Below are 228,089 nucleotides of genomic sequence, written 5' to 3'. Positions count from 1 at the left end.
AGCTGGGCAAACTGGACGAATTCGTCGCCCGGCGCCGCGAACTGGCGGCGCGCTATGATCGCTTGCTGGCGTATTTGCCGGTGACGTTGCCGAGCCTGCAGGAAGAGGCGGAGTCTGCCTGGCACTTGTATGTGATTCGCTTGCAGACCGAGCGCATCAGCCTCAGTCATCGTCAGGTCTTCGACGGTTTGCGTGCCGCCGGTATCGGCGTGAATCTGCACTACATCCCGGTGCACTTGCAGCCTTACTATCAGGACCTGGGTTTTGCCGAGGGGGATTTTCCCGAGGCTGAACGCTACTACGCTCAAGCCATCAGCTTGCCGCTGTACCCCTTGCTGAGCGATGAGCAGCAGGATCATGTAGTCGAGCAACTGCGCCGACTGACCGAAGGATGACCGCTGCGGCGGTGGACGAGACTGTGTCATGCGCGATCTGAGCGAGCAGGAAAGGTTCTGGCAGGGTGAATTCGGCAACCAGTACGTTGAGCGCAACGTCGGCCAGGCGCTGGTGGCGGGCAATCTTGGCTTTTTCGCCAAAGCGCTGAGCCGCGCGGGTCGCGTCGACAGTCTGCTGGAGCTGGGCACCAACGCCGGCAACAATTTGCAGGCACTGCATCAGTTATTGCCGCGCTGCGAACTGTTCGGGGTCGAGATCAACGAAACCGCGTGTGCACAGGCGCAGGCGCTGGACATTGCGCAGATCTGGCACGGTTCGCTGTTCGATTTTCCTGCCGAGCGTCGCTACGATCTGACCCTGAGCAAAGGCGTGCTGATCCATCTGGCCCCCGAGTTGTTGCCGCGCGCCTATGCGCAGTTGTACGAGCTGAGCCAGCGCTACATCCTGATCGCCGAGTATTACAATCCGGCGCCGGTGGAAATCGCCTACCGCGGCAACAGCGGCAAGCTGTTCAAACGTGATTTCGCCGGGGAAATGCTCGACCGCCATGCTGACTTGCAGTTGGTCGATTATGGCTTCGTCTATCACCGCGATCCGCAGTTTCCGGCGGACGACATCACTTGGTTCCTGTTGGAAAAACGCTCTTGAGCAACGTCGCAATCATCCCCGCCCGTGGCGGCAGCAAGCGTATCCCGCGCAAGAATCTCTTGCCGTTCGATGGCGTGCCGATGATTGCCCGCTCGATCCGCACGGCGCTGGATTCAGGTTTGTTCGAGCAGGTTGTGGTCAGCACCGACGATGTCGAGATTTCCGAGGTCGCGAGGGCGCACGGTGCGCAGGTACCGTTCATGCGCCCGGCCGATCTGGCCGATGACTTTACCGGCACGGCGGCGGTTATTGCGCATGCGCTGGAGCAGTTGCCGACCTTCGATTTTGCCTGCTGCATTTACGCCACTGCACCGCTGTTGCAGGCACGCTATCTGCGTCAGGGTTTCGACCTGCTGGAGCAGCATCCTGATCGATCATTTGCGTTCTCGGTCTGCGATTTCGCTTTTCCGGTGCAGCGTGCGCTGACCGTAGACGGGGAGGGCGCCTTGACAGCGTTGTATCCCGAGTTTCGCAATACCCGCTCGCAGGATCTGCCCGAGGCGTATCAGGATGCTGGTCAGTTCTATTGGGGACGCAGCGCTGCATGGCTGCGCGGTGATGTGCTGTATTCACCGGCCAGCCTGCCGGTGATTCTGCCGCGCTATCTGGTCCAGGACATCGACACGCCCGAAGACTTCAAACGCGCCGAATACCTGTACGCGGCGCTCAAGGCCGGCGGAGAGCTTTCATGAGAGTGCTGATTCGCGCTGACGCCTCGCCGACCATTGGCAGCGGTCACATCGCCCGCTGTCTGACTTTGGCGCGGGTATTGCGCCAGCAGGGCAGCCATGTTGCGTTTGCCTGTCGGCGGTTGCCGGGGCATCGGCTGGACGCCTTGAATGCCGAAGGCTTCGAAACTTACGCATTGCCCGAGCGCTATCGCGACGAGGACCCGCTGCAGGCCATCGAATCGATGTTGCCGTGGCAGTTCGACATTGATGCGCTGGGCCAATTGCTGGATGGGCAGGCGGAGTTCGACTGGATCATCGTCGACCATTACGGCCTCGACCATCACTGGCAAACCGCAGCGCGGCGCTGGGCGCATCGCATCGCGGCGGTGGACGATCTGGCCACCCGGCGCTACAGCGTCGATCTGTTGCTCAACCAGAATCTGTCCGGCCTCAGCGAAAACTATGCGCCGCTGCTGCCAGCGGGATGCCGCACCTTGCTCGGCCCGCGCTATGCGATGTTGCGCGAGGAATTCGCTTGCGCGGCAATCGAGATCAAACCGACGGCGCGCCGGGTATTGGTCAACTTCGGCGGCTTTGATGCGGCGATGCAGACCCATCACGCGATGCTCGCCCTGGCCGATTTCAACGAGCTGCAAGTGGACTTCGTTGCCGGCGCCGACAACCCGGCGTGGGCACAAATGCAGGCGCTGGCCGAGACGCGGCCGAACTGGCGCTTGCACAGTTTTGTCAGCGATTTTTATCAGCGCATGACCGAGGCCGATCTGTTCATCGGCGCGGGCGGCGGTACCAGTTGGGAGCGTGCGGCGCTTGGGTTACCGACGATCTGTATCGCGGTGTCGAATAACCAGCAGGCCAACGGCGAAGTCATGGCCGCTGCGGGCGCGCATGTGTTTCTTGGCGCCCGTGAGCAAGTCAGCGTTGAGCAATTGCGCGATGCGGTCGGTTTCGTCGGCAACAATTTCTATTTGCGCCAGAGCCTGGCCGAACGTTCGCGGCAACTGGTCGATGGCCGTGGCGCCGAGCGTGTTGCGGCAGCATTGGCCGGCGCGGTGCTGAAATTGCGTCCGGCAACGCTCGACGACGCGCAGTTGCTGTTCGACGGGCGCAATGCCGAAGCGGTGCGGCGCGGGTCGCTGGACTCCAGCGTGATCGACTGGCCGCAGCATCTGGACTGGCTGACGGCGAGTCTGCGCAACCCGCAGCGGCTGTTGTTGATTGCCGAGGCCGACGACGGTGCCGTCGGTGTGGTGCGGTATGACCTGCGGGAGTTTGACGCTGAAGTGTCGCTGTATCTGCTTGAGGGGCGCATCGGTCTGGGCTGGGGCAGGGCGCTGCTGGCGCGGGGCGAAGCTTTCGTCACGATGCACTGGGCGCAACTGCAAGCCATCACCGCGCGGGTTTTGCCGGGCAACGCGCCCTCGTTGAATCTGTTTCGTGACGCCGGCTTCAGCCAGGAGGCCTGCGTGTTCACCCGTGTTCTGAAGGATCAATCGCATGACTAGCTTCAAGATTGGCAATCGCTCGATCGGTGCCGATGCGCCGCCGTTCATCATTGCCGAGATGAGCGGCAACCATAACCAGTCGCTGGAGGTCGCCCTGCAAATCGTCGAGGCCGCCGCCCGGGCCGGGGCGCATGCCTTGAAGTTGCAGACCTATACCGCCGAGACCATGACCCTGGATCTGTCCGAAGGTGAGTTTTTCATCAAGGATCCGAGCAGCCTGTGGGCCGGCACCTCGCTGTACGAGCTGTACGAAAAAGCCCACACGCCGTGGGAGTGGCACGCGCCGATTTTCGCTCGGGCCAAAGAGTTGGGAATGCTCGCGTTCTCGACACCGTTCGATGACAGCGCGGTGGATTTTCTCGAAAGCCTCGATGTACCGGCCTACAAGATCGCCAGTTTTGAAAACACTGATTTGCCGCTGATTCGTCGCGTGGCGGCCACCGGCAAGCCGCTGATCATTTCCACCGGCATGGCCAGCATCGCCGAACTGGATGAAAGCGTGCGTGCAGCTCGCGAGGCGGGCTGCAAGGATCTGGTGCTGCTCAAGTGCACCAGCACCTATCCGGCGACCCCGCTCAACAGCAACGTACGCACGATCCCGCATCTGCGGGAACTGTTCGGTTGTGAGGTCGGGCTGTCCGATCACTCGATGGGCGTCGGTGTTTCCGTGGCGGCGGTGGCGCTGGGGGCAACGGTGGTTGAAAAACATTTCACCCTCGACCGTTCAGCCGGTGGCGTCGACGCCAGTTTTTCCCTGGAGCCGGCAGAAATGGCCAGCCTGGTGGTGGAAACCGAGCGCGCCTGGCAAGCCATGGGCCAGGTGCATTACGGCGTCACCGAGGCCGAGCGCAAGTCGCTGGTGTATCGGCGCTCGCTGTATGTCACCGCCGACATGGCCGCCGGTGACACCTTCAGTCGCGACAATCTGCGCGCGATTCGCCCGGGTCTCGGTCTGCCGCCCAAGCACACCGACGCCGTCCTTGGCCGCCGCTCCCGCGCGCCGATCAAGCGCGGTACGCCGCTGGACTGGTCGCTGCTCGAATAAGCCGATCTGCACCGATTCGGCTAAATAGCGTGACCTGCGAGTCATAACGCGCATCTTCACTGTATTGTATTGATCGGGGAGATGGCGCCTGGCCCGTATTGCGGTTCCAGTGATAGCCCTTAGCGCTCCCCGTGGCTGCCCGTTGTGGCGGCCATTTGCTGTTTGTCGGCGCCCCTCGAAATCCTTGCGAGCGGTGGTCTTGGGCTGTTTTTTATTGGGAAGCCGTAATGATTGGCATAAAAAGCATTGCGAGCTACGTTCCTGTAGCCGGCGTGGACAATTACGCACAAGGTGCAAAATTCGAGAAGGATGAAGAATTCATCCTTGGCAAGATCGGCTCGGCGTTCCTGCCGCGCAAAGACGCTGAACAGGAAACCTCCGACCTGTGCGTGGAAGCGGCCAATGCGCTGTTTGCCAGCAACCCGCAGTTGAAGCGCGAATCGATCGACGCGCTGATCGTCGTCACCCAGAACGGCGACGAAGAAGGCCTGCCGCACACCGCGGCGATCGTGCAGGACAAACTGGGCCTGCCAACCAACGTAGCGGCCTTCGATATTTCTCTGGGCTGCTCCGGTTATGTCTACGGTATCTACGCGATCAAAGGCTTCATGGAAGCCGCCGGCCTGAAAAACGGCCTGCTGATCACTGCTGATCCGTACTCGAAAATCGTCGACCCGGAAGACCGCAACACCACCATGCTGTTCGGCGATGCGGCCACCGCCACCTGGATGGGCGAAGACCCGACCTGGGCGCTGGGCAAGGCCAAGTTCGGCACGGACGGTTCCGGCGCACCGCATTTGAAAGTCACCGACGGCGTGTTCTTCATGAACGGGCGTCAGGTGTTCAACTTTGCCCTGCTCAAGGTCCCGGCGCATTTGCACGAGCTGCTCGATGATTCCGGCCTCAAGTCCGATGACATCGATGCGTTCTGCATTCACCAGGGCAGCGCGGCGATCGTCGATGCCGTGGCGCGACGTTTCGAAGGCGAGCCAGAGAAGTTCATCAAGGACATGGTCGAGACCGGTAACACCGTGTCGTCCAGCATTCCGTTGCTGCTGGAAAAACACGCGCTCGATTCGCAATGGCAGCGCGTCGCGCTGAGCGGCTTCGGGGTGGGTCTGTCGTGGGGTTCGGCGATCATCTATCGTCCCTGATTCAGACGAAAACGGCAGATACAAAAATAGCGTTCAAGGTTAACCTTGAACGCTATTTTTTTGCCTGATACGGAGCGCGAGGCGTCATGAGCGAGTTTTTTCAAGCCAATGCGCAGGTGTTGCAGCTGCGCTGGCCGGCGCTGTTCGAGCGCTTGCTGGGCGAGGACAGCGCAAGCGTTGCTGCTGAACTGGTGCACGGGCTCGGCTCGACGCTGAGCGTCAATGGCGTGCAACTGACCAGCCGGCATGATCGCTTGCATGAGGCGCAGGTACAGGCGGCGAGCCTGGCGGAAAAACCGCAACTGCATGTCTATGGCACCGGCCTGGGCGATTTGCCCGGCGTGCTGCTCAAGCGTGCCGGTCTTGAGCGCTTGTACGTGCATATCCTCAATGGCGCACTGTTCGCACTGGTGCTGCAACTGCTCGATCAGCGCCAGTGGCTGGACGATCCGCGCGTCGAGTTGTTTTACGCCGATGAGCATGCTGACTTCTTCACGCCGTTTTTCGCCCTGCCTGCCGAGTTGCTGCTGGCCGATGACGCTAACGCGAAAATCCGTGATCGACTGGTCAATGAAATTCACCTGACGTTCAACAACCGCGAGTTCGATCCGCAGTCAGCGCAGATCCAGCAGCGCTTGCAGGAATGCCTGCCGGTGTTGCTCGGCGATGCCGATGTGGCGCAACTGTTCGGTAGCTGCGCCGGGCGGGAAATCTATGTGATTGCCACCGGGCCGAGCCTGGAGCAGCATTTCGCAAGTCTGGCGGCGATCCGCCAACGTGCCGAGCGGCCTCTGTTCATCTGTGTCGATACCGCGTATCGCCCGCTGCGCGAACATGGCATCGCGCCGGATCTGGTGGTGAGCATCGATCAACGCATCGGCTTCCGCCATCTGCCTTTTGAACAGTCCGATGGCATCCCGCTGGTGTACCTGCCGATGAGTGATCCGACGGTATTGCAGGCCTGGAAGGGCAAACGCTACGGCGGCTATTCCGCGAGCCCGATCTATGCGGACTTGCGTGAGCAATATCCGCGCGGCCAGTTGCACGTCGGCGGCAGCGTGATTCATCCGGCGGTGGATCTTGCAGTGAAGATGGGCGCTGCGACGATCACCCTGTTTGGCGCTGACTTCGCGTTCCCGATGAACAAGACTCACGCCGGTTGGGATGACGGCGACCTCGGGCCACCGGTGAATCAGGCGCGGCACTGGGTGCGTGACGGCCATGGCCAGCGCGTCAGCACTCAGCTGAATTTTCGCGGTTATCTGTGTGTGCTTGAGCGCTACATCGCTGCGCATCCGCAGGTCGAGTTTCTCAACAGCAGTCGATCCGGGGCGCTGATCGCCGGAACCGCTTTCAATCAGGAGTTCGTGCAATGAATGCCTTGGGGCGCTGCATGAAACAGTGCCGCGACACTGCAGCGCTGTTTCGCCTGGGCCGTGATGTCGAGGCCGCGCTAAGCATGGTCGATGTCTTCGAAAACGCCCAGCAGTGCCTGGCGTCTGCCTCAGTAGAGACGCAGCAGCAGTGGGCGCAGGTGTTGACGCAAATGTTCGAATGTCAGGAGCGTCAGGACTGGTTGGCCCTGGCGGATTATATGGAGTACGAACTGGTAGATCTGCTGGAACGTGCTGCGGCCTGAACAGGCCGATGGCGCTGGCCCGCCGCTTTGCGCGGCAGGCGGTTTTATGGCGTCAGTTTTTCGCGGTTGGACGGCGGCTAAGTCTTTGTTTTCTCGGGGGTGGCGTGGTGATGGCAAAATTTTTTCAAAAAGCCCTCAAGCAACCTGCAAACCCGACGATAACTATTACGAAGGTTCTCTAGGCCATACCCGGCGGTTGCCAGGGCCGGAAGCCGCAGTACCCAACCAACGAGGAATTCGTCATGGCTTTAACAGTAAACACCAACACCACATCGTTGAACGTTCAGAAAAACCTGAACCGCGCTTCCGACGCTCTGTCGACTTCGATGCAACGCCTGTCTTCCGGCCTGAAAATCAACAGCGCTAAAGACGACGCTGCCGGCCTGCAGATCTCCAACCGTATGTCCTCGCAGATCCGCGGTAACACCCAGGCCATCCAGAACGCCAACGACGGTATCTCCGTTGCCCAGACCGCTGAAGGCGCTCTGCAAGCCACTACCGACATCCTGCAGCGTATGCGTGAACTGGCTGTTAAAGCCCGTAACGGTACCAACGGCACTGCTGACCAGACCGCTACCAACGCTGAATTCGCTCAGATGTCCGACGAGATCACCCGTATCTCGGCTTCGACCAACCTGAACGGCAAAAACCTGCTGGACGGTTCGGCTGGTACTGTGACCCTGCAAGTGGGCGCAAACACCGGTTCGGCTAACCACATCGACCTGGTACTGAGCTCCAAGTTCGACGCCGTCAGCCTGTCGGTTGGCAGCGGCACTGTTGTACTGACTGGCGCCAGCCCTTCTGACGCTGCCGTTGCCATCGACAGCGCGATCACTGCAATCGACGCAGCTATCGCTAACATCGGTGCAACCCGTGCCAGCCTGGGTGCTTCGCAAAACCGTCTGACCAGCACCATCCAGAACCTGCAGAACATCACTGAAAACACCACCGCTGCTCAGGGTCGTGTACAGGACACCGACTTCGCCGCTGAAACTGCTAACCTGACCAAGCAGCAGACTCTGCAGCAAGCTTCGACCTCCGTACTGGCTCAAGCCAACCAACTGCCTTCCGCTGTACTGAAGCTGCTTCAGTAATTCGGATCGAGTTTAAGCGGGGGAGTGCGCTTGTCGTGCTCTCTCGCTTTTTTACGTTAAGAGGTGATGGGCATGGACATGAGCGTAAAGCTTAACGTGTCTTATCCGGCTCCCAAGCCAGTGCCACCGGTTGCTGACAAACCGTCAGAACTGCCGAAAGTCCAAAAGACTGAAGCACCGGTCGCTGCCAAGGATCAGGATTCGGACGGCGCCAAGTTGAAACTGGCGGTGCAAGAGATCGAAAAGTTCGTCCAGTCGATCAAGCGTAATCTGGAGTTCTCGATTGACGAGCATTCTGGCAAAGTCATCGTCAAGGTGATCGCAAGCGAGACAGGTGAAGTCGTTCGGCAGATTCCTTCCGCCGAAGCCCTCAAGCTGGCGGACAGCCTCGCCAATGCAAGTCACGTGTTGTTCGACGCCAAAGTCTGATAAATGGCATGAATAGTGTTTGTTCGTTCCCAAGACGCCTTTAACGGTCAAAAGAATGGCAACAATCTGAAGGGAGATGCACATGGCAAGTCCAATTCTACCGGGTTCCGGACTGGGTTCCGGCCTGGACATCGGCGCTATCGTGACTGCGCTGGTCAACGCCGACAAGTCTGCCAAGCAGACGCAGATCGATACCGCGACGAAAACCAATAGCCTGAAGATCTCTGGCGTCGGTTCGCTGAAAAGTGCATTGGCGGCATATCAGAAAGCAATGGGTGATCTGAACAAGGCAACGAGCCCGGCGTTCGCCGGTTTTACTGCGACTTCGGACACGCCGACGGTTGTCGGTGCCACATCGGATAAAACCGCCGTACCGGGTACCTATAGCGTTGTTGTGAAAAATCTGGCCACCGGCTCGAAAGTAGCCAGTGCCGCCTTCGCCGGCGGGGCCGCCAGTGCCATTCCGAGTGGTACTCTGAAAATCAGTCAGAATGGCATTGATTACAATGTCGCGATTCCGGCCAATGCCACCTTGCAGTCCACCCGCGATGCGATCAACACCGCGCAGGCCAGCAATGGTATTTCGGCCAACATCGTGACCGACAGCACCGGTTCGTCGCGTCTGGTGCTCAGCTCGAACAAGACAGGTGCCGGCATGGACCTGCAGGTCAGCGGGATCGCTGGTCTGGAGATTGATGGCACCCAGGAAATGGGTGGTAGCCCGGCAGCCGGTGCGTCCGGCGCTGTCGGTAAGCTGGCGATGGATGCCAGTCTGACCATCGACGGCCTCGCCGTTACCAGCAAGACCAATACCGTGACCGGTGCAATCAGCGGCATGACCCTGAATCTGGTCACCGCAAGTCCTCTCGTCGGTGGCGTGGCAACGCCATCTACCGTGTCGGTCGCCACCAATACCGCCGGGATTCAGACGTCGCTGCAGTCGTTCATCGACTCCTATAACACCTTGAAGAAAACCATCGACACCTTGTCCAAGGCAACGCCGGACGCCGATGGCAACCTGACCGTTTCGGCAGCGTTCACGGGTGACGCTCTGCCGCGTTCGTTGATGGCAGATGTGCGCGCTCAGTTGACCGATCCAGGGGCGGGCGGAGCAGGGCAATTGTCCGTGCTGTCGCAGATGGGCGTGTTGACTGACAGCAAGACCGGTTTGCTGACGCTCGATACCTCCGTGTTCAACAAGCGTATGGAAACCCCGGGCATGGCTGGCCAGGTCCAGCAATTGTTCAGCGGTACCGACGCGAAAAACGGTCTGCTGGCACGCATGAGTGCGGCAGTCGATCCTTACGTCAAGACGGGCGGGCTACTGGATCAGCGCAGTTCCAATCTGACCAATCTGACCAGCAGCCTGCAGAAGCAGCAGGTGGCGCTCGACTTGCGCGTCGCCAACCTGACCACGACGTTGACCGCCAAGTACAACGCCATGGACTTGCTGGTAGGGCAGATGAAAGCGACGGCGAGCAACATCACCTCGTTCTTCAGCTCGCTGAATGCTCAGCAGTCCGCGAAGTAACCGTTGGTAACGACAAAAACCCGGCTACGCTAGCTCAGCGTGTGCCGGGTTTTTGTCTTTTGATCTAAAGTTTTCAGGCTCGTTGGCGATACACTGGTTATACGAGTCATTGTGGCAATGAGGTAGAACATGAACCCGATGTTAGCCCTTCGGCAGTATCAAAAAGTCGGTGCCCATGCGCAGACATCCGAAGCGAGCCCGCACCGTCTGGTGCAAATGTTGATGGAAGGTGGCCTGGCACGCATCGCTCAGGCCAAAGGCGCCATCGAGCGTAAGGACATACCTGGCAAGTGCACTTCGATCAGCAAGGCGATCGGCATTGTCAGCGGTCTGCGCGAAGGTCTCGACCTGGAAAACAACGCGGAAGCGCTGGCCGACCTGGATGGCCTGTACATTTACATGATGAAGCGTCTCGCCGAGGCGAACATCAGCAGTGACCCGCGCATTCTCGACGAGGTTGCCGGCTTGCTGAGCACGGTCAAGGAAGGCTGGGACGCCATCGCGCCTGTGCCTGCTCCGCAGTTCTGAAGGAGAGCGTCATGAGCCTTGTATTGCAGCGAATTGCCGATACCCGTGAGGCGCTGGTCGGTGCTCTGGCCGAACGCAATTGGGAAGCCATCGGCGAGCTGGATCTGGCTTGCCGGTCCTGCATGGAAGACGTCATGGCGGAAGCCTCGCTGGACGAAGTCGCGTTGCGCGACAACCTCGAAGAGCTGCTGTTCGTTTACAAGGAGCTTCTCGAAGTGGCCATGGGCGAGCGGCAGGCGATAGCCAATGAGATGTCGCAGATCACCCAAGCGCAAAAAGCGGCAAAGGTTTACCATCTGTTTGGCTAATTAACCGTCAGTTAATCCAGACATGTGCGCCATAAATTTGACTGTGCACGGTTTTTTGACTTAACTAGTGGCTATTATCAGATTTAGGGCGTCTACAGGCACATGGTGTCCTGCAAGCGTCTCGCTTGCCCCATTTTTCGGGCATTGAGTTGACTAGGGAAGTTGCTATTGCATGTGGCGTGAAACCAAAATTCTGCTGATCGATGACGATAGCGTCCGCCGCCGTGACATGGCGGTGATTTTGAATTTTCTCGGCGAAGAAAATTTGCCCTGCGGCAGCCATGACTGGCAGCAGGCTGTCGGCTCTTTGTCATCTAGTCGTGAGGTCATTTGCGTACTGATCGGGACCGTCAATGCTCCTGGTGCGCTTTTGGGCTTGCTAAAGACACTCTCAACCTGGGATGAGTTCCTTCCGGTTTTGTTGATGGGCGATAATTCTTCCGTTGACTTGCCTGAAGACCAGCGTCGGCGGGTGCTTTCCACCCTCGAAATGCCGCCCAGCTACAGCAAATTGCTCGATTCGCTGCACCGTGCCCAAGTCTATCGCGAGATGTATGACCAGGCCCGCGAGCGCGGTCGTCATCGCGAACCCAATCTGTTTCGCAGCCTCGTCGGCACCAGCCGGGCGATTCAGCACGTCCGTCAGATGATGCAGCAGGTCGCCGACACCGACGCCAGCGTGCTGATCCTTGGCGAGTCCGGCACCGGCAAGGAAGTGGTCGCGCGCAACCTGCATTACCATTCCAAGCGCCGTGATGCGCCATTCGTGCCGGTCAATTGCGGCGCGATCCCGGCCGAATTGCTGGAAAGCGAACTGTTCGGCCACGAGAAGGGCGCCTTCACCGGGGCGATCACCAGCCGTGCCGGGCGTTTCGAGCTGGCCAACGGCGGTACGCTGTTCCTTGACGAAATTGGCGACATGCCGTTGCCGATGCAGGTCAAGCTTCTGCGCGTACTGCAGGAGCGGACCTTCGAGCGCGTGGGCAGCAACAAGACCCAGAGCGTTGACGTGCGCATCATCGCGGCGACGCACAAGAATCTTGAAAGCATGATCGAGATCGGCAGCTTCCGCGAAGACCTCTATTATCGCCTGAACGTGTTCCCGATCGAGATGGCGCCGCTGCGCGAGCGCGTCGAAGACATCCCGTTGCTGATGAACGAACTGATCTCGCGCATGGAACACGAAAAGCGCGGTTCGATCCGTTTCAACTCGGCGGCAATCATGTCGCTGTGCCGTCACGGCTGGCCGGGCAACGTTCGCGAACTGGCCAACCTGGTCGAGCGCATGGCGATCATGCACCCGTACGGGGTGATCGGCGTGGTCGAGTTGCCGAAGAAATTCCGCTACGTCGACGACGAAGACGAGCAGATGGTCGACAGCCTGCGCAGTGATCTGGAAGAGCGCGTAGCCATCAATGGTCACACGCCGGATTTCAGCGCCAACGCCTTGCTGCCGCCGGAAGGCCTGGATCTGAAGGACTACCTCGGTGGTCTGGAGCAGGGCCTGATCCAGCAGGCGCTGGACGATGCCAACGGCATTGTGGCGCGTGCGGCGGAACGCTTGCGCATCCGTCGTACCACGCTGGTCGAGAAGATGCGCAAGTACGGCATGAGCCGGCGCGATGGAGACGAACAGGCGGATGATTGACGCCTGTTTTCCAGGTGCTTCATTTATAAGCGCTTTTTTTTAGGCACGGGTATTGCTACACCCCTCGCAACGTTCCGTTTCACTGACGGTCAGCCAAGCGAGAGAGCACAATGCCCCAAGCCGCCCAGATCTCTTCTGCCTCCAATATCGTGGGGCAACCCTCGTCCGTAGAGCAGGCAAGCCGTCAGGGACTTGAGCAGGCGTTCGAGCTGTTCAACCAGATGTCCAGCCAGCTGACCGATTCCTACAGCATGCTCGAAGCGCGGGTGACCGAACTCAAGGGCGAGCTGGCCGTGGTCAGCGCCCAGCGCATGCAGGAGCTGGCGGAAAAGGAACGCCTGGCCAATCGCCTGCAAAACCTCCTCGACTTACTCCCCGGCGGCGTGATCGTCATCGACGGCCACGGTCTGGTGCGCGAAGCCAATCCGGCTGCCATCGACTTGCTCGGCTCGCCACTCGAAGGCGAGCTCTGGCGTCATGTGATTGCACGTTGCTTCGCGCCGCGTGAAGACGACGGTCACGAAATCTCTTTGAAAAACGGTCGACGCCTGTCGATCTCAACCCGCTCGCTTGACGCCGAGCCGGGGCAGTTGGTGCTGCTCAACGATCTGACCGAAACCCGTCATCTGCAAGACCAGCTGGCGCGCCACGAGCGTTTGTCTTCGCTGGGGCGCATGGTTGCTTCACTGGCTCACCAGATTCGTACGCCGCTGTCCGCGGCTTTGCTCTACGCCAGTCATTTGACTGAACAGCAACTGCCGGTGGAAACCCAGCAAAGGTTTGCCGGACGCCTGAAAGAGCGTTTGCATGAACTGGAGCATCAGGTGCGCGACATGTTGGTGTTCGCTCGCGGCGAGCTGCCGCTCACCGATCGCCTCACGCCCGATGCCTTGATGCAATCGTTGCAGGCAGCAGCGCTGACCCATGTGCAGGACCTGCCAATCCGCTGGCAGTGCGACAGTCATTCCGGTGAGTTGCTGTGCAACCGCGACACACTGGTCGGCGCACTGCTCAATCTGATCGAAAACGCCATTCAGGCCAGCGCCGGCGAAGCGCGCCTGAAAGTGCATTGCTACACCCGTGAAAACACATTGCGCCTGTGTGTCAGCGACAGTGGCAGCGGCATTGACCCTACAGTTCTGGCGCGCCTCGGTGAGCCGTTTTTTACCACCAAAGTCACCGGTACCGGCCTCGGCCTGACCGTGGTCAAGGCGGTGGCCCGCGCGCATCAGGGCGAGTTGACCCTGCGTTCGCGCGTGGGGCGCGGTACTTGCGCGCAGGTCTGCCTGCCGCTGTTTTCCGCCGCACAGGGAGTTGAATAAACGTCATGGGCATCAAGGTGTTGCTGGTCGAAGATGACCGTTCGTTGCGCGAAGCGCTGGCCGATACGCTATTGCTCGGCGGGTACGATTACCGCGCGGTCGGTTGCGCCGAGGACGCGTTGACGGCCGTGGCGCACGAAGCCTTCAATCTGGTGGTCAGTGACGTCAACATGCCCGGCATGGACGGCCATCAACTGCTCGCACTGTTGCGTGCACGCCAGCCGCAATTGCCGGTGTTGCTGATGACCGCCCACGGTGCCGTCGAACGTGCCGTCGACGCGATGCGTCAGGGCGCGGCGGATTATCTGGTCAAGCCGTTCGAGCCCAAGGCGCTGCTCGATCTGGTGGCGCGGCATGCGCTGGGCAATATCAATGCCGGCGAAGTCGAGGGGCCGATAGCCGTCGAGCCGGCCAGTGCGCAGTTGCTCGATCTTGCCGCACGGGTGGCGCGCAGCGATTCCACGGTATTGATCTCTGGCGAGTCCGGCACTGGTAAAGAAGTGCTGGCGCGCTACATTCACCAGCAGTCGCACCGCGCCAATCAACCGTTCATTGCGATCAACTGCGCGGCGATCCCCGACAACATGCTCGAAGCGACGTTGTTCGGTCATGAGAAAGGTTCGTTTACCGGCGCCATCGCCGCTCAGCCGGGCAAGTTCGAGCAGGCCGACGGTGGCACCATTCTGCTCGACGAAATATCGGAGATGCCTCTGGGCCTGCAAGCCAAGTTGCTGCGTGTCTTGCAGGAGCGTGAAGTCGAGCGCGTTGGCGCTCGCAAGCCGATCACCCTGGATATCCGCGTGGTCGCTACCACCAACCGTGATCTGGCGGGCGAAGTGGCGGCGGGGCGCTTCCGTGAGGATCTGTTTTACCGCCTGTCGGTTTTCCCCCTGGCCTGGCGTCCACTTCGCGAGCGCACTGCCGATATCCTGCCGCTGGCGGAAAGATTGCTGGCCAAGCACGTCAATAAAATGAAGCACGCCGCGGCAAGACTTTCGCCTGAAGCGAAGGCATGCCTCGCGGCCTATCCATGGCCCGGGAATGTGCGCGAGCTGGATAATGCCATTCAACGGGCGCTGATCCTGCAGCAGGGCGGGTTGATTCAGCCGCAGGATTTCTGTCTCGCCGGCGCGCTGCCGGTGGCTGCTTTGCCGGTCGCCGCGCCGGCGGTTCGAGAGCTGGAAGTCGAGGCTGATTCGTCCGGTGCGCTGGGCGATGACCTGCGCCGCCGGGAGTTTCAGATGATCATCGACACCCTGCGGGCCGAGCGCGGCCGACGCAAGGAAGCAGCGGAAAAACTCGGCATCAGCCCGCGTACCTTGCGCTACAAACTGGCGCAGATGCGCGATGCCGGGATGGACGTCGAAGCTTATCTGTTCGCCACCTGAATCGCCGCGCAAACAATCAACATGTTTTTCTCAAAGGGGTGCCCGTTAGCTGGCACCCTTGTTGCTAATACCTGTGTACCCGCCGAGTGAAGTGTCAAAAAATTGCGGGCCGCCCAAGAGAGTAGACCATGAGCCAAGGTATTGAATTTAATCGGTTGATGATGGACATGCAGGCCATGAAAGTGGATGCCATGTCTGCGCGCAAATCGACCGCCGCTGTTCCTGAACTGGCGGGCAGCAGCTTTTCCGACATGCTCGGTCAAGCGATCAACAAAGTCAGCGATACCCAGCAGGCGTCGACTCAACTGGCCAACGCCTTCGAGGTCGGCAAGAGCGGCGTCGATCTGACCGACGTGATGGTCGCGTCACAGAAAGCCAGCGTGTCGTTCCAGGCTCTGACCCAGGTGCGCAACAAACTGGTTCAGGCGTATCAAGACATCATGCAGATGCCGGTATAAGGGCGAGATTGAGTCATGGCAGAAGCAGTCGCTGATAACGTTCCGGCCAAGGCCACCCCGATCGACGGCAAACCGCCGCTGTTCGGCCTGTCCTTCCTGGAAAACCTCTCCGAGATGACCATGCTGCGTCAGGTCGGCCTGTTGGTCGGGCTGGCGGCGAGCGTGGCGATTGGCTTTGCCGTGGTGCTGTGGTCGCAGCAGCCGGATTACCGTCCACTGTACGGCAGCCTCGCCGGCCTGGACGCCAAGCAGGTCATGGAAACCCTGGCCGCCGCTGACATCCCTTACAACGTAGAACCCAATTCCGGCGCCTTGCTGGTCAAGGCCGATGATCTGTCCCGTGCGCGGATGAAACTCGCGGCCGCTGGTGTCACTCCCAGCGACGGCAATATCGGTTTCGAAATCCTCGACAAGGAACAGGGTCTGGGCACCAGCCAGTTCATGGAAGCGACCCGATATCGTCGCGGTCTCGAAGGTGAACTGGCGCGCACCATCTCCAGCCTGAACAACGTCAAGGGTGCCCGTGTGCACCTGGCGATTCCGAAAAGTTCGGTGTTCGTCCGTGACGAGCGCAAGCCGAGCGCTTCGGTACTGGTCGAGCTGTACAGCGGTCGTTCGCTGGAGCCGGGTCAGGTCGTAGCGATCATCAATCTGGTGGCGACCTCCGTTCCCGAGCTGAGCAAATCGCAGATCACCGTCGTCGATCAGAAGGGCAACCTGCTCTCCGATCAGGCGGAAAACTCTGAAATGACCATGGCCGGCAAGCAGTTCGATTACAGCCGCCGCATGGAAAGCATGCTCACCCAGCGCGTGCACAACATTCTGCAACCGGTACTGGGCAACGATCGCTACAAGGCTGAAGTCTCCGCCGACATCGATTTCAGTGCCGTCGAATCGACCGCCGAGCAGTTCAACCCGGATCAACCGGCGTTGCGCAGCGAGCAGTCGGTCAACGAACAACGCACCGCCAGCAACGGCCCGCAAGGTGTGCCGGGTGCCCTGAGCAACCAGCCACCGTCGCCCGCCTCGGCACCGCAAACCACCGGTGGCGCGGCTGCCCCGGCGGGGATGATCCAGCCAGGTCAGCCATTGGTCGATGCCAACGGTCAGCAGATCATGGACCCGGCCACCGGCCAGCCGATGCTCGCGCCGTACCCGGCGGACAAACGTCAACAATCCACCAAGAACTTCGAGCTCGACCGTTCGATCAGCCACACCAAGCAGCAACAGGGCCGTCTCAATCGCCTGTCGGTGTCGGTGGTGGTCGACGATCAGGTCAAGGTCAACGCGGCCAACGGCGAAACCACTCGGGCACCGTGGACCGCCGACGAATTGGCGCGCTTCACCCGTCTGGTGCAGGACGCCGTCGGTTTCGACGCCAGCCGTGGCGACAGCGTCAGCGTGATCAACATGCCGTTCTCTGCCGAGCGCGGCGAAGTGATTGCCGATATTCCGTTCTACTCCCAGCCATGGTTCTGGGACATCGTCAAACAAGTGCTGGGTGTGTTGTTCATCCTGGTGCTGGTGTTTGGTGTGCTGCGTCCGGTGCTCAACAACATCACCGGCGGTGGCAAAGGCAAGGAGCTGGCCGGTCTGGGCAGCGACGTGGAACTCGGTGGCATGGGCGGCCTGGACGGCGAACTGGCCAACGACCGCGTAAGCCTCGGTGGTCCGCAGAGCATTCTGTTGCCGAGCCCGAGCGAGGGTTATGACGCGCAGCTGAATGCAATCAAGAGTCTGGTAGCTGAAGACCCGGGTCGCGTGGCTCAGGTCGTGAAAGAGTGGATTAACGCAGATGAGTGATAACCGAGCCGCCACCCTCAAACTGACCAAGGTCGACAAAGCCGCGATTCTGCTGCTGTCCCTCGGTTCGACCGATGCTGCGCAAGTGCTGCGTCACATGGGCCCGAAAGAAGTGCAGCGGGTCGGCGTGGCCATGGCGCAGATGGGCAACGTCCATCGCGAGCAGGTCGAGCAAGTCATGAGCGAGTTCGTCGACATCGTCGGCGATCAGACTAGCCTGGGCGTCGGCTCCGACGACTACGTGCGCAAAATGCTCACCCAGGCGCTGGGCGAAGACAAGGCCAACGGCCTGATCGACCGCATCCTGCTCGGTGGCAACACCAGTGGCCTGGACAGCCTGAAGTGGATGGAGCCGCGCGCGGTCGCCGACGTCATCCGTTACGAACACCCGCAGATCCAGGCGATCGTGGTCGCGTACCTCGACCCGGATCAGGCCGGTGAAGTGCTCGGCAACTTCGACCACAAGGTGCGTCTGGACATCATCCTGCGCGTCTCGTCGTTGAACACCGTGCAGCCGGCGGCATTGAAAGAGCTCAACCAGATTCTCGAGAAGCAGTTCTCCGGCAACTCGAATGCCTCGCGCACCACCCTGGGTGGCATCAAGCGCGCGGCCGACATCATGAACTTCCTCGACAGCTCGATCGAAGGCCAGCTCATGGACTCGATCCGCGAAGTCGACGAAGACCTGTCCGGTCAGATCGAAGACCTCATGTTCGTGTTCAACAACCTGGCGGACGTCGACGACCGCGGGATTCAGGCGCTGCTGCGCGAAGTCTCGTCCGACGTGCTGGTGCTGGCCCTCAAGGGTTCGGACGAAGGCGTCAAGGAAAAGATCTTCAAGAACATGTCCAAGCGTGCTGCCGAGCTGTTGCGCGACGACCTCGAGGCCAAAGGCCCGGTGCGCGTCAGCGACGTCGAAACCGCGCAGAAGGAAATCCTCACCATCGCCCGCCGCATGGCCGAAGCCGGCGAGATCGTGCTCGGTGGCAAGGGCGGCGAGGAAATGATCTAAGCCCATGGACAAGCCTGACGAGTCTGTGACGGATCTGATCCGCGCCCGCGATGTTCGTGGTTTCGAATCCTGGGCGCTGCCCAGCTTCGACCCGCCAAAACCGGAACCCGAGCCCGAGCTGGAACCCGAACCGCCGGAAATGGAAGAAGTGCCGCTGGAAGAAGTCCAGCCACTGACCCTGGAAGAACTCGAAAGCATCCGTCAGGAGGCTTACAACGAGGGCTTCGCCATTGGCGAAAAGGAAGGTTTTCACAGCGCCACGCTGAAGGTGCGTCAGGAAGCCGAAGTGGCGCTGGCGGCGAAACTCGCCAGCCTCGAGCAACTGATGGGCCACCTGTTCGAGCCGATCGCTGAACAGGACACGCAGATTGAAAAATCGCTGGTCGACCTCGTCCAGCACATCACTAAACAAGTGATCAAGCGCGAGCTGGCGATCGATTCGAGCCAGATCGAACACGTCATGCGCGACGCTCTCAAGCTGTTGCCGCTGGGCGTCGACAACGTGCGCCTGTACGTCAATCCGCAGGATTTCGAACAGGCCAAGAGCCTGCGCGAGCGCCACGAAGAAACCTGGCGCATCGTCGAAGACGAGTCGCTGATGCCGGGCGGTTGCCGGGTTGAAACCGCACACAGCCGCATCGATGCGAGCATTGAAACCCGCATTGCGCAGGTCATGGACAAGCTGTTCGACCAGTTGCACGAGCAGGCTTTGCATCCGGCCGAGGCCGACCTGAGCCTGGACATCCCCGACGACATCAAGCCGACGGCTGCTGCAGAAGAGCCGCTCGCGGACCACCCCGATGCGCCTTGAACGCACCAGCTTCGCCAAGCGCCTGAGCACCTACGCCGAGGCCACCGAGATGGCCGGCGCGCCGATTCTCGAAGGGCGCCTGCTGCGCATGGTCGGCCTCACGCTCGAAGCCGAAGGCCTGCGCGCGGCCATGGGCACACGCTGCCTGGTGATCAACGATGACAGCTATCACCCCTCGCAGGTCGAAGCGGAGGTCATGGGCTTTTCCGGCAGCAAAGTCTTTCTGATGCCGGTCGGCAGTGTTGCCGGGATTGCTCCGGGGGCCCGCGTGGTGCCGCTGGCCGAAACCGGTCGTTTGCCGATGGGCATGAGCATGCTCGGTCGTGTGCTTGACGGCGCCGGCCGCGCGCTGGACGGCAAGGGCGGCATGAAGGCCGAAGACTGGGTGCCGATGGACGGCCCGACCATCAACCCGCTCAACCGTGACCCGATCAGCGAGCCGCTGGACGTCGGTATTCGCTGTATCAACGGTTTGCTGACGGTCGGCCGCGGCCAGCGTCTGGGGCTGTTTGCCGGTACCGGTGTTGGTAAATCGGTGCTGCTGGGCATGATGACGCGCTTCACCGAAGCGGACATTATCGTCGTCGGCCTGATCGGCGAGCGGGGTCGTGAAGTTAAAGAATTCATCGAGCACAGCCTGGGTGAAGAAGGCCTCAAACGTTCCGTGGTGGTCGCCTCGCCGGCGGACGATGCGCCATTGATGCGTCTGCGTGCGGCGATGTACTGCACGCGCATCGCCGAGTATTTCCGCGACAAGGGCAAGAACGTCCTGTTGCTGATGGACTCGCTGACCCGCTTCGCCCAGGCCCAGCGGGAAATCGCCCTGGCCATCGGCGAGCCGCCAGCGACCAAGGGTTATCCGCCGTCGGTGTTCGCCAAACTGCCGAAACTGGTCGAACGGGCCGGTAACGCGGAGAAGGGCGGCGGCTCGATCACGGCGTTCTACACCGTGCTGTCCGAGGGCGACGACCAGCAGGACCCGATTGCCGACTCGGCGCGAGGCGTGCTCGACGGGCACATCGTGCTGTCCCGGCGCCTGGCCGAAGAAGGGCACTATCCGGCCATCGATATCGAAGCGTCGATCAGCCGGGTGATGCCGGCGGTGGTCTCGCCGGAACACATGCAGCGTGCGCAATACTTCAAGCAGTTGTGGTCGCGCTATCAGCAGAGCCGCGACCTGATCAGCGTCGGCGCCTATGTCGCTGGCGGCGATCGTGAAACCGATCTGGCGATTTCCCTGCAACCGCAACTGGTCCGCTATCAGCGTCAGGGCCTTAACGACAAGATCACCATGGGCGAAAGCCAGGCTTACCTCGAGACCTTGTTCGCTCCGGCGGCAGGCGGGTAAGCGGTCATGGCCGTCAGCCGCGCCGCGCGCCTGGCACCGGTGGTGGAAATGGCCGAAAAGGCCGAGAAAACCGCCGTGCAACGCATGGCTTATTTTCAGGGGCAGGTGACCGTTGCCGAGAGCAAGCTCGCCGACCTCAATGCCTTTCGTCTGGATTACTCACAGCAATGGATCGTGCGCGGCAGCACCGGCGTGTCCGGTCAGTGGCTGCTCGGGTTTCAGGGCTTTCTGGCGCAACTCGACACCGCCGTCGACCAGCAGCGCCAGAGTCTGGTCTGGCACCAGAACAACCTCGAGAAGGCGCGCAATGAGTGGCAACAGGCGTTCGCTCGGGTCGAGGGTTTGCGCAAACTGGTGCAGCGTTACCGCGACGAGGCGCAGCGTCTGGAAGACAAGCGCGAGCAGAAGCTGCTCGATGAATTGTCCCAGCGCCTGCCGCGGCGTGATGCCTTCTAAAATCACCGCCGAACCCCTGTAGGAGCGAGCCTGCTCGCGAAAGCATTCTGTCAGTTGACGACATGGTTGACTGACACTCCGCTTTCGCGAGCAGGCTCGCTTCCACACTTGTTCCCACACATGATCAACCGTTGCGCCTTGCCCCATCCCTGTCCAGGTGCTAAACCTTGTACAGGTTCGTCAATGACAAGGAAGCCAGTCAATGTCAGTCGTTACAGAAGTCACTCCAGACAAGAAAAAGCTCACGATCTCGGTCAAGGGCCGCTTCGATTTCGGTCGCCATCAGGAATTTCGCGAGTCGTATGAAAGGCTCGATAGCAAACCCGAGTCCATCGTCGTCGACCTGAAAGAGGCGACCTACCTCGACAGCTCAGCGCTGGGCATGCTGCTCCTGTTGCGCGATCACGCGGGCGGCGACGAGGCGGATATCCGCGTGGTCAACAGCAGCTCCGACGTGAAGAAAATCCTCGCGATCTCCAACTTCGACAAACTGTTCGACATCAGTTGACGGCCATGCAGGCGCAAGAGCCGCTGACCGTGCTGATCGCCGAAGACAGCGCCGCCGATCGCTTGCTGCTGTCGACCATTGTCCGTCGTCAGGGCCATCAGGTGCTGACGGCGGCGAACGGTGCCGAGGCAGTCGACATCTTCAAGCGGCAACATCCCGATCTGGTCCTGATGGACGCGCTGATGCCGGTGATGGACGGCTTCGAAGCTGCGCGGCAGATCAAGGCGCTGGCGGGCGAGACGCTGGTGCCGATCATCTTCCTCACCTCGCTGACCGAAAGTGAAGCGTTGGTCCGCTGCCTGGAGGCGGGCGGCGACGACTTTCTGGCGAAGCCGTATAACCAGGTGATCCTCGCCGCCAAAATCAAGGCGATGGATCGCCTGCGCCGTTTGCAGGCGACGGTCCTGCAGCAGCGCGACCTGATCGCCCGTCACCACGATTACCTGCTCAACGAGCAGCGCGTCGCCAAAGCAGTATTCGACAAGGTCGCGCATTCCGGTTGCCTGAATGCGCCTAATATCCGCTATCTGCAATCGCCCTACGCGCTGTTCAACGGCGACCTGTTGCTGGCGGCGTACACGCCGGCCGGTGACATGCACGTCATGCTCGGTGACTTCACGGGCCACGGCTTGCCGGCCGCCGTCGGGGCGATGCCGCTGGCCGAAGTGTTTTATGGGATGACCGCCAAAGGCTACGGCCTGGCCGAAACCCTGCGTGAGATGAACGCCAAGCTCAAGCGCATCCTGCCGGTGGACATGTTCTGCTGCGCCACTTTGCTCTGTTTGAGTTTCCAGAGCCGTTCGGTGGAGGTGTGGAATGGCGGCATGCCAGACGGTTATCTGCACCGCATGGCCACGGGCGAGCGGGTACCGTTGCCGTCGGCGCATTTGCCACTGGGCATTCTCAGCGCCGAGACCTTCGATGACCGCACCGATGTGCATCCGATGGCCATCGATGACCGAGTGTTCCTGTTGTCGGACGGGGTCATCGACACCAGCGACGCCGATGAACAGCTGTTCGGCGTCGAGCGCTTGCAACAGGTGTTTGCCGCCAATCGCCAAGCGGATCGCTTGTTCGAGGACATCGAGCAGGCACTGCGCGATTTCGGTGGCGAGGCGCGCGACGATGTCAGCATGGTCGAGGTCAGCCTGCTTGAATCCGCACCCGCGCAGACCCTGGCGCCGGTCTACTCCGACAGCGGCCAGTCGAGCCCGCTGGACTGGTCGGTGAGTTTCGAATTTCGTGGCGCCACGCTCAAGCGCTTCAACCCCTTGCCTTATCTGTTGCAACTCTTGCTGGAGGTGCACGGGCTGCGCGCGCAGAGTGGCGCGCTGTACAGCGTGATGGCCGAGTTGTATTCCAATGCGCTGGAGCATGGCGTGCTTGGTCTGGATTCCAGCCTCAAACGCGATGCAGCGGGCTTTGCGCTTTATTATCAGCAGCGCAATGAACGCCTGGAAGCGCTGCAGGACGGTTTTGTTCGGGTGCATCTGCAGGTGCAGCCGCGCGGCGCGGGTGGCAGTCTGCTCATTCGGGTCGAGGACAGCGGCAAGGGTTTCGATGTGGCCAGGGTCATGGAGCGGCCGCTGGAAGGGCTCCGTTTGTCGGGTCGCGGTGTCGGTCTGGTCCGGCAACTGGGGCGTAACGCCCGTTGGACGGACGAAGGTCGTAGTGCCAGCGTGGAGTTTTTCTGGAAGATTCAGGCATAATCCGCGCATTCTTGATCAAGGAGTGAGCAAGTGACTGACATACATGTAGATCGCGATGCGCTGAGCGTATTGCGTGAGGTGATGGAGGAGGGCTATCCAGAGCTTCTGGATACTTTTCTGGCGGATTCCGAAAGTCGCCTGGTTGAACTGCGCAATGCAGCGGACGCCAAGGCCTTGTCGGACGTTGCCCATAGCTTCAAGGGCAGCGCCAGCAATATGGGCGCGGTACGCCTCGCCGCGTTGTGCCAGGATCTGGAGTCGAGCGCCAAAGACCAGACCCCGGAAGCACGGGCGCAACTGGTCGCTCGCATCGCCGGTGAATTCGCCGACGTGCGTCCCGTGTACGAAGACGAAAAGCATCACGCCCATACCCACTGATCCGGCCGTCCGGCGCTTTTCCCAGGCGCCGGCGATATCTGGCCCGGCACTTGCAGATAACTCCGCAACTGTACCTACGATCCCAGTGCAGCGGAGACCGTTTCATGCCTGCGACCCCCAACATCCTCATTCAGAATGCCGCTCAGGCCAAGGCGCAAGCTGCCTCGGCCAAAACGCCGGCAATGGCCGCAGACTCCGGGGATAAAGCCTCCAGCTTCGCCAAAGTATTTGCCGATCAGGGCTCGAACAAGCCCGTCGCCAGCGCTGACAATTCGCCCAAACCGGCGCGCGACAAGGTCGCCGATAACAGCGGCAAGAAAGACATCGGCAAGGATCAGTCTGCCGCTGCGCAGCCGGCGGTTGCCGATAGCGGCAATGACTTGCCTGCCGATAAAACCGCCGCCAGCGATGACACGGCCGCCAATAGCGACGTCAGTGCGGACGCCCCACAGACGCCGGTCGCTGAAACTACGCCGGTTGATCCTGCGCTGGATCCGGCATTGGTTACCGCTGCGCAACCGCTGATCGCCGCGCCTGTCGTGCAGGCGCCGGCCGTTGTCGCCACTGCCCAGCCAGAAGTCGAGTCACCTGCGCTGGCCGCATTGCCGGGCATGGTCAAAGATCCGGCGGCTACCCCTGCCAGCGATTTCGATCCGTCCGCCGACCCGCTCGATTCATTGCCTGCGGTGCGCATGGCCATGGAGCAGGGCGGGCATATTTCCGCCGCCAGTCAGGCACAACCGAAAGCCTCGCCGGCCCAGGCTCAGGCCGACGGCGAACTGACTGCCGCACAGAACTTCGCGGCCGGCATGGCCAGCATGCTCGACGTGCAAGCCGACAAGGACAGCACTAGCCAGGGCGGCGAAAAAGCGTTCAGCGGTTTGATCGACGATGGCCTCAAAGACCTGACATCAGCGACCAGCGACACCCGCGTCGATGACTTCGCCAACCGCCTGGCGGCGTTGACTCAGGCCGCCACGCCGAAGACCGCCAATGCAGTGCCGGTGAACCAGCCGATCGCCATGCACCAGAGCGGCTGGACTGAAGAAGTGGTCAACCGCGTCATGTATCTGTCGAGCGCCAACCTGAAAGCGGCGGACATTCAGTTGCAGCCGGCCGAACTCGGGCGTCTGGACATCCGTGTGAACATGGTCCCGGACCAGCAGACGCAGGTGACATTCATGAGTGCGCACCCAAGCGTTCGCGAAGCGCTGGACAGCCAGATGCACCGTCTGCGCGACATGTTCAACCAGCAGGGCATGGGCCAGGTCGACGTCAACGTCGCCGACCAGAACCGCGGCTGGCAGGGCCAGCAAGGCCAGGAGCAGGCGCAGCAGGGCCAGAGCGGGCGCACCAGCGCAGCGGGCGGCCGCCTCGATTCGGTGGACGAAGAATTGGCGCCGGCCAGCGTGACTGAAGTGGCGGCGCAGACCACCAGCGTGATTGGCAGCAGCGCGGTCGACTATTACGCCTGATGGCTTCAGATCAAGAGCCCCTCACCCTAGCCCTCTCCCAGAGGGAGAGGGGACTGATTGGGGGATGCTCAGGATGTGCGCCGCCCTGATCGTTTTGCGCTGAATCCATCTGGCGTGCGCCTCTGATTATTTCGACCGACTCACTATCGACTCGGTCTTTCAGGCCTACGCATAACCAAAACCCGACGCAGTCTGCTCCCTCTCCCTCCGGGAGAGGGCTGGGGTGGGTGGCTTTTGACTTTGGCGCTGTCTGCGCCAGCTCCGACACTTCTGGCATACGCTTGCTCTTGCCTAAGCTCGGTCTTTCAGGCCTACGCATAACCAAAACCCGACGCAATCTGCTCCCTCTCCCTCCGGGAGAGGGCTGGGGTGAGGGTGGCTTTTTGACTTTCGGGTTGTCTGCGCCAGCTCCGACACTTCTGGCATAACACTTGCTCTTGCCTAGCCGTGCAACTGTAAAACCCCCGATTAGTGACGGATTATTGGCATGGCGAAGAGCGAAGCAGCAGCGGTAAAAGACCCGGCAACCAAAGGCAAACTCAAGCTGATCATTGTGATCGTGCTGGCCTTGCTGTTGGCTATCGGCGCGTCCGTAGGGGCGACCTGGTTCTTCATGCACAGCGCCCAGAGCAAGCCTGCCGAGGCCGCCGAAGCTGCGCCGGTCGGCAAGCAGGCAGCGATCTTCGAGCCGATGGCGCCGGCCTTCGTTGCCAACTACAACCAGAACGGTCGTCAGCGCTACATGCAGGTGAGCATCACCATGCTGGCGCGCAATCAGGCTGATCTGGACGCGCTCAAAGTGCACATGCCGGTGATCCGCAACAACCTGGTGATGCTCTTCTCCGGTCAGGACTTCGCCACGCTGGCGACTCCGGTCGGGCAAGAGATGTTGCGCCAGAAGGCCACCGCCAGCGTCCAGGAAGTGGCGCAGAAAGAGCTCGGCAAAGTGGTCATCGAACAGTTGCTTTTCACTAATTTCGTACTGCAGTAGGAACACGACATGGCCGTGCAGGATCTGCTGTCCCAGGATGAAATCGACGCGCTGTTGCATGGCGTCGACGATGGTCTGGTACAGACCGATAACGCTGCCGAACCCGGCAGTGTCAAAAGCTACGACCTGACCAGCCAGGATCGCATCGTCCGTGGACGCATGCCGACCCTGGAAATGATCAACGAGCGATTCGCCCGCTACACCCGCATCAGCATGTTCAACATGCTGCGCCGCTCGGCGGACGTTGCCGTCGGTGGCGTGCAGGTGATGAAGTTCGGCGAATACGTACACTCGCTGTATGTACCGACCAGCCTCAACCTGGTCAAGATCAAGCCGTTGCGCGGCACCGCGCTGTTCATCCTCGACGCCAAACTGGTGTTCAAACTGGTGGACAACTTCTTCGGCGGCGACGGCCGTCACGCGAAGATCGAAGGGCGTGAATTCACCCCGACCGAACTGCGCGTGGTGCGCATGGTGCTGGAACAGGCCTTCGTCGATCTGAAAGAAGCCTGGCAGGCGATCATGGAAGTCAATTTCGAGTACATCAACTCGGAAGTGAACCCGGCCATGGCCAACATCGTCGGCCCGAGCGAAGCGATCGTGGTTTCCACCTTCCACATCGAACTCGACGGCGGTGGCGGCGATCTGCACGTGACCATGCCGTATTCGATGATCGAGCCGGTGCGTGAAATGCTCGACGCCGGTTTCCAGTCCGACCTCGACGATCAGGACGAGCGCTGGGTCAACGCCCTGCGCCAGGACGTGCTCGATGTCGACGTGCCGATCGGCGCCACCGTGGCCCGCCGCCAGTTGAAGCTGCGCGACATCCTGCACATGCAGCCGGGCGACGTGATCCCGGTCGAGATGCCAGAAGACATGATCATGCGCGCCAACGGCGTGCCGGCCTTCAAGGTCAAGATGGGCTCGCACAAAGGCAACCTCGCGTTGCAAGTGATCGAGCCGATCGAGCGTCGCTGAGGCGACGCTTACCACCCCCGCATTTAACCGAATTGTTGCCCGCCGAGGACACATGATGAACGACGATATGAACGCGCAGGACGATCAGGCACTGGCCGATGAGTGGGCTGCGGCCCTGGAAGAAACCGGTGACGCCGGTCAGGCTGACATCGACGCGCTGCTGGCCGCCGACGCCGGCACTTCCAGCTCCAATCGCCTGCCGATGGAAGAGTTCGGCAGCGTGCCGAAAAACAATGATCCGGTGACCCTCGACGGCCCGAACCTGGACGTGATTCTCGACATCCCGGTATCGATCTCGATGGAAGTCGGCAGCACCGACATCAACATCCGCAACCTGTTGCAACTCAACCAGGGTTCGGTGATCGAGCTTGATCGTCTGGCCGGCGAACCGCTCGACGTGCTGGTCAACGGCACCCTGATCGCCCATGGCGAAGTGGTAGTGGTCAACGAGAAGTTCGGCATCCGCCTGACCGACGTGATCAGCCCAAGCGAACGCATCAAGAAGCTGCGCTGAGTGAAAAGGTTTCTCTGGGCTTTGCTGGCATTGCCGCTGAGCGTGCTGGCCGCCGAGCCGGGCGCAACCGCTGCTGCGCCTGCCGCCACCGCGCCGATGGTCAACAGCGGCGTGGCCGGGCAATTGACGCAACTGGTGTTCGGCCTGCTGCTGGTGCTGGGCCTGATCTTCTTCCTCGCCTGGCTGTTGCGTCGGGTGCAGCAGGCAGGTCCGGCGGGCAAGGGCCAGGTAATCGAGCTGATCGGTTCGCGCGCGCTCGGCCCGCGCGACCGCTTGATGCTGGTGCAGGTCGGCAACGAGCAGATCCTGCTCGGCCTCAGCCCCGGCAGCATCACCGCGCTGCACGTGCTCAAAGAGCCGGTCGAAGTGCCCACCGCCAGCGAAAAAGCCACACCGGAATTTGCCCAGCATCTGCTGAAGATTCTCGGCAAGGATCAGAAGGATACGAAGTAATGGCTGCGCTCCGCATCGTCTTGACGCTGGCCCTGATGCTGGCCGCGCCGTTGGCATTGGCTGCCGATCCGTTGTCGATCCCGGCGATCACCCTAGGCACCAACGCCGACGGCGCGCAGGAATACTCGGTCAGCCTGCAGATCCTGCTGATCATGACCGCCCTGAGTTTTATTCCGGCGGCCGTGATTCTGATGACCAGCTTCACCCGGATCATCATTGTCTTCTCGATCCTGCGTCAGGCCCTCGGCCTGCAGCAGACGCCGTCGAACCAGATCCTCACCGGCATGGCGCTGTTCCTCACGATGTTCATCATGGCCCCGGTGTTCGACCGGGTGAACAAGGACGCGCTGCAGCCGTATCTGGCCGAAACCCTCACCGCGCAGCAAGCGGTGGAAAAGGCCCAGGTACCGATCAAGGACTTCATGCTCGCCCAGACCCGCACCAGTGATCTGGAGCTGTTCATGCGCCTGTCCAAACGCACCGACATCGCCAGCCCGGATCAGGCACCGCTGACCATTCTGGTGCCGGCGTTTGTGACCTCCGAGCTCAAGACCGCGTTCCAGATCGGTTTCATGATCTTCATCCCGTTCCTGATCATCGACCTCGTCGTGGCGAGTGTGCTGATGGCGATGGGTATGATGATGCTCTCGCCGCTGATCATTTCGCTGCCGTTCAAGATCATGCTGTTCGTGCTGGTCGATGGCTGGGCACTGATCATCGGCACCCTCGCCAGCAGTTTTGGAGGTGTCTCGCCATGACGCCAGAAGTTGCGGTCGATATCTTTCGTGAAGCGCTGTGGCTGACCACCATGATGGTCGCCATTCTGGTGGTGCCGAGCCTGCTGGTCGGCCTGCTGGTGTCGATGTTCCAGGCCGCGACGCAGATCAACGAACAGACCTTGAGCTTTCTGCCGCGTCTGCTGGTGATGCTGGTGACGCTGATCATCGGCGGTCCGTGGATCGTGCAGACGTTCATGGAATACATCATCCAGCTGTACAAAAACATTCCGATGGTCATCGGCTAAGCCATGCAATCGCTGCTTCAGCTGACCGACACCCAGATCAGTACCTGGGTGGCGTCGTTCATGTTGCCGCTGTTTCGCGTCGCCTCGATGCTGATGGTCATGCCAATCTTCGGCACCACCCTGATTCCGCGTCGCGTGCGCCTGTATTTTGCCGTGGCGATTACCGTGGTGATTACGCCGGCGCTGCCACCGATGCCGGCCGTCAGCCCGCTGGATCTCAGCGGCCTGCTGCTGATTGCCGAGCAGATTCTGGTCGGCGCGGTATTGGGCTTTTCCCTGCAACTGTTCTTTCAGGCATTTGCCGTGGCCGGGCAGATCGTCGCGATCCAAATGGGCATGGGCTTCGCCTCGATGATCGACCCCACCAACGGCGTTTCGGTGGCGGTGATCGGGCAGTTCTTCACCATGCTGGTGACCTTGCTGTTCCTGTCGATGAACGGCCATCTGGTGGTCTTCGAAGTCCTCACCGAGAGCTTCACCACGCTGCCGGTCGGCGGCGGTCTGATGACCGCGCACTACTGGGAACTGGCCGGCAAGCTCGGCTGGGTGCTCGGCGCCGCGTTGTTGCTGGTGTTGCCGGCGGTGACCGCGCTGCTGGTGGTCAACATCGCCTTCGGCGTGATGACCCGCGCCGCGCCGCAACTGAACATCTTCTCGATCGGTTTTCCCCTGACCCTGGTGCTCGGCCTGTTCATTGTCTGGGTCGGGCTGGCGGACATTCTCAACCAGTATCAACCGCTGGCCAGCGAGGCCTTGCAGTTGCTACGCGAACTGGCACGGGCGCGCTGAGTCATGGCAGAGAGCGAAAGCGGTCAGGACAAAACAGAAGACCCCACGGAGAAACGCAAGAAGGACTCCCGTGAGAAGGGTGAGATTGCCCGTTCCAAAGAACTCAACACCCTCGCCGTGATGATGGCCGGCGCCGCAGCACTGCTGATCTTCGGCGGCATGCTCGCGCAGGAATTGATGGAACTGATGCGCCTGAACTTCACCCTGTCCCGTGAAGTGGTGATGGATCAGGGCGCCATGGGCCGGTTCCTGATGCAGTCGGGCCTGATGGCGTTGCTGGCGATTCAGCCGGTGATGATCACCTTGTTGATCGCGGCCATCGTCGGCCCAATCTCCCTCGGCGGCTGGCTGTTCGCCGCCGGCTCGCTGGCGCCCAAGTTCAGCCGGATGAACCCCGCCGCCGGCCTGAAACGAATGTTCTCATTCAAGGCCGTGGTCGAACTGCTCAAGGCGCTGGCCAAGTTTCTGATCACCCTCGGCGTGGCGCTGGTGGTGCTGTCGGCCGACGTCGACGACCTGTTGCGCATCGCCCATGAGCCGCTGGATCAAGCGATCATTCACAGCGTGTTGCTGGTCGGTTGGAGCACCCTGTGGCTGGCCTGCGGCTTGATCATTATTGCCGCCGTCGACGTGCCGGTGCAGCTGTGGGAAGCGCACAAGAAACTGCTCATGACCAAGCAGGAAGTGCGTGACGAGCACAAGGATCAGGAAGGTCGCCCGGAAGTCAAACAGCGCATCCGCCAGACCCAGCGCGAAATGTCCCAGCGCCGCATGATGGCCGCGATCCCCGATGCCGACGTGGTCATCACCAACCCGACCCACTACGCCGTCGCGCTCAAATACGACTCGGAGAAGGGCGGCGCACCGGTGCTGCTGGCCAAGGGCAGCGACTTCCTCGCCCTGAAAATCCGCGAAATCGCCGTCGCCAACAACGTCATGCTCCTCGAATCGCCGGGCCTGGCGCGCTCAATCTACTACTCCACCGAGCTGGATCAGGAGATCCCCGGCGGGCTGTATCTGGCGGTGGCGCAGGTGTTGGCTTACGTCTACCAGATCCGCCAGTACCGCGCGGGCAAGGGCAAGCGGCCGGATCCACTCAAGGACGATTTGCCGATTCCGCCGGATTTGCGTCGCGATTCCTGAGGGGGCGCCGTCTGTCTGAAATGCGTCTGGACCTGTCAACTCTGACAGTAGACGCCGTTCTCTGGCCGCGTTGCTATGCACATGGGAATAATCCCGTGCCCAGAGATTGTGATCATGGCAGAGCGAATCTATAAAAAACTCGAAGGAATGACGCTGAAGTTTGTTTCCGGGATGTTGGAACAGAACATCAAGGAAGGGTCTATCCGTTATACGGTGATATTCGATCTGGATCTCGATTTCACGCACTTCGTGCAAATGGCTAACGTTTATATTCCGGGTTACCTGAACAACCCGGTCAATGCGATCAGGCCTGAGCTCGATGGGCTGGCTTATCACTACTCTTACAATTACTTTTTTGATGCGGCTGGAAGTATCGGCGACAAGTTCGCCTTGTTTCAGTTGTTCACGTCGCCACGCTACTACATGGATCAATGGGCGACCGGGCCTGATTTTAAGGTCCGTCATGGAAAGCCGGCGTTCGAAATTGTCGGCAAAACGTTACGCGTGAAAGCCACTAAGGATTTCAAGCTGCTGGATGATAGCGGCGTGATCGAAATTGGTGATCTGCCGATCATTGAATTTCACTGGGCGCTGAACCTGCTGCAAAGTGACCTCACAATCCCTGATATCACCGGGCCTGTTACCAAGGTCGTTCTGATGTACATGGACGAAGACTTCGTCGAGGTCGAAGGCCAGCCGATCTTGCGAGGCACGCAGTACCTTGATCGCAACGGTCTTGATTTCGGCGAAATCACGGCGAAGCAGATCCTGACCGCGAAGTGATCCAGGCTAACCGCCAAGGATCGCCCATGACGATCAAAATGTACCCCGATGATCGTTCCCACGCGCAGCAAAGGAATGCAGCCCGGGACGCTCCGCGTCCCTTTCAAGTGCGAACGTAGACCGCTCGTTGAAGCACTCCTTTGCTGCGCACAGAAAAGCTTTCGCGAGCAGGCTCGCACAGGTTCGGCCTCTAGACACAAGGTTTGTGATCGACACCAATCCCCTGTGGGAGCGGGCTTGCCCGCGAAGACGTCAGCCGCCACAGCGCTTAACCAGAGCTTGTCAAAAATCCCCGCTACTGCGGCAACTCCAGATTATCCACCGCCCGACTCACCCCCAGCTCGCCAGGCATGACCAGTTGCGCAATCCCCAGCAGCGTCGTGCGTTTCGACGCGAGTATGAGATTGGCAAAGTCATTGGCGATGGTTCTGACGCCGGCAAGTGCCCAGGTAGATAAATCCGTGCTCTTTTAGGGTCTCCCTTATCGGGAGGTTACTGCGCAGCCATTGGTCTGAGACGTCCCTTTACTGTCAACTCTGACAGGTGCGCTCGCGCTTATTTTGCAGTTTGATGCAAGGTGGCGCCGCGAACTCGGCGCGATCAGGCGAGCGAGTGCAAGGGAGCACGACAATGAAAGGTATCTTCAGCAGTTACGATGAAAAAACCGGAAGGGGCACTATCACGCCGAAACCGTCGGGCCGATGTATATCCTTTGCCGAAGCCACAGGGTTTTTTCTCACTGCAAAAGAGTACCGGTTCAGCATTCCATTGGCAGATGCCCGTCAGGCGAATATCACAGTGGGCGGCGAGGTCGAGTTCCAATTGCCCAAAAGCAAAAACGGAAAAGTGAAAATCCTCCGGTATTGAACAACCGTTCGCAAAGCCGCTGAAATAAAAAAACGCCGCCCCGGTTCAACGGGGTGGCGTTTTTTTCTGATCGTTCCCACGCTCTGCGTGGGAATGCCTCAACGGACGCTCCGCGTTCGGCTCTGGAGGGACGCGGAGCGTCCCGGGCTGCATTCCCACGCAGGAGCGTGGGAACGATCATCGGTGGCGCTATTGCGGCAACTCCAGATTATCCAGCGCCCGACTCACCGCCAGCTCGCCGAGCATGATCAGTTGCGCGATCCCCAACAGCGTCCTGCGCTGCGACGCAGGTATGAGGTGGGCGAAGTCATGGGCGATGGTTCGGGCTGAGGCGAGGGTTTCGCAGGCATCGGCCAGCAGTTCCTCGTTTTTGAAGTCGGCGGTGACGGCGTACATCCGGCGGGTCTTACGCGGAGATGGCGTGGAGCCGGGTGTGCAGAGGTAGTGATCGAGGGCGCGGTCGGCGGCGGCGTGGAGTTTGTTGGAATCGAGGGATTCGTAGGGGGAGGTGGGGTCGATTTCGGGTGGGTTGGGTGTTGGTTTGATCATGGTAAGACTCCGTGGTTGATTTGGCCGCCACGGCTCATCGCTAAACAAGTAAAGGTGGCGGCTGTACGCAGGTTAGCGATCCGGGTCACAGAAACCCCGGGTAGACCCGAAGGTCTCCCACGCACAGCCACCATGACGCCAAGTGCAGATAGACAAAGCTGCAATTGAGACAGGGGATTTGAGCGTCTGTAGGGTATCGGATCGCTAAACCCGATCACTGATTCGTCAGCGACCGATCCACGATAAGGCCCAACCCCAAGGCGCACAAGCCGGCGGATTCTGGCGTAGCTGTAGGCAAAGGCGCAAGGATTTGTAGCCTTGGAGGCGTGTCTGGAGTTGTCTTTTAAACACCTCAGTTTAAATGGCGATTTGCGCTGACTTCACTGGCCCTTCCCGAGCAACCTCGCTCTCACATTTGGAGTGCGTTTCCGTGTGGAAGCGAGCTTGCTCGCGAAAGGGTCGACCCGGTCAGCAGAAACTTTCGATCAAGCCCCGCTGTTTAAATCAATGGTTAAATAAATCTGTCCCACAATTACTCGCTTGTCCTGTCCCCTTTTTTCCTAAATAGAATGATTGTTGAATTAGCTATACGTTAAAGATGAATTCATCCACGGCAATGCCCTCCCCACGATTTCCCACTATGTTAAATTCCAGCTTTGATATTTTTTCTTCGAATTTCATAAGTGTTACACGTAAAGGTGGGAGGGTGATTGGAAAAGGGATTTCTGCAATCAAATCGTTTCTTTCGTTGTATCCTTTAGCCGAGCTGCCGGCGAATTGAACTTCTGCGACGAGAAAGCTTATTTGAGAGTAAGAGTATTTAAGCTCTAGGCAGGATTTTAGAATTGAAGCACCATTATTTACAAGGAATAGGGATTTTTCCCCTCTGCCATAACCGGCTTTTGTGATCGCTATTGTCCCACTTCCCGATAAATGAACAATTTTCATGGATGTGCCTTCTATAAATTGTCCCGGGCTAGAAATTAGTGCAGCAGGCCAGTTCTCGAAATTTTCCATTGTGATCAACGGAATTTGTAATAGATTTAACTTTAATGCTGTAAATTTGATGGGTGGTGAGTTAGTGATGCTGTTCGGTAATAACTCAAGGACTACTTCGAATACAGTGTTGTGTTTCAGAGTTAGCAATTGCTCTCTAGTCAGTGATTCTTTTATTCCTGAGATTTTTTCCGTTTCCGTTATTTTGTGACTGGTCAATATTTGGATCGTGCAGTCACTATTGTTATTGTCTTTTCCAAGAAGTTTCAGGTTCACAATGTTGTCCGTGCTGATGCCTATCCATGGCAGCACAGTAACGTCAGCGTTTCCTTCAAATGTATTCAAATCCAGGACTTTATCATCAGCTGCCTGTGGAACTCTCGGCGAGGGCAACCGCGTATCGCCATCCGTTATCTTCAGCAAAATCACCTTGATTGCATCTGATTTCCCGGCCTGCCCCCATTGCGATTCAAATTCCAGCGCAACTCCATCACCTTGCCATGCCGAGCCGCCAGAAACGCAGAGCTCAACACCACGTTCACCTGTTGATTGACGAAATCCTCCAAAGGAAACTGCGGCTCGCCCGCCGGCGCATTGACTTCCACCAGTCGCGCACGGTCGCCTGGCAAAGCCTCGGGAAACTCGATGCGCACGGTCACGCCGTTCGGGTAGGCCAGTACATCGATCGGCTCTACGACGTCCACTAGTGCTGGTAGTAATAGTTTGATCGGGGCCGCGTCAGTTACCGTAGCGTTGGCCGCGCTGGAAGTCCCCACCAGATCGCCGTTGGGTTTGCGCAGTTCGTAAGTCACCGTGACGACACTGCTAGCGAAAATCCGGTCGTTGGGTACTTCAAGCACGCAGGGGATTTTTTGCCCGAACTCCTGTTCGACCTTGCCTCTGACGACCACCACCACGTCGGCCGGTTGCCCGGTGTTTTTGGCGGTGTAAGTCGCAATCACATCGTGGCCCACTACAAAACGGTCGTCGGACGTCAACACGACCACTGACAACGCTTTGCCTGCCAGTTTTTCCAGGTCGATGATGCCCGGTTCGTCGTTTGAGTCGCTCGGCACTTCTCGCAAGATCGGCATTGGCAACAGCTCGCCATCCAGATCCTCATCTACCGTTTGCACCGGCGACCACGGGGCATCGGTGTCCGGGCCGTTGCCGAGCTGGTCGGTGACCGTGAAGGAAAAATGCAATTTTTTATCCAGCCGTTGCGCTTTTTCCAGGTAGGCGCGGGTGATGGTGAAGCAGATGGTGATCGGCTCTTCTGAGCCGGGATTCGGCGGTTGTGGTGCCTGATTGGGGTTCACCCTGGGCTTGGGGTCGAGGTATTCGCCGTTGCATTTGAGGGTGATGAGGTCGTAAGCCCGGCAGTACGGATAAGCCACGCAGATTTCGGCGCTGACGAACTCGGGGCCGACACCGTTCTTGATGGTTTCCGGCAGCAACAGTTTGAGCTCGGAGTGTCCGCCGGGCTCGGTCAGGCGATCTTTCAGGCCGGGGCGGATGCGGTTGTAGAGCATTTCGAGCGGTGGTTCGGAGGTGCCGATGTTGTCGCTGCCGCGTCTTATCGTGTAGTACAGCTTGTTGACCCGGTCTGGATGCAGGCGACCTTTGGGAATGCGGAGTGTGGTGCGAGCGTTTGGGTCCTCAATGGTTTCGCTGTCCAGCACCGCGGACTCACCCACGAGCCAGAGTTCCATGAAATCGCCGGGGTCCATGGTGCCCGAAAGCGGCGGGTCGACGAGCACAACAGCGCCTTCACCATCGTTTACCAGATCAGAAGCCACCAGGGACACACCGATGTCCGCGCCTATTACGGGCTTCGTCTGGCCGTTTACGAGGGGCGGGCTCAGTACGAGAACGGTGTTGCCGGGTGGGGTTGAGGTGGCCATGAGTAACGCTCCTGCGCGGCGGAAATGGTCAGGTGTCATCAGAGCGCTTAATGGGGGATTGCGCACCTGTCAGATCTGACAGGTGTCGATGGCTTTCGGATGAATGGTCGGGTTGAAGAGTGGAAAATGAGCCCGCCATCGCGGTTGATTGGACGGCGGGTTTATGTGACGTAAAGATGTGTTGCCTGGTCGTCAGCTTTCGCGAGCAAGCTCGCTCCCACGGGTTTGGCTTGTAAATGCAGGTTCTTTGATCGATCCCATGCGCAGTAGAGTAATGCCTCAACGGATGCGCCGCGTTCGGCTCTGGAGGGGACGCGGAGCGTCCTGGCTGCATTCCCACGCAGGAGCGTGGGAACGATCATCGGTGGCGCTACTGCGGTAACTCCAGATTATCCAGCGCCCGACTCACCGCCAGTTCGCCGAGCATGATCAGTTGCGCAATTCCCAGCAGCGTTCTGCGTTGTGAGGCCGGGATGAGGTTGGCGAAGTCATTGGCGATGGTTCTGGCCGATGCGAGGGTTTCGCAGGCGTTGGCCAGCAGTTCTTCGTTTTTGAAGTCGGCGGTGACGGCGTACATCGTACGTTTTTTACGCGGCGGTGGCGGGGAGCCGGGTGGGCAGAGGTAGTGATCGAGGGCGCGGTCGGCGGCGTCGTGGAGTTTGTTGGAGTCTAGGGATTCGTAGGGGAGGTGGGGTCGGTTTCGGGTGGATTGGGGGTTGGTTTGATCATGGTGGAGCTCCTGAGGTTATGGAGCCACTCTTTTCCCTGTCGCTAAACAGGTGAAGGTGGCAGCTGTACGCAGGTTAGCGAACCGGTCTCAGGCACCCCGGTAGACCCGAAGGTCTCCCGCATACAGCCGCCATAACGTTATTGCGGGCGAAGATCTCCGCAACGTTGCTACGAACGCTGATGCACTGAGAGAGTCCGGGTCGCTAAACCCGATCGCTGATTCGTCAGCGACCGGACCACAATAGAACCCGGCCCCAAAGCGCACAAGCCGGCGGATTCTGGCTTGGCTGTAGGCAATGGCGCAAGGATTTGTAGCCTTGAGACCGTGTCTGCAGGTGTCTTTTAAACAGCTTCGTTTAAATCAAAAAGTTGTGCCGAATCTGATGGCCTCTTCGCGAGCAGGCTCGCTCCCACAGTTTGGAATGCGTTTCAATCTGACATTTGGAATGCGGTCCCCTGTAGGAGTGAGCCTGCTCGCGATGGTTTTTCAGTCGATGAATTCGAACCAGACACACCGCTATCGCGAGCAGGCGAAGGCCTACACTGGCCGTGTTTTTCACTCATCGGCAAAGTTGGAAGGCTTCTTGCAATACCCGCCGTGCGCCCACTCGGGGCGTCAAAAGTTTGCTTTAAAGGAACGGGGAAAACCGGTGGATCGCTCTCAGTTATTCAACACTGCTCGCACAAACGTTGCCGACCTCAGTCGAGGCAATCTGGGCGTGCCGTTGCTGTTGCTGGTGATGCTGGCGATGATGATGTTGCCGGTGCCGCCGTTCCTGCTCGACGTGTTTTTTACCTTCAACATTGCCCTGTCGATCGTGGTCCTGCTGGTCTGCGTGTATGCGTTGCGGCCGCTGGATTTTGCGGTGTTCCCGACCATTCTGCTGGTCGCGACGCTGTTGCGACTGGCGTTGAACGTGGCCTCGACGCGGGTGGTGATGCTCCACGGTCAGGACGGCCACGCCGCCGCCGGTAAGGTGATTCAGGCCTTCGGTGAGGTGGTGATCGGCGGTAACTACGTGGTCGGTATCGTGGTGTTCGCGATCTTGATGATCATCAACTTCGTCGTGGTGACCAAGGGCGCCGGGCGGATTTCCGAGGTGAGCGCGCGTTTTACCCTCGATGCGATGCCCGGCAAACAAATGGCGATCGACGCCGACCTCAACGCCGGTCTGATCGATCAGGCCCAGGCCAAGGCGCGCCGCCAGGAAGTCGCGCAAGAGGCCGAGTTCTACGGTTCGATGGACGGTGCCAGCAAGTTCGTGCGCGGTGACGCCATCGCCGGCCTGCTGATTCTGTTCATCAACCTCATCGGCGGCATGGCCGTCGGTATCTTCCAGCACAACATGGGTTTTGCTGACGCCGGCAAGGTGTACGCCTTGTTGACCATCGGTGACGGTTTGGTGGCGCAATTGCCATCACTGTTGTTATCGACAGCGGCGGCGATCATGGTGACCCGTGCTTCCGGTTCGGAAGACATGGGCAAACAGATCAACCGGCAGATGTTTGCCTCGCCGAAAGCGCTGGCCGTGGCCGCAGGTTTGATGGCGGTGATGGGCCTGGTGCCGGGCATGCCGCATTTTTCCTTCCTGAGCATGGCCGCGCTGGCCGCTGGCGGCGCCTACCTGTTCTGGAAAAAGCAGAACGTCGCCAAGGTCGTGGCGCTGGAAGAGGTCAAGCGTCAGCAGGAACTGCTGCCGTCGCCGGCCCGCGCCATGGAAACCAAGGAGCTGGGCTGGGATGACGTCACGCCCATCGACATGATCGGTCTGGAAGTCGGCTATCGCCTGATTCCGCTGGTCGACCGCAATCAGGGTGGGCAGCTGCTGGCGCGGATCAAGGGCGTGCGCAAAAAGCTCTCGCAGGATCTGGGCTTCCTGATGCCGACCGTGCACATCCGCGACAACCTCGATCTGGCGCCGAGCGCCTATCGCCTGACCCTGATGGGCGTGATTCTGGCGGAAGCCGAGATCTACCCGGATCGCGAACTGGCGATCAACCCGGGCCAGGTCTACGGTACGCTCAACGGTATCAACGCCAAAGATCCGGCTTTTGGTCTGGAGGCGGTGTGGATCGAAATCAGTCAGCGCGCCCAAGCGCAATCGCTTGGCTACACCGTAGTCGACGCCAGCACCGTGGTTGCGACGCACTTGAACCAGATTCTGTACAAGCACTCCAGCGAGCTGATCGGCCACGAGGAAGTCCAGCAACTCATGCAATTGCTGGCCAAGAGCTCGCCGAAACTGGCGGAAGAGCTGGTGCCGGGCGTGGTGTCGTTGTCGCAATTGCTCAAAGTGCTGCAAGCGTTGCTCGCCGAACACGTGCCGGTGCGCGATATCCGCAGCATCGCCGAGGCCATCGCCAACAACGCCGCCAAGAGTCAAGATACCGCCGCGTTGGTGGCTGCCGTGCGGGTCGGCGTATCCCGTGCAATCGTCCAAAGCATTGTAGGCACTGAGTCCGAGCTGCCTGTGATCACATTGGAACCAAGGTTGGAACAGATATTGCTCAATAGTCTGCAGAAGGCAGGACAAGGCTCGGAAGAGGGCGTTCTGCTGGAGCCAAGCATGGCCGAGAAGCTGCAACGTTCGCTCATCGAAGCGGCGCAGCGTCAGGAAATGCAAGGTCAGCCGGTGATCCTGTTGGTCGCCGGCCCGATCCGCGCGATGCTCTCGCGCTTTGGCCGCCTCGCCGTCCCCGGACTGCATGTGCTGGCCTACCAGGAAATACCGGACAACAAGCAAGTGACCATCGTTGCGACAGTAGGGCCCAACGGCTGAGGTAGTGGTTTATGCAAGTTAAGCGTTTTTTCGCCGCCGATATGCGTCAGGCCATGAAGCTGGTTCGCGATGAGCTGGGCGCTGATGCCGCCATCATCGGTAACCGCCGCATTGCCGGCGGCGTCGAGTTGACGGCAGCACTGGATTACAAATTGTCGGCGCTGGCGCCACGGGTTCCGAACATGGAACTCGAGGACGAGCTGCGCAAGACCCAGTCGCGCATCGTCACCGCTCAGGCCGAGTTGAGCCTGCGTGGCGAAGCCGACGGCAACACCAATCAGCAATTGTTCGCCGGGCTGCCGTTGACGGCCGGCCTGCCGCTGACCGCTGCCGAGCCGTTGACCGAGCCGACCTACGCTGCTCCGGCGCGTCCGGCCGCAGCGCCTGCGCAAGCCTCGGCGGGCGTTGATCCGCGTGCGCTGGACTCGATGCGTTTCGAATTGAACAGTCTGCGCGAGCTGATGGAAGTCCAGCTCGGCACGCTGGCCTGGAATCAGTTGCAGGGCAGCCGCCCGGCGCAAGCCAATCTGTATCGCCGTTTGCAGCGCATTGGCCTGTCCGGCCCGCTGTCGCGCGACTTGCTGGCGATGATCACTGACATCGAAGAACCGCGTCAGGCCTGGCGCATGTTGCTCGCGCATCTGGCGCGGATGATTGCCGTGCCGGAAGTCGAGCCGCTGGAAGAGGGCGGTGTCATCGCCATGGTCGGCCCTGCCGGCATGGGCAAGACCACCACGCTGGCGAAACTGGCGGCGCGTTATGTGCTCAAGTACGGCGCGCAGAATGTGGCGCTGGTGAGCATGGACAGCTTCCGCATCGGTGCGCAGGAACAACTCAAGACCCTGGGCCGCATTCTCAATGTGCCGGTGACCCACGTCGATCCGGGCCAGTCGCTGGTGCAGGCGCTCGATCCGCTGCTGCGCAAGCGCGTGGTGCTGATCGATACCGCCGGCCTGCAGGCCAGCGATCCGGCGCTGCGCATGCAGCTGGAAAGCCTGGCCGGGCGTGGCATTCGCTCAAAAAATTATCTGGTCCTGGCAACCACCAGCCAGAAACAGGTTCTAACCGCCGCTTATCATAGTTACAAGCGTTGCGGGCTGGCCGGCTGCATTCTGACTAAACTGGATGAAACAGCCAGTCTTGGTGAAGTGTTGAGCCTGGCGATCAGTCATGAATTGCCGGTCGCGTACCTGACCGATGGCCCACGGATTCCGGATGATCTGCATCTGCCGCGCCGTCATCAACTGGTCAGCCGCGCCGTCAGCGTGCAAATGCAGGAAGAACCCAGCGAAGAAGCCATGGCTGACATGTTCGCTGATATCTATCACAGCCCGACCAAGCAGGTTGGCTGAGGTAATCATGAACAGTTTTTGTACCTACATCGATGGTCTGCCACGCATTGTTCCGATCCGGAACGCGCAGCCAGTAATGTGGCCTCCGTCTATGCAAGACAAGGTAAAGAAATAACATGGGCAGCATGCATCCCGTACAGGTGATCGCGGTGACCGGCGGCAAAGGTGGCGTCGGCAAGACTAACGTGTCAGTGAACTTGTCGCTGGCGCTGGCAGAGCTTGGCCGTCGGGTCATGCTGCTGGACGCCGACCTCGGTCTGGCGAACGTCGACGTTCTGCTGGGGCTGACCCCCAAACGCACGCTGGCTGACGTCATCGAAGGCCGCTGCGAATTGCGCGACGTGCTGTTGCAGGGCCCGGGCGGGATTCGCATCGTGCCGGCGGCGTCCGGCACGCAGAGCATGGTCCACCTGAGCCCGGCGCAGCACGCCGGCCTGATTCAGGCGTTCAGCGACATCGGCGACAATCTCGACGTGCTGGTGATCGACACCGCTGCGGGCATTGGTGACTCGGTGGTCAGTTTCGTCCGCGCCGCGCAGGAAGTGTTGCTGGTGGTGTGTGACGAGCCGACCTCGATCACCGACGCCTACGCACTGATCAAACTGCTCAACCGCGATTACGGCATGAACCGCTTTCGCGTCCTTGCCAACATGGCGCAGAGCCCGCAGGAAGGCCGTAACCTGTTCGCCAAGTTGACCAAGGTCACGGACCGTTTCCTTGACGTCGCCCTACAATACGTCGGCGCCGTCCCGTATGACGAAAGCGTGCGCAAGGCCGTGCAGAAACAACGCGCCGTCTACGAAGCCTTTCCACGCTCCAAATGCGCTCTGGCCTTCAAGGCCATCGCGCAGAAGGTCGACACCTGGCCGTTGCCGGCCAACCCGCGCGGCCATCTGGAGTTTTTCGTCGAGCGTCTCGTGCAGCAAACCGCAGGGCCTGTGATATGACCGCCAGTGGCATGAATCTTTACAAGAAGTCGGCGCGTGACGCGCAGTACGAATTGATCGAGCGTTACGCGCCACTGGTCAAGCGCATTGCCTATCACTTGCTGGCACGGTTGCCGGCCAGTGTGCAGGTCGAAGACCTGATCCAGGCCGGGATGATCGGCCTGCTCGAAGTGTCGACCAAATACGACGCCAGCAAGGGCGCCAGTTTCGAAACGTACGCGGGCATTCGAATCCGCGGCGCGATGCTCGATGAAGTGCGCAAAGGGGACTGGGCACCACGCTCGGTTCACCGCAATACCCGGATGGTCAGCGACGCGATTCGCTCGATTGAAGCTAAAACCGGCCGTGACGCTAAAGATCACGAGGTTGCGGCCGAACTCCAATTGAGTCTCGACGATTATTACGGGATTCTGAATGACACTTTGGGCAGCCGCCTGTTCAGTTTCGACGACCTCTTGCAGGACGGCGAACACGAAGGGCTGCACGAGGATGGCGCCAGTGCTCATATGGAGCCGTCACGCGATCTGGAAGATGAACGCTTCCAGACGGCGCTGGCGGACGCGATTGCCAATTTGCCGGAGCGTGAGCGACTGGTGTTGGCGCTGTACTACGACGAAGAGCTGAACCTCAAGGAAATCGGTGAAGTCCTTGGCGTCAGTGAATCGCGGGTCAGCCAGTTACACAGCCAGTGCGCGGCCCGTTTGCGGGGGCGTTTGGGGGAGTGGCGAGCGCGCTGAAGGCAGTGTGGGGACACTGCGAAACGAGGCTGGTGCGGTGGTAAGCGGCGCCGGTCTCGATCCGTTGTGCTCCAGACAAACTTTAAGTGCTGCGCCAATTGATTGAAGTGGCGCGTCCAGGTGCTGGGCGCGTTTAAGACTGCTTGGAGGTCGAATTGAACAAAGACATGAAAATCCTCATCGTTGATGACTTCTCAACGATGCGGCGGATCATCAAGAACCTGCTGCGCGATCTTGGGTTCACCAACACCGTCGAGGCCGACGATGGCGTAACCGCCATTCCGGTCCTCAACAGCGGCAGCATCGACTTTCTGGTAACGGACTGGAACATGCCGGGCATGACCGGTATCGACCTGCTGCGCCACGTGCGCGCCGATGAAAAACTCAAGCACCTGCCGGTGCTGATGGTGACCGCTGAAGCCAAGCGCGAGCAGATCATCGAAGCCGCTCAGGCCGGTGTGAACGGCTACGTGGTCAAACCTTTCACGGCTCAGGCGTTGAAAGACAAAATCGAGAAGATTTTCGAACGCATCGGCTGATGAACGCGCGGGGGAGCTATGGAGCATAACGAATCTTCACAGGGCGATTTTGAATCGACCCTGAAAAAACACGCGGTCGAACTGGTCGAAAGCCTCGAAAAAGGCAGGTTCGGCGACGCGGTGCAACTGATCCATGAGCTCAATCAGACCCGTGACCGTGGCCTGTATCAGGAAGTGGGCAAGCTCACGCGTGAACTGCACAGTGCGATCGTCAATTTCCAGATCGATCCGCACATGCCGCAGGCCGAGGAAGTGTCGCAAATCACCGACGCCACCGAACGCCTGGGCTATGTGGTCAAGCTGACGGAAGCCGCGGCCAACCGCACCATGGATCTGGTGGAAAGCGCCACGCCGGTGGTCAACAGTCTGGCCGATGAAGCCCAGACGTTGAGCGCCGATTGGGGTCGCTTCATGCGTCGCGAGGTCGGGGCTGAAGAGTTCCGAGAGCTGGCGCGCCGGGTCGACGGTTTTCTGTCACGCAGCAGCACGGACAACCGTGCGGTGTCGAGCAATCTCAACGACATCCTGCTGGCCCAGGATTACCAGGACCTCACCGGTCAGGTGATCAAGCGCGTGACCCAACTGGTCACCGAAGTCGAAAGCAATCTGCTCAAACTCGTACTCATGGCCAGTCAGGTCGACCGCTTTGCGGGCATCGAACATGACCGTGCTGCGATGCTTGCGGAAAAAGATCCACAAAAACATCTCTCGCAGGGTGAAGGTCCGCAGATTCATGCCGATAAACGAGAAGACGTTGTGTCCGGTCAGGACGATGTGGACGATTTGTTATCCAGCCTTGGATTCTAGAATTTCTGAATTCGGGTTTTTTGGGTTTTTAGACCTGTAGGAGCACCCCATTAATGAGCTTCGGCGCCGATGAAGAGATCCTTCAGGATTTCCTGGTTGAGGCCGGCGAGATTCTTGAGCAACTGTCCGAACAACTGGTCGAGCTGGAAAGCCGCCCGGATGACGCAGATCTGCTCAATGCAATTTTTCGCGGTTTCCACACTGTAAAAGGGGGCGCCGGCTTCCTTCAGCTCAATGAGCTGGTGGAGTGCTGTCACATCGCCGAAAACGTGTTCGACATCCTGCGCAAGGGTGAGCGTCGCGTTGATGCAGAACTGATGGACGTCGTGCTCGAAGCACTGGACGCGGTGAACAGCATGTTCAGCGAAGTCCGCGAGCGTGCGCCAATCACCGCCGCGACGCCAGAGCTGCTGGCCGCGCTGGCGCGTCTGGCCGAGCCGCAAAGCGCTGACGAAGCCCCGGCTTCGCCAGTGGCCGAGATGATCGAGGAACTGGTCGTCGAAGGCGACGCGTCCGGCGACATCACCGATAACGAATTCGAGCAGTTGCTGGACTCGCTGAACGCCGTCAAGGCCGAAGCCGAAGCCCCGGCCGCTGCAGCCCCTGCGCCAGCCGCCGATGTGCCGGCCAGCGATGAAATCACCGACGCCGAGTTCGAGTCGTTGCTCGATCAGTTGCACGGCAAAGGCCAGTTCGCCGTTGACGCAGTCGCACCGACCGCCGCGGCGCCCGCCGCACCGGCCAAGGGCGACAGCTCCGACATCACCGACGATGAATTCGAAGCGCTGCTCGATCAGTTGCACGGCAAGGGCAACTTTGCTGTCGATGCGCTGGAATCGGCAATCGCCTCGGCACCTGCAGCCGCCGCCCCGGCGGCCGCCGCAGCCGGCAGCGACCTGATCAGCGATCACGAATTCGAATCGCTGCTCGACGAATTGCACGGCAAAGGCAAGTTTGACGCCGGCGCTGCCACTGCTGGCTCCGCATCAAGCGTGGCCACGCCGGCCGCCAAGGCTCCGGCTGCTGCCGCGGCTGCGCCAAAAGCTGCGCCGAAACCAGAACCAAAAGCCGAAACGCCAAAACCGGCCGCCGCTGCAGCCCGGCCCCGGCCCGTGCGCCTGCCGCGCCACCGCCTGAAAAACCGGCGAGCGAAGCCGAGACCACCGTGCGCGTCGACACCGCGCGGCTCGACGAGATCATGAACATGGTCGGCGAACTGGTGCTGGTGCGTAACCGTCTGGTGCGCCTGGGCCTCAACAGCGGCGACGAAGCCATGTCCAAGGCCGTGTCGAACCTCGACGTGGTCACTGCTGACCTGCAGACCGCTGTGATGAAAACGCGGATGCAGCCGATCAAGAAGGTCTTCGGGCGCTTCCCGCGTCTGGTTCGCGACCTTGCTCGTCAGCTCAAGAAAGAGATCAACCTGGAACTGGTGGGTGAAGAAACCGACCTCGACAAAAACCTTGTCGAGGCCCTGGCCGACCCGCTGGTCCACTTGGTGCGCAACGCCGTCGACCACGGCATCGAGTCGCCGGAAGAGCGCGAAGCCTCGGGCAAGGCCCGTGGCGGTCGCGTGGTGCTGGCGGCCGAGCAGGAAGGCGACCATATCCTGCTGTCGATCTCCGATGACGGCAAAGGCATGGACCCGAACGTGCTGCGTGCGATCGCGGTAAAACGCGGGGTGATGGACAAGGACGCGGCCGATCGCCTGAGCGATACCGAGTGCTACAACCTGATTTTCGCCCCGGGTTTCTCGACCAAGACCGAGATCTCCGACGTGTCCGGCCGCGGTGTCGGCATGGACGTGGTGAAGACCAAGATTTCCCAGCTCAACGGTTCGATCAACATCTACTCGACCAAGGGCCAGGGCTCGAAGATCGTCATCAAGGTGCCGCTGACCCTGGCGATCATGCCGACGCTGATGGTCATGCTTGGCAACCAGGCGTTTGCGTTCCCGCTGGTCAACGTCAACGAGATCTTCCACCTCGACCTGTCGACCACCAACGTCGTCGACGGTCAGGAAGTGGTGATCGTGCGCGACAAGGCGCTGCCTTTGTTCTACCTCAAGCGCTGGCTGGTCAGCTCCGCCGCTCACGAAGAGCAGCGTGAAGGCCATGTGGTGATCCTTTCGGTGGGCACTCAGCGGATCGGCTTCGTCGTCGATCAACTGGTCGGCCAGGAAGAAGTGGTCATCAAGCCATTGGGCAAGATGCTGCAGGGCACTCCGGGCATGTCCGGCGCCACCATCACCGGTGACGGCCGCATTGCACTGATTCTCGATGTTCCAAGCATGCTCAAGCGTTACGCCACAAAGCGTATTTGAATCCGGGGCGGCGGGGCGCTGACGTCCCGCTGCACCTAATGGAGTGTTTATGGCAGTCAAAGTCCTGGTGGTGGACGATTCGGGGTTTTTCCGCCGCCGCGTCTCGGAAATTCTTTCTGCGGATCCGAGCATTCAGGTGGTCGGCACTGCAACCAACGGTAAAGAGGCGATCGATCAGGCGCTGGCGCTCAAGCCGGACGTGATCACCATGGACTACGAGATGCCGATGATGGACGGCATCACGGCGGTGCGGCATATCATGCAGCGCTGCCCGACCCCGGTGTTGATGTTCTCCTCGCTGACTCACGAAGGCGCGCGGGTAACCCTCGATGCGCTGGACGCCGGCGCGGTGGATTTCCTGCCGAAGAATTTCGAAGACATCTCGCGCAATCCCGAGAAGGTCAAGCAACTGCTCTGCGAGAAGGTTCACAGCATTTCGCGCAGCAACCGTCGCTTCAGTGCCTACAGCGCCCCGGCGCCTGCCGCTGCGCCAGCACCGACGCCTGCTCCGGCAGCATCGAGCTACAGCAGCCACAGCAGCCCTGTTCCGGCGCGTCCGGCGCCTGCGCCCGCACCTGCGCGCGCCTCGGCGGCCAGCGCTGCGTCTGCAGCACCGAAACGCAAAGCCTACAAACTGCTTGCCATCGGTACGTCGACGGGCGGCCCGGTCGCGCTGCAACGTGTATTGACGCAATTGCCGGTGAACTTCCCGGCGCCGATCGTGCTGATTCAGCACATGCCGGCGGCGTTCACCAAGGCGTTCGCCGAACGCCTCGACAAGCTCTGCCGCATCAGCGTCAAGGAAGCCGAGGACGGCGACATTCTGCGTCCGGGCCTGGCGTTGCTGGCGCCGGGTGGCAAGCAAATGATGATCGACGGCCGTGGCGCGGTGAAAATCCTCCCGGGCGACGAGCGTCTGAACTACAAGCCTTGTGTCGACATCACCTTTGGCTCGGCGGCGAAATCCTACGGCGACAAAGTGTTGGCGGTGGTCTTGACCGGTATGGGCGCCGACGGCCGCGAAGGTGCGCGTCTGCTCAAGCAGGGCGGCAGCGCGGTGTGGGCGCAGGACGAAGCCAGTTGTGTGATCTACGGCATGCCGATGGCCATCGTCAAAGCCGATCTGGCCGACGCGGTGTACAGCCTCGATGACATGGGTAAACACATCGTCGAGGCGTGTCTCTGATGGATGTTCTCAGCCTAATCGGCCTGATCATGGCGTTCGTCGCCATCATCGGCGGCAACTACCTTGAAGGCGGCCACCTCGGCGCGCTCGCCAACGGTCCGGCGGCACTGATCGTGCTCGGCGGCACCGTCGGCGCGGCGCTGCTGCAATCGCCCATGAGCGCGTTCAAACGTGCGATGCAGATTCTGGCGTGGATCTTTTTCCCGCCTCGGGTGGACCTGGCCGGCGGCATCGACCGCGTGGTCAACTGGAGCCTCACCGCGCGCAAGGAAGGCTTGCTCGGGCTCGAAGGCGTAGCCGATGCCGAACCCGACAGCTACTCGCGCAAGGGCCTGCAATTACTGGTCGATGGTGCCGAGCCGGAAGCCATTCGCAGCATTCTCGAAGTGGATTTCTACACCCAGGAATCGCGCGATATCGAAGCGGCCAAGGTCTTTGAAAGCATGGGCGGCTACGCGCCGACCATCGGCATCATCGGTGCGGTGATGGGCCTGATTCACGTCATGGGCAACCTGGCCGATCCGTCGCAACTGGGCAACGGCATTGCCGTGGCATTCGTCGCGACGATCTATGGCGTGGCCAGTGCCAACCTGATCCTGTTGCCGGTGGCCGCCAAGCTGAAGTCAATCGCGTTGCGGCAGTCGCGTTATCGCGAAATGTTGCTGGAAGGAATCCTGTCGATCGCCGAAGGTGAAAACCCGCGCTCTATCGAGTTGAAGCTTCAGGGCTTCATGGATTGATGGGGGTAATGGACTATGGCTCGTCGCAGGCACCAGGAAGAACACGTTAACCACGAGCGCTGGCTCGTGTCGTACGCCGACTTCATCACACTGCTGTTCGCGTTCTTCGTGGTGATGTACTCGATCTCGTCGATCAACGAAGGCAAGTACAAGGAAATTTCCGAAGCGCTGGTCGGCGTCTTCAAAGACTCCGACCGCGCGCTCAAACCGATTCAGATCGGCGACGAGCGGCCGAAAACCGTGACCCCGGCCAAGCCGCTGGTCAAGGATGCCGAGCAGGTCGACGCCGGTATCGCCGGCGCCAGCGATCCGCTCAAGAGCATCGCCGATGACATCAGCGCCGCGTTCGGCGATTTGATCAGCTCCAACCAGATGACCGTGCGCGGCAACGAACTGTGGGTCGAGATCGAACTCAATTCCAGCCTGTTGTTTGGCAGCGGTGATGCGATGCCCAGTGACATCGCGTTCAACATCATCGACAAGGTTGCGGCGATCCTGAAACCGTTCGATAACCCGATCCACGTCGAAGGCTTCACCGATGACCAACCGATCCGCACCGCGCAATACCCGACCAACTGGGAGCTGTCCTCGGCGCGTTCGGCGAGCATCGTGCGCATGCTGGCGATGCAGGGCGTAAACCCCGGTCGGCTTGCTTCGGTGGGTTATGGCGAATTCCAGCCAGTGGCCAACAACGCCACCGTCGAAGGCCGTGCGAAGAACCGTCGCGTGGTGCTGGTGGTCTCGCGCAATCTCGATGTGCGCCGCAGCCTGACCGGCACCGGGACCGCGAATGCGCAACCGGATGCCGCACTCAAGCGGGCTGGCACACAAACTGCACCGACCCCGGTCAAGACGCCGGGACGCGAGAGTGCCGTCAATTCTCCGTCGCCCGCATTAACACGCTGAAGCATGTCTCGGCCGAGCCGATTGGCCGGGAGGAACGAACTGAATGAGAGTCTGGGCAGTCGCCAATCAAAAGGGTGGTGTCGGTAAAACCACATCCTCCATCGCTTTAGCCGGGTTGCTGGCCGAGGCGGGCAAGCGCGTGGTTGTGGTCGATCTCGACCCGCACGGCTCGATGACCAGCTATTTCGGCTACGATCCCGACAGTCTGGAACGCAGCAACTACGACCTGTTTCTGCACAAGGGCAGCGTGCCGCAAGGCCTGCCGGGGCAGTTGCTGTTGTCGACCAGCGACGAACGCATTTCCCTGTTGCCGTCGAGCACCGCGCTCGCGACGCTTGAACGGCAGTCGCCGGGGCAAAGTGGCCTGGGCCTGGTGATCGCCAAGAGTCTGGCGCAACTGTGGCAGGACTTCGATTACGCGATCATCGACAGCCCGCCGTTGCTCGGCGTACTGATGGTCAACGCCCTCGCGGCGAGCCAGCAACTGGTGATCCCGGTGCAGACCGAACACCTCGCCGTCAAAGGCCTGGAACGTATGGTCAACACCCTGGCGATGATCAACCGCTCGCGCAAACAGGCGCTGCCGTTCAGCATCGTGCCGACCTTGTTTGACCGTCGTACGCAAGCCTCGATGCACACCTTGCGCGTGCTGCGTGACAAATTCCCCGAGGAGATCTGGCAGGGTTACATCCCGGTCGACACGCGTCTGCGCGACGCCAGCCGCGCCGGTGTCACGCCTTCGCAGTTTGACGGCAAGAGCCGTGGCGTTCTCGCCTATCGCGCACTGCTCAAGCATTTGCTCGCGCAGCAACTTGTTGCGCAGGTGGCGTGAACATGATCTCCATTCGTTTGCCCGAACCCTGTGGGAGCGAGCCTGCTCGCGAAGCAGACGACGCGGTTTCTCTGCCAGGCGCTGATCACCGATGAACCGCCCAGTGAAACTCACTTCACGTCCGCAGCGGGCCTTGCAGTCTTATCTGGAAGACTTGCTGCTCGAGGTGCCCGAAGAGTTGCCGCCGCCGGTCGCGCAACAGACGCTGCCTGAAATCGTAGAAAGCGCTGAGGTGATGGACGAGTTCCAGGCCGCCGTGCTGGAAGAACAGGCGCGCGATGCGCAGAAAGCCGCCCGACCTGCCACCGCGCCGGTTGTCGCGCCAGTGGCCAAGGCGCCGGTGACGTTGCTCGAAGAGCCGCGCGCCGTGGTCTCGACCCTGGCGCCGCTGCTGCAAACCCAATTACTGACAGTGCCTGAGCCGCAAGCTCCCGCGCCGGCCCCGGTTGTCGAAGAACCGGAAGAACCACAGGTTCTGGTTCCGCCGCTGGTCGAAGTGCACCTGCCGCCGAATAACCCGCCACCGCCCGTTGAAACCGACGGGCGTCCGGCGTGGGCAGCCGAAGCCTTCGAATGCCTGCTGTTCGACGTCGCCGGGTTGACGCTGGCCGTGCCACTGGTGTGCCTCGGTTCGATCTATTCACTGGCCGGCCAGGAGCTGACGCCACTGTTCGGTCAGCCGGAATGGTTCCTCGGCATTCTGCCCAGCCAGGCCGGCAATCTGAAAGTGCTCGACACCGCACGCTGGGTCATGCCGGATCGCTACCGCGATGATTTCCGCCAGGGCTTGCAGTACGTGATTTCGGTACAGGGTTACGAGTGGGGACTGGCGGTGCATCAGGTCAGCCGCTCGTTGCGTCTGGACCCGAATGAAATCAAATGGAGAAGTCACCGGGGTCAGCGGCCATGGCTCGCCGGCACCGTGATTGAGCACATGTGTGCATTGCTTGATGTGTCCGCACTGGCCGAGTTGATCGCCAGCGGCGGGGCGAAGCACATGAGCGGCAACAAGCCGCTACATAAACCGACATAGCAGCCGACATAACAATCAGGCGATGGCATTTTTCAATGCCACCACACAGAACACACACCGCCCAGGGCGGTTTTTTCGAGGGGTCAGGGTATGAGTAGTCAGGCGTCGAATGCAAAAGGTTCTGAAGATCCGATCCTGCAATGGGTGACCTTCAAACTGGATAACGAAACCTACGGCATCAACGTGATGCGCGTGCAGGAAGTGCTGCGCTACACCGAGATCGCACCGGTGCCGGGTGCACCGAGCTACGTGCTGGGCATCATCAACCTGCGCGGCAACGTGGTCACCGTGATCGACACCCGTCAGCGCTTCGGCCTGCACAGCGGCGAGATCAGCGACAACACCCGTATCGTCATCATCGAAGCCGACAAGCAAGTCGTCGGCATCATGGTCGACAGCGTGGCCGAAGTGGTTTACTTGCGTCAGTCGGAAATCGAAACCGCACCGAACGTCGGTAACGAAGAGTCGGCCAAGTTCATCCAGGGCGTGTGCAACAAGAACAACGAGTTGCTGATCCTGGTCGAGCTGGACAAGATGATGAGCGAAGAAGAGTGGTCGGAACTGGAGAGCATCTGATTTGATTCTCGAGGTTGCAATCATTGTCCTGTTCCTGTTCTGGGCAGGCACGCTGGCAATGTTCTTGTCGTACATCAAGGCGCAGCGGGTGATCGCTGCGCAGCAGGCCCAGGGCGATGCGCTGCGTGATCAGCGCATCAAGGACCTGGCCAAGCGTGTCGACGACTACCAGAACGGCAACGTGCGCATGGGCGAAGCCCTGCACGAGCTGCGCGCGGTGGTCAGCCCCTTGCCGGATAAAATCGTTGCCCTGGAACAGCGCGACCCGTCGAGCCTGTCGTTCGCCCAGGCGGCGAAACTGGTGGGCATGGGCGCCAGCGTTGACGAACTGACGCAGTCCTGCGGGTTGACCCAGGCTGAGGCGGAGTTGATGCGCAAGCTGCACAAAAACAGCTAGGAGCTTCGAGCTCTTGGCGGCAAGCGAGATCAAAGATCGCAGCCTTCGCCAGCGCCTGCATGAATCTCGTGTAAGGCGCTGGCGAAGGCTGCGATCTTTTGCTTGATGGCATCGCAGGGCGTCGCGAGCCGCAGTGGTCCGGATCAGCTCGCCGGAGCTTTTGCGTAACTGATCAATTGATGCAGGGCTTTCTGCTCACCATTACCGCCATAGGCGGCGTTACCCCACGCCACCACTCGACGATCGGCCCTGAGTGCCACGAACGTATCGCCTCCGCCGTACACGGCAAGTACGTTGGTAAGCAAATCGGCAACTGCGCTGGTATCGCCGCCGTCGGTCTCTCTTCCCCACGCCACTGCCACGCCGTTACTGCGCAAGGCGACGGCCGCGTGCTGGTTGGCATTAATGGCGACAATGTCCCGCAACTGACGAATGTCTGGAGGAATGTTACTGATTTCGCTGGGGGCGGCAGCCCAGGCGTGCACTGCGCCATCCGCGCACAGCACGACAAATCCCATTGCGGAGCCTATGACGTGGACGATGTCGTTGCGACTGGCAAGCTCTTCTGGCATGGGCGGAATGTCGCCCCATGCGACCAATGCGCCGTTGCTTCTGCGGGCTGCAAAGGCTGAGTCGCTACTGGCCAAATCGACGATGTCTCGCAGTTCTTCGATGTCCGGAGGCACGTGACCTCCAGCATAATCACTCCCCCATGCTCGCACCTGGCCATTGTCGCTGAGTACTGCGAAAGCGTGACTTGAACAGGCCAGTCTGGTTATGTCGGTGAGCCGCGCAATATCTTCCGGCAGATGCGGTGACTGTTTTTCATAACCCCAACAGACGACATTGCCGGTCCTGCGCAGCGCGACAAAACCATATTGCCCACCTGAGGCCTGGGTGATATCGGTCAAGTCAGCGATTGGCGTCGGAAGTTCGCCTCCCGTCTCGGGCCTGCCCCACGCGACCATCCTGCCCGACTCAAGCACGGCCACGAAAACATAAGTGCTGCCCGAGACCGCGACAATCGTATCCAGCTGTGCGATGTCTTCGGGGACGGTCCCGTTAGGGTAATGTCCCCACGCGAGGACGTTGCCTTGCGCGCGCCGAATCGCAAAGGCCCCCATTGCCGCTGACAGCTCGACGACGTCGTGAACTTCTTTTATCGGTCCCGGCAAAGTGCCGCCCAAGTCGGCGTGGCCCCATGCATGGACTTTTCCGCTGTCCAGCCGAGCGCACAGAGCAAATGACGTACCGATGATATTCGACGGGTTGAGGGTTATGCGTTTCTGGCCTGACGAAACGATCAGCTCCTCATAAGGCCGAACATCAAAAAACGCGCTACCGGTGACGGACTGCTTGTCTCCGACGTACTGCCACGTAACGTTCAAGGGGTTGAGCGTTGAGGCGTCCAGCGCTACAAGTCGCCAGCTGCGCGTGTAGAAATTGCCCAGACCACCTCGATTGCCGCGTGCGCCCATGACCAGCAGTTCGCCTTCAGCGTGGATGTTCAGCGACGAATCATTTTTTTTGTCTGGCATGGAATCAATTCCTCAAGATGATGGACCTGTGCGCGACCTGGGTCAGGTCTGGTCCGTCATCAAGCGCTGCGGGATCGGGCGTGCGCTACTGTCAGACCTGACAGTAGCGACGAACGGTGTATGGCAGGGCGTAGAAGATAAAGCGACTGAAGTATTCGGATAGCCGTTGGTCGGGACTGTCAGATCTGACAGTGGAAAGCACTATTTACCTAAAAACATACTCAGCATGGAGTTCGATTCCAGCCAGGTATGAATATGAAATACCTTCTTTTCTTGATTTGTTTATTTACGTCCAGCGCCAATGCCATGTCCGGGCAAGCATTGGTGCTGGATCTGAATAATAAATACAGCAGCAATGTCGCCAATTGTTCCAACGGCACGCCAGCCTATTACTGTTCAGGCGTGCTTCTGCGCGCGGTCGACTACAGCACATTTTTCAAGTTCTGGGACTACGGCTCGAAAGCCACTGAGTTGGGGTCGGTGGCGTTTACCTATATTCGTTCGGATATCGGTAGTCGTGCATTGAATGGTGGCAGGAAAAGCGGTTTTATTCTAAAGGATCAAACATCGGCGCTGGCGCAAGACAAGGCGCTTAATGTGCGCTGTATTTATCCTTTTCCCACCGAGTCGCTGGATGTTCGCGTGGATCATGGGTGCGGGTTTGCGCCCAGGGTCGAAGAGGCCAACGCGGATCTGGCCAATTGTGCGAAATTGGCGGTGCCCGCGACCACAGCGGCGGCGTGGCTGGCGAATTTCCGTGAGCATGATTCGCTGCCGAGAAACCAATGTTCGTTGAGTACGCTTGTGGCGGGTCAGTTCAAAGCGAGCCTGGAGGCGCATGAACTGGTCGACGCTGACTGGACAGCCAAGCCCATGGAAGTATTGGTGCAGATCTGGGATGAAAGTAAACCGGAGAAGTTGCCGTTGGAGGCGGTTTTTTACGATGCGTCGACACCCGCCAAGCTGGCAGACGCGCAGAATTTTCAGCGTGATTATTATCAGGCGACATCGCTATATGTCCCCATCGTAAAGCTGGACATGAGCGCTGGTGTCGCTCAGCCGTTCAGCTTCTCGAATGCTGATCAGGTTTTCGGAGAACAGGTAGCACAAAGCTTGAACGCGCGATACGCAGCCACATCTGATGATTGCGCCGGTAGGGCAGCCTATTTTTGCAATGGTGTCTTGATCCGGTCTGCCAGAGGAACGCCGAGTTATCACGTATGGGACCCTAGCGACAGTTCAGTTGCGCGCAATGGGGTTTCTTTTTCTTATTTGCGCAAAGATCTTCGCATGGACAGTCTCTACATTGGCGAGGGCCAGGCTTTCATATTCAAGAATTATGATTCTGCGATAAAAGCCGCTGCTCACGTTCCGCCTGTACGGTGTGCTTTCCCTACAGATGGCGCAACGGCCAATCGAGAGCAGTCATGCGGTCATCATATTGACTATCCTGATGATGCAGAGTCGTGCCTTGCGATCGGTGTCGATACGCTGGATAAATGGAAGACCCATTTCCATCAGGCGCCTAATGATGGCACGCGGTATTACCGGCAATGTTCGTTAAGTGCTGAAAAACAGCAGTTTTCGATATTTCTGAAGGGCCGGAATAATTTTCAGAATATGAACAATCTGGACTGGGCCAACGAAGTCATCATTGCTGCATGGCCGCGAGGTATACCCGAGATGTTGCCTATTGAAGCATTCGTTTATGTTTCCACGGCGCCCGCCGCGGCTAAAGCAGGTGCGCAGTTCATGCAAAGTGATTATTTCAATCAAACCGGAGATTTTCTTCCGGTCATCAAATTAACTTTTGCCGGCGAAGATGCAGTATTCAGTTACCACCCGGAAGATCAGGTAGTGCAGTAGAAACTTATACAGTCTCGCCTGGTTGGCTTTTACCGCTTTGGTTTGAAAGCGCGAAGCGCAATAGTTGACGCTTCACGCTGGATGGTCCGACAATTTTTCAAAGCATGACTCGCAACAATCTAGAAAACATCAGATTGTCGTCAGAGCCTGATCGATGAACACTGTAATTGATAATGACTTGTTTTCCCCAGTTCTCCGAGACCCATCCCGTCGGGATGCTGAAGCTCATTGAGGATTCATTCTGAATGGGGAGGCTTTCGGTATCTCGCACAACCACACCGTGCCATCTGACCCTTACGGTGTAGCCGGGCACCATGTTGAGAAACTTTACCGTCACGTTTTTTCGGTCGCTGGAAAGTCTCGGCCTGGGCAGGTCGAACGTCTGTTGCATTACGCTCAGATCCAATATTTCCGAGTTTTGCAACGGAGCTCCCGGATTTGGTCGAACGCTATAACTGACCGACACGCTGCTGTCGATTGAGTCAACGACCTCTAAAATCGGAATGGCAACATTCAACGGGGACGGTTTAGTGACCTTTAATGTCTCGCTGTGATGGGTATTCCGGCCAGAGGCATAGCGTACTTTCACGGTATGACCAGCGAGCATGCCCATGTAGTAGGGGATTTGCACGTAGATGTAATGTTTGCCGTACACAGCGTTGAAATTCAACTGGTCGGTCGGCGCTTCGATTACTGTGGGCCGACGCAGGTCCCATGACACTTGTTCAATTTCCATGTTTGCCACTCCCTTGCTCAATGTTCGCGCAATCGAGGATTGCACTGTTTACAGCTCCACTCTCAATATCTGTGAGAACTGGCTCTGTTCGTTGGACCCGGTTAAATGCACGCTGTAGTTGATCAGCACGGTTGTTCCTTTGTTCTCATTCAGCCAATCGATCGGAATCGAAAACTCCGCGGTGGTATTGGGGAACACGTTTTTCCATTCTGTTCTGCGTGTGATGATCCCGCCCCAGCGCACTCGCGCCTGGTATCCGGTAGCCATTGCCGGATAACGCACGGTGACCATGGTCCGATCAGAAGAAAGTCTCGGTGGGGGTAGTTCGAATGTCTGCGCGTCTACTGTCAGCTGCAACGGATCAGCGCGATGCAATGGGCCGTCAATGTAAGTGCGTACCGTGAAGTCGACGGGTACGGTGCTACCGATGGCATCCACGACTTCCATACGCGGCACTTCAAGATTCATTGCGCCGACAGTCGTTACTGGCGTGATTGCACTGTCAAAAGTGTTTCGTGGCCCGGCCCAGCGGGCACGGATGGTTTGACCTATGGCCATTCCCGTATATTGCTGGACCTGAATCGTTACGTACCTTGCGTAGTAAATGTCGGACATCTTCAGACGATCACCTCGCTCACCGTAAGCTTCCAGAACCTTGGGCGGGCGCAAGCGGATTGTCGTTTTGATAGCCAGGGATCTCGGATCGGACAACAGGTCGGTTCCTGCGCGAGTCACGATCAAGGTGAGGGTGACCGTGCTTTGATCGCTTTCATTGGCCCACATGAGCGGGATGGCGAATTGCAGTGCACTTGCCGTGAAGCGTTGGGCTGCTGTCGCGTGTTCGACTCGGCCTTGCCAGCGGACTCTTACTTCGTCACCGACTATCAGACCTGTACCTGAAGCCTCGGCTTGAATGTCGGTAAGGAAGGCGGGATCCAGAACGCCATCCTGCTCACCCGAAACAGTGGGCGCCGGTATCCGGTCAAGATTGACGATGGTACTAGTGGCAATTGCCCAAGGCGCATGAACATGTGGGCGGTTGCCGCAACGATCAATGACCTGATAGGTGATTGCATGCGGCCCACTACCCGCGCGGTGAATCAGTTGTTCATCGAAGATCAAAGTGATCGGATGATTGTCTGGATCACTGATCTGTTCGGCTGTGACGGGATAATGCATGACCTGCTCATCGCCCCATGTCGCAACGATGCGGTCGAAGATGGTCATGTTCTCGTAGGGCTCGATCAGCATGGCTATGCCTTGCTTCGCCATTTCCCCATCGACTCCCCCGCTGATATCCGGTGAAAGGCTGTAGCGCAGGCCGGGATGGCCAAGCGGTTCAGGGGTGTCGAGGACGCCGCCCGGTAACGTGCGCTTGATCAACACGTTGAGCTTGAGAGAACAACTTTCATTGCCGCTGGGCGACACTATTCGGTAGTAAACCGGGAAGGCGCGCCCATCGAGAATCTGGCTCGCGGGTAAATGAAACCGCAGAGGCTCGGTAAGTTCTTCGGGCGTATCGACGATTTCAAAGAGTACGTGGGTCGTTTCGTCATTCCAGTAAAGCAAGCACTTCTGGTCGAGCGCATTACCGAGCCAGGGATCAACGCCTATTAGCAAGTTGCTTTCAAGTCCTGCGGCGCCAATGCCACCATCGTAGCCTTCGTCTCCGTCGATGGGCTCGATCATCGCGGGAATGTAAGGGGATAAAGGGCCAGCGTTTCGCTGCCCTCGGAGCTATCGTCACGGGCCCGATCCGTCGTCATCGGAGCATTCCTTTCAAAGGGGCGCAACGATCAGACTGACGTGCGCGGCCCTTTATCTGGCGACCGCAGCGACCTGGCGCGCAACTGTCAGATCTGACAGTTGCGATGAACGGTAGGAAATTGCTTTGGCTGGTCCCGACGAGTCAGTAATCATCCCCGCGTGCGGTGACATCCTTCTCGACCATCGGCGCGTCCGGGTCGTGCCCCTCGGGAAACTTCCCTTTCAGGTTCCACGCAAACGCGATGATCTCGGCGATCGTGCGGTAGAGCTCTTCGGGGATGCTGTCGCCTAGTTCCATGCGCGCGAGCAGGCGCACCAGTTCGGCATTCTCGTAAATCGGCACCTCGCAATCGCGGGCGATGCGCAGGATTTCTTCGGCGAGTTCTTCGTCACCCTTGGCGGTGAGGGTCGGGGCGTGGTTGCCGTCGTATTTGAGGGCGATGGCCTGGCGTGGGGCAGTGGAATCGTTCATGCGGTTTCGTCGACCCAGCGGTGTTCGAGGCGGGTTTGGTTGCCTTGTGGCGGGGTGCCGTGGTGGCAGTCGATGTCGCCGACATTCAGGCCGCGATCGAGCAGGCGCTGGCGCAGGGCGAACAGGTTGTTTTCGATCAGGTCGGCGGTGTACGGGCGCTCGGCCCACAGCTGCCCGGACAGGCTGCCGGCCACCAGTTGCGCCTGAATCTGCAAGGGTCCGAGCGGTTCCATGTCGAAGGCCAGATCGACGCGCCACAATTGCTGTTTGGGTTCGCGCTCGTCGCGGCGCTCGTTGGGTTGCGGCTCGCGTTCCGGCGCTTCTTCGCGCTGGAACTTGACCTGCAACGGCACGATGTCCTGCAGGTTGCGCATGGGTATTTCCAGTTGCCAGGTGCTGAGCAGGCGCCCGTCGTCGGTGACGCCGGTCTGTTCCAGGCTCGACAACTGATGGCTTTGCAAACGCGAAACGGCAGCGGCGGCCAGACGTAGCAATTGCTCCAGATCGCCTTCGCCGTCCTGGCTTTGCAGCAAACGCTCGGGCAATGGAAAACTGCTCGGCACGGGTTTGGCGCTGACCTGGCCGAGCATGCCCAAGGCGTTGCGCACGAAACTCGGTAGCGCTTGCGCCAGGGTGTTGGCGGCGATGATCGCGTTGAAGCTGGTACTGCTCGGCAGGCCCGGGGTCAATTGCGCGATCAGCTTGAGCAGATCGGCTTTCATGTCCGGGGCCAACGTCGGGTTTTGCCCTGTGAGCAGTTTGGTCTCAAGGAACACGCCGCTGTTGGCCAAGGCCAGCGCCACGCCTTTGGCGGTGCTCAGTTGTTGCACGTCTGGCAGACTGGCGAGCAGCTTGTCGACCACCGCGCGCAAATCTGCAGACGTCTGATCGGTGCCCGGCGGCAGGTTTTGCAGCGCGTTCAACAGGCCGCTCAACGAAGCCTGGCGACTTTGCTGGCCGAGCAGTTGCTGACTCACTGCCAGTTGTTCCTGGCGGTTGCTCAGGGGCAGAAATTTCAGGGTTTGCGCGTCTTCGACGATGGCCGAAAGCAGGGTGCCGATGCGCAGCGGCTGCGGGCTGTCGATGGTCAGTGTGCTGCCGCTCAGTGCGGTGTTGAGCAGGCTGACCATCGAGCGAAACACCGTCGCTTGTCCCGGCGTCTGCGGCAGGACCTGTGAGGTCAGCACCTTGCCCTGCAATAGCGTGCCGACCGGCAATTGCGCGGTATCGAGGCGGGTGAGGGCGGCGACGTTGCTGGCAATCGCCTGCTGCACGGTGATCGCCAGATTGCCCGCCGAGGGCTGGGTAATCGCCAGGTTAGTGCCTTGCGGCAGCGGCAGACTGCTGGTCGCTTGCACGGTGGTCTGGCGGCCGCCATCGACGGTGACCTTGAGCAGCAATTCAAAGGTCTGATCGGCCTGCTTGAGCGACAACACCTCGGCCTTGGCGCTTTGTCCGCTGCCGATCAAGCCTTCGACCGGGGTCAGCAGCTTGAGCAGTTCGCCGACCTGCGGGCGCACCGTCGCCGCAGAGGCGGGCGGCAGCGGAAGGATGTTGATTTCGCCTGTCATACGCGGACACAACCTGAGGAAATTGCGCTCTTGAGAGTAAGGCACGGCATGTATAATGCCGCGCGTCGTGCGCTTCGTTGAAAAAACATAGCAATTGTTTGATCCAGCTCGCCAGTTCGAGCCTTCAATGCATCTATGCTGCCTCTCTTTAACGGCCGCGCCAGAGCCGACTTGAACCGTATAAGGCCCGTGATCCCTTGACCAGTCCTGTCCTGCAAACCATTGCCCTGGCGTGTGAACGTGATCTGCGGCTGCTCTTCGAGAACTTCGAATTGCGCCTGGCCGGTGGCGACATGGTGCAGATCAGCGGTCCCAACGGCAGCGGCAAAACCAGTCTTTTACGTCTGCTGGCCGGTCTGATGCAACCGACTGACGGCCAGGTCCTGCTTAACGGTCAGCCACTGACCGAACAACGCCACGAACTCGCCCGCAACCTGCTGTGGATCGGCCACGCCGCCGGGATCAAGGATTTGCTGACCCCGGAAGAGAATCTGTCCTGGCTTTGCGCCCTGCACCAGCCCGCCGAGCGCGAGGCGATCTGGCAAGCACTGGCAGCAGTAGGATTGCGCGGTTTCGAAGATGTTCCCTGCCACAATCTGTCGGCCGGTCAGCAGCGTCGTGTGGCATTGGCGCGGTTGTATCTGGACAGCCCGCCGCTGTGGATTCTCGATGAGCCGTTCACCGCACTCGACAAGCAGGGCGTTGCGCAACTTGAAGAACACCTGGCCGGGCACTGCGAACGCGGTGGTCTGGTGGTATTGACCACGCACCACACGCTGAGCCGGATGCCGGCCGGTTATCGCGATATCGATCTGGGGAAGTGGGCGGTATGAGTGTATTCGGCCTGCTGCTCGCCCGTGAGTCCCGACTGCTGTTTCGCCGCCCGGCGGAGCTGGCCAATCCGCTGATTTTCTTCGCCATCGTCATTGCGTTGTTCCCGCTGGCCGTCGGCCCGGACACTCAGGTCTTGCAAAACCTGTCCCCGGGGTTAGTCTGGGTGGCGGCGTTGTTGTCGGTCCTGCTGTCGCTGGACGGACTTTTCCGCAGTGACTTTGAAGACGGCTCGCTGGAACAGTGGGTCCTTTCGTCGCACCCGCTGCCCCTTCTGGTCCTGGCCAAGGTGCTGGCACACTGGCTTTTTTCCGGTCTGGCACTGGTGCTGCTCTCGCCGTTGCTGGCGCTGATGCTCGGTTTGCCAACCGCTTGCCTGCCGGTGTTGCTGTTGTCGTTGCTGCTGGGCACGCCGGTCCTGAGCTTGCTCGGTGCGGTGGGCGCGGCGTTGACGGTGGGGTTGAAACGCGGCGGCCTGTTGCTGGCGCTGCTGATTCTGCCGTTGTACATCCCGGTGTTGATCCTCGGCAGTGGCGCCTTGCAGGCCGCCTTGCAAGGCATGCCGGCGACCGGGTATCTGCTGTGGCTGGGTAGCCTGACCGCCCTGGCGATCACCCTGACACCGTTTGCAATAGCGGCTGGCCTGAAGATCAGCGTCGGCGAATAATAATGAGGTCTGGTTAAAATTTAACCACTTTGTCGAAAAGAATGACCCGCGCCAGCTCACATCGAGGAGCGGCACCCGTGATGGAAACAACATGAACTGGACCTGGTTTCACAAGCTCGGCTCGCCCAAATGGTTTTACGGCATCAGCGGCAAGTTGCTGCCTTGGCTGAGCATCGCCGCGTTGCTGCTGATCGCTGTCGGCGTCGTCTGGGGCCTGGCCTTCGCGCCGCCGGACTATCAGCAAGGCAACAGCTTTCGCATCATCTATATCCACGTGCCTGCAGCGATGCTGGCGCAGTCGATCTACGTGATGCTGGCCGTGTGCGGCGTGGTCGGGCTGGTGTGGAAAATGAAACTGGCCGATGTCGCCCTGCAATGCGCCGCACCGATCGGTGCGTGGATGACCGCCGTGGCGCTGGTCACCGGGGCGATCTGGGGCAAACCGACCTGGGGTTCGTGGTGGGTGTGGGATGCGCGACTGACCTCGATGCTGATTCTGCTGTTCCTGTATTTCGGCGTGATCGCGCTGGGCAATGCGATCAGCAACCGCGACAGCGCCGCCAAGGCCTGCGCGGTATTGGCCATCGTCGGTGTGATCAACATCCCGATCATCAAATACTCGGTGGAGTGGTGGAACACCCTGCACCAGGGCGCGACCTTCACCCTCACCGAAAAACCGGCGATGCCCGCAGAAATGTGGCTGCCGCTGCTGCTGACGGTGCTGGGTTTCTACTGCTTCTTCGGCGCCGTGCTGCTGCTGCGCATGCGCCTTGAAGTGCTCAAGCGCGAAGCCCGCGCCAGTTGGGTCAAAGCCGAAGTGCAGCACAGTCTGGAGGCCGCTCGATGAGTTTCGCGTCATTCGGCGACTTTCTCGCCATGGGCCATCACGGCCTGTATGTCTGGTCGGCCTATGGCATCTGTCTGGCGGTGCTGGCCCTCAACGTGGCGGCGCCGATCCTGGCCCGCAAGCGCTATCTGCAACAAGAGGCGCGTCGTCTGCGCCGGGAGAACGGCCAGTGAATCCGCTGCGCAAGAAACGTCTGATCATCATTCTGGCCATTCTGGTCGGGGTCGGCGCTGCCGTCGGCCTGGCCCTCAGTGCCCTGCAGCAGAACATCAACCTGTTCTATACCCCGACGCAGATCGCCAACGGCGAAGCTCCGCAAGACACGCGCATCCGCGCCGGCGGCATGGTCGAGAAGGGCTCGCTGCAACGCTCGAAGGACTCGCTGGACGTCAAGTTCGTCGTCACTGATTTCAACAAGTCCGTGACTATCGCCTACCGCGGCATCCTCCCGGACCTGTTCCGCGAAGGGCAGGGCATCGTTGCCCTCGGCAAGCTCAACGCCGACGGTGTGGTGGTGGCCGATGAAGTGCTGGCCAAGCACGACGAGAAGTACATGCCGCCGGAAGTGACCAAAGCGCTGAAAGACAGCGGTCAATCCGCGCCAACCCCTGCGAAGGAGAGCTGATATGACCTCGGCGATATTCATTCCTGAGCTGGGTCATCTGGCGATGATTCTGGCCCTGTGTTTTGCCCTGGTGCAGGCCGTGGTGCCGTTGCTCGGCGCTTGGCGCGGCGACCGTTTGTGGATGGGCCTGGCGCAACCGGCAGCGTGGGGCCAGTTTGCCTTTCTGCTGTTCGCGTTCGGCATCCTCACTTACGCATTCATGACCGACGATTTCTCGGTGGCCTATGTGGCGATGAACTCCAACAGCGCGCTGCCTTGGTACTACAAATTCAGCGCGGTGTGGGGCGCTCACGAAGGTTCGCTGCTGTTGTGGGCGTTGATTCTCGGCGGCTGGACCTTCGCCGTGTCGGTGTTCTCGCGGCAGTTGCCGCAAGTCATGCTCGCCCGCGTCCTGGCGGTGATGGGCATGATCAGCACCGGTTTCCTGTTGTTCCTGATCCTGACGTCGAACCCGTTCGCGCGGATCCTGCCGCAGATTCCGGCCGACGGTCGCGACCTCAATCCGCTGCTGCAGGACATCGGCCTGATCGTGCATCCGCCGATGCTCTATATGGGCTACGTCGGGTTCTCGGTGGCTTTTGCCTTCGCCATCGCGGCGTTGCTGGGCGGTCGACTCGATGCAGCGTGGGCGCGCTGGTCGCGGCCGTGGACCATCGTCGCCTGGGCCTTCCTCGGGATCGGCATCACCCTCGGTTCGTGGTGGGCGTATTACGAACTCGGCTGGGGCGGCTGGTGGTTCTGGGACCCGGTGGAAAACGCCTCGTTCATGCCGTGGCTGGTCGGCACCGCACTGATTCACTCGCTGGCGGTGACGGAAAAACGCGGCGTGTTCAAGAGCTGGACGGTGTTGCTGGCGATTGCCGCGTTCTCCCTGAGCCTGCTCGGCACATTCCTCGTGCGTTCCGGCGTGCTGACCTCGGTCCACGCGTTCGCTTCCGATCCTGAGCGCGGCGTGTTCATTCTGATCTTCCTGCTGTTCGTCGTCGGTGGTTCGCTGACGCTGTTCGCCCTGCGCGCACCGGTGGTGAAAAGTCAGGTTGGCTTCAATCTGTGGTCGCGGGAAACCCTGCTGCTGGGCAACAACCTGGTGCTGGTCGTGGCCGCGTCGATGATTCTGCTCGGCACGCTGTACCCGCTGATTCTCGACGCCCTCAGCGGCGCGAAGATGTCGGTCGGCCCGCCGTATTTCAATGCGCTGTTCATTCCATTGATGGCGTTGCTGATGCTGGTCATGGCGGTCGGCGTGATCGTGCGCTGGAAGGATACCCCGGTGAAATGGCTGGCGAGCATGCTCACCGCGGTGTTGCTCGGCAGCGTCGCGCTGGCGGTGATTGCCGGCGTCGCTTACGGCGATTTCAACTGGGCGGTGATTGCGACGTTCCTGCTGGCGGCGTGGGTGTTGCTCGCCGGTGTTCGCGACCTGTTCGACAAGACTCGCCACAAAGGCCTGATCAAAGGCCTGCAGACGCTGACCCGCAGTTATTGGGGCATGCAGATCGCGCACCTGGGCATCGCCGTGTGCGCACTCGGCGTGGTGTTGTCGAGCCAGAACAGTGCCGAACGCGACCTGCGCCTAGCGCCGGGCGAATCGATGGACCTGGCCGGTTATCACTTCGTTTTCGAAGGCGCCAGGCACTTCGAGGGGCCGAATTTCACGTCCGACAAAGGTACCGTTCGGGTGATTCGCGACGGCAAGGAAATCAGCGTGCTGCACCCGGAAAAGCGTTTGTACACCGTGCAGAACTCGGTAATGACCGAAGCCGGGATCGACGCCGGTTTCACCCGCGACATTTATGTCGCCCTCGGCGAGCCGCTGGATAACGGCGCCTGGGCCGTGCGCGTGCACGTCAAACCGTTCGTGCGCTGGATCTGGTTCGGCGGCCTGCTCACAGGCTTCGGTGGCTTGCTGGCGGCGCTGGATCGGCGTTATCGGGTCAAGGTGAAAAGCAAAGTGCGTGAAGCGCTGGGCATGACGGGAGCGGCGGCATGAGACGTTGGTTGATGTTGGTGCCGCTGGCGATTTTTCTGCTGGTGACGGTGTTTCTGTATCGCGGGCTCTACCTCGACCCGGCGGAGCTGCCCTCGGCGATGATCAATAAACCGTTCCCGGAGTTTTCCCTGCCAAGCGTGCAGGGCGACAAGACCTTGACCAAGGCTGACATTCTCGGCAAACCGGCACTGGTCAATGTCTGGGGCACCTGGTGCATCTCCTGCCGGGTCGAACATCCGGTGCTGAACAAACTGGCCGAGCGCGGCGTGGTGATCTACGGCATCAACTACAAGGACACCAACGCCGACGCGTTGAAATGGCTGGCCGAGTTCCACAATCCCTACGCCCTGGATATCCGCGACGATGAAGGCTCGCTGGGCCTGAATCTCGGCGTTTATGGCGCTCCGGAAACCTTCTTCATCGACGCCAAAGGCATCATCCGCGACAAGTTCGTCGGGGTGATCGACGAGCAGGTCTGGCGCGAAAAACTCGCGGCCAAATATCAGGCGCTGGTCGATGAGGCCAAGCCATGAAGCGTTTTCTCGCCGCGGTGATGCTGGGCTTGAGTCTGGCCGGCGTCGCGCATGCGGCCATCGACACCTACGAATTTGCCAAAGAAGGCGATCGCGAGCGTTTCCGCGAACTGACCAAGGAACTGCGCTGCCCCAAATGCCAGAACCAGGACATCGCCGACTCCAACGCACCGATTGCCGCTGACCTGCGTAAAGAGATTTTCCGCATGCTCGGCGAGGGCAAGGACAACCAGCAGATCATCGACTTCATGGTCGACCGCTACGGCGATTTCGTCCGCTACAAACCGGCGCTCAACGCCAAGACCGCATTGCTCTGGTTCGGCCCGGCCGGCCTGCTGCTGGGCGGTTTCGTGGTGATCGCGGTGATTGTCCGCCGGCGTCGCGGGCAACGCGCCGCAACGCCGTCATCGCTGTCCATCGAAGAACGTCAGCGCCTCGACCAACTGTTGGATAAAACCCAAGAATGATTGATTTCTGGCTTGCCGCAGGGCTGTTGCTTCTGGTCGCCCTGAGTTTTCTGCTGATCCCGGTGTTGCGTGGCCGTCGTGCCCAACGCGAGGAGGATCGCACCGCCCTCAACGTTGCCCTGTATCAGGAGCGTGTCGCCGAGTTGCAAGCGCAGCAGGCTGAAGGTGTGCTTGATGCTGCGCAAATGGACAGTGGTCGTGCCGAGGCGGCGCGGGAGTTGCTGGCCGATACCGAAGGCGTTGCCGCGCCGCGTGTGTCGAAGCTCGGCAAGCCGTTGCCGTTGCTCGCGGCCGTGCTGGTGCCGCTGTTGGGCTTGGGTTTGTACTTGCATTTTGGCGCTGCCGACAAGGTCGAGCTGACCCGCGAATTCGCCCAGGCGCCGCAGTCGATGGAGGAGATGACCCAGCGTCTGGAACGTGCGGTTGCCGCGCAACCGGATTCCGCCGAAGGCCTGTATTTCCTCGGTCGTACTTACATGGCGCAGGAGCGCCCGGCAGACGCGGCGAAGATGTTCGAACGCGCCGCCGGCCTCGCTGGTCGCCAACCGGAACTGCTCGGCCAGTGGGCGCAGGCGCAGTATTTTGCTGACGGAAAAAAATGGTCGCCCAAGATCCAGGCGCTGACCGACGAAGCCCTCAAGGCTGATCCGAAAGAAGTCACCAGCCTCGGTCTGCTCGGCATCGCCGCGTTCGAAGGTGAGCGCTATCAAGAAGCGATCGATTACTGGAAGCGCCTGCTCGCACAACTGCCACCGGAGGATAACTCGCGCGCCGCGCTGCAAGGCGGCATCCAGCGCGCCGCCGAACGCCTGCAAGCCAGTGGCGGCACAGTCGTTCAGGCGCCCGCGGCGACGAAAGGCGCGTTGCTGAAAGTCAGCGTCGATCTGGCCAGCGAGCTCAAAAGCAAAGTGCAGCCGGGCGACAGCGTATTCATCTTTGCTCGCGCCACCTCCGGTCCACCGGCACCGCTGGCGGCCAAACGCCTGACCGTGGCCGATCTGCCGGTGACCGTCGAACTCGGCGATGCCGACGCGATGATGCCGCAGTTGAAACTGTCCAACTTTCCCGAAGTCCAACTGGTTGCGCGCATTTCCCGCGCCGGCCAACCCACTGCCGGTGAATGGATCGGTCGCAGCGGCCCCCTGGCCAGCAGCACCACCGCGCCACAAAAACTGACCATCGACAGCCCGGACCAATAACCGGAACCACAGGAAAGCACCGCCATGCACACCATCGCCCGCATCACAGTCCTCACACTGGCCCTGGGCTTGAGTGCATGTGCGGTCCAGCGACCGGAACCGACCACCAACCTGCCACCGATCCCGCCGTCGCAACCGAGCCCGACCCCGTCGACCTCACCGACCCCGGGCAAGAGCATCCCGGCCAAACCGTCGAAACCGGTACCCCGCACCTCCGCCAGCTTCGCCCCGCCGCCGGGCGGCAACAGCCACTGGGACCAGAAGCTCGGCGTGTACGTACTCGACGACCAGTCCAACACCTTCTACCGCCAGCGCACCTACTACCGCTGGAACAACGGCTGGAGCCGCGCCGTCAGCCCCAACGGCCCATGGGAAGACACCGACATCCACGGCGTGCCACCGGGCTTGGGCAAGCAGTTCGGGCAGTGAGAAAAACGGCGATCTTTGGATCGCCGTTTTTTTGCCGAATTTTTAGAGAATTGCGCGATACCTGCTCAGTGAACGTACTGACTGGTCCAGGCCTTGGCGCTGCAGGAGGGCAAGGAAGCAATCCGCATCCATCGATGGCGTCTTCAGTTGCTGGCGCTGTCGTTGGGCAGCCGCAATGACCGCGGATGAATCCAGATGAAAAAGGTTTTCCACAAACTCGTCCGGGTGTTGGGCTTCGATGCCATAGGGTTCGAGAGAGCAAGCGGGAAAATCTTTCAGGTTGAAAGTCACGATAACGTCCGCGCCACATCGGATAGCAGCAGCAAGAACATGGCGATCATCATCGTCGGGCAGGCTCAGTCCGACGATCAGATCTTCATAACTATCTACACATGCATCCGGAATGGCGAGGTCCATCAGTTGTGATGTCCGGTCCAGTTGCTCGATGCTCAGGTCAGGCCGGTTTTTTAACAAATTGCGCTTCCATTCGCAGTGGATTTCTTCAGTCCAGCGCGCTCGATACAGTCCGGACAATGCGAGCCACATCAGGAAGTCTCTCAGTGGGGCGGGGTATAAAACACATGCATCGTATACAGCGGTGAAAGAGGAGTGCCTCACTCGTATCCTGTCCTTAGCGCCTGTGCCTGCTCTGCGAGAAGCCTCATTGCCTGCTCGCTGGCGGTGTCTCGCCGGGCTTTATATTCCATCAGATCGGCAAAACGCACACGTCGGTGCTTGCCGGTTTTGTGGTAGGAAATCTCACCGCTCTCCAGCAGTTTGATCATGTGCGGACGTGAGACATTGAGCAGGTCGGCAGCATCCTGAGTGGTCAGCTCAGCGTGGATCGGTACGACCTTCACAGCGTGGCCCTGCGACAGCGCCGCGAGGATATCGCTCAGCAAGCGCAGCGCGGACGTTGGCAGCTCGACGCTATGGGCTTCGTTCTGCTCATCGTAGATCTGGATTTTTTGAGTTTCAAAGCCGGTTGCGAGGAAAGCGGTCAACGCACGCTGGCCTTCTATCGCGGCTTTGATTTCACGTTCTTCAGGCAGATTGATAGCGCAAGGGATAGCAGTGGACATAGGACAGTTCCGGCATTCGATGGACGATGCATGAACCGTATTCGAATTAAACGAAAATCGCAATAAACGAAATAGTTGTCAGGAACATCTCGCAAAACAACCAACCGTCACTCCACGCCATCCTGTGCTTGAGTAAAGATAACTCTAGGGTTACTTTTTAAGGGCCGAGGCAAGGAGGCGCCGGGTGCAGAGCAGGTTATTGATCAAGGAGCTTGAAGAGGCAGGCTGGACGCTGGATCGGGTGACTGGCAGTCATCACATTTTCAAGCACCGTTACAACCCGAACACAATTCCCGTCCCCCATCCGAAAAAGGATTTGCCATTGGGGACGGTCAAGAGCTCAGGCGGCGTGCCGGGTTGTACAACCCGCCAGCCCGTTATGAAGGAGATCCGTAATGCAATATCCAATCTGCATTGAGTGGGGTGATGAAAATACTGCCATCGGTATTCAGATCCCCGATATCCCGGGTGCCGTGACGGCGGGGGACACGTTCGAGGATGCCTACAACGCTGCCGTTGAAGTTGCCCACATCATGCTGCAGGAAATTGCCGCGGCAGGAGAGCCGATTCCGCTGCCGACGTCGGCGTCGGCTCATCGCAGCAATGCGGATTTTGCCGAGATGGGCTGGGGCATGCTGGAGCTGGATATCTCGCCGTACCTGGGCAAGACCGAGAAGGTCAACGTCACGCTGCCCGGGTATGTGATACAGCGCATTGACCGCTATGTGCGTGAACACAACGTCAAAAGCCGCTCCTCGTTTCTGGCGGATGCGGCGATGGAGAAACTGGTTCGATACTAAGGCTCGGCCAATTGTGGGAGCGCGCCTGCTCGCGAAAGCGCTGTGTCAGTCAGCGCAAATCTTGTCTGAACTGACGCCTTCGCGAGCAGGCTCGCTCCTACTGAATCACCTCAGGAAGCGATTTTTCGTTGCGTCAGCGAAGCGTTTTGCGATGCGCTCAAGAAGCGCAACAACGCCAACAGTGGAAACACGCTGCCGACAATCACGATCCACAACCAGCCGCCATGCTCATACACCGCGCTGGCCACCGACGAGCCGAACGCGCCGCCGATGAAGATGCTGGTCATGTACAGCGCGTTCAAACGGCCACGGCTTTTCGCGTCCAGCGAATACACTGCGCGCTGGCCGAGGACCATGTTCATCTGCACGCAGAAGTCCAGCACTACGCCGGTGACCGCCAGGCCGATGACGCTGTAGGCCGGGTGGATGAAGGCGGGCAGGAAGCTCAGGCTGGCAAAGAGCATGGCCAGCAACGATGCGATGCGGGTGTGGCCGGCGTCGGCGAGGCGTCCGCTGATCGGCGCGGCGATGGCACCGATGGCGCCGACCAGGGCGAAAATCGCGATTTCGCTTTGCGACAGGCCGTGATTGCGTGCCAACTCCAGCGGTACGGCGGTCCAGAACAGGCTGAACGTGGCGAACATGCAACCCTGATAAAACGCACGCTGCCGCAGCACCGGTTGCTGACGCAGTAACGTCCACAGCGAGCCGATCAGTTGCCCGTAGGTGGCGCTGTGATCCGGTTGACGCTTGGGCACGGTCAACGCCAGCACCACGCTGATCGCGGCCATCAACCCGGCGGCGATCATGAACATCGCGCGCCAGCCGAGATGGTCGGCAACCACGCTCGACACCGGTCGGGCCAACAAAATACCCAGCAACAAACCGCCCATGATCCCGCCGACCACACGGCCTCGGGATTCTTCCGGCGCCAGATGCGCGGCCAGCGGAATCAGGACTTGCACCGACACCGAGCTGAACCCCACCAGCAGCGAAATCAGCAAAAACACATTCGGCTGATCGGTAAACGCCGCCGCCAGCAGGCTGGCGATTGCCACGAGGGTGGTGATGATCATCAACCGGCGGTTTTCCAGCAGATCGGCCAGCGGTACCAGGAAGAACAGGCCCAGTGCATAACCGATCTGCGTCAACGAGACGATGAAACTGGCCAGGGTGTCGGACAGGCCGATGTCCGGCGCGATCAGGCCGATGATCGGTTGTGCGTAATAGATGTTGGCAACGATGGCGCCGCAGCAGAAGGCGAACAGCAGCACCATGCCTCGGGTCATTGCGTGAGTCGTGGGCATAGGAATACTCGGGTCGGGCACAGGAAAGCGGTGAAGGCTAAAGGACAACGCGGGTTGGCAGAAGACAGTTTCGGATGATAACTCTTATTACGTTGTGTAATGACTGATCGGTTGATCACCGATAGTCGCGCGGAGGTGGTCATGAGATTACTGTTCTCGCCCAAAAGCCCCTCACCTAGCCCTCTCCCGGAGGGAGAGGGGGCTGATTGGGGGATACCTGGGAGATTCGCCGACCTGAACGTGCTTCGGTGAATCCGGAACTGGTTCGAATCAAAAAATGGCTCCATTCCGTAATCGACTCGGTCGTTCAGGTCGATGTCTGACGCAAGACACCTCGGTCGGCCCCTTCTCCCTCTGGGCGGTCCGACGTTTCGGGAGGGCTGGGGTGAGGGTAGCCGGGCTCAACAAAAAGGCGACCTCAGTGGGTCGCCTCTTGGTTTTCAGATCAAGCCTTATTGGCCCGTGTAAATCTGATCAAACACCCCACCATCATTGAAGTGCGTCTTCTGCACCGTGCGCCAGTCACCAAACGTCTTCTCCACCGAAAGGAAATCCACTTTCGGGAAACGATCGGTGTACTTCGCCAGCACCGCCGGATCACGTGGGCGCAGATAGTTGGCCGCTGCAATCTCCTGACCCTGCGGCGACCACAGGTATTTCAGATATTCATCAGCCGCCGCGCGCGACCCTTTCTTGTCGACGACTTTATCGACCACCGATACCGGCGGCTCGGCTTCGGCGGACACGCTCGCGGTAGACCACTTCAAATTGATCACGACCAAATTCACGGGCGATCATTTCCGCCTCGTTTTCGAAGGTCACCAGCACGTCGCCGATCTGGTTGGTCATGAACGTGGTGGTCGCGGCGCGGCCACCGGTATCAAGCACCGGGGCTTGTTTGAACAGTTTGCCGACGAAGTCCTTGGCCTTGTTTTCGTCACCGCCGTTCTTCAGCACATAGCCCCAGGCCGACAGGTAGGTGTAGCGGCCGTTGCCCGAGGTTTTCGGGTTCGGCACGATCACCTGCACGCCGTCCTTGAGCAGGTCCGGCCAGTCTTTCAGGGCTTTCGGATTGCCCTTGCGGACGATGAACACCGTGGCCGAAGTGAACGGCGCGCTGTTGTTCGGCAGACGTGTAACCCAGTTCTCCGGCACCAGTTTGCCGTTGTCAGCGAGGGCGTTGATGTCGGTCGCCATGTTCATGGTGATGACATCCGCCGGCAGACCGTCGATCACCGAACGCGCCTGCTTGCTCGAGCCACCGAAAGACATCTGCACGGTGATGTTCTCGTTGTGCTCGGCCTGCCAGTGTTTCTGGAACGCAGCGTTGTAGTCCTTGTAGAAATCGCGCATCACGTCGTAGGAAACGTTAAGCAGCGTCGGCGCTGCCTGAGCGATGTTGGCCAAGGCGAGGCCGGCGGCGAGAAGTGAGGCGCCAAAGAGTTTTTTCACTGCGCATTCCTTGTTCTGTGGGGGTGTTGAGTCAAAGGTGAGGCGATTTGCCAGCGACTATAACGGGCGTGTGATAGTCGCTTAAAGATTAAAAAAGCTCTGTGCTTATTCCATTTTCTTGAACAGCGCACTGCCACATCGCGAGCAAAAAGCGGCGGTCTGTTCATGACTGCTTTTTTGCAAATCGGGCAGTCATGTTGCAGCTGTTCGCCGCGCATGGCGTTGGCCAGTTCAGCCGTAAAAATCCCGGTGGGCACGGCGATGATTGAATAACCGGTGATCATCACCAGGGAGGAAATCACCTGGCCCAGCGGCGTCTTCGGCACGATATCGCCGAAGCCGACGGTGGTCAGCGTGACGATCGCCCAATAGATGCCTTTGGGGATGCTGGTAAAACCGTGTTCCGGGCCTTCGATCACGTACATCAGCGTGCCGAACACCGTGACCAAGGTGCAGACGCTGACCAGAAACACGACGATTTTCTGTTTGCTGCCGCGCAGCGCCGACATTAAATAGTTGGCTTGCTTGAGGTACGGGCTGAGTTTGAGCACGCGGAAAATCCGCAGCATTCGAATGATGCGGATGATCAGCAGATACTGCGCATCGCTGTAATACAGCGCGAGAATCCCCGGCACGATCGCCAGCAGGTCCACCAGGCCGTAAAAGCTGAAGGCATAGCGCAGCGGTTTCGGCGAACAGTACAGACGCAGGATGTATTCGCCGAGAAAGATCGCCGTGAAGCCCCACTCGATGTAGGCCAACAGGTCCGCGTAATTACGGTGAACGCTGTCGATGCTGTCGAGCATCACGATCACCAGACTGGCGAGGATGATCAACAGCAGGATGCCGTCGAAGCGACGCCCGGCCGGGGTGTCGCTCTGGAAAATCATCACGTAAAGCCGTTCGCGCCAATTGTTGCTGCTGTCCATGGATAACGCCTGAATCGAAGATCAGCGCAGCCTAGGTTGATTCTCCCGATGAGCGCAAGGCTCATGCGCAAACGCCGCTTTGCCAAACATCTGCATGCCGGCGTGGATCAGCCAGCCGGCGAGGATGAATGGCGCGGTCAAGGTCGCAAGGCCGACGGCGGCAAACAGCGGCGTCACCAACAGCGCCAGGACGATGCCGAGCAGCGGCAGCCACGGATGTTGGCGTTGGGCAGAGAAGGCGAGGGCGGCGAGCACCGCGTTGTAACTGCCCAGGCCCAGCAGCGCGGTGGCGGGTTCATGTTGCAGCAGACTGGAAGCGAGGCCGAGCGCCGACGCGAGCAGCGCCCAGCAGAACGCACGGCGATCGGCGATCAGCAAACCGCAGGCGATCAGGGCACCGGCCAATGGATGATCAAGAAACATGACCTGGCCGAATCCTCTCAATTCTGCGGCCAGCACATTCACCGTATGCAAATCGATAGAGGCGCTGGGCGCGGACGGCTCGGCGAACAGCAGCAACAGCCAACTCAAGGCCACGAACGGCGAGGTATACGCCGGTATCGCGCGGCTGCGGTAGATGCGTTTGAGCCATTGCTGGGTGAGCATCGCGCTGAGGCCGCCGGCGGCAAGAATCAGCGGCGGTAACAGTGGCGACCAAGGGAAATACAGGCTCAGCAGCAAACCGAGCAACACGCCGTTGTAGCTGAACAAGCCGGCCTGGCGATCGGCCTTGGCGTAATTGCGCCGCTGCGCGGTGAGCAAACCGGCGACGCCACCGAGCAACGCTCCGGCAAACAGCACCGGCGCTGTCAGCAGGATCGCCAACAAACACAGCAGGCCGCACAGCGGATGGCGCTGAAGAAAAATCTGACTGAAACCGTTGAGCAAAGCCTCGGCCCAGTCGGGGCAGTGGGTGTTGAAGTGATTGGCAGGCATGGCAGTTCTGAAAGTCAGGTAAACCGGGTTACTGATCGTTCCCACGCTCTGCGTGGGAATGCCTCAATGGACGCTCTGCGTCTGCTCTCGGGACGCGGAGCGTGCCGGGCTGCATTCCCACGCGGAGCGTGGGAACGATCATGGTGGGGGGCTAAATCAACGTCTCGATACGCAGCGAATTGGTCGACCCCGGCTGGCCAAACGGCACGCCGGCAGTAATCAGCAGGGTGTCGCCACGCTCGGCCATGCCTTGTGCCTGGGCGATTTCCAGCGCGGTCGAGCAGACTTCGTCGACCTGGCGCAGGCGATCGTTGACCACCGAATGAATACCCCACGCCACGCTCAAACGCCGGGCCGTCTGCAGGTTCGGCGTCAGGTTGAGGATCGGCGCTTTCGGCCGTTCCCGCGATGCGCGCAGCGTCGAAGCGCCCGATTCGCTGTAGTTGACCAGCACCGCCACCGGCAGCACGTTGCTGATCCGGCGGATCGCGCAACTGATCGCGTCGGACACCGTCGCCTCGGCTTTTGGCCGGCTGACGTCGAGCTGGGTCTGGTAATCCGGGCCGTTCTCCACCTGGCGAATGATCTTGCTCATCATCTGCACCGCTTCCAGCGGATATTCGCCGGACGCGGTTTCCGCCGACAGCATCACCGCATCGGCGCCTTCGGCCACGGCGTTGGCAACGTCGGTGACTTCGGCACGGGTCGGCGCCGGAGAGAAGCGCATCGATTCGAGCATTTGCGTGGCCACCACCACCGGTTTGCCGAGTTCGCGGCAGGTGGTGATGATGTTTTTCTGAATCTGCGGCACGCTCTCGGCCGGCACTTCCACGCCAAGGTCACCGCGCGCGACCATGATCGCGTCACTCAGCGCAGCGATTTCACGCAGTTGCTCAACCGCCGACGGCTTCTCGATTTTCGCCATCAGAAAGGCCTTGTCGCCGATCAGTGCGCGGGCCTCGACGATGTCTTGCGGACGTTGCACGAACGACAACGCAACCCAGTCCACGCCCAGCTCCAGACCGAAGCTCAGGTCGCGACGATCCTTGGCGGTCAGCGGGCTGAGGTCGAGCACCGCTTGCGGCACGTTAACGCCTTTACGGTCGGACAGTTCGCCGCCGTTGAGAACCGTCGTGTCGATCGCATCGGCGTACTTGGTGACCACGCGCAGACGCAGCTTGCCGTCGTCGAGCAGCAAATCCATGCCGGCTTCCAGCGCAGCGATGATTTCCGGGTGCGGCAGATTCACCCGACGTTCGTCGCCCGGTGTCGCATCCAGATCGAGGCGGAACGCCTGACCGCGATGCAGCTGCACCTTGCTGTCGGCGAACTTGCCGACCCGCAGTTTCGGCCCCTGCAGGTCCATCAGGATGCCCAGCGGGTAATTGAGCTGGCGCTCGACTTCGCGGATCCACTGGTAGCGCTTGGCATGGTCGGCGTGATCGCCGTGGCTGAAATTCAACCGGAAGATATTCACCCCGGCCTCGACCAGTTCACGGATATCGTCGATGCCATCCACCGCAGGCCCGAGGGTGGCGAGGATTTTGACCTTTTTATCAGGCGTCATGGTTTGCAGTTCTCAAGGATCAGGATGGCGCGGAAGTCGTTGACGTTGGTGCGGGTCGGCTCGGTGACGATCAACGCGTCGAGCGCCTGGAAATAGCCGTAACCGTTGTTGTTATCCAGCTCGTCGCTGGCGCTTAAGCCCAGGGCCGCGGCGCGGGCGTAGCTGCTCGGGGTCATGATCGCGCCGGCGTTGTCTTCCGAGCCGTCGATGCCGTCGGTGTCACCGGCCAGCGCGTAAACGCCGGGCTGGCCCTTGAGGTTGTCGGTGAGGCTCAAGAGGAATTCGGCGTTGCGCCCGCCGCGGCCATTGCCGCGCACGGTCACAGTGGTTTCGCCGCCGGAGAGAATCACGCACGGCGCCGCCAGTGGCTGGCCGTGATTGATGATCTGCCGGGCGATACCGGCGTGGACCTTCGCCACTTCGCGGGATTCGCCTTCCAGATCACCCAGAATCAGTGTGCTGAAACCGGCCTGACGGCATTTCACTGCGGCGGCATCCAGCGATTGCTGCGGACGGGCGATCAACTGGAAATGGCTGCGCGCCAGACTTGGGTCGCCGGGTTTGACGGTTTCCGATTCCGGGCTTTGCAGCCAGTTGCGCACCGAGGCCGGAATGTCGATGCCGTAGCGTTTGATGATCGCCAGGGCTTCGGCGCTGGTGCTCGGGTCGGCCACGGTCGGGCCGGAGGCGATGACCGTGGCGAGGTCGCCGGGTACATCGGAAATCGCGTAGGTGTAAACCGTGGCCGGCCAGCAGGCTTTGCCGAGACGGCCGCCCTTGATCGCCGAGAGGTGCTTGCGCACGCAGTTCATCTCACCGATGGTCGCGCCGGATTTGAGCAAGGCTTTGTTGATCGACTGTTTGTCGGCGAGGGTGATGCCTTCGGCCGGCAACGCCAGCAGGGCAGAGCCGCCACCGGAGAGCAGGAAGATCACGCGGTCGTCTTCGGTCAGGTTGCTGACCATTTCCAGCACGCGTTTGGCCACGGCCAGACCGGCCGCGTCCGGCACCGGATGCGCGGCTTCGACCACTTCGATTTTCTCGCACGGAGCGCCGTGACCGTAGCGGGTCACCACCAGGCCGGACACTTCTCCCTGCCAGCAGCGCTCGACCACTTGCGCCATCGCCGCAGCGGCTTTACCGGCACCGATGACGATCACCCGACCACTGCGGTCGGCAGGCAAATGGGCTTCGAGAACCTGGTTCGGATGGGCCGCGTCGATGGCTGTGGCAAACAGCTCGCGCAGCAGTTGTTGCGGATCGACCGACATGGCGGGCTCCCGGAATTCTTGTTATTCGAAAGGACAACTAAGATCCCTTGTGGGAGCGAGCCTGCTCGCGAAGGCGGTGTGTCAGCCAACATGGATGTTGAATGTGAGACCGCTTTCGCGAGCAGGCTCGCTCCCACAGGGTTTTGTGCAGGGCTTATTTTTTGTCGCGAATCGAGAAATTGGCCATGTGTTCCAGGCCCTTGATCAGCGCCGAGTGGTCCCAGTTGCTGCCACCGATGGCCGCGCAGGTGCTGAACACCTGCTGGGCGTTGGCGGTGTTCGGCAGGTTGATGTTCAGCTCTTTGGCGCCTTGCAGGGCCAGGTTCAGGTCCTTCTGGTGCAGGCTGATGCGGAAGCCCGGGTCAAAGGTGCCTTTGATCATGCGCTCGCCGTGCACTTCAAGGATCTTCGAGGAGGCGAAACCGCCCATCAGCGCTTCACGCACCTTGGCTGGATCGGCGCCGTTTTTCGAGGCGAACAGCAGCGCTTCAGCGACGGCCTGAATGTTCAGCGCAACGATGATCTGGTTGGCAACCTTGGCGGTCTGACCGTCGCCATTGCCGCCGACCAGGGTGATGTTCTTGCCCATGGCCTGGAACAGCGGCAGCGCGCGTTCGAAGGCATCGGCGTCGCCACCGACCATGATGCTCAGGGTCGCGGCTTTGGCGCCGACTTCACCGCCGGACACTGGCGCGTCAAGGTATTGCGCGCCTTTCTCGTTGATCTTGGCTGCGAAGGCTTTGGTGGCAGTCGGCGAAATCGAGCTCATGTCGATGACGACTTTGCCTTTGCCGATGCCGGCAGCGACGCCGTCGGCGCGGAACAGCACATCATCGACCTGCGGGGTGTCCGGGACCATGACGATGATGAATTCAGCTTCCTGCGCCACTTCGCGTGGATTGGCCAGCGCGACGGCGCCCGCGGCAACGAGGTCGGCCGGCGCGGCGTCGTGGTGCGCCGACAGGAACAGGCTGTGACCGGCTTTCTGCAGGTTCGCCGCCATTGGGTGGCCCATGATGCCGGTGCCGATGAATCCGATTTTAGCCATGAGAAATTCCTCTTGTTTTTATTGCTGCTTCAAGCAAAAAGGGAGCTGTTTTTAATGTGGGAGCGAGCCTGCTCGCGAATTCGGTAGAACATTCAATATCCGTGTTGACTGACCCACCGCATTCGCGAGCAGGCTCGCTCCCACAGGGATTTGCAGTGTTTCTTAGATTGCGTTGTGGGTTTTCAGCCAGCCCAGGCCAGCCTCGGTGGTGGTCAGCGGCTTGTACTCGCAACCCACCCAACCCTGATAACCGATGCGATCAAGGTGTTCGAACAGGAAGCGGTAGTTGATCTCGCCAGTGCCCGGTTCGTTGCGCCCGGGGTTGTCCGCGAGCTGCACATGGTTGATCTCGCCCAGATGCGATTGCAGGGTGCGGGCCAGATCACCTTCCATGATTTGCATGTGATAAATGTCGTACTGCAGGAACAGATTGGCGCTGCCGACCTGCTCGCGAATCGACAGGGCCTGCGCGGTGTTGTTCAGGTAGAAACCCGGGATGTCGCGGGTGTTGATCGCTTCCATCACCAGTTTGATGCCCACCGCTTGCAGCTTGTCGGCGGCGTATTTGAGGTTGGCGACGAAAGTCTTTTCCACGGTGGCATCGTCGACGCCCTGCGGACGAATACCGGCCAGGCAGTTGATCTGGGTGTTGCCCAGCACTTGCGCGTAGGCAATCGCCAGATCGACCCCGGCGCGGAACTCTTCGACCCGATCCGGCAGGCAGGCAATCCCGCGCTCACCCTTGGCCCAGTCACCGGCCGGCAGGTTGAACAGCACTTGGGTCAGACCGTTGGCGTCTAGTTTTGCCTTGATTTCAGCCGAGCTGAAGTCGTACGGGAACAGGTATTCCACGCCACTGAAACCGGCCTTGGCGGCGGCGTCGAAACGGGCAAGGAAATCCTGTTCGGTGAACAGCATGGACAGGTTGGCTGCGAAACGCGGCATGGTGGTCTCCCGTTCTAGATTCTCGTTCCCACGCTCTGCGTGGGAATGCCTCAATGGACGCTCTGCGTCCGCTTTGGGACGCAGAGCGTCCCGGGCTGCGTTCCCACGCAGACGGTTCGACGCCTCGACGTGGGAACGATCAGCAGTCAGCAGTCAGTCAAGCAACGAAATCGCCGTCGGCGCGTCGTTGCCGACCAGTGCCAGGTCTTCAAACTCGTTGACCGCGTTGATCTCGGTACCCATGGAGATGTTGGTCACACGCTCCAGAATGATCTCGACGATCACCGGCACCTTGAACTCTTCGATCATCTGTTCGGCCTTGCGCAGGGCCGGGGCGATTTCCGATGGTTCGAATACCCGCAGTGCTTTGCAGCCGAGGCCTTCGGCGACTGCGATGTGGTCAACGCCGTAACCGTTGAGTTCCGGCGCGTTGAGGTTATCGAAGGACAGCTGCACGCAGTAGTCCATTTCGAATCCGCGCTGCGCCTGACGGATCAGGCCCAGGTACGAGTTGTTCACCACAACGTGGATGTACGGCAGTTTGAACTGAGCGCCGACCGCCAGTTCTTCGATCATGAACTGGAAATCATAGTCCCCCGACAGGGCTACGACTTTGCGGTTCGGATCGGCCTTGACCACGCCCAGCGCCGCCGGAATGGTCCAGCCCAACGGACCGGCCTGACCACAGTTAATCCAGTGACGCGGTTTGTAGACGTGCAGGAACTGCGCGCCGGCAATCTGCGACAGACCAATGGTGCTGACGTAGCAGGTGTCCTTGCCGAACACCTGGTTCATTTCTTCGTAAACGCGCTGCGGCTTGACCGGCACGTTGTCGAAGTGGGTCTTGCGATGCAGGCTGGCCTTGCGCTGCTGGCAATCCTGCAGCCAGGCGCTGCGGTTCTTCAGCTTGCCAGCGGCTTGCCATTCACGAGCCACTTCGATGAACACGGTCAGCGCAGCGGCGGCGTCGGAAACGATGCCCAGATCCGGCGTGAACACACGGCCGATCTGCGTGCCTTCGATGTCGACGTGAATGAACTTGCGACCTTCGGTGTAGACGTCGACCGAACCGGTGTGACGGTTGGCCCAACGGTTACCGATACCCAGCACCACGTCGGATTTGAGCATGGTCGCGTTGCCGTAGCGGTGCGAAGTCTGCAGACCGACCATGCCGACCATCAGCGGGTGATCGTCCGGGATCGTGCCCCAGCCCATCAAAGTCGGGATGACCGGGATGCCGGTCAGCTCGGCGAACTCCACCAGCAGATCGCTGGCGTCGGCGTTGATGATGCCGCCACCGGCCACCAGCAATGGACGCTCGGCCTGATCCAGCAAAGCCAGCGCCTTCTCGACCTGCACGCGGGTGGCGGTCGGTTTGGCCAATGGCAGTGGCTGATAAGCGTCGATGTCGAATTCGATTTCGGCCATCTGCACGTCGAACGGCAGGTCGATCAGCACCGGGCCCGGGCGGCCGGAGCGCATTTCATAGAAAGCTTTCTGGAACGCGTAAGGCACCTGGCCCGGTTCCAGAACGGTGGTCGCCCACTTGGTCACTGGCTTGACGATGCTGGTGATATCGACGGCCTGGAAGTCTTCCTTGTGCATACGGGCGCGGGGTGCCTGGCCGGTAATGCAGAGGATTGGAATCGAGTCAGCCGAGGCGCTGTAGAGCCCGGTGACCATGTCGGTACCGGCCGGGCCGGATGTACCGATGCACACGCCGATGTTGCCGGCCTTGGTGCGGGTGTAGCCCTCGGCCATGTGCGAGGCGCCTTCAACGTGGCGAGCAAGGACGTGATCGATGCCACCGACCTTCTGCAAGGCGGAGTACAGCGGGTTGATCGCTGCGCCCGGGATGCCAAAAGCGGTATCAACCCCTTCACGGCGCATCACCAGAACGGCGGCTTCGATTGCTCTCATTTTGCTCATGGTTTTGTGCCTCTTTACGTTTTGTAATTGTATACAAGTGGCTTTGCGCAGAGTGTATTCACGGCGGACGGCGCAGGTCAATCCATTTTCTCAAGCGCCTGTTTCATTCTTCGGAAGCCCGTATGAGTGTGGCTTTTCGTCGCATGTGGCGCTTTTCGAGAATTATTGTATACAAAAAAATAGCTCATTGTGTTCTATTTGTGGGATCGGACTGCGGCAGAAACGCGCAGCCCCACGACTTTCCCTATAACAAAATGAGGACGGCACCATGAGCGCTTTAACCTTGAAAGTCGCAGTCAACCTGGTCAGCGAAGCCATCAACGCCGGGCGCGGCATCAACGCCGCACCGTTGACCATCGCGGTACTCGATACCGGCGGCCACCTGATCGCCCTGCAACGCGAAGACGGCGCCAGCCTGCTGCGCCCCAACATCGCCATTGGCAAAGCCTGGGGCGCGATTGCCCTGGGCAAAGGCTCGCGTCTGCTCGCCCAGGACGCGCAACAACGCCCGGCCTTCATTGCTGCACTCAACAGCATGGGCCAGGGCAGCGTCGTCCCGGCACCGGGCGGGGTGTTGATTCGCGATCAGGCGGGGGTGGTGCTGGGGGCGATCGGGATCAGTGGGGATTTGTCGGATGTGGATGAGCAGGTGGCGATCAAGGCGGTGGAGGCGCTGGATTTGAGGGCGGATGGGGGGGTGGTTTCCTGAATTGGCGTTGATTGAGCTATCGCCATCGCGAGCAGGCTCACTCCTACATTGGATTCGCGTCGGACACAAATTGTCTGAACACCACAATCCCCCTGTAGGAGTGAGCCTGCTCGCGATAGCTTTCGCCCAGACACATCCTGCCAACAGTCTGTCTGATCCATTCGCATACCCCGTACTAGCCTTCTACGAATCAATCATGGGGGAGGCAAAGGAATGCCAGATCTACCTGCTGCACATAAACTGCGAGTCGGGCGATATGCCGAAGTTAGCCGAATCTATCTGCTGACCAGTAACACCCATCAACGAAGGCCGGTTTTCGGGGATTTTGCCTTGGGAAAGCTGGTCGCTGATCAATTCCAAAATGCCCAGGATTCCGGGCTTGTGAATTCGCTGGCTTGGGTCGTCATGCCTGATCATTTCCATTGGCTCATTGAATTACGGCGAGGCTCATTGAGTGAGCTCATGCAGAAAACCAAATCGATGAGTACCAGATCAGTCAGACAGGCTACCGGAGATAACAGTGTCCTCTGGCAGCGAGGTTTTCATGATCGTGCGTTGCGGCGGGAGGAGGATCTGGTGAAGGTGGCGCGGTATGTAGTAGCCAACCCATTGCGGGCCGGGCTGGTGGAAAAGCTTGGTGACTATCCGCTGTGCGATCTGGGTTTGAGTTGAGACCGAGTCGTCTGGATCGCGAGCAGGCTCACTCCTACAGGGGTACGCATTCCAAATGTAGGAGTGGGCCTGCACGCGATAGCGTCGCTACGGTGTTTCAGTCCAGCTCACACCCCTTCAACACCAACCGGATAATCGTCTGCGCGGCCGCTTCATAATCCGCTTCATCCAGCTTGTCCTTGCCGGTTACCGCTGAAATCTGCCAGTCGAAGTCGGCATACGTCTGGGTCGCGGCCCAGATGCTGAACATCAGGTGGTTGGGGTCGATCGGGGCGATCTGGCCGCGGTCGATCCAGGTCTGGATACAGGCTATGTTGTGCTTGGCCTGGGCGTTCAGTTGTTCGACCAGGTCGGCGTTCAGGTGTGGGGCGCCGTGCATGATTTCGCTGGCGAACACCTTGGAGGCGAAGGGCAGGTCGCGGGAGATGCGGATCTTCGAGCGGATGTAGCCGCTGAGCACTTCGCTCGGCACGCCGTCCGGGTTGAACGGCGTCGAGGCCTGCAGAATAGGCTCGATAATGCTTTCCAGTACCTCGCGGTAGAGGTTTTCCTTGGATTTGAAATAGTAGTAGACGTTGGGCTTGGGCAATCCCGCCTTGGCGGCGATGTCGCTGGTTTTGGTCGCCGCGAAGCCCTTGTCGGCAAACTCCTCGCTGGCGGCACGCAGGATCAGTTCTTTGTTGCGCTCGCGGATTGTGCTCATAAACCCGGTGGTTCCTTGCCTGTTCTGGCGGTGGCGCATGGTAGCACCGGCCTCGCGCGGCGCTCAACAATGCAACACGCGGCCTGCGGTCGCGTTATGCTTCGCAACATTCATACACAGAAGGAAACAGGATTCATGGCAGGAAGCAGTTTGCTGGTGCTGATCGACGATATTGCTACCGTTCTGGACGACGTGGCGTTGATGAGCAAAATGGCCGCCAAGAAGACCGCCGGAGTGCTCGGCGATGATCTGGCGCTCAATGCCCAGCAGGTTTCGGGCGTGCGCGCCGAGCGGGAAATTCCCGTGGTCTGGGCGGTGGCCAAGGGCTCGTTCGTCAACAAACTGATTCTGGTGCCGTCGGCGCTGGCGATCAGTGCGTTCGTGCCGTGGCTGGTCACGCCGCTGTTGATGGTCGGCGGTGCGTACCTGTGCTTCGAGGGCTTTGAAAAGCTCGCGCACAAGTTTCTGCACAGCGATGCTGAAGACGAAGCAGGGCACGCGCAGCTGACTGAGGCCGTCGCCGATCCGGCGACCGATCTGGTGGCTTTTGAAAAGGACAAGATCAAAGGTGCGATTCGCACTGACTTCATCCTGTCGGCAGAAATCATTGCGATCACCTTGGGCACCGTGGCTGATGCTTCGTTGACGCAGCAAGTGATCGTGATGTCTGGTATCGCCATCGTCATGACGGTTGGCGTTTACGGTTTTGTGGCAGGCATCGTCAAGCTCGACGATCTCGGTTTGTGGCTGACCCGGAAGCCTGGGCAGTTCGCGAAGACAGTCGGCAGCGGCATTCTGAGCGCGGCACCGTACATGATGAAAACCCTGTCGGTGGTCGGTACGGCGGCGATGTTCCTGGTCGGCGGCGGCATCCTCACCCACGGCGTGCCGGTGCTGCATCACTGGATTGAAGGCGTTGGCGCGGCGGCAGGCAGCGCCGGGTTTGCGGTGCCGATGTTGCTTAATGGTGTCGCGGGGATCATCGCCGGTGCGGTGGTGCTGGCGGTGGTTTCCGTCTTTGGCAAGCTCTGGAAAGCTCTGAAAAACTGATCAGCAACACATAACAAATGTGGGAGCGAGCCTGCTCGCGAATGCGGTAGTCCAGTCAATATCTACGTCGACTGATACGCCGCCTTCGCGAGCAGGCTCGCTCCCACAATGTTTTGTGACAGCCTTTTTACTCGGCAACCTGCAACTTGCGCGCCTCGGTATACACGTAACGCACCTTCTCGTACTCGAACGGCGAGTTCATCTGGCCGTAGCGGAAGCTGGTCTGATAGCGCTTGTCGACCGCGCGCAAAGCCCAGACTTCCGGGTGGTTGGAACTGACTTCCGAGACGTTGAGGAAGTTGATCGCCGATTCAGCGGTGTAGTCCACGGCAAGGCCCGCCGTGTCGCGGATGTTCGACGGGCCGAGGATCGGCAGTACGAAGTAGGCACCGCCCGGTACACCGTAGAAGCCCAGCGTCTGACCGAAGTCTTCGCTCTGGCGCGGCAGGCCCATGGCGGTGGCCGGGTCCCACAGACCGGCGATGCCGATCGTGGTGTTGAGCAGCAGCCGCGCGGTGGTTTCCATCGAGCGCTGGCCCTTGAACTGCAACAGGCTGTTGACCAGGTTCGGCACGTCGCCGAGGTTGTTGAAGAAGTTGCTCACCCCGGTGCGCACGAAGCTTGGAGTGATGTAGCGGTAGCCATCGACTACCGGCAGGAACACCCATTGGTCGAAGCGGTAGTTGAAGTGGTAAACCCGGCGGTTCCACGACTCCAGCGGGTCGTAGACGTTCAGCGCGTTGAGCGTCGAGCGCTCGAATTCGCGCTGGTCCAGGCCCGCGTTGAATTTCAGTTTGGTCAGCGGTTCCTTGAAACCGTCGCTGTCGACCACCACCGGCGCGTTGGCTTTGCTGTTGTCGGCCTGGGCCACGCCTGCACAGAGGAGCGCTGTAATCAGCAGGAGATATTTAGCCACGGAAGAACTCCAGCATGGCGTCGCTGTTGACGCGGTAGTTAAGGTTGCCGCAGTGGCCGCCCAGTGGGTAAACGGTCAGGCGATCACCGAAGGTCTTGCGCAGGAAGCCAAGATCGCCGGGGCCGAGGATCACGTCGTCGGCGTTGTGCATCACGGCAATTTTCGGGCTGGCTTGCAGATAATCTTTCAGCGCGTACAGGCTGACCTGATCGATCAGTTGCAGCAGGCTGCCGCCGTCGGTGCGCGCGCGCCACATCGGAATCACCTGCTCGGTGATGTAGCAGTCGAAATCGCACTGCAGCGCACGCTTGAGGAACGGCGTGAGGCTGGTGCCTTCGGTGATCGGGAATTTCGGCGGGGTGATCAGGCCGCGACGGTTGATCAGGTCTGACGTGAAGGCGATGTCGGCCGCCGAGAAGCGGAACGACGTGCCGATCAGCATCGCCATCTGCTCATTGGTCAGGTGCTGCTTGGACTGTTGGAAGTCGTAGAGCAGTGCGTCATTGAGGTCGATGTAGCCTTTCTGCTGGAAGTAGCGGGTCAGCTTGGTCAGCACCAGTTCATAAAAGGTGGTGCTGCTGTTGATGCCTTTGACTTCGGTCTGCACCAGCTTGTCGAGGTTGGTTACCGAGGTATACAGGTTCACCGGCGGGTTGAGCAGCAACACTTTCTTGAAGTTGAAGCTGCGGCGCGTTTCGTCCAGGTGCGCGACGAAGGCGGCATCGAGGGCACCGAGGCTGTAACCGGTGAGGTAGTACTCGGTCACCGGCAGTTTCGGGTTCTGCGCCCGCACGGCCTGCATCACCCGGTACATGTCTTCGGCGTCTTCCTTGGTCACGCCCGGTGTGGCGAAACGTGAAGCGGCGCTGATGAAGTCGAAGCTGGTCGGCGACGACAACTGCACAACGTGGTAGCCAGCCTTGTAATAGAGCTTTTTCAGGTATTCGTTGAGCGTGCTGTCATACCGCGCACCGGTGCCGGCAATCAGGAAGATCAGCGGTGCCGGCTTGTCTTGCGTGGCGATGCGATAAGTGAGCTTTTTCACTGCCCAGAAATTGTCCGGCAGGATGAACTCGCGTTCCGGGCGCAGGGTGACGCTGCGATCGGACTGGTTGATGTCGTCATCGAGCGGCAGTTCAGGGCGCAGATCCGGCGGTGTCGTGGCGATGGTCGCCTCGAACGGATTGGTCAGGGGGTAGCCATAACTGGCGGCGTCGATATCCACCGCCAGTGCGGACGCACTCAAAATAAGGCCGCTGAACAGCGCGGCGAAGCGCAAGGAACGGAGCATGACTAGATCCCTTAGAGGAAGGTGCCGAATGAAGTTCGCAGGCTATGACCACCGGGCTTGCGCCAAAGTGCCATGCTGCGGCACCAAACAGGCGGAATTCGGAGTAATAGTAGCTGGACGATACACTTTGCACGGCCCGAATGAACAGTTAAGTGTTGTTAGCGCTTGCGTATGCAGAGCGGCAGATTAAGCTGGCCGCCGATTTCCACAGATTGGAGTGCTCCATGTCCCGCCGCTTGCCCGTGATTGTGCTGCTCGTACTGTTGCCGTTGTGGCTGGCGGCCAGTTATGCCGCGCGTTATGGCTTTATGGAAGACGGCCAGTGGGTCGGCATTTGCGTCGACGAGGCCAGTCGTTGGGAATGCGTGGTGCGTTCGAACCTTGGGCTGATGATTCATTTCAAGGTATTGGGCTGGGCGGCGCTCGGTATGGCGCTGATCGGCTTCGTTGTGCCGGGACGGGCAGGGTGGTGGCTGGCAGTGCTGGCGCTGGTGATCGGCTTGCCGGCGCTGGCGTTGTACAACACCACGTTGGCGGTGTTTGCCGTGGTGATTGGCGGGTTGCGCCTGGTCCGTTAGTCCCGCAGCGCCTGACAGTCAGCTATCGCGGGCAAGCCCGCTCCCACAGGGATTGATGTCAACACAACATTTGTGTACAGCAGAAATCCTGTGGGAGCTGGCTTGCCAGCGATGGCGGTTTCGAAGGTGCAGGAATCAGGCCTTGCGAACCCGCAGGCAGCGCCACAACGCCGCCACCATCAATATGCTTACCAGCGCCCAGCCCCACGCCAGCTGATTCAACAACCCTTCCTGATACAGCTGCGGCGCAATCCCCGCACCGATCATAAGGGTCAGCAGAGCAATCTCCCTGCGCGGCACGCTCACCGGGCGGCACACATAAACCAGCGCCGGCAGCACGAACGCCATGCTGGCAAAGCTGCGATAGCGCGGATCGAAGACCATTTCCAGCATCATCACCGCCGCAGCAAAACCGGCCGCGGCCACCAGCCAGCCGGCGCGCCGCTCAAACCAGGCGAAAACACGCCCACGCCAGCCGGCGCGCGCGCTCAAAGTCAACGCAGCGTGCACCAACACCAACAAATTCAACAGCGTCAGCAAACCGACCCACAGCCACTCGCTGGCAAACCGCGTGGTCAATCGCGCCAGATCGCCCCAGGCGCCGATCGAGCAAGCGGCGAGGGCGCCCAGCAACGGTAACAGCAGCGCCGAACGCGTGGTCCGAACGCGACCGCCAAGCATCAGCGTGCCGATAAAAATCACCCCACCGAGCGCCAGCCACTCCTTCCAGTACGGCACATTGCTCACCGGCCCGGCGAGTACGCCCTTGTCCTGGCGATCGGCATCGAACAAGCCCCAATAACCGCCGACGGCGCCTTCGCTCCCGCGTTTCCACGGTTGATCAAACGCTTCGATCAGGTTGTAACGCCAGCCTTCCTCCTCGGCCATCGCCACGAACCCGCGAATGAATTTCGCTTCGTTGACCCGGCTCGGCACGGCGGTCTCGCGCTGGCGGCCTTCGCTCGGCCAGCCGGTTTCGCCGATCATCACGTCCTTGGGCGCGAACTTGTTGCCGAACACCTGACGCACATCGGCGACATGCTGCAGGGCAACGTCTATGTTCGACGGATCATCTTCCCAATACGGCAATAAATGAATGGTCAGGAAATCCACTGCCGGTGCGACTTCCGGGTGCTTGAGCCAGAACTCCCAGACATCGGCATAGGTGACCGGCTGCCTGACCTGGCTTTTGACCTTGTTGATCAGTCTGACCAGTTGTGCGCCCGTGACTTCTTTGCGCAGCAAAGCCTCGTTGCCGACGATGACGGCCGTGACCACGTCGGGGTTGGCGTTGGCCGATTTGATCAGCAGGTCGACTTCATTTTGAGTGTCGACCGGATTGCTGTTGACCCAGGCGCCGATCATCAATTTCAACCCGTGCTTGCGCGCCAGCTCCGGCAACGCTTCGAGGCCGGTCATCGAATAGGTCCGAATGCACTCGAAACGCGTCGCGAGCAATGCGAGGTCGGCGTCCATGCGCTCCGGGCGCAACTTGAACGGCACGTCGAAGGGCGACTGGTCTTTATCGAATGGAGTGTAGGAGGCGCATTGCAGCTTGTGCGTCGGGGTGGCCGCGTCCGGCAGGATCACCGCTTGGCCGAGCCCGAACCAGAAGCCACCGAGGGCAAACACGCCGAGCAGGCAGGCGAACAGATAAGGCAGAAAAGGAAAACGGGACGTCGCGGTCATGGTCAGGCCGAGTGGCTGCAAAGCGACGCATGTTACCTGCATTTATAGAGGGGTTGGTGAGCCGCATGCTGACGACATGCAAAGTTCAGGCGGATTGTCTGGCGTCAATTAATAAGGCGCGATTAATGGCGTTCTGATGTCGTTTCTCGTTGCCTTGAGGTCGCTGACAGAGCAGGTCGCGGGCCGCTTGAGGTTGATGATCGAACCATCAGTACCCTTTTTGAAAAATCGGCTGATGTTCGGTGTGTGAGGTCCGGCGTGATGGGGGCGCCGTGCACCATAACAATACGTTGACGATGCCCGGCATCCGTCGGGCGCAGCATTTCGGGGAAGTAAACGATGAAGATGCGACGACTTTTAGGCGCAGGTGCCGTGCTGGCGCTTGCGATGAGTTCCAGTTTCGCCAACGCTGAAAAACAGACCCTGAACATCGGTTACGTTGACGGCTGGTCCGACAGCGTCGCGACCACCCATGTGGCGGCCGAAGTGATCAAGCAGAAACTCGGTTACGACGTGAAGCTGCAAGCCGTTGCCACCGGGATCATGTGGCAGGGCGTGGCGACCGGCAAACTCGACGCCATGCTCTCGGCGTGGCTGCCGGTGACCCACGGCGATTACTGGACCAAGAACAAGGATCAGGTCGTCGATTACGGCCCGAACTTCAAGGATGCAAAAATCGGCCTGATCGTGCCTGAGTACGTCAAAGCCAAATCGATCGAAGACCTGAAAACCGATGACACCTTCAAAAACCGCATTGTCGGTATCGATGCCGGTTCAGGCGTGATGCTCAAGACCGATCAGGCGATCAAGGACTACGGTCTCGACAAGTACAGCCTCAAGGCCAGTTCCGGCGCCGGCATGATTGCCGAGCTGACCCGCGCCGAGAAGAAAAACGAGTCCATCGCCGTCACCGGTTGGGTGCCGCACTGGATGTTCGCCAAGTGGAAACTGCGCTTCCTCGACGACCCGAAAGGCGTGTATGGCCAGGCTGAAACCGTCAACAGCATCGGTAGCAAAGGCCTTGAAGCCAAGGCACCGGAAGTGGCCAAGTTCCTGAAGAACTTCCAATGGGCGTCGAAAGACGAAATCGGCGAAGTCATGCTGGCGATTCAGGATGGTGCCAAGCCTGATGCAGCCGCCAAGGAGTGGGTGGCCAAACACCCGGATCGCGTAGCCGACTGGACCAAATAAACGCAAATAGCTTCGAATCATCGCAAACCCTGTGGGAGCGGGCTTGCCCGCGATAGCGGTCTGTCAGTTGACTATTCAGTTGACTGAAACGACGCCATCGCTGGCAAGCCAGCTCCCACAGGTTTTTGTGTGTGCTAAAGAATGGCAAATACGTCATGGCCATCTACTACTAAGGTCGTCTGGAACCTCTCTCGCAGCCGCATACATTAGCTACGTTCCAACAATAATCTGTGCTGCGAGGATAAAAACAATGAACGACAGCATTTACCTCTCGATTCAAAACAGTCCCCGATTCAAGGAGCTGGTCAAGAAAAGGGAACGATTCGCCTGGATTCTCTCGGCAATCATGCTTGGGCTGTACTCCGCATTCATCCTGCTGATCGCGTACGGGCCGCATGTGCTCGGGGCGAAACTCAGTCCGGAATCTTCGATTACCTGGGGCATCCCGATCGGTGTCGGCCTGATCCTTTCGGCCTTCGTCCTGACCGGCATCTACGTGCGCCGCGCCAATGGCGAGTTCGACGACCTGAACAATGCGATTCTCAAGGAGGCTCAGCAATGATCCGGCGTCTACTTGCTCTATTAAGCGTTGCCGCGTTCGCGCCCGGCGCCTGGGCCGCTGATGCCCTGACCGGTGCCGTGGCCAAACAGCCGCTGAACATTCCGGCAATCCTGATGTTCGTGGCCTTCGTCGGCGCGACGCTGTACATCACCTACTGGGCTTCGAAGAAAAACAACTCGGCCGCCGATTATTACGCGGCGGGCGGCAAGATCACCGGTTTCCAGAACGGTCTGGCGATTGCCGGCGACTACATGTCGGCGGCGTCCTTCCTGGGGATTTCCGCGCTGGTGTTCACCTCCGGCTACGATGGCCTGATCTACTCGATCGGCTTCCTGGTGGGCTGGCCGATCATTCTGTTTCTGATCGCCGAGCGTCTGCGTAACCTGGGTAAATACACCTTTGCCGACGTGGCGTCCTACCGCCTCGGGCAAACCCAGATTCGTACCCTGTCGGCCTGCGGTTCGCTGGTGGTGGTGGCGTTTTACCTGATCGCACAAATGGTCGGTGCCGGCAAGCTGATCCAGCTGCTGTTCGGCCTTGATTACCACGTTGCGGTGATCCTGGTCGGTGTGCTGATGTGCATGTACGTGCTGTTCGGCGGCATGCTGGCGACCACTTGGGTGCAGATCATCAAGGCGGTGCTGCTGCTGTCCGGTGCCTCGTTCATGGCGCTGATGGTGATGAAGCACGTTGGCTTCGACTTCAACACGCTGTTCTCCGAAGCCATCAAAGTGCACGCCAAGGGCGAAGCGATCATGAGCCCGGGCGGCCTGGTCAAGGATCCGATCTCGGCGTTCTCGCTGGGTCTGGCGCTGATGTTCGGTACCGCTGGCCTGCCGCACATTCTGATGCGCTTCTTCACCGTGAGTGACGCCAAGGAAGCGCGCAAGAGCGTGCTCTACGCGACCGGTTTCATCGGCTACTTCTACATCCTGACCTTTATCATCGGCTTCGGCGCGATCCTGCTGGTCAGCACCAACCCTGCCTTTAAGGATGCCGCGGGCGCCTTGCTCGGTGGCAACAACATGGCGGCGGTGCACCTGGCCAACGCGGTGGGTGGCAGCATCTTCCTCGGCTTCATCTCGGCGGTAGCGTTCGCGACCATTCTCGCGGTGGTGGCTGGCCTGACGCTGGCCGGTGCTTCGGCGGTGTCGCATGACCTGTACGCCAGCGTGATCAAGAAGGGCAAGGCCAACGAGAAGGATGAGATTCGCGTGTCGAAGATCACCACCATCGCTCTGGCGGTGTTGGCGATCGGTCTGGGCATTCTGTTCGAAAGCCAGAACATTGCGTTCATGGTCGGCCTGGCGTTCTCGATTGCGGCCAGTTGCAACTTCCCGGTGCTGTTGCTTTCGATGTACTGGAAGAAGCTGACCACGCGCGGTGCGATGATTGGCGGCTGGTTGGGGCTGATCAGTGCGGTGGGCCTGATGATTCTTGGCCCGACCATTTGGGTGCAGATCCTGCATCATGAGAAGGCGATCTTCCCGTATGAGTACCCGGCGCTGTTTTCGATGATCATTGCCTTTATCGGGATCTGGTTCTTCTCGATTACTGACAAGTCGGCGGCGGCGGACAACGAGCGGGCGCTGTTCTTCCCGCAGTTTGTGCGGTCGCAGACGGGGTTGGGGGCGAGTGGGGCGGTTTCGCACTAAAGAGCGGTTTTGAGCTGCAAGCTACAAGCTACAAGGGAATGCCCTGATCGAGAGATTGGGGCATTTTTGTTGTGGGCGGTTATTGGGTGGTTTGGTGTGTATATCCGTTGCTGCGGGTGTTGCTTCTGGCGGTTTCGCCTGACGGCGACTCACTTTTTTACAAACGCCTAAAAAAAGTAAGCAAAAAAACGCTTGCTCCTGCGTTCGGCCCTCGCAGGCTCGGGTCCCTTCGCTCCGGGATCGATCCGGGCGCAGCGGCTACGGTTTGCTTCGCTGCACCTCCTTCCGCTGTGTCTGGCTGCGCCAGACGGTCGCTGCGCTCCCACGCCCGGATCAATCCCTCCACTCAGCCTTCCGATGTCGCCGGTGGATCAAGATCAAAAGCAGGCGAGCTGACACTCGGCCTATTGAGTGGTGAGAAGCGGCGCATGGCTTTTGATTTTTGGTGTGACTGCCCCTCACCCCAGCCCTCTCCCGAGGCAGAGGGAGCCGATATGCTTTGGCTTTGAAAATCGCGTACGACTCGGAATCGCAGGTTGGCGTATCTCTCGCATTCACCTCGGTCAGTCCCCTCTCCCTCCGGGAGAGGGCTAGGGTGAGGGGCTTTTGATTTTGCTTTTGATTTTGATCTGGCTCTTGATCTTTTGATCTTTTGCCCCTTCGGCAGGCTGAGTGAAGGGATTGATCCGGGTGTGGGAGCGCAGCGACCGTACGACGAAGTCGTACACAGCGGAAGGAGGTGCAGCGAAGCAAACCGTAGCCGCTGCGCCCGGATCGATTCCGTAACGAAGGAACCCCGAGCCCCAGCGAGGGGCCGAACGCCGGGGCAAAGCCTTTTGCTTACTTTTCGGCGTCTGGAAAAGTGAGTCGCTGTAAGAGCGAAACCGCCAGCGGCAACACCCGCAGCAACGGATATGCCCCCAATCCCCCCAAACAAAAACGGCCTCTATATAAGAGGCCGTTCCTGACACACCACTAAACCATCACAACAGGAAAACCTTACTTACGGTCTTCCAGCTTGATGATGTCACGCGACTCGTAACCGGTGTACAGCTGGCGCGGACGGCCAATCTTGTACGGGCTCGAGAGCATTTCCTTCCAGTGCGAAATCCAGCCGACAGTACGTGCCAAGGCGAAGATCACGGTGAACATGCTGGTCGGAATGCCGATCGCCTTGAGGATGATCCCCGAGTAGAAGTCGACGTTCGGGTACAGCGAGCGTTCGATGAAGTACGGGTCGGTCAGGGCGATCTCTTCCAGGCGCATGGCCAGTTCGAGTTGCGGATCGTTGTTGATGCCCAGTTCCTTCAATACTTCGTCGCAGGTCTGCTTCATGACCGTTGCGCGAGGGTCGCGGTTCTTGTAGACGCGGTGACCGAAGCCCATCAGCTTGAATGGGTCGTTCTTGTCCTTGGCCTTGGCGATGAATTTGTCGATGTTCGAGACATCGCCGATTTCATCGAGCATGGTCAGTACGGCTTCGTTCGCACCACCGTGAGCAGGGCCCCACAGTGCGGCGATACCGGCGGCGATACAGGCGAACGGGTTGGCACCCGAGGAGCCGGCCAGACGCACGGTGGAAGTCGACGCGTTCTGCTCGTGGTCGGCGTGGAGGATGAAGATCCGGTCCATGGCCTTGGCGAGCACCGGGCTGATCGGTTTGATCTCGCACGGGGTGTTGAACATCATGTGCAGGAAGTTTTCCGCGTACGTCAGGTCGTTGCGCGGGTACATCATGGGTTGGCCCATGGAGTACTTGTAAACCATCGCTGCCAGGGTCGGCATCTTCGCAACCAGACGGATCGCCGAGATTTCGCGATGCTGCGGGTTATTGATGTCCAGGGAATCGTGGTAGAAGGCCGAGAGGGCGCCGACTACACCGCACATGACGGCCATCGGGTGGGCGTCGCGACGGAAACCGTTGAAGAAGGTTTTCAGCTGCTCGTGAACCATGGTGTGGTTTTTCACGGTGCTGACGAACTGGGCCTTCTGTTCTGCCGTCGGCAATTCGCCGTTGAGCAGCAGGTAGCAGGTTTCCAGGTAGTCCGACTTTTCAGCCAGCTGTTCGATCGGGTAGCCGCGGTGCAACAGAATGCCGTTGTCGCCGTCGATATAGGTGATCTTCGACTCGCACGAGGCGGTCGACATGAAACCCGGGTCGAACGTGAAGCGGCCCGTGGCCGTCAGGCTCCGAACATCGATTACATCGGGACCAACGGTGCCGGTTAAAATGGGCAGCTCGACGGGGGCTGCGCCCTCGATGATCAACTGCGCTTTTTTGTCAGCCATGTGGCCTCCTATTTATGCTTGAACCATCAGACAGACCCCCCACGCAGGGCCCGCACCACTATAGTGAGATAAATTCGAATGTCAATTTGCCTAAAGTCTTGCTCCAGAAGGCTTTAAGCGCACTTTTTCCTCGAAATTGACTGCCATTTACGCCTTTTATGCGACTTGTGCAATCCGCTATTGGGGGTAGGTGAACGCGTTGTCATTAGTAGCCTAACTGTCTATACTCGGCCACCGACCGCCAAGGGCTTTTGGGCTTGCTTTCATTGGGGGTCGCATCCCTGGGTGGTGGTTACCTGACCAGTGCACTCCCCAACAACTTTGCCCTGATTGTTAGGGGCTCTTCAGTGTGAAAAAAAAGCCGTGAAAAGCCAACGACCTGTAAACCTAGACCTAAGGACCATCAAACTCCCAGTCACTGCTTACACGTCCATTCTTCACCGTATCTCCGGTGTCATCCTCTTCGTGTGCCTTGCCATCATGCTTTATGCATTGGACAAGTCGCTGAGCTCCGAGGAAGGCTTCGGTCAGGTGAAAGCGTGTCTGACCAGTCCGCTAGCCAAGCTAGTGATTTGGGGCATCCTGTCCGCTCTGCTGTATCACCTGGTAGCCGGTGTGCGCCACTTGATCATGGACATGGGCATCGGTGAGACGCTGGAAGGCGGCAAACTGGGCTCGAAAATCGTTATCGCCGTTTCCGTGGTGGTAATCGTTCTGGCAGGAGTCTGGATATGGTAACTAACGTCACTAACCTGTCGCGTTCGGGCCTCTATGACTGGATGGCGCAACGTGTGTCTGCGGTCGTTCTCGCGGCTTACTTCATCTTTCTGATCGGATACATCGTCGCCAACCCTGGCCTCGAGTATGCCCAGTGGCATGAACTGTTCGCCCACAACGGAATGCGTATTTTCAGCCTGCTGGCCCTTGTTGCACTCGGCGCTCACGCCTGGGTCGGCATGTGGACCATCGCGACCGACTACCTGACGCCAATGGCGTTCGGCAAGTCCGCAACGGCAATACGTTTCCTTTTCCAGGCAGTTTGCGGCGTTGCGATGTTCGCTTACTTCGTCTGGGGTGTGCAGATTCTCTGGGGTATCTGAGTCATGGCTAACATTCCAACGATTTCTTTCGACGCCATCATTATCGGTGGTGGCGGTGCCGGCATGCGCGCTGCGCTGCAGCTGGCACAGGGCGGGCACAAGACTGCGGTGATCACCAAGGTTTTCCCGACCCGTTCGCACACTGTTTCCGCCCAGGGCGGCATCACCTGCGCCATCGCGTCCGCTGACCCGAACGATGACTGGCGCTGGCACATGTACGATACCGTCAAGGGTTCCGACTACATCGGTGACCAGGACGCGATCGAATACATGTGTCAGGAAGGCCCGGCTGCGGTGTTCGAGCTGGACCACATGGGTCTGCCGTTCTCGCGAACCGAACAAGGCCGTATCTACCAGCGTCCGTTCGGCGGTCAGTCCAAGGACTACGGCAAGGGCGGTCAGGCTGCACGTACTTGCGCCGCTTCCGACCGTACCGGTCACGCGCTGCTGCATACCCTTTATCAGGGCAACCTGAAAGCCGGCACCACGTTCCTCAATGAGTACTACGCTGTCGATCTGGTGAAAAACCAGGAAGGCGAATTCGTTGGTGTGATCGCGATCTGCATCGAAACCGGCGAAACTTCGTACATCCGCGCCAAGGCCACCGTATTGGCCACTGGCGGTGCAGGCCGTATCTACGCCTCCACCACCAACGCTCTGATCAACACCGGTGACGGCGTTGGCATGGCCCTGCGTGCCGGCGTGCCGGTGCAAGACATCGAAATGTGGCAGTTCCACCCGACCGGCATCGCCGGCGCCGGTGTACTGGTGACCGAAGGTTGCCGTGGTGAAGGTGGTTACCTGATCAACAAGCACGGCGAGCGTTTCATGGAGCGTTATGCTCCGAACGCCAAAGACCTTGCCGGCCGTGATGTGGTTGCCCGTTCGATGGTTAAAGAAATCATCGCCGGCAACGGTTGTGGTCCGAATGGCGACCACGTAATGCTCAAACTCGACCATCTGGGCGAGGAAGTGCTGCACAGCCGTCTGCCAGGCATCTGCGAACTGTCGAAGACGTTTGCACACGTTGACCCTGTCGTTGCGCCGGTTCCGGTTGTTCCGACCTGCCACTACATGATGGGCGGCGTTGCCACCAACATTCATGGCCAGGCGATCACCCAGAACGCCGAAGGTCAGGACCAGATCATTCCGGGCCTGTTCGCGGTAGGTGAAGTGGCTTGCGTATCGGTTCACGGTGCCAACCGCCTGGGCGGCAACTCGCTGCTCGACCTGGTGGTCTTCGGTCGCGCTGCCGGCCTGCACCTGGAAAAGGCCCTGACCGACGGCATCGAATACGACGACGCTACCGAGTCCGACATCGAAGCTGCCCTGTCGCGCCTGAACGCACTGAACAACCGTACCGACGGTGAAGACGTTGCGACCCTGCGTCGCGAGCTGCAAAGCTGCATGCAGAACTACTTCGGCGTATTCCGTACCGGCGAATACATGCAGAAAGGCATCGCTCAGCTCGCTGACCTGCGTGCCCGCATCGCCAACGTGAAGATCAACGACAAGTCGCAGGCGTTCAACACTGCACGAATCGAAGCGCTGGAGCTGCAAAACCTGCTGGAAGTGGCTGAAGCCACCGCCATCGCGGCCGAAGTACGTAAAGAGTCCCGCGGCGCGCACGCCCGTGAAGACTTCGAAGACCGTGACGACGAAAACTGGCTGTGCCACACCCTGTACTTCCCGGGTGACAAGCGCGTCACCAAGCGTGCCGTCAACTTCTCGCCGAAGACTGTTCCGACTTTCGAACCTAAAGTCCGGACTTATTAAGGGTGACCGCCATGTTGCAAGTCAGTGTTTATCGCTACAACCCTGATCAGGACGCTGCGCCGTTCATGCAGGATTTCCAGGTCGATACCGGTGGTAAAGACCTGATGGTGCTGGACGTGCTGGCCCTGATCAAAGAGCAGGACGAGGGTTTCTCCTATCGTCGCTCTTGCCGTGAAGGCGTCTGCGGTTCCGACGGCATGAACATCAACGGCAAGAACGGTCTGGCGTGCATCACGCCGCTGTCCGCCGTCGTAAAAGGTAACAAGCTGATCGTTCGTCCACTGCCAGGTCTGCCGGTTATCCGTGACCTGGTCGTCGATATGAGCATCTTCTACAAGCAATACGAGAAGGTGAAGCCTTACCTGCAGAACGACACGCCGGCTCCGGCCATTGAGCGTCTGCAATCGCCGGAAGAACGTGAAAAGCTCGACGGTCTGTACGAGTGCATCCTGTGCGCCTGCTGCTCGACTTCGTGCCCATCGTTCTGGTGGAACCCTGACAAGTTCCTCGGTCCTGCTGCACTGCTGCAAGCCTACCGCTTCCTGGCTGACAGCCGTGACACCAAGACCAGCGAGCGTCTGGCTTCGCTCGATGACCCGTTCAGCGTTTTCCGCTGCCGGGGCATCATGAACTGCGTCAACGTATGTCCGAAAGGCCTGAACCCGACTAAGGCCATCGGTCACATCCGTAACATGCTGCTTTCGAGCGGCGTGTGATTCAGCTGCTGTAACGTTGCACCGTAGAGGCTGTGGCGCGGGCTTCAACCCGCGTCATGGCTATAACCAGAGCAGTAGCCACAAGCTGCCGCTCTTATTTTGAAGAAATGAGACAAGCAGGGGCATCCGGGCTGGTACCCGGACTATCAGTGTGATCCTAAGTGGCTTGTTTTAGTCGCTGCATTCGGACTTCTGCAAGTTTGCTCGGTGTCGACGCCGATGGTGTTCCCCTAACCGAGGGTGACCAAGCATGCAAGAAAGCGTGATGCAGCGCATGTGGAACAGCGCCTACCTTTCAGGTGGAAACGCTGCCTATGTGGAAGAGCTTTATGAGCTCTACCTGCACGACCCTAACGCTGTGCCAGAAGAGTGGCGCACCTACTTTCAGAAGTTGCCAGCCGACGGCAACTCTGCCACTGATGTTTCGCACTCCACGATTCGCGATCATTTCGTGCTGCTGGCAAAGAACCAGCGCCGCGCCCAACCGGTTTCCGCCGGCAGCGTGAGCAGTGAGCACGAGAAGAAGCAAGTTGAAGTGTTGCGATTGATCCAGGCCTACCGTATGCGTGGCCACCAGGCAGCCCAGCTTGACCCGCTGGGGCTGTGGCAGCGTCCTGCACCTGCAGACCTGTCGATCAATCATTACGGCTTGACCAATGCCGATCTTGATACGACCTTCCGTGCCGGCGACCTGTTCATCGGCAAAGAGGAAGCGAGCCTACGCGAAATTCACGAAGCGTTGCAGCAGACATATTGCCGCACCATCGGCGCTGAATTTACGCACATCACCGATTCCGAGCAGCGCCAGTGGTTCCAGCAGCGTCTGGAAAGCGTGCGTGGTCGTCCGACGTACTCCGCCGACATCAAGAGCCACCTGCTCGAGCGCGTGACTGCTGGTGAAGGCCTGGAAAAATACCTCGGTACCAAATACCCGGGCACCAAGCGTTTCGGTCTGGAAGGCGGCGAAAGCCTGATTCCGATGCTCGACGAACTGATCCAGCGTTCCGGCTCGTACGGCACCAAGGAAGTCGTCATCGGCATGGCCCACCGTGGCCGTCTGAACGTGCTCGTCAACACCTTCGGCAAGAACCCGCGCGAGCTGTTCGACGAGTTCGAAGGCAAGAAGAAGGTCGAGCTGGGTTCCGGTGACGTGAAATATCACCAGGGCTTCTCGTCCAACGTGATGACCGCCGGCGGTGAAGTTCACCTGGCCATGGCGTTCAACCCGTCCCACCTGGAAATCGTTTCTCCGGTGGTCGAAGGTTCGGTGCGTGCCCGTCAGGACCGTCGTAACGACGCCACTGGCGAGAAAGTGCTGCCGATCTCCATCCACGGTGACGCGGCATTCGCCGGTCAGGGCGTGGTCATGGAAACCTTCCAGATGTCGCAGACCCGCGGTTTCAAGACCGGCGGTACCGTGCACATCGTGATCAACAACCAGGTTGGTTTCACCATCAGCAACCCGCTGGACTCGCGCTCCACCGAGTACGCCACCGACGTTGCCAAGATGATCCAGGCGCCGATCCTCCATGTGAATGGCGATGATCCGGAAGCCGTGCTGTTCGTGACCCAGCTGGCTATCGACTACCGCATGCAGTTCAAGCGTGACGTGGTGATCGACCTTGTCTGCTACCGTCGTCGCGGCCACAACGAGGCCGACGAGCCAAGCGGCACCCAGCCACTGATGTATCAGCAGATCACCAAGCAGCGCACCACCCGTGAGCTGTACGCTGATCGTCTGACCCAGGCCGGTGTCCTCGACGCTGAACGTGTTCAGGCCAAGGTCGACGAATACCGCAACGCGCTGGACAACGGTCTGCACGTGGTGAAATCGCTGGTCAAAGAGCCGAACAAAGAGCTGTTCGTCGACTGGCGTCCGTATCTGGGCCACGCCTGGACCGCGCGTCACGACACGCGTTTCGATCTGAAAACCCTGCAAGAGCTGTCCGCCAAGCTGCTGGAAATCCCGGAAGGCTTCGTGGTCCAGCGTCAGGTCGCGAAGATCTACGAAGACCGTCAGAAGATGCAAGCCGGCGGCCTGCCGATCAACTGGGGTTACGCTGAAACCATGGCGTACGCGACCCTGGCGTTCGAAGGTCACCCGATTCGCATGACCGGTCAGGACATCGGCCGCGGTACGTTCTCGCACCGTCACGCTGTGCTGCACAACCAGAAAGACGCGGGCACCTACATTCCGCTGCAGAACCTGTACGACGGTCAGCCACGCTTCGACCTGTACGACTCGTTCCTCTCGGAAGAAGCGGTACTGGCCTTCGAATACGGCTACTCGACCACCACGCCAAACGCGCTGGTGATCTGGGAAGCCCAGTTCGGCGACTTCGCCAACGGTGCGCAGGTCGTGATCGACCAGTTCATCACCAGCGGCGAGCACAAGTGGGGCCGTCTCTGCGGTCTGACCATGTTGCTGCCACACGGTTATGAAGGTCAGGGCCCTGAGCACAGCTCGGCACGTCTTGAGCGTTACCTGCAGCTGTGCGCCGAGCACAACATTCAGGTGTGCATGCCGACCACGCCGGCACAGATCTACCACTTGCTGCGCCGTCAGGTGATTCGCCCGCTGCGCAAGCCGCTGGTCGTGCTGACGCCGAAGTCGCTGCTGCGCCACAAGCTGGCCATCTCGACGCTGGAAGATCTGGCCGAAGGCTCGTTCCAGACCGTGATCCCGGAAATCGACGCACTGGACCCGAAAAAGGTCGAGCGCGTGGTTCTGTGCAGCGGCAAGGTCTACTACGACCTGCTGGAAAAACGCCGTGCCGAAGGCCGCGAAGATATCGCCATCGTGCGTATCGAGCAGCTGTATCCGTTCCCTGAGGACGACTTGAAGGAAGTCCTGGCTCCGTACACCAACGTCAAGCATGCCGTGTGGTGTCAGGAAGAGCCGATGAACCAGGGTGCCTGGTACTGCAGCCAGCATCACTTGCGTCGCAGCATCGCAAACCTCGACAAGACCCTCGTACTTGAGTACGCGGGCCGTGAGGCTTCGGCTGCACCTGCTTGTGGTTACGCATCGATGCACGCCGAGCAGCAGGAAAAACTGCTGCAAGACGCGTTTACCGTTTAACGCCTTCGCGCTGACTGAAACCGAATTTTAAGGACCCACAGATAATGGCTATCGAAATCAAAGCCCCGTCATTCCCGGAATCGGTTGCCGATGGCACCGTTGCCACCTGGCACAAGAAACCAGGCGAGGCCGTCAAGCGTGACGACCTGATCGTCGACATCGAGACCGACAAGGTCGTGCTGGAAGTGTTGGCCGAAGCCGACGGCGTACTGGGCGCAATCGTTGCCGAAGAGGGCGCTACCGTTCTGTCGAACCAGGTTCTGGGCTCGATCGAAGAGGGCAGCGCTGCTGCCGCTGCTCCAGCCGCTGCCGCTGCTCCGGCCGCTACTGCCGCTGCTGCTCCGGCTGCTGCCGACGGCGAAGATGACCCGATCGCGGCTCCCGCTGCACGCAAGCTGGCTGAAGAAAACGGCATCAACATCGCTTCCGTTGCCGGCACCGGCAAGGGCGGTCGTGTGACCAAGGAAGACGTGGTTGCCGCTGTTGCTGCGAAGAAAACCGCTCCGGCTGCCGCGCCTGCCAAGGCTGCTGCTCCTTCGGCCGCTGCTCCAGTGTTCGCCGCTGGCGACCGCGTCGAGAAGCGCGTACCGATGACCCGCGTTCGTGCCACCGTGGCCAAGCGTCTGGTTGAAGCGCAATCGAACATGGCCATGCTGACCACCTTCAACGAAGTCGACATGACCGAAGTCATGGCCCTGCGTTCGAAGTACAAGGATCTGTTCGAGAAGTCCCACAACGGCGTGCGCCTGGGCTTCATGTCGTTCTTCGTGAAAGCGGCTACCGAGGCGCTGAAGCGCTTCCCGGCTGTCAACGCGTCGATCGACGGCGGCGACATCGTTTACCACGGCTACGCGGACATCGGCGTTGCCGTTTCCAGCGATCGTGGCCTGGTTGTTCCGGTTCTGCGTAACGCCGAGCTGATGAGCCTGGCGGAAATCGAAGGCGGCATCGCCACGTTCGGCAAGAAAGCCCGTGACGGCAAACTGTCGATGGACGAGATGACCGGTGGTACCTTCACCATCACCAACGGTGGTACCTTCGGTTCGATGATGTCGACGCCGATCGTCAACCCGCCGCAGGCAGCGATTCTGGGCATGCACAATATCATCCAGCGTCCTATGGCCATCAACGGTCAGGTCGTGATCCGTCCGATGATGTACCTGGCACTGTCCTACGATCACCGTCTGATCGATGGCAAAGAAGCTGTGACCTTCCTGGTGACCATCAAGAACCTGCTGGAAGATCCGGCTCGTCTGTTGCTGGATATCTAAGAAACAGCTGCAAGCTTTCAGCGACAAGCCTCAGGCTCAAGACGAGCCGGTGGGCTTGCCGCTTGAAGCTTGCGGCTTGTAGCTTTATTGCTAAAGAGGATTTTTTGAATGTCGCAGAAATTTGACGTAGTAGTGATCGGTGCTGGCCCTGGTGGCTACGTAGCCGCCATCAAGGCCGCGCAACTGGGCCTGAGCACTGCCTGCATCGAGAAGTACACCGACGCTGAAGGCAAGCAAGCCCTGGGCGGTACCTGCCTGAACGTAGGCTGCATTCCGTCCAAGGCGCTGCTCGACAGCTCCTGGAAGTACAAGGAAGCGAAAGAAAGCTTCAACGTTCACGGTATCTCGACCGGCGAAGTCAAAATGGACGTCGCTGCGATGGTTGGCCGCAAGGCTGGCATCGTCAAGAACCTGACCGGCGGCGTTGCCACTCTGTTCAAGGCCAACGGCGTTACTTCGATTCAGGGCCACGGCAAATTGCTGGCTGGCAAGAAAGTCGAAGTCACCAAACCGGACGGCTCGGTTGAAGTCATCGAAGCGGAAAACGTCATCCTCGCGCCAGGTTCGCGTCCGATCGACATTCCACCGGCTCCGGTTGACCAGAAAGTCATCGTTGATTCGACTGGCGCGCTGGAATTCCAGTCCGTACCTAAACGTCTGGGCGTGATCGGCGCTGGCGTGATCGGTCTGGAACTGGGTTCGGTATGGTCGCGTCTGGGTGCAGAAGTGACTGTGCTTGAAGCGCTGGACACCTTCCTGATGGCAGCGGACACCGCTGTTTCCAAGGAAGCGCTGAAAACCCTGACCAAGCAGGGTCTGGACATCAAGCTGGGCGCTCGCGTGACCGGTTCGAAAGTCAACGGCGAAGAAGTCGTGGTGAACTACACCGACGCCAACGGCGAACAGACCATTACGTTCGACAAGCTGATCGTAGCCGTTGGTCGCCGTCCAGTGACCACTGATCTGCTCGCAGCAGACAGCGGCGTAGCTCTCGACGAGCGCGGTTTCATCGCCGTCGACGAGCACTGCGTAACCGCCGTACCGGGCGTATTCGCCATCGGTGACGTGGTTCGCGGCATGATGCTGGCGCACAAGGCGTCCGAAGAAGGCATCATGGTCGTCGAGCGCATCAAGGGCCACAAGGCTCAGATGAACTATGATTTGATCCCTTCGGTTATTTATACTCACCCGGAAATCGCGTGGGTTGGCAAAACCGAGCAGGCGCTGAAGGCCGAAGGCGTTGAAGTCAACGTCGGCACCTTCCCGTTCGCCGCTTCCGGCCGTGCCATGGCTGCCAACGATACCGGTGGTTTCGTCAAGGTCATCGCCGATGCCAAGACCGACCGCGTATTGGGCGTGCACGTGATTGGCCCGAGCGCTGCAGAGCTGGTTCAGCAGGGCGCGATCGGTATGGAATTCGGCACCAGCGCTGAAGACCTGGGCATGATGGTTTTCTCCCATCCGACCCTGTCCGAAGCCTTGCACGAAGCTGCTCTGGCAGTGAATGGCGGTGCCATCCATGTTGCCAACCGCAAGAAGCGTTAACTGATAATAAGAAACCACGGCGGTAACGGCCCGTCGCGAGCCTTGCGAGCAAGACTCACCGCGGAATGTCCGCCGGACGCAGTCTTGCGTAGCTCAGCTACGCAAGCAGCAGTCACAGGTGGCGCGGCACTCAAACGAGCGCAGCGCCGAATGCGCAGTACCTAACGAAGACGGTAAAAAGCATGAATCTTCACGAGTATCAGGGTAAGCAGCTGTTCGCTGAATACGGCCTGCCAGTTTCCACTGGTTACGCAGTAGACACCCCGGAAGCAGCAGCAGAAGCTTGCGACAAAATCGGCGGCAGCGAGTGGGTTGTCAAAGCCCAGGTCCACGCCGGTGGTCGCGGTAAAGCGGGCGGCGTAAAGCTGGTTCGCAGCAAAGAAGACGCCAAAGCCTTCGCACAGCAGTGGCTGGGCAAGCGTCTGGTGACTTACCAGACTGACGCCAACGGCCAGCCAGTCACCAAGATCCTGGTTGAATCGTGCACTGATATCGCTAAAGAGCTGTACCTGGGCGCTGTCGTTGACCGTTCGAGCCGTCGCATCGTGTTCATGGCTTCCACCGAAGGTGGCGTGGACATCGAGAAAATCGCTCACGACACACCAGAAAAAATTCTGAAAGCCACTATCGATCCACTGGTTGGCGCTCAGCCATCCCAGGGTCGCGAGCTGGCATTCCAGCTGGGTCTGGAAGGCAAGCAGGTCACTCAGTTCGCCAAGATCTTCGTTGGTCTGGCCAAGCTGTTCAAAGACCACGACCTGGCTCTGCTGGAAGTGAACCCGCTGGTGATCAAGGCTGACGGCGATCTGCACTGCCTGGACGCGAAGATCAACATCGACGCCAACGCCATGTACCGTCAGCCTAAGCTGAAGGCATTCCACGATCCGTCGCAGGACGATCCGCGCGAAGCGCACGCTGCCAAGTTCGAACTGAACTACGTAGCACTGGAAGGCAACATCGGCTGCATGGTCAACGGTGCCGGTCTGGCCATGGGTACCATGGACATCGTCAACCTGCACGGCGGCAAGCCAGCCAACTTCCTCGACGTAGGTGGTGGTGCTACCAAAGAGCGCGTGACCGAAGCCTTCAAGATCATCCTGTCCGACAGCAATGTCGCCGCAGTACTGGTCAACATCTTCGGCGGCATCGTTCGCTGCGACATGATTGCCGAAGGCATCATCGGCGCTGTGAAAGAAGTCGGCGTGAAAATCCCGGTTGTTGTTCGTCTTGAAGGCAACAACGCTGAACTGGGCGCTAAAGTACTGGCAGAAAGCGGTTTGAACATCATCGCTGCTACCAGCCTGACCGACGCTGCTCAACAAGTCGTTAAAGCTGCGGAGGGCAAGTAATGAGCGTCCTGATCAATAAAGACACCAAAGTCATCTGCCAGGGCTTCACCGGCGCGCAGGGTACTTTCCACTCCGAACAAGCCATTGCCTACGGCACCAAAATGGTTGGCGGCGTGACTCCGGGCAAGGGTGGTACCACTCACCTGAACCTGCCAGTGTTCAACACCGTGAAAGAAGCCGTAGAAGCCACTGGCGCCACCGCCAGCGTGATCTACGTACCGGCTCCTTTCTGCAAGGACTCGATCCTGGAAGCGGCATTCGGCGGCATCAAGCTGATCGTGTGCATCACCGAAGGCATTCCTACCCTGGACATGCTGGACGCCAAGGTCAAGTGCGACGAACTGGGCGTAGTCCTGATCGGCCCTAACTGCCCAGGCGTGATCACCCCAGGCGAATGCAAGATCGGCATCATGCCAGGTCACATTCACTTGCCAGGCAAGGTCGGTATCGTTTCGCGTTCCGGCACCCTGACCTACGAAGCTGTGAAGCAGACCACTGACGCCGGTTTCGGTCAGTCGACTTGCGTCGGCATCGGTGGTGACCCGATCCCGGGTTCGAACTTCATCGACATCCTGAAGCTGTTCCAGGAAGACCCGCAGACCGAGGCGATCGTAATGATCGGCGAAATCGGCGGTTCGGCTGAAGAAGAAGCGGCTGCCTACATCAAGGCCAACGTGACCAAGCCGGTTGTTTCCTACATCGCAGGTGTGACTGCTCCTCCGGGCAAGCGCATGGGCCATGCTGGCGCAATCATCTCTGGCGGCAAAGGCACTGCAGACGAGAAATTCGCTGCTCTGCAAGACGCAGGCGTGAAAACTGTGCGTTCCTTGGCAGACATCGGCAAGGCCTTGGCCGAGCTGACTGGCTGGGAAGTGAAGAAGTAAGCTTCGGCTGACTTTTTAGCTCCAGCAACAAAGGCCACCTTCGGGTGGCCTTTGTCGTTTCAGGGTAGCGGCAAGCTTCAAGCGGCTAGCTGCAAGATAAAAACTTGCAGCTTGAAACTTGTAGCTTGCAGCTGCTTTTCATACATAAACGCGACACGGAAATGTCGTGTATCGGATAGTTCGCCCTCTAACAGTGCGTTTTCCTGCCAGATTCGTTAGGCTGGCGGCCATTTTGCAGTGCGTCGCCCACAAGGCAGCCACGCAGCTTCACAGGTCAGTCCCATACGGATCGACAGCATTTCCCTAATCCCACAGGGCAATCCCCCTCTAAATTCCGATTTCAGTAGTGTGGTATTACCTTAATGAAAGTTTTGAAAGGTCAGGACATCCTGGCACTTGGTTTTATGACGTTTGCCCTGTTCGTAGGGGCCGGTAACATCATCTTCCCGCCGATCGTCGGCTTGCAGGCTGGACCTCACGTCTGGATGGCTGCACTGGGTTTTCTGATCACCGCAGTCGGTCTGCCGGTGATCACCGTTGTTGCGCTGGCCAAGGTCGGTGGCGCGATGGATGCGTTGAGCAGCCCGATCGGCAAGATCGCTGGCGGCATCCTCGCGGCGGCCTGCTATCTGGCAGTCGGCCCGCTGTTCGCCACGCCGCGCACCGCGACGGTGTCGTTCGAAGTGGGTCTGGCGCCACTGACTGGCGAAAGCCCGTTGGCACTGTTCCTGTACAGCTCGGTTTACTTCCTGCTGGTGTTCTTCATTTCCCTGTACCCGGGGCGTTTGCTGGATACCGTTGGCCGTTTCCTGGCGCCGCTGAAGATCATCGCGCTCGCCGTACTCGGTATCGCCGCGTTCGCTTTGCCGGCCGGTGACATCGGCCACGGTACGCCGGAATACGTAGCCGCGCCGTTCTCCCAGGGTTTCATCAATGGTTATCTGACCATGGATACCCTCGGCGCACTGGTGTTCGGCATCGTCATCGTCAACGCGATCCGTTCCCGTGGCGTCGAGTCGCCCAAGCTGATCACCCGTTACGCGATCATCGCCGGGCTGATCGCCGGTGTCGGTCTGGCGCTGGTGTATGTCAGCCTGTTCCGTCTCGGTTCCGGCAGCCATGAAGTCGCGGTCGGTGCCACCAATGGCGCTGCGGTGTTGCACGCTTATGTGCAGCATACGTTCGGCTCGCTGGGCAGCGGTTTCCTCGCCGTGCTGATTTCGTTGGCGTGTCTGGTGACTGCGGTCGGCCTGACCTGCGCCTGTGCCGAATACTTCAGCCGCGTGTTGCCGCTGTCGTACAAGACGCTGGTGATCATCCTCGCGGCGTTCTCGCTGCTGGTGTCCAATCTGGGCCTGACCAAGCTGATCGCTTTCTCGATCCCGGTACTGACCGCGATCTACCCGCCGTGCATCGTGCTGGTGGCGCTGAGCTTCTGCAAAGACTTCTGGCATGAACACGGCCGCATTCTGGGCCCGGTGATGCTGGTGTCGTTCATTTTCGGCAGCATCGACGCGCTGAAAGGCGCCGGCCTGGCCGACTGGATGCCGACTCAGCTGTCGCACCTGCCACTGAGCGAGCAGGGCCTGGCCTGGCTGGTACCGTGCGTGATGACGCTGGTGGTTGCTGTGGTGTGCGATCGCCTGCTGGGCAAGCGCAGCGAAGCGGTTGCCTGACCTGTTTTGATCTGCCACAAGCGGATCCCGCAGGATTAAACAGAAATGCCCCGTATCAATCGATACGGGGCATTTTTTATGCGCGTGAGGCAGTGTCTTTTTGGCTGAGCTAACGTCGAAGGGTTGCGTCGCTTTTATGTAGGACTGAGCAGGCTCACTCCTGCAGGTACAGCATTCATACACACAGGGATTTGCATGTCGTTCATCCAAGCCAATCTGATCCACCTGCTCGCCGCGCTCTGGTTTGTCATCTGCTGGGGCGGTTACACCCGTTATGCCAGCTGGAAGGCCCGCGATACGGCGTGTCTGGCCAGTGTGTTGCACCTGTATCGCGAGGACTGGATGCGCCGCATGCTGCTGCGTGACAACCGTATTGCCGATGCCAGCGTGATCGGCAATCTGGAGCGCAACGCCTCGTTCTTCGCCTCCAGCACCTTGATCATTCTCGCCGGTATTCTCACCGTGCTCGGCGCATCTGACCGCGCCGTGTCGCTGTTGGCGGACATTCCCATGGTCCAGCAAGCCTCGCAGGGCATGTCGGAGATCAAGTTGCTGTGCCTGGCGCTGGTGTTCGTCTATGCCTTCTTTACGTTCAGCTGGTGCATGCGCCAGTACAACTTTGCGGCGATTCTGGTCGGCTCGGCACCGATGATTGGTGAGCGCCACGTTTCCGAGCAGGAACGAAAGGCCTTCGCCTCACGAGCCGCACGAGTGATCTCGATGGCGGCCAATCAGTTCAACTTCGGTTTGCGCTCTTACTACTTCGGCATGAGCATGCTGGCCTGGTTCGTCAGCCCGTGGCTGTTCATGTTGATGAGCGCGGGTGTGGTGGTGGTGCTGTATCGCCGCGAATTTCATTCCGACGTGCTCGACGTCATGGTCTATACCCCTACCGAGGCACCTGTGCCCGAAACCAATAAAGAGGCCGCTTGATGAGTATTCCGTTCTGGTGTGTGTTTATCAGCGCGTTGCTGATTTATATCGCGCGTTTGCCCGTGGGCAAGGCGATGAAAGAGCAGGGCGGGTATGACAACCACCTGCCGCGCCAGCAACAGGCGCAATTGACCGGTTACGGCGCCCGAGCCCTGGCGGCGCATCAGAACAGTATCGAAGCGTTCATTTTGTTCGCGGTTGGTGTACTGATGGCGCACACCACGCAAACCGCGGGATGGCTGATCAATGCGCTGGCAATCATCTTCGTGATCGCGCGAATCCTGTACTTGTGGTTGTACCTGGCGGATCTGCCGAAGTTGCGCAGTCTGGTCTGGCTGGTCGGCTTAGTGGCTTCGTTGTTGCTGATGATTAGTCCGACTTTTAGAACGGTTCTGTTGTAAGCGGCCATTGCATCAAATCCCGGACAAAAGAAAACCCGCACTTGGCGGGTTCTCTTTTTCTGCGGCTAGAGCGGTTTATTGCTTCTTGGCAGCTTCGTCTTGTGCGGCAGCGTTCGATTCAGCCTGAGCTTTGGCAGCTTCGGCGTTTTCTTTCGCAGCGTCGTTCACTTTATCCTGAGCTTTGTTCATGTCCTGCTGAGCTTGCTCAGCGTGCTGGTTGGCATCTTGAGCTTTGTCCTCGGATTTTTTATCGCAGGCAGCGAGACCGAGGGAAGCGGTCAACATCAAGGCAATAGCTAAAGTCTTACGCATGGGGTGTTTCTCCTTATGGAAAATAACTACTGGCCTTAAGAACTCGGCGCTACAGGTTAAGTTCCTCATTTCTCTCAGATATATAACTTTGTTTTATCACGGAACTTTTGCCGCTTTTCTCACTACTGGCAAAAGGCTTTAATGCGAGTAATTATCAAATGGCGGAAAACAGCGTTTTTGAGCGCGCGACGCGGTTTCTCTCGGCGTTGCGCCACTGTCAGGTGCTGGGTTTAAAGGTGCAGAGTGCCTCCAGCGAAGGCCTGACGGTGATCCTGCCTTACAGCCCGCAGATCGTCGGTAACCCGCAAACCGGGGTAATCCATGGCGGTGCCATCACCTCGCTGATGGATACAGCCTGCGGCATGTCGACCTTGTGCGTGCTGCCGGAATTCGAAGTCTGTCCGACCCTCGATCTGCGCATCGATTACATGCACGCCGCCGAACCGCATAAAGATGTCTATGGCTTTGCCCAGTGCTATCGAGTCACCACCGATGTGATTTTTGCCCGCGGATTCGCCTACCAGGACGACCCCGAGCAACCCATTGCCCACGTTGTCGGCACGTTCATGCGGATGGGCAAGGCGCTCAAAGGCACGCAAGGCTTTGGCGGCGCAATCAAGGGAGTCAAGCCGTGAGCGATGACCTCAAGCAGCAATTGCAGCTGGCCCATGCGCAAGGCGACTATGCGCCGTTGCTGAAGCTGATCCCCTACGCCGGCCTGATCGGCATCGAGTGCTCGCGGGTAGGCGATGAACTGCTGTTCAAGCTGCCGGCGAACAAGGACAACATTGGTAACCCTTTATTGCCGGCGATCTATGGCGGGGTGATTGCCGGGTTCATGGAGCTGGCGGCCGCCCTGCATTTGCTGATTTACACCGGCGCCCCGGGCGTGCCGAAGATCATCGACTTTTCCCTCGACTACCTGCGCGCCGGGCAGTTTCGCGATACGTGGGCCAAATGTCAGGTCTGCCGTCAGGGACGTCGGGTCGCCAATGTGGCGATCACTGCCTGGCAAACCACCGAGGCCGAACCGATTGCCACCGCTCGCGCGCACTTCAAAATCGATGAACCCTTGAAATCCTGAACAGCGCCCCAAACTCAGATGACAACCCGCCGCCGACCATTCGGGTCGCGGCCACTGCCATCTGATTGGAGTTTGATGACCATGAGTGTGGAAACTCAAAAGGAAACCCTGGGCTTCCAGACCGAGGTAAAGCAGCTGCTGCACCTCATGATCCATTCGCTGTATTCGAACAAGGAAATCTTCCTGCGCGAATTGATCTCGAACGCCTCTGACGCTGTCGACAAGCTGCGCTTCGAAGCGCTGGCCAAGCCAGAGTTGCTTGAGGGCGGCGCTGATCTGAAAATCCGTGTGAGCTTCGACAAGGACGCCAAGACCGTCACCCTCGAAGACAACGGTATCGGCATGAACCGTGACGATGTGATCACCCACCTGGGGACCATCGCCAAGTCCGGCACTGCCGATTTCATGAAAAACCTGTCCGGCGATCAGAAGAAGGATTCGCACCTGATCGGCCAGTTCGGCGTGGGCTTCTACTCCGCGTTCATCGTTGCCGACAAGGTTGATGTCTACAGTCGTCGCGCCGGCACTGCTGCCAGCGAAGGCGTGCACTGGTCGTCGAAAGGCGAGGGCGAGTTCGAAGTCGCCAACATCGACAAGCCAGAGCGTGGCACCCGCATCGTCCTGCACCTGAAGTCCGGTGAAGACGAGTTCGCCGATGGCTGGCGTCTGCGCAACATCATCAAGAAGTACTCCGACCACATCGCTTTGCCGATCGAACTGCCGAAGGAAGTCACTCCGGCCGAAGGCGAAGAGGCTCCAGCCGTTGAATGGGAAACCGTCAACCGCGCCAGCGCCCTGTGGACCCGTCCGCGCACTGAAGTCAAAGACGAGGAATACCAGGAGTTCTACAAACACATCGCTCACGACTTTGAAAATCCGTTGTCGTGGAGCCACAACAAGGTTGAAGGCAAGCTCGAGTACAGCTCGCTGCTGTACGTGCCGGCGCGCGCGCCGTTCGACCTGTACCAGCGTGAAGCGCCGAAAGGCCTGAAGCTGTACGTGCAGCGTGTGTTTGTGATGGATCAGGCCGAGTCGTTCCTGCCGCTGTACCTGCGCTTCATCAAAGGCGTGGTCGATTCCAACGACCTGTCGCTGAACGTGTCGCGTGAAATCCTGCAGAAAGACCCGATCATCGATTCGATGAAGACCGCGCTGACCAAGCGCGTGCTCGACATGCTGGAAAAACTGGCGAAGAACGAGCCTGAGCAATACAAAGGCTTCTGGAAAAACTTCGGTCAGGTCATGAAAGAAGGCCCGGCAGAAGATTTCGCCAACAAAGAAAAAATCGCCGGTCTGCTGCGTTTCGCATCGACTCAAGGTGACGACGGCGAGCAGATCGTCGGTCTGGCCGACTACCTGGCCCGCGCCAAGGAAGGTCAAGACAAGATCTACTACCTCACCGGCGAAACCTACGCGCAGGTCAAGAACAGCCCGCACCTGGAAGTCTTCCGCAAGAAAGGCATCGAAGTGCTGCTGCTGACCGACCGCATCGACGAATGGCTGATGAGCTACCTGAGCGAGTTCGACGGCAAGACTTTTGTCGACGTGGCACGTGGTGACCTTGATCTGGGCAACCTGGACTCGGAAGAGGACAAGAAGGCTGCAGAAGAAGTCGCCAAATCCAAGGAAGGTCTGGTCGAGCGTCTGAAAACCGCGCTGGGCGATTCCGTCGCGGAAGTTCGCGTATCGCATCGTCTGACCGATTCGCCGGCCATTCTGGCCATCGGCGATCATGACCTGGGTCTGCAAATGCGCCAGATCCTCGAAGCGAGCGGGCAGAAGGTGCCGGATTCGAAGCCGATCTTCGAATTCAACCCGAACCACCCGCTGATCGAGAAACTCGATGGCGAGCAGAACGAAGAGCGTTTTGGCGACCTGTCGCACATCCTCTTCGATCAGGCTGCGCTGGCTGCCGGCGACAGCTTGAAAGACCCGGCCGCTTATGTGCGCCGTCTGAACAAGCTGCTGGTTGAACTGTCGGTTTGATCACGTTGTAGGAAAAACCCGCTTCGGCGGGTTTTTTCATTCTGGTGTTTAACGAATCAGGAGTCAGAAATGAGCCAAGTCACTGTACGTTCCGTGGTCTACCAGATTGACGGCCAGCCTTATGAAGGGCGTTTGGCCTTCGATGCCGAGCACAAAGGTGCGCTGCCGGGTTTGTTGATGGCGCCGAACTGGATGGGCGTCAGCGCCGGTGCCGAAGACATCGCCAAAGCGGTGGCGGCCAAGGGTTACGTGGTGTTGATCGCTGACGTCTACGGCCAGGCCGTACGTCCGCAGAACGCCGATGAAGCGCTCGCTGCAATGATGCCGCTCAAGGACGACCGCGCGTTGCTGCGCAAACGCCTGCAAGTGGCTTTCGAGCAGTTGCAAAGCCAGGGTGAAGCGGCGGTGGATACCGCGAAACTGGCGGTGTTCGGTTTCTGCTTCGGTGGTTGCTGTGCACTGGACCTGGCCCGCACCGGCGCGCCAGTGAAAGCGGCGGTGTCGTTCCACGGCACGCTGGACTCGCCGAACCCGGCGGATGCGCAGAACATCCAGGGCTCGGTGCTGGTGCTGCACGGCGCGTCCGATCCGCTGGTGCCGAAAGAGCAATTGCCGGCGTTTGAAGACGAGATGAACGCTGCCGGTGTGGATTGGCAGCTGCTCAGCTACGGCGGCGCGGTGCACTCGTTTACCGACCCGCATGCGAACGTGCCGGGCAAGATGATGTACGACGAGAAGACCGCGAAGCGCGCGTTCAAGTCGATGCATGATTTGCTGGATGAGGTGTTCAAGGGCTGAAGCCGAAAAAGCAAAGGCCCCTCACCTAGCCCTCTCCCGGAGGGAGAGGGGACTTACGGAGGTGTCTGGCGCTATGCATCGACCTGAAAGAGTTGTGTCGATTATGGATTCAGCTGAATCTCTTACTTCGGCGTACCTCTTCAATATCCCCCAATCGGCTCCCTCTCCCTCCGGGAGAGGGCTGGGGTGAGGGCAAAGAGTTCAACGCGGTAACTCGATCCGCTCCACTTCCCCCGGCACCGTCGGCCAATCCCCGGCCGCCCATTTGCGCCGCGCTTCGTCGATCGCCGTCGGGTCACTGGCCACGAAATTCCAGTTGATCCGCCGCGGCCCGTCCAGCGCGGCGCCGCCGAATACCACCGCGTGCACATCACTTTCGGAAAACAGACTCATCTCTTCCCCAGCCGGCAGCACCACCAGCGCGTGAGGCTCAATGGCTTCGCCGTTCAGCTGCGCATCGCCGCTCAACACATACACCGCACGTTCTGCATGCTCGGTCGGAATCAGCAGCGTGGTCGCGCTCTGCATCCGCACTTCGGCATACAGCGTCGGAGAAAGCACCGGTACCGGTGATTCGAGACAAAAGCCTGACCCGGCAATCATGCGGATCTGCACGCCGAGGTTATCGCTGACCGGCAAGGTCGCCGCCGGATGATGGCTGTAGTGTCCCGGTCCCTGCTCATGTTCCCGGGGCGAGGCCAGCCAGACTTGCAGGCCGTGCAGGGTAAACGTCTCGGCGAGCAACGGTGCAGGCGTGCGCTCGACATGGGCGATCGCACTGCCGGCGGTCATCCAGCTGACATCGCCGGCGCTGACCACCTGATCCGAGCCGAGGCTGTCCTTGTGCTGCAGTTGGCCTTCGAACAGATAGGTGAGGGTCGACAGACCGATGTGCGGGTGCTGTCGGATGTCCATGCCTTTACCGGTCGGATAAACCGTCTCGAGCATGTGGTCGAAAAACACGAAAGGCCCGACGCTGCGGCATTTGGCTGACGGCAGTGGGCGCAGGATCGGCTGGCCTTCGACGTCTTCGGCGCGCGGGCGGATGATCAGGGGTTGCGTATCCATGGGGGCATTCCAGGCTGAGCGGGCGATGCCAGAAGCATAACCCGCCGCTGGCAATGGGAGGTTTATTGGCTGTCGAAGCCTTGCGGGGTGTGGGTTTCGATCGTCACGTCACTGGTGGTCATCAGTTTGTGAATCGGGCAACGGTCGGCGACCCGCAGCAGTTCGTCGCGTTGCGCGTCGGTGAGTACGCCTTTGAGGGTCAGGGTGACGTGCAGGACGTATTTGCCTTTCTGCTCTTCGCTGTTGTCGCGTTTGACGTCGACGCCCACGCCGGTCAGCGGAATGTCCTTCTTCTTCGCGTACATCTTCAGCGTCAGCGCTTTGCACGCGCCGAGCGCGGCATCGAAATAGTCGTGCGGCTCAGGCGCCGAACCTTCGCCGCCCGCCGTTTTCGGCACGTCGGCAAACAGTTCGTGGTCATCGATTTGTACGGTGTGACGATAGCCTTCAGCGGAGACGGTATTGACGGTAACAGTCATGAGAACCTCACAGGCAGCAGGAAAAATCGTTGGGTCAGGCAAGACCCTGCAGTTATAGAACATTCCCACCGGTACGCGTTCCGCTTTCCGTGCGGGCTGAACCCTTGTCCGTCGGGCGGGGTCTAGGCTAAGCCCACCTGCCGGAGATTACTTGTGTTTTTGTCTCGTCTGATTGTCGCCTGCCTTCTGGCTTTCGCCGGGACTGCCCATGCCCGCGAATACACCTACAGCGATGCGCACCTGCATTACGTGGATTTTTTCCAGGAAAGCGCCGGCATGGCGAAACTGCTGACGGCCATGAAGGCAAACTCCATTGAGCATGTGATGATTTCCGGCATCCCCGTGGCGAAGAAGTGGCATGAGGACGAACCCAAGCGCCCGCGTTATTACGCCGGTGATGACGCCGACGCCTATTGGTACAGCGCGACCGACGTGATCATCGCCGATGCGGTGCAAAAGCTGTCGCCGGAACAGCGTCCGTACTTTCATCCGTTCTTGTCGGGTTTCAACCCCAACGACAAAAACTCCGCCGCGCACATCCAGCGCATGCTCGACCTGTATCCGGGGCTGTGGCAGGGCATTGGCGAAGTGTTTACCCGCCACGACGATCTGACCGCACTCACCGCCGGCGACACCCCGCGAGCCAACAACGAAGCGATGACCAAGATCTATCACCTCGCCGCGGAAAATGATTTGCCAGTGATGCTGCATTCCAACATCACCTCCAAGCGTGAGAAAAATCCGCTGTACCTGCAGGAAGTCGAGGAGCCGCTGCGTAATCATCCGCACACCCGCTTCATCTGGGCGCATGCGGGCACCAGTGCGGAAATCCATCGGCATCAAAAGCAGCTGCCGTTTCTGCTGCCGACCCTGACGCGCATGCTCGAGGCTTATCCGAATCTGTTCATCGATCTGTCGTGGAGCATGCTCACGCCATACCTGCTGGACGAGCAGGGCAAGCCTCGCGCGGAATGGCTGGCGCTGGTGGAAAAGTATCCTGATCGCTTCATGCTTGGCTCCGACGTGGTAGGACGGTTCAACAAGCTCGGTGAGGAAATGCACAGCTATCGACCGTTTCTGGATGCACTGCCGGAGGCGGTGGCTCGCAAGGTTGCCCGGGATAACTTCCTGGCGATATTGCCGCGCGGTGCAATCACAAGCGCTGATCAGCGCTGAAACGTTAAGCCCAGCGCTTCGAACTAGCCGCTCGTCTGCCTATCGCCTTTTGGTCTTACGCAATTTCAGGGCAATGCCGATACCTTCTAAAGCAACCCGCTGCAGGCTGATGCAGCGATTTTGGAAGGAGCCAGTGTCATGAACATCCGTAATTTCAATATTGCCCCGCGCGCCGGCGTCGGGTTTGGTCTGTTGGCCTTGATGGTCTTCGCCCTTGGGGCGTTCGCCCTGCTGCAGATGTCGAACATGCGCGCGCAGTCCGATGAGGTCGACAACAACTGGCTGCCGAGCGTGATGGCGGTCGGGGACATGAGTCAGGACATGCTGCGCCTGCGCGCCTTGACCATGCGCCTGCTGCTCAATCGAGACCCCAAAGCGCTTGAGCAGAACGTCGCCAAGCTCAACGAGCTGCGCAATGGCCTGACGGATACGCAACGACGCTATGAGGGGCTTCTCGCCTTGCCTGAAGAGCGGGCGCTGTTCGATCGGTTCAAGGTCGCTGAACACAAGTACCTTGAGCTCCAGGCACAGGTGGTGCAGCTGTCGGGGCAGAATCGGGTAGCCGAGGCTTCAACGATTCTCAACGAGCAGATGAGCGTGCTGGCCGACGAGATCGCCGTCACCCTGCGCGAGCTGGTCGATCTGAACAAGCACAATGCCAATCTGGCCACCGAGGCGGCACGTCAGGTGTTCAACCATTCACGGGTCTGGGTTGCCGCGATGATTGCGTTGACCACGTTGATTACCATTGGCCTGGCGTGGCTGTTGACCCGCAGCATCGTCGTGCCATTGACTCAGTCGCTCGGTGTGGCTGAAGTCGTCGCCGGCGGTGATTTGACCGGCGATATTCACATCGCCGGCAAAGACGAACCGGCGCGGCTGTTGCAGGCACTCAAGAGCATGCAGCTCAACCTGCGCGAGACGATCCGGCGCATCTCCGAGTCATCCACGCAACTGGCCTCGGCTTCCGAAGAACTGAGCAGCGTCACCGAAGACGCCACGCGCGGCTTGCATCAGCAAAGCCAGGAAATCGAGCAGGCGGCCACGGCGGTCAACCAGATGACCGCGGCGGTGGAGGAGGTGGCGAACAACGCCGTGGCTACGTCCGAAGCGTCGCGTGAATCCGACCGCATCGCCCGCCAGGGGCGCGAGCAGGTGCAGCAAACGGTGACATCCATCGAGTTTCTGGCCGGCGACGTGACCCAGAACGCGGCCAAGGTCGAAGACCTCGCGCAGAAGATTCATGGCATCAGTAAAGTGCTCGATGTGATTCGTTCGATCGCCGAGCAGACCAATCTACTGGCCTTGAATGCCGCGATCGAAGCAGCGCGCGCTGGTGATGCCGGGCGCGGCTTTGCTGTAGTCGCCGATGAAGTGCGGGCCCTGGCCCATCGCACCCAGCAGTCGACGCAGGAAATCGAACAGATGATTGGCGGGATTCAGCAGGGCACCGATTCGGCGGTCAGCTCGATGCAGCAGAGCAACACGCGCGCCCGTTCGACGCTGGAACTGGCCAAGTCTGCCGGCGTGGCGCTGGAGGAGATCGCTTCGGCGTTTACCTTGATCAACGAACGTAATCTGGTGATTGCCAGCGCTTCGGAGGAGCAGGCAGCGGTGGCGCGGGAGGTGGACCGTAACCTGATGAACATTCGCGATCTGGCGATGCAGACCTCGGCGGGGGCCAATCAGACCAGTGCGGCGAGTCAGGAGTTGTCGCGTCTGGCGGTGGATTTGAACGGGATGGTGGCGCGGTTTTCGGTTTGAGTGTGTGATATCGAAAAGCCCCTCACCCTAGCCCTCTGTATGTACCGGACACATGGTGGACAGGTGTTCGGAGACATGGTGGACACTTTTTAATAGGCACATTGCTCATCATCAAGGAGATGACCTGTGTCCTGGCAAGAGGCATCCACCATGCAACTTCGTACAGAGTTTGTGCATTTGGCTCGGCAAGAAGGAGCGAATGTTCGGCAGCTTTGCCGTCGATTCAATATCAGCCCAAGTACTGCCTACAAATGGCTCAACAGGTTTGAAATATCAGGTGTAGAGGGGTTGCACGATCAGTCCCGTCGACCGAAAACATCACCGAAACGTTGTGCTGATGAGGTTGAGCAGCAGATTCTGACCATGAGTCAGCAATACGACGCCTGGGGTGCCCGCAAGCTCAAGCGCGTGCTGGAAGATGAAGGCGCTGTGATGCCCTCTGTCAGCACTGTGCATGCGGTTTTGCAGCGTCATTCGCGTGTTGATCCAAAGGCTACCGAGATCAAACCATTTATCCGCTTTGAGCACGAAGCGCCTAACGATCTATGGCAGATCGACTTCAAGGGACATTTCAGTCTGAGTCACGGACGCTGCCATCCATTCACAATACTGGACGACCACTCACGCTTTTCGCTGTGCATTGCCGCATGTGCCAATGAGCAGCGCCAAACTGTACAAGACCATCTAATCCGGACGTTTCGACGCTACGGTCTGCCGTTGCGCATGACGATGGACAACGGCTCGCCATGGGGCGATCAGACTGGCGTTTATACTGCGCTGGAAGTCTGGCTGATGAGCCAAGGCATTAAGGTCGGTCACTCCCGGCCTTATCATCCGCAGACTCAGGGAAAACTGGAGCGCTTCCACCGCAGCCTGAAAAATGAAGTCCTGCAAGGCCGGTTTTTCACCGATCTCGACGACGCACAACGGGCGTTTGATACCTGGCGCGACATCTACAACCAGAAACGCCCTCATCAGGCGCTGGGCATGGCGGTGCCGGCGGCTCGTTACAGTGGCAGCCCACGGGAATATCAGGAGCGACCGGCGGAACCGGAGTACAACGACGCAGATGTGGTCAGGAAGGTACAGGTGGGAGGCGAAATCTTCTGGAGGAATCGGGAATACAAGATCGGAAAGGCTTTTTATGGCAGGTGCATAGCGATCAGGGAGACGACGGAGGACGGCATCCACGATGTCTACTGGAGTAGACATCGTATCGCCCGAATCGACTTGAACTTGCAGATCGTGACGGCAGGTAAGAAGATCTAAAACCGTCCACCATGTCTCCGAACATGTGTCCACCATGTCTCCGGTACATACACTCCCCGGGAGAGGGAGCCTACCGAGGTGTCTTTTGCTGTACGTCGACCTGAAATACCGAGTCGATTGTGTATTCTCCAATGCAGTATCAGGCCGTCGCAGCTCTCCAATCTCACGCGGTCAGTCCCCTCTCCCCCTGGGAGAGGGTGTATGTACCGGAGACATGGTGGACACATGTTCGGAGACATGGTGGACGGTTTTAGATCTTCTTACCTGCCGTCACGATCTGCAAGTTCAAGTCGATTCGGGCGATACGATGTCTACTCCAGTAGACATCGTGGATGCCGTCCTCCGTCGTCTCCCTGATCGCTATGCACCTGCCATAAAAAAGCCTTTCCGATCTTGTATTCCCGATTCCTCCAGAAGATTTCGCCTCCCACCTGTACCTTCCTGACCACATCTGCGTCGTTGTACTCCGGTTCCGCCGGTCGCTCCTGATATTCCCGTGGGCTGCCACTGTAACGAGCCGCCGGCACCGCCATGCCCAGCGCCTGATGAGGGCGTTTCTGGTTGTAGATGTCGCGCCAGGTATCAAACGCCCGTTGTGCGTCGTCGAGATCGGTGAAAAACCGGCCTTGCAGGACTTCATTTTTCAGGCTGCGGTGGAAGCGCTCCAGTTTTCCCTGAGTCTGCGGATGATAAGGCCGGGAGTGACCGACCTTAATGCCTTGGCTCATCAGCCAGACTTCCAGCGCAGTATAAACGCCAGTCTGATCGCCCCATGGCGAGCCGTTGTCCATCGTCATGCGCAACGGCAGACCGTAGCGTCGAAACGTCCGGATTAGATGGTCTTGTACAGTTTGGCGCTGCTCATTGGCACATGCGGCAATGCACAGCGAAAAGCGTGAGTGGTCGTCCAGTATTGTGAATGGATGGCAGCGTCCGTGACTCAGACTGAAATGTCCCTTGAAGTCGATCTGCCATAGATCGTTAGGCGCTTCGTGCTCAAAGCGGATAAATGGTTTGATCTCGGTAGCCTTTGGATCAACACGCGAATGACGCTGCAAAACCGCATGCACAGTGCTGACAGAGGGCATCACAGCGCCTTCATCTTCCAGCACGCGCTTGAGCTTGCGGGCACCCCAGGCGTCGTATTGCTGACTCATGGTCAGAATCTGCTGCTCAACCTCATCAGCACAACGTTTCGGTGATGTTTTCGGTCGACGGGACTGATCGTGCAACCCCTCTACACCTGATATTTCAAACCTGTTGAGCCATTTGTAGGCAGTACTTGGGCTGATATTGAATCGACGGCAAAGCTGCCGAACATTCGCTCCTTCTTGCCGAGCCAAATGCACAAACTCTGTACGAAGTTGCATGGTGGATGCCTCTTGCCAGGACACAGGTCATCTCCTTGATGATGAGCAATGTGCCTATTAAAAAGTGTCCACCATGTCTCCGAACACCTGTCCACCATGTGTCCGGTACATACAGGGAGAGGGCTGGGGTGAGGGGTAAGCCAGGCACAAATCTTCAATCCAGCAGGCAATAAAAAGCCCCGCATTTCGCGGGGCTCTTGGTTTCTGCAACGAATCAGCTGCCTTTGACAGCCTTGCCGTTGACCGTACCGTCCTGGAGCATGATGTTGTACTCCTTGCCGTCGGTCTCGACCTGTTGCAGGCGAACCAGCAGGTAATCCCAATCCTTGGCGAACCACAGCACGGTGATGCGCTTGCTTTGTGTCGGGTCGCGCACGCGTTCGACCTTGATCGCGTCGATCTTGCCGGCCTTGGTCTCGACTTTTTCCGAGCCCAGTACGCGGAAGTCATAGGTATCGACTTCGCCGTCATCGACCACTTGATAGCTCATGGTCTTCTTGCCGGCGGCGACGTCGTGCTGCAGCGCCAGTTGATAGGTGGACTTGTCGACCATGCCACGGTTCAGCGGGATCTTCACCGCGTCGCCACGGTCGGTGCCGGTGACCAGTTTGTTGTTCCAGTCGAAATCCAGATCAGCCTTCTTGGCCTTGCCCAGACCGCCGCGTTCGAAGTGGTAGGACTGTGGCAGCAGAGTGTCCTTGTCCAGCGTCAGGGTGCTTTCTTCAGTCAGGCTGGCGATCATCATCGACGCCTTGAAGCTGAGTTTCCAGACGCCGTTGGCTTCCTTGGCCAGGCTGCGCTCGGCGGTGCCGCTCATGGGCAGCTGCTTCCAGTCGGCGGTGTAGCTGGCGGAGAACGGTTGAAGGTCCGCTGCCTGCGCGAAGGGCAGGGCGAGCAGAGCGCAAGCGAAGAGCAGGGCGCGACGCATAATATCTCCTAGATTCGAATCAAGTGGCCGCTGGCGGCGAGTAACTGCCCGTCCAGCAAGGCACCGTGCTCCCCGAGTGCCAGTCTGCCTTCGGCAAACCAGCGTACCGCCATCGGGTAAATCCGGTGTTCCTGAACGTGAACGCGCTGCGCCAGACTCTGCGGCGTGTCGTGCAACTCTACCGGTAATACTGCCTGTACGACCAGTGGTCCGCCATCGAGTTCCTCAGTGACAAAGTGCACTGAGCAGCCGTGTTCCGTGTCGCCGGCCTCCAGCGCGCGCTGATGAGTGTGTAACCCTTTGTATTTGGGCAGCAACGACGGATGAATATTGAGCAGGCGACCCTGGTAATGCCGGACGAAATCCGCGCTGAGAATGCGCATGAAACCGGCCAGTACCACGAGTTTCGGTTGGAATTCGTCGATCAGTTCGATCAGTGCAGCATCGAAGGCCTCACGGCCCTCGAATGCCTTGTGATCCAGCGAGCGGGTGGCGATACCCGCATCACTGGCGCGCTGCAGGCCGTAGGCGTCGGCGCGATTGGAAATCACTGCAGCGATGCGGACCGGGCTGTCGCCGGTCCGCGTGCTGTCGATCAAGGCCTGCAAGTTACTGCCGGTGCCGGACAACAGCACCACGACATCACAGGGTGCGGACATCAATGAGCCTTAAGGTTCTGCAGATCGACCTGGGCAGCGCCTTCGGCAGCCGCCGCGATCTGACCGATGACCCAAGGCTGCTCGCCCGCGTCACGCAGGGTGTTCAGGGCCACTTCAACGTGCTCCTGAGCCACACAGATGACCATGCCGACGCCGCAGTTCAGCACGCGGTGCATCTCGGTTTCGTCAACGTTGCCTTTTTCTTGCAGCCAGTCGAACACTGCCGGGCGGGTCCAGCTAGCGACGTCAACCACGGCCTGAGCGCCTTTTGGCAGCACGCGCGGGATGTTGTCGAGCAGGCCACCACCGGTGATGTGGGCCATGGCCTTGACCGCGCCGGTGTCCTTGATCAGCTTGAGCAGCGGCTTGACGTAGATGCGGGTCGGGGCCATCAGCAGGTCGGTCAGCGGTTTGCCGTCGAGCTGGATGTTTTCGATGTCGGCGCCGGAGACTTCGATGATCTTGCGGATCAGCGAGTAGCCATTGGAGTGCGGGCCGGACGACGGCAGGGCGATCAGCGCGTCACCGGTGGCGACTTTCGAGCCGTCGATGATTTCGGCTTTTTCCACGACGCCGACGCAGAAACCGGCCAGGTCGTAGTCTTCGCCTTCGTACATGCCCGGCATTTCAGCGGTTTCGCCGCCCACCAGCGAGCAACCGGACAGTTCACAGCCGGCGCCGATACCGGTCACCACCTGGGCGGCGGTGTCGACGTTGAGTTTGCCGGTGGCGTAGTAGTCGAGGAAGAACAGCGGCTCGGCACCGCACACCACCAGATCGTTGACGCACATGGCGACCAGGTCGATGCCGATGCTGTCGTGCTTGTTCAGGTTCAGCGCCAGACGCAGCTTGGTGCCGACGCCGTCGGTGCCGGACACCAGCACCGGCTGCTTGTAGCCGGCCGGGATTTCGCAGAGGGCGCCGAAACCGCCCAGGCCGCCCATGACTTCCGGGCGCGCAGTGCGCTTGGCGACGCTCTTGATGCGTTCGACCAATGCTTCACCGGCGTCGATGTCTACACCGGCGTCCTTGTAGCTCAGGGAGGGTTGCTTGCTCATGATCCAGGCCTTTAGGGGAGGGGATTCAGGGGGTAACGACCGAGTTCAGCGGGAACATCGAAATCGGGGTGGCGGTGGCCTCACGCGAGTTTCGGGGTGCCCGGCTGTTGCCGGTCTGCGAAGGCGCGCGATTTTATCAGGCTTGAGGGGCAGCGGCCATCCTCGCACCGACGGGCAGGGGCATATCCGCGGAAATTTTTTACAATCCGGCGCCCTGAACGTCTGTATAAGGTGTGGCCATTAACCGTCTATCGTTATCACTGTGCAAAAACTTACCGCCGCCGTGTGAATGTTTTGCGCAGGCCAAGGGTCACAGCCTTGCTCAAACGGTTCACGCGGCCTGTTCCAGCCGCTCCTGTCGACGGGAATTCTCCATGCGTTTTGCTAAATTATTGTTGGTAGGCTATCTGTCGCTGCTCAGCCTGGCGAGTCACGCCGAAAATCTCAAAGGCCTTTATCAAGTGCGCCAGCCGGTGACCGGCCAGGCGCCGGAAGAGCGCGATCGCGCCACGCAGGCGGCGCTCGACACGCTGGTGCTGCGCCTGACCGGCGACCCGAAAGCCCCGCAAAACCCAGGCCTGGCGGCGATTCGCAAAGACCCGCAGCAGATCATCAGCCAATTCGGTTTCGATGCCGGGCCGCCGGAAGTGCTGAAGGTCGATTTCGATCCGGCAACCAGCGAACAGGCGCTGCGTCGCGCCGGCTTGTCGCTGTGGGGCGCCAATCGGCCGTCGATTCTCGGTTGGTGGCTGAACGATTCGACCGAGGGCTCGAGTCTGGTCGGCGACGGTCAGGCTGCGGCGACGCCACTGCGTGCGGCGGCGCAACATCGTGGCTTGCCCCTGCGTCTGCCGCTGGCCGACCTGAGCGAGCAGTTGGTCGCCACCGCGCCGACGCTCGAGGGCGCCGATGCCGCGCCGTTGCGCAGCGCATCCGAACGCTACAATGCCGACGCCTTGCTGGCCGTGCATGCCCGTGAAGAAGGCGGGCAGTGGCAGGCCAAATGGCGCCTGTGGCTGGGCGATCAGAAAGAAGCCGGCAGTGTGCAGGGCGCAGATCAAGCTGCCGTGGCCGATGCGGTGATGCTGGCCGTGGCCGAGCGCCTGGCGCCGCGCTTTGTAGTCAAACCCGGCGCTTCCGGGCAGCAGACCCTCGAAGTACAGGGCATGAATCTGGAGCATTACGCGGCACTGTTGCGGTTACTCGAACCGTTCGGCGTGCGTCTGCAGACTGTCGATGGCGATCGTATCGTCTATCGGGTCAACGGCAGTGCCGAGCAGTTGCGTGCGCAACTTTCATTGGCGAAGTTGCAGGAGTTGCCGCCAGAGGCGCCGGCTCCGGTGGCCGCGCCGCAAGCTGTGGAGGCCGGTGCTGCACCGGTGGCAGCGCCCACCCCGGTAGCGGCGGCGCCGTCGTTACGCTTTCGTTGGTAAATCTTTCTTTATATAGAAGCAGGAGTGGTAAATGGCCGATACGCGGCGTTGGTTCTGGCTCGGTGGGGTAGTCCTGCTTTGCGCGTTTGTCTGGTTGCTGCACCCGATCCTCACGCCATTCCTGGTCGCGCTGTTGCTGGCTTATCTGTTCGATCCGCTGGTGGATCGGCTGGAGCGGGCCGGCCTGTCGCGCACCTGGGGAGTGATCTCGGTGTTCGCCTTGTTCACTCTGATCGTCACTGCATTGCTGTTGGTGCTGGTGCCGATGCTCGCCAAGCAGTTGCTGCGTCTGTACGAACTGGCGCCGCAGATGCTCGACTGGCTGCAGCACACCGCGGTGCCATGGGCGCAGGCGAAGCTGGGGCTGTCGGATGGTTTCTGGAAGTTCGACAAGGTCAAAGCGGCGATCAGTGAGCACATGGGCCAGACCACCGACATCGTCGGCGTGGTGCTGAGTCAGGCGACAGCGTCGAGTCTGGCGCTGATTGGCTGGCTGGCGAATCTGGTGCTGATTCCAGTGGTGAGCTTTTACTTGCTGCGCGATTGGGATGTGATGATGGCCAAGATCCGCAGCCTGCTGCCGCGTGATCGCGAAGAGCGCGTGGTGGCGCTGGCCGGCGAATGCCATGAAGTGCTCGGCGCATTCGTGCGCGGTCAGTTGCTGGTGATGCTGGCGCTGGGCGTGATCTATGCGGCGGGGCTGATGATCGTCGGTCTCGAGCTGGGCCTGTTGATCGGCTTGATCGCAGGTCTGGCGGCAATCGTGCCTTATATGGGCTTTGTGATCGGTATCGGCGCGGCGCTGATCGCCGGGTTGTTCCAGTTCGGCGGCGATCTGTACCCGATGGTCGGCATCGTCGCGGTGTTCATGGTCGGGCAGGCGCTGGAAGGCATGGTGCTGACACCGCTTTTGGTGGGCGACCGCATCGGCCTGCATCCGGTGGCGGTGATTTTCGCCATTCTCGCCGGTGGCGAGCTGTTCGGTTTTACCGGGGTGTTGCTGGCGCTGCCGGTGGCCGCAGTGATCATGGTCCTGGTGCGCCATGTGCACGATCTGTACAAGGATTCCGACATCTATAGTGGTGTAGACGAGCCGGAGTTGTAGGGGCGAAGGGCGGCCCGGCGAACCGCCGGGTTGCCGCGTTTTCCACAGGCGTCGGCGCCAAAGAATCTGTCAGGAAACCAAGGCGTTAACGCAAACCTTTGATTTTGCTTGGACTCTGTCGCATTGTGCGCTCAGCGTCACGGGTATAAACTTCGCCAACTTTACACAGAGGCCACTAACGGTTCCTTGGTAACCGTTCAGTCAGCATGAAACCGATTCAGCTGCCCCTAGGTGTGCGTCTGCGTGACGACGCCACCTTCATCAACTACTACCCAGGCGCCAATGCCGCTGCACTCGGCTATGTCGAGCGTCTGTGCGAAGCCGACGCCGGCTGGACAGAGAGCCTGATCTACCTGTGGGGCAAACACGGCGTAGGGCGTACCCATCTGTTGCAGGCCGCGTGCCTGCGTTTCGAGCAGATGGGCGAACCGGCGGTGTACCTGCCGCTGGCCGAGTTGATGGACCGCGGCGTCGAAATCCTCGATAACCTCGAACAGTACGAGCTGGTCTGTCTCGACGACTTGCAGGTCATTGCCGGCAAGGCGGACTGGGAAGAGGCAATGTTTCACCTGTTCAATCGTCTGCGCGACAGCGGTCGGCGTCTGCTGATCGCCGCGTCGACGTCGCCGCGCGAATTGCCGGTGAAACTGGCCGACCTGAAATCGCGTCTGACCCTGGCGCTGATCTTCCAGATGCGCCCGCTTTCCGACGAAGATAAATTGCGTGCGCTGCAATTACGCGCATCGCGTCGTGGTCTGCACCTGACCGATGAGGTCGGGCACTTCATTCTGACCCGCGGCACGCGCAGCATGAGCGCGTTGTTCGATCTGCTCGAACAGCTCGATCAGGCCTCGTTGCAGGCCCAGCGCAAGCTGACCATTCCGTTCCTTAAAGAAACCTTGGGCTGGTAAGCCGGGCCTGTTGCACGGCGGGCTTCAAGGGCAGGGCGGCATCTTTCAGGCGCCAGAAAATCCGCATTCCTGCACGGGTTGCAGGCCGCGTATCGGGTCAAATGGGCTTAAGCGCTTAGATGTAAACGCGAAACCGCCAAGTCACATAAAGTTCGATTGAATTTGCAAATGAGGACGATAGCGGGCATAGTCTCGGCTTCTTTACAACTATCAGCCACGGTCGTGCCCATGCTAAAGCGCTTCGCACCCCTCGTGCCTCTCGCACTCGTCACCCTGTTGTACGGTTGCGCTGCTCATTCTCCAGTTCAAGAGCAGCCTCAACAGGTTAAAAATTCCGCCACGGCCCAGTCTTCCGTCATTTATCAGGAAGAGCTGGACACCGAAAAAGAACTCAATGAATTCAACGGCAAGAAGCCTTATCAGCTTCCTGTTCTGGCCGACAGCATTCTCGAACGCGGCATGTCCCTGATCGGTACCCGTTACCGTTTCGGCGGTACCTCTGAAGCCGGTTTCGATTGCAGCGGTTTCATCGGTTACCTGTTCCGCGAAGAAGCCGGCATGAATCTGCCGCGCTCCACCCGCGAAATGATCAACGTCGATGCGCCGCTGGTCGCGCGCAGCAACCTTGAGCCGGGCGATCTGCTGTTCTTCGCCACCAATGGCCGTCGCGGCCGGGTCAGTCACGCCGGGATCTACCTGGGCGACAACCAGTTCATCCACTCCAGCAGTCGTCGCAGCGGTGGTGTTCGCATCGACAGCCTGGGTGACAGCTACTGGAGCAAGACCTTCATCGAAGCGAAACGCGCCTTGGCGAACGCTCCGACCGTGGTCACCGCGCGCAAGTAATTGCCCTGTTGTCGCTGCGTTCGTGGCGACACTCAGGCTGCCGGCAAACGGAGTAGACACAAACTTTACAAGGTGAAGTTAAAGTCTTACTTGAAGTTTGGCGCGTAGCCGCTAGAATCCTGAATCATATTGATGGCAAACCGCCTGCGTAGAGACGCAGGCGGTTTTGTTTCTGTCCATTCGGCAGAGAAAGCCGCAGCCTGATCAGGATGTTCTGCTTATGACGATGTCGGCCCGCCTCACCTTGATTCTTTGCGCCGCGCTGCTCAGCGCCTGCGCCAGTCGTACACCGCCGCCAGCCCCCGTGGTTCGTGCGCCGATTGTGTTCGGTCCCTCCCAGACTTTTTCACCGGTCGCTGAAGACGTGCTGTTTCGCGCGCTCGGCCTGGTCGGCACGCCTTATCGCTGGGGCGGCAACACGCCAGATTCGGGGTTTGATTGCAGCGGCCTGATCGGATTCGTCTACCGCGATGCGGCAGGAATCTCGCTGCCACGTTCGACCCGCGAAATGATCGTCATGCAGGCGCCGAACGTCGGCAAGGAAGGCTTGCAGACCGGTGACCTGATTTTCTTCGCCACCAATGGCGGCTCGCAGGTCAGCCACGCGGGCATTTATGTCGGCGAAGGGCGCTTTGTACATGCACCGGCAACGGGCGGCACGGTTAAACTCGACAGCCTGTCGAAAGCGTATTGGCAGAAGGCTTATCTGAGCGCCAAGCGGGTGTTGCAGCCGGGGCAGTTGGCGCATAACCCTTAAAAGGGCAGCGCATAACCCAATGTGGGAGCGAGCCTGCTCGCGAATACGGTACCTCAGTCAAAGCACTTTCGACTGACAGTCCGCCTTCGCGAGCAGGCTCGCTCCCACATTTTTTGCGTCGCGTTTACATTATTTTGTGGCCGAAACGCGCCACACCTTGTTGCCCACATCATCCGCCACCAGCAACCCGCCTTGCGGGTCGATCACCACGCCCACCGGGCGGCCCAGCGCGTTTTCGTCCTTGTCGAGGAAGCCGGTCAGCACATCCACCGGCGTGCCGCTGGGTTTGCCGCCACTGAACGGCACGAAAATCACTTTATAGCCACTGTGCGGTTTGCGGTTCCACGAGCCATGCTGGCCGATGAACGCACCTTCCTTGAATTGCGCAGGCAACGTGTTGCCCTCGGCGAAGGTCAGGCCCAGCGAGGCGGTGTGCGGGCCGACTGCGTAATCCGGGACGATGGCCTTGGCCACCAGATCGAGGTTCTGCGGCTTGACCCGCACGTCGACATGCTGGCCGTAATAGCTGAATGGCCAGCCATAGAAACCGCCGTCCTTGACCGAGGTGATGTAGTCCGGCACCAGGTCACTGCCGATCTCGTCACGCTCGTTGACCGCCGTCCACAGCGCGCCACTGGTGGGCTCCCAGGCCAGGCCGTTGGGGTTGCGGATGCCCGAGGCGAAGATCCGGTGATTGCCTGTCGCCCGATCGACTTCCCAGATTGCCGCGCGACCTTCTTCCTGATCCAGGCCGTTTTCGCCGACGTTGCTGTTCGAACCGACGGTGACATAAAGCTTGCTGCCGTCCTTGCTGGCGATCACGTTCTTGGTCCAGTGATGGTTCAGCGTGCCGCCCGGCAGATCGACGACCTTGATCGGCTGGGTCTTGATTTCGGTGGCACCGGGCTCGTAGTTGAAGCGCAACAGGCGATCGGTATCGGCCACGTACAGATCGTTGCCGACCAGGGTCATGCCGAACGGCGAATTGAGATTCTGCAGAAACACCGTGCGGGTCTCGGCCACACCGTCCTTGTCGGCATCGCGCAGCAAGGTGATGCGGTTCGGGCTCGGTACCCCGGCGCCAGCCTTGCCCATGACCTTTTTCATCACCCAGCCACGAATGCCCTTGCTGTCATCCGGTTTCGGTGGCGCATTGGTTTCGGCCACCAGTACATCACCGTTGGGCAGCACATACAGCCAGCGCGGGTGATCGAGGCCTTCGGCAAATGCTGCGACCTGAGTGCCGGCCGCTGCCGTCGGTTTTGCCCCCTCCGGCCAGCCGATCGCCGGGGCGATGTTCACCGTCGGGATCAGGGTCTTGTTCGGTTCCGGCAGTTTCGGCGACGGGCCAGTGCCGTCGGAGACTTGCAGGCTGGAGGTTTCGCCGCAGGCGCTGAGCCCGCCGGCGAGGGCGATGACGAAAACGAGGTGGGGCTTGCGCATTGCTGATCTTCCCTATGAATGCATTCCTAACCATAGAGGAGGGCGCAAGCCCGATGGTTCAACTGCTCAGCCGCGGGCTTCCTTGAACAGTACCGCGATGCCCGGGTGATAGTTGCCCGCTTCGCTGTGCAATTTGCGGTAGGCGTAGGGGAAATACCAGGCCACGGCGCAGGTGTGTTCCTTTTGCAGGTCGTCGACCATGTCCTGCAATTCTTCGGGGCTGGCGCTGTGCTGGGCTTTTTGCGGGGCGACGAACAGGCAGCCGAGCTTGAGATCGCTGGCGTAACTGATGCGCTTGGCGTCCTGAGTGATGTCGGCAAGAGCCTGGGTCAGGTTGAGGTTGTTCACCCGTGGCCAGCGCTGGGTGGCCTGAAGGAAGGCGCGGTCGTCGCTGCCGGCGATAAACAGATCGGCGCGGGCATTGCGCTCGCCGTCTTCGTTCTGTTTACGGGTGACGGTGTCGTTCAAGGTCACCAGTTCGGCCATCCAGGCGGCGGCGGAGAGCAGGCCGAGGTTGGCTTTCTCGTCATGCCAGTACGGCGTGTCGCCGTCGCCGCGCACGGTGTTGTAGCGGTCGATACAGTCAAACCAGCGTTCAAGCACCGGGCGCAGGAATTCCAGGCGCGGGTTGCTGATGATCATGCCTTGCATCGTCATCGTCCTTATTGTTGTGGTGTGCTTTTTCGAGAAAAGCATGGCTCTTTGATATCACTTGTCACAGTCTGGCACAAGATTGCCAACAGATAATTGATTGATGGCAGTTTCTCGCCCGATGGCCGCCTCTTTAATTGACGCTCCACCCCCAACCCTCTAACCTTCGCCGCTTGTTTCAGGTGCTCTGTGACCTGCGTCGACAGAGTGAAACAGGGAAGCCGGTGAGGGTGGTCTTCACGCGAAGCCACGACGATCCCGGCGCTGCCCCCGCAACGGTAAATGAGTGAACACTGCGTTCAATGCCACTGCTCAACAGCGGGAAGGCGCGCAGTCTGGCCAACGCCGCTCATGAGCCCGGAGACCGGCCTGATCCATCCAGCGGCATCACGGTGGGCGATGCCAGGCTTTTTGCCGTCTATTCTTGTGCCTGCCCGCCGTTTACCCGTCTCAACGGAGAGCTCCCCCATGACCGATTCCCCCGAGCGCGACGAACGCCATCTGGCGCGCATGCAGCGCAAAAAAGCCGTGATCGATGAACGCATCGCCAATTCGCCCGACGAGTGCGGCCTGGTGCTGGTGCTGACCGGCAACGGCAAAGGCAAAAGCAGCTCGGCTTTCGGCATGCTCGCCCGCGCCATGGGCCACGGCATGCAGTGCGGTGTGGTGCAGTTCATCAAGGGCCGCAACAGCACCGGCGAGGAGCTGTTCTTCCGCCGCTTCCCCGAGCAGGTGCGCTTTCATGTGATGGGCGAAGGCTTCACCTGGGAAACTCAGGACCGCCAGCGCGACATCGCCGCCGCCACGGCGGCGTGGGAAGTTTCTCGCGAGCTGCTGCGCGATCCGTCGATCGGGCTGGTGGTGCTCGATGAACTGAACATCGCCCTCAAGCACGGTTATCTGGATCTCGATCAGGTGCTCAGCGATTTGCAGGCGCGGCCGCCGATGCAGCATGTCGTCGTGACCGGGCGCGGCGCCAAGCCGGAAATGCTCGAGATGGGCGATACGGTCACGGAAATGGGCATGCTCAAGCACGCTTTCCAGGCCGGGATCAAAGCGCAGAAAGGCGTCGAACTTTGAATCAGCCCCGTCACTGCCCGGCGGTCCTGATCGCCGCGCCGGCCTCCGGTCAGGGCAAGACCACCGTCACCGCCGCGCTCGCCCGTTTGCATCGCAATCAGGGGCGCAAGGTCCGCGTGTTCAAATGCGGCCCGGATTTTCTCGACCCGATGATCCTCGAGCGCGCCAGTGGTGCGCCGGTCTATCAACTGGACATGTGGATGGTCGGCGAGCAGGAAAGCCGTCGCCTGTTGTGGGAAGCCGCCGCCGATGCGGACCTGATTCTGATCGAAGGCGTGATGGGCCTGTTTGACGGCACGCCATCGAGCGCTGACCTGGCGCGACACTTTGGCGTGCCGGTGCTCGGGGTGATCGACGGCACCGCCATGGCGCAGACGTTCGGTGCGTTGGCGCTGGGCCTGGCGAAATATCAGCCGGACCTGCCGTTCGCCGGCGTGCTGGCCAACCGCGTCGGCACCTTGCGTCATGCGCAATTGCTCGAAGGCAGCCTCACTGAAGGCCTGCGCTGGTACGGCGCATTGTCGCGCGAGACCGGCATCGAGCTGCCGAGCCGCCATCTCGGCCTGGTGCAGGCCAGCGAACTGAATGATCTGGACCTGCGCCTCGACGCCGCCGCCGATGCATTGGCCAGCAGTTGCGAAGTCGCCTTGCCGCCGGCCGTCGAGTTCGCCGCGCCGGATGTGATTGCTGCCGAGCCGCTGTTGCACGGCGTGCGGATCGCCGTTGCCCGCGACGAAGCGTTCGCTTTCACCTATGGTGCAAGCCTCGATCTGTTGCGGGCGATGGGCGCAGAGTTGAGCTTCTTCTCGCCGATCCGCGACACGCAATTGCCCGGGGCGGACAGCCTTTATCTGCCGGGCGGTTACCCCGAGCTGCACCATGTTGCGCTGGCACAGAACACTGCAATGATCGAGGCGATCCGCGCGCACCATGCGGCAGGCAAGCCGTTGCTGGCCGAATGCGGTGGCATGCTGTATCTGCTCGATTCGTTGACCGATGTCGAAGGCACCCGCGCTGAACTGGTCGGGTTGTTGCAGGGCGACGCGGTAATGCAAAAGCGTCTGGCGGCGTTGGCATTGCAGGCGGTTGATCTGCCGGAAGGCTCGCTGCGCGGCCACACTTACCATCACTCCCTGACGACAACCGAGCTGACGCCGATTGCCCGTGGATTGAGCCCCAATGGCGGGCGCGGGGCTGAGGCGGTCTACCGGCAAGGGCGGATGACGGCTTCTTATGTGCACTTTTATTTTCCGTCGAATCCTGCGGCTGTCGCTGCGCTGTTTGCGCCGGGTCTTGAGACCGCCATCGCTGGCAAGCCAGCTCCCACAGGGGATTACGTTTCGTCAGGTATTGCACCGTCCACTGTGGGAGCTGGCTTGCCAGCGATGGGGCCATGACCGACAACGCATTCTCCGAAGCCGAGCGCCAAGCGGTTTACAAAGCCATCGCCGAACGCCGCGACATGCGCCACTTCAGCGGCGGCACCGTTGAACCGCTACTGCTGCTGCGTTTGCTCGAAGCCGCCCATCAGGCGCCAAGCGTCGGCCTGATGCAGCCCTGGCGCTTCATCCGCATCAGCGACCGAACCCTGCGCGGGCAGATCCAGCAATTGGTGGAAGCAGAACGCGTGCGCACCGCCGAAGCCCTCGGCGAGCGCAGCGACGAGTTCATGAAGCTCAAGGTCGAGGGCATCAACGACTGTGCCGAAGTGCTGGTCGCGGCACTGATGGACGATCGCGAAAAGCACATCTTCGGCCGGCGCACGCTGCCGGAAATGGACATGGCTTCGCTGTCCTGCGCGATCCAGAATCTGTGGCTGGCGGCTCGTGCCGAAGGATTGGGCATGGGCTGGGTATCGCTGTTCGAGCCGCAGGCGCTGGCCGATCTGCTGCACTTGCCCGCGGGTGCCAAGCCGCTGGCCGTGCTGTGCCTGGGCCCGGTCAAGGAATTTTACCCGGCGCCGATGCTGGTCCTTGAAGGCTGGGCGCAGGCGCGACCGCTGAACGAGTTGCTGTACGAAAATTATTGGGGAGTGGGTCAATGAGTGTGGCGTTGTTGAGTGTCGCCGCGGTGGCGCTGGATGCGCTGCTTGGTGAACCGAAACGCTGGCATCCGCTGGTGGCCTTCGGCAATTTTGCCGGGCGCATCGAGCAACGTTTCAACGCCGGTGGTCGCGGCTGGCGCAGCCATGGCGTGACCGCGTGGGTGATCGCGGTGCTGCCGCTGACGTTGCTCGCCACGGCGTTTTCCTGGGCGCCTTATGTCGGCTGGATTGTCGAAATTCTTGCGCTGTATTGCGCCCTCGGCATGCGCAGCCTCGGCGAACATGTCGCGCCGGTGGCAGCGGCGTTGCGCGCTGATGATCTGACCGAAGCGCGCACTCGCGTCGGCTATCTGGTCAGTCGCCAGACCGACGAACTTGACAGCAACGCCGTGGCCCGCGCCGCCACTGAATCGGTGCTGGAAAATGGTAGCGACGCGGTATTTGCTGCGCTGTTCTGGTTTGTCGTCGCCGGGGCGCCGGGCGTGGTGCTCTATCGCTTGAGCAACACGCTGGACGCGATGTGGGGCTATCGCAACGAACGCTTCGAGCGCTTCGGCTGGGCGGCGGCGAAGATCGACGACGTGTTGAACTACATTCCTGCGCGGTTGGTGGCGCTGACCTACGCGCTGCTCGGCAAAACCCGCCTCGCGCTCAAGTGCTGGCGTACACAGGCGCCACAATGGGACAGCCCCAACGCCGGCCCGGTGATGGCGGCTGGCGCTGGCGCACTCGGCGTCGAGCTGGGCGGGCCGGCGATTTACCACGGCGAACTGCACGAGCGCCCGCAGCTCGGCGAAGGCGCCCCTGCCGACGCCGATTCCATCGAGCGCGGCTGGCAATTGGTCCAGCGCGGGGTATGGTTATGGCTGCTGATTCTTTGCGTGGGGGCTGAATTCTATGCTTGAGCACGGTGGCCGGCTGCGCAAGGCTGCAGACGATTACGGCATTGCCGAAGCCGACTGGCTGGACCTGTCCAGCGGTCTGGCGCCATGGCCTTTTCCGATCCCGGAGATCCCCGTGCGGGCCTGGGCGCGCTTGCCGGAAACCGACGATGGCCTGGAGCAGGCGGCGTGCGATTACTACGGCGCCGCGCAAGTGCTGCCGGTGGCCGGTTCGCAGATGGCCATCCAGTTGTTGCCGCGCTTGCGCCGTGCCGGCAAGGTCGGCGTGTTGTCCCCGTGCTATGCCGAGCACGCCGAGGCGTGGCGACGCAGTGGCTATATCGTCCGGGAAGTGCTGGAGCAGGAAGTCGAGTTCTTTCTCGACAGCCTCGACGTACTGGTGGTGGTCAACCCTAACAATCCGACCGGCCTCAGCCTGACCCCGGCGCGCCTGCTCGACTGGCACGCGCGGCTGGCCCAGCGCGGCGGCTGGCTGGTGGTCGACGAAGCGTTCATGGACAACACGCCGCACTTGAGCCTGGCCGCGCATAGCCATCTCATCGGCCTGATCGTGTTGCGCTCGTTCGGCAAGTTTTTCGGTCTGGCCGGGGTGCGTTTGGGCTTCGTGCTGGCTGAGCGCAAGTTGCTCAGATTGCTCGCCGAGCAGGTCGGACCCTGGGCGGTCAGCGGGCCGACGCGGGTGCTCGGTCAGGCGTGTCTGCAAGACACCGAAAATCACACGCGCCAACGGATTCGCAGCGATGAAGCCAGCGAACGGCTGGCGGCGCTGCTCGAACGCTACGGCTTCAAGCCGCAGGGTGGCTGCGCGCTGTTTCAGTGGCTGATTACCGAGCACACCGAAACGCTGCACGACTTCATGGCCCGGCGCGGCATCCTCCTGCGCCTGTTCGCCCACAACAGCAGCCTGCGTTTCGGTCTGCCCGGCGATGCCGCCGATGAGCTGCGACTGGCACAAGCCTTCGACGCCTACCGCAAGGAACACCCATGACCACGCTGATGGTGCAGGGCACCACGTCGGATGCCGGTAAAAGCACGCTGGTGACGGCGCTCTGTCGCTGGGCGACCCGTCAGGGCGTCGCGGTGGTGCCGTTCAAGCCGCAGAACATGGCGCTCAACAGTGCCGTGACCGCGGACGGCGGCGAGATCGGCCGTGCGCAAGCGGTGCAGGCGCAAGCCGCGTATCTCGAACCGCACACCGACATGAACCCGGTGTTGCTCAAGCCCAACAGCGACACCGGCGCGCAAGTGATCATTCACGGCCGCGCGGTAACGACGATGAACGCCGTCGCCTATCACGACTACAAAGCCATCGCCATGCAAGCGGTGCTGGCCTCGCACGAACGCCTCAGCGCCGCCTATCCACTGGTGATGGTCGAGGGCGCCGGCTCACCGGCCGAGATCAATCTGCGTGCCGGCGACATCGCCAACATGGGTTTTGCCGAAGCGGTGGATTGCCCGGTGCTGCTGATCGCCGACATCAATCGTGGCGGGGTTTTCGCTCATCTGGTCGGTACTTTGGAGTTGCTGTCACCGAGCGAACAGGCGCGGGTCAAAGGTTTTATCATCAACCGTTTCCGCGGTGACATCGCTTTGTTGCAACCGGGCCTCGACTGGCTCGAACAGCGCACCGGCAAGCCAGTGGTCGGCGTGTTGCCCTACGTGATGGATTTGCACCTTGAGGCCGAGGACGGCCTCGACCAGCGCCAGACCGACAAGGCTGAGCACGTACTGAAAGTGGTGGTGCCGGTGCTGCCGCGCATCAGCAACCACACCGATTTCGATCCGCTGCGTCTGCATCCGCAGGTCGACTTGCAATTTGTCGGACCGGGACAGGCGATTCCGCCTGCGGACCTGATCATCCTGCCAGGCTCGAAAAGCGTGCGCAGTGACCTTGCGTATCTGCGCGCCAACGGCTGGGACGTGGCGATCCACCGGCATCTGCGCTACGGCGGCAAAGTGCTGGGCATTTGCGGCGGCCTGCAGATGCTCGGCGAGCAGGTCCACGACCCGTTGGGGCTGGAAGGCGCGCCGGGTTCCAGCGCCGGACTGGGGCTGCTCGCGTTTGAAACGACGCTAGAAGCCGAGAAGCAATTGCGCAACGTGCGCGGGCGGCTGGCGCTGGAAGATGCGCAAGTCAGTGGCTATGAAATCCATGCCGGCGTCACCCGCGGGCCGGCGCTGGAGAACGCAGCAGTGTTGCTTGATGACGGTCGTTGCGACGGCGCGCAGAGTGCTGACGGCCAGGTGTTCGGCACCTATCTGCATGGCTTGTTCGAATCGCCCGAGGCGAGTGTGGCGATGCTGCGCTGGGCCGGGTTGAGCGATGTGCAGACGGTGGATTACCACGGCCTGCGCGAGCGCGATATCGAGCGACTGGCGGATCTGGTGGAGCGGCATCTGGATACCGGGCTGTTGCGTGAGCTCTGCGATATTTGATTGGTCGGGCTGGCCTCTTCGCGAGCAGGCTCGCTCCCACAGTTGATCGAATTCTCCTGTGGGAGCGAGCCTGCTCGCGAAGGCGCCGGTTGTTTCACCACCTGTTTTGAGAGAACCCCATGCTCCAACTGATCCTCGGCGGCGCCCGCTCCGGCAAAAGCCGGCTGGCGGAAAAACTCGCCAGCGACAGCCAGCTGGCCGTGACCTACATCGCCACCAGCCAAGCGCTCGATGGCGAGATGAACGCCCGCGTCGCTCACCATCGCGCCCGCCGTCCGGCTGAATGGGCGCTCATCGAAGAGCCGCTGGAACTGGCCCGGGTGCTGCGCGAATCCGCCAGCGCCGAGCGTTGCCTGCTGGTCGATTGCCTGACCTTGTGGCTGACCAATCTGCTGATGCTCGACGACGCCGAACGACTTGTCGCCGAGCGTGAGGCGCTGCTCGATTGCCTGGCCTCGCTGCCGGGCGAAATCATTTTTGTCAGCAACGAGACCGGTATGGGTGTCGTGCCGCTGGGCGAATTGACTCGCCGCTACGTCGATGAAGCCGGTTGGCTGCATCAAGCTCTGGCCGAGCGTTGTCAGCGTGTTGTCCTGACCGTTGCCGGCCTGCCCCTGACTCTGAAAGGACCTGCGTTATGACTCAAGCCTGGTGGCTCAACCCGTGCCAATCGGTCGACAACAACGCCGTTGAACAAGCGGCGGCGCGGCAACGGCAACTGACCAAACCGGCCGGCTCGCTCGGTCGGCTGGAAACGGTCGCGGTGCAACTGGCCGGCCTGCAAGGGCAGGTCAAACCGACGCTGGAGCAGATCTGGATCGCGATTTTTGCCGGCGATCACGGCGTCGTCGCTGAGGGCGTTTCGGCGTTCCCGCAGGAAGTCACCGGGCAGATGCTGCTCAACTTTGTCAGCGGCGGCGCGGCGATCAGCGTCCTGGCGCGACAGCTCGGCGCGCAGCTGGAAGTGGTCGATCTGGGCACAGTGAATCCGGCGCTGAATCTGCCCGGCGTGCGGCATGTGAACATCGGCGCGGGCACGGCGAACTTCGTTCACGGCGCAGCAATGACCCAGGCCCAAGGCGAGTTGGCCTTGCAGGCCGGGCGTGAAAGCCTGCTGCGTGCAAAAGCGGCAGGCGCGCAGTTGTTCATCGGCGGCGAAATGGGCATCGGCAATACCACGGCGGCCAGCGCCCTGGCCTGCGCCTTGCTCGATTGCCCGGTGGCGCACCTCACCGGTCCCGGCACCGGGCTGAATGCCGAGGGGGTCAGCCATAAGGCGCAGGTGATTGAGCGGGCCCTGGCATTGCACGCGGCACAGCGCGGCGATGCGTTGCAAACGCTGTTCAACCTCGGCGGTTTTGAAATCGCCGCATTGGTTGGCGCTTATCTGGCGGCGGCCCAGGAGGGCGTTGCGGTGCTGGTGGACGGGTTTATCTGCACGGTCGCGGCGCTGGTCGCGGTGCGCCTGAACCCGGCCTGCCGCGAGTGGCTGCTGTTCGGCCACCGTGGTGCAGAGCCGGGCCATCGCCATGTGCTCGAAACGCTGCAGGCCGAGCCATTGCTGGAACTCGGTCTGCGCCTGGGCGAGGGCAGTGGCGCGGCGCTGGCGGTGCCGCTGTTGCGCCTGGCCTGCGACCTGCACGGGCAAATGGCGACGTTCGCCGAGGCGGCGGTGGCGGATTGTCCGGCATGACCTTGCATCTGCATCTGCTGCGTCACGGCGAGACCGAGCTGGGCGGCGGCCTGCGCGGCAGTCTTGATGATGCGCTGACCGAGCAGGGCTGGGCGCAAATGCGCGCGGCGGTGGTCGCGGGCGGACCATGGGACCGGATTGTCAGCTCGCCGTTGCAGCGTTGCGCGCGCTTCGCCGCCGAGCTGGGCGAACGACTGGACCTCAGCGTGCATCTGGACAAGGATTTGCAGGAACTGCATTTCGGTGCCTGGGAAGGGCAGAGCGCAGCCGCGCTGATGGAAACTGACGCCGAGGGGTTGGGACTGTTCTGGGCCGATCCATATGCATTTACGCCACCGGATGGAGAGGCGGTCAGCGATTTTTCCGCGCGGGTGCTGGCGGCTATTGAACGGTTGTACGTCGCGTACGCAGGCGAGCGGGTTCTGCTGGTCAGTCATGGCGGCGTGATGCGCTTGTTGCTGGCGCGGGCGCGCGGTTTACCCCGTGAGCAACTGCTGAATGTCGAGGTTGGCCACGGATCGTTGTTTGCGCTCACCGTCGCGGCCGACGGCGCGCTCAAGGGAAGGTCACTGACATGTTGCCGCTGTGGATCGCCTTGCAGTTTCTGAGCAGTCTGCCGATTCGACTGCCGGGCATGCCCGAGCCGGAACAGCTCGGCCGGTCATTGCTGTTCTATCCGTTGGTGGGTTTGCTGTTTGGCCTGATCCTCTGGGGTTTGAATGGGCTGCTGGCCGGCGCACCGTTGTTCTTGCATGCGGCACTGTTGTTGACAGTGTGGGTGCTGCTCAGCGGCGCGCTGCACCTCGATGGTCTGGCCGACAGTGCCGATGCCTGGCTCGGCGGTTTCGGTGATCGCGAGCGCACGCTGACGATCATGAAAGACCCGCGCAGCGGGCCGATTGCGGTGGTGACGCTGGTGCTGGTGTTGCTGCTCAAGTTCGCCGCGTTGCTGGCGCTGATCGAGCAGGGGCAGGGGCTGGTGTTGATCATCGTGCCGGTGCTGGGCCGGGCAGCGTTGTTGGGCTTGGTTCTGACCACGCCGTATGTGCGTGCCGGTGGCTTGGGGCAGGCGTTGGCCGATCATCTGCCGCGCCGGGCTGGCTGGTGGGTGCTGGGGATGAGCGCGCTGGGCTGCGCGTTGATTGCCGGGTTTGCCGGGATCGTTGCGGTGGTGATTTGCGTCGGCATGTTTGTCTGGTTGCGTCAGGTGATGATGCGCCGGCTGGGCGGGACGACCGGGGATACGGCGGGGGCGTTGCTGGAGTTGCTGGAGATGGGGGTGTTGGTTGGGCTGGTCCTCGTCTGAAAGATTCGCGTTGATGATGCCGGCCTCTTCGCGAGCAGGCTCACTCCTACAATTGGAATGCGTTCCCTGTGGAGTGAGCCTGCTCGCGATAGCGATATTCCAGCCGCCACAAATGTTCCGGTCAAAATCAATCTGTAACTTGATTTAACACAGTCGCGGGTATATACACGCACCATGCTTCCTTCTCAGTGTTTGTGCATCAACCTGCGTCGCGCCGCGCGTGGCGTCAGCAGGCATTACGACGGCGCTCTCGACGGCTTCGGGATCAACGTTGCCCAGTATTCTCTGCTGTGCAATCTGCAGCGTCTGGAGCAACCGAGCATTTCCGAACTGGCTGAAGCCATGGGCCTGGACCGCAGCACCCTCGGGCGCAACTTGCGGGTGCTGGAAGGCGAAGGGCTGGTGGCGCTGGCCGAAGGCGAGGACATGCGCAACCGCATCGTCCGGCTCACCGAAAACGGTGTGCAACGTCTGGCGGCAGCATTGCCAGCCTGGGAAGCGGCGCAGGAGCGCTTGATCGATCGGCTCGGCGCGGAAAAACGCGAGACCTTGCTCAAATTGCTGGATGAACTGGCCTGACGCCGGTTTTTTCCGCCCTCAAGCGGGTATATACCCGCGACCGGAGAATAATAATGACATCGATGTGGCGTACGTGCGGTTGGGTGTTGCTGGGGAGTGCGCTGATCCTGGCGTTGTCATTGGGCGTGCGTCACGGGTTCGGTCTGTTTCTGTCGCCGATGAGCGCGCAGTTCGGCTGGGGGCGCGAGGTGTTCGCTTTCGCCATTGCCCTGCAAAACCTGATCTGGGGCCTGGCGCAGCCGTTCACCGGTGCGCTGGCCGACCGTTTTGGCGCGGCGAAAGTGGTGCTGATCGGCGGCGTGCTGTATGCGCTCGGGCTGGTCTGCATGGGCTTGTCCGATTCGCCGATGACGCTGTCGCTGAGCGCCGGGCTGCTGATTGGTATCGGCCTGTCCGGCACCTCGTTCTCGGTGATTCTCGGCGTAGTCGGGCGAGCAGTGCCAGCGGATAAACGCAGCATGGGCATGGGTATCGCCAGCGCGGCCGGGTCGTTCGGCCAGTTCGCGATGTTGCCGGGCACTCTTGGCCTGATCGGCTGGCTCGGCTGGTCGGCCGCGCTGTTGGTGCTGGGCCTGCTGGTGGCGATGATCGTGCCGTTGGTGAGCATGCTCAAGGACAAGCCATTGCCGGTGCTCGGTCATGAGCAAAGCCTGTCCGAAGCCCTGCGCGAAGCCTGTGCGCATTCCGGATTCTGGCTGTTGGCGTTCGGCTTCTTCGTCTGCGGTTTTCAGGTGGTATTCATCGGCGTGCACCTGCCGGCCTATCTGGTCGACCAGCACCTGCCGGCGACGGTTGGCACCACGGTGTTGGCGCTGATCGGTTTGTTCAATATCTTCGGCACCTACACCGCCGGCTGGCTCGGCGGGCGCATGTCCAAACCGCGCTTGCTGACGGGTCTGTACCTGTTGCGAGCGGTGGTGATTGTGCTGTTTCTGTGGCTACCGGTGACCACCACGTCGGCGTATCTGTTCGGCATGGCCATGGGCTTTTTGTGGCTGTCGACGGTGCCGCTGACCAACGGTACGGTGGCGACCTTGTTCGGTGTACGCAACCTGTCCATGCTCGGTGGCATCGTGTTCCTGTTCCATCAGCTTGGCTCGTTCCTCGGCGGCTGGCTGGGCGGGGTGGTGTACGACCGTACCGGGAGTTATGACTTGATCTGGCAAGTGGCGATTCTGCTAAGTCTGCTGGCGGCGGCGCTGAACTGGCCGGTGCGCGAGCGCCCGGTTGCACGCCTGCAAGCCAGTGCGAGCGCCGCGTGAATCGCCTCTGGCCACGACTGGCCCTCAGCGCACTCGGCGCCGCACTGTTGGCGCTGGTGTGGTGGGGCTGGCAGCAGGGCGGTCTGGCCCTCATGCAGTTGGGCATGAGCATTTGCTAGAACCCGGCATGGCGAGTAACGTCGAGGCCTGACAACTGCTCAAGGATGTTCGACATGTTGATGCGTTGGTGTGCTGTTCCCGCATTGCTGCTGGCGATGACCGGCCTGGCCCAGGCCGCGGATTGCCCGGAGCTGCTTCAGGGCTCGCTGCCCAAGTTGCGGGCCAAGGAATCCATCGATCTGTGCAAGCAATACGCGGACAAGCCGCTGGTGGTGGTCAACACGGCCAGCTTCTGCGGTTTCGCCCCGCAATTCGAAGGCCTTGAGGCGGTCAATCAGCGCTTCAAGCCGCAGGGCCTGGAAATGCTCGGCGTGCCGTCCAATGACTTCAAGCAGGAGTCCAAGGACAGCGCCGAAACCGCCAAGGTCTGTTACGCCAACTACGGCGTCACCTTCAACATGACCGAACCGCAAAAGGTCCGCGGCGACGATGCCACGCACCTGTTTCAAGTGCTGGCCGCGCAGAGCAATGCGCCGAAGTGGAATTTCTATAAATACGTGATCGACCGGCAGGGCAAGGTCGTCGCCAGTTTTTCCAGCCTGACCAAACCGGATGATCCGGAATTTATTGCGGCGATCGAGAAGGCGATTGCTTCCAAGCCGCTGGCCAACTGACTCAAGCTTTACCCTGTGGGAGCGAGCCTGCTCGCGAATGCGGTTTGACATTCAAACGCTGTGTTGGCTGATCCACCGCTTTCGCGAGCAGGCTCGCTCCTACATTTGAATCTGCTGCATGAAAAAGCCCCGCCTCTGACAAGAGAGCGGGGCTTTTTGTGGGCGAGGGATCAGCCTCGCCGCGGTGCATCAGAAACGGTAGGTCGCGCCGACACCGAAACCGTTCGCCGAGTTTTCATACTTGGAGTCGTAGCTCTGGCCACGATTGTTTTCGTTGCGGATATGGACCGACTCTTCCTTCAGGTACGAGTAGGCAACGTCGATCGTCAGGTCGTCGGTCGGGCTCCAGCCGGCACCGATGCTGAAGATGGTCCGGTCGCCGGTCGGGATACGTGGCGAACGGTCTTCGTTGTTGGTCGGCGACTGGTCGAAGGTCAGACCGGTACGCAGTACCCATTCCTTGTTCAGCTGATACGACGTGCCCACGGCGTAAGCCCAGGTGTCGTGCCAGTTCTGGTCTTCGTTGATCGAACCGAACTGGCCGGCCAGCAGTGGCTGCACCCCGGAGTTCTTGACGGTGATCTTGTCCAGCTGGCTCCAGCGGGTCCAGGTGGTACCGGCGTAAACGTTCCAGCGATCGTTGATCGCCTGGGTGACCGACAGGTCCACGGATTCCGGGGTGGTGATCTTCAACGAAGCGTCGTACTTCTGGTTGGCGCCAACGCCGACCAGTGCCAGCGCGCCGTATTTGATCTTGGTGTCGCCTTCGAGCTTGTAATCGACCTTGGAGTGATAGGTCAGGCCCACGCGGGTGGTGTCGGTGGCTTGTACCAGCACGCCGATGTTGTAGCCCAGCGCGGTATCGTCACCCTTGATCTTGACCTTGCCGTCCGGCAGCGCCTGGGTGATCGACAGGTTCGATTCCAGCGAGCCGTCGATGCGGTTGATGGTCGGGCCGAAACCGATCGACACCTTGTCGTTGAAGGCGTAGCTGACGGTTGGCTGGAAGGTGATGACCTGCACTTCGGACTTGCTGCCGAAGTAACGGCCGGCAAAGCCGTTTTCGTAATCGGTGATCAGACCGAACGGCACGTACACGCCCAGACCGAATGCCCAGTGATCGTCGATCGGCTTGACGTAGAAGCCCATCGGCACGGCGGTCAGGGGCACCATGTCGCCCTTGTTGCTGCCACGGTTTGGGCTGGAGCTGGCGTCGCTGATGTCGGTATGTGCGTCGACCAGGGCTACACCGCCAGTGACTTGTTCGCGCTTGATGCGCGCCATGCCGGCAGGGTTGCCATAAACAGTGCTTGCGTCGTCGGCAGAAGAAGATCGCCCGGCAAAACCAGTCCCCATCCCGCTAATGCTTTGTTCGTTGAGGGCAAAACCTGCCGCGAAAATTTGCGTGGAGGCGAGGGTTACGGCGAGGCTAAGGGTGGTTTTGAGCATGACTTTTTTCATTATTAGAACTCCTGGTGATCACCGGGGCGAAAATTACCAACATTTTCGCCGCAGCGCTATAGCCCGTATGCCTTGAGTTAGAGCGGTTTTGTAGGACAATCCGACCAAATGGCGGCCTGTTGCGAGAACTTGCGAAACCGCTCGGTCAACAGGCGACCTGATTCAGCGGTGAAACACAGGTTTGCCAGGCAAAGGTAAAGTCGCGCAGACGGCCCTGGGGCTGAAAAGTCTGACGCCAGATGCGCGCCATGCCCAACAGATCGTCGGGTGCGGGGAGGGTGGGGTTTTGTTCTTCGACCAGCAGCCAGGCAATGGCAGTGGCGTACCGCAGATTGACGGTCAATTCGACATGTGGACCGCTGAGAAACGCATGCTGACTGGCGAGGCCGCGGACCAGGCTGGCGCGCTCCGGATCGAGCGCCAGGTAGTCGTCCCATAGCGCCTGATGACGCTGTTCGGCAATGCGGTAGAGGCCATGACCACGGCGGTTGTGCAGGGCAGACCCGAGGGCTGACTGGCTGGCGGCGATGCCCAGCAGCAGTGCTTCGGCGGTGGCGCAGTGACGGCCCAGATAAATCAGCGTGGGGCGGATCACATATCGACACAGTTCGCTGGCAGCGATACCCATAAATCCCTCGGTTCCGGTAATGAGTGGCGAGGCCTGAAGGAGGCTTGGCAGCGGTGGATCGGTTCAGGCCCGCCATGAGCGAATCATGCCGCTCGAGTTGAAGTGTAGTGTCATATTCGCGACGTAAAGGCCTGTTTTTAAATTCTTTTCGGCTTCGAGTTATAACTGATATATCCGAAGGTGCTTAGGCGCGCGAGGTAAAAGGAAAAACTGCGGGCAATAAAAAGCCCCGCATATTCATGCAGGGCTTGTGCTTTTGCAGCCTTTTTCGGCTCTCAGGCAATCAATGCCTGACGTGTACGCTCGATCACGGCCTGCAGCGGTTCGGCGCTGGAGTATTGATCGGGGTACAGACGCTCGCTGTGGCGGGCGATACCGTGTTCGTTGACCACGGTGAAGCTGAAGCAGCCTTTGCGAGCGGCCATGATCAGGCAGTTCATCGGTGCAAAAGCGTTGGTAAGGGTGCGAATGGCATCCTGAGTCTGGATTTGAGTAGACATGGTTATTGGTGTTCCTACAAATGACACGGATAAGAACCGTGCAACGTTAAAACGTTCCAGTAACGTCGATCACCATTGACCGAACGAAGAACCCGACTGGAACAAAGCAGCCAGTTGCAGCGCTATTAAGTTGGCGCGCTTGGGCTGGCAGGTAGGTACTTAGGAGGACAGGCATCACAACGAGGGCAAAGGTTCTGGGCCCGGGGTGAAGATCCTGATCAATTTGCAGGTTGGTTCGGTCAGAGTAAGTGTTCTTCGCAACACCCTTCGCATCGGTGGAAGGCTGTGTTGGCGCAAGATTTACCTGGAAACCATCGAGGGGTCGTTCCCGCTTTTTTCGGTTGAGCTTCTTTGCGAGAGGCTGACCGTGGGGATGTGTTCGACCGGAATTGACTTTCAGCTTGGTACTAACGCCGCGGATAGTAACGGATCGAAATCGCTAATGCAAACGGCCTGCGAAAAAAGATTGCAGTCCCGCGCAGGGTTTGCTTGGCGTGTAACGTGATTGCCCGTAAACGGGCATTTTCCTACCGTCGGTCGGTGAAATTTTGTTGATCTGTGGTGCTGGCAAGGGGCTAATCGGACAATCAACAGCCAAAACGACCCGAAAAAGCGCAGCGATATAACCGGGCAACAGGTACTTGTGCACATTAGTTGCGCGGCCTGTCACAGCGCTGTCATATCCATCCTGACCCCGGTGGCTGCCTGTATCGAAAGTTTAAGTCAATGAAAAACATCGCTTTTTTTAGTTGGTGAAAAAATCGTCAGTTTGACTGCGAGCCCCGTTCCATAAGGCTTTGCGCGGGTTGCAGGACGGTTGTCCACTGAGTTATCCACAGCTTCTGTGGATTGTCCCGAGCGCTTGCTCTAGCACGGGCGTGCCGGGTTGTTTTTAGACTTTACCTGTAAGAAAAAAAGAGTAGAGTGGCGCGCCTTCCGATTCGTCCCGCAGTGCTTTATGAAGTTTCGCTCAGTATCAGACTCTGTTACCTCAGACCTTCCACCTGTTACCTCGCCCAAGCGATTTTCCGTACGCGTTGCGGAGTGGCTGCTCGACAGCCCGCGCCTGAGCGCCAGCCATAATGCCAAGCACCTCGCGGGCTGCCTGCTCAAGCAACCGGCGCGCGAAGGCGTGGTCGCGGCGCAAAGCCGCCTCGGTCAACTGATGTGTCGCGAATGTGGTAACGCCAGAGATCGACGCATCGGCCAGGAGCTGCTGCGCCAGGCCGCCCGTGCCGGCGACCGTCGCGCGCAACGGGAACTCGGCCTGCTCGAAGACTGAGCTGTCCAAGACCTGACACCTTGGTTAACCTTCAGGCTTTATCGGATCGGCAGGAGTCGCTATGGCTATGGACTTGACCAGCGTATTGCTCGGTCTCGCAGCGGCAGGGCTGCCATTGTTGGCACTCGCTTGGCAACTGCAGCGCCGGGCGAGCAACGGGCAAGCTGCGCAGGCCTTGCTGGAAGAGCGGCTGGCGATGGCGCAACTGGCCCAGGACGGCCTCAACGCGCAGCTTGAGGCCAGTCGCGATGAAGTCGCCGATCTTGGCCAGGCCAATGCGGCCAAACAGGCTGAGCTGGCGGCCCTGCGTCGAGAAGTCGAACTGCTGCAGATCGAGCGCGACGATGCCCGTGACGCCGCCCACGCCTGGAACCTGGAACGCGCCAACAAGGAAGCCGAACTGCGCCGCCTTGATGCGCAGGCTGCGTCACTGAATGCCGAGTTGCGCGAACAACAGGAAAGCCATCAGCAACGCCTCGACGACCTGCAAGGTTCGCGCGATGAATTGCGCGCGCAGTTCGCCGAGCTGGCCGGCAAGATCTTCGATGAGCGCGAACAGCGCTTTGCCGAAACCAGCCAGCAACGGCTCGGCCAGTTGCTCGATCCGCTGAAGGAGCGCATCCAGTCCTTCGAAAAACGCGTCGAGGAGAGTTATCAGGCCGAAGCTCGTGAGCGCTTTTCGCTGGCCAAGGAACTTGAGCGTTTGCAGGCGCTGAACCTGCGCCTGAGCGACGAAGCGACCAATCTCACCCGTGCCCTCAAAGGCCAGAAGACCCAGGGCAACTGGGGCGAACTGATCCTTGAGCGGGTGCTTGAACACGCCGGTCTGGAGAAGGGCCGCGAATACCAGACCCAGGTCAATCTCAAAGGCCCGGACGGCGAGCGCTTCCAGCCGGATGTGATCATTTACCTGCCCGGCGACAAGCAGGTGGTGGTCGACTCCAAGGTCAGCCTTACCGCCTATCAACAGTACGTGGCGGCCGACGACGACACCCTCGGGCAGATCGCGATCAAGCAGCACGTGCTGTCGCTGCGCAACCACGTCAAAGGCCTGGCCGGCAAGGATTACAAGCGTCTGGAAGGGTTGCACAGCCTTGATTTCGTTTTGCTGTTCGTGCCGATCGAAGCGGCGTTCTCGGCAGCGTTGCAGGCTGAACCGACGCTGTTTCAGGAGGCCTTCGATCGCAATATCGTGATTGTCAGCCCGACTACCTTGCTCGCTACGTTGCGGGTGATCGATAGCCTGTGGAAACAGGAGCGCCAGAGTCAGAATGCCCGGGAAATCGCTGAGCGCGCCGGGTGGCTGTATGACAAGTTTGTGTTGTTCATTCAGGATCTGGACGAGGTGGGCAATCGCTTGCAGCAGCTGGACAAGGCTTACAGTTCGGCGCGTAACAAGCTGACCGAGGGGCGCGGTAATCTGGTCAGTCGTAGTGAGCAGTTGAAATTGCTCGGGGCGCGGGCGAGCAAGAGTTTGCCGGCTGATTTGCTGGAGCGGGCGATGACGGATGTTGATGGGCTGGTTGAGTTGCCTGACTGATTTTTGAAGCTTCGGGTACAGGCTCGGTTCTTGGGTGCATATCCGTTGGTGCGGTAACGGCTGCTGGCGGTTTCGCCCTTACGGCGAGTCCCTTTTTCAGACGCCAAAAAGGAACCAAAAGGCTTTGCTCCTGCGTCCGGCCCTCGCAGGCTCGGGTTCCTTCGCTGCGGGATCGATCCGGGCGCAGCGGCTACGGTTTGCTTCGCTGCACCTCCTTCCGCTGTGTCTGGCTGCGCCAGACGGTCGCTGCGCTCCCACGCCCGGATCAATCCCTCCACTCAGCCTTCCGATGTCGCCGGTTAGGCAAGATCAAGATCAAAAGCACTCGAGCTGGCGCTCATTGTTGAGTGGTTAGAAGCGGGTGGTTGGCTTGGGATGTCAGGCAAGATCAAGATCAAGAGCACGCGAGCTAACACTCATTGTTGAGTGGTGAGAAGCGGTTGTTCGGCTTGGGGTTTGTGGTGGTCCGGCCCTCACCCCAGCCCTCTCCCGGAGGGAGAGGGAGCCGATTTTTGGTTGGATTTGAAATTTGCGTTCGACTCGGTATCGCAGGTCGACGTAGCCCTCGCATCCCCCGCGGTCAGTCCCCTCTCCCTCCGGGAGAGGGCTAGGGTGAGGGGCTTTTGATTTTCGCTTTTGATTTTCAGGCGGAGTTCAAGCATGTACCTGACCACCGCTATCGTCAGCAGGCTGGCTCACACAGGGTGACGACATTCCAACTGAAAGAATGCGATCAAATTGTGGGAGCGAGCCTGCTCGCGATAGCGTCTACAAGATCACCCGCTACAACGGCAAATACCGGCTCAACAACGCCCGCAACGCCGCCGGTTTCACCGGTTTGGCCAGATAATCCAGACCCGCCGCATGCACTTGGGCGACCATTTCCGGGCGGCCGTCAGCGCTGATCACGACCCCTGGCACCGGTTCACCGAGGCGCGTGCGTAGCCACGCCATCAGTTCAGTGCCGGTGTCGCCGTGGTCGAGGTGGTAGTCGACCAGTGCCAGTTGCGGGCGGACGCCTTCGCTGAGCAGCGCTGCGCATTCCTCGCGGTTGCGCGCGGTCCAGACCTGGCAGCCCCAGCGGCTCAACAGGCTGTTCATGCCGATCAGGATGCTGTCTTCATTGTCGATGCACAGCACCTGTGCACCGCTAAGCAATTTGCCATTGATTTCGGCGGTGACGCTGGCCGGCGCGGCCTGCGATTTCGCGAGAGGCACGCTGACGCTGAATACGCTGCCGCGCCCAGGCCACGAACGTACGCGCAAGGTATGGCCGAGCACGCGGCATAGACCATCGGCGATCGCCAGACCGAGGCCGAGGCCTTTTTCGGCGCGGGTCTGGTGGCTGTCGAGGCGTTTGAATTCCTCGAATATCACCTGCTGTTTGTCCTCGGGAATGCCCGGCCCGCGATCCCACACTTCCAGGCACAGCTCGCCACCGCGTCGGCGCACGCCAAGCAGCACCGGGCCTTTGGCATAGCGAAAGGCGTTGGTGAGGAAGTTCTGCAGAATCCGCCGCAGCAACTTGATGTCGCTGTCGATGCGCAAATGACTGCCGCGCACGCGGAAGGTCAGGCCCTGTTCCTGCGCCAGTGCCTTGAACTCGGCGCCGAGAATGTCGAACAGTTCGTTGAGCGCAAAGGGCTTGCGATCGGGATTGATCTTGCCGTTTTCCAGGCGGGAAATATCCAGCAGATCGCTGATCAGGTCTTCGGCCGAGCGCAACGAGCTGTCGAGGTGCTGCACCAGTTTTTGCGCGTCGCTGCTCAGGCCTTCGCTTTGATGGGAGAGGGCGGCAGAGAACAGGCGGGCGGCGTTGAGCGGCTGCATCAAGTCATGACTGACCGCCGCCAGAAAGCGGGTTTTCGACTGGCTGGCCGCTTCGGCGGTGCCTTTGGCCGCAGTCAGCGCGAGGTTGAGCTGCGACAGCTCCTGGGTACGTTCGCTGACCCGCTGCTCCAGCCCTTCGTTCGCCTCGGTCAGCGCCTGTTCGGCTTCGCGGAACGCGGTGATGTCGGTGAAACTCATGACGAAGCCGCCGCCGGGCATTGGATTGCCGATCAACTCGATCACTCGGCCGTTGGGGAACAGCCGCTCGGAGGTGTGCGCGCGGCCCTGGCGCATCCAGTGCAGGCGCCGCGCGACGTGGACTTCGGCTTCGCCGGGGCCGCACAAACCGCGCTCGGCGTTGTAGCGAATGATGTCGGCGATCGGCCGGCCGACGCTGATCAGGCCGTCGGGATAATTGAACAGCTCCAGATAACGGCGATTCCACGCCACCAGTTTCAGCGACTGATCGACCACGCTGATGCCTTGGGTGATGTTCTCAATCGCACCTTGCAACAGCGCGCGGTTGAATTGCAGCACTTCGGAGGCTTCGTCGGCGATGCGCACGACGTCCTCCAGCTGCATTTCCCGACCTTCAATGGCGGCCTTTACCACCGCGCGCGTTGAAGAGGCGCCGAGTACACCGGCGAGCAAGCGTTCGGTGTGGGCAATCCATTCACTGTCGGCATTCTGGTTCGGGTTGAAGCCTTTGCCCTGGCGGTAGGCGAAGCGAATAAAGCTCTGCCGCGCACGTTCTTCACCGACGAAGCGCGCGGCCAGTTGCAGCAGGTCGTCGATCTGCACCGCCAGCATCGAGCGGGCGCTTGGCCGTGCGCTGATCTCCTGACCGATGAAACGCCCGGCCTGCCAGTGTTCCGACACCCGCGTGCGCGACAGCACCGAGACCCAGGCAAACAGGGTGAAGTTGCCGGCCAGCGACAGCACCACGCCTTGGGTCAGCGGGCTGATTGGCAGGTTCAGCGGATTGCTGTGCAGCCATGCCAGCCCCGGAAAGCTGTTCAGTGACCAACCGAGACTGTGCGCGGCAATCGGCAGGACCAGCGTGTAGAACCACAGGAATGTGCCGGCGGCGAGGCCGGCAAACACGCCGCGGCGGTTGGCCTGTTTCCAGTACAGCGCGCCGAGCATGGCCGGGGCCAGTTGCGTCACCGCAGCGAAAGCGATCTGGCCGATGGTTGCCAGGCTCGCGGTGGAGCCAAGCAAGCGATAGCTGACGTAGGCCAGCAACAGAATGACCACGATGCTCACGCGGCGCACCGACAGCATCCACTGACGGAACACTTCAAACGGCCGCTCGGCATTGTTGCGCCGCAGCAGCCACGGCAGGAGCATGTCGTTGGAGACCATGGTCGACAGCGCCACGCTGGCGACAATCACCATGCCGGTGGCCGCCGACGCGCCGCCGATAAACGCCAGCATCGCCAGCGCCGGATGCGCCTGGGCTAGCGGCAGGCTGATCACGAAGGAGTCGGGCAACACGTCACTGGGCAGCATCATCTGACCGGCCAAAGCGATCGGCACTACAAACAGCGCGGCCAGCGCGAGATAAGCCGGAAACACCCATTTGGCCAGGCGCAGATCCTGCGGATCGATGTTCTCGACCACGGTGACGTGGAACTGTCGCGGCAGGCAGATGATCGCCATCATCGCCACGCCGGTCTGCACCACCATCGACGGCCAGTTGATCGTTTCTTTCCAGTATTGCTCGAGGCGCGGTGCGAGCATCGCTTGATTGAACAGATCATCGAAGCCGTCATACAGGCCGTAAGTGACGAACGCGCCGACCGCGAGAAACGCGAACAGCTTGACCAGCGATTCGAAGGCAATCGCCAGCACCATGCCGCGGTGGTGCTCGGTGGCATCGAGGTTGCGCGTACCGAAGACAATGGTGAACAGCGCCAGCACCAGCGACACGATCAGCGCGGTGTCCTGAGCCCGGGTGCCCATCGCGTCGGCGCCGGCGCCGATCAACAGGTTCACGCCGAGGACAATGCCTTTGAGTTGCAGGGCGATGTAGGGCAGCACGCCGACCAGACAGATCAGCGCCACCACCACTGCCAGCGATTGCGATTTGCCGTAGCGCGCGGCGATGAAGTCAGCGATGGAGGTGATGTTCTCCTGTTTGCTGATCATCACCATTTTCTGCAGGACCCACGGCGCGCCCACCAGCAACAGGATCGGCCCGAGGTAGATCGGCAGGAATGACCACAGTTGTTCCGCCGCCTGACCGACCGCGCCGAAAAACGTCCAGCTGGTGCAGTAAACCGCCAGCGACAGGCTGTACACCCAGGCGCGCACACGCGGCGGCAACGGCGTGCTGCGACGGTCGCCGTAAAAGGCGATGGCGAACATGATGGCCATATAGGCCAGGGCGACGACGGCGATCAGCCCGGTGGACAGCGACATGCAAGACTCCCGACAAAAGACTCCCCGGCACTCCTGCCCGGGCGGACAGTCTGGCATGCGCGCGGCGGTTAGTCAGTGTCGACCATGGTCGTGGCGTGGCGGGGTGTCGCAGGTGTGCAACCGGTTGGTTTCTCGGGTGAACTGGCGGGCCTCATCGCTGGCAAGCCAGCTCCCAGATGATTCATGGTGCCCACCCTGTTTGTGTTCGCTGGCGATCCTTGTGGGAGCTGGCTTGCCAGCGAAGGCGTCAATCCTGGTGCAATGCGATATCAATCAACCTGTGCAGTTCTTCAATTTCCAGCGCCGCCGCCGAAAACAGAATCCGGAACACCACCGGCGCCACCACCAGATTGATCAGCTGATCGACACTCGGCGCCGGTTCATCGGGATAACGGTCAACGATGGTCTGCAACTGTGCACCAATAATCGTCACGCAATAGCCCGGCGTCGCGCTCGCCTGCACGTCGCGCATCATGTTGCGCCCGATCTCCGAACTCATCTCATCAAGATACTGCTCGGCCCAGGCACGAACATCGCCGCGCAGACTGCCGGTGTCGGCCGGTTCGCTGTCCGGGCGCAGGCGGGCGAGGGCGACGTCGGCAAGCAATGCCGCCAGATCGCCCCAGCGGCGATAGATCGTCGAGGGGGTAACTCCCGCGCGCGCGGCGATTTGCGGCACGGTCACGGTAGAGCGCTCCTGTTCCGCGAGGAGCGCGCGGACAGCCGAATGAACCGACTCTTGCACCCGGGCACTGCGGCCGCCGGGGCGTAAACCTTCTTTAATAACCATGGCGCAGACCTTAACACAAAGAATTTGCTTTAAGCGCGAGGCAGTAGCACACTCCGCAAAAGCAAAAAATTAGCTTTTGCGGAGTGTGCTCATGTCCAGCCTTGCGTCCAATCGATCCAGCCTGTGGTTTCTGGCGATCACCTTACTGAGTTTTCTTGCCGCTTCCACAGCGCCAACCCCGCTGTATCACCTGTATCAGGAGCAGCTGCAATTTTCCGCGACGGTGCTGACGCTGATCTTTGCCGTGTATGCGCTCAGTCTGCTTGTGGCGTTATTGACCGTGGGTTCGCTGTCGGATCACCTCGGCCGCAAACCCGTGATTTTCGCGGCGGTGGTGCTCAATGCTTTGGCGATGCTTTTGTTTATCTACGCCAACAGCGTGGAATGGCTGATCAGCGCACGCGTGCTGCAAGGTTTCGCCACTGGCATGGCCACCGCGGTATTAAGCGCGACATTGCTCGATACCGATCGCCAGCACGGCCCGCTGATCAACAGCGTGGCACCGTTGCTGGGCATGGCGCTGGGCGGGATGGGTTGCGGTTTGCTGGCCGAATTTGCCCCGGCACCGTTGCAACTGACGTACTGGCTGTTGCTGGCGCTGTTTGTCTTGCAGGGCTTGTATGTCTGGCGGTTGCCGGAAAGCGTTGCTCCGCAAGCGGGCGGGTGGGCTTCTTTGCGGCCGACTTTGCATGTGCCGATGCAAGCCCGATCAACTTTGTGGCGGGTATTGCCGCTGAACACGGCCACGTGGGCGCTTGGCGGGTTTTACGCCTCGCTCGCGCCATCGCTGGTGCGCACCGCGACCGGGTCGACATCAAATCTGATCGGTGGCGCAACGGTAGCCGTATTGACCGTGACCGGCGCGATGATGATTTTTATCATGCGTCAGCGTCCGGCATCACAAGCGCTGCGTTCAGGCGCCAGCCTGCTGCCGATCGGTGTGATTTTGATTCTGTTGGGCGTACACAGCGCCAGTCTGCCGTGGTTTTTCTTCGGCACGCTGGTCGCCGGTTGTGGCTTCGGTTCGGGGTTTCTCGGCGCCGTGCGCAGCCTGGTACCGCTGGCCTTGCCCCATGAGCGCGCCGGGTTGATGGCAGCGTATTACGTGCTCAGTTATCTGGCGTTCTGTTTGCCGGCGCTGCTTGCCGGGCACTTTTCGCATAGTTACGGGCTAGTGCGGGCAACGGATGGTTACGGCGCCATGCTGATCGTTATGGCTGTCGCTGCACTGCTGCTCAGCTTGCGTGCAGCGTCTGCCAAAATGTGCAGCGCTCCATAATCCTCGAGGTTTCGGTTAGCCTTGCCTTCGCCATTTTTCTCACGGACCGATCATGAAGATTATCCGCAGCAAAGCCTTCACCGCCGATCGCGCCTGGGGCGCGCTGGACATTGCCAGCATGAACGGCATCACCACGCGTCTGCACTGGACTGATCAACCATACAAGTGGCACGTCAACGATGGCGAAGAAGTGTTTGTCGTGCTCGATGGCCAAGTGACGATGCATTACCGCGAGCAAGGCGAAGAAAAACAGGTGCAACTCGACGTCGGTGACATTTTCTACGCCAGCGTTGGCACCGAGCATGTCGCCCATCCGCAAGGCGTGGCGCGAATTTTGGTAATCGAAAGCGAAGGCAGCGTTTGATCCATATTGGCAAAACAGATAACAGTTAGAGAAATTACCCGTTATATAGATATTCGATTCGGTTCTACGATGGACTCAACCTCACCAGAGGACAGGAGTTCATGATGATTTGCCCACACACCGCCAAACCCGGCCTCAAGCCGTTCAGCCAGCTTCAGCACCCGCGCGAAGTGATTCGTCAGTTCACCCCCAACTGGTTCGCCGCGACCATGGGCACCGGTGTGCTGGCGTTGGCGCTGGCGCAACTACCGTTTGCCGTCCCCGGCCTGCACGTCGTGGCTGAAGCGCTGTGGTTGTTCAACATTCTGTTATTCACCCTGTTTACCGCTGCCTACGCCGCGCGCTGGATCCTGTTTTTCGATGAAGCGCGGCGCATCTTCGGTCATTCCACCGTGTCGATGTTCTTCGGCACGATTCCGATGGGGCTGGCAACGATCATCAATGGCTTTCTCGTTTTCGGCCTGCCGCGTTGGGGCGAGGGCGTAATTGATCTGGCCGAAGTGCTGTGGTGGCTGGACGTGGCAATGTCGCTCGCTTGCGGCGTATTGATTCCCTACATGATGTTTACCCGCCAGGAGCACAGCATCGACCAAATGACGGCGGTCTGGCTGTTGCCGGTGGTCGCTGCGGAAGTGGCCGCGGCCAGTGGTGGCCTGCTTGCGCCGCACCTCACCGATGCTCACGCGCAACTGGTGGTGCTGACCACTAGCTACGTCCTCTGGGCATTTTCCCTACCTGTGGCGTTCAGCATTCTGACGATTCTGCTGCTGCGCATGGCCCTGCATAAACTGCCCCACGAAAACATGGCCGCGTCGAGCTGGCTGGCGCTCGGTCCGATCGGCACCGGTGCGCTGGGCATGCTGCTGCTGGGCGGCGATGCGCCGCTGATTTTTGCTGCCAACGGTTTGCCGGGCATCGGTGAAATCGCGGCGGGGCTCGGGCTGGTCGCCGGTATCACGCTGTGGGGCTTTGGCCTTTGGTGGATGTTGATGGCCCTGCTGATCACCGTGCGCTACCTGCGCGATGGCATCCCGTTCAACCTCGGCTGGTGGGGGTTTACCTTCCCGCTGGGCGTGTATTCGCTGGCCACTTTGAAACTGGCGAGCACCCTGAACCTGACGTTTTTCAGCGTCGTCGGTACGGCGTTGGCGATACTGCTGGGGCTGATGTGGCTGATCGTCGGCAAGCGCACCGTGCAAGGCGCCTGGCGTGGCGAGCTGTTTGTCTCGCCTTGCATCGCAGGTTTGAAGCAATAACCTGAAAAGTTTAGGTAAGGTGTGGCCTGGAACGCGGTTCGAGATTCCAATAAGCAGTATCCAGGCCTCGCTACCTTAAACATCAGGGAAACACGGAAGATGAGTCACCCCTCACAGTTCAACCTGCTGCGCACCCGGCGCTTCCTGCCGTTCTTCATTACGCAGTCGCTCGGTGCGTTCAACGACAACGTGTTCAAGCAGTCGTTGATTCTCGCGATTCTCTATCGGCTGACCATCGAGGGTGACCGCTCGATCTGGGTCAACCTGTGTGCGCTGTTGTTCATCCTGCCGTTCTTTCTGTTCTCGGCACTGGCCGGGCAGTTTGGCGAAAAGTTCGCCAAGGACGCGCTGATCCGTCTGATCAAACTCGCGGAAATCGCGATCATGGCCGTAGGATCTATCGGTTTTCTCTTCGATCATTTGTCGCTGATGCTGGTGGCGCTGTTTGCCATGGGCACCCATTCGGCACTGTTCGGACCGGTGAAGTATTCGATCCTGCCGCAGGCGCTGCGTGACGATGAACTGGTCGGTGGCAACGGTCTGGTGGAAATGGGCACGTTTCTGGCGATTCTCGCCGGGACGATCGGTGCCGGGATCATGATGTCGTCAGAACACTACGCGCCGGTGGTGTCTGCCGCCATCGTCGGCATTGCCGTGCTGGGTTATCTGGCCAGCCGCAGTATTCCGCGCGCGGCGGCCTCCTCCCCGGAGATGCGCCTGAACTGGAACATTTTCAGCCAGTCCTGGGCGACGTTGAAACTCGGCCTGGGCCAGACGCCTGCCGTGTCGCGCTCGATTGTCGGCAACTCATGGTTCTGGTTCGTCGGGGCGATTTACCTGACGCAGATTCCGGCCTACGCCAAGGAGTGGATGCACGGCGATGAGACCGTAGTCACCCTGATCCTCACGGTGTTTTCGGTGGGCATTGCGCTGGGTTCGATGCTTTGCGAGAAACTGTCCGGGCGCAAGGTCGAGATCGGTCTGGTGCCGTTCGGTTCGTTCGGCCTGACGGTGTTCGGCCTGCTGCTGTGGTGGCATTCCGGCGGGATTCCCGACAGCGTCAGCGGCCATAGCTGGACTGAAGTGCTGGGCTTCGTTCACACCTGGGCGGTACTGATCGACATTCTTGGCCTGGGCATATTCGGCGGCTTTTATATCGTGCCGTTGTACGCGCTGATCCAGTCACGCACCGCCGAGAACGAGCGGGCGCGAGTGATCGCGGCGAACAACATTCTCAACGCGCTGTTCATGGTGGTTTCGGCGATTGTTTCCATCGTTTTGTTGAGCGTGGCGAAGCTGTCGATCCCGCAGCTGTTCCTGGTGGTGTCGCTGCTGAACATCGGCGTCAACGCCTACATCTTCAAGATCGTGCCCGAGTTCAGCATGCGTTTCATGATCTGGTTGCTCAGCCATTCCATGTACCGCGTCGAGCATCGCAACCTTGAAGCGATTCCTGATGAAGGCGCGGCGTTACTGGTGTGCAACCACGTATCGTTCGTCGATGCCTTGCTGATCGGTGGGGCGGTGCGCAGGCCGATTCGCTTTGTCATGTACTACAAGATCTACAACCTGCCGGTGCTGAACTTTATCTTCCGCACCGCTGGCGCGATTCCCATTGCCGGACGCCAGGAAGATATCCAGATCTACGAAAAGGCCTTCAGCCGTATTGCGCAGTATCTGAAGGAGGGCGAGCTGGTGTGCATTTTTCCGGAAGGCAAGTTGACTGCCGATGGCGAGATCAACGAATTCCGCGGCGGGCTGACGCGGATTCTCGAAGAGACGCCAGTGCCGGTGATACCGTTGGCGTTGCAGGGGCTGTGGGGCAGTTTCTTCAGTCGCGATCCGAACAAGGGCTTTTTGCGCCGGTTGTGGTCGCGGGTGACGCTGGTGGCGGGTTCGGCGATTACCGAAGGGGCGGAGCCGGCGAGGTTGCAGGTGTTGGTCGGAGAATTGCGCGGATCCGTTAGATAGGCGTTGACTGGACAGCCCTCATCGCTGGCAAGCCAGCTCCCACAGGTTCGATGGTGTACGCCAATCTTGTGGGAGCTGGCTTGCCAGCGATGGGGCCGGTGGCCAAAGCGCTGACCTTGAGACCGATCAACCCGGTCACGATCAACGCCACACTCGCCAGCCGAATCAATGCCATCGATTCGCCAAACAGAATGATCCCGGCGATTACCGTGCCGACGGCACCGACGCCGGTCCAGATCGCATAAGCCGTACCCAGCGGCAAATCCTTCACTGCCAGCCCCAGCAGGCCAAGGCTGACGGCCATGGCTGCAATGGTCAGTACGGTGGGCAGGGGGCGGGTGAAGCCGTCGGTGTATTTCAGGCCGACGGCCCAGCCAACCTCGAACAGGCCGGCGAAAAACAGAATGATCCAGGACATGCAAGACCTCCATCGATTGACGGGGTCGTCCCCAGATTGATGACTCGAGCGAGCCGCAGGGTCGTCCCCGCGTTGCGCCACAGTCTGCCGAGCATTAACCCGGGGATCAAGTTTAGGCCTCAGTCGGCCGCTTGTTGCGCCGCAGTCTGGCGATCCGCCTTTTCACTCATCCGGCGGAAATACGTTGATAGCAGTGCGCCGGAAATATTGTGCCAGACGCTGAACAATGCACTTGGCACTGCCGCCAGTGGCGAAAAGTGTGCACTGGCCAGCGCGGCGCCCAGCCCCGAATTCTGCATGCCGACTTCCAGCGCCAGTGATTTGCGCTGCGCCAGCGGCAATTTGAACAGGCGTCCGGTGAAGTAGCCGAGCAAATAACCAAAGCTGTTGTGCAGCATCACCACCGCCATGATCAGCAGGCCCGACTCGGCGATCTTCGCCTGACTTGCGGCCACCACCGCCGTGACAATGATGACGATGCTGACCACCGACACCAGCGGCAGCACGTCGACCGCATGGCGAACCTTGTCCCCCAGCACGCGCTGGGCCACCACGCCAAGAATGATCGGCAGCAGCACCACTTGCAGGATCGACCAGAACAACTCCATGAACGACACCGGCAGCCACGCCGAAGCCAGCAGCCAGATCAGCGCCGGGGTCAGCAGCGGGGCGAGGAGGGTGGTGACGGCAGCGATCGCCACCGACAGCGCCAGATCACCGCGCGCCAGCCAGGTCATCACATTGGACGACGTGCCGCTAGGGCAGCAGCCGACCAGAATCACGCCGACGGCGATTTCCGGCGGCAGGTGGAACGCCTGGCAGAGCAACCACGCCACACCGGGCATGATCACGAAATGCGCGACCACGCCCAGCGCCACGCGCCACGGATGGCGGGCAACGGCAGCGAAGTCGTCGAGTTTGAGGGTCAGGCCCATGCCGAACATCACCAGCCCCAGCAGCGGCACGATGGCGCTTTTCAGGCCGAGGAACCATGCCGGTTGCAGGAACGCAATCACAGCGAAAATCAGAACCCAGTAAGCGAAGGTATTGCCGACGAAGCGGCTGAGTGCAGCCAGTACGCGCATGGCCTGGTCCTTATTATTCAATGAACACCACAAAACCCCTGTAGGAGTGAGCCTGCTCGCGATTGCGGTGGCACATTCAACATCGCCGTTGACTGACACACCGCTATCGCGAGCAGGCTCACTTCTACAGTTTGCACATCACAAGGGTTAGATCCCCTGCGGAGTCTCTTCCCCGCCCAGGGCTTCCACCAGTGCCGGCAGGAAGTCGCCGAAGGTCAGCATCATCAGGGTGAAGCTCGCATCCAGTTGGCCGAGGGCTTCGTCGCCGCCGTCGTGTTCCGCCTGATCCTGCAGCAAGTCCTCGAACTTCAGGCGCTTGACGGTCATCTTGTCGTCGAGCATGAACGACAGTTTGTCCTGCCAGGCCAGCGACAACTGGGTGACCACTTTGCCGGTGCTCAGGTGCAGCTGGATTTCTTCGCTGGTCAGGTCCTGACGCTTGCAACGCACGATGCCGCCGTCTTCGTGGGTGTCGCGCAGTTCGCACTCGTCGAGTACATAGAAGTCGTCGGCGGCTTTTTGCGTGGTGACCCAATCGGTCATCACGGCGGTCGGCGCCATTTTCACCGTCAATGGACGCACGGGCAGGGTGCCGATTACTTCACGCAGGGTCGACAACAAGTCTTCGGCGCGTTTCGGGCTGGCCGAATTGACCAGGATCAGCCCTTGTTTCGGCGCGACGGCGGCAAAGGTCGACGAGCGACGGATGAACGCGCGCGGCAGGAAGGCCTGGATGATTTCATCCTTGATCTGGTCGCGTTCCTTTTTATAGACCTTGCGCATCTGCTCGGCTTCGATCTCTTCGACCTTTTCCTTGACCGCGTCACGCACGACGCTGCCCGGCAGAATGCGTTCTTCCTTGCGCGCGGCAATCAGCAGGAAGTCACCGCTGACATGCACCAGTGGCGCGTCTTCGCCTTTGCCGAACGGCGCGACGAAACCGTAGGTGGTCAACTCCTGGCTTGCACATGGACGCGCCAGTTTGGTGGCCAGTGCAGTTTCCAGCGCCTCGGCATCGACAGGCAGGTCTTGGGTCAGGCGATAGATAAGCAGGTTCTTGAACCACATGGGGTGAGTCTCTCCTTTATACAAAGGGGGGCATTATTGTCTTCGCCGTGGCATAGGCCAACCCTTCTCTAAGCCTTTGGAAGGCCTCGGAAAATTATTTAAAAAAGTGCTTGCCAGAGGTGGGGGCGCTCCGTAGAATGCGCGCCACACCGAAGCGAAGGGTGATTAGCTCAGCTGGGAGAGCGTCTGCCTTACAAGCAGAATGTCGGCGGTTCGATCCCGTCATCACCCACCATTCGTTTCAAGTGTTTAGCGCAGCGGTAGTTCAGTCGGTTAGAATACCGGCCTGTCACGCCGGGGGTCGCGGGTTCGAGTCCCGTCCGCTGCGCCATATTCGGTAACCTGGACCACTGAACGCCAGGTCACCACGGAAAAACCCGCTTAAGCGGGTTTTTTTCTGCCCCAAGGTTGTACCCGCGGGATGCATGGTTTCACCGGTTTTCGGATTTATTTGAAAAAAACTTCAATTAAATCAACACATTACGAAAACTTGTGGCATAATGCGCCCCGTAACGAAGCGAAGGGTGATTAGCTCAGCTGGGAGAGCGTCTGCCTTACAAGCAGAATGTCGGCGGTTCGATCCCGTCATCACCCACCATTCGTTTCAAGCGTTTCGCGCAGCGGTAGTTCAGTCGGTTAGAATACCGGCCTGTCACGCCGGGGGTCGCGGGTTCGAGTCCCGTCCGCTGCGCCATATTTGCTTCCACTAAGGCCCACTGAACGCCTGGAAGCTACGGAAATAGCGGCCTTGAGCCGCTTTTTTCGTTTTCTGAATTCCACTGGAATCCATCTCCAGCCACGGTTTTTAAGTACACATTTAAGTACACCGCTGGCACAGCCTTTTACGATTCCTTGCGCATCAATTTTCGTATTGGTCCGTCTACCGCTGGGTTGTATTCCCCTCCTTGATGCAAAAGGAGGTGTCTGATGGCTCTGACAGATACAGCGATCAAGCAAGCCAAGCCCGCCACCAAGCCTTATACGTTAACTGATGGGGATGGCTTATCTCTGCAAGTGCCCACAACGGGTTCGAAGCGCTGGCATTTCCGTTTCTATTGGCATGACAAGCAATTGCGTATTTCCCTTGGCATCTATCCCGACGTTAGTCTCAAGGAGGCTCGCCAGCGGAGAGAGGCTGCACGTGCGCTGGTGGCCAACAATATCGATCCCCGCTCACATCGTCGCGCCGAGCGCCAAAAAGCCTCTCGCGCCGCCAACAACACGTTTGAAGCGGTTGCTGGTCGCTGGCATGAGTTCCGAAGTAAAAAGCTGACGAAAAGTAAGAAGGGCAGTGCAGGGCAAGCGAGCAAATACCTGAAGAAGGACATGCTGCCGTGTTTGGGCGATCTTCCGATCTCAGATATTTCTCGTGGTGACGTGCTGGAGCTCATTAGGCGAATTGAGCGCAGAGGGGCGCTTGTCTCTGCTCGAAAGGTGCGCACCTGGCTCAACCAGATCTTCCGTTTTGCCATGGCGGAAGGGCTCGTTGATGTGAACCCAGCAGCAGATCTTGATATCGTTGCCGAGACGCCGCGACCAGTTCGCCATAATCCGTTCCTCCAGGTAAATGAACTTCCAGGACTGCTCAGGACCGTCACCCACTACGGGTGTGCAGAAGCGACACGGCTTGGTATTCGTCTATTGCTGTTGACAGGGGTGCGTACAGGAGAGCTGCGTGCGGCGACGCCAGACCAATTCGACCTCGACAAGGGGATTTGGCTTGTGCCGCCGGAGGGGGTCAAGCAACTCCGGAGTCGTGTTCGAACCCAGGGGAATGAGATCCCGCCTTATGTGATTCCGCTGTCTACCCAAGCAATTGCAATTGTGAAGCGGCTAATGCAGTTAAGGGCGCGCGGTGCACGGTATCTGCTGGTTCACCGATATGAACCGCAGGAAATGATCAGTGAAAATACCCTTAACACCGCGATCAGCCGTATGGGTTACAAAGGAAGGCTCACCGGTCATGGCATCAGGGCTACCATCTCCACGGCGCTTAACGAGGTTGGCTTTGTAGAAGAGTGGATTGAGGCGCAGCTTTCACACGCTGATACTAACCAAATTCGGGCTGCATACAATCATGCGGAATACGTAGAGCCGAGACGTAGGATGATGCAATATTGGGCGGATTTACTAGATGCGCTGGAGGTCGGTGTTTCTCCACCTAAGCCCGATACATACATGACGCAGAGCGGCCGACGTTCAATGGATTTTCTGAACACGCAGCAGGAATCCTGAATCGTCCCCGGCACTGGTGCTATTGCTCTACTCAAAACTCGCATCAATGAGCGTGTGAATGATGCTGTTTCTTATAGGCCGTCCTAACGTTCGTCACTGCTGAATACGTAATCCGGTTGCATCGTGTTTGCGTTTCAGAGCAACATCAATATCTGCAACGAACCTTTCGGGCGTCATCGCTAGAGTTTCTCCAATCAATCGGTGCACAGCGACTACCGTTTCCGCCCGAACGGTTTGATTGCTAGTGAGCTGAACTACACGTGCCAAATTGGATGGCTCAGAAAAACCGCTCAGCATTTTGGACAACGCTCCAAGCTCTCGCTCCATGCTCCTTATAGTAGCCACGTTATTGAGAGTGGCCTCAGCGTGATCGATTTCAGCGTTAGTCAGTTGATCTTTGGCAGGGATGAGTTCGAGCTGTTTACGGTAGTCTGATATCTGCCCGGCGTACGTTTGATAGTCCAGTTCAAGCCATGCACCCAACCCGTTGAGCTTGCCGTAGGAATTCGGGTACCAAGTTCTCTCGACAACCTTCTTTCCATTATCGGTACCTGTCTTGGTTATCTGATATTCCCAGACCACCTCCAGCCTATTCGTCTTCCAGCGGTCGATTAATTTATGCCAAATCTGCCGGGGGAGTGTGTTGTACAACTCCGTGATCCGCGCTTGCAAATCCCTGTGTTGCATGTGAAGGGCTTTACCCTGCTCTACGTAGGATTGCCGCTTCTTGAGCAGGGATTCCACTTTACGACGGCGGATTGATTGCCGCTGGTTAGTATCAAGCTGCTTGAAGCCTGCTTTGACCGATTCATCATCCAAGCTGAGGTACTTGTGAGCGCAGCAATGGCCGATCAGAACCACGGAACCATCGAGACAACCGACGACGTAACCTTTTTGGTGCTGCTGAGCGCATCGTTTACCAAGCTTTTCATACTGGCAGTTTGCTTCAGGTTGATAGAGTTTATAAGGCCACACCCCATGGCTGAAATTCTCTTTCTTAAGCAGCAGATCTAGGGCGATTTCGAAGTGACCTTGGATGTCAGCGAAAGTCTTAAATTCCATGAAGTCGGTTGATGGCATCAATTGCTCCAATCTGGCTAAAACGGCAGAGGATGGGACGCGAAGGTTAGTCTGTATGTATAAACAGTATAGGCCGCAAAAATCCTTGATGGGAAGCTTCGTGCCATCACTTATATTGGGCAGTGGTTTTGGGTGGACGAAATCTGGCCACGCACAAGGCCAAGACGGTCAGCCGACAGCGCGGGGTTCGCTCCTTCCCCGGCCGGCGCATTACCGGGTGGCAAGCCTCACCGTTTCTGGTTGCGACAGTTTTAATTCTCCAATTTTCAATGGGGGAGCGATCTCATTAGCTAGTCGCTCGTTGACCGCTTCAAGTCCGTATATTTTTTGGTCATCGGGTCGACCGTGACGGCAACCGCAGAACCTGCCGTTCAAGGCGCGTAAGGGGATCTATTTGAGGGGGGCGACTTCAGAGGCAATTGAAGGCCAAGCCACGAGAAGTCGACAAGGCCGTTCATATCCAACAGATCCAGTCGTATCCAAAAATGTCACGAATTACTGGTCTTAGAAGGTGCGTTTACTCGATAAAAAAGTTGAGGTGATGGCTATTTGTTTCTAATATGGTTTGGTCTAAGCTAGCACTTTTTGCCGGTGACTTGTGCCCGAGAGACTCAGAGTCTTTGAGGCAGTAACTTTAACCTTTGAACAGTTAAGAAGATTTTATGGCTGGTGATATCTGGAATCTGGTACTCAATGTCGTGGCGTCATTCATTTATGCAGGTATAGTTTTTTTGTGGCGGGGTAGGAGTAAGCGCACTGTCTCGGAGCCTGCTTCAAAGCACAATGATGCAGTCGTTGAGTCAATTGAATTGGTTCAGCCGGTTGAGTCCGCTCGACGAGCGAAAAATCGTCAAAAGGCTGACGAAACAGCGTTCAAATTTGTTTTTTATTTTGTGACATTTGGAATGCTTTATCTTTCGATTTCCACGCCCCCATTGTTTAAGTCTCTGTTTACAAGTGGCGAGGTTTACCTCAGTAGTGCTCGCTTTATTGGGGAATATCTCCCTGTTATCCCTGTCGGGAAAACCAATCTTCAATTAGTTTTTTTATAATTTCGGCATTTTTCTATATTCCTTTGCTGCTTGTCGCTGAGTTCGTCGCCACCTTAATTTCACCGCTAGTAGATTCATTTAAAGAAGTGACGAATCGAATATTCGCTGCAATAACTATGCTTGTGTTCGTTGTTTTTTGCATTCCGATCGGGGCAACCTCTGTCTGGTTGTATTATGAAAAAACTTATACGGATTCACTTTTAAGTGTTTTGTTCTTTGTTGCTATTCCCTTCATTTTTTCTAAGGCGCAGTCGGCACGTAGATGATCTTATTTTAATGAAGTTGTCGTGTAACTAAGTGGTGAGTATTTCCTAACAATATTCAACTTAAGGCTAACGGTGCCAGCTCATGCATAACGCTGCACCGTTCGGGTCAAAAAATTTAATGGTGGGTGTGGTAGATCGCTACCTCGCCTGGCTAACCTCTACTGTCAGGTTTGGAAATGGTATTCAGCTTGTTACGAGTCGGTCTGTTCAATGCAACGTTGTGAATGAATACCTGAGGCGTTTCAGCCATAAGCTGCAACTCATTTTTCAACCGTTTGTTCTCCTTCTGCTACCTGAGATTTGCTCCTCGAAAAGAATCGATTGGTTTGATCATGACATCGGATAGGGCAACAAGCTGGGCTGGTGGTGGCGCCTTGCCGCTGGTAATCTTGGATTCAGGTGACATCAGAGGCAGTAGCCATGGATCCGAAGAACCTTGCGGTATTGATGAACTGAAGGACGCCATGGAAATGGCAAGCCCATCGCCAGCTATAATATCTTACGTTGAACCACCACCACGCGAGTCAAAAACCGGTTGGCTTGTCAAAAGCTGTCGCTTCTGCAAGACAACCAAGTTCAGCTATAGAGCTGACTGGGTGAATCCGCCGATTATGTGTGAGGGTTGCCGTAACGAGCGGAAGACTCGCTACAAGCCTGGAGAGGGTGACACGGTCTTTTCGAATACCCAGGTTTTCTGTGGGGGATCACCAGGTGGAGGCAGGCATAAATGACCACCAAAAATAACCCTGACGAGACGCACCAGCAGCGACTTGAGCGACTCCGGAACCGTCTAGAGAAACTCAAGAAACGTTTTGAAGACATGCCGTCTGGACGTGGTGCTGGTATGCCAGCAGAAATAAGAGCTCTTGAGGCTCTTATTAGTAGGGAGGAAATGCACCTCCTCTCCGGTTATTACGAACGAAAAGATGGTCCTGTTCGTGGTGGTTCTCCCGGCTCAAGCCGTCGCAGCTAGTGGCATTCTGCAAAGTCCTTCACATTACTTTCTGAAGAGCACCCTGTCCGCTGGTAACGCGCAGGTAATCTCGATTGCTTGCGTAGACTAACAGCCAGCCGCTTTCCCGTTCGCGTCTTTCGGTGTGCCTGGGGGCTGCCGTCATTAGCCAGACACATACGGGCTGCATTGTCCTGTGCGATGGCTGTCTCAAGAATTTGCGACACACGACTGCGATCTAACCATCATCAGTGAGCTTGAGTTTTTCCACCTACCTGAAAGCATGGCCATCTTCGTAGGAGGCAGCGTTAGCATTCTGGGAGTTGTGACCTGCTCATATCGCCAGATGCTTCGCTGCAGAGGTGTTTGGCCAGCACGGTGGTGGTATCGGACGCGTTTAAGCGTGAATCCTCCACACGTCTTCCTGGTAGAGCATGTCACTACCTTAGGGGCCCAGATGGAGTAATCTTGAACACCATATTCAAATTGACTCTCGATTGCGTACGGTGAACTCTCGGATATTGAACCTTGTAGGTTTATTAGGCCGCAAAGCGTAGTCTCTAAGGACTGGTACAAATGGCAAGGATAGAATTTTGTCTGACCTGAATTTTGAAAAACAAGCGCAGGACTATTACGGCAAGGTTCCTCTCATCATCCTGGGCAGCGGTGCATCGGCCGCTCACGGCATGTCAGGAATGGGGGCGCTTGCGAAGCACTTGGTCGCAAATACCGACACTTCTAGCCTGTCTGCTGCCGAGATTGAGGCTTGGGAGAAGTTTTGCAAGATCCTATTGGACGGCGTTGATCTGGAGTCGGCGCTGCATCAGGTGGCGGTTACTGAAGAGCTGACCTCCAGAATTATCACCGCAACTTGGTCGCTCATCAGCTCTGAAGACATTAAAATCTTCCACGATAGTCTTCAGAACCAAGCGATGTTTCCGCTGAGTCGACTGCTGCGCCACATGTTCAAAAGCAGCCTTACCAAGATAAATATCGTCACTACGAATTATGACAGGCTGGCGGAATATGCCTGCGATCAGGAGGGGGCCCATCATTACACGGGCTTCTCACACGGTTTTTTTCGGCAGCGTGCCGCACCGAATGAAATCACGTCTGCACGCAGGGTGAATATCTGGAAGGTTCACGGTTCGCTGGACTGGTTTAAATCGCCTCTTGAAGACATCGTAGCCCTTTCAAACATTCAAGGAATACCTGCTAACTACAAACCGGAAATCGTTACCCCGGGCACACAGAAATATCAAACGACGCATTTAGAACCATACCGCTCGACTATTCACAATGCCGATTTGGCCATTACCGCTGCCAACTCATACCTGTGTATTGGCTACGGCTTCAACGACGAGCATATTCAGCCGAATATTATGTCTAAATGCCTGCGCCAGAATACCCCGATCACGATCATTACCTTTGCGCTCTCAGACGCTGCCAGGAAGCTCATCCTTGATGGCAAGGCGCAGAATTACCTGGCAATAGAGCGGGGAGCAACAGACGCCCAGTCCATCGTCTACTCCTCTTTGAATAAGACTCCGGTAACTGTTGAAAAAAACATCTGGAGTCTTGAGGGTTACCTGTCACTCATCATGTAGGGAAGAAGAGATGCCTATTTTTGACTTTAAGGATAAAGACGCGCTTGGGAAGGTTGCCTCTGTTGACACGACAAACGTGATCGTGGACGTGGAAAATGTCGATCAGCTCAAAAGGTTGCAAGTCAACCACCTGGCCGTGCTTCAAAGCAGCAGGCCCGGACAGCATCTCATCGGCCTCATCACCCAGGTGACCCGTAAGCGCGGCATCGAGGACATCGCAGGCGATGGCATCAGCGATCAGACTTCAGAACTTAACCTTTGCAAAATCTCCCTAATAGGTACGATGCTGGATCGCGACGGCGGTAAAGAAAACGTCTTTCGCCGCACTTTGGAAAGTGTTCCAGAAATCGACGCGAATTGCTTTTCGCTAGAGGGCGAAAACCTTACCAACTTCATGCGCACGCTCTCCAGCGTCTCAGCCGATGGGAATGCCCTGACGCTGGGCAAATACACACTGGACGAACATGCCGTCGCCTACCTCAACGGTAACAAGTTTTTCCAGCGCCACGCCTTCATCGGCGGTAGTACCGGATCAGGTAAATCCTGGACGACAGCCAAGATCATTGAGCAGATGGCGGGGCTCTCTACGGCTAACGCCATCGTTTTTGATCTTCATGGTGAATACTCGCCGTTGGTGGGCCAAGGCATTCAGCACTTCAAAGTGGCCGGTCCCGCAGATGTTGAGGCTAAACGCACTATTGATGACGGTGCGCTTTACCTGCCTTACTGGTTGCTTTCGTATGAAGCTCTCGTGGCAATGTTTGTTGACCGGAGTGACCAGAATGCGCCCAACCAGGCCATGATTATGGCGCGTGAGATCAACCAGGCCAAAAGAAAGTATCTGGAGGATGGCGACCAGCAGGAAATTCTGAAGCACTTCACCGTAGATAGCCCAGTTCCGTTCGATCTGAATGTTCTGATGGACAGGTTAAATGAAATCAACATCGAAATGATTTCCGGCGCGCGGGCGGGGTCCGAGAAACAGGGTGACTTCTTTGGGAAGCTTGCCCGCATGATCTCTCGCCTTGAGAACAAAATTTCTGATCGACGTCTGGGATTCATGTTCAGCGGCGGCGGAGACGTTCTGGATTTTACCTGGCTTGAAAAATTCACCACTGCCGTGCTCGGCAGCTCTGGGGAAAATGGCAAAGCTGGCATCAAGATCATCAACTTTTCCGAGGTTCCATCAGACGTTCTCCCGCTGATCGTTTCCCTTGTCGCGCGGGTCACATTCTCCGTCCAACAGTGGACGCCATCCGAGCTGCGCCACCCTATTGCGCTTCTCTGTGATGAGGCCCACCTCTACATGCCCCAACGAAGCATGGCGGAATCAGCTGACGATATTTCCCTGGATATTTTCGAGCGCATCGCTAAGGAAGGTCGCAAGTACGGTGTCAGCCTTGTCGTGATAAGCCAGCGTCCGTCCGAAGTGAATAAGACGATGCTCAGCCAATGCAGCAACTTCGTATCTATGCGGCTTACCAACGCCGAGGATCAGGGCGTTATCAAGAGACTTCTTCCCGATAGCCTTGGTGGGTTCAGCGACATCCTGCCGACCCTCGATACCGGCGAGGCCCTGGTTGTTGGGGATGCGAGCTTGCTGCCAAGCAGAATCAGGATTGATGAGCCTATAAACAAGCCGAACAGTGGCACGGTCAATTTCTGGGATGAATGGCAAAAACCGGTTAAGGACAAGCGACTGCCGACCGCAGTAGATAACTGGCGTAAGCAAAACATCCAGTAATCGCTTACCGGGGTGGCAGTATGGAGCGGCTTCATGGCCGCTCCGCATGAAGACTCAAGGGCGCAACGCTCTTGAGTTCATCACGCGATGAGTTTTCCTGTGAGGCCTGGACATTCTGATGCTATAGGATTCTCGGTCGCCGCGCGCTGCGATATTGAAGGCCTCCCATTCGCTGAATTGCTCTCCGAGATGGGCTTACAGTTACGGAAATTTATAGCTCTGCGATTTTAAGGAAAGGATTGTCGGGGGCGATCGATTCGAAAAGCAGCTTCGGTTCCTCAATCAGATATCCCTTTAAAATAGTTGTCCTTCTAGGACCTTGTACTTGACACGCCCAGATATTCAGGCCGTCGCCCCGCTTCCTGTGCACCTTCAGTTTTTCGAACTGCTTCTGCACCCAACGCCATTCTTCAATCCCTTGATCGGAATCCTGTGAGATACCAGGAAACTCCCGGGCGTAGCGTTGGAAGAGACCTGGCGTGACCAGAAATACGCTGCCACTCACCGTGTGGATTTTGGCCTTGCTGTCATTGATGACTAGCTTGTGGCTTAGGATGCCTTCCTTCACCCAATTCAAGAATGCTTGGCCAGGGTTATCCGAAGGGAGGGTTGAAGTTTCGAGAGCGCTTTCCGACGGTGCATCACTCACCTCAGGCTCTTCCAATTCGAACATATCCAATAGCGTTCCGAGGTAGTCGGCATCCTCCAGCGCCATGGTATCTGGCTGCGATGGGTTTTGAGTTGACTTTGTATTGACAGCCTTGGGGGCTGGTCGAGATACCGGAGCGTCAGTCGGGTGGTCATCGACTGCAATGCTCACTGTTCCGCTGAAAGCTTCTGGGCGGTCTTCGCTTCCCCATATCAATGCCGGTTGAATGCGCAGAAAGGTAAAGCTCTGCTGCCAGTTTCCCTGCGCAACGAGCGCGGTCCAGATGGCTTTGCCTTCGGGGGTGGACTCGACCAGTCCATGCGATTGCAGTTCGTCGAACACGGCGATGTTGGAAGAAGGAATACCTTCAATCGATTGCGACAGCAGATAGGCTCGCAGCTTGTCGGTAACCGTCTTGCTGACCAGCCAAAGCGCGTCCTGGGTCAGCCATCCTGCGGCACCCGGCTGATTGAGTTTTAGCTCGTGCTGAACCAGATGACGCAGTCCACTGATCAAGTGATGTTGCAGCGAATGAACCGGCGCTTGCAGCGCCTTGCTCGGGTTGCCACCGATGTTCTGTGCGACGGAAACACGGTCGGCCTGCATCACCAACTCGCCGAGTACACCGGCACGTTCGTACTGGCCCGCCAGGACATACAGCAGACTGGCCCACAGTGGCGGAAATCCACTGAGCCAATCGAGGATTGGGCGGTCGAGAATTTGTGTGTAGAGCAAGCCTGCGGCGGCGCCGTGCAGGTGGTAGTCACGACCCTTGATGTAACGAAAACGGTAGGGCTGATCCAGGGAGCCCTGCCAAGGATGCCACACACGGCCATCCTGGCGTTCGACCAGCAGGTCCACGGCGATCTTGCCGATGTCATGCAGCAGGGCGCCATAGGCGATGCCGGCCGACCAAGCATCACTCTGGTCGGCTTGGTCTTCGGGCGCGGCGCCGGTGGGAAGCAGATACGATTGGCGCAGTTTCAAACTGCAGGCGATCAGTTCCAGTCCATGGTCGAGCATGCCACCGAGATACGCATGGTGGTGCGTCTCGCTGGCTGGGAGTTGCTGAACCTGCTCGGCGTAGCGATGGATCGGATTCAAATAGAGCTGGATGAACTGCGCGTGGGAGAGGGCGGTGTACTGCCATATGCGATCGAGCAATTGGCGGCGGTGCTCCGCGGCTAACAAGCTTTGAGCCGATTCGATGGGCAGGTAACCTTCGGCGACATTGACGGTCTGTGGCGGAGGGGGCTTCTGCCTTTTGCGGCGAAATAGGCTGAGCATCGTGATCTCCGTGAAATGGCTGGGTCAGTGGCTTTTTAGCCTTTTCGGGTAGGGCTCTTACCCTTGAGTCCCCATTCCCTTCCAACCCTTACCCATCCTTTTGGCTCCTGTCCGTTTGTGCGGCAATTGGGATATTGATACTGCTAAACATCGTTTTGTTAGGGGCTGGCACGAGAAAGAAAAGAGTCGGTAAACTGCGGTGCATATTTTTTTAGGTCTTGCCATGAATCTCACTGATGCCACGCTTGTGCTGCTGCTCGCGGCACGTATCCATGGGACCGACGAAGCCGTCCGGGCCTCGGCGAAGAGCGTGGTCAAGAAGTTGCCGCGCAGTAAGCGTGATCTGATCTACAAGGTAGTCGATAGCCGAAGTCCGCTCGAGCTGGTGGATTTTCTGGCGCAGAACCTGGATGCGGAATGATGCAAGGTGTATGGCAGACAGCTCACTTTAGAGCGAGACAGCGCAAGGCTGCCCCTCAAGAGAAATCGTCCTGGAGAATTCCCACTCACAAGGATACGAGGACCTTCCCCGTGACGGATGCCGACTCAAGCGCGAGATGGGCTTCAGCAATCTTTTCCAACGCCACCTTCATCCCGATGTGAGGGGCGTAGTTGCCACTGGCCAAGCATGAGTTAATGTCCTTGATCGCCTGATTTTTTGCGGCAACAGGCACCGAATAGATAAATACGAAGCGCAGCACGCATCCATGCACCATCGCTTTCAACAGCGGTAGCGTCAGTTCCTCTGTAGCATGGGCTGTAGCGTAGGAGCTGATGGCGCCACCGGGTGCGAGGCATGCAAGGTCAATGTCCAGGTTCGCCTTGACATTGACATCAACGATGCGGTCCACACCACCGTTGCTCGTGTGCGCGTTGATGGCCGCAACGACATCGTCGCTAAAACGTTCCAAGACCAGATCTGCTCCTGCCGCGCGTGCAATGACGGCTTGCTCTTGATTCGTGACTGTGGCCACGACCCATGCACCCGCCCACTTTGCCAAAAGGATGGCGGCGGTGCCAACGACGCCCGCTCCGCCCTGCACGAGTACATTTCGGCCATTGATGTCGCCATCGGCGAAGAGACAGCGATGGGCTGTCAATGCCGGGATACCGAGTGATGCTCCTACTTCGAAAGAGACATTGTCAGGCAGTGGTACAGCTTGTCCAGACGGCACCACCACATATTCGGCCGCTGTTCCGCTCGGTCTGCCGTACTGCGCCTCATAGATCCATACCCGCTGGCCTATGCGGCCGGCCTCTATCGAGTCGCCAACGGCATCAATGACGCCAGCGCCGTCCTGGTGGGGAATGATCCGCGGGAACGGCATTGCCGATGAGAATCCGGTTCGGGCCTTGAGGTCAGTGGGATTCAGCCCCGACACATGTACCCGCACCCGGACTTCACCCGGGCCGGGTTGGGGAATTGGCAGATCAGCAACGCAAAGCACCTCATCCGCGGGGCCCTGGCGCTCGTAATAGGCAGCTTTCATAGACTTGTTCTCCGGCTTGGAGGAGTCCCTCCGTGAGCAGGCATCATCAGAGCCCAGTGTCAATTTCACAAGTAGGCACACTTTTTATATATAGGGATATTAAATATACTATAGGAGCCCATACACATTACTATTGGAGGGTCTATGACACGGAGCAAGCTCGATCAATACAGATGCGCAGTGGAGATCACTGTCGCCATCGCCGGTGGCAAATGGAAGCCGTTGATCGTTCACTACCTGCTCAGCGGGACCAAACGTTTCGGAGAACTGAAAAAATTGATCGGTGGGGTCACGCAACGCTCGTTGACTTTGCAACTGCGTGAGCTTGAGGCAAACGGCATTATCAGCCGTGAGGTGTTCGCCGAAGTGCCGCCACGGGTGGAGTACACGTTGACGGCGCTTGGCTCCACACTGGCACCGACGCTGGAAGCGATGAAGTCCTGGGGCGAGCACTACTTGGCGAGCAAAGACAGAGGCGGAGGCTTGAGGTTGCCGTGAACAAAAGCTGTTGCCCTGGGGTCATGGACGCTGCGCATCGCCTTCCTCTCAATCTCCAACCGAATGTGTGTCGCCCCCTTCTTCCGGAGTTCCTGGCTGCCCATTGCGACGGGCCACTGTTTCGCTGCAAGCGAAGCGCGCAGCGCCGTAGGCGTGAAGGTGCTGAGGGATTGATGCCGTATGGCGGTGACGGCAAAGACGGCACGGGGCAAAGCGCGAAAGCCCGGCGGCACATCGTGCCAGCACGCACGGCGAACAGCCTAAGACCCATCAGGCATCGAAGTCTAAACCACCAGCATCACCAACAGAGCGACGCACAACAGCGCGATATACGCCTTGACGTGGATGCCATCGGGAATCCTGCCAATCCACCGAGATGCGGCCCAGATACCCAGCCATGAACCAACTGTTAGCACCAGGCAGGCGCGCAGGTCGATGTAGCCGACATGCCACGCGTCTAGCGACGTGTCGTTCCAGGCCAGCGCCGCAAAGGTTGCCGAACCGACCACGGCCATGGGGAGCGATAACGGGTTGGCCGCCGCCGTCGCAGCGGTCATGCTGGCCCCGCGCCGACGCATCAGCGGCACTGTCATCACGCTACCACCCACACCGAGAAAGGCTGCGATCACGCCGATCGCCGTGCCGGCGACAGCGGTCATCCGCCTGCCCAGCGTGCGTATTGGCGATGCGCCTTCCTGGGCAAAGCCGGGCCGCAGGATGCTGTCGAGAATCGTCAGTCCCAGATAGACGATGAATGCCCAGCGCACCCAGGCCCCGCTGAGGGCCAGCGCGGCGGCCGCGCCCGGCACGGCGCCGGCCGCGATGTAGCCCAGCAGTGGACGCACCTGATTCCACGGCACGGTGCCGGCCTTGTGGTGGCGCAACGTCGCCAAACCTGCGCCGAAAATCATCACGCAGGTCGAAGTGGCGACCGCCACGTGCATAGCGGCATGACCTTCGGCGCTGCCGATACCGTAGGTGGCTAGCAGCACCGAATACAGCACGGGCACGACGACGAACCCGCCGCCGAAGCCAAATAGCACGGTCGTCACGCCGGCCAACACGCCAAAGAACAGGAGCAGGAAATACATGAGCAAGCGCCATCGTGATGAGACAAGACCATCACGATATGGGGACGCGCACTGGCCGTCCCTCGATAAATGGTCAATAATCCTTTTATTTCGGCCAAATCTAACATCATGCGCAATGTATCGCTCGACTCCGTGGATGCTGTGGTACGGCCAGTCCTTGCCATCGGAACCGACTATCTGCCGGGCACCTTGCTCGATACTCATACGCATCGGCGCGCCCAGGTTCTCTATGGCATGAGCGGCGTGATGGAGGTGGAGACGGATAGCGGTGCATGGGCGATCCCGCCCTATAGCGGCGTATGGATTCCTGCAGGCAAACGCCATCGCGTGCGCATGCAGAGTGTGAGTACGCGCAGCCTCTACATTGAGCCGGTGGCCGCTCCGCGCCCGGCAGATCATTGCGAGGCACTGGTCATCACACCGCTACTGCACCAGTTGCTGCTTGCCTCGGCGGACATTCCTGCGCTTTACAACGAACATGGGCGCGACAGCGCCCTGGTGCAACTGCTTTTGCACGAAGTACGCTTGGCGCAGACAATGCCCCTGTTTGCGCCAATCCCCAAGACCGTCAGCTTGCGCGGCTGTGCAAGGCATTTCTGAGATCGCCAAACATCCAAGCGACGCCCCTGGCCTGGGCGCAGCGGCTGCACAAGAGCCTGCGTACCTTCACCCGGTTCTTCCACCAGCAGACGGGCATGAATTTTGGCGCATGGCGCCAGCAAGCCTGCCTGCTGGCGGCGCTGCCCCGGCTGTCGGCCGGGCAGTCCGTCACGCAGGTGGCGCTAGACCTCGGTTACGACAGCCCCAGCGCGTTTTCCACCATGTTCAGGAAGCGACTTGGCAGGACACCAATGGACTTCATTCGGGAACCGCCCACTGCGGCATCCCGGTAGGGATGCCGCAGCATTGACGCTAGCGCTCGTAGCACAGTTCTTGCTGAACTCTCTGCGTTGCGGCGCAACAGGATGAAAGTAGATCATCGCAATTGAGGCGCGTTCTGCCGTGATATTTAGAGGGCGTGCCGACGGGCACGCGATTGTCTTGTTGTGCAACGCGCATCGCCCAGTCGCAGCGGCTGGGCGATCTCGCCTTTGCGCTTTGACACCGGGCGCGGCGACCGTCGCGCCCGGATTTTTGGGCGGGCCTAGGTCGGAACGGCCTGGGCGCGGGGCTAATTGGTGTTATTCCTTGATTTCGACAATCCACCATACGGCACGCGGCAAGGCGCGGCCTGTGATGGGGTGCAAGTCGGTCAGGTCGGCGTGGGCTGTCCAGCCGCGAGGCGAACGGTAGGCGTCAACCTCGCGCTCGGTCAGTCGTTCGCGTAGCGCGAACGGCTGGTGCTGCCACGTCGGCGCATCGTAGAAGGTGCTTTTCTGCGCCGCACATTGGCGTGTTTCAAGCGGCGTTGCACCACCAGCGGCGTGACGCTGATATCTGCCGCAATGTCCTCGATGGGGCGACGGTCAGTTCCCCGTACTGGCCCAAGGCGGGCTTGCGGCGCTCGCCAGCGTTCGTGAGGTACTGAAGCATGAACACCTTGCGGCCCGCGGGGTGATCTTGCACAGGAAGCCGGACACCACGGTGTCCTGCAGTTCGATGGCGTTGGCCTGGAGTTGCGCCACATCGACTGCGGACTTGGTGAGCTTAATTTTCGCTATGATGACTCCTCGAAAAGCCCGGTTTTCAAGAGCCGCATGGGAGCCACGCGAGGGGACGCCGGGTCAAGTTTCGGAAAGCACTGGCATATGATGGAAGCGAATAAGCTGTTGATAAATATGCTGTATATAGTCAAGGTGCGTACCAGCGAACTGCGGTACTGGAGTCATCGTGAAACAAAAAGGGCCCAACTCGCGTAGGGCCCCGTGATGCGATTGCAGCGGTGAGGTAACGATCAAACTCCATCGTTCATGCATCGTGAGTCATCCATTATCATCTGCTTCCGTTGCTGCTCCAAGTTGAGTACAAACTCCGAGGCGCTTCGGGCCTGACCACTGGCGCGAAAGATCGCGCGTTTGTCAGCCTTGAGCAGGCCGAGCCAGGAGTCGATGTAGCCCTCGTGTCGTAGCTCCCCCTGTATACCGGCGTAGGCACATAAAAAAGCAGCGCCCATCTCTGCGATCAACTCCTCAAACGCGTAGCCTGGCGAGCCGAACGGACAGGCAGAGGTCACGCCTTCGCGCTGCAACCGTGTGTGATGCCCGGTCCAGTGCGTCAGCTCATGAAGTGCAGTGGCGTAGTAACTGCCTTCATCGTGAAATTGTGCTTTTGTCGGCAGTTGGATGAGATCCCTGATAGGGTGGTAAAAGGCTTCGTCGGCAGGCCGATGAACGACGCGTGCACCTGAACTTAACAGCAGATCTTCCGCGGCTCTGTTGAGCTGGAAGGGATCACTCTGTTCCGTCTCGAGCAAGGTGTCATTGAGCATTTCGAGCCCCTCCGTTTGCTCGATGTTGAACAGAAAATGCGTCCTGAGAATGCCGAAGTGAGCGATCTTAGGTTGACCGTTTTCATCGAGTACGGGTTGGCCTGACTCGGTCTGTTCCTCGCGCTCCATCGGCTTGTAGAGCACCGCCAGAGTGCTGTGCTCACCCTTACGAATGTGCCCGCCAGCTTTTTTGGCTTGACTGAAAGTCAGCCAACGATCTTGAGTGAACCCCTGCAACCTGGCCTCGGCCCAGAGCAGCGGTAAATTGATGCCCGAATACGGACGTCGCGTGATGGCGTTGACGGGGTAGGGTTGATGACCGATGTGAGCGGAGCCACTTGAGGACCAGGGTTTGATCCAGGGTGCAACGCCTTGGTCTAACGCAGTTACGATCTTGTCAGTTACGTCTTGGTAGATATCACGCATGGCAATTCCCTCGAGAGAAAAACGGAGGAACGCCGTGCCCGTCGGGGAGGGGTCCCCCGATTGGGTGATGTGCTGGATTGATGCAAGTCTTGCATGTCGTTCGAATGTGGAGTTGAACACCGCTAATTGCGCTTAGCGCTGGTGTTCTCCTACAAGCGCTATCAGCAAGGCGCTAGGCTGACCTGGCTCTTGGAGTAGGCTCAGACTCAATTGAAGCAACGGCTCGTTGTCTAAGTGATCGGCTGTTTCAATAAGCATTACCTCGAACATCACGTAAGGCTTGTGTGGATAGGCCAGGTGGGCTTCGAAGGCTGCTCGCAATATATGGCTCAACCTATCGACCTGCAGCTTTTCAGAGTGATCGGATTGCTCGAGCATTATTGCGCGCTGCCACGCGCCAGGAGTGAACACGATTGGCAACCGAAGGGTCTTCAGTGTTTCCGGTGTAAGTGAAGTGGGCATGGTATTTCTCCGTTGAAAACGCGAAGAAACCTGTCCCGTGCGGAGAAAGATTTCCCCGCAGTGGGTTGAAGAAAATCAAGAGGGCTTACCTCACGAGCAGAGCTCGAAAGGCGCTCATAAGAGCAGTAGGCGTTCATTCCCGTAGAAACGGTCACCGTGCGAGCCACCGAACGCTAATCGCACTTGGGGGAACCATCATCGAAGTGACGTAGCCTTGAAGGTTCTGGCTACCTGGGAAAGTGCTGTCGATAACAGCGATCCGCACCTTATATTTAGCCGGACGATTTATCTGGGTCAATCGCTGTAGCGACCATGTTTCGCGGGGCTTGTCTTCTGGCTTCCAATGAGGATTTTTCGATCAGGGAAACTGATAAACGGTCAGGCATGGGCCGTTTTCAGTAGTAGCCTATTCCTCTAGGCTAAACCATGAAAACGCTCAGAAGAGGGCGAGACTATGCCGACTCAACAACCTGTTCAGAACTCACGTGCCCACCGCTGGGCGTATGCCTGTGGTCTGTCGGTGAAGCGTCGTTACCGTAGGTTGAAAACTTTTGAATCCCACGTGGTTGAGCGTGCCGAGACCGCAGGTGTGCCCGCTGGTAAATTTCTTGTTCGCGGGAGTTTTCTGACTGCTAAGTTCGCTCTGTTCGGGGCATTTCTTTTTGTCAGTTTCTGGTTGTTTGTGCTGGTGTGCACAATTGTCGTATTAGCAGCTATCCCATTGCAGGATCCAGACACTCCAGGTAGTGACGATCTCGATGATCCAATGCTTAGAATGTCTTGGCCTGAGCGTTACGATAAATGGGGTTCTCTGAAGTAGGCTCATGGTTATTTTGAGCTCAATTTACCCGAAACAACTCTTGCACCGCTCATCAACTGAGAGGTCCCGTTAGAGCTTGCTGTCTGTGCTGCGTGGGTTCCCCTGCTGAGCATTCCTTCTACGCCTGAACCTACGCTGTATCCTGCCCAACTCATTGCCCCGAGAAACAGCATCGGTAGCACGATGAACATCGCCCCCATCACATACTCGATCACCTGCGCGGTGACAGTCCCATCCATAAACCCAGATGTGGGCAGCGACAACAGCACCTGATTGGAAGCCGAAACCTGGTGGTACAGAGTATCGAGCATGCTGGTGTCGACCCATCGGGCCAACTCCCACCAAAAACTCAACATGTGCAGCGTGAACAGCGCAAACGTCACCGTCATGACGGTCTTCAACTGGTAGGTACTGACCAACAGAATCATCGGCAAGCTGATGATGACGCCCATAATCAGGAAGGCCTGCACCATTGGCAGGGCAGCGCGTAGCGCATTCATCGCCGGGAAGTTGCTGAAGGAACCGAGGGCCAACCCGGTGTTGGTGGCCAGGTTATTGAGCCCCTGATTGATCGAGCCGCCACGAGCGCTGGAACCATAGTCCTGGTACACCTGTCCGGGCGACATGGACATCGATTGCTGGCGCGGACTTACCAGTTCGCGCAGGGTGGCATCCTCGATCTCGTTGCTCGAGCGGCCAGTCAGCCAACCTTTCAGCTGAGTCAGCAGCGAAGGATCGACCTGCTCGATCAAACGCTCGCGCAATCCGACACCGCTATCGCTCCACCACTGCTTGCAGGTGGGGTAGCCCGCGCCATTCTCCAGCCGAGGCAAAGAAACATCGCGGCTTTCGTCATACGGCCAGTTGATGCGCGGTGTGCGTGAGCGATCGGTATCGTAGTAGCCGTGCGTGTCGAGTAAATAGCTTGAGCCGATCCAGGACGCATCATGACTTTGTGCCTTGTCCAACTGCGGGCGGTTGGTGAACAGCCGAGAGCGGGAATAGCCATAGCAGTCGCGGGTGAAGTCGGCGACCTCCTGCAGCAGTACTTGACTGTCGATGCGCGAGCTGTCGATCTCCATGCGCATTTGTCGGATATCCGGTGCGCAGGGGATGGAGGCGGTGGCCGCCGCGGTTACCCCTTTGCTCAAGGCATGCACCAGAAACCACCAGATCGGCACATTGGCGGAGCGCCCGCCGATGGTATTGAAGGTCGTCCCCAGGTAGTTTCCGCTGGCTTGGCCACACTTACGCCGCAGCGCTGACTCGCCGCATCATCGAACGCCATTGAGGCGATACTCAACGGAAAGACAGGTGCGCAACCGAACAAGACGACGATGTAGGCCAGCCACAACCGGTTCTCTATCCGTGGCACCGAGAGCAGCCCCTTGTTGCCTTCGTCCGCGCCTTGCTGACGTGCAGTCAACCATTCCTGCAAGATGATTGCACCAAAGGGCGCGGCGAACAGCCCTGTGTCGGACAGGACACTCCAGAGGCCGTTGTTGATGATCCAGGCCAGGAGAGAGAGGTAAAACTCCAAGTAACTGTTTGTGCTCATGAGCATGGTAATGACCTCACAGTCGGGTGAGCTCGACGCAGATAAAGAGCAGGAGCCCTAATGTCCCTATGCGTTTTATGCGCCGTCGATCCTGTGGTCTGCATCGGTAGCGTCGAAGCAGATCCCACCAGAGTGTAAAGAGGCCGCCGTAAAGCAGGGCACGCCACCACCGCAGATAAGGCTGTGCGGATTCGAATGCCTGCTGCCAGGCGTCGAAACTACCCAGCGCGGTACGACCGATCCAGGCGACCAGTGAGGCGGTCAGGATCATCACCGCAACCATCCCCAGACTCGAAAGCAAAGTGAATAGCGGTGAGCGTTTCATGGCTCACTTGCGCCTGGCGTCAGCATCATTGAGTCGACCCGGCTCAGGGTCACCTTGCTCGACGGTGCGCGAAGCATCGGCACCACCCGCATGTCGGTCGAGCACGAGGCTGGCGGTGTTGGTAGCCAGCATTTGTCTAACCTGCAGTTCGGTCTGCAGCAGGCGTATTTCGCGCTCCAGCGCGTCGATGTTTTTCGTCAAGGCGATTTGGGCCGGTTCGGCGGAGGCGATGTTCGGTTCGTGACTGCCCGCCAGCAGCGTGCGCAGTAGCAGAAACGCCTTGTCGAGTACGCTGGATAGGGCCGTCTCACTGGCCAAACGCCGTGCCAGCAGATCCTGGTCGGGATCGTCACGCAGGGCTTCGACCACACCTCGGGTCACCGGTAACATCGGGCTGGAGGCTTTAGCCAGATTGTCAGAAGTAGGCGGCAGCGAGCCGGACAGCAACCCTTGCATTGCTTTGAGGTGTTCGCTGTAGGTCTCCTGAATCAGCGGCGTCAGTCCGCTGCCAGCGGTCGCACGCAGGGTTTCGCAGCTGTCACAGGTCGAGACTTTGCTCTCGCCCAACACGCGAATGGCCCATTCGGATTCCTCTTGGGGCGAAGCCCAGGTCTGACAAATAGTCCCACCTAAGCAGTCGCTGCTATTGATTGAGGTGCTGTCATCTACTGACCGGTTATGCAGCAGGTTATAGCCCGCGCGCACCGCGTCGGAAGTCACACGAATGGGCGTCTGCCCATTGCCTCCAGCCTTCGAGCCGCCGACCCAGGACACCCCATTGTTGCCGTTACGGGTCTCGGTATTTTTCACCGCGGCCACCGCATCACCACCGGTTTGCTCCAGGTTGCCCTGCATCTCCTCGTTTTTGGCCAGCGCGCCCCAGCCGGCCTGACCGACCTTGTCCGCCATCTTTTCGGCCATGGCCTGGCAGCTCAGCTTGGAGCGGTCGAAATCGATGCGCCCCTGCATCACTCCGTTACTGAGCAACTCATAGAGACCTGGGTTGGCGCGCTGTATGATCAAGGCCGGCAGCGACATAACGGCTTGGGTCGCGTTTTGCACAATGCTGCCCATGATTTGCTGGAAGCCTTCGGTGGCGCCGTTCAGCTGGTTTTGCAGGGTGTTGGTAAGGCTCATATTTCCGCACATCATGTTCGCTCGCCAAGACCCGCCGACACCGAGACCACTGGGTCGGTAGAGCGAACTCGGTGCACCGACTGCCGAGCCGCCACCAATGGTGTACATCACTCGGTCATCGAGCACTTCGCCTTGAGTGCCAAGGCGGTAATCGCCTTCGGCGGCGTGGGTATGCGTGGCCATGGTGAGCATTCCACAGAACAACAGACCCATCGTGCCCAACCATGGTCTTGCGAAAAGCTGACTCATGAAGCACCTCCTTCAAAGTCGATGCTGAACAGAAAGGTTTGCCCCTCACGTTTGCAGCAGCTATAGGGACGCCAAAGCGACCAGGCGTAGCCGCCATCCGCGCTCTGGACTGGATTGCTGGGGAAGATGGCGCACGTGGCTTGAATTTGGGGGAGAGCAATTGCCATCTGTGGGTCGAAGCGTCGTTTTCGACGATAGGGCCAGGCGGCCAGTAGCCGTCGTGTCTGGCTGGTGTGAGTGGTACATACACATGCGGCTGCCAGTTTCGGGTAACCACATCACCGGCCCGTTGTGCCATGACTGCGGCTGCCTTGAAATCGTCGGGCTGTACCAGAAAACCCTGCCTGGGATAAACGTTGCCCCACATGTTTCCTAAAACTTGACTACCGACTTCGCGGACTCCGGGCACAAGTGACTCTGGGTAGAAATTTTCCGGGATGCCATGGCGCCAGGCCAGTGAGTCCAGGGTACTCAGGTAGTAAGGTATGAATGCTGTTGCACCGCTGGCGCAGGCATAGCCGGATTGCGAAGCCAGTTGCGTTGCGATCCAGCCGCCGGGGTGGCCGATGCCATCGACGTTCTTGAAGCGGGTCAGGTTGTCGCGGTGGGTGTTCGGGGTGATCAGGTTGCCGCCACCTTCCGCACCGCTGATGGGAGAGGAAAGGGTGGCCATCTCGGTCCAGGGGTTATTGCCCGTGGCGGTGTAGCTTGAGACCACCAGTTCAGGAATGAAATGACGAACCTTGGTCGAGGTTTTGACTGTGCAGCCGAACGGCGTGCAGAGCAACCAGAAGCAAATGCCGACGACCCTGTATTCGAGGCAGTCTGGCGAAAGCACGGAGGACGTGATGCTTGCGGTGTCCAGAGCCACGCTTGGGCCGCATGCCAGCAGGATGCTCAGTGCCAAGGGTCTTAGCTTTGCGGGCGATATTGGCGAGCAGACGGCAGTCATAATCCAGGCTCAATATGTATGGCCTGGGCAGATTCAGTGAGGGGCTGGAGATTGTCAGCGGAAATTATGGCAGCGGGTGTATCGGGTTTGCGAGACGTGAGACTATTATTTGACGTGAAGGGAGCTGCTCAGGATGTCGGGTTCCACAAGTAACTGATCTGCGGTAATTTCGAAAATATTGGCGAGCTTGCACAGAACCAACAGCGACGGATTGCCCGTGCATCGTTCGATTTGACTGACGTAGGTGCGATCTACCTCGGCCATGAGCGCGAGCTGCTCCTGGGTAAGGTTCTTCACGCGTCGCATCAAGCGGATGTTTTCCGCCAGCTGCAGACGAAGTTGTTCGTAGTCTTGAGTCATGCGCGCAAATTGCGCCTTGAGGGACTCTCAATCCACGGGATATAGTCTGCATTGGCACTGCTCTATGCCATTTGAATGCTTATGGCTGGTACCTGAAGCCTAAATGTTTTCGAAGCTGGCCTTTGCGTCTGAAAATAGATCATAAATTTAGGGTGTATATGGACGAAAACTACATTTCAATTCCGCCGGCGGATGGTGGTCCAAGTCTTCTGACGCCGTGGGGTAGCGAATTTTCCTCAATGATTGAGCGCGGCGTGCAATGCGCGCAGGCATGGCTTGATGCACCTGGCGAAATTCCACTGTGGTGGGAGCTGGCGCAAATCCGCAAGACTTTTCCTGTTGGTGACTGTCAAGATGCCTTCGAAGCCGCCTTCTTGTTGAGGATTCAGCAGCGGCTTCGGGGTTTACCGCAATAACTGGTCACTCGCTTTAGAGCGAGAGGCCTGAACAGATTCCCCTATGTTGGATCTATTCCTCGCATCCTATCGATCCGTTCAGCTACGCGATACGCCGCTTCCAACTCTGAGCAGACGTTCTCCTGCATCAGTGTCCAGCGCTCGGCTTTCTCCTCGGGCTCAGTCATGGCCAGAGCGAGATAAAGACTGGGTGGTACGGCCCGAAACAGCGTCTCAATTTTTTTCGATAGCACGACCCCTTCAGTGTACTTCCCCGGCTCCTTGCCAGCGGACAGCAGCAAGGCTTTTTGCGCAGGCGTGAGCTTTTTGAACCGTGCGATTTCCTCAATCTCCGCGGGCGGCATATTCAAGCAAATCCACCATTCGATCATGTTGAGCATGGTCTGCGCAGCCGTTGGAAAGTCGGCAAGGTTTTGCGTCGCCAGCCAGAACCAGGCGCCGAGCTTGCGCCACATCTTCGTGCCCTTGACCACGAAGGGCGCCAGCAGCGGGTTCTTGGTAATGATGTGCCCCTCGTCGGTGACCATGATGATTGGCCGGCCCAAGTACTGGTCGCGCTCGGCGAGGTTGTTTACGGTGTTCATCAAGCTGATGTAGCTAATGGACATCTGAGCCTCATAGCCTTCGCGAGCGTAAGTGGCGAGATCGACGATGGTCACATCGGTCTCGGGCCAAGGCGTGCCTTCACGATCGAACAGTTCACCCTCGAAACCCTGGCAAAACAGGTCCATGGACTCGCCCATCTCCTGGGCACGCTCGCGACGTTTCTCTGGCAAGTGCGGGTCGGCGGCGACGCGCAGCAACGCGTCGCGCACGTCGCGGGTCAGTACCTGGCGCTCCGCTGCGACACAGGTCTGTGCCGCATCCAGGATGCACTCGCGGATCAGGCTGCGATCGGCTCGACTCAGGCGCGCCTCTTCCTTGGCCTCGCCGCCGGTGATCATCAGGCGGGCGGTGATTTCCAGTTCGCCGAGAACATCGCGCTGGTCTTCGCGACTGGTTACCACCTCATCGTCCAGCTCATCGATAGACAGACTTGCTACCTGATCCGGCTGCTCGACCAGGCGCCAAGCGTCGGCGAACGGTACGAGGCTGACCGAGGCGCCAGGTTTCAATTGGACCTTGTTGACCGACAGGCCCTGTGTCGCGAAGTAGTCGCCCTGCAAGCCGAATGAGTTGCCAGCCTCGACGATAAACAGGCGAGGGCGGTACACCGCCGTGACCTGCATCAGTAAGGTGACCAGGGTTGCCGACTTGCCGGCACCGGTGGGGCCGAACAACAGCAGATGACCGTTCATGGCCCGGTCCAGCCGTGATAACGGATCGAAACTTAACGGCGAGCCGCCCCGATTGAACAGGGTGATACCCGGGTGGCCGGTGCCAGTGCTGCGGCCCCAGACTGGAACGAGGTTCGCTAGGTGCTGGGCGAACATCAGGCGGGTGTACCAGTTGCGCGTGTCGCGGGCCGGGTTGTAAGCCATTGGTAACCAACGCAGGTAACTGTTGCAGGCGGCGACTTCATCGCCTTCGCGTACCGGTTGCAGCCCCGCACCCAGCAGCGCGTTGGCCAGGCTGACGGAGCGCTGGTGCAGTTGCTGTTCATCATGACCGCGTACGTAAAACGCCAGGGTGCCGCGGTATAGCTTGTGCTGGCGACCGATGATCGCACGAGCCTCTTCAACATCCTGACGAGTCTGGGTCGAGGCCAGGTTTTCACCGATGGCTTTACGGGACAGGCGGTTCAACTGATCCTCGAGTACATCCTGTGGTTTGACCACTAAAGTCAGACTCATTACCGTACCTTCGGGTAACTGGTCGAACAGGGCATTCACCGCGTCGCCCTTGCGGGTTTCGCCAGTGAGTTGACCAATCAAGGGCGCTCGGCGCAGCTTGTCCACCACCATCACCCGATGGGGCTGATCGTCGAAAAACCAGAGTCCGCATTGCACATCCGAGCGCGGTTCGTTAAAGAACAGGCGCTCGGCGAAGTCATGATCGAAGGGCAGTTCCAGCGACTCGCCATCACTTGACTCCGGATAGGCCACGCATTGGTAGAAATCCTCGGGCGCTTCATCCGTGAGCCTGGGCGCCGGATTGAACCAGGGCAACAACCAAGCATACAGACCGTGGCCATCGACTCGCGCCGATTGCACCCCGCATGCCTGCAACGAAGCCACGATACGTTCGCAAGCCTGTTGCAGGGATTGCGCCGGGGTAAGTCCCGTCTCCTCAATGCCATCCTCAAGCCAGCGATAGATCACCAGGCGCACCCGTCGATTATTGCCGCGCCAGGGCAGGCGCGTGACGGCCTTGTCCTCGAACAGACCTCCCGGCTTGGCGATGGCTTTCAAATGTCGGTGAATAAGCTCCTGGTACGCTTCGGTGAAGACCGTGCCTCGCGCGCTGTCCTGAATATAATCCCTGAGCCGGTTCAGATACGGGGTGAAGTCGTTGTCGTCCTGGCAGAAAAATTGCGCCACCCAAGGTGCTTGGTCCAGCTCGTCAAAGCTATCCTGCAGGGCATCTTCGAGGGCATCGCGGGCTGCCATTAGCCAATCGGGTTCGCGCCCTTCGGTGCCGATGGGCAGTAACTCGAACACCGCACCTACAGAGCGATTGTCATCCAGTAGAAAACACTGCTCGGTGTCGAGGTATTCAACCCAGGGTAAATGATCGGTGAAGCTGGGATTGTGCGCATAGAGCGCAGCTTCATCGGCCAGCGTGGCGCGGGGGCGCAATGGGTTGCGCCAGGCTTTCCATTCAGACGTGCAGTTGCCCGTATCGTCGCTACACATTACAGATCTTCCTGGCGTTCACCCGGCAGTGCGTACTGCACCCGTTGGTAGAATGGAAAGACGGTCGAGTACCCGGGCACTGGTGCCTGCTCGGTACCACTCAGATGCGGATACACGTACAGCACCAGATCTGGATTGGGCAGGCGAGGGAACAGGTTGCGAATTTCATTCTCTGCTGTACGCGTATACGGTTCCTGGAGAGACGCGGAGACATCTGCCTGAGCCAGCGGGCGGCGTAGCTGCTGCCGAGCCTCCAGCAGTTGCTGCTGAGTGCCTTGCGAACCGGCGCCGTTCCAGATGTCCAGCATGGTTTGCTTGCCATGGGGCAGAAGCGTGTCCTTGTCGGTGGAACACCCTGCCAGGCCCCAGCAGAACACGCTAATCCAGATTAGGTAGGGAGGCATGATCTTTTTCATGGCGAACACTCCGGCCCTTGGGCTCGTAGTCGATGTTGATTTCATGGTCGAGGTGCAGCGCGACTTGGGCGGCCGGTGGCACGTATACGGCAGCAAAGGCTTCGCCATACAGTTTGTTGATCCACTCACGGATGTCGCTGACCCCGCCACTGAGAATTGAATTCAGCGCGCCATTGCCACTGCTGCTGGTGACCCCGAGCGTACTGCCACCCGAACTGATCACGCTGCTGTTGTTCTGCTCATCCCCGAGCAAGGCGGCAACACCGGCGCCGGCGGCAGTGATCAAGCTCTGGCTGCCGAGGTACTGTTGAGCGTTCGAGCGGCGCTCACCGGCAATGCAAGGAATGCCATACGGATCGGACAGGTAACCGAGTCCACCACGGATCTTTTCGGTGTTCGAGCTCTGGGTGGTGGAGGCATTGCGGCTGGCTACCGCATTCGGCTGAGGCACCGTGCGGATGGTGCCATCGGTAAACACAAAGGTGATTGACTCGACCTGTCCGCGTACGCAGGACAGGGTCCAGTCACCGGACGCCGTGCCGCTCATCACGGCCCCCGCGACGTCCGGCAGGTCGATGCCGTTGGCGGTCAGGTTCTCCGGACCGACCAGCACCTTGAAGGGATAGGGGTCATTCACGGTGCCGTCCACCGGGACTCGACCGATCAGCGCTGTCATGGCGACCGAGCCCATCAGCGTGGCGTTTTCGGGGATCGTGTAGACCGGCTTCGCGCCTTCGGTACGATCAACGGATCGCGTCAGGTCGCGCTCACCCTTGGTAACTGCACGTAGCTGTTTCTGGCTGCGATCAATCGCGTTGTCTTTCAAGACTTCCAGAGAGTTGAAAGCGGTAGGCAGGCTCAGTGCGGAGGAAGTTGTGGTTTTGCCTCTGGCGTCGGTGGACGGAGCATCCGAGGGTTCAATCCACTGCAGCGCATCATTGGTAGAGTGTCGCCCTTCGAACTGAGCGCCGTCGCCGGGCTCAAGCCCCAATCCGATCGGCATGTCCTTGCTTTTGCCAGCCAGTCCCGACAACTGTTCCTGCAATTGCGTCAGCAGGCCGCGAGCCTGACGACTGTCTTGTTCCGCTTTGAGTCGGGCCTCGTTGGCGTGGCGGCGGCCTTCGTCGACCTGCTGGGTCACACTGCCAAGCGCGGTCTGGATACGCGAATCGACACTGTTTTCCCGCTCGCGTAGGCGGTTGTTTTCCGTCTGCAGTGAGTCATTGTGTTTCTTCAAACCGAGCATGTCGCTGCGCATGGCCTTCACCTGGCCGACCAGGGTGGCGACCGTGTCGCGTGGGGTATCGCCCGCAATGCCGAGCGACTTGGCTTGCTCGGCGGATAATTGAATATTGCCCTGATCAACTGGGTGCTCTGGAGAAGGTGTGCTGCCACCCGGGGCCCAGGTTTTCAGGATGATCAGCACCACGCCCAGCAGCGCAGCCGGTACCAGCCATTTGAGCAAGGCGTTAGCTTTCATCGTCAGCACCTCGCGCAACGGGCGGGAGCAGCACGGCTTGTTCGAGGCCGGCACCGCGAGTAACGAGATAGGCGATCGTAGTGTCTTCGGCACTGCCGACCAGCCCGAGGAAAGCATGCTGGAAGGCCGCGGCGAACAGCTTGGCCTGAAGCCGACGCGGATCGAGTTGCACCGTCCCTGGACCACGATTGCGCAACTTCACCGCCGTCACCCAGTAATCACCGAGTCGCCAGGCGGCGATGGGCGTGCTGGACACGTTTTCCGTCGGCAGCAGGGTTGGCAGTTCGGTGCGCAGCTTGAGCGGTACACGGCGTACGCCGGGCAGGGACTCCACGGTGCGCAGCGGCGCGTACAGGCTTTGCGCGGCGTAGCGCGTCAAAGCGACCGGGATCGGTGTGCGTTCCGGAACAGGGACGGCGCTAGATTCAGCTTTGGTAGCTTGCACCTGAGCATTCTTGAGAATACGCACGGGATCCAGCGGTTGATCGCCAGGCGTAGCCGCGATGTCCAGGAGGATGATCTCACCCGTCGCGACCGATTGCAGTTGCAGGCGGGTTGGTGCGATGGCTTCCGACGCGCGCAGGTACAGCGTGCCGCCGGTTGATTGCACGCGCAGCTTGCCCGTCAGGGTTGAGGGTACCCCGACGCGAACATCCTCATCGACAAAGACCACCCGCTCCTGATTGATCACCAGGGGACCGCGAGGGGAGGCGTTCCCAGTGCATCAGTTCGACGGCCCGCGCTCCGGCTCCCCATATCATCAGTACGACGGTGAGCCCCAAGGTAGACATCCGCTTCATGGCTCACCTCCAGGCAGGGAGATTTTTTGCGGTGTGCCCTGATAACAATCCAGTGCCAGCCCCCACTTGTTGCGTTCGGGGTCCAGGTCGAAACGCACCACGCGTAATGGATAACGCACCACTACCCGTTTCACCGGTTCGGCGGCGTAATACTCATCGGCGTTGAGGTCGAGCTTGACCAGCCAGCTGTCGCGGTCGAGTTGCTTGACCCTGAGTTCCGGATCTTCGCTGTAGCCGCGGCCCAGAATTTCGTAGACGCCACGCACCCGCTGGCGCAACTCGCCGGCGGCCTTGCGGTACTCGTAGTCACCGTCGAGGAAGGCCTTGCAGGCGGGTGTCAGGTAGGACTGCAAGCCATAGATGGCGCGGCGATAGTCCTGCTCGCCATCCGAGGGCCAGCGGTTGAGTTGGCCAAAGATATACAGGGCAAAGGCATACACATTCTCCGAGGGGATATCCCACCACTTGCGCGTGCTGCCCGAGCGCAGATCTGGCGGTACATGCACGGTAAGATCGGTCGGTGCCGAGCGCCAGCCATACCAGAGTCCGGCACAGAGCAGAGCAAGGATCACTACCGCCAGACGCAGGCTGAAGATATGGGCCTGTTGGGCATCGACCTTGTTCCGAAATCGACTCATGGTCGCCACCGGGACAGGGCAGGGCGTAGTCGACGCGAACGGCGAACCGTCCAGGCGCCGGAGTGCAGGATCAGACTTCCGCGACTCAGGCGCCAACCGCTGGCGAGTATCCATTCGAGTCTGCGGTACAACCAGGTCTCGGGGCGGGCCCGTTTGGCCCGACGCAGCAGTGTGCCCCCGGCAAATAACACCAGCGCCATGCCTGCGATCATGCTGGTCGGTGCCACGGCAACGGAAGCGGTGGCGATCGCCAGAGGAACGCCCAGCAGTAGGCCGATGACGGCGCCGGTGCCGAGTGCTACCCACATCTCATCATTGGTCAAACCGCGTAATACGGCGGGATCACGATTGAGTCGCTCTGGCAGAAAGACCAAGGTGCCGTCGGTAAGGCGTTCGATAGTGTCGTTCATCTCGACCTCACAGAATTGCGGCAGCCTTGGTCAGGAACCAGATGATGATTACCACCAGCAGGGCACCGATACCGACCACCGCGCCGAGGTCCTTCCAGGTCTTACGCTGGTTCTGCACGTCGGCATAAACGGTCAGGGAATGCCAGGCCACACCGAGAAAAGCGAGCAGGGCGATCAGCAGACCGAGCAGTATGCCGCCGTCGTAGGCGTAGTTTTTGATCGTTTCGATCAACCCGGAACCTTCACCACGTGAAGGGGCTTCCATGGTCGGGAGTTCAGCAAAAGCGAAGCTTGGACCGAGCACCAGCAGCAGACCGATCAAGCGCTGACTGGCACGATCACGCAGGTTGTTTTTCAGGGGATAAGGCACTTGAGCATGACGGTGATCTCCGGTGTTAGGACAGGGTGAAGAACATCAGTACGAGCAGGGCGAGCAAGACGCGTGCGGCGCTGCCGCCGAAGGCCCCAAAGCGCACACTGCCTGCGGCCCAACCCCGGTAAGCCGTCCACATCACCCAGGCACACCACAGCAAAGCCAGGACGAGAACCAGAGACAGCCAAAGTGTCGAACTGCTCTGCGCCGAAAAACCGGATGCGTTTTGGAAGGCCGCAGTCTGGGCGTCAGTCATGCTCATGGCGAGGACTCCGCGGACGGGGTGTCGAGGCGGTAATCGCCGACCAACTCAGTTGGATCGCGGGGTTGCGCGCGGGAAGGGGAGAGATAGCCCTGCACACCGTGGCGGATGCGACGGATGTCCTGAGACAGGCGAGGGTAGTCGAAGCGATAGTGATCGTCGGGTGCCGCCGTGATGGCTACCTCAGCCCGCGTTGCTAGGCGTTCGATAGTGTCGAGTTGCTGTAGGACCAGGCTGAGCTGACTCTGTTCATGAGCAGATGCGGCATAGCTACCGCCATGGACAAGTAGCAGCGAGAGTAGTAACAAGCAGTGAAAGGAGGTAGTCGGCATGATGCTGGCCCATAGTCATATGGAGCCAGAATTACGTTAGGGGTTGAATTATTCGCTCATAAACGCGAAGTGAGAAGTATCGCTTTTCTGGAGCGCTCGGAGCAGGTTGACGTTTTCAGGTAGCCAGCTGCGCTAGTTTTTTTGACAGCGGTGCCCGGAGCTTTCGGCCGCCTCCGATTGGAAACCCATTTGGTTCACCATTCCCTGGCCTCTACGCAGTTGGGGCTACTGCAGGTGTGTCTCCAGCTCGCCTATTTTCAGTCCGCCTATGGTCTCGAACTCTCCGCAGCCTTCAGGAGGACAGAGGATCAAACGGTTCAACGGTGTCTCTCAATGCGATTTTTTGTTGCCTTGGTGAAAGGCGTTAACGGCCGAAGCACATGAACAATAAATCTTTCATTTGACATTGATTGCGCCAAGAAAATATAACAGGAAGAATTTCAGGAAGGCCGCCATCGTCGCCGAGTCATGGCACCGATGATGGCAACCGAGTGTCAGCAGCTTAGGTCGCCCTACCTGCTTTAGCAGGAGTATGTGTGGAGAGCGCCTCTTATAGCTTCAGCACCCAACCTTACCCACCTAAACAGCGTTTTGAAGTCTGGCGTGAAGAGGTCAATGCACTCTTTGACGTGAGGATTGGCGAGTCCGAATCAACAGCGTTCAACTACCGGCTGGCCACCTGTTACCTGGGCGCGCTGTTGATGGGGTGCGGCGTATGGGAGGGAACAGAAAAACCAGTGCATTATGATGTCAAACGGTCAGCTCAAATGATCCGCCGCGACGGCCTCGACCATTACTACATCTGTCTGGGCCTGTCTCACTCGATCAACGGTTCTGCCGGTCAGGCACCGTTGGCGGCAGGTCATTCGCAGATTTATGTGTTGGACCTCGCTCGTGAACTGGATTGCGTTATCACCGCAGGCGATACGATTATCCTGACGATTCCTCGGGACTTGCTGTCAGGGAAATTAGGCAATAGGGACATTCATGGGCTGGTGTTGAGGGACGGTTTGAGCGACCTGCTTGCCGACCATATGCGCGCGCTACGAGCGCGGTCAGCCAGTTTTAAAAGTGAAGAGATACCCTATATACAACAAGCAACTCTGGCCATGGTCGCAGCGGCGATAACACCCTCCATTCCTAACCTCAAAAGCGCTGAAACTGAAATTGATCGCACACTGCTCAACCGTGCCCGAAACCTGATCGAACAGCACCTGCAGAACCCCGCTTTGGCTCCAGCATTCATATGCAGGCACATGGGGATTTCTAGGGCTGGGCTCTATCGTTTATTCGGGCAAGAGTCCGGTGTTGCGGCTTACATACAACGACGCCGGTTAGACAAGATAAGGGCTATTCTCCAAGGAGATAGCGGCGTTCAGCATCGAACCTCCGGACTGGCCTTTCAATTTGGGTTCAAAAGCGAGTCACACTTCAGTCGGTCGTTCAAGAGGGCTTTCGGCTATTCGCCAAAAGAGGCACGGGACTATCTAATTGAATCTCGACCCTATGACTCTGCAGGGCAAACCTCTGTGCACACAGGTTTTTCGCTTCGGACCGTGCTTGGTCAAATGACTTCAGGTTGAGACGGATAGGCAAGGAATTGGCACACAGAGGCAAGGAATTTTTCTCGTTTTTTTTGTTACGTTTTATAGTTGATATGTCTTCGATTCGCCAGATTGGTGAGTGGCGTATAACTATTACTCCATCGCAATTCAGGCGAGGCTAGTGACGGATGGTTCAATTCACTAATTTATTCAGTTTCTCAGTCAATAAAAGGATGCGTGATATGTCGCTGCTTAAGTTGTATGTAACGGTAACCACACTTGTGCTTTTGAGTGGCTGCAATGCTCTCGCCAGTAAGACGAATATGTTGAGTGACGATGACGTAAAATCTCAAAGTGCTGGTGCGTTAGGCTATGCTCCAGCAGACCTGACGGTTATCAATCGGCGGACGCAAGGCACCAATACCTATGTACTGCTAAAAACCAATGATAACAAGCAGTTCAACTGCATTATCAACGGAGGTAATATCTTGACGTTCGGTATGTCCAACCCGCCGAACTGCGCACCAAAAGGTCAGCCGATAAAGAGCGCACCGTTTGGAGGATAAGACTGCGTACTCGAGCGACATTCACGTGCATAAATTTTTAAGGTCGGGAAGGTTTAGTATGCCTGAACACAATTTTAAGTATTTGATATTGATACTTTTCTCGGTGCTGGCGTCCGGATGTGAAGTGCTGGCAAATGCTGTGCCCACCATTCCGGACGTTATAAATAAGAATAAGTTTGAGGGGAATAATATACAGGTGGCTTATGCCGAATATGGAAAGCCCGCCCAACTGGTTAAGAATGCTGGCGGTGAGTCTGTTGCAAGATGGTTTTTTGAAAGTCAATATTCCTTAACGGACACTGCCAATACCGTCAGCGCTGGCCCTGCCGGTGGCGTGATGCTGACACCTACATCTAGCACAAAATACTATGATAAAAAATGTACTTTAGAAATTACATTTAACGCGCAAAATATAGTCACTGACTACAAGACCATTAAAAACTCTGCCGGAAGCTGTAATAAGTGGTTCTAATTAAAGCTTGGTTCACCCCGACATGCGCGCTGAAGGAGGATAGTAGGATCCAGCGCGCTCTCCCGCGTCAGCTAATAGCTGGCACTGTCGGAGGGGTAATAGTCAATAACCGAGTTATTCGCGTTCATCGCAGGGTGCGTTTGCCAGCCGTTTACTTTGGGAACACGCCAGCAGTCAATTCTCGGACTTGGCAGCAGTGGCTTATGATTTAAGCCCCAGTCGTGCCGGAGAGTATGTTTGTCACTTTCTGCAGGACTGAAACGGCAAGGAGGTTTTTGACGATTTCGGCGGCTACCAGGGCAGTTTCGAACTTGGCGTGACGGAGATCGGTTCCAGCATGGCCCATGCACGGAGCAAGTTTTTTTGCATTGTATGAGTCGTTGAACGGGCTTATTCCTCTGTCGTAGGGTTGCCTCTCATTGAGCGAAGGCTGTGAATGGAGACATTACATGAGTACCACAAGGAAATTCGTAATGGTTTTGTCTGCGTTGAGTATTTTAGGTGGATGCGCCGTAAACAATTCTGACACTCTCGCTCACAAACCCATGAGTCCGCTTGAGCAGGATCAGCAATTGGTCGCTATGGGGATTCTTCCGCCGTCTGTTTTGGAAATTGACGCTGAATTGGAAAAGGTTCCGCCTAACAGCCCGAGGGCACTCCAGCTGCAAAAACAGAAGCTTGCGGCTACTCAGCTGCAGCAGAATAGACTTCGAGCAGAAGAACCCTACCCGCCAGTTAGCGTGCCTTCGCAACTGGAAGAGCAAGAGCAGCGTATGTGTTCTGTGAATAATGGATCCGCAATCTATTTAGTGCCTTGCTAAAAGCATTTCTGTGCAAAATTTCGGCGAGCGCGACGACGAGAGCGAGCCGCGTGTGGCGACGCCCTGCTTCGATCGCCAGCCTGATCGCGTGATCGGGCTTGGCCAACGGCTGGATTTTGCCTTCCAGCCCAGACCCACATGGTGCAGGGGTGGAACAGGCAGCTCCCAATCGGTTCGCGGAAGTCTAGGTTCCGGGTATGGGGCGCGTAAATCCACCTCTTAGCGAAGGCCAACCTCAGCGCGTAAGTAGCCGAAGGACCAGTCACGAAGGATGACCACACCCATGGCGCTGAAGTCTAGGCGGTGGAGCCATCCCTTTGGTTCAACCACACCGCGTCACTGTCACCGTTGACTTGTTGCTGGCCGGCGGCAAGCGTGTGGCCGTTGACCTGTTAAGTAAATGCGCGCTGATCAGGCAGCTGTCGACTTTGCCCTTGGTGACGCTGTTGCCGTAGTAGTCGAACGCGTAGCAATCCGGGTCATTGCCATTGGCCTATACCCGGGGCAACTCAACGTCCGGGCCACCTTGACCGTGCGGCCGGGCCGGCGATTCGCATTATCTCCAACCGGGATCTTGTGCGGTAGCGTTGCCAGCAGGAGCTTCAACAAGAGGGCTTCACTACTAACATGGGGCCACTGTCTAAGACTTTGAGTATCAGGGGCACATTCTCATGCCCGGCTTGCGTTAAGGCCGACCTCGGCCACTATGCCGCGCTTCTGTGTCGACATACGGCGAGACTGCTGATGCGGCAACGCTGATTCCACATATACCGGAAGCATTTATGGCCGGAGAACAGGGGGCAATGCGCGTATGCCCAGCGCGTCTGATCTCTAAGTGCTAGCCCTTCTTCATGAATCGCGCGGTCAGTCTATCCAAACTCCTGATTGGATCGTTTTTCTGGATTGTCCATCCAATTGTTGATGGTTTATCGCCTGGCTGATGCTGCCTAAGCTCGGATCTTCCACCCATTCGTGAAAGAGATTCCCCATGGCAGACCATTCCATCGAAGGTAAAGTTGTTCTCATCGCGGGCGGCGCCAAGAACCTTGGTGGCTTGATCGCCCGCGATCTGGCCGCGCAGGGCGCCAAAGCCGTTGCGATCCACTACAACAGCGCCGCATCCAAGGCCGATGCCGATGCGACGGTATCTGCGATCGAGGCCAGCGGTGCGAAGGCCGTGGCCTTGCAGGGTGATCTGACGACGGCCGGAGCCGTCGAGAGGCTGTTTGCCGATGCCATTGCCGCTGTCGGTAAGCCGGACATCGCCATCAACACCGTCGGCAAGGTGCTCAAGAAGCCAATGGCAGAGATCAGCGAGGCCGAGTACGACGAGATGACGGCGGTCAACTCCAAGACCGCTTTCTTTTTTCTCAAAGAAGCCGGCAAAAACCTCAACGACAACGGCAAGATCGTTACGGTGGTGACTTCGTTGCTGGGTGCGTTCACTCCGTTTTATGCCGCTTATGCTGGAACCAAGGCACCGGTTGAGCACTACACGCGTGCGGCCTCCAAGGAGTTCGGTGCGCGAGGCATCTCGGTGACAGCGGTCGGCCCGGGTCCGATGGATACACCGTTCTTCTACCCGGCCGAAGGGGCCGATGCAGTCGCCTACCACAAGACGGCCGCCGCGCTCTCGCCATTCAGCACGACCGGTCTGACTGACATCCATGACGTGGTTCCGTTCATTCGCCACCTGGTGAGCGACGGCTGGTGGATCACCGGCCAGACCATCCTCATCAATGGTGGATACACCACTAAATAGCATCAAGGACCACCGCTGTATTGCCTACTTCGAGCCGGTCGACGTCTTTACTGGCGTTAGCGACGGATCAAGTAATTATTACTCGGCAGGAGTATCTAAATGGTTGCCATCACGCATCAAGAAGTCCGCAAGACCTTTCCTTCGGCCACCAGCACCGGCGCGCGCCGCTTCATCGGTAAGACCGCGATTGTCGTAGGGGCCTCGGCCAACGTGGGTAAGGCACTGGCCCTGCTGTTGGCGCAGGAAGGTGCCGACGTGGTGGTCCACTGCAACTCGGCTTCCAAGCAGACGCAGGCGGAAGAGGTTGCAGCGGCTGTGCGTGGACACGGACAGGAAGCGCTGATTTTTCAGGCTGACCTCACCAAGCCCGCGCAGGCCGCGGCGCTGTTTGATGCCGCCATTGCCACATTTGGCAAGGTCGACATACTGATCAACACCGCTGGCAAGATCATCCGCAAGCCGCTGGCCGAGTTCGAGGAGGCGGAGTTCGACGAGCTGTTCAACGTCAATGCCAAGGCCGCCTTCTTCCTGCTCAAGAAAGCCTCGAAGAATATCGCTGATGAGGGGCGCGTCCTGAGCTTCGTTACCACCATGGTTGCTGCCTTCGCGCCCACCTATGCGGGCTATGCCGGCAGCAAGGCACCGCTGGAACACTTCAGCAAGTCGCTTGCCAAGGAACTCGGCGGGCGTGGTGTCACGGTCAATTGCATCGCGCCCGGACCGCTTGATACTTCGTTCTTCTACCCCGCCGAATCCAACGAGAACATCGGTTGGCTCAAGTCGATGTCGATCGACGGCGGTCTGGGCAACATCGCCGACATCACAGGCCTCGCGCTGTTCTTGGTGTCGCCGGAAGCGCGCTGGATGACGGGCACCACCAGCTACATCAATGGCGGGATCGTTTCGCCGATCAACTGACTAATTTGAACGCAGGCATCCGGGCAGTATTCCCGTTCGGGTTGCCCGCAACACTTTTGACGTTAGAAGAGAAACAAGCATGCCGGCATCAGACCTGAAAGTTGAAATCCGCGTGGGAGTGAAGCGCAAGCCGCGTTGCATCCTGTTGATCGTCTCGAACACAGCCCAGCTCAAGGGCTTTCCGGTGGGGTTCTTCGGTGAAGAAATGACGTGCGCCTTCCACATGTTCACACAAGCCGGGCATCAGGTGGAGCTTGCTTCTCCCAAAGGCGGCGAGGTCATGATCGATACGCACAGCGATCCGCGCACCCCGAGCGGCGCGTATGCCGACGACCTGATCACACTCGGTTTCGTGCACCACGCCACGTTTGCCCCGATGCTGAAGCGGACGCTGCCGATTAGTGCGGTGAACGTGGACGACTACGACGCTATCTGGGTCGCCGGTGGCGGCGGGCCACTGCTGACGTTCAAGGACGATCTGGCCCTGCACCAACTCATTGCCGATTTCTACGAGAAGGGAAAGATCGTCACCTTGATCTGCCACGGATCTTCTCTACTGCTCTGGACGCGCCTGTCGGATGGCAAGCTGCTGGCCGAGGGGAAGAAGTGGACCGGCTTCACCGACGCGGAAGAAGACGAGGTCAACAAGGCCTTCGGCATGAAGTTGAATGACTACACCATTCAAAGCGAAGCGGCCGGAATCGAGGGCACCACCTATCTCTGCCGGGAAGTGAATGAGTCGCTCGCTATCCGCGACGGCCGCCTGATCACCGGGCAGCAGCAGTACAGCAGCTGGCTCACAGCCGGACTGGCGCTCGACGCCCTTGACGAATAGGTCTTCCGATATGGCGAACAAGTTTCAAGGCATCCTGGATGCCCAGAAGGCACGCTTCCTGACCGACGCCACCAAGTCTCACGACTGGCGCATCGACCAGCTGGACCGCCTGGAGCGAATGCTGCGCGAGCGCCAGGAGGAATTCTGCGCTGCGCTGTACCAGGATTTCGGCAAGCCGTCCTTCGAGCAACTCTTCGAAATCACCTTGCCGCTAGGCAACATCCAGTATTACCGCGAGAATCTCAAGGAATTGATGGCGCCGCAGCGGGTGGCCATTCCGAAGGGGCTGGAGGCTACCGGCAACAGCGGCTTGATCCTGAAGGAACCTTACGGCCCGACGCTGGTGATCGGCCCGTTCAACGCCCCCATCCTACTGCTGCTCGACCCGGCCATCGCCGCATTGGCAGCCGGTAACCCGGTGGTGCTGAAGCCCGCCAACACCACCCCAGCCACGGCCGCGTTGCTCCAGAAGTTCATCCCCCAGTACTTCGAGCCCGAGAACGTGGCTATCGTCACCGGCGGGCGTGAGGAAATCAGCGCGCTGCTTGAACTGCCCTTCGACTTCATTTTCTTCACCGGCAGCTCGACCGTCGGCAAGATCGTGATGCGCGCGGCGGCCGAGAACCTTACCCCGGTGATCCTGGAGCTGGGTGGCCAGAATCCCACAATCGTCGACGAGACCGCCAACCTCGACATCGCTGCAGACCGAATCTCCTGGGGCCACAACGCTATTTCGGGCCAATGGTGTATCGCGCCGGGCTACGTCTACGTGCACGAAAGCGTCGCCGAGGCTTTCATTGCCAAGCTCAAGGCCTCCATCGTCAAGATGTACGGCGCCGACCCACAGCAGAGTCCCGATTTTGCCCGCATGATCAGTGAGCATGACGCGCAGCGGGTCGCGTCGTACATCCTGCCCGACAAGGTCGTGCATGGTGGCCGATTCGACGTGCCGGCGCGCTACGTCGAGCCGACCGTGCTCTACCCCTCAACCTGGGACGACCCGGCGCTGCAGCAGGAAGTCTTCGGCCCGGTCCTGCCGGTTATGCCGTACACCGACCTGAAAGAGATCGTGGGCATCATGAAGCGCAGGCCAAAGTCACTGGCAGCCTACATCTTCAGCAAGAACCAGGCGAACATCGACTACGTGCCAGGCAGTCTGTCCTTCGGCGGCGGCTGCGTGAACCAGACTAATCTGCATTGCTGGATCGACAGCCTGCCGTTCGGCGGCGTGGGCTACAGCGGCATGGGCAAGTACTACGGCAAGGCCGGCTTTGATGCGCTGAGCAATACCAAGGCGCTCCTTATTGGCAACCCGGACCTCGAACTCGATGTGTTCCCGCCGTATGCCGGCAAGGACATCGCCAAGAGCCTCAGTATCTTTTCATGAGTGCCATCACCTCGACATGGCCAGCTCGCGATCGGCCTTCCATAGTTCAATAATTTAGCCAATAAAAAATATAGGAGATTCGGCATGCACGTACTGATGGTCATGCTCGGAGGCGTGGTCCTCTTGGGCGTTTTCGTCTTGTTCGGTTGGCTCTGGGGTGCTAGTGCAGCAGGCATGGCGCTGGCGGCTAAAGCCTTCGTGCCAGTCTGGTTGCTGGTGACGGCAGTCAACATGGGGGTAGGCGTCAGCCTCGCTGGTTACAGTGCACGCGAGGAGTTTCCGATCCTGTTGCTGGTCTTCGCTGTGCCAGCCATCGCGGCTGGCATCGAGGTCTGGCGTCTCTCGCAGCCGTGAAGCACGAGACCACCACCATGTCGAGCAACCCAGTGCTAGACCATCCTTTGCTGCGCCATCGCGACGGCCACCACGCGCGCGTGACCTACGAAGAACTGTTTTTCGACCTGGTCTACGTCTTCGCAGTGACCCAGCTCAGCCATGAGCTGTTGCACAACCTCACGGGATTCGGGGTGGTCCAAACGCTGATCCTGTGGTTCGCGGTCTGGCTGGGCTGGCAATACACCTGTTGGGTCACCAACTGGTTCGACCCCGAAACACGCCGTGTACGCGGCCTGATGTTCGCGACCATGCTGCTCGGGCTGGTCATGGCGGCCAGCATTCCGATGGCATTCTCCGACCGGGGGCTCATGTTCGCAGGCGCCTACGTTGCGATGCAGGTCGGGAGAACGGCTTTCATCGCGCTGCATCTGCCCGGTGGACATCCGCTAGCGGCAAACTACCGCCGTATGCTCGGCTGGGTATCGATCTCGGCGGTGTTCTGGATCGCCGGGGCGCTGGCACAGCACGAGACGCGTGCCCTGCTATGGCTGGTCGCTGTTCTTTGCGAGTACGTCTCCCCGATGTTCGGCTTTGCCCTGCCAGGGATGGGGCGCTCCCGCACGCAGGAATGGACGATCGAAGGCGGCCACATGGCCGAACGCTGCCAGCTTTTCGTGATCGTGGCTCTGGGTGAGACGGTACTCGCTAGCGGCGCCACCCTTGCAGATGCCGCAACCTGGAATGTGCCGGTAGTGCTGGCGCTGCTGGCCGCCTTCGTCGGCACGCTGGCCATGTGGTGGCTATATTTCGGCACGTCGAGCAAGGACGCGACGGCAGCTATCATGCGCTCGGATGATCCCGGACGCATCGGCGCGTATTTCCACTACGTCCATGCCATCTTGATCGCCGGCGTCATCGCCTCTGCGGTCGGCAACGACCTGGTGCTGGCCCATCCGCATGCGCACCCTAGTACGGCCCAGGTCGCCATCTTGCTCGCAGGGCCGGCGATTTATCTGCTGGGCAGCGCCATCTACAAGCGGATCGTCTATGGTGTGGTGCCGGTATCGCATTTGGCGGGCGTGCTGATGCTGCTTGCACTGGTGCCTGTGGCATTTTTCGCCGACATGCTGGTCATGGGATGTTTGACGACAGCGGTCGTGCTGATGGTGAGCTTCTGCGAGGGGCACCTGGTTCGAGACCGTCGCAGGAAGGAGGGGCGGTGAGTTTCGCGTCGGGATGCAATCGGCCCCGGGTGTCCGTTGCGGGGACGCCAGCCACGCCGGAGGGCCCCGCCGAAGTGGTGCGATTCTGGCGAGCGTCCAAGACGGATTGGTTCGGCCACGATCCGGCCTTTGATCAGCATTTTCGTGAGCGCTTCCTCTGCCTGCATCTGTCGGCGGCACAGCGCGTGCACGACGATTGGGCGGATACACCAGAAGGAGCGCTGGCGTTGCTCATACTGCTCGACCAATTCCCGCGCAATGCCTTTCGCGGAACAGCTCGTATGTATGCAACGGACCCCTTGGCCCGACACTATGCCCGAAAGGCAGAATCTGTTGGGCACATGGGGAAGGTCGATGCCGACTTGAAACTGTTCTTTTGCCTGCCCTTTGCCCATTCGGAGGATGTCGGTGACCAGGATCTATCGGTTGCACTGAACGCTCGGCTTGGGCAACCCTGGCTCTCCCATGCCGAGGGACATCGGGACATCATTCGCCGGTTCGGTCGCTTTCCGCATCGCAACATGATGCTGGGACGCCGGACCACTGCGCAGGAAGATGCCTTCCTGGGCAACGGCGGATTTGCCGGTTGAGGCGCGGTCCCTTCGAACTGGCTCTCAGTTCAACAGGCTATGTGGAAAGGAATGAATGGACAAACTCGATCAGTACCGCGTCTTCGTTCAGGTTGCCGAGATGGGCAGTTTCATAAAGGCGGCCCATGCGCTGGAACTGCCGCGTGCGTCGGTGTCGGCTGCCATCCAACAACTCGAATCGGCCATAGGCACACGCCTGCTGCATCGAACGACGCGACAGGTGCGTCTGACTGCCGATGGCATGCAGTTGCTGGAGCGAGTGCGTCTGTTCCTTTCAGATGCAGAAGACATCGATCAGCTGTTTCATGTTAGCCAACGCACGATTTCCGGGAGGCTCAATGTGGACGTGCCCAGCCGTATCGCCCGCCGGTTGATCGCCCCCGCACTGCCGAGCTTCCTGCGTCGCTATCCGCGACTTCAATTGGCATTGGGCTCGAGCGACCGCGCAATTGATCTAGTGCACGAAGGTGTCGACTGCGCCGTGCGGATTGGCGCACTGCATGACAGCAGTCTGATTGCTCGCCTCCTCGGCCATATCGCACTGATCAACTGCGCCAGTCCGAGTTACCTGCGTGAGTATGGCGTGCCGGTCAAGCCGGATGACCTGACTCAGGGGCACTGGTCGGTGGGATACGCCTCGCCCTCCACAAGACGGGAATTGCCTTGGGACTACTTTGTATCGGGCAACGAACGACAGGTCGCCGTACCCAGTCGGGTGATTGTCAACAACGCCGAAAGCTACATCGCCTGCTGCGTGTCGGGGGCAGGATTGATCCAGATTCCTAGATTTGACGTCCAGCACCTGCTCGACAGAGGTGAACTTGTGGAGGTCATGCCCGAGTTTCGCGCTGCGCCCATGCAGGTGTCGCTTGTCTACCCGAACCGCAAGCAGCGTTCGCGCCGACTGACGGTCTTCCAGGAATGGTTCGAGTCGTTGATGCGACCGCATCTGGATTCCTGAGGACCTGAGCCATGACGGGAAGAAAACGTTGATTGTCCGTCAGGTGCGTTCATATTTTCATAAGCCGCTACAGCGCGACCTCGCTTTTTTTCCAATGCTCTTATGTAGCTTCCAGTCTAAAGTCTTCCATCCCGTAGGTGGTTCTAAACTGATATAAGATATTGATCTAAATACGTTTTAAATCTCTACGTAATTTGTGCGAGTGGGCTTTGTGGCGGTCATGGTTTTTGATTTCCCATTAGTGGTCAGAAAGGGTTTTTCTGACTGAGCTCAACGATTAGTAGTCGACATGGTTTTTATTCGAATGCAGAAAAAGCTAAGAAAACTCAGCAATATCGATACGTTGGCGGACAGATTAGATGCCTTCAAAGATACTTTTTGAATGTCGCCGCGGTAATCGCTGTTGTTATCCCAATCATTGCGGCGCACGGTACAAAGATAATAAGCGGGTTGAGCGAAAAGGGCAGGGACAGGTAAATGATCCAAGGCATGGTCAGCAGTGGCATCACTGCTCGTTTAGCGCGGTGATAGACAAAGCTGCTCTCACGCCCCGCTTCAAATTTGCGCAGGTCACGGCGCATCAAACCATCTACAAAACCAGTGAACATGGCCAACAGAAACAAGGGTGTAGCTAGGACCAGAACGGTCAGGCGCACCACGAAGGTGAAGATGACATACACCGCTGCCAGCACGAAATCCTCAATGCCCACGTATAGCTGATTGGTCCAACTCCAGAAGCCGCTGCCCTGGCTCGATACCCGCGCCTGCTGGGCAAAATCCGCAAAGCCAGTCTTGACCAGCAGCCACTGATTTAGAAAATCCAGCCAATGGACAATCGTCTGTCCAGGTTGTTGGAGGATGAGAGAAGATTTGAAGTGCTCACTCAGCCAGCCCAGTTCGTTCGCCAACATGACTTGGCTGTGCCGCCAACCCAGATCACCCCAGAACAGCAGCAAACCGGCGAACTCAATGAGTATCGAGAACAGCAACGAGGCGATCAGCAAACCGATAATGCGTAAGACCAAGCCAATAACCGAGACGATCAATCCCGGGCGCTGGATCGGTTGTGGCGGCGTGTTCTGCACGGAAGTCGCCATCCTTTACTCCATTGCTCACCGTTGAGTTGATGTTGCCACGGCGCCTGCCGAATACGTGTTTGCTGAATCAAAACCTGTAGCGGGGCGGGTTACCCCACCTGATCCAGATCGAAGTTGGTTGTCTGGCCGCCGCCGCTCGCACTCCACCATTGGCCCACCTGTTCGTTGTAAGTGGCCCGCATCCGCAGGGTAAGCTCCTGCAGGTTCTGGGGCATGGCATCGTCGTTGGAGGGGTTAGGCAAAGGCATGCGGACCTTCCAGAGCTGGCCACCGGCCTGAAAGGAAAACATTTGCCCCTTGGGCAAACTGACGATATGCGCTGGCTCAATCAGCGGCACGCTTGTGGTGCTGACGCGATCCTGCGAGGACGAAGTGAAGTCCGTGTTGGCCTCTGGATCGGAGGTGTCGGTCGCACCCGACACCAGGGTTTTGGTCAACACATTGACCTTGGGCAATTGCTGGGTGAGCAGTTCTGCAGTGGCGGTTTCGCGTACGCGGAGCATCTGCAAGGTATTGAAATTACCAATCACCTGGCCAGCTTTGGCGCGGTTACCGATGCGTGCTTCGATATCACTAAGGGTTTGGGTGTAAGCCGTCACCTGGATGCCGGCGCCACCGCCTTTGTTGATCAGTGGGATGAACTCATCGCCCATCAACTCGTTGAACTCATCGGCGTGCAGGTTGATCGGCAACCTGTCACTGTTGTTACCCGATTTGGGCAGGCCATGGTCGATGCCGTGCTTGTAGATATGTCCGGCGACCGAGACCAAGTCGGCGAACATGGAGTTGCCCACCGCGGCGGCCACCTCGGCGTCGGTCAGTGCGTCCAGGCCGACGTAGACGATACCGCGTTTTCGGATGACTTGCATCCAGTCGAAGATTGGCCGCGGGTCGTCCAGATCGGTATAGTTGGGGGCCAGTAATTGGGCGGTCTTGCCGGTGGTGAGTTTCTCCAGCAGCGGCAGTAGCGAGGCAACGATTTTGTCGAAGTAAGTACGGTCATAGCGCACCGCTGAACGCAGTCCGTCCATTACCGGATCAAATACCCGTTTGGCCGTCAGGTACTGCTCGATGGCCACCACCCGCTTTTCGCGTCCCACCATATGCCGGGGGATGTTCTTCTCGGTGAGCTTGCCTTCAAGCTGGACGATCACTTCCCACGCTTTTGGATCGGTTCTGGCGAAAAACTGCTGGGCATATTCGATGAACAATGCGTCGATGTTGACCACATGCCGTTGGATTTGCAGATAGTCCGGACGCCGGCCCAACTCGATCAGGGCGCGGGCGATGATGTTGACGAAACGCCAGGCGAACTCGCGAAACGCCGCCGAGTTACCTTCGCCACTGAGCTGCCCAGCGATGCGCGACGCCACTTCCGAGATGCGCCCGAAACGTCCCACGGCGTTGTAGCGGGCAGAGATCTCCGGCCAGCCCAGATGGAACACATAAAACTCCTTCTCCCGGCCGGCCCGCTTGGCTTCGACGTACATGCGTTTGAGCAAATCGGCATCGCCCTTCGGATCGAAGACGATCACCACCTCGTGTTCAACGCGATGGATGTCCTGGGTGATGTACACCTCAGCGAGTCGCGTCTTACCGACACGAGTAGTACCGAGCACCAAGGTGTGTCCGACTCGTTCACCCAGCGGCAGACCGACTTCAGTTTCATCGGGCTCGACCCCATGCAACAGCGGCGAGCCTCCGACCGGGGGTAACGGGCGCAACGGATTGAGGGCGTTGACCCAGGCGGTGACACGGGCCAATGTCGAGAGCGGAAATGGTGCATGTTCCAGGCGGCGCTCAATTCTACGTGCTAGACGATAGAGGGTTGGTTGGTCGACATAATGAGCGACGGCCGGATCCTGGGCTTCGACCAAGCGCTGAGTGTGCAGGCGGGTCCAACGAAAGCCGCGGCCCATGAACAGACGCTTGCGGCTGACCGGAATCTGTCGACTGGTCAGTTCGTAGCGAGGCAGCCGGCGGATATTGCGCCGATAGCGCAACACCTCCCAGGCTTGTCGGAGGCGGATCAGACCGAACAGGGCGTAGGCCAGCGCCGCCACCAGCCCGATCTCGGGTGACAGGGCCACGGTCCAGGGCGAGTACACGCACAACACCGCGGCCGCGATGCAGATCGCTACGGTGTACAGCTCCACCGCGGGCCGGAGCTTGGACTCCATCGCATGCTCGGCCATGACCTGGACTCACTGTTCCAGTGAGGTGGCGGTGATCAAGACGGGGTAGTGCTCTATCTGCAGGCGGGTGGCGATGTCGTTGCCGTTGACCGGCAGGATGGTAATGCCCGGCGCGGCTGCTCGAATTCGGGCCAGGGCTTGAGTATCGGACACTTCGACGGCGAGGCCGGCTGCCCCCATTTCTTGCAGTTCAGTCGCACGCTGATGCAGCCAAGCCAGCGATTGGGGATCCTCCCCGACAAGGAAAAATGGCTGCATGCCCGGCATGTCCAGGGTGCGAGTTGTGACCCGGCCTGGGCTCAAGTGAGAGCTTCGCACGGGCAGTATCCAGGTCTCATCGGCATATGCAGATAGATCCGCATGTCTGGCCCGACCAAGCTGGATCTTGCTGTTTATTGGCGGCCTGGAAGCTTCAAGCTTAGGGCGGGTGAAGCCGCCTGGCTGATTTTCTGCAAATGACAGTCCCGGCTGGGCGAACGCAGCCAAGAGTGTGGCGAAGTAATACGCATTGGGGACTCGCTTCATGGTCGTGTGCCCTGTTTGAAGGAAACCTGCAATCGTTCGAGTTGTCGGGAAAAGCCGACGCGGTAACGCGCGGCCGGCGTTCCTCCTGCCGGGCGGTGATAGCGGCCAGCAGCTGACACCCAATCACCGGTAACGGCGTGATGTTCTTGCAGCAGCGCGGCAGTCACGGCCAGATTGCGGTAGGGTTCAAGGGCTTCGCAGGGACTGGAAAAATGCTGTCCGTGATAACCCAGGTTGATTTGCCCAAGCCCGGCATCGACCAACTTGGCGTCATACCGAGCAAGCGCCTGGAGCAAGGCGTGACAGGCGGTCTGACGATTGGCGAAACGGTAAGGGCTACCGGCAATATTCAGCGTCCAGGGCCAGGGCAGCAGTCGACCACGGAGGCGGGCGCCACTCTCCTGCAGGGCAATCGCGAACAACACCGTGGAAGGGACGTTGGCGCCATGCGCTGCCAGTTGATAAGCCGGAGGCGGAAGTTCGTCTGCCCGGACGGCGTGTACCGTCAGCAGGAGCGCAATAGCAATCAATCGAGACGTTGCCATTGTCCGTTCACCTGCTGAAATTTGACGGGTAACGGTCTCGGGCTCCCAGGCTGAACCAGCGTCCGCGATCATGGTTCAGGGTGATTTGCCGGTGTTGGACCTTGTTCGCATTAATGCCTGCTTGCCGCGCCCAGCGACGGACGTGTTCATCCTCGTCTTGGCTGCCCACCAGGTAGATATCGAACTCCGTATCACCGCTTTGCAGACGCTGCGCTTCGGCGGTGCACGTAGGGCAATGGTCCTCGACAAACAGAGCTAGGCGCGGCTCTACCGATGAGCTAGCAGTGGTCGGGGATGCCATACCCTGAATCGGCAACAGCCCAGGAAACAGCTTGGCCCAAGCTGCGGTGTAGGCGTTTTGGTAAGCCAACTCGCGCTCGGCGCGTTTAGCTTCCAGCGCTGCCTGCAATTCGGCATAGCGCTGGCGCTCTTGGTCGGTCTCTGCCTCGACGCCGAGCGCGGTCAGGGGATCCAGGTTCGGGCTCCAGTAACCACGCGGGCCGGCTTGGATCTGTTTGAAGCGTGTCCACTCCTGCTCCGTCAGCCCCCAGCTTGTCGCCTGTTCTGAGTGCGAACGCTCCAGCGGAGCAGACTGCGTGTCCTGGGGCCGTGACGGTGTCGTGACGGGGTTGCCCAGCGCAGCGCCCGTGCTCAGCAATGAAATGAAACAGACGATGGGGCTCAGCGGAGCTCTGTTCATGATCGCTTCTCAAGGGAGGTGCACGGTCTGGTCTGGGTGAGCGGTCACCGCGAAGATAGCCGCGTTCGGCTCTAGCACCTTCAGTTGCCATGTGCCGAACTGCTCGCCGTTGTGCAGCAACTGGATATCATTGAGCGAGCGACTGTCAGGAGGTGCGACCGCCAGAAAGCGCTCGCCACCGCGGTACTCGACGCTCAACACTGAAAATGGCGGCAGGAGCGGGGCAGGCTTGGGCTGAGCGGTTTTTTCGGCGTGGCCGAGGAAGGCGTCGGTGGTGGGAATGGTGGCTGGCTTTTGAGGTCCAGGAGTTGCTGCTCGACGTGCTCAAGTCGTGTGCGTAGCGCGATTATGTCGGCTTCGGTAGCACGGGCTGTCAGACCATCGCGCAGTACCTGTATCTCCTGCGCCCATTGATCCAGCATCGGATCGAGGGTATTAGCCTGTTGCTCACCGGAATCGACCTTCTGCTTCAGGTCTTTCAGTGCGTACTGCAGCTTCTCCTGTGCATCCAAGAGGGTGCTTGAATCACGTTGCAGGGTATCCAGGGTCTGTAGGCGTTGGGTGCTCGCATTTTCCAGCTCGTTCACGCGTTGATACTGATTATACAAACCACCACTCAGCCCGGAGACCGCCAGGCAAAGTGAGCCGACAATGAGGGTTTGAAACGTCGTGGCTTTCATGGGCGTGCCTCCGGCTGGTGGGCCGCGCTGGGTGCGAGCCGCACGACGGCAGCATCATTTTTTAGCCGTTCGAAGCAGACCGAACGGCTGACTTCATCGGTTGTGAGTTGCCAGGCGGGGCCAGCCAGTACTTGTAGCGCGTTGCGTAGTGAGATCGGGCCGAGCCGGTAATGGGTGGCGGGCAGAGGCCGGGTAAACAGTGTCTTTACGGGTTCGACGGCAGGGCAGAGCGAATAACCTGAGCGCTGCAGCACGTAGTGCATCGCTTCCAGTACCGAAGGATTCAGGTTGGGCGGAATGCTCACGTCAATGATTTGAGCGAGAAGATCACGTTGCTCTGCCGTGGGCTCGGTGCTGACCAGCGTATAGCGGCCATAGTGGAGCTCTGTCGGGTGACTCTCTTCGGCTGTACTCCTCGAAAGCTGGGCCCGATTGGAACTAGCGGCATTCTCTGGACTAGTCGGCAATGGGGTGGGGATCTGCGCCGTGCAGGCGCTCAATAAACCCAGCAGGAAGACAGCCGTGAAAAAACGCTCCATGGAAAAAAACCTCATGTCAGATTCAATGCAGAACCTGACATGAGGTGAAGAAGCGATTCAGTGAGTAAGTTGATTCAAGACGGGTCGCGTTTAAGTTGAACGCGTTGCTATTGCCGCCAGATAGGGTGCGTTGACCAATGCTGCCGGCGTATCGGCATCGAGTTGTTCTTGCCTCAGCGATGAGTAAGGACAGCACTCGATTTCCTCCAGGTTATCGTCGGTCCAGGACGTGCCGATCAGCTTACACTGCACGCCATAGCAATTCGTCAGGACAAAGGTTCGAACAGCAGACCGGTTGGTGCATTGGATTCTCTGGCCCATTGCGTCGACGTGGGACAGCAACTGCGTAGCTTGTTCAGATAAGGCACGAAGCTGTTCGGGTGTCATCTGATCAAGGTTGGGCGAGGAATTCATGCCCCTGATTGTCCATAGCTTCAGTGGAAGCCAAATAGCGTCAATGCGGATCACTGGCAAGCTCTCGGGGCCCTTCACGGTCTGAGGATGACCACTCTACGGTGAGTTTTTCCTGTCCGAAAGGCATACCGATCCCGACCGTTCATCGCTGATCGGCCTGAGTTCGGGGCTCTATTTTCATCGGGACGAAAGCGGGCAACGGCGACGGCTGATGATAACGATAAGCAGGTATCCATTTTCGAACTAGATTGATGCCGTGGCGCAACGCTACGCTGGGCATCGATACGCGGGGTTGCAGGCATTCCTGGACGACTTGGGCTTTAAAGGGTTTGGGATAGGAAGTTCTTTCGTGCGGGATCACCCCGACAATAAGGGTAATGGTGTCCACGTATTTTTATGTGGAGAACATCGCCCTTATCGCTGGGATCGGATAGGTGACTTCGCTGGAGGCTTACGGCGTAGCTGGGCAAGTCTAACTTCCTTCTCTCCCGTCCATATCCCGACGTCCTAGAGGTGGTTGAGCAACCCAACCAACGATCAGGATAATGACAGTCGTCCTGAGTTCAGTTAGCCGCTTGAGACAATCTTCTGCGAGGCACGACGAAAACTTTTGACAATATGTGCTCGCGTCCATCTGATGTGCTACGAAGGCTAGATAAGGACAGTTGAAAATCTTGTTATAAGAATTCTTCTACTCCACACCATGTTGCGATGAATAATGCGATAGTTTTGGTGACCTGTCGGAGCGATTCAATATTCACAGCCTCATCGTACCCGTGCGGCATCTTGCATTCAGGGCCATAAACGATTGCAGGAGTGTCTGCGTAAAGGCCGAAGAATCGCGCATCTGTGGCCGCTGCTGTTACATATTCCTGTAATGGCTCATGAAAAACCAATTGATGCGCCGAATTAAGTGCCTGCTCTACTTCATCGGAATTTTCGAGGACATAGCCTTCAGCCATGAAACCATGATAGTAGATATCTGGTTTATGTGTCGCTAGGAACGGATGATTAGAAGCAGCAGCAGCAATAAATGCTTCTATCTCGGATTTAGCCGAATCCAGACTTTGCCCAGGATAAACTGCGACGCGCATTTCAAAGTCACACCAGGCCGGGACGCTAGAAGGCCAGTCACCTCCCGAGATCTTTCCCAGATTGAAATTTATTGGATGGGGATGGCCACAAAAATGAGGGTGCTCAAGTTTGCGTTCATTCCACAGCAACTCCAGTTTGCCCAGTTCTTTAATGAGATAGATAGCATTTTCGATTGCATTGGAACCTGTTCCCGAGAATGCACCCGAAGCATGCTGCGGATCCCCTTTCACTTGTACCTTGAACCAAAGCGGGCCCACCTGGGCTCGCATTAACTTTGGTAGCAATGGTTCGGGAATGAACGCTGCGTCGGCGTGATATCCACGCGCCAAGCATGCGAGGGCTCCATTACCTGTGCACTCTTCCTCAACTACGGACTGAAGGTGCACGATGGCTGCCGGCTGGACCCCCGCAATCCTCAGGGCATCCATAGCCGCCAGGCATGCCAATAATCCCGATTTCATATCTCCTGCACCACGACCATACAACCAGCCGTCAATTATGTCAGCGCTGTAAGGATCAAGGGACCAACTCTCCACGGGACCAATAGGAACGACGTCGATATGGCCGTTAAGAATCAGTGAGCGTCCGACTGCTTGCCTCGGCGTATGAGTCGCTACAACATTGTAGGAGTCGTCATAAGATGCCGTCGCTGGCGAAAATCCTGGCATATTCTCAATATCGCGTAAATTAATTTTCCAATGGTCAACTTTGTAGCCCCTCGCTTCATAAGCTTGAGCCATAAACCGTTGTGCCGCGCTCTCCGCCCCGCGTTGTGAAGGAATGCGCACCAGGTCTCTAAGCTGAGCAAGCTGCCTCGGAAAGTTTTTATCAACGGCCGACATAATCCGATCAGCAAGTAAAGAATTTAGTGTTTCGTGATCCTTTGGTTTCATTTTTAAGTCCTACATGATGCGATTAAGGTGTTTAGATCAATTCGGATCGTGCTAGTGTGGCTTCATTCGGTTTAACTAACTTCGCAACCCGATCGCTAGGCAATAATAGCGCTCCAAGAAAGGTGCTGAGCGCGATGAAGGCAAACAGACCAGCGAGCGGAAGGGGATCAATACCATAATGCTGAGCTATCCACAGCCCAAGCATTGGAGTGGTGCCACCGAAAAGTGCACCACAAAGCTGAAAGCTCAGTGAAACCCCAGAGTATCGGACCTCAATAGGAAATGCTCGGGGCAAGAATGCAGCAAGGACAGAGTAATAAAGTCCTATAAACACGGTTGCGCCTAGGATAGCTATACTTATGTATGCCGTAATACCCGTGTTAATTAGATTTATCATTGGTATCGCCCATATGGCTGCGCCCGCGCTGACAAACAAGATGAGTCGGCGCTCGCCAAATTTGGTCGCAAGATAGGAACCTATCGGATAGCAAATCAGCTGTACAACGCCGGTATAAGTAACGATGCTTAATATGTCTGATCTGGACACACCTAGATATGTGGTTGTATAGCCGATCATGAGAGTTGTGATGAAATAAAATCCAGCTATCCCCATCATGGACAGGCCGATACCCATGGCAACCTTGCGCTTATACTGGGTCAGCAGCAGGCGTAGAGGCGCTGTTTGCTTAGAATCATGGGCCTCAGTTCGCGCTTTGTATGCGAGCAATTCCGGACTCTCATTTACCCCTCTGCGGATAAAATAGGCGATCAATACCATTACTATGCTTAGCAGAAAGGGTACCCTCCATCCCCAAGATTTGAAGTCCGCTTCTGAAAGAGAAGCCATACCGCTGAACATGAGCGTAGCCATGATCAAGCCTACCGGGCTTCCATATTGTGGTGCGGCAGAGAGAAAGGTCCGCCATTTCTGAGGTGCATGCTCAGCTGCCATCAAAACCGCGCCTCCCCATTCGCCGCCCACTGCAATGCCTTGGATCAACCGCAGAATGACGAGCAGAACGGTTGCTGTTACACCGACAGAATGGTAAGACGGCAGCAGACCTATAAGCGCAGTGGCGAGGCCCATTAGCCAAAGCGTAATTACTAGCGACTCTTTGCGTCCTACCTTGTCCCCTAGGTGCCCAAAAATTACTGCACCGAACGGGCGCGCGACAAAACCAACGGCAAATGTCGCCAGCGAAGCCAAAAGTCCTGCAAACTTGCTGTCAGTGGCAAAGAAGACGTCGCCGAATACCAGCGAAGCTGCAGTGGCGTAGCAAAAGTAGTCGTACCATTCAATCGTGGTGCCAAAAAATGCGGCGGCAGCGGCCCTCATGGGTTGCTGCTTATGTTCAGTGCGCATGCTTACTCCTAATCGGCTGCATAACGATTTATAAAAATCTGCTGACAGATTTTTATATGCTCTAAGCGAGATACGCGATTGAATGTAACGCTCACTGGCAATAGGATGTATATCCATACCGAAGATTCTGATAGGGCCACTCCAATGCAGCCTGTCCTCTTGACTGACTTGCTTTTGAAAAGCCTTGATAAGCAGTCATCGCACCCGATGCAAAAACAGATTTATGACATCGTCAGATTTGCAGTGCTTGATCACACCCTGATCTCCGGGCAAAAGCTTCCCTCGTCCCGCGCACTGGCCTCTGACCTCAAGATTTCAAGGATCACCATATCCTTGGCTTACGATCGGCTGATCGCGGAGAATTATCTAATCACCCGTGCCGGAAATGGCACATACGTGGCTCCTACCCTGAAGCAGCCACTGGGGCTGCGCCCCAAAGCATACATACGCAGCATTCCATGCAACTTTCTGGGCGCGGATCTCAATTGAGCTTCTTGCCGGGTGGTATGGGGCATACCACGGGGGCGTTCGTGCCAGGGGTGGCCGATTCTCAAGCCTTTCCGTTTCATATCTGGAAGCGGCTTATTGCCAGACATCTTTCCAAAGGCAATCTCGCCCTCTCTGGATATGCGAACCATGGCGGACTTAGCCAGCTCCGGGAGGCGATAGCGGGGTACTTGAAAATCTCACGGTCAGTGAATTGTGAACCCGCCCAAATCATTATCACGAGCGGTACACACCAATCAGTTGACCTGTGTGCGAGACTGCTTGCAGATGTAGGCGATACAGCGATCGTCGAGAATCCTTGCCACTGGGCTTTTCCTACCGTATTTGCAGCTTCTGGACTGGAGGTGGCGGGCGGCAATGTTAACGACTACGGTTTGGACCTCGAGAATAGCTATGTCCCGCCACGTACCAAGATCGTCGTCGTGACCCCCTCGCATCACTACCCGACAGGAGTCGTGATGCCTTTGTCACGACGCCTGGAGTTGCTGCAAAGCGCCCGAGCACACAATCTTTGGGTCATAGAAGACGATTATGACAGCGAGTTTAGATACGACGGAGCCCCGCTGCCTTCGCTCCAAGGTTTAGACAACGATGGACGAGTCATCTACATAGGAACCTTCAGCAAAGCGATGTTTGCCGGGGTCCGGATGGGCTTTTTGGTGGTCCCGAGCCATCTTTCAAAGGCCTTCTCTAGGGCGAGTACGAAGCTTTTCAGACCAGGTGCTTTGCACTTACAGGCCGCGCTGGCTGACTTCATTTATGAAGGACATTTTTCTCAGCATATTCGCAAGATGCGTGGAGAATACTCATCCCGTCAGGACCTACTGAGGTTCTCTCTTGAAAAGTCCCTTGGCGATATAGTGAGGCTCTCGAGTGCGCGAGCGGGTCTTCATGTTTTTGCACAGTTTTCAGCCGACGTAAATTATCAAAGCGTGATCAATGAATCTAAACGTGAAGGGATATTCCTTGGAACGCCTTGTTTTGTAAAAAATATTCCCGCCCTAGAAAATAGGTGCTTCGTTCTAGGCTTCGGGGAGTACCGCTTGAGAAAATTGAGACCGGTGTGCAATCTTTAACGACGGCGGTGAGCCGTAGCATCGACGGCGAGCGGTCCAGTTCGAGTGACCCGTCGGATTTGGGGAGGTAAGAGTTTTGGTCCAGACCTTGACGGCCCAGCAGTTGCAACGGTTTTTCAGAACCGCTGCAACTGGCACTAGCTACGTCTACCCGGTGGGTTATCAGTGACGCTGCGGATTGCACATCACACGTGCTTTGCGACAGGAGTTTCTCCCTGATTAAAGGCTTTCCAACGAATCTGTTACCGCCGTCAACAACTGTTGCGCATGAGCCTCATTGAACGTAAGAAGCGGGCGAATTTTCAGTACATTTCCACGAGGGCCGGTAGCGCTGATCAATACACCACGCTCTCGCATACCGTTCACGACCTGGTCGGCGATACCCTTGGCCGCCTCCTTGGTCTTGCGGTCGCATACAAGCTCCACGCCAATAAAAAGTCCATCTCCTCTGACATCGCCAATAAGATCAATTTTTTCGGCAAGCGCTCGAAAGCCAGTCTTAATAAGCGCGCCAATACGCGCAGAGTTTTCCTGAAGCTTATCGTTCTGGATGACCCGAAGTGTTGCCATCGCGGCGGCGCAAGAAACGGGGTTACCGCCAAACGTGTTGAAATAGCGAGCCTCATCCCCAAAAGCTTGAAGCACCTCAGGCTTGGCTACTAGGCCCGCGATAGGATGACCATTACCCATTGGCTTGCCAATCGTAACGATATCAGGGGTGAGTCCATGCCGCTGAAAGCCCCACATAGCAGACCCAGTTCGAGCGAAGCCAGATTGCACCTCATCTGCAATATAAATGCCTCCTTCGGCGCGTATCAAGTTTACCGCTTGTTTCAGAAAACCTTTTGGGTCGGAATACACTCCGTCGCTTGAGAAAATCGAATCGACGATTAACGCGGCCGGTTTGATTCCATGTCGCTTGAGGTCCGCAATGGCATCTCCTACCGATTTGGCAAAGCGCGCGCCAATATCCTCCTCGCTGAAGAGATACGTATCTGGAGCTTCCACCGCTCGAACATGCTGACCAAGTGGAACTCCGCCGCCAAGCGAAGGAGAAATCTTCGCAATAGAGGCTGTCACACCGTGATACGCGAGCTGAGTCACGATGATGCCAGTGGCGCCTGTGAAGCGTTTGGCGATACGCAATGCCAAGTCATTCGCCTCACTGCCGGTGCAGGTGAACATTACCTGTGACAGGTCGGCTGGAAAAGTACTGGTTAAACACTCTGCGTAATCAATAACCAGCTCGTGGAGATATCGAGTATGGGTATTTAGAATAGAAGCTTGGCGGGCAATTGCTTCGACAACTTCCGGGCGGCTGTGGCCGATAGAGGCAACGTTGTTATAGGCATCAAGATATGGCTTTCCGTGCTGATCATACAAGTAGACCCCTTCTCCTCGGACAATATGGAGCGGTTCCTGATAGAATAAGCGGTATGCCGGACCAAGCACTTTGTTTCGCCGTTTAATCATAACTGCTTCTTGCGCGGATAAGTCTCCCAAGCGCGAGGCGTCGAATGAATTGAGCATGCTGGTATCTTTTTTCATGCGTACATCCCCGAGTCTCGGATTTTTTTAACAATCAACATTTCTGCTTCTCCCGGCCCGAACTCGTTAAAACGCTGAAGTCCAGCCCATGCAGACGGATTATTGCGGAGTATGTATTCTCTGTTTTCAGGATGTTTTTGGCTCGCCATTCGGTGATCAGCACCGTCGCTAGCAGGCGAGCTTCGATTAAGTTGGGGAGCAAGTAAATTTCGGCGTGCGTAAGTGGGCTGATGGCGTGGTAGGCTTTGATGCACTCAACTGCGTGTCTCAGTACGTTTTCATCATCCGACAGTTGATAAGCACAGAGTACAGCGAGGTCCTGCACTCTAGGGGCCGAAACCATATCACCGAAGTCTAGGATCGCAGTGAGGCTTGTCCCACTATCATCGTCGACCATGATGTTATACGGGTTCATGTCGTTGTGAATGACTTGCTTTGGCAGTTGCATTAGTGCCGGTTCGGTTTCAGTGGCATAGCGCCGTAAACCTTCACGCACTCGCTCACGCTTTACTTCATCGTCAATGTAATCTATCAATGTATTAAGTTGTTTCAGGTTCTGTATGTCCCACAAGAGTTTGTGATTCATCTGGGGATGGTGGAAGCCTTCCAGCGCAATATTCAGATAAGCAAGAGACGCGCCGATTGATGCAAGCAGTCTATTGCTTCGACGAACCTTATAGAGGGGCGAGCCTGATACGAATTCAATGACTCTGATTGCATGGACCTGTCCAGACCCTGGAATCTCGCGCCAGTGTATGTATTCACCGGTAAGTTTTCGCCTCAATCTTGGGATCGGAACATTGGGTCCATTGTTCATGATATGTAACTGAGCTTGGGTCTGGAAATCGGTCACTCCAGGATCTTCTGATGGATGCGTTGCCTTGAAAACGAAATCATTCCCTTGCCCCGTTGAGATTTTGAAATTTTGATCGCGTTCACTTGTCAGTAGAGTTGCGTGCCCGTCAATCCCGAAAACTGAACGGGCTAGATCCTGCGCTTGAATCATAGACATGCTAGAGAAGTTTTTGCTGAAGAGATCAGTTTTAGCTTCGGCGGTGTCTCGCACCTCCTCGCTAGAACCCTCGTCTTGTACGTGCTGAGATTGTGGTTTGTGCATAGGTATCCCCTTTTTCTTCCTAGAGAAACCTAACTGAAATCGGACCTATCTAAAATATCCAATCCAGAGAATTTCATAAGGCCACCGCGAATATTAATCCTGTACTGAGCTGAGTGCATTAGCCGGTGGCCTCATCAAATCAATCAAAGTGGCTATAATAAATAAAGCCACGCGTTGATATAGTCGACGCCACTTCTACCGGTAAAGGGCCCTTTCGAGCGAGAAGCCTCATAGGCGTTGCGTGGAATGGGGCATCGCACAAAAGTCCAGATGCTGTTGCTTTGCTATCACCAAAGCGAAATTATTTGAAATAATAATTAGACTACTAAATAACTTGGCGAAATTTGTGATGACAACTATCAAGTTGCTAGGTGGCACGTAAGTCGTTACACACTAAAAGCTGCCAGTCTGAATGCGTCAACAACAAAGAGAACTGTCATGAAAAAGATAAAAGCTATGATGCTGTTTGGTGTGGCGAGTGCTCTTGTTTCTACTGTACAAGCAAGAGATTTAACTGTGATCTCATTTGGAGGCGCAGTCAAAGACGCGCAGAACGCTGCTTACGTCATTCCGTATATAAACAAAACGCGGGACAAGGTTATTTTTAGCGAATACAACGGTGAGCTTTCAAAAATACGTGCCATGGTTGATACCAGATCGGTCAATTGGGATGTTGTTGAGGTCGAGGATACTGATGCGGCACTCGGGTGTGATCAAGGGCTATTCGAACAAATCGATTACTCAAAAATCGGTCCGAAGCAAGACTTTATCGCTGGTGCTGCACAGCCTTGCGGTGTAGGTGCTCACGCATGGTCTACAGTGCTGGCCTACAATGCAGATCGCCTTACGTCGCCTCCAACTAGTTGGGCTGACTTCTGGGATGTAAAAAAGTATCCAGGCAAACGCGCACTGCGAAGAACGGCTAGGGGGTCATTGGAGTTTGCGTTGATGGCAGATGGTGTTGCTCCTTCAGACGTTTACTCTACTTTGTCAACTAAACAAGGTGTCGATAGGGCGTTCAGGAAATTAGATCAGATCAAGCCTTTTATTCAATGGTGGGACTCAGGGGCTCAGCCTGCTCAGTTTCTTGTATCAGGTGACGTGGTAATGAGCTCTGCCTATAGTGGACGTATTTCGGCGGCCCGAGCATCAGGCGTAAATCTAGCCAACATTTGGAACCAAAATCTATACCAGATGGACCTCTGGATGATCCCTAAAGGCACCGTAAACTTGGAGGCGGCTTACTCGTTCATAAAATTTGCTTCACTGCCTCAGAATCAGATTGTTTTCGTCAACCATATTGCCTATGGACCTACGACCAAGGCTGCTTTTGCAGGACTTCCACCAGAGACGTTGGCGATACTCCCTTCGTCAGAGGGCAATCTCAAGAATGCGTTGAAGATTGACGTTGACTTCTGGAGCGACAATGGCGAGTCGCTTGAACAGAGATTTGTTAGCTGGGCTTCAAAATAGGCGCCGTTTAGGCGGAGCTTTGGAAATGCTCTGCCTACACCCAATCATCAGCATTTACTAATGCTGTGCCTAATGAGCTCTGGCGGGCAATCGTGCAGATCTCCCCGGTATTGCGCACCCACTTTCACGCTTACGCTTGTCGGATCCCGTTATGGCGCTCTGTGCAGGTATTTGGCTTCGCAAATTTCGGACGGCTTACCCCGCCATGCCGCCGCGTATCCGTTTTCCTGTTCGTCAGGCCAGCGTTTTTGGTTCGGGCTTCCTTCAGACTCGCAGGTACCCGCGAACCCCTTGCCTCTAGCTTGCACTTCTCCTTGGCAAGTGTGCGGGGATTTACACTCTTGAGTTGAGTGCGCTCTGCCGGGCGCACCAAAAAAGCCCGCTTTCACTGGGCTCTCTTTGGATAGTCGGCCAATCAGTGCTGATTAGCCGAACCATTTATTTGTGGAAAACTCATCTTTTTGGGATCCTACACAAACCCTGCTTGATGTTGCCGGCATTTCCTACCAAAACATTTAACGCGCCTCGGGCGTTTTCGCCGACTTCATCTATTCCTCGTCTCTCGGCGTTGATTGCCAATTCCAATCAGCCCTGCCTCGAGGGCCAATTGGTTCTCATACATCCTTTCCAGCAGGCCTGACAGTGAGTATTCCATCGTCATCTCGATCGAATTACTGTCGAGAAAATTTAAGCATGGACCGGGTTAGAATCGGCAAGTGATATATCGAGCTTAATGAGAAAATTGATGAATACCGAAATTACAGAAGAAGAGATACGTCGAGCATTGTTCGGCGACGTCAAGCAGTCAGCGCCAGCATCCGATGTATGTCAACCAAGCGGCATCCCGGAGGTATGACAGCGCAGCCAGTTAAGACCAAGAAGAGACCCTCAATCTCAAAGGGTTTTACGCCCAGGCTGAGAATCAGGCTGCGGGTGGGGAACGAATTTGAGGGCGAAACGCACGAAGTAGTGCATGAAGCCGATACGCTGAGCGCCCTCGTCGCAGAGCAAGAGGCAACCAAGGCCGCGCGGAAAAAATTCAAGTACGTGGAAGTGGTATCGGTCAAGTCGATGTAATTACCCTCCTTTCGTCGTTCAGATGTTCGGTGTTTTCGAAGGCTATTTAGGAAGGTAAGTCCCATTCTCACCTCATTTCTGAAGGCAGGAGATCACCTGAAAAGGTTTAAGATGATGGCCCCAGCCAGCATCTTAGCGCTGACAGGATGGCGGAACTCAAGCAAATGGTAAGCTGCCGCCAGCGCCATTGCAGCGGCCGAAGTCTTTTGTTTTTCGGTCGGCCTTGCCCCGCTTGAAGCGCGTCCAGTAACGCGCAAAACGCTAACTGCTGCAGTAGCCGACGGTTAGGCGACGAGCCTTGGTGCTGAGCCAGCATTCGACACAAAACAAACCCAAACAGACCCGTACGCTCCATGCAATTAAGTGTGTTCGGTAGCTTCGTTTACCCCAACGTACAGACCTTCCGGGGCTCTTCGTCATCAGTGGTCGATTACTTGAGTAGGGGCGTGGCTCGACTTTCGAGCAGTGCACCGTCTTGAAAGTAGCCCATTACCGTACTCACGTTGCGGTGCTCGGTCATCGCCATCATTTCGCCCAGTGGCACACCTTGACGGCCGGCCTCGGTCACGAACCCTACGCGTAAACTGTGCGCCGCCCAGTCGCCTTCCGAGCCCGCCAGTTTTGCGCGACGCTGAACGATGCGTGCCACCTAGTTAGCCGATAAGCCCGCCGTTCGAACGTTGTAACCCTTACACAGGCGCCGAAACGGCGGTCCCGACTCAGCAGGAGCGGCCACTAGCCATTCGAGGCAGCTCTCGCCAAGGTGCATTTCCTGAAAACCCTCCGATCCAGCAATCTTTGATCGCGCCGATCGGAGGATTCACTCGCTTTTTCTCGGAGCCACCTCACTCCGCCACTTCGCGCCCGGTAGGAATAGCCGGCGGAGGCGGGTGGCGGCGGCAGAGGGCGCCTTGGAGGCGTTATCATCGGGTTGGGCTTAAAGGGGGAGGCAGGGATACGCGTCAACTGTATTCGCCCAAGCATAACTGGACCGAAACACATGCCGGCTGCGACAAGCCGGGGCGGGTCGACCGCGTCAAGAGTTCGCTCCGATGGACCGGGATAGCCAGTCGGAGGAAGCGGTGTGGGCCGCTCTGGCTGGCCAGCACGGAGGCGTCATTCGTCGCCGGTACATTCCTCAACTTGATGGGTGGACAATGAGCCATTGTCATAGCGGTTACTCTGGAGAGGGTAAAGGGACTACCCACTGCACACTATCAAATACGAACCCGGGACTCAGAAAGCCATCGCCGGCTTTAGCTGACGCAACACCAATTTCCAGGAAGTTGGCACCCGGATGCAAGGCGGCCACTGGAACGCTGACTTCGAACAGGCTGTTATTGCCGCGGTAAGTACCTCGGGTGATGCCGCGGCTGTCGGGTTGGTTCGTGGGTGGTGGTATTGGCGCCTCCCAGTGCTGATTCACTCTCACCTGTGGACGGCCGCCGGCCTGGGCCAGGGAAATGAACAGGCGCAGGCGATAGTCGCGCACCTCATCGGCGGCCAGCATGAAGTTGATGCGAGTGGGTGTGTTGATATCGCGCCACTGTGCGGCGGGAAAGTCGGCGGGCTGGCTGGAGTCGACGTTGTAGACAACCGGGCCCCATGGTGCCATCCGCGTGTCGGAGGGGTGGGCGGACGACAGCAGGCGTGCATTGCGAAAACCGCTCGGAGTGCCATCGGCAACACCGATCTGCCATTTCACCCGGCCATTCAGCGGCTGCGCCTGCAAGCGCGTTTGCCGGGTGCTGCCGGCTCCGACCTCGACGGTGCTCCGCGCCACTTCCAGTTCGTTCTGATAGAGGGTCATCCGGTATCGCCCCATACGCACCGCCGTTATCTGGAACCGTCCGTTGCCGTCCACAGGTGCCCAGTATTCGGCGCTTGCATTACTCAAGCCCACCACCGCCGGTTGCCCAGTGACCACACCGGAAACCTGGCCGGCGACCGCGCCGCGTTCTGCGTCGTCCACAAAGCCGTCAAGCCCCAAGACGCCGGTCGCGAAGCCCAGGTCGGTCAAGGTTGGGGACGGTGTGCCGCCGTCGGTAAACAGCAACCCGTACACGCCATGGAGGCCACCGCGATAGGCTTCGGTCTGAGTGTGGTTGGAGAACATGTAGTTGTAGAGCTCATGGGTCACCGGCGTCTTCTGGGTGGCGATGTCCTTGAAAAACGGCCCTCCGGAACTGAGTTCGCGATTACCCATCAACATGTACACCGCGACGCTGGGGCCTTTAACGCCGTGCAGTGGGTCGCGGATCATCGGTTGCGCCGAATAGAACTTCGAACTGGTGCGTCCATCCGGCAGTAGAAACACATCCTTGCCTTCGATGGCGGTGCCGACGTTGGAGTCGGTGCCGTGATCGGCCTTTGGCAGCTTGTTGACGTTGAGTCGCGCTACGAAACGCAGTTCACCCACCGGAAGCAGGGTGGGCGCGTAGGTCGCCATGTAGATGGCGTTGCGTCCTTTTTTCGCAAGGTAGTACTGGGTCAGATCGCCCGCTCGCGCGCTGATTACGATGACGTCACCCACAACACGGGCATCAACCTGCGCGCTGCCCAGGCCGGAAGCCAACTGCGAGGCCTTGGGTTCGGTGGTCTGCAGCTCGTTGTCGCGATAGCGCATGGAGACCAGGTCGCCATTGCGGTTGTCCACGCTGAAGACCAGATCGGCGCCGGAGTCGACGACAGTCCGCGTGCCGATGCGGGTGAGTCCGAAAGTGGCGGCGTGCGCTTGAGCAGCAAGTGCCAGGCCGCAGAACATGATCAGCTGGAAACGTCGCATCAGAAACTCCCCTGATCAAGGTGGCCGGCACCGGCGTCACGGCGCACCTGGGCCCGCGTCACCTCGACGGGCTGCGGTGTGATGAGGTATTGGCGGTACCGTGTGAACGCCGCCAACGCCGCAGCATCCTGTGGCTGATAATCATCGCCACTCAAGTATTGTTGATTGGCCTCGCAAGGCCTGCCCAGCGCGGTTTGGCAGGCGGCGTTGGCCGCTGGCGCGACTGGGGCGAAAAGGGCGTAGGCCGTGCCGGGTTGGCGGGTATCGTTGAACAAGGGATGCGACACATCCTCGAAGTCGTTGCCTTCCACCAGCAGGTGCGCAGCAGCGGTACGTGACATGATTGCGCCCTGATAGGACAGATGGGCAAACAGGTTGTTGACCAGCTGCGCGCGGACCTCGGCGTTGCCCATCCCGCCGGCGTGAGGCGCCCGTCCCGACGTGTCATGCACGTAGTTGCGCACGAGCGTCAGGGTGTCGTGATGGCCGAGAAACAGCCATACCCAGTAGTGATGGCCGTCGCAGGTCGCCGAGTAGGGCGTACGGCCGTCGAACTCATTGTTGGAGATCGTCACATGGGTTGCGCTGCCCCAGCCGGTCACGATCATCTGCCGGCCAATACGCGCAAAGGTGTCGTGGTCGATCCACACGCCATCCGCATCGTCCAAGGTGAGCGCATCCCCGCCCCAGACCACACGAGGGTTGATGTCCGACAGGGTCAGGTTGCGCACGATGACATTGTGCGCTCCACCCCCGATGAACAATCCCATGCCCTGGATACCGGCATGGGGCCCAACCCCAATAGCGTTTTATTTGAACCGATCTTCAGGCGCTGCAATCCTGCTTTGTCATAGGTCACCGTGGCTGGCGGTTTCGACTGGCAGAAATGGTTGGCGCCGTCGATTGCCCATTGCCCACCGCCATGGGGGCAGGCGTTAGCCATGCATCCGGTTTCCGTCACCTGAGCACTGCCATTTGAAATCACCGACCCGCGAAAGTCGAAGGTATGGTCGATGGCAATGATGCGCGGCGTGTCATCGGCGCAATTGCCGTTGTGGTCGTAGTCCGCACACAAAGCGTTCTTCAGTTCTGCCAATGTGGCTGGATGCACGACACCCGCAGCGCCTGCGCCCGTTACCGCTTTCGCGAAACCCTCAGGGCGGTCTGCGGCCTGGGAAAACTGCGGTATCAGCACCATTGCGCAGAGCGCGAGCAGGGAATGGGCTAAGAGAATGCCAGTTCTCAAAAACATCTCCAGAAAAAGCGACATGATACAAATCGCAGGCGCACGTACACGCCTTTGCCTGGTTAATCAGGCAAGCCATGATTTGATTGGTTTTGAGTATTTATCAAACGATATAGCGCCGATTTTGATTGTCTTCAGCTGCCGTTCAGTTGCCGGAGAATGGCGTATGTTTCATCTCCATTTCTCCTGGGCAGTCGCGCGCCTCGCCCATTCGCAGCGGCACATGGACGCCGTTGATCCGGAGCTGCGTTTGTTCTTCTGCATGCCCTTTGCGCATTCGGAAGAAATCGCCGACCAGGACGTGTCTGTGGCACTCAGCTCGAAGTTTGCCAAGCGTAGCGAGCAGTTGAATCCGCAGCGGGCCAGATTGCTCGACGACTTGATCGATACCGATATCGCGGCGATTGAAGCTGAGCTTCAAGCCTTGCAAACAGCCCTACGCCGACCGAGAAAAGCACAAGCCCAATCGCACCGCGTTGTCAGCAGAATTTCTACGCACGTTGATCCATCACGAATCGGACAACACCCACTGCCCATGCGGCCTTGCACTCACGCGCATCGGTGAGGACCAAACATTATCCATCGCGACGGTACTCAAACAGCACACATATCACGGAAATTTGGAGTGGAAATGACTAAGCCATTCGCCATACGGTGTTGCCGTCGATCTCTTTCAAGCCGCTCTTTGGTAGGCGCGCGCTACCCCGAATAACGAGTTGCCCGCCGAATACTTCTTGAATGGACGGGGTGGTACTGGCGTTGAGTTGGGCGCGAATGACATCGACTGTTCGCTGCACCAACTTGTGTATTGGCTGCTGGTAAGTGGTTAGCCCAATAATTGGCCATCTAGACATTTCAATGTCGTCAAATCCGACAATCGAAATATCTTTTCCTGGCGTCAGGCTGCATTCGCCGCTGACTACATTCAGCGCTGCGATAGCCATTAAATCGTTTGCACAAAAAATCGCATCCGGAGGAGTCGGAAGAGACATCAATCGCCGGGTAGCTTCCATTGCATCTTGGAAACTGTAGTTGCCCACCTCGCGCAATGGTGCGGGCAGTCCGTGCTCGTGGAGTCTCTGCAAAAAACTGCGTTCTCGATCCCGGCTCGTGGACGAGCCTTCGTGACCGGCAATGAAGGCCAACTTTTTATGGTGTGTCGACACCAGAAAGTCTGCGATGAGTGCACCGCCTTGAGCATTGTCACTCGTTACGCTTGAGACCGTCTCATTGTCATTTTTCCGGTTGAGCAGCACAACAGGAAGTCCTGTTTGCTTGCACTCTTCAGCAAAGTGCGACGATAGCGTTGCGGATACCAAAATCAGCGCTTCAACCCTATGCCTCAACACCTCTTCCAGGATTGGATCTGAGTCCTCGTTGGTGACTGTCGAGAAAAGCAGCACTCGATACTCCATGGCCTCAAAAGCTTTCGACAGCGCTTCGAGCACCTCGGAGTAAAAGGGGTTGGCCATGCTCGGCACCACCACGCCGATTAGATTTGATCGGCGGGTAATTAGTGAGCGCGCTACAAAATTTGGGCGATATCCGAGCTCGGCTGCTGCAGCCTCGACTTTTTCCCTTGTACTTGGGGCCACGCTCGCACCCTTGGTATAGGTACGCGATACAGCAGACTGAGAGACCCCAGCGAGCCTAGCTACGTCGTGGGCTGTGACTGGGCGGCGGATAGAGTCAGCCATAGAGGGTTAACCTTGAGCGAAAAGAAAAATTGCATCCTACGCATCTACCCCTTTTCAAACCACTGAAGAGTCTTCTATGATGGGCCTGCATACGTATGCACTCATCCGAAAAAAACAATCCCAGGAGACTGCAAATGGCTAAGTGGTTGAAAAAAGGCGCTGAAGCGGAAGTGGTAAAATCCGCTGATCGTCAGGTCCGCGACACTGTTGAAACAATCCTCGCCGATATCGAAGCGCGGGGAGATGCGGCTATCCGCGACCTCGCGGTTAAATTCGATAAAATGGAACGTGACAGCTATCGGCTTACTGCTGCAGAGATCGACGCCTGCTACTCGCAGCTGACCAAGCGCGACATTGCCGATATTGAGTTTGCTCAAACCCAGGTGCGTAATTTTGCCCAGCATCAGCGCAACAGCATTCACGATATTGAAGTGGAAACTTTGCCGGGCGTGATCCTCGGCCATAAAAACCTGCCGATGAATGCCGCAGGCTGCTACGTTCCAGGCGGTAAATATCCACTGCTTGCGTCAGCCCATATGTCAGTGATCACCGCGAAGGTTGCGGGTGTACCGCGCATCATTACCTGTGCTCCTCCGTTCAATGGTAAACCTGCACATGCGATTGTCGCCGCACAGCATATGGCTGGCGCTGACGAAATCTATTGCCTAGGTGGTATTCAGGCTATCGGCGCCATGGCAATTGGTACCGAAACCATCGCCCCTGTAGATATTTTGGTGGGACCAGGTAACGCTTTCGTAGCGGAAGCCAAGCGCCAGCTGTTTGGTCGCGTAGGTATTGACCTCTTCGCGGGCCCAACTGAAACCCTGGTGATTGCAGATGATAGCGTTGACGGTGAAATCTGCGCTACCGACCTGCTCGGCCAAGCCGAACATGGACCTGACTCGCCAGCCATCTTGCTGACAACGTCCGAAAATCTGGCTCGCGATACCATGGCCCAGATCGAACGGCTCCTCCGGATTCTGCCAACTGCCGGCATTGCTCGCCGGGCATGGGAGGACTTCGGTGAAGTGATCGTGGCCGACAGCGATGAAGAAATGCTGTCCATTGCCAACGAACTTGCATTTGAACATGTTCAAGTAATGACTAAAGACCCAGACTGGTTCCTTGCCAATATGCGCAACTACGGCGCTCTGTTTTTGGGCCCACGAACTAACGTAGCGTTCGGTGACAAGGCCATTGGTACTAATCACACTCTGCCCACCAAGAAGGCAGCTCGTTATACAGGTGGTCTGTGGGTCGGTAAGTTCCTGAAAACCTGTACCTATCAGAAAGTAGTAACAGACGAAGCCTCTGCGTTGGTGGGATCATACTGCTCGCGTCTTTGCGCGCTTGAGGGTTTTGCCGGACACGGTGAACAAGCCAACATCCGCGTGCGTCGCTATGGCCACAGGGATGTCCCCTACGCAGGTATTGCTGAATAAAGAGTGATAACAGTGGGCCAGGGCCATTTCTAGTGGCTCGATAATAAAAACAATCATTTGCCGCGCCGTCACTGGTTTTGAGTGCGAGCGCGGTACGGCTTCGTGGGTCCTCTTATGAGTGTAATTATTGCGTTGCTTGCGCTGGGCGGCCTGATGTTCGTTGCCTACCGTGGATACAGTGTAATTATCTTCGCGCCAATTGCGGCTCTGGCGGCTGTGTTTTTAACCGACCCAAGCGCTGTTGCTCCGGTGTTCACCGATATTTTTATGGAGAAGATGGTTGGGTTTGTAAAACTGTACTTTCCTGTCTTCTTGCTTGGCGCAATATTCGGTAAGTTGATAGAAATGTCGGGCTTCTCGCGTTCAATTGTCCAAGCATTTATTAGGCTGTTGGGCAAAGAGCGCGCCATGCCTGTAATTGTGCTGGTTTGCGGTCTGTTGACGTATGGTGGTGTATCGCTCTTCGTCGTAGTGTTTGCAGTTTATCCTTTCGCCGCAGAAATGTTTCGTCAAAGCGAGATTCCAAAGCGACTGATGCCTGCCACCATCGCATTGGGCGCATTCACATTCACGATGGATGCAATGCCCGGTTCACCACAAATATTAAACATTATCCCAACCACGTTCTTCGGCACTACCTCATGGGCGGCGCCAGGGTTAGGTTTAGCCACATCAGTGTTTGTATTAAGCTGTGGTTTTATTTATCTCGAATACTATCGTCGAAAGGCTCGTAAAACAGGCGAAGGTTACGCCGGGTCGATCTTCGTAACGAACCCGAGACGCCGGAAGATATACCACTACCTCACCCACTCATCGCAATACTGCCTTTAGTGTTGGTCGGCGTAATGAACCTAGTATTCACTTACTGGATCCCACACTGGTATGGCTCTGTTTACGATATTACCCTCCCGGGATTGAAAGCGCCTATCCAAACTCAGGTTTCGAAGATGATCGCGATCTGGGCGGTTCAAGCGGCCTTGCTTGTCGGCATCATTACCGTGTTGATTTTTGCATTCAAAACTGTGGCTACCAAGCTTGTTGAGGGCAGTCGCGCTGCGGTAGGTGGAGCTATGTTGGCAACCCTTAATACTGCGTCGGAGTACGGTTTTGGCGCTGTGATTGCAATCCTGCCGGGCTTCATTTCCGTTGCTAGTTCGTTGAAAGCAATCCCTGATCCTTTGCTGAATCAAGCCATCACCATCAACATTCTTGCGGGGATCACAGGATCAGCGTCTGGTGGGTTAAGTATTGCGTTGGGTGCGATGTCCGAAACTTTTGTGGCTGCTGCCAATGCTGCACATATTCCACTTGAGGTATTACATCGTGTGGCGTCGATAGCCGCTGGGGGCATGGATACGCTTCCTCATAATGGGGCTGTAATCACGCTCTTGGCTGTCACGGGATTAACGCACCGAGAAGCTTATAAATTCATATTTGGTATCACGATTTTCAAGACGTTGAGTTCTTTTTTGCGATAGCGCTGTTCTATACATTTGGCATCGTGTGAGCACACGAGAAGGCACCACTATCACCCGTAGGGTTGGCCCGTTAATCGTGAGCTGATACGTCCAGGTCTGCCCGATAGACGACGGATGGTGTCTTATGGCAAATTAAAATTAGTTTGGAAGACCATCCTTTCCAGACAGTGAAATATGTAAGGAGAAGACTGTGATATTCGAGTCGGAAATCCCAAAAATGCCATCCTTTCGTTTGGATGGAAAAGTTGCTTTGATCACGGGCGCCGGTGGCGGAATTGGCGCTGGCGTCGCTTTAGCATTTAGTGCAGCAGGGGCAGATCTGATTTTGTTAGCTAGAACTCAGAGTAACCTGGATGAAGTAGCAAAGACTATCCGCAATCAAGGTGGTAGCGTTCAAACAGTGGTGTGCGATGTCACGGACAGCGCTGCCATTAGGTCGATTATTCGAAATATCCCAGTACTGGATATTTTGGTAAACAATGCAGGGACTAACTACCCCGAACCTATCCTGGATGTGAGTGACGAGCATTTAGATGCGATGCTCAATCTCAACGTGAGGGCATG

General features: G+C 58.7%; 204 protein-coding genes, 4 tRNA genes, 26 pseudogenes and 1 riboswitch (2 of these 235 only partly in view). Of the genes and pseudogenes, 152 read left to right on the top strand and 82 right to left on the bottom strand.

The features are described from left to right. The 35 genes from pseC to M0746_RS17685 all read left to right on the top strand — a co-directional run. Positions 1-395: the end of a UDP-4-amino-4,6-dideoxy-N-acetyl-beta-L-altrosamine transaminase gene (gene pseC, locus M0746_RS17855; protein ID WP_258450089.1), read on the top strand. The gene continues 766 nt to the left of window position 1, outside the view; 395 of the gene's 1,161 nt are visible here — the last part of the coding sequence; its start codon lies off the left edge, out of view; it ends in the stop codon at positions 393-395. A 28-nt stretch (positions 396-423) separates the two neighbouring features. After that, positions 424-1,044 carry a pseudaminic acid biosynthesis-associated methylase gene (locus M0746_RS17850; RefSeq protein ID WP_208938251.1) on the top strand — a complete coding sequence of 207 codons (621 nt, stop codon included), beginning with the start codon at positions 424-426 and terminating at the stop codon, positions 1,042-1,044. Next, positions 1,041-1,736 (top strand): pseudaminic acid cytidylyltransferase, encoded by a 696-nt coding sequence (gene pseF, locus M0746_RS17845; protein WP_258450088.1) that lies wholly within the window; start codon positions 1,041-1,043, stop codon positions 1,734-1,736. The genes M0746_RS17850 and pseF overlap by 4 nt, the downstream gene beginning before the upstream one ends. After that, positions 1,733-3,238: a UDP-2,4-diacetamido-2,4,6-trideoxy-beta-L-altropyranose hydrolase gene (pseG, locus tag M0746_RS17840; RefSeq protein WP_258450087.1), complete on the top strand. Its 1,506-nt coding sequence runs from the start codon at positions 1,733-1,735 to the stop codon at positions 3,236-3,238. The genes pseF and pseG overlap by 4 nt, the downstream gene beginning before the upstream one ends. Next, positions 3,231-4,283 carry a pseudaminic acid synthase gene (gene pseI / locus M0746_RS17835; RefSeq protein ID WP_208938248.1) on the top strand — a complete coding sequence of 351 codons (1,053 nt, stop codon included), beginning with the start codon at positions 3,231-3,233 and terminating at the stop codon, positions 4,281-4,283. Before pseG ends, pseI begins: the two co-directional genes overlap by 8 nt. A 227-nt stretch (positions 4,284-4,510) precedes the next feature. Next, complete coding sequence (locus M0746_RS17830) at positions 4,511-5,437, top strand: ketoacyl-ACP synthase III (RefSeq protein WP_206414928.1); 927 nt, start codon at positions 4,511-4,513, stop codon at positions 5,435-5,437. Between the two features lie 86 nt (positions 5,438-5,523). Continuing rightward, positions 5,524-6,813 (top strand): motility associated factor glycosyltransferase family protein, encoded by a 1,290-nt coding sequence (locus M0746_RS17825; RefSeq protein ID WP_258450086.1) that lies wholly within the window; start codon positions 5,524-5,526, stop codon positions 6,811-6,813. After that, a complete protein-coding gene (locus tag M0746_RS17820; protein ID WP_258450085.1) occupies positions 6,810-7,076 on the top strand; it encodes a hypothetical protein in 267 nt (88 codons plus the stop codon). The genes M0746_RS17825 and M0746_RS17820 overlap by 4 nt, the downstream gene beginning before the upstream one ends. 242 nt (positions 7,077-7,318) lie before the next feature. Continuing rightward, the gene (locus M0746_RS17815) at positions 7,319-8,170 is read left to right on the top strand and encodes a flagellin domain-containing protein (protein WP_073472782.1); all 852 of its coding nucleotides are present in this window, start codon (positions 7,319-7,321) and stop codon (positions 8,168-8,170) included. A 72-nt stretch (positions 8,171-8,242) separates the two neighbouring features. After that, the gene (locus M0746_RS17810; RefSeq protein WP_208938244.1) at positions 8,243-8,599 is read left to right on the top strand and encodes a flagellar protein FlaG; all 357 of its coding nucleotides are present in this window, start codon (positions 8,243-8,245) and stop codon (positions 8,597-8,599) included. A gap of 82 nt (positions 8,600-8,681) precedes the next feature. Beyond that, the gene (gene fliD / locus M0746_RS17805) at positions 8,682-10,130 is read left to right on the top strand and encodes a flagellar filament capping protein FliD (protein WP_258450084.1); all 1,449 of its coding nucleotides are present in this window, start codon (positions 8,682-8,684) and stop codon (positions 10,128-10,130) included. Positions 10,131-10,259: 129 nt separating this feature from the next. After that, positions 10,260-10,658, top strand: a complete 399-nt coding sequence (fliS, locus tag M0746_RS17800) for a flagellar export chaperone FliS (RefSeq protein WP_090282350.1) — start codon at positions 10,260-10,262, stop codon at positions 10,656-10,658. 11 nt (positions 10,659-10,669) lie between these two features. Further along, positions 10,670-10,966 (top strand): hypothetical protein, encoded by a 297-nt coding sequence (locus M0746_RS17795; RefSeq protein ID WP_016771085.1) that lies wholly within the window; start codon positions 10,670-10,672, stop codon positions 10,964-10,966. Between the two features lie 172 nt (positions 10,967-11,138). Then, entirely contained in the window at positions 11,139-12,614 is a 1,476-nt protein-coding gene (locus tag M0746_RS17790) for a sigma-54 dependent transcriptional regulator (RefSeq protein ID WP_208938242.1), read from the top strand. 110 nt (positions 12,615-12,724) lie between these two features. Then, a complete protein-coding gene (locus M0746_RS17785) occupies positions 12,725-13,936 on the top strand; it encodes a sensor histidine kinase (RefSeq protein ID WP_208938241.1) in 1,212 nt (403 codons plus the stop codon). Positions 13,937-13,941: 5 nt separating this feature from the next. Then, the gene (locus tag M0746_RS17780) at positions 13,942-15,324 is read left to right on the top strand and encodes a sigma-54-dependent transcriptional regulator (protein WP_258450083.1); all 1,383 of its coding nucleotides are present in this window, start codon (positions 13,942-13,944) and stop codon (positions 15,322-15,324) included. Positions 15,325-15,452: 128 nt separating this feature from the next. Continuing rightward, positions 15,453-15,782, top strand: a complete 330-nt coding sequence (fliE, locus tag M0746_RS17775; protein ID WP_090282354.1) for a flagellar hook-basal body complex protein FliE — start codon at positions 15,453-15,455, stop codon at positions 15,780-15,782. 15 nt (positions 15,783-15,797) lie between these two features. Beyond that, a complete protein-coding gene (gene fliF, locus M0746_RS17770; RefSeq protein WP_208938239.1) occupies positions 15,798-17,585 on the top strand; it encodes a flagellar basal-body MS-ring/collar protein FliF in 1,788 nt (595 codons plus the stop codon). Beyond that, the gene (gene fliG / locus M0746_RS17765) at positions 17,578-18,597 is read left to right on the top strand and encodes a flagellar motor switch protein FliG (RefSeq protein WP_016984305.1); all 1,020 of its coding nucleotides are present in this window, start codon (positions 17,578-17,580) and stop codon (positions 18,595-18,597) included. Before fliF ends, fliG begins: the two co-directional genes overlap by 8 nt. A 4-nt stretch (positions 18,598-18,601) precedes the next feature. After that, the gene (fliH, locus tag M0746_RS17760; protein ID WP_258450082.1) at positions 18,602-19,408 is read left to right on the top strand and encodes a flagellar assembly protein FliH; all 807 of its coding nucleotides are present in this window, start codon (positions 18,602-18,604) and stop codon (positions 19,406-19,408) included. Further along, positions 19,398-20,756 carry a flagellar protein export ATPase FliI gene (fliI, locus tag M0746_RS17755; RefSeq protein ID WP_203421218.1) on the top strand — a complete coding sequence of 453 codons (1,359 nt, stop codon included), beginning with the start codon at positions 19,398-19,400 and terminating at the stop codon, positions 20,754-20,756. The genes fliH and fliI overlap by 11 nt, the downstream gene beginning before the upstream one ends. A 6-nt stretch (positions 20,757-20,762) precedes the next feature. After that, entirely contained in the window at positions 20,763-21,212 is a 450-nt protein-coding gene (fliJ, locus tag M0746_RS17750; RefSeq protein ID WP_208938237.1) for a flagellar export protein FliJ, read from the top strand. Positions 21,213-21,414: 202 nt separating this feature from the next. After that, complete coding sequence (locus tag M0746_RS17745; protein ID WP_208938236.1) at positions 21,415-21,720, top strand: STAS domain-containing protein; 306 nt, start codon at positions 21,415-21,417, stop codon at positions 21,718-21,720. Positions 21,721-21,725: 5 nt separating this feature from the next. Continuing rightward, positions 21,726-23,429: an ATP-binding SpoIIE family protein phosphatase gene (locus M0746_RS17740; RefSeq protein ID WP_258450081.1), complete on the top strand. Its 1,704-nt coding sequence runs from the start codon at positions 21,726-21,728 to the stop codon at positions 23,427-23,429. A gap of 30 nt (positions 23,430-23,459) precedes the next feature. Further along, positions 23,460-23,807 carry an Hpt domain-containing protein gene (locus M0746_RS17735; protein ID WP_258450080.1) on the top strand — a complete coding sequence of 116 codons (348 nt, stop codon included), beginning with the start codon at positions 23,460-23,462 and terminating at the stop codon, positions 23,805-23,807. A gap of 104 nt (positions 23,808-23,911) precedes the next feature. Then, positions 23,912-25,282, top strand: a complete 1,371-nt coding sequence (locus M0746_RS17730) for a flagellar hook-length control protein FliK (RefSeq protein ID WP_258450079.1) — start codon at positions 23,912-23,914, stop codon at positions 25,280-25,282. Positions 25,283-25,769: 487 nt separating this feature from the next. Continuing rightward, positions 25,770-26,273: a flagellar basal body-associated protein FliL gene (gene fliL, locus M0746_RS17725; RefSeq protein WP_090282363.1), complete on the top strand. Its 504-nt coding sequence runs from the start codon at positions 25,770-25,772 to the stop codon at positions 26,271-26,273. A gap of 9 nt (positions 26,274-26,282) precedes the next feature. Further along, positions 26,283-27,251 (top strand): flagellar motor switch protein FliM, encoded by a 969-nt coding sequence (gene fliM / locus M0746_RS17720; RefSeq protein WP_003222890.1) that lies wholly within the window; start codon positions 26,283-26,285, stop codon positions 27,249-27,251. A gap of 55 nt (positions 27,252-27,306) precedes the next feature. Beyond that, on the top strand, positions 27,307-27,765 hold the full coding sequence (gene fliN, locus M0746_RS17715; RefSeq protein ID WP_016771070.1) for a flagellar motor switch protein FliN: 459 nt from the start codon (positions 27,307-27,309) through the stop codon (positions 27,763-27,765). After that, positions 27,766-28,218: a flagellar biosynthetic protein FliO gene (gene fliO / locus M0746_RS17710; protein WP_258450078.1), complete on the top strand. Its 453-nt coding sequence runs from the start codon at positions 27,766-27,768 to the stop codon at positions 28,216-28,218. It abuts the gene before it with no gap. Then, on the top strand, positions 28,218-28,976 hold the full coding sequence (fliP, locus tag M0746_RS17705) for a flagellar type III secretion system pore protein FliP (protein ID WP_258450077.1): 759 nt from the start codon (positions 28,218-28,220) through the stop codon (positions 28,974-28,976). The genes fliO and fliP overlap by 1 nt, the downstream gene beginning before the upstream one ends. Beyond that, a complete protein-coding gene (gene fliQ / locus M0746_RS17700) occupies positions 28,973-29,242 on the top strand; it encodes a flagellar biosynthesis protein FliQ (protein ID WP_016771067.1) in 270 nt (89 codons plus the stop codon). The genes fliP and fliQ overlap by 4 nt, the downstream gene beginning before the upstream one ends. Before the next feature lie 3 nt (positions 29,243-29,245). Continuing rightward, positions 29,246-30,031, top strand: a complete 786-nt coding sequence (fliR, locus tag M0746_RS17695) for a flagellar biosynthetic protein FliR (RefSeq protein WP_090282367.1) — start codon at positions 29,246-29,248, stop codon at positions 30,029-30,031. Positions 30,032-30,034: 3 nt separating this feature from the next. Then, complete coding sequence (gene flhB / locus M0746_RS17690; protein ID WP_258450076.1) at positions 30,035-31,174, top strand: flagellar biosynthesis protein FlhB; 1,140 nt, start codon at positions 30,035-30,037, stop codon at positions 31,172-31,174. Between the two features lie 114 nt (positions 31,175-31,288). Beyond that, positions 31,289-31,957 carry a hypothetical protein gene (locus tag M0746_RS17685; RefSeq protein ID WP_258450075.1) on the top strand — a complete coding sequence of 223 codons (669 nt, stop codon included), beginning with the start codon at positions 31,289-31,291 and terminating at the stop codon, positions 31,955-31,957. A 295-nt stretch (positions 31,958-32,252) separates the two neighbouring features. Here the strand turns inward: M0746_RS17685 and M0746_RS29545 are convergent. Next, positions 32,253-32,399, bottom strand: a pseudogene (locus M0746_RS29545) (DUF6124 family protein); the annotation flags it as partial. A gap of 188 nt (positions 32,400-32,587) precedes the next feature. Here M0746_RS29545 and M0746_RS17680 point away from each other — a divergent pair. Beyond that, positions 32,588-32,824: a hypothetical protein gene (locus M0746_RS17680; RefSeq protein ID WP_208938229.1), complete on the top strand. Its 237-nt coding sequence runs from the start codon at positions 32,588-32,590 to the stop codon at positions 32,822-32,824. Between the two features lie 189 nt (positions 32,825-33,013). On the opposite strand, the gene M0746_RS17675 is transcribed toward M0746_RS17680, so the two are convergent. From M0746_RS17675 to M0746_RS17660, 4 genes and pseudogenes are all read right to left on the bottom strand, one after another. After that, positions 33,014-33,373 (bottom strand): DUF6124 family protein, encoded by a 360-nt coding sequence (locus M0746_RS17675; RefSeq protein WP_258450074.1) that lies wholly within the window; start codon positions 33,371-33,373, stop codon positions 33,014-33,016. Positions 33,374-33,958: 585 nt separating this feature from the next. Continuing rightward, a complete protein-coding gene (locus M0746_RS17670) occupies positions 33,959-34,798 on the bottom strand; it encodes a hypothetical protein (protein WP_258450073.1) in 840 nt (279 codons plus the stop codon). Beyond that, positions 34,795-36,273, bottom strand: a complete 1,479-nt coding sequence (locus M0746_RS17665; protein WP_258450072.1) for a hypothetical protein — start codon at positions 36,271-36,273, stop codon at positions 34,795-34,797. The genes M0746_RS17670 and M0746_RS17665 overlap by 4 nt, the downstream gene beginning before the upstream one ends. A 370-nt stretch (positions 36,274-36,643) precedes the next feature. Beyond that, positions 36,644-37,002: pseudogene (locus M0746_RS17660) on the bottom strand (DUF6124 family protein). A 650-nt stretch (positions 37,003-37,652) separates the two neighbouring features. Here M0746_RS17660 and flhA point away from each other — a divergent pair. The 14 genes and pseudogenes from flhA (at position 37,653) to M0746_RS17585 (ending at position 52,157) form a co-directional block, all read left to right on the top strand. Continuing rightward, entirely contained in the window at positions 37,653-39,782 is a 2,130-nt protein-coding gene (flhA, locus tag M0746_RS17655; RefSeq protein WP_090282372.1) for a flagellar biosynthesis protein FlhA, read from the top strand. Between the two features lie 11 nt (positions 39,783-39,793). Then, positions 39,794-41,134: a flagellar biosynthesis protein FlhF gene (gene flhF / locus M0746_RS17650; RefSeq protein WP_208938226.1), complete on the top strand. Its 1,341-nt coding sequence runs from the start codon at positions 39,794-39,796 to the stop codon at positions 41,132-41,134. 116 nt (positions 41,135-41,250) lie between these two features. After that, positions 41,251-42,081: a flagellar synthesis regulator FleN gene (gene fleN / locus M0746_RS17645; protein WP_016771060.1), complete on the top strand. Its 831-nt coding sequence runs from the start codon at positions 41,251-41,253 to the stop codon at positions 42,079-42,081. Then, positions 42,078-42,818 carry an RNA polymerase sigma factor FliA gene (fliA, locus tag M0746_RS17640; protein WP_090282374.1) on the top strand — a complete coding sequence of 247 codons (741 nt, stop codon included), beginning with the start codon at positions 42,078-42,080 and terminating at the stop codon, positions 42,816-42,818. Before fleN ends, fliA begins: the two co-directional genes overlap by 4 nt. Positions 42,819-42,985: 167 nt before the next feature. Continuing rightward, the gene (locus M0746_RS17635) at positions 42,986-43,357 is read left to right on the top strand and encodes a chemotaxis response regulator CheY (protein WP_161986607.1); all 372 of its coding nucleotides are present in this window, start codon (positions 42,986-42,988) and stop codon (positions 43,355-43,357) included. A gap of 18 nt (positions 43,358-43,375) precedes the next feature. Next, positions 43,376-44,164 carry a protein phosphatase CheZ gene (locus tag M0746_RS17630; RefSeq protein WP_042607546.1) on the top strand — a complete coding sequence of 263 codons (789 nt, stop codon included), beginning with the start codon at positions 43,376-43,378 and terminating at the stop codon, positions 44,162-44,164. A 53-nt stretch (positions 44,165-44,217) separates the two neighbouring features. Then, a pseudogene (locus M0746_RS29540) lies at positions 44,218-46,487 on the top strand (chemotaxis protein CheA). Positions 46,488-46,536: 49 nt separating this feature from the next. After that, positions 46,537-47,673, top strand: coding sequence for a protein-glutamate methylesterase/protein-glutamine glutaminase (locus M0746_RS17615; RefSeq protein ID WP_258450071.1), 1,137 nt, complete (start codon positions 46,537-46,539; stop codon positions 47,671-47,673). Continuing rightward, complete coding sequence (locus M0746_RS17610; RefSeq protein WP_039763601.1) at positions 47,673-48,413, top strand: flagellar motor protein; 741 nt, start codon at positions 47,673-47,675, stop codon at positions 48,411-48,413. The genes M0746_RS17615 and M0746_RS17610 overlap by 1 nt, the downstream gene beginning before the upstream one ends. Positions 48,414-48,428: 15 nt before the next feature. Beyond that, on the top strand, positions 48,429-49,319 hold the full coding sequence (gene motD, locus M0746_RS17605) for a flagellar motor protein MotD (RefSeq protein ID WP_101158655.1): 891 nt from the start codon (positions 48,429-48,431) through the stop codon (positions 49,317-49,319). A gap of 43 nt (positions 49,320-49,362) precedes the next feature. Beyond that, the gene (locus tag M0746_RS17600) at positions 49,363-50,151 is read left to right on the top strand and encodes a ParA family protein (protein WP_258450070.1); all 789 of its coding nucleotides are present in this window, start codon (positions 49,363-49,365) and stop codon (positions 50,149-50,151) included. A gap of 91 nt (positions 50,152-50,242) precedes the next feature. Beyond that, positions 50,243-51,184 carry a CheW domain-containing protein gene (locus M0746_RS17595; RefSeq protein ID WP_258450069.1) on the top strand — a complete coding sequence of 314 codons (942 nt, stop codon included), beginning with the start codon at positions 50,243-50,245 and terminating at the stop codon, positions 51,182-51,184. Between the two features lie 90 nt (positions 51,185-51,274). Next, the gene (locus M0746_RS17590) at positions 51,275-51,760 is read left to right on the top strand and encodes a chemotaxis protein CheW (RefSeq protein ID WP_016771050.1); all 486 of its coding nucleotides are present in this window, start codon (positions 51,275-51,277) and stop codon (positions 51,758-51,760) included. 1 nt (position 51,761) lies between these two features. Further along, positions 51,762-52,157 (top strand): DUF2802 domain-containing protein, encoded by a 396-nt coding sequence (locus M0746_RS17585; RefSeq protein WP_208938222.1) that lies wholly within the window; start codon positions 51,762-51,764, stop codon positions 52,155-52,157. 143 nt (positions 52,158-52,300) lie between these two features. On the opposite strand, the gene M0746_RS17580 is transcribed toward M0746_RS17585, so the two are convergent. Continuing rightward, positions 52,301-53,695 carry an RCC1 domain-containing protein gene (locus tag M0746_RS17580; protein ID WP_258450068.1) on the bottom strand — a complete coding sequence of 465 codons (1,395 nt, stop codon included), beginning with the start codon at positions 53,693-53,695 and terminating at the stop codon, positions 52,301-52,303. A 255-nt stretch (positions 53,696-53,950) separates the two neighbouring features. Between M0746_RS17580 and M0746_RS17575 the strand changes: the two genes are divergently transcribed. Next, on the top strand, positions 53,951-55,561 hold the full coding sequence (locus M0746_RS17575; protein ID WP_258450067.1) for a hypothetical protein: 1,611 nt from the start codon (positions 53,951-53,953) through the stop codon (positions 55,559-55,561). A gap of 97 nt (positions 55,562-55,658) precedes the next feature. Here the strand turns inward: M0746_RS17575 and M0746_RS17570 are convergent, their stop codons facing one another. The 4 genes from M0746_RS17570 to fliK form a co-directional block, all read right to left on the bottom strand. Further along, the gene (locus M0746_RS17570; protein WP_258450066.1) at positions 55,659-56,297 is read right to left on the bottom strand and encodes a hypothetical protein; all 639 of its coding nucleotides are present in this window, start codon (positions 56,295-56,297) and stop codon (positions 55,659-55,661) included. Between the two features lie 48 nt (positions 56,298-56,345). Beyond that, a complete protein-coding gene (locus M0746_RS17565) occupies positions 56,346-57,986 on the bottom strand; it encodes a hypothetical protein (protein WP_258450065.1) in 1,641 nt (546 codons plus the stop codon). Between the two features lie 220 nt (positions 57,987-58,206). Then, on the bottom strand, positions 58,207-58,536 hold the full coding sequence (locus M0746_RS17560; RefSeq protein ID WP_258450064.1) for an EscU/YscU/HrcU family type III secretion system export apparatus switch protein: 330 nt from the start codon (positions 58,534-58,536) through the stop codon (positions 58,207-58,209). Beyond that, positions 58,533-60,107 (bottom strand): flagellar hook-length control protein FliK, encoded by a 1,575-nt coding sequence (gene fliK / locus M0746_RS17555; protein WP_258450063.1) that lies wholly within the window; start codon positions 60,105-60,107, stop codon positions 58,533-58,535. The genes M0746_RS17560 and fliK overlap by 4 nt, the downstream gene beginning before the upstream one ends. Positions 60,108-60,304: 197 nt before the next feature. Between fliK and ccmA the strand changes: the two genes are divergently transcribed. The 10 genes from ccmA to M0746_RS17505 all read left to right on the top strand — a co-directional run bounded on the left by ccmA (position 60,305) and on the right by M0746_RS17505 (position 67,695). Continuing rightward, positions 60,305-60,940, top strand: coding sequence for a cytochrome c biogenesis heme-transporting ATPase CcmA (gene ccmA / locus M0746_RS17550; protein ID WP_258450062.1), 636 nt, complete (start codon positions 60,305-60,307; stop codon positions 60,938-60,940). Further along, positions 60,937-61,605 carry a heme exporter protein CcmB gene (ccmB, locus tag M0746_RS17545; RefSeq protein ID WP_090282384.1) on the top strand — a complete coding sequence of 223 codons (669 nt, stop codon included), beginning with the start codon at positions 60,937-60,939 and terminating at the stop codon, positions 61,603-61,605. Before ccmA ends, ccmB begins: the two co-directional genes overlap by 4 nt. 91 nt (positions 61,606-61,696) lie before the next feature. Then, positions 61,697-62,452 (top strand): heme ABC transporter permease, encoded by a 756-nt coding sequence (locus M0746_RS17540; protein ID WP_258450061.1) that lies wholly within the window; start codon positions 61,697-61,699, stop codon positions 62,450-62,452. Continuing rightward, positions 62,449-62,625, top strand: coding sequence for a heme exporter protein CcmD (gene ccmD, locus M0746_RS17535; protein WP_007939192.1), 177 nt, complete (start codon positions 62,449-62,451; stop codon positions 62,623-62,625). Before M0746_RS17540 ends, ccmD begins: the two co-directional genes overlap by 4 nt. After that, a complete protein-coding gene (ccmE, locus tag M0746_RS17530) occupies positions 62,622-63,077 on the top strand; it encodes a cytochrome c maturation protein CcmE (RefSeq protein WP_208938212.1) in 456 nt (151 codons plus the stop codon). Before ccmD ends, ccmE begins: the two co-directional genes overlap by 4 nt. 1 nt (position 63,078) lies before the next feature. Then, positions 63,079-65,067, top strand: coding sequence for a heme lyase CcmF/NrfE family subunit (locus tag M0746_RS17525; protein WP_258450060.1), 1,989 nt, complete (start codon positions 63,079-63,081; stop codon positions 65,065-65,067). Next, the gene (locus tag M0746_RS17520; RefSeq protein WP_258450059.1) at positions 65,064-65,600 is read left to right on the top strand and encodes a DsbE family thiol:disulfide interchange protein; all 537 of its coding nucleotides are present in this window, start codon (positions 65,064-65,066) and stop codon (positions 65,598-65,600) included. Before M0746_RS17525 ends, M0746_RS17520 begins: the two co-directional genes overlap by 4 nt. Continuing rightward, positions 65,597-66,067 (top strand): cytochrome c-type biogenesis protein, encoded by a 471-nt coding sequence (locus M0746_RS17515; protein WP_258450058.1) that lies wholly within the window; start codon positions 65,597-65,599, stop codon positions 66,065-66,067. Before M0746_RS17520 ends, M0746_RS17515 begins: the two co-directional genes overlap by 4 nt. After that, entirely contained in the window at positions 66,064-67,266 is a 1,203-nt protein-coding gene (gene ccmI / locus M0746_RS17510) for a c-type cytochrome biogenesis protein CcmI (RefSeq protein WP_258450057.1), read from the top strand. The genes M0746_RS17515 and ccmI overlap by 4 nt, the downstream gene beginning before the upstream one ends. Positions 67,267-67,290: 24 nt before the next feature. After that, positions 67,291-67,695, top strand: a complete 405-nt coding sequence (locus tag M0746_RS17505; RefSeq protein WP_206414939.1) for a hypothetical protein — start codon at positions 67,291-67,293, stop codon at positions 67,693-67,695. 42 nt (positions 67,696-67,737) lie between these two features. Here M0746_RS17505 and M0746_RS17500 read toward each other — a convergent pair whose 3' ends face one another. Further along, complete coding sequence (locus tag M0746_RS17500; RefSeq protein WP_258450056.1) at positions 67,738-68,313, bottom strand: PIN domain-containing protein; 576 nt, start codon at positions 68,311-68,313, stop codon at positions 67,738-67,740. Continuing rightward, positions 68,310-68,777: a helix-turn-helix domain-containing protein gene (locus tag M0746_RS17495; protein ID WP_258450055.1), complete on the bottom strand. Its 468-nt coding sequence runs from the start codon at positions 68,775-68,777 to the stop codon at positions 68,310-68,312. The genes M0746_RS17500 and M0746_RS17495 overlap by 4 nt, the downstream gene beginning before the upstream one ends. Positions 68,778-68,961: 184 nt before the next feature. Between M0746_RS17495 and M0746_RS17490 the strand changes: the two are divergent. Beyond that, positions 68,962-69,173, top strand: a pseudogene (locus M0746_RS17490) (type II toxin-antitoxin system HicA family toxin). Next, positions 69,173-69,577: a type II toxin-antitoxin system HicB family antitoxin gene (locus tag M0746_RS17485; RefSeq protein WP_208938207.1), complete on the top strand. Its 405-nt coding sequence runs from the start codon at positions 69,173-69,175 to the stop codon at positions 69,575-69,577. Before M0746_RS17490 ends, M0746_RS17485 begins: the two are co-directional and overlap by 1 nt. 110 nt (positions 69,578-69,687) lie before the next feature. Here M0746_RS17485 and M0746_RS17480 read toward each other — a convergent pair whose 3' ends face one another. The 9 genes and pseudogenes from M0746_RS17480 to gcl all read right to left on the bottom strand — a co-directional run bounded on the left by M0746_RS17480 (position 69,688) and on the right by gcl (position 80,961). Next, positions 69,688-70,884: an MFS transporter gene (locus M0746_RS17480; RefSeq protein WP_258450054.1), complete on the bottom strand. Its 1,197-nt coding sequence runs from the start codon at positions 70,882-70,884 to the stop codon at positions 69,688-69,690. Positions 70,885-71,336: 452 nt separating this feature from the next. Then, positions 71,337-72,336, bottom strand: a pseudogene (locus M0746_RS17475) (sulfate ABC transporter substrate-binding protein). 105 nt (positions 72,337-72,441) lie between these two features. Then, positions 72,442-73,265 (bottom strand): annotated as a pseudogene (locus M0746_RS17470) (ion transporter). A gap of 21 nt (positions 73,266-73,286) precedes the next feature. Next, a complete protein-coding gene (locus tag M0746_RS17465; RefSeq protein ID WP_258450053.1) occupies positions 73,287-74,201 on the bottom strand; it encodes an urea transporter in 915 nt (304 codons plus the stop codon). 151 nt (positions 74,202-74,352) lie between these two features. Further along, complete coding sequence (gene pyk, locus M0746_RS17460; protein ID WP_258450052.1) at positions 74,353-75,768, bottom strand: pyruvate kinase; 1,416 nt, start codon at positions 75,766-75,768, stop codon at positions 74,353-74,355. Continuing rightward, positions 75,765-77,039 (bottom strand): glycerate kinase type-2 family protein, encoded by a 1,275-nt coding sequence (locus tag M0746_RS17455; protein WP_258450051.1) that lies wholly within the window; start codon positions 77,037-77,039, stop codon positions 75,765-75,767. Before M0746_RS17455 ends, pyk begins: the two co-directional genes overlap by 4 nt. A 154-nt stretch (positions 77,040-77,193) precedes the next feature. After that, complete coding sequence (locus M0746_RS17450) at positions 77,194-78,087, bottom strand: 2-hydroxy-3-oxopropionate reductase (protein ID WP_064594449.1); 894 nt, start codon at positions 78,085-78,087, stop codon at positions 77,194-77,196. A 162-nt stretch (positions 78,088-78,249) separates the two neighbouring features. Then, the gene (gene hyi, locus M0746_RS17445) at positions 78,250-79,032 is read right to left on the bottom strand and encodes a hydroxypyruvate isomerase (RefSeq protein WP_093103367.1); all 783 of its coding nucleotides are present in this window, start codon (positions 79,030-79,032) and stop codon (positions 78,250-78,252) included. 153 nt (positions 79,033-79,185) lie between these two features. Continuing rightward, positions 79,186-80,961, bottom strand: a complete 1,776-nt coding sequence (gcl, locus tag M0746_RS17440; RefSeq protein WP_042607573.1) for a glyoxylate carboligase — start codon at positions 80,959-80,961, stop codon at positions 79,186-79,188. A 268-nt stretch (positions 80,962-81,229) separates the two neighbouring features. Here gcl and M0746_RS17435 point away from each other — a divergent pair, with 268 nt between their 5' ends. Continuing rightward, positions 81,230-81,670 carry a GlcG/HbpS family heme-binding protein gene (locus M0746_RS17435; protein ID WP_203421250.1) on the top strand — a complete coding sequence of 147 codons (441 nt, stop codon included), beginning with the start codon at positions 81,230-81,232 and terminating at the stop codon, positions 81,668-81,670. A 213-nt stretch (positions 81,671-81,883) separates the two neighbouring features. Beyond that, complete coding sequence (locus M0746_RS17430) at positions 81,884-82,342, top strand: REP-associated tyrosine transposase (protein WP_258450050.1); 459 nt, start codon at positions 81,884-81,886, stop codon at positions 82,340-82,342. Positions 82,343-82,439: 97 nt separating this feature from the next. Here the strand turns inward: M0746_RS17430 and M0746_RS17425 are convergent, their stop codons facing one another. Further along, complete coding sequence (locus M0746_RS17425; protein WP_258451500.1) at positions 82,440-83,045, bottom strand: TetR/AcrR family transcriptional regulator; 606 nt, start codon at positions 83,043-83,045, stop codon at positions 82,440-82,442. A gap of 135 nt (positions 83,046-83,180) precedes the next feature. Here M0746_RS17425 and M0746_RS17420 point away from each other — a divergent pair, with 135 nt between their 5' ends. Next, positions 83,181-84,095: a DUF808 domain-containing protein gene (locus tag M0746_RS17420; protein ID WP_258450049.1), complete on the top strand. Its 915-nt coding sequence runs from the start codon at positions 83,181-83,183 to the stop codon at positions 84,093-84,095. Between the two features lie 127 nt (positions 84,096-84,222). Here M0746_RS17420 and M0746_RS17415 read toward each other — a convergent pair whose 3' ends face one another. Then, positions 84,223-85,011 (bottom strand): MlaA family lipoprotein, encoded by a 789-nt coding sequence (locus M0746_RS17415; protein WP_206414944.1) that lies wholly within the window; start codon positions 85,009-85,011, stop codon positions 84,223-84,225. After that, positions 85,004-86,302 carry a serine/threonine protein kinase gene (locus M0746_RS17410; RefSeq protein ID WP_208938196.1) on the bottom strand — a complete coding sequence of 433 codons (1,299 nt, stop codon included), beginning with the start codon at positions 86,300-86,302 and terminating at the stop codon, positions 85,004-85,006. Before M0746_RS17410 ends, M0746_RS17415 begins: the two co-directional genes overlap by 8 nt. Before the next feature lie 224 nt (positions 86,303-86,526). Between M0746_RS17410 and M0746_RS17405 the strand changes: the two genes are divergently transcribed. Beyond that, a complete protein-coding gene (locus tag M0746_RS17405; protein WP_258450048.1) occupies positions 86,527-86,880 on the top strand; it encodes a hypothetical protein in 354 nt (117 codons plus the stop codon). Positions 86,881-87,015: 135 nt separating this feature from the next. Here M0746_RS17405 and M0746_RS17400 read toward each other — a convergent pair whose 3' ends face one another. Continuing rightward, the gene (locus tag M0746_RS17400; RefSeq protein WP_258450047.1) at positions 87,016-88,611 is read right to left on the bottom strand and encodes a glycoside hydrolase family 17 protein; all 1,596 of its coding nucleotides are present in this window, start codon (positions 88,609-88,611) and stop codon (positions 87,016-87,018) included. 297 nt (positions 88,612-88,908) lie between these two features. Between M0746_RS17400 and M0746_RS17395 the strand changes: the two genes are divergently transcribed. From M0746_RS17395 to M0746_RS17385, 3 genes are all read left to right on the top strand, one after another. Further along, positions 88,909-89,760: a glycine betaine ABC transporter substrate-binding protein gene (locus tag M0746_RS17395; RefSeq protein WP_208938193.1), complete on the top strand. Its 852-nt coding sequence runs from the start codon at positions 88,909-88,911 to the stop codon at positions 89,758-89,760. A gap of 250 nt (positions 89,761-90,010) precedes the next feature. Continuing rightward, entirely contained in the window at positions 90,011-90,322 is a 312-nt protein-coding gene (locus M0746_RS17390; RefSeq protein ID WP_090282412.1) for a DUF485 domain-containing protein, read from the top strand. Next, positions 90,319-91,977: a cation acetate symporter gene (locus M0746_RS17385; protein ID WP_042607583.1), complete on the top strand. Its 1,659-nt coding sequence runs from the start codon at positions 90,319-90,321 to the stop codon at positions 91,975-91,977. The genes M0746_RS17390 and M0746_RS17385 overlap by 4 nt, the downstream gene beginning before the upstream one ends. Positions 91,978-92,976: 999 nt before the next feature. Here the strand turns inward: M0746_RS17385 and gltA are convergent. Then, complete coding sequence (gltA, locus tag M0746_RS17380) at positions 92,977-94,266, bottom strand: citrate synthase (RefSeq protein ID WP_093103347.1); 1,290 nt, start codon at positions 94,264-94,266, stop codon at positions 92,977-92,979. Positions 94,267-94,629: 363 nt separating this feature from the next. Between gltA and sdhC the strand changes: the two genes are divergently transcribed. The 12 genes from sdhC to M0746_RS17320 all read left to right on the top strand — a co-directional run bounded on the left by sdhC (position 94,630) and on the right by M0746_RS17320 (position 108,999). Continuing rightward, complete coding sequence (gene sdhC / locus M0746_RS17375; RefSeq protein ID WP_016773673.1) at positions 94,630-95,004, top strand: succinate dehydrogenase, cytochrome b556 subunit; 375 nt, start codon at positions 94,630-94,632, stop codon at positions 95,002-95,004. Beyond that, positions 94,998-95,366 carry a succinate dehydrogenase, hydrophobic membrane anchor protein gene (gene sdhD / locus M0746_RS17370; protein WP_008049683.1) on the top strand — a complete coding sequence of 123 codons (369 nt, stop codon included), beginning with the start codon at positions 94,998-95,000 and terminating at the stop codon, positions 95,364-95,366. The genes sdhC and sdhD overlap by 7 nt, the downstream gene beginning before the upstream one ends. A gap of 3 nt (positions 95,367-95,369) precedes the next feature. Further along, positions 95,370-97,142 carry a succinate dehydrogenase flavoprotein subunit gene (sdhA, locus tag M0746_RS17365; protein ID WP_042607585.1) on the top strand — a complete coding sequence of 591 codons (1,773 nt, stop codon included), beginning with the start codon at positions 95,370-95,372 and terminating at the stop codon, positions 97,140-97,142. Positions 97,143-97,153: 11 nt separating this feature from the next. Beyond that, entirely contained in the window at positions 97,154-97,858 is a 705-nt protein-coding gene (locus M0746_RS17360; RefSeq protein ID WP_016773675.1) for a succinate dehydrogenase iron-sulfur subunit, read from the top strand. A 250-nt stretch (positions 97,859-98,108) separates the two neighbouring features. Next, positions 98,109-100,940, top strand: coding sequence for a 2-oxoglutarate dehydrogenase E1 component (locus M0746_RS17355; RefSeq protein ID WP_208938191.1), 2,832 nt, complete (start codon positions 98,109-98,111; stop codon positions 100,938-100,940). Positions 100,941-100,984: 44 nt separating this feature from the next. After that, a complete protein-coding gene (odhB, locus tag M0746_RS17350) occupies positions 100,985-102,211 on the top strand; it encodes a 2-oxoglutarate dehydrogenase complex dihydrolipoyllysine-residue succinyltransferase (protein ID WP_258450046.1) in 1,227 nt (408 codons plus the stop codon). Between the two features lie 108 nt (positions 102,212-102,319). Further along, positions 102,320-103,756, top strand: coding sequence for a dihydrolipoyl dehydrogenase (gene lpdA / locus M0746_RS17345; protein ID WP_090282416.1), 1,437 nt, complete (start codon positions 102,320-102,322; stop codon positions 103,754-103,756). A gap of 182 nt (positions 103,757-103,938) precedes the next feature. Beyond that, the gene (gene sucC / locus M0746_RS17340; protein WP_090282417.1) at positions 103,939-105,105 is read left to right on the top strand and encodes an ADP-forming succinate--CoA ligase subunit beta; all 1,167 of its coding nucleotides are present in this window, start codon (positions 103,939-103,941) and stop codon (positions 105,103-105,105) included. Then, positions 105,105-105,989 carry a succinate--CoA ligase subunit alpha gene (sucD, locus tag M0746_RS17335; RefSeq protein WP_090282418.1) on the top strand — a complete coding sequence of 295 codons (885 nt, stop codon included), beginning with the start codon at positions 105,105-105,107 and terminating at the stop codon, positions 105,987-105,989. The genes sucC and sucD overlap by 1 nt, the downstream gene beginning before the upstream one ends. 362 nt (positions 105,990-106,351) lie before the next feature. Next, entirely contained in the window at positions 106,352-107,665 is a 1,314-nt protein-coding gene (gene brnQ, locus M0746_RS17330; protein WP_203421260.1) for a branched-chain amino acid transport system II carrier protein, read from the top strand. Positions 107,666-107,860: 195 nt separating this feature from the next. Next, positions 107,861-108,598, top strand: a complete 738-nt coding sequence (locus tag M0746_RS17325; RefSeq protein WP_258450045.1) for a DUF599 domain-containing protein — start codon at positions 107,861-107,863, stop codon at positions 108,596-108,598. Then, positions 108,598-108,999 carry an MAPEG family protein gene (locus M0746_RS17320; RefSeq protein WP_208938188.1) on the top strand — a complete coding sequence of 134 codons (402 nt, stop codon included), beginning with the start codon at positions 108,598-108,600 and terminating at the stop codon, positions 108,997-108,999. Before M0746_RS17325 ends, M0746_RS17320 begins: the two co-directional genes overlap by 1 nt. Before the next feature lie 75 nt (positions 109,000-109,074). On the opposite strand, the gene M0746_RS17315 is transcribed toward M0746_RS17320, so the two are convergent. Beyond that, the gene (locus M0746_RS17315; RefSeq protein ID WP_008082962.1) at positions 109,075-109,311 is read right to left on the bottom strand and encodes a hypothetical protein; all 237 of its coding nucleotides are present in this window, start codon (positions 109,309-109,311) and stop codon (positions 109,075-109,077) included. Positions 109,312-109,469: 158 nt separating this feature from the next. Between M0746_RS17315 and M0746_RS17310 the strand changes: the two genes are divergently transcribed. The 4 genes from M0746_RS17310 (at position 109,470) to M0746_RS17295 (ending at position 113,179) form a co-directional block, all read left to right on the top strand. Further along, positions 109,470-109,946: a PaaI family thioesterase gene (locus M0746_RS17310; protein WP_208938187.1), complete on the top strand. Its 477-nt coding sequence runs from the start codon at positions 109,470-109,472 to the stop codon at positions 109,944-109,946. Continuing rightward, positions 109,943-110,395 (top strand): PaaI family thioesterase, encoded by a 453-nt coding sequence (locus M0746_RS17305; RefSeq protein ID WP_258450044.1) that lies wholly within the window; start codon positions 109,943-109,945, stop codon positions 110,393-110,395. The genes M0746_RS17310 and M0746_RS17305 overlap by 4 nt, the downstream gene beginning before the upstream one ends. A gap of 81 nt (positions 110,396-110,476) precedes the next feature. Continuing rightward, positions 110,477-112,381: a molecular chaperone HtpG gene (gene htpG, locus M0746_RS17300; RefSeq protein ID WP_258450043.1), complete on the top strand. Its 1,905-nt coding sequence runs from the start codon at positions 110,477-110,479 to the stop codon at positions 112,379-112,381. A gap of 69 nt (positions 112,382-112,450) precedes the next feature. Then, a complete protein-coding gene (locus tag M0746_RS17295; protein ID WP_258450042.1) occupies positions 112,451-113,179 on the top strand; it encodes a dienelactone hydrolase family protein in 729 nt (242 codons plus the stop codon). Between the two features lie 201 nt (positions 113,180-113,380). On the opposite strand, the gene M0746_RS17290 is transcribed toward M0746_RS17295, so the two are convergent. Next, the gene (locus tag M0746_RS17290; RefSeq protein WP_258450041.1) at positions 113,381-114,247 is read right to left on the bottom strand and encodes a pirin family protein; all 867 of its coding nucleotides are present in this window, start codon (positions 114,245-114,247) and stop codon (positions 113,381-113,383) included. Positions 114,248-114,309: 62 nt separating this feature from the next. Continuing rightward, positions 114,310-114,726 carry an OsmC family protein gene (locus M0746_RS17285; protein WP_090282426.1) on the bottom strand — a complete coding sequence of 139 codons (417 nt, stop codon included), beginning with the start codon at positions 114,724-114,726 and terminating at the stop codon, positions 114,310-114,312. Positions 114,727-114,879: 153 nt separating this feature from the next. Between M0746_RS17285 and M0746_RS17280 the strand changes: the two genes are divergently transcribed. From M0746_RS17280 to M0746_RS17270, 4 genes and pseudogenes are all read left to right on the top strand, one after another. After that, positions 114,880-115,902: an amidohydrolase family protein gene (locus M0746_RS17280; protein ID WP_258450040.1), complete on the top strand. Its 1,023-nt coding sequence runs from the start codon at positions 114,880-114,882 to the stop codon at positions 115,900-115,902. Positions 115,903-116,040: 138 nt separating this feature from the next. Further along, positions 116,041-116,811: pseudogene (locus M0746_RS29535) on the top strand (MCP four helix bundle domain-containing protein); the annotation flags it as partial. Then, positions 116,803-117,666 carry a methyl-accepting chemotaxis protein gene (locus M0746_RS29530; RefSeq protein ID WP_446731304.1) on the top strand — a complete coding sequence of 288 codons (864 nt, stop codon included), beginning with the start codon at positions 116,803-116,805 and terminating at the stop codon, positions 117,664-117,666. The pseudogene M0746_RS29535 and the gene M0746_RS29530, both read left to right, overlap by 9 nt. Positions 117,667-117,792: 126 nt before the next feature. Continuing rightward, positions 117,793-118,935 carry an IS481 family transposase gene (locus tag M0746_RS17270; protein WP_446731279.1) on the top strand — a complete coding sequence of 381 codons (1,143 nt, stop codon included), beginning with the start codon at positions 117,793-117,795 and terminating at the stop codon, positions 118,933-118,935. A 250-nt stretch (positions 118,936-119,185) separates the two neighbouring features. On the opposite strand, the pseudogene M0746_RS17265 reads toward M0746_RS17270, so the two are convergent. From M0746_RS17265 to purM, 4 genes and pseudogenes are all read right to left on the bottom strand, one after another. Continuing rightward, positions 119,186-120,329: pseudogene (locus tag M0746_RS17265) on the bottom strand (IS481 family transposase). Between the two features lie 190 nt (positions 120,330-120,519). Then, complete coding sequence (locus tag M0746_RS17260; RefSeq protein ID WP_090282429.1) at positions 120,520-121,233, bottom strand: DUF3108 domain-containing protein; 714 nt, start codon at positions 121,231-121,233, stop codon at positions 120,520-120,522. 8 nt (positions 121,234-121,241) lie between these two features. Then, the gene (purN, locus tag M0746_RS17255) at positions 121,242-121,892 is read right to left on the bottom strand and encodes a phosphoribosylglycinamide formyltransferase (RefSeq protein ID WP_090282430.1); all 651 of its coding nucleotides are present in this window, start codon (positions 121,890-121,892) and stop codon (positions 121,242-121,244) included. After that, positions 121,892-122,950 carry a phosphoribosylformylglycinamidine cyclo-ligase gene (purM, locus tag M0746_RS17250; RefSeq protein ID WP_077571719.1) on the bottom strand — a complete coding sequence of 353 codons (1,059 nt, stop codon included), beginning with the start codon at positions 122,948-122,950 and terminating at the stop codon, positions 121,892-121,894. Before purM ends, purN begins: the two co-directional genes overlap by 1 nt. Positions 122,951-123,324: 374 nt before the next feature. Here purM and M0746_RS17245 point away from each other — a divergent pair, with 374 nt between their 5' ends. The 5 genes from M0746_RS17245 to M0746_RS17225 all read left to right on the top strand — a co-directional run bounded on the left by M0746_RS17245 (position 123,325) and on the right by M0746_RS17225 (position 128,002). Beyond that, a complete protein-coding gene (locus M0746_RS17245) occupies positions 123,325-124,383 on the top strand; it encodes a DUF2066 domain-containing protein (RefSeq protein WP_258450038.1) in 1,059 nt (352 codons plus the stop codon). 31 nt (positions 124,384-124,414) lie between these two features. Further along, the gene (locus M0746_RS17240) at positions 124,415-125,488 is read left to right on the top strand and encodes an AI-2E family transporter (RefSeq protein WP_208938176.1); all 1,074 of its coding nucleotides are present in this window, start codon (positions 124,415-124,417) and stop codon (positions 125,486-125,488) included. Positions 125,489-125,694: 206 nt separating this feature from the next. Further along, positions 125,695-126,399 carry a DnaA regulatory inactivator Hda gene (hda, locus tag M0746_RS17235; protein ID WP_007919828.1) on the top strand — a complete coding sequence of 235 codons (705 nt, stop codon included), beginning with the start codon at positions 125,695-125,697 and terminating at the stop codon, positions 126,397-126,399. A gap of 228 nt (positions 126,400-126,627) precedes the next feature. Beyond that, the gene (locus tag M0746_RS17230; RefSeq protein WP_090282434.1) at positions 126,628-127,245 is read left to right on the top strand and encodes a C40 family peptidase; all 618 of its coding nucleotides are present in this window, start codon (positions 126,628-126,630) and stop codon (positions 127,243-127,245) included. Between the two features lie 220 nt (positions 127,246-127,465). Beyond that, on the top strand, positions 127,466-128,002 hold the full coding sequence (locus M0746_RS17225; RefSeq protein WP_258450037.1) for a C40 family peptidase: 537 nt from the start codon (positions 127,466-127,468) through the stop codon (positions 128,000-128,002). Between the two features lie 129 nt (positions 128,003-128,131). Here M0746_RS17225 and M0746_RS17220 read toward each other — a convergent pair whose 3' ends face one another. Together M0746_RS17220 and M0746_RS17215 are read right to left on the bottom strand one after the other, a co-directional pair. Further along, entirely contained in the window at positions 128,132-129,445 is a 1,314-nt protein-coding gene (locus M0746_RS17220; protein WP_258450036.1) for a PQQ-dependent sugar dehydrogenase, read from the bottom strand. Positions 129,446-129,511: 66 nt separating this feature from the next. After that, a complete protein-coding gene (locus M0746_RS17215; RefSeq protein ID WP_258450035.1) occupies positions 129,512-130,096 on the bottom strand; it encodes a hypothetical protein in 585 nt (194 codons plus the stop codon). 163 nt (positions 130,097-130,259) lie between these two features. Next, positions 130,260-130,483, top strand: a riboswitch (cobalamin riboswitch). 81 nt (positions 130,484-130,564) lie between these two features. Between M0746_RS17215 and cobO the strand changes: the two genes are divergently transcribed. From cobO to M0746_RS17145, 14 genes are all read left to right on the top strand, one after another. Beyond that, a complete protein-coding gene (cobO, locus tag M0746_RS17210) occupies positions 130,565-131,176 on the top strand; it encodes a cob(I)yrinic acid a,c-diamide adenosyltransferase (RefSeq protein WP_258450034.1) in 612 nt (203 codons plus the stop codon). Next, complete coding sequence (locus tag M0746_RS17205) at positions 131,173-132,573, top strand: cobyrinate a,c-diamide synthase (protein ID WP_258450033.1); 1,401 nt, start codon at positions 131,173-131,175, stop codon at positions 132,571-132,573. The genes cobO and M0746_RS17205 overlap by 4 nt, the downstream gene beginning before the upstream one ends. Further along, positions 132,570-133,220, top strand: coding sequence for a 5,6-dimethylbenzimidazole synthase (bluB, locus tag M0746_RS17200; RefSeq protein ID WP_258450032.1), 651 nt, complete (start codon positions 132,570-132,572; stop codon positions 133,218-133,220). Before M0746_RS17205 ends, bluB begins: the two co-directional genes overlap by 4 nt. Then, positions 133,217-134,125: an adenosylcobinamide-phosphate synthase CbiB gene (gene cbiB / locus M0746_RS17195; protein WP_258450031.1), complete on the top strand. Its 909-nt coding sequence runs from the start codon at positions 133,217-133,219 to the stop codon at positions 134,123-134,125. Before bluB ends, cbiB begins: the two co-directional genes overlap by 4 nt. Beyond that, positions 134,118-135,110, top strand: a complete 993-nt coding sequence (gene cobD, locus M0746_RS17190; RefSeq protein WP_258450030.1) for a threonine-phosphate decarboxylase CobD — start codon at positions 134,118-134,120, stop codon at positions 135,108-135,110. Before cbiB ends, cobD begins: the two co-directional genes overlap by 8 nt. Beyond that, positions 135,107-136,558 carry a cobyric acid synthase gene (locus tag M0746_RS17185; protein WP_258450029.1) on the top strand — a complete coding sequence of 484 codons (1,452 nt, stop codon included), beginning with the start codon at positions 135,107-135,109 and terminating at the stop codon, positions 136,556-136,558. Before cobD ends, M0746_RS17185 begins: the two co-directional genes overlap by 4 nt. Before the next feature lie 119 nt (positions 136,559-136,677). Beyond that, entirely contained in the window at positions 136,678-137,199 is a 522-nt protein-coding gene (gene cobU / locus M0746_RS17180) for a bifunctional adenosylcobinamide kinase/adenosylcobinamide-phosphate guanylyltransferase (RefSeq protein WP_258450028.1), read from the top strand. Then, on the top strand, positions 137,196-138,251 hold the full coding sequence (gene cobT / locus M0746_RS17175; RefSeq protein ID WP_258450027.1) for a nicotinate-nucleotide--dimethylbenzimidazole phosphoribosyltransferase: 1,056 nt from the start codon (positions 137,196-137,198) through the stop codon (positions 138,249-138,251). Before cobU ends, cobT begins: the two co-directional genes overlap by 4 nt. Continuing rightward, complete coding sequence (gene cobC / locus M0746_RS17170; RefSeq protein WP_258450026.1) at positions 138,248-138,859, top strand: alpha-ribazole phosphatase family protein; 612 nt, start codon at positions 138,248-138,250, stop codon at positions 138,857-138,859. Before cobT ends, cobC begins: the two co-directional genes overlap by 4 nt. Then, positions 138,826-139,557 (top strand): adenosylcobinamide-GDP ribazoletransferase, encoded by a 732-nt coding sequence (locus M0746_RS17165; RefSeq protein ID WP_258450025.1) that lies wholly within the window; start codon positions 138,826-138,828, stop codon positions 139,555-139,557. Before cobC ends, M0746_RS17165 begins: the two co-directional genes overlap by 34 nt. A gap of 174 nt (positions 139,558-139,731) precedes the next feature. Next, complete coding sequence (locus M0746_RS17160) at positions 139,732-140,136, top strand: MarR family winged helix-turn-helix transcriptional regulator (RefSeq protein WP_208938165.1); 405 nt, start codon at positions 139,732-139,734, stop codon at positions 140,134-140,136. Between the two features lie 53 nt (positions 140,137-140,189). After that, complete coding sequence (locus tag M0746_RS17155; protein WP_394598615.1) at positions 140,190-141,398, top strand: MFS transporter; 1,209 nt, start codon at positions 140,190-140,192, stop codon at positions 141,396-141,398. Continuing rightward, entirely contained in the window at positions 141,395-141,517 is a 123-nt protein-coding gene (locus M0746_RS17150; RefSeq protein WP_258450024.1) for a hypothetical protein, read from the top strand. Before M0746_RS17155 ends, M0746_RS17150 begins: the two co-directional genes overlap by 4 nt. A 54-nt stretch (positions 141,518-141,571) precedes the next feature. Beyond that, positions 141,572-142,132, top strand: a complete 561-nt coding sequence (locus M0746_RS17145) for a glutathione peroxidase (RefSeq protein WP_258450023.1) — start codon at positions 141,572-141,574, stop codon at positions 142,130-142,132. 189 nt (positions 142,133-142,321) lie between these two features. Here M0746_RS17145 and M0746_RS17140 read toward each other — a convergent pair whose 3' ends face one another. From M0746_RS17140 to M0746_RS17130, 3 genes are all read right to left on the bottom strand, one after another. Further along, a complete protein-coding gene (locus M0746_RS17140; protein ID WP_258450022.1) occupies positions 142,322-143,593 on the bottom strand; it encodes an OmpP1/FadL family transporter in 1,272 nt (423 codons plus the stop codon). A 145-nt stretch (positions 143,594-143,738) separates the two neighbouring features. After that, complete coding sequence (locus M0746_RS17135) at positions 143,739-144,221, bottom strand: hypothetical protein (RefSeq protein ID WP_258450021.1); 483 nt, start codon at positions 144,219-144,221, stop codon at positions 143,739-143,741. A 275-nt stretch (positions 144,222-144,496) separates the two neighbouring features. After that, positions 144,497-144,721 carry a hypothetical protein gene (locus M0746_RS17130; RefSeq protein ID WP_047736507.1) on the bottom strand — a complete coding sequence of 75 codons (225 nt, stop codon included), beginning with the start codon at positions 144,719-144,721 and terminating at the stop codon, positions 144,497-144,499. Between the two features lie 958 nt (positions 144,722-145,679). Between M0746_RS17130 and M0746_RS17125 the strand changes: the two genes are divergently transcribed. Beyond that, positions 145,680-146,003 carry a sel1 repeat family protein gene (locus M0746_RS17125; RefSeq protein ID WP_258450020.1) on the top strand — a complete coding sequence of 108 codons (324 nt, stop codon included), beginning with the start codon at positions 145,680-145,682 and terminating at the stop codon, positions 146,001-146,003. A 175-nt stretch (positions 146,004-146,178) separates the two neighbouring features. Continuing rightward, positions 146,179-147,543, top strand: a complete 1,365-nt coding sequence (gene rmuC / locus M0746_RS17120) for a DNA recombination protein RmuC (protein WP_206415051.1) — start codon at positions 146,179-146,181, stop codon at positions 147,541-147,543. Positions 147,544-148,326: 783 nt separating this feature from the next. Here rmuC and M0746_RS17115 read toward each other — a convergent pair. Continuing rightward, on the bottom strand, positions 148,327-151,797 hold the full coding sequence (locus tag M0746_RS17115; RefSeq protein WP_258450019.1) for a hybrid sensor histidine kinase/response regulator: 3,471 nt from the start codon (positions 151,795-151,797) through the stop codon (positions 148,327-148,329). A 247-nt stretch (positions 151,798-152,044) separates the two neighbouring features. Beyond that, positions 152,045-152,587 carry a TetR/AcrR family transcriptional regulator gene (locus M0746_RS17110; RefSeq protein ID WP_258450018.1) on the bottom strand — a complete coding sequence of 181 codons (543 nt, stop codon included), beginning with the start codon at positions 152,585-152,587 and terminating at the stop codon, positions 152,045-152,047. Between the two features lie 91 nt (positions 152,588-152,678). Between M0746_RS17110 and M0746_RS17105 the strand changes: the two genes are divergently transcribed. From M0746_RS17105 to M0746_RS17090, 4 genes are all read left to right on the top strand, one after another. Continuing rightward, a complete protein-coding gene (locus tag M0746_RS17105) occupies positions 152,679-153,866 on the top strand; it encodes an MFS transporter (RefSeq protein WP_258450017.1) in 1,188 nt (395 codons plus the stop codon). Positions 153,867-153,918: 52 nt separating this feature from the next. Beyond that, a complete protein-coding gene (locus tag M0746_RS17100) occupies positions 153,919-154,230 on the top strand; it encodes a cupin domain-containing protein (RefSeq protein WP_258450016.1) in 312 nt (103 codons plus the stop codon). Positions 154,231-154,334: 104 nt separating this feature from the next. Beyond that, complete coding sequence (locus M0746_RS17095; protein WP_258450015.1) at positions 154,335-155,486, top strand: TDT family transporter; 1,152 nt, start codon at positions 154,335-154,337, stop codon at positions 155,484-155,486. Between the two features lie 99 nt (positions 155,487-155,585). Continuing rightward, positions 155,586-157,457, top strand: a complete 1,872-nt coding sequence (locus M0746_RS17090; RefSeq protein ID WP_258450014.1) for an MFS transporter — start codon at positions 155,586-155,588, stop codon at positions 157,455-157,457. A gap of 109 nt (positions 157,458-157,566) precedes the next feature. Here M0746_RS17090 and sugE read toward each other — a convergent pair. The 3 genes and pseudogenes from sugE to rdgC form a co-directional block, all read right to left on the bottom strand. Then, positions 157,567-157,875 (bottom strand): annotated as a pseudogene (gene sugE, locus M0746_RS17085) (quaternary ammonium compound efflux SMR transporter SugE); the annotation flags it as partial. Between the two features lie 119 nt (positions 157,876-157,994). Next, a complete protein-coding gene (locus M0746_RS17080) occupies positions 157,995-158,960 on the bottom strand; it encodes a bile acid:sodium symporter family protein (protein ID WP_258450013.1) in 966 nt (321 codons plus the stop codon). A gap of 147 nt (positions 158,961-159,107) precedes the next feature. Continuing rightward, entirely contained in the window at positions 159,108-160,028 is a 921-nt protein-coding gene (rdgC, locus tag M0746_RS17075) for a recombination-associated protein RdgC (protein ID WP_258450012.1), read from the bottom strand. A 159-nt stretch (positions 160,029-160,187) separates the two neighbouring features. On the opposite strand from rdgC, the gene M0746_RS17070 reads away from it, so the two are divergent. The 5 genes from M0746_RS17070 (at position 160,188) to M0746_RS17050 (ending at position 162,263) form a co-directional block, all read left to right on the top strand. Further along, a tRNA-Val gene (locus tag M0746_RS17070) sits at positions 160,188-160,263 on the top strand. A gap of 19 nt (positions 160,264-160,282) precedes the next feature. Further along, positions 160,283-160,359 (top strand) — tRNA-Asp (locus tag M0746_RS17065). Positions 160,360-160,550: 191 nt separating this feature from the next. Next, positions 160,551-160,626: transfer RNA gene (locus M0746_RS17060), tRNA-Val, on the top strand. Between the two features lie 19 nt (positions 160,627-160,645). Then, positions 160,646-160,722 (top strand) — tRNA-Asp (locus M0746_RS17055). 233 nt (positions 160,723-160,955) lie between these two features. Next, positions 160,956-162,263, top strand: a complete 1,308-nt coding sequence (locus M0746_RS17050; protein ID WP_258450011.1) for a tyrosine-type recombinase/integrase — start codon at positions 160,956-160,958, stop codon at positions 162,261-162,263. A gap of 93 nt (positions 162,264-162,356) precedes the next feature. Here M0746_RS17050 and M0746_RS17045 read toward each other — a convergent pair whose 3' ends face one another. After that, positions 162,357-163,343, bottom strand: a complete 987-nt coding sequence (locus M0746_RS17045; protein ID WP_258450010.1) for a hypothetical protein — start codon at positions 163,341-163,343, stop codon at positions 162,357-162,359. 662 nt (positions 163,344-164,005) lie between these two features. On the opposite strand from M0746_RS17045, the gene M0746_RS17040 reads away from it, so the two are divergent. The 4 genes from M0746_RS17040 (at position 164,006) to M0746_RS17025 (ending at position 168,964) form a co-directional block, all read left to right on the top strand. Beyond that, positions 164,006-164,395, top strand: a complete 390-nt coding sequence (locus M0746_RS17040; RefSeq protein WP_258450009.1) for a hypothetical protein — start codon at positions 164,006-164,008, stop codon at positions 164,393-164,395. A 993-nt stretch (positions 164,396-165,388) separates the two neighbouring features. Next, positions 165,389-165,634, top strand: coding sequence for a hypothetical protein (locus M0746_RS17035; protein ID WP_258450008.1), 246 nt, complete (start codon positions 165,389-165,391; stop codon positions 165,632-165,634). Between the two features lie 572 nt (positions 165,635-166,206). Beyond that, positions 166,207-167,220 carry an SIR2 family protein gene (locus M0746_RS17030; RefSeq protein ID WP_258450007.1) on the top strand — a complete coding sequence of 338 codons (1,014 nt, stop codon included), beginning with the start codon at positions 166,207-166,209 and terminating at the stop codon, positions 167,218-167,220. A gap of 10 nt (positions 167,221-167,230) precedes the next feature. Continuing rightward, positions 167,231-168,964: an ATP-binding protein gene (locus M0746_RS17025; protein WP_258450006.1), complete on the top strand. Its 1,734-nt coding sequence runs from the start codon at positions 167,231-167,233 to the stop codon at positions 168,962-168,964. A 211-nt stretch (positions 168,965-169,175) separates the two neighbouring features. Here M0746_RS17025 and mobH read toward each other — a convergent pair whose 3' ends face one another. Then, positions 169,176-170,900, bottom strand: coding sequence for a MobH family relaxase (gene mobH, locus M0746_RS17020; RefSeq protein WP_258450005.1), 1,725 nt, complete (start codon positions 170,898-170,900; stop codon positions 169,176-169,178). Positions 170,901-171,123: 223 nt separating this feature from the next. Between mobH and M0746_RS17015 the strand changes: the two genes are divergently transcribed. After that, positions 171,124-171,321: a DUF7740 domain-containing protein gene (locus tag M0746_RS17015; protein WP_258450004.1), complete on the top strand. Its 198-nt coding sequence runs from the start codon at positions 171,124-171,126 to the stop codon at positions 171,319-171,321. Between the two features lie 85 nt (positions 171,322-171,406). Here M0746_RS17015 and M0746_RS17010 read toward each other — a convergent pair whose 3' ends face one another. After that, entirely contained in the window at positions 171,407-172,390 is a 984-nt protein-coding gene (locus M0746_RS17010) for an NADPH:quinone reductase (RefSeq protein ID WP_258450003.1), read from the bottom strand. 144 nt (positions 172,391-172,534) lie between these two features. Here M0746_RS17010 and M0746_RS17005 point away from each other — a divergent pair, with 144 nt between their 5' ends. Continuing rightward, on the top strand, positions 172,535-172,888 hold the full coding sequence (locus M0746_RS17005; RefSeq protein ID WP_258450002.1) for a winged helix-turn-helix transcriptional regulator: 354 nt from the start codon (positions 172,535-172,537) through the stop codon (positions 172,886-172,888). 284 nt (positions 172,889-173,172) lie between these two features. Here M0746_RS17005 and M0746_RS17000 read toward each other — a convergent pair whose 3' ends face one another. Then, positions 173,173-173,979, bottom strand: coding sequence for a sulfite exporter TauE/SafE family protein (locus tag M0746_RS17000; RefSeq protein ID WP_258450001.1), 807 nt, complete (start codon positions 173,977-173,979; stop codon positions 173,173-173,175). A 108-nt stretch (positions 173,980-174,087) separates the two neighbouring features. Here M0746_RS17000 and M0746_RS16995 point away from each other — a divergent pair. After that, a pseudogene (locus tag M0746_RS16995) lies at positions 174,088-174,872 on the top strand (AraC family transcriptional regulator). A gap of 544 nt (positions 174,873-175,416) precedes the next feature. Here the strand turns inward: M0746_RS16995 and M0746_RS16990 are convergent. The 3 genes and pseudogenes from M0746_RS16990 to M0746_RS16980 all read right to left on the bottom strand — a co-directional run. After that, a pseudogene (locus M0746_RS16990) lies at positions 175,417-175,640 on the bottom strand (Arm DNA-binding domain-containing protein); the annotation flags it as partial. A 233-nt stretch (positions 175,641-175,873) separates the two neighbouring features. Continuing rightward, on the bottom strand, positions 175,874-176,833 hold the full coding sequence (locus M0746_RS16985) for an ArdC family protein (RefSeq protein WP_258450000.1): 960 nt from the start codon (positions 176,831-176,833) through the stop codon (positions 175,874-175,876). A 132-nt stretch (positions 176,834-176,965) separates the two neighbouring features. Next, positions 176,966-177,295, bottom strand: coding sequence for a hypothetical protein (locus M0746_RS16980; protein WP_258449999.1), 330 nt, complete (start codon positions 177,293-177,295; stop codon positions 176,966-176,968). Positions 177,296-177,749: 454 nt separating this feature from the next. Here M0746_RS16980 and M0746_RS16975 point away from each other — a divergent pair, with 454 nt between their 5' ends. After that, positions 177,750-178,115, top strand: coding sequence for a DUF3742 family protein (locus tag M0746_RS16975; protein ID WP_258449998.1), 366 nt, complete (start codon positions 177,750-177,752; stop codon positions 178,113-178,115). Between the two features lie 8 nt (positions 178,116-178,123). Here M0746_RS16975 and M0746_RS16970 read toward each other — a convergent pair. The 5 genes and pseudogenes from M0746_RS16970 to M0746_RS16950 form a co-directional block, all read right to left on the bottom strand. After that, positions 178,124-179,679, bottom strand: a pseudogene (locus M0746_RS16970) (conjugal transfer protein TraG N-terminal domain-containing protein). Between the two features lie 10 nt (positions 179,680-179,689). Next, entirely contained in the window at positions 179,690-179,998 is a 309-nt protein-coding gene (locus M0746_RS16965; protein WP_258449997.1) for a hypothetical protein, read from the bottom strand. Positions 179,999-180,001: 3 nt separating this feature from the next. Next, positions 180,002-181,384: an integrating conjugative element protein gene (locus M0746_RS16960; protein WP_258449996.1), complete on the bottom strand. Its 1,383-nt coding sequence runs from the start codon at positions 181,382-181,384 to the stop codon at positions 180,002-180,004. After that, positions 181,381-182,336, bottom strand: a pseudogene (locus M0746_RS16955) (TIGR03756 family integrating conjugative element protein). Before M0746_RS16955 ends, M0746_RS16960 begins: the two are co-directional and overlap by 4 nt. Before the next feature lie 105 nt (positions 182,337-182,441). After that, positions 182,442-182,696, bottom strand: coding sequence for a helix-turn-helix domain-containing protein (locus M0746_RS16950; protein ID WP_123480311.1), 255 nt, complete (start codon positions 182,694-182,696; stop codon positions 182,442-182,444). Positions 182,697-182,854: 158 nt separating this feature from the next. Here M0746_RS16950 and M0746_RS16945 point away from each other — a divergent pair, with 158 nt between their 5' ends. After that, positions 182,855-183,112 (top strand): LasR-specific antiactivator QslA, encoded by a 258-nt coding sequence (locus M0746_RS16945; protein ID WP_258449995.1) that lies wholly within the window; start codon positions 182,855-182,857, stop codon positions 183,110-183,112. A 41-nt stretch (positions 183,113-183,153) separates the two neighbouring features. On the opposite strand, the gene M0746_RS16940 is transcribed toward M0746_RS16945, so the two are convergent. From M0746_RS16940 to M0746_RS16900, 9 genes and pseudogenes are all read right to left on the bottom strand, one after another. Next, the gene (locus M0746_RS16940) at positions 183,154-185,907 is read right to left on the bottom strand and encodes a conjugative transfer ATPase (protein WP_258449994.1); all 2,754 of its coding nucleotides are present in this window, start codon (positions 185,905-185,907) and stop codon (positions 183,154-183,156) included. After that, positions 185,907-186,323 (bottom strand): TIGR03751 family conjugal transfer lipoprotein, encoded by a 417-nt coding sequence (locus M0746_RS16935; RefSeq protein ID WP_258449993.1) that lies wholly within the window; start codon positions 186,321-186,323, stop codon positions 185,907-185,909. The genes M0746_RS16940 and M0746_RS16935 overlap by 1 nt, the downstream gene beginning before the upstream one ends. Further along, entirely contained in the window at positions 186,286-187,803 is a 1,518-nt protein-coding gene (locus tag M0746_RS16930; protein ID WP_258449992.1) for a TIGR03752 family integrating conjugative element protein, read from the bottom strand. The genes M0746_RS16935 and M0746_RS16930 overlap by 38 nt, the downstream gene beginning before the upstream one ends. Further along, positions 187,793-188,603: pseudogene (locus tag M0746_RS16925) on the bottom strand (TIGR03749 family integrating conjugative element protein). Before M0746_RS16925 ends, M0746_RS16930 begins: the two are co-directional and overlap by 11 nt. Further along, positions 188,600-189,241, bottom strand: coding sequence for a PFL_4703 family integrating conjugative element protein (locus M0746_RS16920; RefSeq protein WP_046816021.1), 642 nt, complete (start codon positions 189,239-189,241; stop codon positions 188,600-188,602). Before M0746_RS16920 ends, M0746_RS16925 begins: the two are co-directional and overlap by 4 nt. Next, the gene (locus M0746_RS16915) at positions 189,238-189,651 is read right to left on the bottom strand and encodes a TIGR03750 family conjugal transfer protein (protein ID WP_258449991.1); all 414 of its coding nucleotides are present in this window, start codon (positions 189,649-189,651) and stop codon (positions 189,238-189,240) included. The genes M0746_RS16920 and M0746_RS16915 overlap by 4 nt, the downstream gene beginning before the upstream one ends. Positions 189,652-189,658: 7 nt before the next feature. Then, on the bottom strand, positions 189,659-190,021 hold the full coding sequence (locus M0746_RS16910; protein WP_342454990.1) for a TIGR03745 family integrating conjugative element membrane protein: 363 nt from the start codon (positions 190,019-190,021) through the stop codon (positions 189,659-189,661). Positions 190,022-190,046: 25 nt separating this feature from the next. Beyond that, on the bottom strand, positions 190,047-190,286 hold the full coding sequence (locus tag M0746_RS16905; RefSeq protein ID WP_258449990.1) for a TIGR03758 family integrating conjugative element protein: 240 nt from the start codon (positions 190,284-190,286) through the stop codon (positions 190,047-190,049). Continuing rightward, positions 190,283-190,618, bottom strand: coding sequence for an integrative conjugative element protein, RAQPRD family (locus M0746_RS16900; protein ID WP_258449989.1), 336 nt, complete (start codon positions 190,616-190,618; stop codon positions 190,283-190,285). The genes M0746_RS16905 and M0746_RS16900 overlap by 4 nt, the downstream gene beginning before the upstream one ends. A gap of 536 nt (positions 190,619-191,154) precedes the next feature. Here M0746_RS16900 and M0746_RS29230 point away from each other — a divergent pair. From M0746_RS29230 to M0746_RS16875, 5 genes and pseudogenes are all read left to right on the top strand, one after another. Then, complete coding sequence (locus M0746_RS29230; RefSeq protein ID WP_258449988.1) at positions 191,155-192,201, top strand: helix-turn-helix domain-containing protein; 1,047 nt, start codon at positions 191,155-191,157, stop codon at positions 192,199-192,201. Between the two features lie 203 nt (positions 192,202-192,404). Next, positions 192,405-192,728, top strand: coding sequence for a hypothetical protein (locus M0746_RS16890; protein ID WP_258449987.1), 324 nt, complete (start codon positions 192,405-192,407; stop codon positions 192,726-192,728). 58 nt (positions 192,729-192,786) lie between these two features. Further along, positions 192,787-193,200 (top strand): hypothetical protein, encoded by a 414-nt coding sequence (locus M0746_RS16885; RefSeq protein ID WP_258449986.1) that lies wholly within the window; start codon positions 192,787-192,789, stop codon positions 193,198-193,200. A 178-nt stretch (positions 193,201-193,378) separates the two neighbouring features. Continuing rightward, positions 193,379-193,564 (top strand): annotated as a pseudogene (locus M0746_RS16880) (IS66 family transposase); the annotation flags it as partial. An 85-nt stretch (positions 193,565-193,649) separates the two neighbouring features. Continuing rightward, positions 193,650-194,021, top strand: coding sequence for a hypothetical protein (locus M0746_RS16875; RefSeq protein ID WP_258449985.1), 372 nt, complete (start codon positions 193,650-193,652; stop codon positions 194,019-194,021). A 299-nt stretch (positions 194,022-194,320) separates the two neighbouring features. Here M0746_RS16875 and M0746_RS29225 read toward each other — a convergent pair. Beyond that, positions 194,321-194,514: pseudogene (locus tag M0746_RS29225) on the bottom strand (outer membrane porin, OprD family); the annotation flags it as partial. A gap of 134 nt (positions 194,515-194,648) precedes the next feature. Between M0746_RS29225 and M0746_RS16870 the strand changes: the two are divergent. From M0746_RS16870 to M0746_RS16830, 9 genes and pseudogenes are all read left to right on the top strand, one after another. Continuing rightward, a pseudogene (locus M0746_RS16870) lies at positions 194,649-194,863 on the top strand (DUF2274 domain-containing protein). 146 nt (positions 194,864-195,009) lie between these two features. Then, positions 195,010-195,783 (top strand): SDR family oxidoreductase, encoded by a 774-nt coding sequence (locus M0746_RS16865; RefSeq protein ID WP_258449984.1) that lies wholly within the window; start codon positions 195,010-195,012, stop codon positions 195,781-195,783. 99 nt (positions 195,784-195,882) lie between these two features. After that, positions 195,883-196,701: an SDR family oxidoreductase gene (locus M0746_RS16860; protein WP_258449983.1), complete on the top strand. Its 819-nt coding sequence runs from the start codon at positions 195,883-195,885 to the stop codon at positions 196,699-196,701. A gap of 79 nt (positions 196,702-196,780) precedes the next feature. Continuing rightward, the gene (locus M0746_RS16855; protein ID WP_258449982.1) at positions 196,781-197,536 is read left to right on the top strand and encodes a type 1 glutamine amidotransferase domain-containing protein; all 756 of its coding nucleotides are present in this window, start codon (positions 196,781-196,783) and stop codon (positions 197,534-197,536) included. A 10-nt stretch (positions 197,537-197,546) separates the two neighbouring features. Continuing rightward, positions 197,547-198,923 (top strand): aldehyde dehydrogenase family protein, encoded by a 1,377-nt coding sequence (locus M0746_RS16850; RefSeq protein WP_258449981.1) that lies wholly within the window; start codon positions 197,547-197,549, stop codon positions 198,921-198,923. A gap of 84 nt (positions 198,924-199,007) precedes the next feature. After that, on the top strand, positions 199,008-199,277 hold the full coding sequence (locus tag M0746_RS16845) for a hypothetical protein (protein WP_258449980.1): 270 nt from the start codon (positions 199,008-199,010) through the stop codon (positions 199,275-199,277). A gap of 17 nt (positions 199,278-199,294) precedes the next feature. Beyond that, the gene (locus M0746_RS16840; RefSeq protein ID WP_258449979.1) at positions 199,295-200,482 is read left to right on the top strand and encodes a low temperature requirement protein A; all 1,188 of its coding nucleotides are present in this window, start codon (positions 199,295-199,297) and stop codon (positions 200,480-200,482) included. After that, positions 200,479-201,072: a DUF924 family protein gene (locus tag M0746_RS16835; protein ID WP_258449978.1), complete on the top strand. Its 594-nt coding sequence runs from the start codon at positions 200,479-200,481 to the stop codon at positions 201,070-201,072. The genes M0746_RS16840 and M0746_RS16835 overlap by 4 nt, the downstream gene beginning before the upstream one ends. A 55-nt stretch (positions 201,073-201,127) precedes the next feature. Beyond that, positions 201,128-202,033 (top strand): LysR substrate-binding domain-containing protein, encoded by a 906-nt coding sequence (locus tag M0746_RS16830; RefSeq protein ID WP_258449977.1) that lies wholly within the window; start codon positions 201,128-201,130, stop codon positions 202,031-202,033. A 365-nt stretch (positions 202,034-202,398) separates the two neighbouring features. On the opposite strand, the gene M0746_RS16825 is transcribed toward M0746_RS16830, so the two are convergent. The 11 genes and pseudogenes from M0746_RS16825 to M0746_RS16780 all read right to left on the bottom strand — a co-directional run bounded on the left by M0746_RS16825 (position 202,399) and on the right by M0746_RS16780 (position 212,079). Further along, positions 202,399-203,130, bottom strand: coding sequence for a TIGR03747 family integrating conjugative element membrane protein (locus M0746_RS16825; protein ID WP_258449976.1), 732 nt, complete (start codon positions 203,128-203,130; stop codon positions 202,399-202,401). Between the two features lie 89 nt (positions 203,131-203,219). Further along, positions 203,220-205,325 carry a type IV conjugative transfer system coupling protein TraD gene (gene traD / locus M0746_RS16820; protein ID WP_258449975.1) on the bottom strand — a complete coding sequence of 702 codons (2,106 nt, stop codon included), beginning with the start codon at positions 205,323-205,325 and terminating at the stop codon, positions 203,220-203,222. Between the two features lie 9 nt (positions 205,326-205,334). Next, positions 205,335-205,850: an integrating conjugative element protein gene (locus M0746_RS16815; RefSeq protein ID WP_258449974.1), complete on the bottom strand. Its 516-nt coding sequence runs from the start codon at positions 205,848-205,850 to the stop codon at positions 205,335-205,337. Next, entirely contained in the window at positions 205,847-206,395 is a 549-nt protein-coding gene (locus M0746_RS16810; RefSeq protein ID WP_258449973.1) for a lytic transglycosylase, read from the bottom strand. Before M0746_RS16810 ends, M0746_RS16815 begins: the two co-directional genes overlap by 4 nt. Continuing rightward, positions 206,377-207,095, bottom strand: a pseudogene (locus M0746_RS16805) (TIGR03759 family integrating conjugative element protein). The gene M0746_RS16810 and the pseudogene M0746_RS16805 overlap by 19 nt, the downstream one beginning before the upstream one ends. Before the next feature lie 9 nt (positions 207,096-207,104). Then, positions 207,105-207,775: pseudogene (locus M0746_RS16800) on the bottom strand (chemotaxis protein). Beyond that, positions 207,772-208,314 (bottom strand): PFGI-1 class ICE element type IV pilus protein PilL2, encoded by a 543-nt coding sequence (gene pilL2, locus M0746_RS16795; protein WP_258449972.1) that lies wholly within the window; start codon positions 208,312-208,314, stop codon positions 207,772-207,774. The pseudogene M0746_RS16800 and the gene pilL2 overlap by 4 nt, the downstream one beginning before the upstream one ends. A gap of 105 nt (positions 208,315-208,419) precedes the next feature. Beyond that, positions 208,420-208,610: pseudogene (locus M0746_RS16790) on the bottom strand (ABC transporter substrate-binding protein); the annotation flags it as partial. Positions 208,611-208,870: 260 nt separating this feature from the next. After that, entirely contained in the window at positions 208,871-209,089 is a 219-nt protein-coding gene (locus M0746_RS29525) for a transposase (protein ID WP_446731303.1), read from the bottom strand. 316 nt (positions 209,090-209,405) lie between these two features. Next, entirely contained in the window at positions 209,406-210,716 is a 1,311-nt protein-coding gene (locus tag M0746_RS16785; protein WP_258449971.1) for an ArgE/DapE family deacylase, read from the bottom strand. Positions 210,717-210,747: 31 nt separating this feature from the next. Next, a complete protein-coding gene (locus M0746_RS16780; protein ID WP_258449970.1) occupies positions 210,748-212,079 on the bottom strand; it encodes an MFS transporter in 1,332 nt (443 codons plus the stop codon). 159 nt (positions 212,080-212,238) lie between these two features. Between M0746_RS16780 and M0746_RS16775 the strand changes: the two genes are divergently transcribed. After that, complete coding sequence (locus M0746_RS16775; protein ID WP_258449969.1) at positions 212,239-212,568, top strand: winged helix-turn-helix domain-containing protein; 330 nt, start codon at positions 212,239-212,241, stop codon at positions 212,566-212,568. Next, positions 212,565-213,662 carry an aminotransferase-like domain-containing protein gene (locus tag M0746_RS16770; RefSeq protein ID WP_258449968.1) on the top strand — a complete coding sequence of 366 codons (1,098 nt, stop codon included), beginning with the start codon at positions 212,565-212,567 and terminating at the stop codon, positions 213,660-213,662. Before M0746_RS16775 ends, M0746_RS16770 begins: the two co-directional genes overlap by 4 nt. A 219-nt stretch (positions 213,663-213,881) precedes the next feature. On the opposite strand, the gene M0746_RS16765 is transcribed toward M0746_RS16770, so the two are convergent. Both M0746_RS16765 and M0746_RS16760 read right to left on the bottom strand, forming a co-directional pair. Next, the gene (locus M0746_RS16765; protein ID WP_258449967.1) at positions 213,882-215,210 is read right to left on the bottom strand and encodes an aspartate aminotransferase family protein; all 1,329 of its coding nucleotides are present in this window, start codon (positions 215,208-215,210) and stop codon (positions 213,882-213,884) included. A 34-nt stretch (positions 215,211-215,244) separates the two neighbouring features. Beyond that, complete coding sequence (locus M0746_RS16760; RefSeq protein WP_258449966.1) at positions 215,245-216,327, bottom strand: phosphotransferase; 1,083 nt, start codon at positions 216,325-216,327, stop codon at positions 215,245-215,247. A 438-nt stretch (positions 216,328-216,765) separates the two neighbouring features. Between M0746_RS16760 and M0746_RS16755 the strand changes: the two genes are divergently transcribed. Together M0746_RS16755 and M0746_RS16745 are read left to right on the top strand one after the other, a co-directional pair. Further along, entirely contained in the window at positions 216,766-217,800 is a 1,035-nt protein-coding gene (locus tag M0746_RS16755) for an ABC transporter substrate-binding protein (RefSeq protein WP_258449965.1), read from the top strand. Positions 217,801-218,545: 745 nt separating this feature from the next. Further along, positions 218,546-218,877: pseudogene (locus M0746_RS16745) on the top strand (hypothetical protein). 430 nt (positions 218,878-219,307) lie between these two features. Here the strand turns inward: M0746_RS16745 and M0746_RS16740 are convergent. From M0746_RS16740 to M0746_RS16730, 3 genes and pseudogenes are all read right to left on the bottom strand, one after another. After that, positions 219,308-219,619 (bottom strand): annotated as a pseudogene (locus M0746_RS16740) (tyrosine-type recombinase/integrase); the annotation flags it as partial. A gap of 435 nt (positions 219,620-220,054) precedes the next feature. Then, positions 220,055-221,662 carry a rhamnogalacturonan lyase B N-terminal domain-containing protein gene (locus M0746_RS16735; protein ID WP_258449964.1) on the bottom strand — a complete coding sequence of 536 codons (1,608 nt, stop codon included), beginning with the start codon at positions 221,660-221,662 and terminating at the stop codon, positions 220,055-220,057. Continuing rightward, positions 221,662-222,860, bottom strand: a pseudogene (locus M0746_RS16730) (pectate lyase family protein). Before M0746_RS16730 ends, M0746_RS16735 begins: the two are co-directional and overlap by 1 nt. 34 nt (positions 222,861-222,894) lie before the next feature. Here M0746_RS16730 and M0746_RS29220 point away from each other — a divergent pair. Both M0746_RS29220 and M0746_RS16720 read left to right on the top strand, forming a co-directional pair. Continuing rightward, a pseudogene (locus tag M0746_RS29220) lies at positions 222,895-223,203 on the top strand (hypothetical protein); the annotation flags it as partial. A 27-nt stretch (positions 223,204-223,230) separates the two neighbouring features. Then, positions 223,231-223,477, top strand: a pseudogene (locus M0746_RS16720) (IS66 family transposase); the annotation flags it as partial. Between the two features lie 66 nt (positions 223,478-223,543). Here the strand turns inward: M0746_RS16720 and M0746_RS16715 are convergent. After that, positions 223,544-224,605 carry a LacI family DNA-binding transcriptional regulator gene (locus tag M0746_RS16715; protein ID WP_258449963.1) on the bottom strand — a complete coding sequence of 354 codons (1,062 nt, stop codon included), beginning with the start codon at positions 224,603-224,605 and terminating at the stop codon, positions 223,544-223,546. Between the two features lie 134 nt (positions 224,606-224,739). Here M0746_RS16715 and hisD point away from each other — a divergent pair, with 134 nt between their 5' ends. From hisD to M0746_RS16700, 3 genes and pseudogenes are all read left to right on the top strand, one after another. Further along, entirely contained in the window at positions 224,740-226,047 is a 1,308-nt protein-coding gene (gene hisD, locus M0746_RS16710) for a histidinol dehydrogenase (protein ID WP_258449962.1), read from the top strand. A 114-nt stretch (positions 226,048-226,161) separates the two neighbouring features. Next, a pseudogene (locus M0746_RS16705) lies at positions 226,162-227,554 on the top strand (GntP family permease). Positions 227,555-227,715: 161 nt separating this feature from the next. Next, a protein-coding gene (locus M0746_RS16700; RefSeq protein ID WP_258449961.1) for an SDR family NAD(P)-dependent oxidoreductase crosses the window boundary here: on the top strand, positions 227,716-228,089 show its 5' end (the start). 409 nt of this gene lie beyond the right edge of the window; 374 of the gene's 783 nt are visible here — the first part of the coding sequence; its start codon is at positions 227,716-227,718; its stop codon lies beyond the right edge, outside the window.

Source organism: Pseudomonas sp. S11P7 (assembly GCF_023195435.1).
In the GTDB taxonomy this organism is placed as follows: Bacteria; Pseudomonadota; Gammaproteobacteria; order Pseudomonadales; family Pseudomonadaceae; genus Aquipseudomonas; species Aquipseudomonas fluorescens_G.
This window is presented reverse-complemented; position numbering and strand designations above follow the sequence as displayed.

What these genes read in the sequence shown, in the direction of transcription:
- M0746_RS17850 (WP_208938251.1), top strand. Translation starts at nt 424, where the DNA reads ATGCGCGATCTGAGCGAGCAGGAAAGGTTCTGGCAGGGTGAATTCGGC.
- pseG (WP_258450087.1), top strand. Translation starts at nt 1,733, where the DNA reads ATGAGAGTGCTGATTCGCGCTGACGCCTCGCCGACCATTGGCAGCGGT.
- pseI (WP_208938248.1), top strand. Translation starts at nt 3,231, where the DNA reads ATGACTAGCTTCAAGATTGGCAATCGCTCGATCGGTGCCGATGCGCCG.
- M0746_RS17830 (WP_206414928.1), top strand. Translation starts at nt 4,511, where the DNA reads ATGATTGGCATAAAAAGCATTGCGAGCTACGTTCCTGTAGCCGGCGTG.
- M0746_RS17825 (WP_258450086.1), top strand. Translation starts at nt 5,524, where the DNA reads ATGAGCGAGTTTTTTCAAGCCAATGCGCAGGTGTTGCAGCTGCGCTGG.
- M0746_RS17820 (WP_258450085.1), top strand. Translation starts at nt 6,810, where the DNA reads ATGAATGCCTTGGGGCGCTGCATGAAACAGTGCCGCGACACTGCAGCG.
- M0746_RS17815 (WP_073472782.1), top strand. Translation starts at nt 7,319, where the DNA reads ATGGCTTTAACAGTAAACACCAACACCACATCGTTGAACGTTCAGAAA.
- M0746_RS17810 (WP_208938244.1), top strand. Translation starts at nt 8,243, where the DNA reads ATGGACATGAGCGTAAAGCTTAACGTGTCTTATCCGGCTCCCAAGCCA.
- fliD (WP_258450084.1), top strand. Translation starts at nt 8,682, where the DNA reads ATGGCAAGTCCAATTCTACCGGGTTCCGGACTGGGTTCCGGCCTGGAC.
- fliS (WP_090282350.1), top strand. Translation starts at nt 10,260, where the DNA reads ATGAACCCGATGTTAGCCCTTCGGCAGTATCAAAAAGTCGGTGCCCAT.
- M0746_RS17795 (WP_016771085.1), top strand. Translation starts at nt 10,670, where the DNA reads ATGAGCCTTGTATTGCAGCGAATTGCCGATACCCGTGAGGCGCTGGTC.
- M0746_RS17790 (WP_208938242.1), top strand. Translation starts at nt 11,139, where the DNA reads ATGTGGCGTGAAACCAAAATTCTGCTGATCGATGACGATAGCGTCCGC.
- M0746_RS17785 (WP_208938241.1), top strand. Translation starts at nt 12,725, where the DNA reads ATGCCCCAAGCCGCCCAGATCTCTTCTGCCTCCAATATCGTGGGGCAA.
- M0746_RS17780 (WP_258450083.1), top strand. Translation starts at nt 13,942, where the DNA reads ATGGGCATCAAGGTGTTGCTGGTCGAAGATGACCGTTCGTTGCGCGAA.
- fliE (WP_090282354.1), top strand. Translation starts at nt 15,453, where the DNA reads ATGAGCCAAGGTATTGAATTTAATCGGTTGATGATGGACATGCAGGCC.
- fliF (WP_208938239.1), top strand. Translation starts at nt 15,798, where the DNA reads ATGGCAGAAGCAGTCGCTGATAACGTTCCGGCCAAGGCCACCCCGATC.
- fliG (WP_016984305.1), top strand. Translation starts at nt 17,578, where the DNA reads ATGAGTGATAACCGAGCCGCCACCCTCAAACTGACCAAGGTCGACAAA.
- fliH (WP_258450082.1), top strand. Translation starts at nt 18,602, where the DNA reads ATGGACAAGCCTGACGAGTCTGTGACGGATCTGATCCGCGCCCGCGAT.
- fliI (WP_203421218.1), top strand. Translation starts at nt 19,398, where the DNA reads ATGCGCCTTGAACGCACCAGCTTCGCCAAGCGCCTGAGCACCTACGCC.
- fliJ (WP_208938237.1), top strand. Translation starts at nt 20,763, where the DNA reads ATGGCCGTCAGCCGCGCCGCGCGCCTGGCACCGGTGGTGGAAATGGCC.
- M0746_RS17745 (WP_208938236.1), top strand. Translation starts at nt 21,415, where the DNA reads ATGTCAGTCGTTACAGAAGTCACTCCAGACAAGAAAAAGCTCACGATC.
- M0746_RS17740 (WP_258450081.1), top strand. Translation starts at nt 21,726, where the DNA reads ATGCAGGCGCAAGAGCCGCTGACCGTGCTGATCGCCGAAGACAGCGCC.
- M0746_RS17730 (WP_258450079.1), top strand. Translation starts at nt 23,912, where the DNA reads ATGCCTGCGACCCCCAACATCCTCATTCAGAATGCCGCTCAGGCCAAG.
- fliL (WP_090282363.1), top strand. Translation starts at nt 25,770, where the DNA reads ATGGCGAAGAGCGAAGCAGCAGCGGTAAAAGACCCGGCAACCAAAGGC.
- fliM (WP_003222890.1), top strand. Translation starts at nt 26,283, where the DNA reads ATGGCCGTGCAGGATCTGCTGTCCCAGGATGAAATCGACGCGCTGTTG.
- fliN (WP_016771070.1), top strand. Translation starts at nt 27,307, where the DNA reads ATGAACGACGATATGAACGCGCAGGACGATCAGGCACTGGCCGATGAG.
- fliP (WP_258450077.1), top strand. Translation starts at nt 28,218, where the DNA reads ATGGCTGCGCTCCGCATCGTCTTGACGCTGGCCCTGATGCTGGCCGCG.
- fliQ (WP_016771067.1), top strand. Translation starts at nt 28,973, where the DNA reads ATGACGCCAGAAGTTGCGGTCGATATCTTTCGTGAAGCGCTGTGGCTG.
- fliR (WP_090282367.1), top strand. Translation starts at nt 29,246, where the DNA reads ATGCAATCGCTGCTTCAGCTGACCGACACCCAGATCAGTACCTGGGTG.
- flhB (WP_258450076.1), top strand. Translation starts at nt 30,035, where the DNA reads ATGGCAGAGAGCGAAAGCGGTCAGGACAAAACAGAAGACCCCACGGAG.
- M0746_RS17685 (WP_258450075.1), top strand. Translation starts at nt 31,289, where the DNA reads ATGGCAGAGCGAATCTATAAAAAACTCGAAGGAATGACGCTGAAGTTT.
- M0746_RS17680 (WP_208938229.1), top strand. Translation starts at nt 32,588, where the DNA reads ATGAAAGGTATCTTCAGCAGTTACGATGAAAAAACCGGAAGGGGCACT.
- M0746_RS17675 (WP_258450074.1), bottom strand. Translation starts at nt 33,373, where the DNA reads ATGATCAAACCAACACCCAACCCACCCGAAATCGACCCCACCTCCCCC.
- M0746_RS17665 (WP_258450072.1), bottom strand. Translation starts at nt 36,273, where the DNA reads ATGGCCACCTCAACCCCACCCGGCAACACCGTTCTCGTACTGAGCCCG.
- flhF (WP_208938226.1), top strand. Translation starts at nt 39,794, where the DNA reads ATGCAAGTTAAGCGTTTTTTCGCCGCCGATATGCGTCAGGCCATGAAG.
- fleN (WP_016771060.1), top strand. Translation starts at nt 41,251, where the DNA reads ATGGGCAGCATGCATCCCGTACAGGTGATCGCGGTGACCGGCGGCAAA.
- fliA (WP_090282374.1), top strand. Translation starts at nt 42,078, where the DNA reads ATGACCGCCAGTGGCATGAATCTTTACAAGAAGTCGGCGCGTGACGCG.
- M0746_RS17635 (WP_161986607.1), top strand. Translation starts at nt 42,986, where the DNA reads ATGAAAATCCTCATCGTTGATGACTTCTCAACGATGCGGCGGATCATC.
- M0746_RS17630 (WP_042607546.1), top strand. Translation starts at nt 43,376, where the DNA reads ATGGAGCATAACGAATCTTCACAGGGCGATTTTGAATCGACCCTGAAA.
- M0746_RS17615 (WP_258450071.1), top strand. Translation starts at nt 46,537, where the DNA reads ATGGCAGTCAAAGTCCTGGTGGTGGACGATTCGGGGTTTTTCCGCCGC.
- M0746_RS17610 (WP_039763601.1), top strand. Translation starts at nt 47,673, where the DNA reads ATGGATGTTCTCAGCCTAATCGGCCTGATCATGGCGTTCGTCGCCATC.
- motD (WP_101158655.1), top strand. Translation starts at nt 48,429, where the DNA reads ATGGCTCGTCGCAGGCACCAGGAAGAACACGTTAACCACGAGCGCTGG.
- M0746_RS17600 (WP_258450070.1), top strand. Translation starts at nt 49,363, where the DNA reads ATGAGAGTCTGGGCAGTCGCCAATCAAAAGGGTGGTGTCGGTAAAACC.
- M0746_RS17595 (WP_258450069.1), top strand. Translation starts at nt 50,243, where the DNA reads ATGAACCGCCCAGTGAAACTCACTTCACGTCCGCAGCGGGCCTTGCAG.
- M0746_RS17590 (WP_016771050.1), top strand. Translation starts at nt 51,275, where the DNA reads ATGAGTAGTCAGGCGTCGAATGCAAAAGGTTCTGAAGATCCGATCCTG.
- M0746_RS17580 (WP_258450068.1), bottom strand. Translation starts at nt 53,695, where the DNA reads ATGCCAGACAAAAAAAATGATTCGTCGCTGAACATCCACGCTGAAGGC.
- M0746_RS17575 (WP_258450067.1), top strand. Translation starts at nt 53,951, where the DNA reads ATGAAATACCTTCTTTTCTTGATTTGTTTATTTACGTCCAGCGCCAAT.
- M0746_RS17570 (WP_258450066.1), bottom strand. Translation starts at nt 56,297, where the DNA reads ATGGAAATTGAACAAGTGTCATGGGACCTGCGTCGGCCCACAGTAATC.
- M0746_RS17565 (WP_258450065.1), bottom strand. Translation starts at nt 57,986, where the DNA reads ATGATCGAGCCCATCGACGGAGACGAAGGCTACGATGGTGGCATTGGC.
- M0746_RS17560 (WP_258450064.1), bottom strand. Translation starts at nt 58,536, where the DNA reads ATGAACGATTCCACTGCCCCACGCCAGGCCATCGCCCTCAAATACGAC.
- fliK (WP_258450063.1), bottom strand. Translation starts at nt 60,107, where the DNA reads ATGACAGGCGAAATCAACATCCTTCCGCTGCCGCCCGCCTCTGCGGCG.
- ccmB (WP_090282384.1), top strand. Translation starts at nt 60,937, where the DNA reads ATGAGTGTATTCGGCCTGCTGCTCGCCCGTGAGTCCCGACTGCTGTTT.
- M0746_RS17540 (WP_258450061.1), top strand. Translation starts at nt 61,697, where the DNA reads ATGAACTGGACCTGGTTTCACAAGCTCGGCTCGCCCAAATGGTTTTAC.
- ccmD (WP_007939192.1), top strand. Translation starts at nt 62,449, where the DNA reads ATGAGTTTCGCGTCATTCGGCGACTTTCTCGCCATGGGCCATCACGGC.
- M0746_RS17525 (WP_258450060.1), top strand. Translation starts at nt 63,079, where the DNA reads ATGACCTCGGCGATATTCATTCCTGAGCTGGGTCATCTGGCGATGATT.
- M0746_RS17520 (WP_258450059.1), top strand. Translation starts at nt 65,064, where the DNA reads ATGAGACGTTGGTTGATGTTGGTGCCGCTGGCGATTTTTCTGCTGGTG.
- M0746_RS17515 (WP_258450058.1), top strand. Translation starts at nt 65,597, where the DNA reads ATGAAGCGTTTTCTCGCCGCGGTGATGCTGGGCTTGAGTCTGGCCGGC.
- ccmI (WP_258450057.1), top strand. Translation starts at nt 66,064, where the DNA reads ATGATTGATTTCTGGCTTGCCGCAGGGCTGTTGCTTCTGGTCGCCCTG.
- M0746_RS17505 (WP_206414939.1), top strand. Translation starts at nt 67,291, where the DNA reads ATGCACACCATCGCCCGCATCACAGTCCTCACACTGGCCCTGGGCTTG.
- M0746_RS17495 (WP_258450055.1), bottom strand. Translation starts at nt 68,777, where the DNA reads ATGTCCACTGCTATCCCTTGCGCTATCAATCTGCCTGAAGAACGTGAA.
- M0746_RS17485 (WP_208938207.1), top strand. Translation starts at nt 69,173, where the DNA reads ATGCAATATCCAATCTGCATTGAGTGGGGTGATGAAAATACTGCCATC.
- M0746_RS17480 (WP_258450054.1), bottom strand. Translation starts at nt 70,884, where the DNA reads ATGCCCACGACTCACGCAATGACCCGAGGCATGGTGCTGCTGTTCGCC.
- M0746_RS17465 (WP_258450053.1), bottom strand. Translation starts at nt 74,201, where the DNA reads ATGCCTGCCAATCACTTCAACACCCACTGCCCCGACTGGGCCGAGGCT.
- pyk (WP_258450052.1), bottom strand. Translation starts at nt 75,768, where the DNA reads ATGACGCCTGATAAAAAGGTCAAAATCCTCGCCACCCTCGGGCCTGCG.
- M0746_RS17455 (WP_258450051.1), bottom strand. Translation starts at nt 77,039, where the DNA reads ATGTCGGTCGATCCGCAACAACTGCTGCGCGAGCTGTTTGCCACAGCC.
- M0746_RS17450 (WP_064594449.1), bottom strand. Translation starts at nt 78,087, where the DNA reads ATGGCTAAAATCGGATTCATCGGCACCGGCATCATGGGCCACCCAATG.
- hyi (WP_093103367.1), bottom strand. Translation starts at nt 79,032, where the DNA reads ATGCCGCGTTTCGCAGCCAACCTGTCCATGCTGTTCACCGAACAGGAT.
- gcl (WP_042607573.1), bottom strand. Translation starts at nt 80,961, where the DNA reads ATGAGCAAAATGAGAGCAATCGAAGCCGCCGTTCTGGTGATGCGCCGT.
- M0746_RS17435 (WP_203421250.1), top strand. Translation starts at nt 81,230, where the DNA reads ATGAGCGCTTTAACCTTGAAAGTCGCAGTCAACCTGGTCAGCGAAGCC.
- M0746_RS17430 (WP_258450050.1), top strand. Translation starts at nt 81,884, where the DNA reads ATGCCAGATCTACCTGCTGCACATAAACTGCGAGTCGGGCGATATGCC.
- M0746_RS17425 (WP_258451500.1), bottom strand. Translation starts at nt 83,045, where the DNA reads ATGAGCACAATCCGCGAGCGCAACAAAGAACTGATCCTGCGTGCCGCC.
- M0746_RS17420 (WP_258450049.1), top strand. Translation starts at nt 83,181, where the DNA reads ATGGCAGGAAGCAGTTTGCTGGTGCTGATCGACGATATTGCTACCGTT.
- M0746_RS17410 (WP_208938196.1), bottom strand. Translation starts at nt 86,302, where the DNA reads ATGCTCCGTTCCTTGCGCTTCGCCGCGCTGTTCAGCGGCCTTATTTTG.
- M0746_RS17405 (WP_258450048.1), top strand. Translation starts at nt 86,527, where the DNA reads ATGTCCCGCCGCTTGCCCGTGATTGTGCTGCTCGTACTGTTGCCGTTG.
- M0746_RS17400 (WP_258450047.1), bottom strand. Translation starts at nt 88,611, where the DNA reads ATGCAGGTAACATGCGTCGCTTTGCAGCCACTCGGCCTGACCATGACC.
- M0746_RS17395 (WP_208938193.1), top strand. Translation starts at nt 88,909, where the DNA reads ATGAAGATGCGACGACTTTTAGGCGCAGGTGCCGTGCTGGCGCTTGCG.
- M0746_RS17390 (WP_090282412.1), top strand. Translation starts at nt 90,011, where the DNA reads ATGAACGACAGCATTTACCTCTCGATTCAAAACAGTCCCCGATTCAAG.
- M0746_RS17385 (WP_042607583.1), top strand. Translation starts at nt 90,319, where the DNA reads ATGATCCGGCGTCTACTTGCTCTATTAAGCGTTGCCGCGTTCGCGCCC.
- gltA (WP_093103347.1), bottom strand. Translation starts at nt 94,266, where the DNA reads ATGGCTGACAAAAAAGCGCAGTTGATCATCGAGGGCGCAGCCCCCGTC.
- sdhD (WP_008049683.1), top strand. Translation starts at nt 94,998, where the DNA reads ATGGTAACTAACGTCACTAACCTGTCGCGTTCGGGCCTCTATGACTGG.
- sdhA (WP_042607585.1), top strand. Translation starts at nt 95,370, where the DNA reads ATGGCTAACATTCCAACGATTTCTTTCGACGCCATCATTATCGGTGGT.
- M0746_RS17360 (WP_016773675.1), top strand. Translation starts at nt 97,154, where the DNA reads ATGTTGCAAGTCAGTGTTTATCGCTACAACCCTGATCAGGACGCTGCG.
- M0746_RS17355 (WP_208938191.1), top strand. Translation starts at nt 98,109, where the DNA reads ATGCAAGAAAGCGTGATGCAGCGCATGTGGAACAGCGCCTACCTTTCA.
- odhB (WP_258450046.1), top strand. Translation starts at nt 100,985, where the DNA reads ATGGCTATCGAAATCAAAGCCCCGTCATTCCCGGAATCGGTTGCCGAT.
- lpdA (WP_090282416.1), top strand. Translation starts at nt 102,320, where the DNA reads ATGTCGCAGAAATTTGACGTAGTAGTGATCGGTGCTGGCCCTGGTGGC.
- sucC (WP_090282417.1), top strand. Translation starts at nt 103,939, where the DNA reads ATGAATCTTCACGAGTATCAGGGTAAGCAGCTGTTCGCTGAATACGGC.
- sucD (WP_090282418.1), top strand. Translation starts at nt 105,105, where the DNA reads ATGAGCGTCCTGATCAATAAAGACACCAAAGTCATCTGCCAGGGCTTC.
- brnQ (WP_203421260.1), top strand. Translation starts at nt 106,352, where the DNA reads ATGAAAGTTTTGAAAGGTCAGGACATCCTGGCACTTGGTTTTATGACG.
- M0746_RS17325 (WP_258450045.1), top strand. Translation starts at nt 107,861, where the DNA reads ATGTCGTTCATCCAAGCCAATCTGATCCACCTGCTCGCCGCGCTCTGG.
- M0746_RS17320 (WP_208938188.1), top strand. Translation starts at nt 108,598, where the DNA reads ATGAGTATTCCGTTCTGGTGTGTGTTTATCAGCGCGTTGCTGATTTAT.
- M0746_RS17315 (WP_008082962.1), bottom strand. Translation starts at nt 109,311, where the DNA reads ATGCGTAAGACTTTAGCTATTGCCTTGATGTTGACCGCTTCCCTCGGT.
- M0746_RS17310 (WP_208938187.1), top strand. Translation starts at nt 109,470, where the DNA reads ATGGCGGAAAACAGCGTTTTTGAGCGCGCGACGCGGTTTCTCTCGGCG.
- htpG (WP_258450043.1), top strand. Translation starts at nt 110,477, where the DNA reads ATGAGTGTGGAAACTCAAAAGGAAACCCTGGGCTTCCAGACCGAGGTA.
- M0746_RS17295 (WP_258450042.1), top strand. Translation starts at nt 112,451, where the DNA reads ATGAGCCAAGTCACTGTACGTTCCGTGGTCTACCAGATTGACGGCCAG.
- M0746_RS17290 (WP_258450041.1), bottom strand. Translation starts at nt 114,247, where the DNA reads ATGGATACGCAACCCCTGATCATCCGCCCGCGCGCCGAAGACGTCGAA.
- M0746_RS17285 (WP_090282426.1), bottom strand. Translation starts at nt 114,726, where the DNA reads ATGACTGTTACCGTCAATACCGTCTCCGCTGAAGGCTATCGTCACACC.
- M0746_RS29530 (WP_446731304.1), top strand. Translation starts at nt 116,803, where the DNA reads ATGCAGCTCAACCTGCGCGAGACGATCCGGCGCATCTCCGAGTCATCC.
- M0746_RS17260 (WP_090282429.1), bottom strand. Translation starts at nt 121,233, where the DNA reads ATGCGTCGCGCCCTGCTCTTCGCTTGCGCTCTGCTCGCCCTGCCCTTC.
- purN (WP_090282430.1), bottom strand. Translation starts at nt 121,892, where the DNA reads ATGTCCGCACCCTGTGATGTCGTGGTGCTGTTGTCCGGCACCGGCAGT.
- purM (WP_077571719.1), bottom strand. Translation starts at nt 122,950, where the DNA reads ATGAGCAAGCAACCCTCCCTGAGCTACAAGGACGCCGGTGTAGACATC.
- M0746_RS17245 (WP_258450038.1), top strand. Translation starts at nt 123,325, where the DNA reads ATGCGTTTTGCTAAATTATTGTTGGTAGGCTATCTGTCGCTGCTCAGC.
- M0746_RS17240 (WP_208938176.1), top strand. Translation starts at nt 124,415, where the DNA reads ATGGCCGATACGCGGCGTTGGTTCTGGCTCGGTGGGGTAGTCCTGCTT.
- hda (WP_007919828.1), top strand. Translation starts at nt 125,695, where the DNA reads ATGAAACCGATTCAGCTGCCCCTAGGTGTGCGTCTGCGTGACGACGCC.
- M0746_RS17230 (WP_090282434.1), top strand. Translation starts at nt 126,628, where the DNA reads ATGCTAAAGCGCTTCGCACCCCTCGTGCCTCTCGCACTCGTCACCCTG.
- M0746_RS17225 (WP_258450037.1), top strand. Translation starts at nt 127,466, where the DNA reads ATGACGATGTCGGCCCGCCTCACCTTGATTCTTTGCGCCGCGCTGCTC.
- M0746_RS17220 (WP_258450036.1), bottom strand. Translation starts at nt 129,445, where the DNA reads ATGCGCAAGCCCCACCTCGTTTTCGTCATCGCCCTCGCCGGCGGGCTC.
- M0746_RS17215 (WP_258450035.1), bottom strand. Translation starts at nt 130,096, where the DNA reads ATGCAAGGCATGATCATCAGCAACCCGCGCCTGGAATTCCTGCGCCCG.
- cobO (WP_258450034.1), top strand. Translation starts at nt 130,565, where the DNA reads ATGACCGATTCCCCCGAGCGCGACGAACGCCATCTGGCGCGCATGCAG.
- bluB (WP_258450032.1), top strand. Translation starts at nt 132,570, where the DNA reads ATGACCGACAACGCATTCTCCGAAGCCGAGCGCCAAGCGGTTTACAAA.
- cbiB (WP_258450031.1), top strand. Translation starts at nt 133,217, where the DNA reads ATGAGTGTGGCGTTGTTGAGTGTCGCCGCGGTGGCGCTGGATGCGCTG.
- cobD (WP_258450030.1), top strand. Translation starts at nt 134,118, where the DNA reads ATGCTTGAGCACGGTGGCCGGCTGCGCAAGGCTGCAGACGATTACGGC.
- M0746_RS17185 (WP_258450029.1), top strand. Translation starts at nt 135,107, where the DNA reads ATGACCACGCTGATGGTGCAGGGCACCACGTCGGATGCCGGTAAAAGC.
- cobU (WP_258450028.1), top strand. Translation starts at nt 136,678, where the DNA reads ATGCTCCAACTGATCCTCGGCGGCGCCCGCTCCGGCAAAAGCCGGCTG.
- cobT (WP_258450027.1), top strand. Translation starts at nt 137,196, where the DNA reads ATGACTCAAGCCTGGTGGCTCAACCCGTGCCAATCGGTCGACAACAAC.
- cobC (WP_258450026.1), top strand. Translation starts at nt 138,248, where the DNA reads ATGACCTTGCATCTGCATCTGCTGCGTCACGGCGAGACCGAGCTGGGC.
- M0746_RS17165 (WP_258450025.1), top strand. Translation starts at nt 138,826, where the DNA reads ATGTTGCCGCTGTGGATCGCCTTGCAGTTTCTGAGCAGTCTGCCGATT.
- M0746_RS17160 (WP_208938165.1), top strand. Translation starts at nt 139,732, where the DNA reads ATGCTTCCTTCTCAGTGTTTGTGCATCAACCTGCGTCGCGCCGCGCGT.
- M0746_RS17155 (WP_394598615.1), top strand. Translation starts at nt 140,190, where the DNA reads ATGACATCGATGTGGCGTACGTGCGGTTGGGTGTTGCTGGGGAGTGCG.
- M0746_RS17145 (WP_258450023.1), top strand. Translation starts at nt 141,572, where the DNA reads ATGTTGATGCGTTGGTGTGCTGTTCCCGCATTGCTGCTGGCGATGACC.
- M0746_RS17140 (WP_258450022.1), bottom strand. Translation starts at nt 143,593, where the DNA reads ATGAAAAAAGTCATGCTCAAAACCACCCTTAGCCTCGCCGTAACCCTC.
- M0746_RS17135 (WP_258450021.1), bottom strand. Translation starts at nt 144,221, where the DNA reads ATGGGTATCGCTGCCAGCGAACTGTGTCGATATGTGATCCGCCCCACG.
- M0746_RS17130 (WP_047736507.1), bottom strand. Translation starts at nt 144,721, where the DNA reads ATGTCTACTCAAATCCAGACTCAGGATGCCATTCGCACCCTTACCAAC.
- M0746_RS17125 (WP_258450020.1), top strand. Translation starts at nt 145,680, where the DNA reads ATGAAGTTTCGCTCAGTATCAGACTCTGTTACCTCAGACCTTCCACCT.
- M0746_RS17115 (WP_258450019.1), bottom strand. Translation starts at nt 151,797, where the DNA reads ATGTCGCTGTCCACCGGGCTGATCGCCGTCGTCGCCCTGGCCTATATG.
- M0746_RS17110 (WP_258450018.1), bottom strand. Translation starts at nt 152,587, where the DNA reads ATGGTTATTAAAGAAGGTTTACGCCCCGGCGGCCGCAGTGCCCGGGTG.
- M0746_RS17105 (WP_258450017.1), top strand. Translation starts at nt 152,679, where the DNA reads ATGTCCAGCCTTGCGTCCAATCGATCCAGCCTGTGGTTTCTGGCGATC.
- M0746_RS17100 (WP_258450016.1), top strand. Translation starts at nt 153,919, where the DNA reads ATGAAGATTATCCGCAGCAAAGCCTTCACCGCCGATCGCGCCTGGGGC.
- M0746_RS17095 (WP_258450015.1), top strand. Translation starts at nt 154,335, where the DNA reads ATGATTTGCCCACACACCGCCAAACCCGGCCTCAAGCCGTTCAGCCAG.
- M0746_RS17090 (WP_258450014.1), top strand. Translation starts at nt 155,586, where the DNA reads ATGAGTCACCCCTCACAGTTCAACCTGCTGCGCACCCGGCGCTTCCTG.
- M0746_RS17080 (WP_258450013.1), bottom strand. Translation starts at nt 158,960, where the DNA reads ATGCGCGTACTGGCTGCACTCAGCCGCTTCGTCGGCAATACCTTCGCT.
- rdgC (WP_258450012.1), bottom strand. Translation starts at nt 160,028, where the DNA reads ATGTGGTTCAAGAACCTGCTTATCTATCGCCTGACCCAAGACCTGCCT.
- M0746_RS17050 (WP_258450011.1), top strand. Translation starts at nt 160,956, where the DNA reads ATGGCTCTGACAGATACAGCGATCAAGCAAGCCAAGCCCGCCACCAAG.
- M0746_RS17045 (WP_258450010.1), bottom strand. Translation starts at nt 163,343, where the DNA reads ATGCCATCAACCGACTTCATGGAATTTAAGACTTTCGCTGACATCCAA.
- M0746_RS17040 (WP_258450009.1), top strand. Translation starts at nt 164,006, where the DNA reads ATGGCTGGTGATATCTGGAATCTGGTACTCAATGTCGTGGCGTCATTC.
- M0746_RS17035 (WP_258450008.1), top strand. Translation starts at nt 165,389, where the DNA reads ATGACCACCAAAAATAACCCTGACGAGACGCACCAGCAGCGACTTGAG.
- M0746_RS17025 (WP_258450006.1), top strand. Translation starts at nt 167,231, where the DNA reads ATGCCTATTTTTGACTTTAAGGATAAAGACGCGCTTGGGAAGGTTGCC.
- mobH (WP_258450005.1), bottom strand. Translation starts at nt 170,900, where the DNA reads ATGCTCAGCCTATTTCGCCGCAAAAGGCAGAAGCCCCCTCCGCCACAG.
- M0746_RS17015 (WP_258450004.1), top strand. Translation starts at nt 171,124, where the DNA reads ATGAATCTCACTGATGCCACGCTTGTGCTGCTGCTCGCGGCACGTATC.
- M0746_RS17010 (WP_258450003.1), bottom strand. Translation starts at nt 172,390, where the DNA reads ATGAAAGCTGCCTATTACGAGCGCCAGGGCCCCGCGGATGAGGTGCTT.
- M0746_RS17005 (WP_258450002.1), top strand. Translation starts at nt 172,535, where the DNA reads ATGACACGGAGCAAGCTCGATCAATACAGATGCGCAGTGGAGATCACT.
- M0746_RS17000 (WP_258450001.1), bottom strand. Translation starts at nt 173,979, where the DNA reads ATGTATTTCCTGCTCCTGTTCTTTGGCGTGTTGGCCGGCGTGACGACC.
- M0746_RS16985 (WP_258450000.1), bottom strand. Translation starts at nt 176,833, where the DNA reads ATGCGTGATATCTACCAAGACGTAACTGACAAGATCGTAACTGCGTTA.
- M0746_RS16980 (WP_258449999.1), bottom strand. Translation starts at nt 177,295, where the DNA reads ATGCCCACTTCACTTACACCGGAAACACTGAAGACCCTTCGGTTGCCA.
- M0746_RS16975 (WP_258449998.1), top strand. Translation starts at nt 177,750, where the DNA reads ATGCCGACTCAACAACCTGTTCAGAACTCACGTGCCCACCGCTGGGCG.
- M0746_RS16965 (WP_258449997.1), bottom strand. Translation starts at nt 179,998, where the DNA reads ATGAAACGCTCACCGCTATTCACTTTGCTTTCGAGTCTGGGGATGGTT.
- M0746_RS16960 (WP_258449996.1), bottom strand. Translation starts at nt 181,384, where the DNA reads ATGAGTCAGCTTTTCGCAAGACCATGGTTGGGCACGATGGGTCTGTTG.
- M0746_RS16950 (WP_123480311.1), bottom strand. Translation starts at nt 182,696, where the DNA reads ATGACTCAAGACTACGAACAACTTCGTCTGCAGCTGGCGGAAAACATC.
- M0746_RS16945 (WP_258449995.1), top strand. Translation starts at nt 182,855, where the DNA reads ATGGACGAAAACTACATTTCAATTCCGCCGGCGGATGGTGGTCCAAGT.
- M0746_RS16940 (WP_258449994.1), bottom strand. Translation starts at nt 185,907, where the DNA reads ATGTGTAGCGACGATACGGGCAACTGCACGTCTGAATGGAAAGCCTGG.
- M0746_RS16935 (WP_258449993.1), bottom strand. Translation starts at nt 186,323, where the DNA reads ATGAAAAAGATCATGCCTCCCTACCTAATCTGGATTAGCGTGTTCTGC.
- M0746_RS16930 (WP_258449992.1), bottom strand. Translation starts at nt 187,803, where the DNA reads ATGAAAGCTAACGCCTTGCTCAAATGGCTGGTACCGGCTGCGCTGCTG.
- M0746_RS16920 (WP_046816021.1), bottom strand. Translation starts at nt 189,241, where the DNA reads ATGAGTCGATTTCGGAACAAGGTCGATGCCCAACAGGCCCATATCTTC.
- M0746_RS16915 (WP_258449991.1), bottom strand. Translation starts at nt 189,651, where the DNA reads ATGAACGACACTATCGAACGCCTTACCGACGGCACCTTGGTCTTTCTG.
- M0746_RS16905 (WP_258449990.1), bottom strand. Translation starts at nt 190,286, where the DNA reads ATGAGCATGACTGACGCCCAGACTGCGGCCTTCCAAAACGCATCCGGT.
- M0746_RS16900 (WP_258449989.1), bottom strand. Translation starts at nt 190,618, where the DNA reads ATGCCGACTACCTCCTTTCACTGCTTGTTACTACTCTCGCTGCTACTT.
- M0746_RS16890 (WP_258449987.1), top strand. Translation starts at nt 192,405, where the DNA reads ATGTCGCTGCTTAAGTTGTATGTAACGGTAACCACACTTGTGCTTTTG.
- M0746_RS16885 (WP_258449986.1), top strand. Translation starts at nt 192,787, where the DNA reads ATGCCTGAACACAATTTTAAGTATTTGATATTGATACTTTTCTCGGTG.
- M0746_RS16875 (WP_258449985.1), top strand. Translation starts at nt 193,650, where the DNA reads ATGAGTACCACAAGGAAATTCGTAATGGTTTTGTCTGCGTTGAGTATT.
- M0746_RS16865 (WP_258449984.1), top strand. Translation starts at nt 195,010, where the DNA reads ATGGCAGACCATTCCATCGAAGGTAAAGTTGTTCTCATCGCGGGCGGC.
- M0746_RS16860 (WP_258449983.1), top strand. Translation starts at nt 195,883, where the DNA reads ATGGTTGCCATCACGCATCAAGAAGTCCGCAAGACCTTTCCTTCGGCC.
- M0746_RS16855 (WP_258449982.1), top strand. Translation starts at nt 196,781, where the DNA reads ATGCCGGCATCAGACCTGAAAGTTGAAATCCGCGTGGGAGTGAAGCGC.
- M0746_RS16850 (WP_258449981.1), top strand. Translation starts at nt 197,547, where the DNA reads ATGGCGAACAAGTTTCAAGGCATCCTGGATGCCCAGAAGGCACGCTTC.
- M0746_RS16845 (WP_258449980.1), top strand. Translation starts at nt 199,008, where the DNA reads ATGCACGTACTGATGGTCATGCTCGGAGGCGTGGTCCTCTTGGGCGTT.
- M0746_RS16840 (WP_258449979.1), top strand. Translation starts at nt 199,295, where the DNA reads ATGTCGAGCAACCCAGTGCTAGACCATCCTTTGCTGCGCCATCGCGAC.
- M0746_RS16830 (WP_258449977.1), top strand. Translation starts at nt 201,128, where the DNA reads ATGGACAAACTCGATCAGTACCGCGTCTTCGTTCAGGTTGCCGAGATG.
- M0746_RS16825 (WP_258449976.1), bottom strand. Translation starts at nt 203,130, where the DNA reads ATGGCGACTTCCGTGCAGAACACGCCGCCACAACCGATCCAGCGCCCG.
- traD (WP_258449975.1), bottom strand. Translation starts at nt 205,325, where the DNA reads ATGGCCGAGCATGCGATGGAGTCCAAGCTCCGGCCCGCGGTGGAGCTG.
- M0746_RS16815 (WP_258449974.1), bottom strand. Translation starts at nt 205,850, where the DNA reads ATGAAGCGAGTCCCCAATGCGTATTACTTCGCCACACTCTTGGCTGCG.
- M0746_RS16810 (WP_258449973.1), bottom strand. Translation starts at nt 206,395, where the DNA reads ATGGCAACGTCTCGATTGATTGCTATTGCGCTCCTGCTGACGGTACAC.
- pilL2 (WP_258449972.1), bottom strand. Translation starts at nt 208,314, where the DNA reads ATGGAGCGTTTTTTCACGGCTGTCTTCCTGCTGGGTTTATTGAGCGCC.
- M0746_RS16785 (WP_258449971.1), bottom strand. Translation starts at nt 210,716, where the DNA reads ATGAAACCAAAGGATCACGAAACACTAAATTCTTTACTTGCTGATCGG.
- M0746_RS16780 (WP_258449970.1), bottom strand. Translation starts at nt 212,079, where the DNA reads ATGCGCACTGAACATAAGCAGCAACCCATGAGGGCCGCTGCCGCCGCA.
- M0746_RS16765 (WP_258449967.1), bottom strand. Translation starts at nt 215,210, where the DNA reads ATGAAAAAAGATACCAGCATGCTCAATTCATTCGACGCCTCGCGCTTG.
- M0746_RS16760 (WP_258449966.1), bottom strand. Translation starts at nt 216,327, where the DNA reads ATGCACAAACCACAATCTCAGCACGTACAAGACGAGGGTTCTAGCGAG.
- M0746_RS16755 (WP_258449965.1), top strand. Translation starts at nt 216,766, where the DNA reads ATGAAAAAGATAAAAGCTATGATGCTGTTTGGTGTGGCGAGTGCTCTT.
- M0746_RS16735 (WP_258449964.1), bottom strand. Translation starts at nt 221,662, where the DNA reads ATGCGACGTTTCCAGCTGATCATGTTCTGCGGCCTGGCACTTGCTGCT.
- M0746_RS16715 (WP_258449963.1), bottom strand. Translation starts at nt 224,605, where the DNA reads ATGGCTGACTCTATCCGCCGCCCAGTCACAGCCCACGACGTAGCTAGG.
- hisD (WP_258449962.1), top strand. Translation starts at nt 224,740, where the DNA reads ATGGCTAAGTGGTTGAAAAAAGGCGCTGAAGCGGAAGTGGTAAAATCC.